This is a genomic window from Bacillus aquiflavi (assembly GCF_019915265.1).
Lineage (GTDB): Bacteria > Bacillota > Bacilli > Bacillales > Cytobacillaceae > Bacillus_BT > Bacillus_BT aquiflavi.
This window is the reverse complement of record NZ_CP082780.1, coordinates 1,730,145-1,960,830: the sequence shown is the minus strand read 5'-3', so window position 1 is coordinate 1,960,830 and position 230,686 is coordinate 1,730,145. Positions and strand designations below refer to the sequence as shown.

At 35.8% G+C, this 230,686-nt stretch carries 214 protein-coding genes, 21 pseudogenes, 2 riboswitches and 4 other annotated features (2 of these 241 only partly in view); of the genes and pseudogenes, 147 read left to right on the top strand and 88 right to left on the bottom strand.

Annotated features, from left to right (window positions below; genetic code table 11):
* From K6959_RS09400 to mntR, 6 genes are all read left to right on the top strand, one after another.
* Positions 1 to 150 carry the end of a GNAT family N-acetyltransferase gene (locus tag K6959_RS09400; RefSeq protein WP_163240044.1) on the top strand. Its footprint begins 279 nt before the window's first position, so only the last 150 of its 429 coding nucleotides appear in the window; its start codon lies off the left edge, out of view; its stop codon occupies positions 148 to 150.
* 243 nt (positions 151 to 393) lie between these two features.
* Complete coding sequence (locus K6959_RS09395; RefSeq protein ID WP_223086331.1) at positions 394 to 1,368, top strand: ring-cleaving dioxygenase; 975 nt, start codon at positions 394 to 396, stop codon at positions 1,366 to 1,368.
* A 353-nt stretch (positions 1,369 to 1,721) separates the two neighbouring features.
* On the top strand, positions 1,722 to 2,291 hold the full coding sequence (locus K6959_RS09390; RefSeq protein ID WP_163240048.1) for an LOG family protein: 570 nt from the start codon (positions 1,722 to 1,724) through the stop codon (positions 2,289 to 2,291).
* A 265-nt stretch (positions 2,292 to 2,556) separates the two neighbouring features.
* Positions 2,557 to 2,997, top strand: coding sequence for an NUDIX domain-containing protein (locus K6959_RS09385; RefSeq protein ID WP_163240050.1), 441 nt, complete (start codon positions 2,557 to 2,559; stop codon positions 2,995 to 2,997).
* A gap of 90 nt (positions 2,998 to 3,087) precedes the next feature.
* Positions 3,088 to 4,041, top strand: a complete 954-nt coding sequence (locus K6959_RS09380; protein WP_223086330.1) for a HEAT repeat domain-containing protein — start codon at positions 3,088 to 3,090, stop codon at positions 4,039 to 4,041.
* A gap of 125 nt (positions 4,042 to 4,166) precedes the next feature.
* Positions 4,167 to 4,586, top strand: coding sequence for a transcriptional regulator MntR (gene mntR / locus K6959_RS09375; protein ID WP_163240054.1), 420 nt, complete (start codon positions 4,167 to 4,169; stop codon positions 4,584 to 4,586).
* Positions 4,587 to 4,648: 62 nt separating this feature from the next.
* Here mntR and K6959_RS09370 read toward each other — a convergent pair whose 3' ends face one another.
* Positions 4,649 to 4,852 (bottom strand): DUF3951 domain-containing protein, encoded by a 204-nt coding sequence (locus tag K6959_RS09370; RefSeq protein WP_163240056.1) that lies wholly within the window; start codon positions 4,850 to 4,852, stop codon positions 4,649 to 4,651.
* A 171-nt stretch (positions 4,853 to 5,023) separates the two neighbouring features.
* Here K6959_RS09370 and K6959_RS09365 point away from each other — a divergent pair, with 171 nt between their 5' ends.
* Positions 5,024 to 5,707, top strand: coding sequence for a class I SAM-dependent methyltransferase (locus K6959_RS09365; protein ID WP_163240058.1), 684 nt, complete (start codon positions 5,024 to 5,026; stop codon positions 5,705 to 5,707).
* Between the two features lie 327 nt (positions 5,708 to 6,034).
* On the opposite strand, the gene metA is transcribed toward K6959_RS09365, so the two are convergent.
* Complete coding sequence (metA, locus tag K6959_RS09360; RefSeq protein ID WP_163243507.1) at positions 6,035 to 6,943, bottom strand: homoserine O-acetyltransferase MetA; 909 nt, start codon at positions 6,941 to 6,943, stop codon at positions 6,035 to 6,037.
* A 500-nt stretch (positions 6,944 to 7,443) separates the two neighbouring features.
* On the opposite strand from metA, the gene K6959_RS09355 reads away from it, so the two are divergent.
* From K6959_RS09355 to K6959_RS09345, 3 genes are read left to right on the top strand one after another with little or no spacing between them, the layout of a single operon-like run.
* Entirely contained in the window at positions 7,444 to 9,132 is a 1,689-nt protein-coding gene (locus K6959_RS09355) for a formate--tetrahydrofolate ligase (protein ID WP_163243508.1), read from the top strand.
* 14 nt (positions 9,133 to 9,146) lie between these two features.
* Positions 9,147 to 9,671 (top strand): hypothetical protein, encoded by a 525-nt coding sequence (locus K6959_RS09350; RefSeq protein WP_163243509.1) that lies wholly within the window; start codon positions 9,147 to 9,149, stop codon positions 9,669 to 9,671.
* Between the two features lie 16 nt (positions 9,672 to 9,687).
* Positions 9,688 to 10,164 carry a glutathione peroxidase gene (locus K6959_RS09345; protein WP_223086328.1) on the top strand — a complete coding sequence of 159 codons (477 nt, stop codon included), beginning with the start codon at positions 9,688 to 9,690 and terminating at the stop codon, positions 10,162 to 10,164.
* Between the two features lie 107 nt (positions 10,165 to 10,271).
* On the opposite strand, the gene K6959_RS09340 is transcribed toward K6959_RS09345, so the two are convergent.
* Both K6959_RS09340 and K6959_RS09335 read right to left on the bottom strand, forming a co-directional pair.
* Positions 10,272 to 10,712 carry a GNAT family N-acetyltransferase gene (locus K6959_RS09340; protein WP_163243511.1) on the bottom strand — a complete coding sequence of 147 codons (441 nt, stop codon included), beginning with the start codon at positions 10,710 to 10,712 and terminating at the stop codon, positions 10,272 to 10,274.
* Between the two features lie 242 nt (positions 10,713 to 10,954).
* A pseudogene (locus K6959_RS09335) lies at positions 10,955 to 11,506 on the bottom strand (DJ-1/PfpI family protein).
* 592 nt (positions 11,507 to 12,098) lie between these two features.
* On the opposite strand from K6959_RS09335, the gene K6959_RS09330 reads away from it, so the two are divergent.
* The 21 genes and pseudogenes from K6959_RS09330 (at position 12,099) to K6959_RS09235 (ending at position 33,766) form a co-directional block, all read left to right on the top strand.
* A complete protein-coding gene (locus K6959_RS09330; protein WP_223086327.1) occupies positions 12,099 to 13,214 on the top strand; it encodes an IS4 family transposase in 1,116 nt (371 codons plus the stop codon).
* Positions 13,215 to 13,637: 423 nt separating this feature from the next.
* A complete protein-coding gene (locus tag K6959_RS09325) occupies positions 13,638 to 14,198 on the top strand; it encodes a GNAT family N-acetyltransferase (RefSeq protein WP_163242437.1) in 561 nt (186 codons plus the stop codon).
* 210 nt (positions 14,199 to 14,408) lie between these two features.
* Complete coding sequence (locus K6959_RS19115) at positions 14,409 to 14,579, top strand: DUF1572 family protein (RefSeq protein WP_309484845.1); 171 nt, start codon at positions 14,409 to 14,411, stop codon at positions 14,577 to 14,579.
* Between the two features lie 108 nt (positions 14,580 to 14,687).
* Positions 14,688 to 14,792 (top strand): annotated as a pseudogene (locus K6959_RS19110) (RNA-guided endonuclease InsQ/TnpB family protein); the annotation flags it as partial.
* A gap of 195 nt (positions 14,793 to 14,987) precedes the next feature.
* Positions 14,988 to 16,868, top strand: coding sequence for an ABC-F family ATP-binding cassette domain-containing protein (locus K6959_RS09315; RefSeq protein WP_223086325.1), 1,881 nt, complete (start codon positions 14,988 to 14,990; stop codon positions 16,866 to 16,868).
* 112 nt (positions 16,869 to 16,980) lie between these two features.
* The gene (locus tag K6959_RS09310) at positions 16,981 to 18,105 is read left to right on the top strand and encodes a conserved virulence factor C family protein (RefSeq protein ID WP_163242442.1); all 1,125 of its coding nucleotides are present in this window, start codon (positions 16,981 to 16,983) and stop codon (positions 18,103 to 18,105) included.
* Between the two features lie 72 nt (positions 18,106 to 18,177).
* Entirely contained in the window at positions 18,178 to 18,612 is a 435-nt protein-coding gene (locus tag K6959_RS09305) for a BrxA/BrxB family bacilliredoxin (RefSeq protein WP_163242435.1), read from the top strand.
* Between the two features lie 516 nt (positions 18,613 to 19,128).
* Positions 19,129 to 19,722, top strand: coding sequence for a YpjP family protein (locus K6959_RS09300; protein WP_223086324.1), 594 nt, complete (start codon positions 19,129 to 19,131; stop codon positions 19,720 to 19,722).
* Positions 19,723 to 19,821: 99 nt separating this feature from the next.
* On the top strand, positions 19,822 to 20,403 hold the full coding sequence (locus K6959_RS09295) for a TerD family protein (protein WP_163242433.1): 582 nt from the start codon (positions 19,822 to 19,824) through the stop codon (positions 20,401 to 20,403).
* Positions 20,404 to 20,668: 265 nt separating this feature from the next.
* Positions 20,669 to 21,436, top strand: coding sequence for a TerC family protein (locus K6959_RS09290; protein ID WP_163242432.1), 768 nt, complete (start codon positions 20,669 to 20,671; stop codon positions 21,434 to 21,436).
* Positions 21,437 to 21,687: 251 nt separating this feature from the next.
* Positions 21,688 to 22,875 carry an HpcH/HpaI aldolase/citrate lyase family protein gene (locus tag K6959_RS09285; protein ID WP_223086323.1) on the top strand — a complete coding sequence of 396 codons (1,188 nt, stop codon included), beginning with the start codon at positions 21,688 to 21,690 and terminating at the stop codon, positions 22,873 to 22,875.
* Complete coding sequence (locus K6959_RS09280; protein ID WP_163242430.1) at positions 22,826 to 24,199, top strand: phosphoribosyltransferase family protein; 1,374 nt, start codon at positions 22,826 to 22,828, stop codon at positions 24,197 to 24,199. The genes K6959_RS09285 and K6959_RS09280 overlap by 50 nt, the downstream gene beginning before the upstream one ends.
* 12 nt (positions 24,200 to 24,211) lie before the next feature.
* Positions 24,212 to 25,270, top strand: coding sequence for a cysteine protease StiP family protein (locus tag K6959_RS09275; RefSeq protein WP_223086321.1), 1,059 nt, complete (start codon positions 24,212 to 24,214; stop codon positions 25,268 to 25,270).
* 55 nt (positions 25,271 to 25,325) lie between these two features.
* Complete coding sequence (locus K6959_RS09270) at positions 25,326 to 26,177, top strand: HAD family hydrolase (protein ID WP_223086319.1); 852 nt, start codon at positions 25,326 to 25,328, stop codon at positions 26,175 to 26,177.
* A gap of 432 nt (positions 26,178 to 26,609) precedes the next feature.
* Entirely contained in the window at positions 26,610 to 28,253 is a 1,644-nt protein-coding gene (locus K6959_RS09265) for a YceG family protein (RefSeq protein WP_223086318.1), read from the top strand.
* A gap of 4 nt (positions 28,254 to 28,257) precedes the next feature.
* Positions 28,258 to 29,358, top strand: a complete 1,101-nt coding sequence (locus K6959_RS09260) for a toxic anion resistance protein (RefSeq protein ID WP_163242425.1) — start codon at positions 28,258 to 28,260, stop codon at positions 29,356 to 29,358.
* Between the two features lie 110 nt (positions 29,359 to 29,468).
* Complete coding sequence (locus K6959_RS09255) at positions 29,469 to 30,077, top strand: TerD family protein (protein ID WP_223086316.1); 609 nt, start codon at positions 29,469 to 29,471, stop codon at positions 30,075 to 30,077.
* A gap of 55 nt (positions 30,078 to 30,132) precedes the next feature.
* Positions 30,133 to 30,711, top strand: coding sequence for a TerD family protein (locus K6959_RS09250; RefSeq protein WP_223086314.1), 579 nt, complete (start codon positions 30,133 to 30,135; stop codon positions 30,709 to 30,711).
* A gap of 1,000 nt (positions 30,712 to 31,711) precedes the next feature.
* Complete coding sequence (locus K6959_RS09245) at positions 31,712 to 32,416, top strand: anthrax toxin lethal factor-related metalloendopeptidase (protein WP_223086313.1); 705 nt, start codon at positions 31,712 to 31,714, stop codon at positions 32,414 to 32,416.
* A gap of 70 nt (positions 32,417 to 32,486) precedes the next feature.
* Positions 32,487 to 33,281 (top strand): thymidylate synthase, encoded by a 795-nt coding sequence (locus K6959_RS09240; protein ID WP_163242421.1) that lies wholly within the window; start codon positions 32,487 to 32,489, stop codon positions 33,279 to 33,281.
* The gene (locus K6959_RS09235) at positions 33,278 to 33,766 is read left to right on the top strand and encodes a dihydrofolate reductase (RefSeq protein WP_163242420.1); all 489 of its coding nucleotides are present in this window, start codon (positions 33,278 to 33,280) and stop codon (positions 33,764 to 33,766) included. The genes K6959_RS09240 and K6959_RS09235 overlap by 4 nt, the downstream gene beginning before the upstream one ends.
* A gap of 204 nt (positions 33,767 to 33,970) precedes the next feature.
* On the opposite strand, the gene trhA is transcribed toward K6959_RS09235, so the two are convergent.
* A complete protein-coding gene (trhA, locus tag K6959_RS09230) occupies positions 33,971 to 34,594 on the bottom strand; it encodes a PAQR family membrane homeostasis protein TrhA (protein ID WP_163242419.1) in 624 nt (207 codons plus the stop codon).
* A gap of 314 nt (positions 34,595 to 34,908) precedes the next feature.
* Here trhA and ilvA point away from each other — a divergent pair, with 314 nt between their 5' ends.
* The 8 genes from ilvA (at position 34,909) to msrB (ending at position 41,131) form a co-directional block, all read left to right on the top strand.
* Positions 34,909 to 36,177 carry a threonine ammonia-lyase IlvA gene (gene ilvA, locus K6959_RS09225; protein WP_223086311.1) on the top strand — a complete coding sequence of 423 codons (1,269 nt, stop codon included), beginning with the start codon at positions 34,909 to 34,911 and terminating at the stop codon, positions 36,175 to 36,177.
* A gap of 162 nt (positions 36,178 to 36,339) precedes the next feature.
* The gene (locus tag K6959_RS09220; protein ID WP_163242417.1) at positions 36,340 to 36,534 is read left to right on the top strand and encodes a twin-arginine translocase TatA/TatE family subunit; all 195 of its coding nucleotides are present in this window, start codon (positions 36,340 to 36,342) and stop codon (positions 36,532 to 36,534) included.
* 406 nt (positions 36,535 to 36,940) lie between these two features.
* Positions 36,941 to 37,783, top strand: a complete 843-nt coding sequence (locus K6959_RS09215) for a DegV family protein (protein ID WP_223086309.1) — start codon at positions 36,941 to 36,943, stop codon at positions 37,781 to 37,783.
* A gap of 209 nt (positions 37,784 to 37,992) precedes the next feature.
* A complete protein-coding gene (locus tag K6959_RS09210) occupies positions 37,993 to 38,577 on the top strand; it encodes an SCO family protein (protein WP_223086307.1) in 585 nt (194 codons plus the stop codon).
* Positions 38,578 to 38,716: 139 nt separating this feature from the next.
* Entirely contained in the window at positions 38,717 to 39,547 is an 831-nt protein-coding gene (locus tag K6959_RS09205) for an SGNH/GDSL hydrolase family protein (protein WP_163242414.1), read from the top strand.
* On the top strand, positions 39,547 to 40,128 hold the full coding sequence (locus K6959_RS09200; RefSeq protein ID WP_163242413.1) for a YpmS family protein: 582 nt from the start codon (positions 39,547 to 39,549) through the stop codon (positions 40,126 to 40,128). The genes K6959_RS09205 and K6959_RS09200 overlap by 1 nt, the downstream gene beginning before the upstream one ends.
* A gap of 36 nt (positions 40,129 to 40,164) precedes the next feature.
* Positions 40,165 to 40,719: a peptide-methionine (S)-S-oxide reductase MsrA gene (msrA, locus tag K6959_RS09195; protein WP_223086306.1), complete on the top strand. Its 555-nt coding sequence runs from the start codon at positions 40,165 to 40,167 to the stop codon at positions 40,717 to 40,719.
* Positions 40,709 to 41,131 carry a peptide-methionine (R)-S-oxide reductase MsrB gene (gene msrB / locus K6959_RS09190; protein WP_309484844.1) on the top strand — a complete coding sequence of 141 codons (423 nt, stop codon included), beginning with the start codon at positions 40,709 to 40,711 and terminating at the stop codon, positions 41,129 to 41,131. The genes msrA and msrB overlap by 11 nt, the downstream gene beginning before the upstream one ends.
* A gap of 478 nt (positions 41,132 to 41,609) precedes the next feature.
* On the opposite strand, the gene K6959_RS09185 is transcribed toward msrB, so the two are convergent.
* Positions 41,610 to 42,749: an IS701 family transposase gene (locus K6959_RS09185; RefSeq protein ID WP_223086304.1), complete on the bottom strand. Its 1,140-nt coding sequence runs from the start codon at positions 42,747 to 42,749 to the stop codon at positions 41,610 to 41,612.
* Positions 42,750 to 42,991: 242 nt separating this feature from the next.
* On the opposite strand from K6959_RS09185, the gene K6959_RS09180 reads away from it, so the two are divergent.
* Entirely contained in the window at positions 42,992 to 43,972 is a 981-nt protein-coding gene (locus K6959_RS09180; RefSeq protein ID WP_223086303.1) for a S66 family peptidase, read from the top strand.
* Between the two features lie 206 nt (positions 43,973 to 44,178).
* On the opposite strand, the pseudogene K6959_RS19105 reads toward K6959_RS09180, so the two are convergent.
* Positions 44,179 to 44,367 (bottom strand): annotated as a pseudogene (locus K6959_RS19105) (IS3 family transposase); the annotation flags it as partial.
* Between the two features lie 144 nt (positions 44,368 to 44,511).
* Between K6959_RS19105 and K6959_RS09165 the strand changes: the two are divergent.
* From K6959_RS09165 to K6959_RS09110, 12 genes and pseudogenes are all read left to right on the top strand, one after another.
* Positions 44,512 to 45,867, top strand: coding sequence for an aspartate aminotransferase family protein (locus tag K6959_RS09165; RefSeq protein ID WP_223086302.1), 1,356 nt, complete (start codon positions 44,512 to 44,514; stop codon positions 45,865 to 45,867).
* A complete protein-coding gene (locus K6959_RS09160) occupies positions 45,868 to 46,560 on the top strand; it encodes a CoA transferase subunit A (RefSeq protein ID WP_163242407.1) in 693 nt (230 codons plus the stop codon). It abuts the gene before it with no gap.
* The gene (locus tag K6959_RS09155) at positions 46,545 to 47,210 is read left to right on the top strand and encodes a 3-oxoacid CoA-transferase subunit B (protein WP_223086300.1); all 666 of its coding nucleotides are present in this window, start codon (positions 46,545 to 46,547) and stop codon (positions 47,208 to 47,210) included. The genes K6959_RS09160 and K6959_RS09155 overlap by 16 nt, the downstream gene beginning before the upstream one ends.
* Positions 47,211 to 47,229: 19 nt before the next feature.
* The gene (locus K6959_RS09150; protein WP_163242405.1) at positions 47,230 to 48,507 is read left to right on the top strand and encodes a peptidase; all 1,278 of its coding nucleotides are present in this window, start codon (positions 47,230 to 47,232) and stop codon (positions 48,505 to 48,507) included.
* A gap of 29 nt (positions 48,508 to 48,536) precedes the next feature.
* On the top strand, positions 48,537 to 49,967 hold the full coding sequence (locus K6959_RS09145) for an aldehyde dehydrogenase family protein (protein WP_163242404.1): 1,431 nt from the start codon (positions 48,537 to 48,539) through the stop codon (positions 49,965 to 49,967).
* Positions 49,968 to 50,010: 43 nt separating this feature from the next.
* Positions 50,011 to 50,884: pseudogene (ablB, locus tag K6959_RS09140) on the top strand (putative beta-lysine N-acetyltransferase).
* An 83-nt stretch (positions 50,885 to 50,967) separates the two neighbouring features.
* The gene (locus K6959_RS09135) at positions 50,968 to 52,377 is read left to right on the top strand and encodes a sigma-54 interaction domain-containing protein (protein WP_163242403.1); all 1,410 of its coding nucleotides are present in this window, start codon (positions 50,968 to 50,970) and stop codon (positions 52,375 to 52,377) included.
* Positions 52,378 to 52,680: 303 nt separating this feature from the next.
* Positions 52,681 to 54,123 (top strand): lysine 2,3-aminomutase, encoded by a 1,443-nt coding sequence (kamA, locus tag K6959_RS09130; RefSeq protein WP_163242402.1) that lies wholly within the window; start codon positions 52,681 to 52,683, stop codon positions 54,121 to 54,123.
* A 12-nt stretch (positions 54,124 to 54,135) separates the two neighbouring features.
* On the top strand, positions 54,136 to 54,420 hold the full coding sequence (locus tag K6959_RS09125; protein WP_163242401.1) for a YokU family protein: 285 nt from the start codon (positions 54,136 to 54,138) through the stop codon (positions 54,418 to 54,420).
* A 253-nt stretch (positions 54,421 to 54,673) separates the two neighbouring features.
* Complete coding sequence (locus K6959_RS09120; RefSeq protein WP_163242400.1) at positions 54,674 to 54,865, top strand: hypothetical protein; 192 nt, start codon at positions 54,674 to 54,676, stop codon at positions 54,863 to 54,865.
* Between the two features lie 145 nt (positions 54,866 to 55,010).
* A complete protein-coding gene (locus K6959_RS09115; RefSeq protein WP_163242399.1) occupies positions 55,011 to 55,229 on the top strand; it encodes a YozE family protein in 219 nt (72 codons plus the stop codon).
* Between the two features lie 379 nt (positions 55,230 to 55,608).
* A complete protein-coding gene (locus K6959_RS09110) occupies positions 55,609 to 55,950 on the top strand; it encodes a zinc ribbon domain-containing protein YjdM (protein WP_163242398.1) in 342 nt (113 codons plus the stop codon).
* A gap of 330 nt (positions 55,951 to 56,280) precedes the next feature.
* Here the strand turns inward: K6959_RS09110 and K6959_RS09105 are convergent, their stop codons facing one another.
* Positions 56,281 to 56,427, bottom strand: a complete 147-nt coding sequence (locus K6959_RS09105; protein ID WP_163242397.1) for a hypothetical protein — start codon at positions 56,425 to 56,427, stop codon at positions 56,281 to 56,283.
* A 14-nt stretch (positions 56,428 to 56,441) separates the two neighbouring features.
* Positions 56,442 to 56,570 carry a hypothetical protein gene (locus K6959_RS19100; RefSeq protein ID WP_258561186.1) on the bottom strand — a complete coding sequence of 43 codons (129 nt, stop codon included), beginning with the start codon at positions 56,568 to 56,570 and terminating at the stop codon, positions 56,442 to 56,444.
* Positions 56,571 to 56,714: 144 nt separating this feature from the next.
* On the opposite strand from K6959_RS19100, the gene deoD reads away from it, so the two are divergent.
* The 9 genes from deoD to K6959_RS09060 all read left to right on the top strand — a co-directional run bounded on the left by deoD (position 56,715) and on the right by K6959_RS09060 (position 66,095).
* Positions 56,715 to 57,419 (top strand): purine-nucleoside phosphorylase, encoded by a 705-nt coding sequence (gene deoD, locus K6959_RS09100; protein ID WP_163242396.1) that lies wholly within the window; start codon positions 56,715 to 56,717, stop codon positions 57,417 to 57,419.
* Between the two features lie 517 nt (positions 57,420 to 57,936).
* Positions 57,937 to 58,722, top strand: coding sequence for a D-alanyl-D-alanine carboxypeptidase family protein (locus K6959_RS09095; RefSeq protein ID WP_163242395.1), 786 nt, complete (start codon positions 57,937 to 57,939; stop codon positions 58,720 to 58,722).
* 450 nt (positions 58,723 to 59,172) lie between these two features.
* Positions 59,173 to 59,424 carry a metal-sensing transcriptional repressor gene (locus tag K6959_RS09090; protein ID WP_262421983.1) on the top strand — a complete coding sequence of 84 codons (252 nt, stop codon included), beginning with the start codon at positions 59,173 to 59,175 and terminating at the stop codon, positions 59,422 to 59,424.
* A gap of 24 nt (positions 59,425 to 59,448) precedes the next feature.
* Entirely contained in the window at positions 59,449 to 61,845 is a 2,397-nt protein-coding gene (locus K6959_RS09085; RefSeq protein ID WP_223088254.1) for a heavy metal translocating P-type ATPase, read from the top strand.
* 29 nt (positions 61,846 to 61,874) lie between these two features.
* Entirely contained in the window at positions 61,875 to 62,081 is a 207-nt protein-coding gene (gene copZ / locus K6959_RS09080; protein WP_223088252.1) for a copper chaperone CopZ, read from the top strand.
* 336 nt (positions 62,082 to 62,417) lie between these two features.
* On the top strand, positions 62,418 to 63,818 hold the full coding sequence (locus K6959_RS09075; protein WP_163242438.1) for a lmo1851 family serine protease: 1,401 nt from the start codon (positions 62,418 to 62,420) through the stop codon (positions 63,816 to 63,818).
* A 145-nt stretch (positions 63,819 to 63,963) separates the two neighbouring features.
* Complete coding sequence (locus K6959_RS09070; RefSeq protein WP_163242391.1) at positions 63,964 to 64,347, top strand: hypothetical protein; 384 nt, start codon at positions 63,964 to 63,966, stop codon at positions 64,345 to 64,347.
* Positions 64,348 to 64,368: 21 nt separating this feature from the next.
* On the top strand, positions 64,369 to 65,265 hold the full coding sequence (locus K6959_RS09065; protein WP_223088250.1) for a CobW family GTP-binding protein: 897 nt from the start codon (positions 64,369 to 64,371) through the stop codon (positions 65,263 to 65,265).
* 125 nt (positions 65,266 to 65,390) lie between these two features.
* Positions 65,391 to 66,095: a hypothetical protein gene (locus K6959_RS09060; protein ID WP_223088249.1), complete on the top strand. Its 705-nt coding sequence runs from the start codon at positions 65,391 to 65,393 to the stop codon at positions 66,093 to 66,095.
* 301 nt (positions 66,096 to 66,396) lie between these two features.
* Here K6959_RS09060 and K6959_RS09055 read toward each other — a convergent pair whose 3' ends face one another.
* Positions 66,397 to 66,639 carry a DNA alkylation repair protein gene (locus K6959_RS09055; RefSeq protein ID WP_163242388.1) on the bottom strand — a complete coding sequence of 81 codons (243 nt, stop codon included), beginning with the start codon at positions 66,637 to 66,639 and terminating at the stop codon, positions 66,397 to 66,399.
* A gap of 105 nt (positions 66,640 to 66,744) precedes the next feature.
* On the opposite strand from K6959_RS09055, the gene K6959_RS09050 reads away from it, so the two are divergent.
* From K6959_RS09050 to K6959_RS09005, 10 genes are all read left to right on the top strand, one after another.
* On the top strand, positions 66,745 to 67,242 hold the full coding sequence (locus tag K6959_RS09050; protein WP_223088247.1) for a class I SAM-dependent methyltransferase: 498 nt from the start codon (positions 66,745 to 66,747) through the stop codon (positions 67,240 to 67,242).
* A gap of 405 nt (positions 67,243 to 67,647) precedes the next feature.
* Positions 67,648 to 67,971, top strand: a complete 324-nt coding sequence (locus tag K6959_RS09045) for a rhodanese-like domain-containing protein (RefSeq protein WP_163242386.1) — start codon at positions 67,648 to 67,650, stop codon at positions 67,969 to 67,971.
* Between the two features lie 25 nt (positions 67,972 to 67,996).
* Complete coding sequence (locus tag K6959_RS09040; protein WP_163242385.1) at positions 67,997 to 68,257, top strand: metal-sensitive transcriptional regulator; 261 nt, start codon at positions 67,997 to 67,999, stop codon at positions 68,255 to 68,257.
* A gap of 322 nt (positions 68,258 to 68,579) precedes the next feature.
* Positions 68,580 to 69,059 carry a DsrE/DsrF/DrsH-like family protein gene (locus K6959_RS09035; RefSeq protein ID WP_223088245.1) on the top strand — a complete coding sequence of 160 codons (480 nt, stop codon included), beginning with the start codon at positions 68,580 to 68,582 and terminating at the stop codon, positions 69,057 to 69,059.
* An 8-nt stretch (positions 69,060 to 69,067) separates the two neighbouring features.
* Positions 69,068 to 69,436 carry a rhodanese-like domain-containing protein gene (locus K6959_RS09030; RefSeq protein WP_223088243.1) on the top strand — a complete coding sequence of 123 codons (369 nt, stop codon included), beginning with the start codon at positions 69,068 to 69,070 and terminating at the stop codon, positions 69,434 to 69,436.
* A gap of 99 nt (positions 69,437 to 69,535) precedes the next feature.
* The gene (locus K6959_RS09025; RefSeq protein ID WP_163242382.1) at positions 69,536 to 69,862 is read left to right on the top strand and encodes a rhodanese-like domain-containing protein; all 327 of its coding nucleotides are present in this window, start codon (positions 69,536 to 69,538) and stop codon (positions 69,860 to 69,862) included.
* Positions 69,859 to 70,431, top strand: coding sequence for a sulfurtransferase TusA family protein (locus K6959_RS09020; protein WP_163242381.1), 573 nt, complete (start codon positions 69,859 to 69,861; stop codon positions 70,429 to 70,431). The genes K6959_RS09025 and K6959_RS09020 overlap by 4 nt, the downstream gene beginning before the upstream one ends.
* A 49-nt stretch (positions 70,432 to 70,480) precedes the next feature.
* Positions 70,481 to 70,708: a sulfurtransferase TusA family protein gene (locus tag K6959_RS09015; protein WP_163242380.1), complete on the top strand. Its 228-nt coding sequence runs from the start codon at positions 70,481 to 70,483 to the stop codon at positions 70,706 to 70,708.
* Positions 70,709 to 71,979: 1,271 nt separating this feature from the next.
* Positions 71,980 to 73,575, top strand: a complete 1,596-nt coding sequence (locus tag K6959_RS09010; RefSeq protein WP_223088242.1) for a Vga family ABC-F type ribosomal protection protein — start codon at positions 71,980 to 71,982, stop codon at positions 73,573 to 73,575.
* A complete protein-coding gene (locus tag K6959_RS09005) occupies positions 73,572 to 74,465 on the top strand; it encodes a Vgb family protein (RefSeq protein WP_223088240.1) in 894 nt (297 codons plus the stop codon). Before K6959_RS09010 ends, K6959_RS09005 begins: the two co-directional genes overlap by 4 nt.
* Positions 74,466 to 74,666: 201 nt before the next feature.
* Here the strand turns inward: K6959_RS09005 and K6959_RS19830 are convergent.
* Positions 74,667 to 74,801: pseudogene (locus K6959_RS19830) on the bottom strand (streptogramin A O-acetyltransferase VatC); the annotation flags it as partial.
* A 469-nt stretch (positions 74,802 to 75,270) separates the two neighbouring features.
* Here K6959_RS19830 and K6959_RS09000 point away from each other — a divergent pair.
* The 5 genes from K6959_RS09000 (at position 75,271) to K6959_RS08980 (ending at position 80,133) form a co-directional block, all read left to right on the top strand.
* Positions 75,271 to 76,248 (top strand): YncE family protein, encoded by a 978-nt coding sequence (locus K6959_RS09000; RefSeq protein WP_163242612.1) that lies wholly within the window; start codon positions 75,271 to 75,273, stop codon positions 76,246 to 76,248.
* Positions 76,245 to 76,925 (top strand): response regulator transcription factor, encoded by a 681-nt coding sequence (locus K6959_RS08995; RefSeq protein ID WP_223088238.1) that lies wholly within the window; start codon positions 76,245 to 76,247, stop codon positions 76,923 to 76,925. Before K6959_RS09000 ends, K6959_RS08995 begins: the two co-directional genes overlap by 4 nt.
* Positions 76,922 to 78,340 (top strand): ATP-binding protein, encoded by a 1,419-nt coding sequence (locus tag K6959_RS08990; protein ID WP_163242614.1) that lies wholly within the window; start codon positions 76,922 to 76,924, stop codon positions 78,338 to 78,340. The genes K6959_RS08995 and K6959_RS08990 overlap by 4 nt, the downstream gene beginning before the upstream one ends.
* 52 nt (positions 78,341 to 78,392) lie before the next feature.
* Entirely contained in the window at positions 78,393 to 78,857 is a 465-nt protein-coding gene (locus tag K6959_RS08985) for a FixH family protein (protein WP_163242615.1), read from the top strand.
* A 388-nt stretch (positions 78,858 to 79,245) separates the two neighbouring features.
* A complete protein-coding gene (locus tag K6959_RS08980) occupies positions 79,246 to 80,133 on the top strand; it encodes a CAP domain-containing protein (protein ID WP_163242616.1) in 888 nt (295 codons plus the stop codon).
* A 183-nt stretch (positions 80,134 to 80,316) separates the two neighbouring features.
* Here K6959_RS08980 and K6959_RS08975 read toward each other — a convergent pair whose 3' ends face one another.
* Genes K6959_RS08975 through K6959_RS08955 form a run of 5 tightly spaced genes read right to left on the bottom strand, consistent with a single transcriptional unit; the run spans position 80,317 to position 82,382 of the window.
* The gene (locus tag K6959_RS08975; RefSeq protein WP_223088237.1) at positions 80,317 to 80,847 is read right to left on the bottom strand and encodes a hypothetical protein; all 531 of its coding nucleotides are present in this window, start codon (positions 80,845 to 80,847) and stop codon (positions 80,317 to 80,319) included.
* Positions 80,844 to 81,341, bottom strand: a complete 498-nt coding sequence (locus K6959_RS08970) for an Hsp20/alpha crystallin family protein (RefSeq protein ID WP_163242618.1) — start codon at positions 81,339 to 81,341, stop codon at positions 80,844 to 80,846. The genes K6959_RS08975 and K6959_RS08970 overlap by 4 nt, the downstream gene beginning before the upstream one ends.
* 31 nt (positions 81,342 to 81,372) lie before the next feature.
* A complete protein-coding gene (locus tag K6959_RS08965; protein ID WP_163242619.1) occupies positions 81,373 to 81,858 on the bottom strand; it encodes an Hsp20/alpha crystallin family protein in 486 nt (161 codons plus the stop codon).
* 18 nt (positions 81,859 to 81,876) lie between these two features.
* Positions 81,877 to 82,119 (bottom strand): spore germination protein, encoded by a 243-nt coding sequence (locus K6959_RS08960; protein WP_223088236.1) that lies wholly within the window; start codon positions 82,117 to 82,119, stop codon positions 81,877 to 81,879.
* A 20-nt stretch (positions 82,120 to 82,139) separates the two neighbouring features.
* Positions 82,140 to 82,382, bottom strand: coding sequence for a spore germination protein (locus tag K6959_RS08955; RefSeq protein WP_163242621.1), 243 nt, complete (start codon positions 82,380 to 82,382; stop codon positions 82,140 to 82,142).
* A 177-nt stretch (positions 82,383 to 82,559) separates the two neighbouring features.
* On the opposite strand from K6959_RS08955, the gene K6959_RS08950 reads away from it, so the two are divergent.
* The gene (locus tag K6959_RS08950; RefSeq protein WP_163242622.1) at positions 82,560 to 83,333 is read left to right on the top strand and encodes an SDR family oxidoreductase; all 774 of its coding nucleotides are present in this window, start codon (positions 82,560 to 82,562) and stop codon (positions 83,331 to 83,333) included.
* Positions 83,334 to 83,562: 229 nt separating this feature from the next.
* On the opposite strand, the gene K6959_RS08945 is transcribed toward K6959_RS08950, so the two are convergent.
* Positions 83,563 to 84,921 carry an MATE family efflux transporter gene (locus K6959_RS08945; protein ID WP_223088234.1) on the bottom strand — a complete coding sequence of 453 codons (1,359 nt, stop codon included), beginning with the start codon at positions 84,919 to 84,921 and terminating at the stop codon, positions 83,563 to 83,565.
* Positions 84,922 to 85,102: 181 nt separating this feature from the next.
* Between K6959_RS08945 and K6959_RS08940 the strand changes: the two are divergent.
* The 8 genes and pseudogenes from K6959_RS08940 (at position 85,103) to K6959_RS08905 (ending at position 91,860) form a co-directional block, all read left to right on the top strand.
* Positions 85,103 to 86,103, top strand: a pseudogene (locus tag K6959_RS08940) (beta-ketoacyl-ACP synthase III).
* Complete coding sequence (locus tag K6959_RS08935; protein ID WP_223088233.1) at positions 86,093 to 87,253, top strand: ATP-grasp domain-containing protein; 1,161 nt, start codon at positions 86,093 to 86,095, stop codon at positions 87,251 to 87,253. Before K6959_RS08940 ends, K6959_RS08935 begins: the two are co-directional and overlap by 11 nt.
* The gene (locus K6959_RS08930; protein ID WP_223088350.1) at positions 87,253 to 88,245 is read left to right on the top strand and encodes an NAD-dependent epimerase/dehydratase family protein; all 993 of its coding nucleotides are present in this window, start codon (positions 87,253 to 87,255) and stop codon (positions 88,243 to 88,245) included. Before K6959_RS08935 ends, K6959_RS08930 begins: the two co-directional genes overlap by 1 nt.
* 18 nt (positions 88,246 to 88,263) lie before the next feature.
* Positions 88,264 to 89,106: an MBL fold metallo-hydrolase gene (locus tag K6959_RS08925; RefSeq protein ID WP_246234760.1), complete on the top strand. Its 843-nt coding sequence runs from the start codon at positions 88,264 to 88,266 to the stop codon at positions 89,104 to 89,106.
* Entirely contained in the window at positions 89,093 to 90,433 is a 1,341-nt protein-coding gene (locus K6959_RS08920) for a F390 synthetase-related protein (protein WP_223088231.1), read from the top strand. Before K6959_RS08925 ends, K6959_RS08920 begins: the two co-directional genes overlap by 14 nt.
* Complete coding sequence (locus tag K6959_RS08915; RefSeq protein WP_223088230.1) at positions 90,411 to 91,046, top strand: hypothetical protein; 636 nt, start codon at positions 90,411 to 90,413, stop codon at positions 91,044 to 91,046. Before K6959_RS08920 ends, K6959_RS08915 begins: the two co-directional genes overlap by 23 nt.
* Positions 91,047 to 91,115: 69 nt before the next feature.
* Positions 91,116 to 91,574 carry a hypothetical protein gene (locus tag K6959_RS08910; RefSeq protein ID WP_223088228.1) on the top strand — a complete coding sequence of 153 codons (459 nt, stop codon included), beginning with the start codon at positions 91,116 to 91,118 and terminating at the stop codon, positions 91,572 to 91,574.
* Positions 91,575 to 91,689: 115 nt separating this feature from the next.
* Complete coding sequence (locus tag K6959_RS08905; protein WP_163242597.1) at positions 91,690 to 91,860, top strand: hypothetical protein; 171 nt, start codon at positions 91,690 to 91,692, stop codon at positions 91,858 to 91,860.
* 497 nt (positions 91,861 to 92,357) lie between these two features.
* On the opposite strand, the pseudogene K6959_RS08900 reads toward K6959_RS08905, so the two are convergent.
* The 3 genes and pseudogenes from K6959_RS08900 to K6959_RS08890 form a co-directional block, all read right to left on the bottom strand.
* Positions 92,358 to 92,917 (bottom strand): annotated as a pseudogene (locus K6959_RS08900) (GNAT family N-acetyltransferase).
* A 279-nt stretch (positions 92,918 to 93,196) separates the two neighbouring features.
* Positions 93,197 to 93,802, bottom strand: a complete 606-nt coding sequence (locus tag K6959_RS08895; protein ID WP_394373031.1) for an undecaprenyl phosphate transporter UptA — start codon at positions 93,800 to 93,802, stop codon at positions 93,197 to 93,199.
* A gap of 13 nt (positions 93,803 to 93,815) precedes the next feature.
* On the bottom strand, positions 93,816 to 94,595 hold the full coding sequence (locus K6959_RS08890; RefSeq protein WP_223088348.1) for an undecaprenyl-diphosphate phosphatase: 780 nt from the start codon (positions 94,593 to 94,595) through the stop codon (positions 93,816 to 93,818).
* A 179-nt stretch (positions 94,596 to 94,774) separates the two neighbouring features.
* Between K6959_RS08890 and K6959_RS08885 the strand changes: the two genes are divergently transcribed.
* The 3 genes from K6959_RS08885 to K6959_RS08875 are packed head-to-tail and all read left to right on the top strand — an operon-like array spanning position 94,775 to position 96,662.
* Positions 94,775 to 94,975 carry a PLD nuclease N-terminal domain-containing protein gene (locus tag K6959_RS08885; RefSeq protein ID WP_163242630.1) on the top strand — a complete coding sequence of 67 codons (201 nt, stop codon included), beginning with the start codon at positions 94,775 to 94,777 and terminating at the stop codon, positions 94,973 to 94,975.
* Positions 94,975 to 95,883, top strand: coding sequence for an ABC transporter ATP-binding protein (locus K6959_RS08880; protein WP_163242631.1), 909 nt, complete (start codon positions 94,975 to 94,977; stop codon positions 95,881 to 95,883). Before K6959_RS08885 ends, K6959_RS08880 begins: the two co-directional genes overlap by 1 nt.
* Positions 95,883 to 96,662 carry an ABC transporter permease gene (locus tag K6959_RS08875; protein WP_223088224.1) on the top strand — a complete coding sequence of 260 codons (780 nt, stop codon included), beginning with the start codon at positions 95,883 to 95,885 and terminating at the stop codon, positions 96,660 to 96,662. The genes K6959_RS08880 and K6959_RS08875 overlap by 1 nt, the downstream gene beginning before the upstream one ends.
* Positions 96,663 to 96,722: 60 nt before the next feature.
* Here the strand turns inward: K6959_RS08875 and K6959_RS08870 are convergent.
* The 4 genes and pseudogenes from K6959_RS08870 to K6959_RS08855 all read right to left on the bottom strand — a co-directional run bounded on the left by K6959_RS08870 (position 96,723) and on the right by K6959_RS08855 (position 100,187).
* Positions 96,723 to 97,616 (bottom strand): annotated as a pseudogene (locus K6959_RS08870) (ABC transporter substrate-binding protein).
* Positions 97,617 to 97,745: 129 nt separating this feature from the next.
* Positions 97,746 to 98,519: an ABC transporter permease gene (locus tag K6959_RS08865; RefSeq protein ID WP_223088222.1), complete on the bottom strand. Its 774-nt coding sequence runs from the start codon at positions 98,517 to 98,519 to the stop codon at positions 97,746 to 97,748.
* Entirely contained in the window at positions 98,512 to 99,252 is a 741-nt protein-coding gene (locus K6959_RS08860; RefSeq protein WP_163242635.1) for an ABC transporter ATP-binding protein, read from the bottom strand. The genes K6959_RS08865 and K6959_RS08860 overlap by 8 nt, the downstream gene beginning before the upstream one ends.
* A gap of 201 nt (positions 99,253 to 99,453) precedes the next feature.
* Positions 99,454 to 99,556, bottom strand: a riboswitch (TPP riboswitch).
* A 70-nt stretch (positions 99,557 to 99,626) separates the two neighbouring features.
* On the bottom strand, positions 99,627 to 100,187 hold the full coding sequence (locus K6959_RS08855) for a YdcF family protein (RefSeq protein WP_223088221.1): 561 nt from the start codon (positions 100,185 to 100,187) through the stop codon (positions 99,627 to 99,629).
* A gap of 93 nt (positions 100,188 to 100,280) precedes the next feature.
* On the opposite strand from K6959_RS08855, the gene K6959_RS08850 reads away from it, so the two are divergent.
* From K6959_RS08850 to K6959_RS08805, 10 genes and pseudogenes are all read left to right on the top strand, one after another.
* Positions 100,281 to 101,051: a hypothetical protein gene (locus K6959_RS08850; RefSeq protein ID WP_223088218.1), complete on the top strand. Its 771-nt coding sequence runs from the start codon at positions 100,281 to 100,283 to the stop codon at positions 101,049 to 101,051.
* 176 nt (positions 101,052 to 101,227) lie between these two features.
* Positions 101,228 to 101,803: a peroxiredoxin family protein gene (locus K6959_RS08845; RefSeq protein ID WP_163242637.1), complete on the top strand. Its 576-nt coding sequence runs from the start codon at positions 101,228 to 101,230 to the stop codon at positions 101,801 to 101,803.
* Positions 101,804 to 101,851: 48 nt separating this feature from the next.
* Complete coding sequence (locus K6959_RS08840; RefSeq protein WP_163242638.1) at positions 101,852 to 102,283, top strand: hypothetical protein; 432 nt, start codon at positions 101,852 to 101,854, stop codon at positions 102,281 to 102,283.
* A gap of 256 nt (positions 102,284 to 102,539) precedes the next feature.
* The gene (locus tag K6959_RS08835) at positions 102,540 to 102,734 is read left to right on the top strand and encodes a hypothetical protein (protein ID WP_163240371.1); all 195 of its coding nucleotides are present in this window, start codon (positions 102,540 to 102,542) and stop codon (positions 102,732 to 102,734) included.
* Positions 102,731 to 103,084 carry an IS66 family insertion sequence element accessory protein TnpB gene (gene tnpB, locus K6959_RS08830; RefSeq protein WP_262421973.1) on the top strand — a complete coding sequence of 118 codons (354 nt, stop codon included), beginning with the start codon at positions 102,731 to 102,733 and terminating at the stop codon, positions 103,082 to 103,084. The genes K6959_RS08835 and tnpB overlap by 4 nt, the downstream gene beginning before the upstream one ends.
* A gap of 85 nt (positions 103,085 to 103,169) precedes the next feature.
* Positions 103,170 to 104,734: pseudogene (tnpC, locus tag K6959_RS20010) on the top strand (IS66 family transposase).
* Between the two features lie 545 nt (positions 104,735 to 105,279).
* Positions 105,280 to 105,594 (top strand): transposase family protein, encoded by a 315-nt coding sequence (locus K6959_RS08820; protein WP_223088217.1) that lies wholly within the window; start codon positions 105,280 to 105,282, stop codon positions 105,592 to 105,594.
* Between the two features lie 61 nt (positions 105,595 to 105,655).
* A complete protein-coding gene (locus K6959_RS08815; RefSeq protein ID WP_262421942.1) occupies positions 105,656 to 105,907 on the top strand; it encodes a transposase in 252 nt (83 codons plus the stop codon).
* Positions 105,908 to 106,031: 124 nt separating this feature from the next.
* A complete protein-coding gene (locus tag K6959_RS08810; protein WP_163242953.1) occupies positions 106,032 to 106,595 on the top strand; it encodes an AHH domain-containing protein in 564 nt (187 codons plus the stop codon).
* Positions 106,592 to 107,099, top strand: a pseudogene (locus K6959_RS08805) (cytoplasmic protein). Before K6959_RS08810 ends, K6959_RS08805 begins: the two are co-directional and overlap by 4 nt.
* Positions 107,100 to 107,221: 122 nt before the next feature.
* Here K6959_RS08805 and K6959_RS19825 read toward each other — a convergent pair.
* Positions 107,222 to 107,302 (bottom strand): hypothetical protein, encoded by an 81-nt coding sequence (locus K6959_RS19825; RefSeq protein ID WP_374058371.1) that lies wholly within the window; start codon positions 107,300 to 107,302, stop codon positions 107,222 to 107,224.
* Here K6959_RS19825 and K6959_RS08795 point away from each other — a divergent pair.
* The 3 genes from K6959_RS08795 to K6959_RS08785 are packed head-to-tail and all read left to right on the top strand — an operon-like array spanning position 107,301 to position 108,792.
* On the top strand, positions 107,301 to 107,936 hold the full coding sequence (locus tag K6959_RS08795; protein WP_223088215.1) for a hypothetical protein: 636 nt from the start codon (positions 107,301 to 107,303) through the stop codon (positions 107,934 to 107,936). The two genes, K6959_RS19825 and K6959_RS08795, sit on opposite strands and share 2 nt — an antisense overlap.
* A complete protein-coding gene (locus K6959_RS08790) occupies positions 107,914 to 108,312 on the top strand; it encodes an AHH domain-containing protein (protein WP_223088213.1) in 399 nt (132 codons plus the stop codon). The genes K6959_RS08795 and K6959_RS08790 overlap by 23 nt, the downstream gene beginning before the upstream one ends.
* Positions 108,313 to 108,336: 24 nt before the next feature.
* A complete protein-coding gene (locus K6959_RS08785; protein ID WP_163243609.1) occupies positions 108,337 to 108,792 on the top strand; it encodes a DUF4274 domain-containing protein in 456 nt (151 codons plus the stop codon).
* Positions 108,793 to 109,024: 232 nt separating this feature from the next.
* On the opposite strand, the pseudogene K6959_RS08780 reads toward K6959_RS08785, so the two are convergent.
* Positions 109,025 to 110,141: pseudogene (locus K6959_RS08780) on the bottom strand (IS4 family transposase).
* Between the two features lie 973 nt (positions 110,142 to 111,114).
* Here K6959_RS08780 and K6959_RS08775 point away from each other — a divergent pair.
* The 14 genes from K6959_RS08775 (at position 111,115) to K6959_RS08710 (ending at position 123,340) form a co-directional block, all read left to right on the top strand.
* Positions 111,115 to 112,899 (top strand): adenine deaminase C-terminal domain-containing protein, encoded by a 1,785-nt coding sequence (locus K6959_RS08775; protein WP_163243387.1) that lies wholly within the window; start codon positions 111,115 to 111,117, stop codon positions 112,897 to 112,899.
* Between the two features lie 175 nt (positions 112,900 to 113,074).
* Positions 113,075 to 113,869, top strand: coding sequence for an enoyl-CoA hydratase/isomerase family protein (locus tag K6959_RS08770; protein WP_223088211.1), 795 nt, complete (start codon positions 113,075 to 113,077; stop codon positions 113,867 to 113,869).
* 106 nt (positions 113,870 to 113,975) lie between these two features.
* The gene (locus K6959_RS08765) at positions 113,976 to 114,425 is read left to right on the top strand and encodes an acyl-CoA thioesterase (RefSeq protein WP_223088209.1); all 450 of its coding nucleotides are present in this window, start codon (positions 113,976 to 113,978) and stop codon (positions 114,423 to 114,425) included.
* Positions 114,426 to 114,491: 66 nt separating this feature from the next.
* On the top strand, positions 114,492 to 115,370 hold the full coding sequence (gene paaX / locus K6959_RS08760; RefSeq protein WP_223088208.1) for a phenylacetic acid degradation operon negative regulatory protein PaaX: 879 nt from the start codon (positions 114,492 to 114,494) through the stop codon (positions 115,368 to 115,370).
* Between the two features lie 104 nt (positions 115,371 to 115,474).
* Positions 115,475 to 116,449, top strand: coding sequence for an MBL fold metallo-hydrolase (locus K6959_RS08755; protein ID WP_163243384.1), 975 nt, complete (start codon positions 115,475 to 115,477; stop codon positions 116,447 to 116,449).
* 297 nt (positions 116,450 to 116,746) lie between these two features.
* On the top strand, positions 116,747 to 117,685 hold the full coding sequence (locus K6959_RS08750) for a Phenylacetic acid catabolic protein (RefSeq protein ID WP_223088206.1): 939 nt from the start codon (positions 116,747 to 116,749) through the stop codon (positions 117,683 to 117,685).
* A gap of 3 nt (positions 117,686 to 117,688) precedes the next feature.
* Positions 117,689 to 118,018: a metal-sulfur cluster assembly factor gene (locus K6959_RS08745; protein ID WP_163243382.1), complete on the top strand. Its 330-nt coding sequence runs from the start codon at positions 117,689 to 117,691 to the stop codon at positions 118,016 to 118,018.
* Positions 118,018 to 118,248, top strand: a complete 231-nt coding sequence (locus tag K6959_RS08740) for a hypothetical protein (protein WP_163243381.1) — start codon at positions 118,018 to 118,020, stop codon at positions 118,246 to 118,248. Before K6959_RS08745 ends, K6959_RS08740 begins: the two co-directional genes overlap by 1 nt.
* Positions 118,249 to 118,869: a Phenylacetic acid catabolic protein gene (locus K6959_RS08735; RefSeq protein WP_163243380.1), complete on the top strand. Its 621-nt coding sequence runs from the start codon at positions 118,249 to 118,251 to the stop codon at positions 118,867 to 118,869.
* Positions 118,862 to 119,011: a PaaD-like zinc ribbon domain-containing protein gene (locus K6959_RS08730; protein ID WP_163243379.1), complete on the top strand. Its 150-nt coding sequence runs from the start codon at positions 118,862 to 118,864 to the stop codon at positions 119,009 to 119,011. The genes K6959_RS08735 and K6959_RS08730 overlap by 8 nt, the downstream gene beginning before the upstream one ends.
* Before the next feature lie 22 nt (positions 119,012 to 119,033).
* The gene (locus tag K6959_RS08725; protein WP_223088204.1) at positions 119,034 to 119,891 is read left to right on the top strand and encodes a 3-hydroxyacyl-CoA dehydrogenase NAD-binding domain-containing protein; all 858 of its coding nucleotides are present in this window, start codon (positions 119,034 to 119,036) and stop codon (positions 119,889 to 119,891) included.
* Entirely contained in the window at positions 119,884 to 120,636 is a 753-nt protein-coding gene (locus K6959_RS08720) for a 3-hydroxyacyl-CoA dehydrogenase family protein (RefSeq protein WP_163243377.1), read from the top strand. Before K6959_RS08725 ends, K6959_RS08720 begins: the two co-directional genes overlap by 8 nt.
* Entirely contained in the window at positions 120,633 to 121,832 is a 1,200-nt protein-coding gene (locus K6959_RS08715; protein ID WP_163243376.1) for a thiolase family protein, read from the top strand. Before K6959_RS08720 ends, K6959_RS08715 begins: the two co-directional genes overlap by 4 nt.
* A gap of 11 nt (positions 121,833 to 121,843) precedes the next feature.
* Positions 121,844 to 123,340, top strand: coding sequence for an aldehyde dehydrogenase family protein (locus K6959_RS08710; protein WP_163243375.1), 1,497 nt, complete (start codon positions 121,844 to 121,846; stop codon positions 123,338 to 123,340).
* 274 nt (positions 123,341 to 123,614) lie between these two features.
* On the opposite strand, the gene K6959_RS08705 is transcribed toward K6959_RS08710, so the two are convergent.
* A complete protein-coding gene (locus K6959_RS08705) occupies positions 123,615 to 124,850 on the bottom strand; it encodes an IS110 family RNA-guided transposase (RefSeq protein WP_223088202.1) in 1,236 nt (411 codons plus the stop codon).
* Between the two features lie 628 nt (positions 124,851 to 125,478).
* Here K6959_RS08705 and K6959_RS08700 point away from each other — a divergent pair.
* Complete coding sequence (locus tag K6959_RS08700; protein WP_223088200.1) at positions 125,479 to 127,056, top strand: benzoate-CoA ligase family protein; 1,578 nt, start codon at positions 125,479 to 125,481, stop codon at positions 127,054 to 127,056.
* A 176-nt stretch (positions 127,057 to 127,232) separates the two neighbouring features.
* Here the strand turns inward: K6959_RS08700 and K6959_RS08695 are convergent, their stop codons facing one another.
* Positions 127,233 to 128,138, bottom strand: a complete 906-nt coding sequence (locus K6959_RS08695; protein ID WP_223088199.1) for a TIGR01777 family oxidoreductase — start codon at positions 128,136 to 128,138, stop codon at positions 127,233 to 127,235.
* 658 nt (positions 128,139 to 128,796) lie between these two features.
* Positions 128,797 to 129,219 carry a YmaF family protein gene (locus K6959_RS08690; RefSeq protein WP_223088197.1) on the bottom strand — a complete coding sequence of 141 codons (423 nt, stop codon included), beginning with the start codon at positions 129,217 to 129,219 and terminating at the stop codon, positions 128,797 to 128,799.
* Positions 129,220 to 129,689: 470 nt separating this feature from the next.
* Positions 129,690 to 129,915, top strand: a binding site (T-box leader).
* A gap of 32 nt (positions 129,916 to 129,947) precedes the next feature.
* Positions 129,948 to 130,172: a binding site (T-box leader), on the top strand.
* A 46-nt stretch (positions 130,173 to 130,218) separates the two neighbouring features.
* On the opposite strand from K6959_RS08690, the gene thrS reads away from it, so the two are divergent.
* From thrS to K6959_RS08675, 3 genes are all read left to right on the top strand, one after another.
* Positions 130,219 to 132,138 (top strand): threonine--tRNA ligase, encoded by a 1,920-nt coding sequence (gene thrS / locus K6959_RS08685; RefSeq protein WP_223088195.1) that lies wholly within the window; start codon positions 130,219 to 130,221, stop codon positions 132,136 to 132,138.
* A gap of 1,096 nt (positions 132,139 to 133,234) precedes the next feature.
* Entirely contained in the window at positions 133,235 to 134,497 is a 1,263-nt protein-coding gene (locus tag K6959_RS08680; protein WP_223088193.1) for a lipase family protein, read from the top strand.
* Positions 134,469 to 134,801, top strand: a complete 333-nt coding sequence (locus K6959_RS08675; protein ID WP_163239576.1) for a hypothetical protein — start codon at positions 134,469 to 134,471, stop codon at positions 134,799 to 134,801. The genes K6959_RS08680 and K6959_RS08675 overlap by 29 nt, the downstream gene beginning before the upstream one ends.
* A gap of 46 nt (positions 134,802 to 134,847) precedes the next feature.
* Here K6959_RS08675 and K6959_RS08670 read toward each other — a convergent pair whose 3' ends face one another.
* A complete protein-coding gene (locus tag K6959_RS08670; protein WP_223088192.1) occupies positions 134,848 to 135,945 on the bottom strand; it encodes an MGDG synthase family glycosyltransferase in 1,098 nt (365 codons plus the stop codon).
* 138 nt (positions 135,946 to 136,083) lie between these two features.
* Here K6959_RS08670 and K6959_RS08665 point away from each other — a divergent pair, with 138 nt between their 5' ends.
* The 9 genes and pseudogenes from K6959_RS08665 (at position 136,084) to K6959_RS08625 (ending at position 146,085) form a co-directional block, all read left to right on the top strand.
* Positions 136,084 to 136,596, top strand: coding sequence for a YkoP family protein (locus K6959_RS08665; RefSeq protein WP_262421940.1), 513 nt, complete (start codon positions 136,084 to 136,086; stop codon positions 136,594 to 136,596).
* 117 nt (positions 136,597 to 136,713) lie between these two features.
* Positions 136,714 to 137,526 (top strand): metallophosphoesterase, encoded by an 813-nt coding sequence (locus tag K6959_RS08660; RefSeq protein WP_223088190.1) that lies wholly within the window; start codon positions 136,714 to 136,716, stop codon positions 137,524 to 137,526.
* Positions 137,527 to 137,659: 133 nt separating this feature from the next.
* A pseudogene (locus K6959_RS08655) lies at positions 137,660 to 141,140 on the top strand (BadF/BadG/BcrA/BcrD ATPase family protein).
* 27 nt (positions 141,141 to 141,167) lie between these two features.
* Complete coding sequence (locus tag K6959_RS08650) at positions 141,168 to 142,787, top strand: 2-hydroxyglutaryl-CoA dehydratase (RefSeq protein WP_262421981.1); 1,620 nt, start codon at positions 141,168 to 141,170, stop codon at positions 142,785 to 142,787.
* Between the two features lie 49 nt (positions 142,788 to 142,836).
* Positions 142,837 to 143,190, top strand: coding sequence for a hypothetical protein (locus K6959_RS08645; RefSeq protein ID WP_246234479.1), 354 nt, complete (start codon positions 142,837 to 142,839; stop codon positions 143,188 to 143,190).
* Positions 143,174 to 143,779 (top strand): ABC-2 transporter permease, encoded by a 606-nt coding sequence (locus K6959_RS08640; protein WP_163239579.1) that lies wholly within the window; start codon positions 143,174 to 143,176, stop codon positions 143,777 to 143,779. The genes K6959_RS08645 and K6959_RS08640 overlap by 17 nt, the downstream gene beginning before the upstream one ends.
* Before the next feature lie 779 nt (positions 143,780 to 144,558).
* Positions 144,559 to 144,705, top strand: a pseudogene (locus K6959_RS19820) (hypothetical protein); the annotation flags it as partial.
* A gap of 502 nt (positions 144,706 to 145,207) precedes the next feature.
* On the top strand, positions 145,208 to 145,609 hold the full coding sequence (locus K6959_RS08630; protein ID WP_163239580.1) for a nucleoside 2-deoxyribosyltransferase: 402 nt from the start codon (positions 145,208 to 145,210) through the stop codon (positions 145,607 to 145,609).
* A gap of 26 nt (positions 145,610 to 145,635) precedes the next feature.
* Positions 145,636 to 146,085, top strand: coding sequence for a GNAT family N-acetyltransferase (locus tag K6959_RS08625; protein WP_218943881.1), 450 nt, complete (start codon positions 145,636 to 145,638; stop codon positions 146,083 to 146,085).
* Positions 146,086 to 146,819: 734 nt separating this feature from the next.
* Here K6959_RS08625 and K6959_RS08620 read toward each other — a convergent pair.
* Positions 146,820 to 147,245, bottom strand: coding sequence for an SRPBCC family protein (locus K6959_RS08620; RefSeq protein ID WP_163239581.1), 426 nt, complete (start codon positions 147,243 to 147,245; stop codon positions 146,820 to 146,822).
* 283 nt (positions 147,246 to 147,528) lie between these two features.
* Here K6959_RS08620 and K6959_RS08615 point away from each other — a divergent pair, with 283 nt between their 5' ends.
* On the top strand, positions 147,529 to 149,004 hold the full coding sequence (locus K6959_RS08615; RefSeq protein WP_223088188.1) for an alkaline phosphatase family protein: 1,476 nt from the start codon (positions 147,529 to 147,531) through the stop codon (positions 149,002 to 149,004).
* A 52-nt stretch (positions 149,005 to 149,056) separates the two neighbouring features.
* Here the strand turns inward: K6959_RS08615 and K6959_RS08610 are convergent, their stop codons facing one another.
* From K6959_RS08610 to K6959_RS08555, 12 genes and pseudogenes are all read right to left on the bottom strand, one after another.
* Entirely contained in the window at positions 149,057 to 149,236 is a 180-nt protein-coding gene (locus tag K6959_RS08610; protein ID WP_163239585.1) for a YezD family protein, read from the bottom strand.
* Positions 149,237 to 149,252: 16 nt separating this feature from the next.
* Positions 149,253 to 149,813, bottom strand: a complete 561-nt coding sequence (locus tag K6959_RS08605; RefSeq protein ID WP_316252539.1) for an alpha/beta hydrolase — start codon at positions 149,811 to 149,813, stop codon at positions 149,253 to 149,255.
* 224 nt (positions 149,814 to 150,037) lie between these two features.
* Complete coding sequence (locus K6959_RS08600) at positions 150,038 to 150,769, bottom strand: acyl-CoA dehydrogenase family protein (RefSeq protein WP_394373036.1); 732 nt, start codon at positions 150,767 to 150,769, stop codon at positions 150,038 to 150,040.
* Between the two features lie 38 nt (positions 150,770 to 150,807).
* Positions 150,808 to 151,194 (bottom strand): annotated as a pseudogene (locus K6959_RS08595) (LLM class flavin-dependent oxidoreductase); the annotation flags it as partial.
* A 37-nt stretch (positions 151,195 to 151,231) separates the two neighbouring features.
* Positions 151,232 to 152,074: a MetQ/NlpA family ABC transporter substrate-binding protein gene (locus K6959_RS08590; RefSeq protein WP_163239586.1), complete on the bottom strand. Its 843-nt coding sequence runs from the start codon at positions 152,072 to 152,074 to the stop codon at positions 151,232 to 151,234.
* Between the two features lie 16 nt (positions 152,075 to 152,090).
* A complete protein-coding gene (locus K6959_RS08585) occupies positions 152,091 to 152,741 on the bottom strand; it encodes a methionine ABC transporter permease (RefSeq protein ID WP_223088186.1) in 651 nt (216 codons plus the stop codon).
* A complete protein-coding gene (locus tag K6959_RS08580; RefSeq protein WP_163239822.1) occupies positions 152,731 to 153,762 on the bottom strand; it encodes a methionine ABC transporter ATP-binding protein in 1,032 nt (343 codons plus the stop codon). The genes K6959_RS08585 and K6959_RS08580 overlap by 11 nt, the downstream gene beginning before the upstream one ends.
* Positions 153,763 to 153,802: 40 nt before the next feature.
* Positions 153,803 to 154,069, bottom strand: a pseudogene (locus K6959_RS08575) (MetQ/NlpA family ABC transporter substrate-binding protein); the annotation flags it as partial.
* Positions 154,070 to 154,087: 18 nt separating this feature from the next.
* Complete coding sequence (locus K6959_RS08570) at positions 154,088 to 154,264, bottom strand: hypothetical protein (protein ID WP_163239591.1); 177 nt, start codon at positions 154,262 to 154,264, stop codon at positions 154,088 to 154,090.
* 4 nt (positions 154,265 to 154,268) lie between these two features.
* Positions 154,269 to 155,444: an amidohydrolase gene (locus K6959_RS08565; protein ID WP_223088184.1), complete on the bottom strand. Its 1,176-nt coding sequence runs from the start codon at positions 155,442 to 155,444 to the stop codon at positions 154,269 to 154,271.
* A gap of 34 nt (positions 155,445 to 155,478) precedes the next feature.
* Positions 155,479 to 155,997 (bottom strand): GNAT family N-acetyltransferase, encoded by a 519-nt coding sequence (locus tag K6959_RS08560; protein ID WP_163239594.1) that lies wholly within the window; start codon positions 155,995 to 155,997, stop codon positions 155,479 to 155,481.
* Between the two features lie 345 nt (positions 155,998 to 156,342).
* Positions 156,343 to 157,383: a glycosyl hydrolase family 18 protein gene (locus K6959_RS08555; RefSeq protein ID WP_163239597.1), complete on the bottom strand. Its 1,041-nt coding sequence runs from the start codon at positions 157,381 to 157,383 to the stop codon at positions 156,343 to 156,345.
* 121 nt (positions 157,384 to 157,504) lie between these two features.
* Here K6959_RS08555 and K6959_RS08550 point away from each other — a divergent pair, with 121 nt between their 5' ends.
* A complete protein-coding gene (locus K6959_RS08550) occupies positions 157,505 to 158,113 on the top strand; it encodes a hypothetical protein (RefSeq protein WP_223088182.1) in 609 nt (202 codons plus the stop codon).
* A gap of 66 nt (positions 158,114 to 158,179) precedes the next feature.
* Here K6959_RS08550 and K6959_RS08545 read toward each other — a convergent pair whose 3' ends face one another.
* The 4 genes from K6959_RS08545 to pruA form a co-directional block, all read right to left on the bottom strand.
* Positions 158,180 to 158,983 (bottom strand): polysaccharide deacetylase family protein, encoded by an 804-nt coding sequence (locus K6959_RS08545; protein WP_223088180.1) that lies wholly within the window; start codon positions 158,981 to 158,983, stop codon positions 158,180 to 158,182.
* A gap of 135 nt (positions 158,984 to 159,118) precedes the next feature.
* A complete protein-coding gene (locus tag K6959_RS08540; RefSeq protein ID WP_223088179.1) occupies positions 159,119 to 160,516 on the bottom strand; it encodes a glycosyltransferase family 2 protein in 1,398 nt (465 codons plus the stop codon).
* Between the two features lie 824 nt (positions 160,517 to 161,340).
* The gene (locus K6959_RS08535; RefSeq protein WP_223088178.1) at positions 161,341 to 162,255 is read right to left on the bottom strand and encodes a proline dehydrogenase family protein; all 915 of its coding nucleotides are present in this window, start codon (positions 162,253 to 162,255) and stop codon (positions 161,341 to 161,343) included.
* Positions 162,256 to 162,308: 53 nt separating this feature from the next.
* Positions 162,309 to 163,853: an L-glutamate gamma-semialdehyde dehydrogenase gene (gene pruA / locus K6959_RS08530; protein ID WP_163239607.1), complete on the bottom strand. Its 1,545-nt coding sequence runs from the start codon at positions 163,851 to 163,853 to the stop codon at positions 162,309 to 162,311.
* Between the two features lie 188 nt (positions 163,854 to 164,041).
* Between pruA and K6959_RS08525 the strand changes: the two genes are divergently transcribed.
* On the top strand, positions 164,042 to 165,619 hold the full coding sequence (locus K6959_RS08525; RefSeq protein WP_163239609.1) for a sigma-54 interaction domain-containing protein: 1,578 nt from the start codon (positions 164,042 to 164,044) through the stop codon (positions 165,617 to 165,619).
* Between the two features lie 208 nt (positions 165,620 to 165,827).
* Here K6959_RS08525 and K6959_RS08520 read toward each other — a convergent pair whose 3' ends face one another.
* From K6959_RS08520 to K6959_RS08510, 3 genes are all read right to left on the bottom strand, one after another.
* Entirely contained in the window at positions 165,828 to 166,028 is a 201-nt protein-coding gene (locus K6959_RS08520; RefSeq protein ID WP_163239611.1) for a hypothetical protein, read from the bottom strand.
* A gap of 183 nt (positions 166,029 to 166,211) precedes the next feature.
* Positions 166,212 to 166,559: a DUF3147 family protein gene (locus tag K6959_RS08515; RefSeq protein ID WP_163239613.1), complete on the bottom strand. Its 348-nt coding sequence runs from the start codon at positions 166,557 to 166,559 to the stop codon at positions 166,212 to 166,214.
* A complete protein-coding gene (locus tag K6959_RS08510) occupies positions 166,550 to 166,966 on the bottom strand; it encodes a MarR family winged helix-turn-helix transcriptional regulator (protein ID WP_163239615.1) in 417 nt (138 codons plus the stop codon). Before K6959_RS08510 ends, K6959_RS08515 begins: the two co-directional genes overlap by 10 nt.
* A 141-nt stretch (positions 166,967 to 167,107) precedes the next feature.
* Here K6959_RS08510 and K6959_RS08505 point away from each other — a divergent pair, with 141 nt between their 5' ends.
* A complete protein-coding gene (locus tag K6959_RS08505; protein WP_223088176.1) occupies positions 167,108 to 168,724 on the top strand; it encodes an ABC-F family ATP-binding cassette domain-containing protein in 1,617 nt (538 codons plus the stop codon).
* A gap of 63 nt (positions 168,725 to 168,787) precedes the next feature.
* Here K6959_RS08505 and K6959_RS08500 read toward each other — a convergent pair whose 3' ends face one another.
* The 4 genes from K6959_RS08500 to K6959_RS08485 form a co-directional block, all read right to left on the bottom strand.
* On the bottom strand, positions 168,788 to 169,351 hold the full coding sequence (locus K6959_RS08500; RefSeq protein ID WP_163239619.1) for a carbonic anhydrase: 564 nt from the start codon (positions 169,349 to 169,351) through the stop codon (positions 168,788 to 168,790).
* Positions 169,352 to 169,362: 11 nt separating this feature from the next.
* A complete protein-coding gene (locus tag K6959_RS08495) occupies positions 169,363 to 171,027 on the bottom strand; it encodes a SulP family inorganic anion transporter (protein ID WP_223088175.1) in 1,665 nt (554 codons plus the stop codon).
* Between the two features lie 70 nt (positions 171,028 to 171,097).
* Positions 171,098 to 172,234, bottom strand: coding sequence for an MBL fold metallo-hydrolase (locus K6959_RS08490; protein ID WP_223088173.1), 1,137 nt, complete (start codon positions 172,232 to 172,234; stop codon positions 171,098 to 171,100).
* A 390-nt stretch (positions 172,235 to 172,624) separates the two neighbouring features.
* Positions 172,625 to 172,753 carry a YuzL family protein gene (locus K6959_RS08485; protein ID WP_163239625.1) on the bottom strand — a complete coding sequence of 43 codons (129 nt, stop codon included), beginning with the start codon at positions 172,751 to 172,753 and terminating at the stop codon, positions 172,625 to 172,627.
* A gap of 114 nt (positions 172,754 to 172,867) precedes the next feature.
* Between K6959_RS08485 and K6959_RS08480 the strand changes: the two genes are divergently transcribed.
* Positions 172,868 to 173,110 (top strand): YkuS family protein, encoded by a 243-nt coding sequence (locus K6959_RS08480; RefSeq protein ID WP_163239627.1) that lies wholly within the window; start codon positions 172,868 to 172,870, stop codon positions 173,108 to 173,110.
* Positions 173,111 to 173,156: 46 nt separating this feature from the next.
* Here the strand turns inward: K6959_RS08480 and K6959_RS08475 are convergent, their stop codons facing one another.
* The 5 genes and pseudogenes from K6959_RS08475 to K6959_RS08455 form a co-directional block, all read right to left on the bottom strand.
* A complete protein-coding gene (locus K6959_RS08475) occupies positions 173,157 to 174,098 on the bottom strand; it encodes a glycine-rich domain-containing protein (protein ID WP_223088172.1) in 942 nt (313 codons plus the stop codon).
* Between the two features lie 88 nt (positions 174,099 to 174,186).
* The gene (locus K6959_RS08470) at positions 174,187 to 175,176 is read right to left on the bottom strand and encodes an agmatinase family protein (RefSeq protein ID WP_163239631.1); all 990 of its coding nucleotides are present in this window, start codon (positions 175,174 to 175,176) and stop codon (positions 174,187 to 174,189) included.
* Positions 175,173 to 176,450: an imidazolonepropionase gene (hutI, locus tag K6959_RS08465; RefSeq protein ID WP_163239633.1), complete on the bottom strand. Its 1,278-nt coding sequence runs from the start codon at positions 176,448 to 176,450 to the stop codon at positions 175,173 to 175,175. Before hutI ends, K6959_RS08470 begins: the two co-directional genes overlap by 4 nt.
* 14 nt (positions 176,451 to 176,464) lie before the next feature.
* Positions 176,465 to 178,134, bottom strand: a pseudogene (gene hutU / locus K6959_RS08460) (urocanate hydratase).
* A 166-nt stretch (positions 178,135 to 178,300) separates the two neighbouring features.
* Positions 178,301 to 179,818, bottom strand: coding sequence for a helix-turn-helix domain-containing protein (locus tag K6959_RS08455; protein ID WP_223088171.1), 1,518 nt, complete (start codon positions 179,816 to 179,818; stop codon positions 178,301 to 178,303).
* Between the two features lie 91 nt (positions 179,819 to 179,909).
* Between K6959_RS08455 and K6959_RS08450 the strand changes: the two genes are divergently transcribed.
* The 4 genes from K6959_RS08450 (at position 179,910) to K6959_RS08435 (ending at position 183,161) form a co-directional block, all read left to right on the top strand.
* Entirely contained in the window at positions 179,910 to 180,362 is a 453-nt protein-coding gene (locus tag K6959_RS08450; protein WP_163239639.1) for a cupredoxin domain-containing protein, read from the top strand.
* A gap of 249 nt (positions 180,363 to 180,611) precedes the next feature.
* Positions 180,612 to 181,067 (top strand): AraC family transcriptional regulator, encoded by a 456-nt coding sequence (locus K6959_RS08445; RefSeq protein WP_163239641.1) that lies wholly within the window; start codon positions 180,612 to 180,614, stop codon positions 181,065 to 181,067.
* 425 nt (positions 181,068 to 181,492) lie between these two features.
* Positions 181,493 to 182,506 (top strand): 4Fe-4S dicluster domain-containing protein, encoded by a 1,014-nt coding sequence (locus tag K6959_RS08440; RefSeq protein WP_163239643.1) that lies wholly within the window; start codon positions 181,493 to 181,495, stop codon positions 182,504 to 182,506.
* Positions 182,496 to 183,161: a formate dehydrogenase subunit gamma gene (locus tag K6959_RS08435; RefSeq protein WP_163239645.1), complete on the top strand. Its 666-nt coding sequence runs from the start codon at positions 182,496 to 182,498 to the stop codon at positions 183,159 to 183,161. Before K6959_RS08440 ends, K6959_RS08435 begins: the two co-directional genes overlap by 11 nt.
* 71 nt (positions 183,162 to 183,232) lie before the next feature.
* On the opposite strand, the gene K6959_RS08430 is transcribed toward K6959_RS08435, so the two are convergent.
* The 3 genes from K6959_RS08430 to crcB (K6959_RS08420) form a co-directional block, all read right to left on the bottom strand.
* Positions 183,233 to 184,081 (bottom strand): lysylphosphatidylglycerol synthase domain-containing protein, encoded by an 849-nt coding sequence (locus K6959_RS08430; RefSeq protein WP_262421938.1) that lies wholly within the window; start codon positions 184,079 to 184,081, stop codon positions 183,233 to 183,235.
* Between the two features lie 144 nt (positions 184,082 to 184,225).
* Positions 184,226 to 184,588 carry a fluoride efflux transporter CrcB gene (crcB, locus tag K6959_RS08425; protein WP_163239649.1) on the bottom strand — a complete coding sequence of 121 codons (363 nt, stop codon included), beginning with the start codon at positions 184,586 to 184,588 and terminating at the stop codon, positions 184,226 to 184,228.
* Positions 184,581 to 184,970 carry a fluoride efflux transporter CrcB gene (crcB, locus tag K6959_RS08420; RefSeq protein WP_262421937.1) on the bottom strand — a complete coding sequence of 130 codons (390 nt, stop codon included), beginning with the start codon at positions 184,968 to 184,970 and terminating at the stop codon, positions 184,581 to 184,583. The genes crcB (K6959_RS08425) and crcB (K6959_RS08420) overlap by 8 nt, the downstream gene beginning before the upstream one ends.
* Before the next feature lie 200 nt (positions 184,971 to 185,170).
* Here crcB (K6959_RS08420) and K6959_RS08415 point away from each other — a divergent pair, with 200 nt between their 5' ends.
* On the top strand, positions 185,171 to 185,749 hold the full coding sequence (locus tag K6959_RS08415; protein WP_163239653.1) for a YhcN/YlaJ family sporulation lipoprotein: 579 nt from the start codon (positions 185,171 to 185,173) through the stop codon (positions 185,747 to 185,749).
* Between the two features lie 51 nt (positions 185,750 to 185,800).
* Here the strand turns inward: K6959_RS08415 and K6959_RS08410 are convergent, their stop codons facing one another.
* The 3 genes from K6959_RS08410 to K6959_RS08400 all read right to left on the bottom strand — a co-directional run bounded on the left by K6959_RS08410 (position 185,801) and on the right by K6959_RS08400 (position 188,221).
* A complete protein-coding gene (locus K6959_RS08410) occupies positions 185,801 to 186,007 on the bottom strand; it encodes a hypothetical protein (RefSeq protein WP_163239655.1) in 207 nt (68 codons plus the stop codon).
* A 26-nt stretch (positions 186,008 to 186,033) separates the two neighbouring features.
* The gene (locus K6959_RS08405) at positions 186,034 to 187,791 is read right to left on the bottom strand and encodes a pyruvate kinase (RefSeq protein WP_223088170.1); all 1,758 of its coding nucleotides are present in this window, start codon (positions 187,789 to 187,791) and stop codon (positions 186,034 to 186,036) included.
* A gap of 223 nt (positions 187,792 to 188,014) precedes the next feature.
* Positions 188,015 to 188,221, bottom strand: coding sequence for a DUF6501 family protein (locus K6959_RS08400; RefSeq protein ID WP_163239659.1), 207 nt, complete (start codon positions 188,219 to 188,221; stop codon positions 188,015 to 188,017).
* A gap of 317 nt (positions 188,222 to 188,538) precedes the next feature.
* Here K6959_RS08400 and K6959_RS08395 point away from each other — a divergent pair, with 317 nt between their 5' ends.
* Complete coding sequence (locus K6959_RS08395; protein WP_163239826.1) at positions 188,539 to 190,053, top strand: glycoside hydrolase family 10-like protein; 1,515 nt, start codon at positions 188,539 to 188,541, stop codon at positions 190,051 to 190,053.
* 83 nt (positions 190,054 to 190,136) lie between these two features.
* Here the strand turns inward: K6959_RS08395 and K6959_RS08390 are convergent, their stop codons facing one another.
* Positions 190,137 to 191,789 (bottom strand): AMP-binding protein, encoded by a 1,653-nt coding sequence (locus tag K6959_RS08390; protein WP_223088168.1) that lies wholly within the window; start codon positions 191,787 to 191,789, stop codon positions 190,137 to 190,139.
* 368 nt (positions 191,790 to 192,157) lie between these two features.
* Here K6959_RS08390 and K6959_RS08385 point away from each other — a divergent pair, with 368 nt between their 5' ends.
* Positions 192,158 to 192,943, top strand: coding sequence for a GNAT family N-acetyltransferase (locus K6959_RS08385; RefSeq protein WP_223088167.1), 786 nt, complete (start codon positions 192,158 to 192,160; stop codon positions 192,941 to 192,943).
* A 175-nt stretch (positions 192,944 to 193,118) separates the two neighbouring features.
* Positions 193,119 to 194,339 (top strand): annotated as a pseudogene (locus K6959_RS08380) (IS256 family transposase).
* A 246-nt stretch (positions 194,340 to 194,585) separates the two neighbouring features.
* Here the strand turns inward: K6959_RS08380 and K6959_RS08375 are convergent.
* Entirely contained in the window at positions 194,586 to 195,155 is a 570-nt protein-coding gene (locus K6959_RS08375) for an NAD(P)/FAD-dependent oxidoreductase (protein ID WP_223088165.1), read from the bottom strand.
* A 403-nt stretch (positions 195,156 to 195,558) separates the two neighbouring features.
* Between K6959_RS08375 and sda the strand changes: the two genes are divergently transcribed.
* Positions 195,559 to 195,696, top strand: a complete 138-nt coding sequence (gene sda, locus K6959_RS08370; RefSeq protein WP_163242845.1) for a sporulation histidine kinase inhibitor Sda — start codon at positions 195,559 to 195,561, stop codon at positions 195,694 to 195,696.
* Positions 195,697 to 196,072: 376 nt separating this feature from the next.
* Here the strand turns inward: sda and odhB are convergent, their stop codons facing one another.
* The 11 genes and pseudogenes from odhB to trpE all read right to left on the bottom strand — a co-directional run bounded on the left by odhB (position 196,073) and on the right by trpE (position 209,312).
* Positions 196,073 to 197,293, bottom strand: coding sequence for a 2-oxoglutarate dehydrogenase complex dihydrolipoyllysine-residue succinyltransferase (odhB, locus tag K6959_RS08365; protein ID WP_223088163.1), 1,221 nt, complete (start codon positions 197,291 to 197,293; stop codon positions 196,073 to 196,075).
* A 2-nt stretch (positions 197,294 to 197,295) separates the two neighbouring features.
* Positions 197,296 to 200,139: a 2-oxoglutarate dehydrogenase E1 component gene (locus K6959_RS08360; RefSeq protein WP_163242843.1), complete on the bottom strand. Its 2,844-nt coding sequence runs from the start codon at positions 200,137 to 200,139 to the stop codon at positions 197,296 to 197,298.
* Between the two features lie 264 nt (positions 200,140 to 200,403).
* On the bottom strand, positions 200,404 to 201,447 hold the full coding sequence (gene mnmH / locus K6959_RS08355; RefSeq protein WP_163242842.1) for a tRNA 2-selenouridine(34) synthase MnmH: 1,044 nt from the start codon (positions 201,445 to 201,447) through the stop codon (positions 200,404 to 200,406).
* 102 nt (positions 201,448 to 201,549) lie between these two features.
* Complete coding sequence (locus tag K6959_RS08350) at positions 201,550 to 202,014, bottom strand: DUF6884 domain-containing protein (protein ID WP_163242841.1); 465 nt, start codon at positions 202,012 to 202,014, stop codon at positions 201,550 to 201,552.
* A gap of 66 nt (positions 202,015 to 202,080) precedes the next feature.
* The gene (gene chrA, locus K6959_RS08345; protein ID WP_223088162.1) at positions 202,081 to 203,256 is read right to left on the bottom strand and encodes a chromate efflux transporter; all 1,176 of its coding nucleotides are present in this window, start codon (positions 203,254 to 203,256) and stop codon (positions 202,081 to 202,083) included.
* Positions 203,257 to 203,488: 232 nt separating this feature from the next.
* A pseudogene (gene trpA / locus K6959_RS08340) lies at positions 203,489 to 204,274 on the bottom strand (tryptophan synthase subunit alpha).
* Positions 204,271 to 205,470, bottom strand: a pseudogene (trpB, locus tag K6959_RS08335) (tryptophan synthase subunit beta). Before trpB ends, trpA begins: the two co-directional pseudogenes overlap by 4 nt.
* A gap of 13 nt (positions 205,471 to 205,483) precedes the next feature.
* Entirely contained in the window at positions 205,484 to 206,086 is a 603-nt protein-coding gene (locus K6959_RS08330; RefSeq protein WP_163242837.1) for a phosphoribosylanthranilate isomerase, read from the bottom strand.
* Positions 206,083 to 206,865 carry an indole-3-glycerol phosphate synthase TrpC gene (gene trpC / locus K6959_RS08325; RefSeq protein ID WP_163242836.1) on the bottom strand — a complete coding sequence of 261 codons (783 nt, stop codon included), beginning with the start codon at positions 206,863 to 206,865 and terminating at the stop codon, positions 206,083 to 206,085. The genes K6959_RS08330 and trpC overlap by 4 nt, the downstream gene beginning before the upstream one ends.
* Positions 206,866 to 207,888, bottom strand: a complete 1,023-nt coding sequence (gene trpD, locus K6959_RS08320) for an anthranilate phosphoribosyltransferase (protein ID WP_163242835.1) — start codon at positions 207,886 to 207,888, stop codon at positions 206,866 to 206,868.
* A gap of 14 nt (positions 207,889 to 207,902) precedes the next feature.
* Entirely contained in the window at positions 207,903 to 209,312 is a 1,410-nt protein-coding gene (trpE, locus tag K6959_RS08315) for an anthranilate synthase component I (protein WP_163242834.1), read from the bottom strand.
* A gap of 62 nt (positions 209,313 to 209,374) precedes the next feature.
* Positions 209,375 to 209,631: a binding site (T-box leader), on the bottom strand.
* 62 nt (positions 209,632 to 209,693) lie between these two features.
* Positions 209,694 to 209,953 (bottom strand) — a binding site (T-box leader).
* Positions 209,954 to 210,142: 189 nt separating this feature from the next.
* Between trpE and K6959_RS08310 the strand changes: the two genes are divergently transcribed.
* Positions 210,143 to 211,399 carry a bacillibactin exporter BcbE gene (locus K6959_RS08310; RefSeq protein ID WP_223088160.1) on the top strand — a complete coding sequence of 419 codons (1,257 nt, stop codon included), beginning with the start codon at positions 210,143 to 210,145 and terminating at the stop codon, positions 211,397 to 211,399.
* A 402-nt stretch (positions 211,400 to 211,801) separates the two neighbouring features.
* Here K6959_RS08310 and K6959_RS08305 read toward each other — a convergent pair whose 3' ends face one another.
* Positions 211,802 to 212,578 carry an alpha/beta fold hydrolase gene (locus tag K6959_RS08305; RefSeq protein ID WP_163242832.1) on the bottom strand — a complete coding sequence of 259 codons (777 nt, stop codon included), beginning with the start codon at positions 212,576 to 212,578 and terminating at the stop codon, positions 211,802 to 211,804.
* Positions 212,579 to 212,797: 219 nt separating this feature from the next.
* Positions 212,798 to 212,988, top strand: a riboswitch (cobalamin riboswitch).
* Between the two features lie 142 nt (positions 212,989 to 213,130).
* On the opposite strand from K6959_RS08305, the gene K6959_RS08300 reads away from it, so the two are divergent.
* Positions 213,131 to 215,383 (top strand): ribonucleoside-diphosphate reductase subunit alpha, encoded by a 2,253-nt coding sequence (locus K6959_RS08300; protein WP_223088158.1) that lies wholly within the window; start codon positions 213,131 to 213,133, stop codon positions 215,381 to 215,383.
* Between the two features lie 21 nt (positions 215,384 to 215,404).
* Positions 215,405 to 216,448 carry a ribonucleotide-diphosphate reductase subunit beta gene (locus tag K6959_RS08295; RefSeq protein ID WP_223088156.1) on the top strand — a complete coding sequence of 348 codons (1,044 nt, stop codon included), beginning with the start codon at positions 215,405 to 215,407 and terminating at the stop codon, positions 216,446 to 216,448.
* Between the two features lie 114 nt (positions 216,449 to 216,562).
* On the opposite strand, the gene K6959_RS08290 is transcribed toward K6959_RS08295, so the two are convergent.
* Entirely contained in the window at positions 216,563 to 218,632 is a 2,070-nt protein-coding gene (locus K6959_RS08290) for a thioredoxin domain-containing protein (RefSeq protein ID WP_163242829.1), read from the bottom strand.
* A 352-nt stretch (positions 218,633 to 218,984) separates the two neighbouring features.
* Here K6959_RS08290 and K6959_RS08285 point away from each other — a divergent pair.
* Positions 218,985 to 219,786, top strand: a pseudogene (locus tag K6959_RS08285) (DUF2935 domain-containing protein).
* Positions 219,787 to 220,131: 345 nt separating this feature from the next.
* Here the strand turns inward: K6959_RS08285 and K6959_RS19080 are convergent.
* The 7 genes and pseudogenes from K6959_RS19080 to K6959_RS08265 form a co-directional block, all read right to left on the bottom strand.
* The gene (locus K6959_RS19080) at positions 220,132 to 220,407 is read right to left on the bottom strand and encodes a hypothetical protein (protein ID WP_262421936.1); all 276 of its coding nucleotides are present in this window, start codon (positions 220,405 to 220,407) and stop codon (positions 220,132 to 220,134) included.
* Between the two features lie 4 nt (positions 220,408 to 220,411).
* Positions 220,412 to 220,765 carry a hypothetical protein gene (locus tag K6959_RS19075; protein WP_246234821.1) on the bottom strand — a complete coding sequence of 118 codons (354 nt, stop codon included), beginning with the start codon at positions 220,763 to 220,765 and terminating at the stop codon, positions 220,412 to 220,414.
* Between the two features lie 215 nt (positions 220,766 to 220,980).
* Entirely contained in the window at positions 220,981 to 223,338 is a 2,358-nt protein-coding gene (locus K6959_RS08275; protein ID WP_246234819.1) for an AAA family ATPase, read from the bottom strand.
* A gap of 98 nt (positions 223,339 to 223,436) precedes the next feature.
* A complete protein-coding gene (locus K6959_RS19070; RefSeq protein ID WP_246234816.1) occupies positions 223,437 to 223,586 on the bottom strand; it encodes a hypothetical protein in 150 nt (49 codons plus the stop codon).
* Entirely contained in the window at positions 223,583 to 224,119 is a 537-nt protein-coding gene (locus K6959_RS19065) for a methyltransferase domain-containing protein (RefSeq protein ID WP_262421978.1), read from the bottom strand. The genes K6959_RS19070 and K6959_RS19065 overlap by 4 nt, the downstream gene beginning before the upstream one ends.
* A 207-nt stretch (positions 224,120 to 224,326) precedes the next feature.
* A pseudogene (locus K6959_RS19060) lies at positions 224,327 to 224,800 on the bottom strand (3' terminal RNA ribose 2'-O-methyltransferase Hen1); the annotation flags it as partial.
* A 201-nt stretch (positions 224,801 to 225,001) separates the two neighbouring features.
* The gene (locus K6959_RS08265) at positions 225,002 to 225,757 is read right to left on the bottom strand and encodes a class I SAM-dependent methyltransferase (protein WP_163242827.1); all 756 of its coding nucleotides are present in this window, start codon (positions 225,755 to 225,757) and stop codon (positions 225,002 to 225,004) included.
* 227 nt (positions 225,758 to 225,984) lie between these two features.
* On the opposite strand from K6959_RS08265, the gene K6959_RS08260 reads away from it, so the two are divergent.
* A complete protein-coding gene (locus K6959_RS08260) occupies positions 225,985 to 227,073 on the top strand; it encodes an NAD(P)-dependent alcohol dehydrogenase (protein WP_163242826.1) in 1,089 nt (362 codons plus the stop codon).
* Between the two features lie 215 nt (positions 227,074 to 227,288).
* Here the strand turns inward: K6959_RS08260 and K6959_RS08255 are convergent, their stop codons facing one another.
* A protein-coding gene (locus K6959_RS08255; protein WP_316252546.1) for a non-ribosomal peptide synthetase crosses the window boundary here: on the bottom strand, positions 227,289 to 230,686 show its 3' end. The gene runs 11,893 nt beyond the window's last position; only the last 3,398 of its 15,291 coding nucleotides appear in the window; the start codon falls outside the window, past its right edge — the gene reads right to left on this strand; its stop codon occupies positions 227,289 to 227,291.

The window sequence follows — 230,686 nt, the reverse complement described above, 5'->3', positions numbered from 1 at the left end:
AAGTTGATAAAAAATATTATTGAACATCCGGAGTTAAATCATATTAGAAGAGCGATGTTAGCTACGAAAGATGCTCATCAATTATATGAAAAATTTGGATTCAAGCAAATTTCTGATACTAATTTATTTATGGAACTTAAAAAAAACTAAACAAATCTACAGCGTAGCTAGCACTCCTAGTTATGCTGTCTTCCTCTTAGTTTCAATTCCTCGGTTTTCCTTTTAGGGTTATTTAATAGTTTTATTCATCGATTAGATATTACTCAGGACATCATTTGAAAATTGTATACATCATCCCTCGTTTATTTAAGCAATGAATATTTCTGTTTATGTATTAATATACATCGTACGGTTAGGTGAATATGCCATTAAAAAAGATAGGAGGTAATCGATGTGGAATTAAAAGGTATTCATCACGTATCAGCATTAACGGCAAAAGCTGATGAAAATTATCATTTTTTTACTAATGTCTTAGGTCTTCGATTAGTAAAAAAATCTGTCAGTCAAGAAGACTCTTCTGTCTATCATTTGTTTTATGGTGATAGGAAAGGTAGTCCTGGCACAGAATTAACATTTATTGAATATCCGCTGGCTCCACAAAATGACGAAGGCACGAATAGCATTTCTGCTATTTCGCTTCGTGTACCAAATGATCAGGCTTTAGTTTATTGGAAACAACGCTTCGAAAAATTAAAAATTGCGCATGAAGAGATTAAAAATCGGGCAGGTCGATCAACTTTAGCCTTTAAAGATTTTGAAGGTCAGCGCTTAATTTTAGTGTCAGATGAAAAAAATGAGGGAGTTCAAGGTGGAATTCCGTGGGAAAAGAGCTCTATTCCGAAAGAATATGGAATCATTGGATTAGGACCTGTTAAATTAACTGTACGCGATGCGGAGCTTACTGCAGGTCTTTTAACAGATGTAATGGGCTTTCGCAAAAAAGGACAATATTCATCTGAATCAGGCAGTCAACCTGATATTTTAGTGTTTGAAACTGGTGACGGAGGAACAGGTGCTGAAATTCATCTAGAAAAAAGAACGGATCTTCCGCTTGAACGCCCTGGACGTGGCAGTGTACATCATGTTGCATTTCGTGTCGAAACTGAAGACGAATTACATGAGTGGACGAATCGAATAAATGTAGCAAAGATTGAGAACACTGGAATAATTGATCGTTTTTACTTTCATTCACTTTATTTCAGAGAACCAAACGGGATTCTGTTTGAAATATCGAACGATGGTCCAGGATTTGAAGTAGATGAACATATAAATCATTTAGGTGAAACACTTTCATTGCCTCCATTTCTCGAACCGAAACGAGAACAAATAGAAGCAAAATTAAAACCATTAAATACAAAGGCGGAATAAGGGGCTAATTTGAAATGCCCCTCCAGACTGTTGACAAACGCCCGCATTTTTTGTAGCTTGCACTTTTGCAGGCTTATGAACACGTTATGTTCTACTCGTTTCCGCTTCATGCTGCGAGCGAGTCTCGAATTTTCAATCAGTATTTAGGAAATTTCTCTTTCTTCTTGATGGATCAGGTAAAACCTCGAAAAAAATTCTGAATGAATATAGAATTTTCTTCCGCAATTGGATGAGCCCCCAGACAGTGACTAAACAAAAAGAAACGGTGAAAGCAAAATGTAAAAAACCCACTTTTAGGTTATCGCAAAAACATATATAATAGTTAAATGAATCTTTTTCGTGGAGGTATGATTGTGAAACGATTAGCGGTTTTTTGTGGTTCAAGTAATGGAGCGACAGAAGCGTATAAAGAGGGTGCTGTTCAGTTAGGAAAACAATTGGCGGAGCGTAATATTACGTTAGTTTATGGCGGTGCTAGTGTAGGGATGATGGGGACAGTGGCTGATACGGTGTTAAAGGAAGGCGGAAACGTAATCGGGGTAATTCCTAAACTGTTAGAGGAACGTGAAATTGCTCATCAACATTTGACCGAGTTACATACAGTAAATACAATGCATGAAAGAAAAGCAAAAATGGCAGATTTAGCAGATGGATTTATTGCATTACCTGGTGGTCCAGGAACATTAGAAGAATTTTTTGAAATTTTTACATGGGCACAAATCGGTTTACATAAAAAGCCGCTAGGGCTTCTTAATATTAATAATTATTATCATCCACTTATTCATATGTTGGACCATATGGTTGAACAGCAGTTTTTACAAGAAAAATATCGCTCTTTAGCTATTCTAGATTCGAATCCTAAAACATTAATAGATAAATTTAGCATATATGAGCCGCCAGCTGTTAAATCTTATATGAAATAAAATGGCAGTTTGCAAGTCTCATCATTGTTATTTATTTCCTTTGAAATTATTTATCGTTTAATGTATGATATACAATAATGAACTGGAAAACTGTGGCTAGGGTTCCGCCATCTATGAATGGGACTGTGACCGAGGGCTACATCTTTTACACTATGTAAAAGGCACCTATTGACATAAAAGGTCCGAGGGGAAAGGTTCAGCGTATTTATGATGCGCTGATGTCTATCCCTCGGATTTTTTTATTTTTTAAAGGGGGTAATGATGGATGGTCAAGATTGATGAAATTAGACCAGGTGTTGCTGTCATCATGATCGATAAAGAGGAGACAGTGTTATTACAAAAACGTTCAGATGTAGGTTTATGGGGAATTCCTTCGGGACATGTAGAGCCGGGGGAAACGATTGCACAAGCGGCAATACGGGAAATGAAAGAAGAATTAAACTTAAATATTCGCATTGTAAAACTAATTGGCGTCTATTCTGAGCCAAACTCACAAATTTTTAAATATCCAAATGGGAGAACTGTTCATTTTGTTACGACGTGTTTTTTAGCCGAAATAATAGGAGGGGAGCTAAAATGCAACAGTTCAGAATCACTAGATGTTAAATTTTTTCCGATAACAGACTTACCTTCAGACTTATTAAATATGCATCCGCGATGGTTAGAAGATGCACTAGCTAATAATGAGCGTTCTTTTATACGTTAAATAATAGATTCATAAAATTTTATAAGACAAGATCGTTGTTTTATGTTATGATCATTTCCTTAAATGGAATTTTGTGTAGGGGGAATGAAGATGAACGATTACAAGGAGTATGTTTGCGACTTGCTATACAGAATGACAATTAATACGGACGAGGAAGGAAGGGAGGTAAAGAATTCTAAGGAACAAGTTTCCTGGAAGGCGATGCGGGAAGCGGAACGGCTCGATCATTCCAGCTTGATTAGTGTAACTGCAGAGATGGTGAGGGAATCACAAGATGCTGAAACACGAAAAAATGCATGCTTTTTATTGAGCCAATTGGCAAAAAATACGGGAAATATGGTGGCTGTTCGTATCATGCTGGACGAATTTTTATTAACGACGGATATGCGCACCAAGTCTAGCATGTTAGGGTTCTTTACATACGTTCCGAAAATTCCGGATGCTGAACCGTTTCTCGCTTTGTCTAAATCGCAGAACAATGACATTCGGCAAAAAGCAATCCAAGTGCTGGCTCGTTGTCAGCCAGAGCATGTAAAGGAGCGGCTGCTTGAACTGATTCGCAATTCAAAAAATGATTGCGATAAGATCTATACGATCAGGACATTAAGTGAGCTTCGTATGGGTGAACTGCTTTCTGAAGTGTTAGGACATATTATCTCTACAAACGCAAAAGTCCGAAGTCTAGTGATTAGATTTGCTGGCGACTTTGGAAATGCAGCGCATATTCCTCTGTTTATCGAAGCGCTAAAAAATGATCGCTCGACAGAAGTTAAGTATCATGCAATGAAAGCAATCGACCGTTTGGGGGAGTTAACACATATCGACACCGTTCTCAAAAGGGTAAAGGCGATCATATCAAGAAAACAGAGAGGCGGTGGTGTGTTTTCAAAAAGCGAATTAATGTATGGGATTTCTTTTTTGTATCGAGTGGCGAGCGATCATGATGAAGTTAAAAAACTGTTGTATTCACTTCAAACATCAAAATCGGATCGATTGTTTGAACATGAAGCGGAGTGGCTTGCACAATTAGTTGAGAAGCGATAATCCTGAATTTAAAAGTTTCATGTTGGTACAAGTTATTGATAAATAACGAAAATGAACGTGATTGCCTTGTCCTTAGTACCATTATATAGTACACTTTTAATAATTATTGTTTTGGAGGGTAACGGATGCCTACACCAAGTATGGAAGATTATATTGAACAAATTTATTTATTAATTGAAGGAAAAGGCTATGCCCGTGTATCAGATATCGCGGAAGCGTTGTCAGTCCATCCCTCCTCAGTGACAAAGATGGTGCAGAAACTTGATAAGGACGAATATCTTATTTATGAAAAATACCGAGGCCTTGTCTTAACTCCAAAAGGTAAAAAGATCGGAAAGCGGTTAGTTTTTAGACATGAATTGCTTGAACAACTGCTAGAAATAATCGGTGTAAAAAAGGAAAATATTTATGACGATGTAGAGGGAATCGAGCACCATTTAAGCTGGGATGCTATTGATCGAATTGGCGATTTAGTGCAGTTTTTTGAAGAAGATCCTAAAAGGGTCGAAGCATTGCGTATGGTTCAAAAGCAAAATGAGGGGTAACGGTTTTTTTACATAGGTTTGTATGGAGTAAGGGCTTTTAAAAAATGGCCCTTACTCTTTTTTTATAGATCCCCTTGTTTATTTTGCTCTTCCTTCTCCTCTTTCTCTTCATGAAATTCAACGGTAGATTGTCCAGTAATGTGATCAAACGGTGTGTAATAGTTCACGATGCTTTTCTTTTTCACTAAAATATTAAAAATGACCATGCCGAAAAAAATTGTTATGATCGTCGGAAATAAGATGCTAATCACATAAATCCCCTTCATTCACATCACCTCATATCTTTGTTTCTCTTGTTAGCAAATTTCCCATGTTTGTATATCTGTTTTGTTAAAGAGCAGAATAAACGCTATTTTTAGTAACAAATAAACAGGAGATTGACTATTTAAGTCGAAATTTAAGTATTGTGAATATATAAGCTAAAGCAGGGTGAGAAAATGGGTCAATTTAATTGGTTAGAGGAAACTGCCAAACAATGGGATAAACAAGTAGATTCATGGAGTTCAAGAAGCAAGAATATGTGGGACAAGGGAAGCAGAAAGGATATTATCCCATTTATTGAGAAATATCTGAAAAGCGGTGCAAAGTTTTGTGATTTTGGTTGCGGGGATGGTTATGGCGCCTGGAAACTCGCGAAAGCAGGTTATCATATTACAGGAATCGATGTTTCCCGAGAAATGATTGAAAGAGCAAAAGAACGAGTGCAAGGTACATCAATTCACTTTGAAACGGGTAATATTTCTGCACTGCGTTTTTCAGACGATGAATTCGATGGGGTGATGGCGATCAATTCGCTTGAGTGGACTGAGTCTCCGCTAACTGTGTTAAATGAAATGAAACGGATTGTTAAGCCGGGAAAATTTGCAATTATCGGGATTTTAGGTCCAACTGCAGGTCCGCGTTTAAATAGCTTTCAACGTTTATATGGAAATAAAATTGTTTGCAACACAATGATGCCGTGGGAATTTGAAAAGCTAGCAGAAGAGAACGGTTGGGAAAAGATCGATGAATTCGGCGTTTATAAACAAGGTGTTGAAAGTGCGCAAGTTGAAACACTTACTAATGAATTAAAGCAAGCGTTATCCTTTATGTGGGTATTTGCTTTAAAAAATCGAAAATGAATGAACCAGAGGTCGGGACAGAACCATTTTAATCAAAGATAAATCCGAACAATGAGATAGTTAGTGCTTATATCCCGCTCCGGAAATATACTTCGCTTTCCGCGGGCAACGCCTCAACTTCCTCGGAAGCAAAAACCGCTTCCTGCGGGATTTTCAGCTGTTGCTTTTCCCGCAGGAGTCTACGTATATTTTCTCCGCTGAATGAGCATATCGTTCGTTTTTAGAGTTGATTGTTTTAGTTATGTCCCAGCCACTGGCTTTCTAAAAGATTATTTGGAAATGAGTATCAGTTAAAACCAACAAGAATACAAGTATTTCTCAATAAAATTAATCCCATTCGTAAGGTGTTTCTTGATAAACGTAATAATTTAGCCAGTTTGAAAATAATAAATGAGCATGAGAACGCCATTTGTTGATCGGCTTTTCTTTTGGATTATCATTGGGAAAATAATTTACCGGAATATTAATATCAAGTCCCTTGCTTTGATCACGTTGATATTCTTCCGCTAATGTTTCAGCACTATATTCAAGATGTCCTGTTATCATAAATTGTTTGCCATCTTTTGTGCCGATGATAAACGGGCCAGCTTCTTCTGAAGCGGATAACAACTTTAGCTGTTGACAGCGATGAATATCATCAATTGATACATCCGTATAACGGGAATGAGGAGCAAAAAATAGATCATCAAAACCGCGAAGCAGTTTTTCTTTTCGATCAAACACTTTATGTGTAAACACACCTGAGCATTTTTGCGGCAAAGGAAATTTCCCGATTCCATAATGATAATACAATGCTGCTTGAGCACCCCAACAAATATGCAGGGTTGATGTAACATTTGTTGTCGTCCATTTCATAATAGTCATTAATTCTTCCCAATAATTCACATCTTCAAAATTTAAATGCTCGATAGGTGCACCTGTAATAATCATGCCATCAAACTTCCGATCTTTTACGTCTGCATATGTTTTATAAAATTGCTCTAAATGATAGCGGCTCGTATTTTTTGATTCATGTGTAGCAGTTCGTAAAAAATTCACGTTTACTTGTAAAGGTGTATTGCCTAGTAAACGAAGGAGCTGTGTTTCTGTTTTTTCTTTTTCAGGCATTAAATTTAAAATTAAAATATTAAGTGGGCGAATGTCTTGCTGTTTTGCCCGATCTTCATCCATAATAAAAATATTTTCCTTTTCTAAAATTTCTCGAGCAGGCAATTGCTGCGGTATTTTAATTGGCAAGTGATCATCCCCCAGTTCGAAAATTCAATTATTTATATTATAATGACGTTCCTTTGCTATATCAACGTTTTAAACTAGATAATTAGAAACATCATAGATTCGTCTCATTATGAATGTTAAATTTTTTCAACTTTAATTCCATTAATTTATTTTTTTATGTTCTTCACTCACTATTCAAGTGTGGATTGTTAAAATTCATTGTTTTATTTGAGTTGTTCTCATTTTTTCTATAATGAGAGCTAAAACAACATGAGGTCGATTTATCATCATACTACTATTATTGGAGATAAGATTTTTGATATAAATGAGAGCACAAGGTGTAGATAAGGTGAATGGAAATACAATCATAAATCAAATTTTAATCTAATAAAAAACTCCCCTTATTTTAAATCCTCAATAGCTCCTCGTACGAAACTCAGATTTTTTATAGTAGTTTTTAAATAAGGTGTTACAATATAATTGTATCACTTCATTAATCATGCAATCATGGAGGGATTTTGGTGGAACTTAAAGCGAAAGTTAAGACAGATATAGAGATTGCACAAGAAGCAAAGATGCAGCCGATTGTTGACGTTGCTGCGAAGGTTGGTCTCGGAGAGGATGATCTAGAGCTTTACGGAAAGTATAAAGGAAAAATTTCTGCTCACACGATAAAAAAGCTGCAAACAAAAGAGAACGGAAAGATCATTCTTGTAACATCGATCAATCCAACACCAGCTGGAGAAGGAAAGTCGACTGTTACGGTTGGATTGGCGGATGCGTTAAATCGACTAGGCAAAAAAGCAATGGTTGCAATGCGTGAGCCTTCGTTAGGTCCAACAATGGGCATAAAAGGCGGTGCTACGGGCGGAGGTTATTCTCAAGTTTTACCGATGGAAGATATTAATTTACATTTTACAGGGGATTTACATGCGATTACAACAGCAAACAACGCTCTATCAGCATTAATTGATAATCATTTACAACAAGGAAATCGCTTAAAAATTGATCAGCGCCGGATTGTTTGGAAGCGTGCTGTCGATTTAAATGATCGCGCTCTGCGGAAAGTAATCGTTGGCTTAGGTGGCCCTATGCAAGGTGTTCCGCGTGAGGATGGCTTTGATATTACTGTTGCTTCGGAAATTATGGCAGTTTTATGCTTGGCAAAAGATTTACAAGATTTAAAAAGGAGACTTAAAGAAATTGTAGTTGCTTATAATATTAATAAAAAGCCTGTAACAGTCGGTGATTTAGGAGTTGAGGGAACTCTTACCCTTCTTTTAAAAGATGCTGTCAAACCTAATTTAGTTCAAACACTTGAACATACACCAGCCCTTATTCATGGCGGTCCATTTGCAAATATCGCCCACGGCTGCAACAGCGTAATTGCTACGACTACTGCTGCAAAGTTAGCTGATTACGTTGTAACCGAGGCCGGATTTGGAGCAGATTTAGGTGCTGAGAAATTTTTACATATAAAAGCACGAAGTGCAGGTTTTAAACCAGAGGCAGTTGTGATCGTCGCAACGATTCGTGCTTTAAAAATGCATGGTGGAATGAAAAAGTCTGAATTGACAACAGAAAATATTGCAGCTTTAACTGCCGGCTTTGCAAACTTAAAAAAGCATATTGAAACGATCCAAAGCTTTGGACTGCCGCTTGTCGTCGCTGTTAATCGCTTTATAACCGATACAGAAGAAGAAATAAAAGCATTAATCGATTGGTGCAGTGAACAAAATGTGTCAGTTGCTCTTACAGAAGTATGGGAAAAAGGCGGAGAAGGCGGAGTTGAGTTGGCAGAAAAATTACTTGAAATGATGAAGCGACAGAAATCCGATTTTCATCCGTTATACGAGCTATCTAATTCATTAGAAGAAAAAATTTGTACAGTTGCTAAAAAAGTTTATGGAGCAAAAGCTGTTGACTTTTCCGCTAAAGCAAAAAAACAGTTAACAGAGTTTGAACAATACGGCTGGGGATCGCTTCCAGTTTGTATGGCAAAAACTCAATACTCTTTATCGGACGATCCAAAAAAAGTTGGCAGACCAACAAATTTCACAATCACTATTCGAGAGTTGAAACCGTCAATCGGTGCAGGGTTTATCGTAGCGTTAACAGGTGATGTCATGACAATGCCAGGATTGCCGAAAGAGCCTGCTGCCTTAAAGATGGATGTGGATGAGAATGGACATGCAGTTGGGTTATTTTAAACGAGGAATTGTACATGTTTGATCCGACTGCTTATGAAAATATGAAGGTTGTTCTAGAAGGAGCGCTTTACGACCGTGATTTAGCTGATGAAATCGCGATTATTGATCGTGATGATATTGTGAATTTAGCAAAGCTTTCAAGGTTTTACAAAATCACTTTTAAAACGACATTTGCACCAGCTGTAACAGTTATACTGATAATGAAGGCTAGTTTGGAAAACCTTTCTTCTGAACTTTTGCCCAAGGTGCTGTCGTCTTCCAAAGCAGGCTGTGAAATCATTGTCCAGTTTTTATTGCCATGGAACGATGACAAAGAGTTCTTTATTGAGCTGGATCATATTGCTAAAGTGATTTGGGGAGCTGAAAGAACGATAAAATATAAGCTCATAAGCGAGCTTCAAGAAGAAAGCGTCACTACATGTGAAGTAACTCTTTTATTTAACAGACTTGTATACGAAGAACAAATAGACGATCTCGTTGTGATGATTGATTACATGGTTCAAACTGTCCGCCAAATTGATCATGTATTAACCCGTTAAGAGAGAAGGGACTTTCATGTCAATTTATAAATTTTCAGTCGAAACAATAAGTGGAGATCGAATTATCCTAAAAGCTTTCAAAGGGCAAGTGTTACTTATCGTAAATACCGCGAGTAAATGCGGTTTTACCCCTCAATATAAGGAACTGCAACAGCTTTATGAAGCATATCATGAAAAAGGCTTTAATATTCTTGCATTTCCATCTAATCAATTCGGGAATCAAGAGCCTTATCGCAACGAAGTCATCGAACAGTTTTGCCAGCAAAATTATCAAGTTCAATTTCCACTGTTTTCGAAAGTGAATGTAAAAGGTAAAAAAGCTCATCCTTTGTTTCACTATTTAACGAAAGAAGCACCGGGGATTTTCGGTTCGAAATCTATTAAATGGAACTTTACAAAGTTTTTACTTGATCGAAATGGACAAGTTGTAAATCGGTTTGCCCCGACAGTGAAGCCGTTGCAGCTAAAAAAAGAAATCGAACGGCTGCTATAACAGCACTATCATTTACGAATTGATGAAACTTCCATTGGCAAGGAGATCTCTTTTCAATGGAAGTTTATTTTTATATTGCTGGCAATTACTTGCTCAATTAAGTATAGCTATAATGTTAAATCATAATAGAGAAAATCTGCATCTTGTTTATAACCGTTGTTTTCATATAATCTCTGTGCGGAGAAATTATCTTTCGCAGTTTGCAAAGTTAAGCCTTTTGCTCCTGATTTTTCAGCATATTCTTTTGCAGCAGCTAGTAGCTTTTTTCCGATACCTCGTTTCCTTGCTTTTTCATGAACAAACAAATCATTTAAAATCCAAAGCCTCTTTAAAGACACAGATGAAAAGGATGGATAGAGCTGAGTGAATCCAAGATAATTTCCATTTTCAACGGCGACAAAAATAACAGACTCCTCTTTTTCAAAACGTTCAGACAAAAATTGACTAGCTTTTTGTACATTTGATGGTTGTTGATAAAATACCCGGTACATATTAAATAAATTTGCAACCCCGCTTAGATCCTCTTTTGTTGCTTTGTAAATATTCATCTTACTCCTCCTTAAAATTAGTTAATTTTAGCTTCGAGTGTTGGTTTAAAAAAAGTTTGATTAAACGTTTGTTGAGAATATTGATTTTATAAATAGAAGAGAACCACGCATTTTAAAACAAAGATTGATCATTTCTAACAGTGTTATTTTACAATTACGCTTAATTCTTGAAGATTATGAAAGTGCCTTTAAGGTAATTTAAAAAAATTTTTTGTTTATTTTGAAAATAAACAATCTCACTACTATTTATTGATTGAATTCATTAACTCAAAGAAGTATTCAGGTTGATGAGTCTGATGCAGGTTAAACCATGATTGTAATGTTTCTGGTGAAAATACATCTAAGATTTTCAAAACTTCGGTTGCAAATTCAAGAGGAGCTATTCCTGATGCGGTAACTAAGTTTTCATCAGATGTTACAGGTCCCATTTCATGAAATATCTCTCCTTTATAATTAGGACAGATCATTTTAAGATACTCTAAATGATTGCTTGTATGGCTTTCGAGAGTCTAAGTATCCAAAATTCGCGAGGGCCTCAGTTGCACCACAAATTGCAGCAACAAGTGCCAAGTTTTAAAGCTTCACCAATTTTTTTCAGGATAGTTTGATGCATATCTTCCCTCCAGGTAAAATGAAAAGATCTTTACGCTCAAGAGTACATTCATCAAGGGAAATATCTGGTTTTATGCTCAGTCCCCCCATCGTAGTAATCATTTCTTTATTAGCTCCTACTGTCACTACATTTAAAGGTGCTAAACCTTTTTTGAAATATCTTCCGAGTTTAGCTCAGCAATTAAATATCCATATTCCTAGTCTGACATTGTATTAAATACATAAAGATAAACTGTTTTTGTTTGCATCCAATCACACTCCAATCAAAATTGATATAGCCTATTATAATATAACTAGTTCCAATCATACCAATCGTATCAAGGATTTATATGTATCAATCAATCTAATGATTAGGTGAACTACTGTAACGACACTTTCCTATAAATATTCTAAAAATCAAAGAAACCGAGAAGCTTCCCTGAATACGGTGATGATGAGAAAAATAAATTTTAATTAAACACATCCCCTTCTTGATAGGTTAAAAAAATTGTCTAATCAAAAGGGGGTTTTTTGCATAAAAATGTAAGCATTAAGGCTTGAGGGAGGGGTATTAATAGCAAATAAACCAAATAGTTGTGAAGTTGAATTACTAACTTTGTTTTGAAACATAGAAAAAGTTTAATATATGATAACACTAGCATTGCATTAACATATTCAGATGATTTTAAATACTAGGAATTTTTAAAAATAATGTGATTGTAAAACAAAAAAAAAATCCTTTACAATGGAAGTACAGGTGGTTCCTGTCCAAATCCAAATGTAAAGGAATACATCATGGACAAGAATACACTAATTATGTCATTTGGTAAATGGGTTTCACCAATAAATATTCAAAAGCTTTCTGAACTTGTTAAAGAACAAAAACAGGACTACTATACAAAGAAGTTTACAACGGAGTCTTATATTAAGTTTTTGCTTTTTGCCCAGCTTCATGAATATGAGAGCTTAGAAGAAATCAGTGATGCCCTTTTAGACGAAGATCTTCAGAAAATACTCGGATTTGAATCAATTAGTACATCTCAGTTATCACGAAAGAAAAATAATATCAATCCGCTCATTCTTTCTCATATGTTCTTGGATTTAGTGTGGAAAATTCAACATTATCACATGAAAAGTGAAAAGAGAATGCCACTAAAAATCATTGATTCGAGTACTCTACCACTCAACTTAACTAACTATCAATGGGCGAAGTTTCGTCAAACAAAAGCAGGTGTAAAACTACATTTACGACTTGTATTCATGGATAAAAATGCTGTTTATCCAGAAAAAGCTGTCATTACAACGGCAAAAGAACATGACCGAAATCAGCTTGAAGTTCTGGTAGATGATAAAGAAGCTATGTACGTGTTTGATCGTGGCTATGTGGATTATGAACGATTCGATCGGATGACCGATGAAGGTTATTTTTTCGTATCACGACTGAAGAAAAATGCAGTCATTCGTGAAGTTCATTCTTTTTCAATTTCGGATGATTGCCCTGTACAATCCGACAAAAGGGTTTACATCGGTAGCATACAAAATCGAACAGAAAATGTCTTTCGTCTTCTTGAAGTCAAGGATACAAAAGGAAACTTCCTTCGTTTAATCACGAATCGCTTTGATTTAAGTGCTGAAGAAATCAGTGATATTTATCGTTCTCGTTGGGCCATTGAACTATTTTTCAAATGGCTGAAGCAGCACGTAGAAATTAAGCATTTTTATCGTATGAGTGAGACCGCGATTCAAAACCAAATTTTCTTAGCCCTTATCACCTATTGCCTAAATGTTCTCATTCAATTAGAGATGAAAAGTAGTAAATCTTTACTTCGAATCACTCGCTGGTTAAAGAGAGCAATTTGGAAACCTTCTTATATTTGGACACGAAAGTTTGATGAACGCTCTAGTCCGTAAAAGAATCTTGTTGTTGTAACTCTGGGATAACTGTATATTGTTACCAAATGGACAGTACCACCTTTATTTAGGTCTTGTCTTTTTAATTCAAAAACGAAGAAATATATTAACAGAAAGTTCTAACTAATTTTACGCAATGCTAGTGATATGATAAAAATTAATTAAGACTATGAAAAAAATTTTAAAAATATTTAAGTATACATTTGTTTTGTTCATTGCTGTTATCTTTCTTGGAACAGTAGTTTTATTTACCATCATTATCAAATAAGTTAGGAATCAGAGTTAATTAAAACGACCGGAGCATTAGTTGGGATTAATCAAAAAAGTAATACAATATATTAATAATTACGTGAAAGGAGTGATGTCTTATGGCATATATGGCAAAAAGGGCTTTTAAAATTATTATGCTAAGGAGATGTCACATTGAAAGTAAAAGGAATTAAATTACAACCAGAGACAGAAAGATTAACTTTGAGACCGTTACGGAACCAGGATTATGAACGGTGGCTAGAGGGATTTAGTAAAAGACTACCGTCTCAGTACAAATATGATGGCAACAAAATAGATTTGACCGAATGGACCCAAAAGAAATTTAACAATATGGTTACAAAACATCGAGAATTAGCTGATCGGGATGAAGCATACGTTTTTAGTGTTTTTCGTAAGTCAGATCAAAAATATATAGGCAAGGTTGAATTTTGTACAATTATGAGAGAAGAATTTCAATGGGGACTTTTGGGTTATATGATTCATAATCAATATTGGAAAAACGGATACGGTACAGAGGCTGTTAAAGAAGGGATTAGAATGGCTTTTCAAAACCTTGGATATCATCGCATAGAGGCTCACATTAATTTAGATAACACTCCTTCAACTCGATTGGCGGAGCGTGTTGGGCTTATTTATGAATGTACAAGAAAGGATTTTATTTATGAATTCGGTGACTGGACCGATAATCTTGTGTATTATATGAATTCAAAATAGTAGCATATTTATTAATTAAAGCGCGTGGTAATCCGAATAGAGCTGTTCTCTTTAAATGGTATTTACTCGATTGAAAATCGTTAGTATTAATTTTAACGGGGAGTGTCAAAAATGAACCTCGGAAAAGAGTATTTAAAGGTGTGCAGGAAAGATTTAGAAATGTAAAAAACCTGGGAAATAAGACAATAAGGCAATTGTCGAAACAAAGAAATTCACTGGAATTTAAATGCATACTCAAATAGTGTTGCCGTAATAGTCAAGCATTTAAGTGGGAATATGGTGTCCAGATGGTCTGATTTTTTAATTTCGGGGGGAGAAAAGTCTTATAGGAATCGTTACCGGAATTTAAGGATGACATATCATCAAAACAGGAATTGGTAAATATTTAGGGAAACGGTTGGAACACTCTTTTTGAAACATTAAATGAATTAGGAGATCAGGATTTATTAAAAAGTGTGTACATTCGTGGCGAAAGTCATACGGTACTAGAAGCGATTGTCGATTTCCAAAACAAAGTCAGGAACATACTATGTGTCTGTACGAACAGAATATGAAAAAGACATTCAGCCTAGAGCAATAGAACATGTTGTTGGTTAAACTTTGTTATGTCTCAATATATGTGAATAGTTCACACCATTTTATAACGAAGTATAAACGAGATAACATAGCTGGAAATGGTCCGTTATGTTAAAATAAGCACGATAGAAAGCCTATTTTGCACGCAATTGTCTAAAGGCGAATGATTCTCTTAATCAAAAAAGACCATTTATAATGATTGGAATGATCAAAATGAAAATGATCACGATTGAAGACGTCTCTAAAACATATGGTGAAAAGGAACTTTTTCAACATATTTCATTTACAATTAAGGAAAAAGACCGAGCAGGATTAATCGGTATAAATGGAACAGGAAAGTCATCGTTATTAAAAGTTGTAGCGGGGATCGTTGTTCCTGATTCAGGTGAGATTGTCAAAAGTAAAGATTTTCGCATCACCTATTTGCCTCAACAGCCGGAATTAATTGATCATTTAACAGTTCTTGAACAAGTGTTTACGAGTGAAGCACTGACCATTCGTCTGCTGAAAAACTATGAGCAATTGATATTACGGCTTGAGAAAGATCCAAATAATAATGAGATTCAACAACAGCTTTATGACTTACAACGTAAAATGAATGCACATAATGCTTGGGAAGCAAGTTCAAACGCTAAAGCGATTCTTTCTAAGCTAGGGATTGAACAATTTGACCAAAAAATTGGCGAGCTCTCTGGAGGTCAGAAAAAACGCGTAGCTCTTGCTCAAGTGTTAATTGAAGAGCCTGACTTATTAATTTTAGATGAACCGACAAACCATCTTGATTATGAATCAGTGAAATGGTTAGAAGAATACATAAGCCGCTATACGGGGGCTGTTTTACTAGTGACCCATGATCGGTATTTTTTAGATCGAGTGACAAATCGAATTTTTGAGTTAAGCGGCGGGAGTTTGTATAGCTACAAAGGGAATTATGCTAATTACCTTGAAGAGAAGGCAATTCGAGCAGAAAATGAAGCTGCGGCGCTAGAAAAACAACAAAATTTATATCGCCGTGAACTTGAGTGGATAAAACGCGGGGCAAAGGCTCGGACAACGAAACAAAAAGCGAGAATCCAACGGTTTGAAAAGCTTGAAGGGAAGCTAGCTAGCGGAAAAATGACAGATCGTCTTGAGATGGATCTTAGCGGTAGCAGGTTAGGAAAGCAAGTTTTTGAATTAAAGTCAGTTTCAAAGCAGTTTAAAGATCGAATTATTTTAAAAGATGCAAATTTATTTGTTAAACAAGGAGATAGAATTGGAATTATCGGTAGAAATGGAACAGGAAAATCAACCTTGTTAAATATTTTAGCAGGAAAAATCAACATCGATGCTGGTGAACTAATAAAAGGCCAAACTGTCAAAATTGCTTACTATACGCAAAATAGTGAGGAGATGGATGAAAATAAACGAATGATTGAATACATTAAAGAAACGGCTCAAGTCATCACCACAGCTGATGGAAAATTGATTTCAGCGGCACAGATGCTCGAACGCTTTCTTTTTCCGATGCACACTCACGGTACTCTTATTCGAAAGCTGTCAGGCGGAGAAAAGCGCCGGCTTTATTTATTAAAAATTTTAATGGGTGGTCCTAATGTCCTTTTACTAGACGAGCCAACAAATGATCTCGATACTGAAACATTGACGATTTTGGAAGATTATCTTGATGAATTTCCAGGGGTTGTTATTTCAGTTTCACATGATAGATACTTTTTAGATAAAGTAGCTGAACAGCTCCTCATTCTAAAAGGGAACGGTGTGATTGAATCAGTTTATGGGAACTACTCGGATTATTTACAAAAGGCAGTAAATCATAATGAACAAAAAGAAATGAAACAACAACAAACTCCCAAACGGCAAGAAAAAGCTCAAAAGAAAAAAATGACGTATATGGAGAAGAAAGAATGGGAAAACATTGATGAAACAATAGCAGAAGTAGAATCACAACTTAAACAAGTGCAAACTGAAATGGCGAATACGGGCAGTAATTATGAAAAGGCTCAAGCTTTAACCGAAGAAGAAATGCAAATAAATGAAAAGTTAGAATCATTAATCGAACGCTGGAGCTATTTAAGTGAGCTTGCAGAAGACTAACCCATAGCAGCCCTTTATTTCTTGGGCAATAAGCGTGAATCCGAGATGAAGTTTATGATAAGCTTTTAACAGTTATCCATCGTGGAAATATTAAAATAAGTAGGTGATGATCATAAAAATTAAATCAATTGAACCAACACCGAGTCCAAATACGATGAAAATTAATTTAGACGAAGAGCTGCCAATGGGCAGAAGTAATAATTATAAGAAAGAAAATGCTCATGGTGCTCCAGAAATCATTCAACAAATTTTACAAATAGACGGTGTTAAAGGGGTATACCATGTTGCTGATTTTTTGGCGGTAGAGCGAAACGCAAAATTTGATTGGAAAGAGATTCTTTCGAAAGTTCGCCTAGCCTTTGGAGAAGAAGCAGAGCCGTTAGCAAATCATGAAAACAAATTGGATGAACATTTTGGTGAAGTCAACGTTTTTGTTCAAATGTTTAAAGGGATACCAATGCAAGTAAAGTTAACAGACGGAACAGAGGAAAAACGTTTCGGTTTGCCACAAGAATATGCGGATGCAGTAGTGCGGGCAAAGGAAGAAGGCGAAAATGTTGTCATACTTCGGAAATGGACCGACTTTGGCATTCGTTATGGTGATTTAAACCAAATCGGCGAAGAAATTATCGAGGAGTTGATGGCCGCTTATCCGAAAGAGCGCTTAAATGATTTAGTTAACAGAGCAAAAATGAAACAGGGTTCGCAAAGTCATGGAAGAAAAAGATTAAAGCTCACACCGGAATTTTTGGATGATCAAGATTGGCGGAAGCGATACAGGCTTTTAGAACAAATGGACGACCCGACTATAGAGGATATCCCTGTCCTTGAAAAAGCTTTAGACGATGAAAAAGCGTCAATTCGTAGACTAGCGACAGTTTATTTAGGAATGATAGAGGATAAAAGAGTTTTGCCTTTATTATATAAAGCAATGAAAGATAAAACAGTAACGGTCAGACGGACAGCAGGTGATTGTTTATCCGATTTAGGGTTTACTGAGGCGATTGAAGCGATGGGAGATGCTCTTCAAGATGAAAGTAAGCTTGTACGCTGGAGAGCGGCGATGTTTTTATACGAAGTTGGCGACAAAAGTGCACTGCCGGCGTTAAAAAGAGCAGAGGACGATCCAGAATTTGAAGTGAGTATGCAAATAAAGCTGGCAATTGAGCGTATTGAAGGCGGAGAAGCAGCAAAAGGCTCCGTTTGGAAGCAAATGACTGAGGCGCGTAAAGGGTAAATTCGGCGATAAACATACTAGGTTAGAGTAGAAGGTTGTGTGGGAATCGATTAAAAACAAGGGGGACTTTCTATGTCAATGGCATATGAAGAATATATGAGACAAATGGTATTACCAATGCGTAAAGAACTTGTCGATAATGGATTTAAAGAGTTACTTACGGAAGAAGATGTTGAAAACTTTATCGAATCTGTTGAAGGAATAACTTTAGTTGTCGTCAATTCTGTTTGTGGCTGTGCAGCAGGACTTGCCCGTCCGGCAGCTATTCAAGCTGTTTTAAATAGTGAGAAAAAACCAGATCATTTAGTTACTGTTTTTGCGGGACAGGAAAAGGAAGCAACAGCAAAAATGCGTGAATATTTTACTCATCATGAACCTTCCTCACCATCAATGGCATTATTAAATCAAAAAGAAGTAGTCCATTTCATTCCTCGTCATGAGATTGAAGGCAATTCGATCGAAGGAATTATCGAAAATTTAATGAATGCTTTTCAAAAATATTGCTAAATAAAAAAGGAACTTGGCAAACGTCTAGTTCCTTTTTTAATCATCACTTCAGTTTTACGTTTAAATGACTTAATCTGTTAGTGATAAATAAACGAAATAAGCTAGTAATAAAAGGCCACTTAATACAATTATAAGGGGAAAATCCATTTTATCCAACTCCTTTGACTGTTTATGTAATCTTTTTAGTTCATTTAGGTTATGAAAGCTTACTATTTAATGTTGCTGATTTATTAATATTTATACTTTAGACTTTGACAAACGCTCGCATTCTTCATTGTAAACTTAGAGGAGTGCTATTTTTGCTATTGAACAACGGGGATATTGCAAATCATTGTTTAATAGTTTGACAGAACTTTTCAAAAAAACGAAACCATTTCTGTTTTTCTACGTAAAAATATTTATAATAGAATTAACAAGGTTTTAAATTTGAGTAAAAATAGTAGAGTGTTTCAGAAAATTCCTTTACTATATAAATAGTATTGTTGATTTGCTGATTTTATGAAGGGAATGAGTGAAATGAATAGATGGATTAGAAAGACGTTTGTCGTATTAATTACGATTTTAACATTCGGAATCGTAACGCCTTCGCAAGCTTTTTATACCGATGTAAATGTCAATAAAACTCAAAAGCGAAATGCTTTTGAGGCTACATCTTCAAAAAATCAGCAAACACAACAGTTACAAACAGAAGAAGCGAAATTAGATAAGGTTGATTTAGTCGCACAAATGATAAAGGAAGCAGAAGAACAGTCTTACCGGAAGTTTGGTAATAGAATTTTGCCAGTTATTAAAGATGAATTTCAGGAAATGATTTTGCCAAATATAGAAGTCGCAATAAAAAATATAACGACACAATATCCTGAAGAAGCCCTTAGTTCATTGACTATTTCTGAAACACCAAGCGGTGGTGATGGTGAAAAAATTTTTAATATTATCGATAATGATACTGGAAAGGATATTATCCGCTTCCATGTGAGAAAAGATCGTCCACCTCAAGCGGGCTTTTGGTTTAACTTTCATTATCATACACACCATGATAACTTCCAAACACATCACGATTTAGGATCGATTTATTGGGATAAAAAAACTCCGCCAAAGTGGATGAATTAGAGGAATTTTTCTATAATTCCTTTTTTCAATATAAATTTATGAAACCTTATTATCGCTTTTAACGTAAAGATATTATATGAAATATTGGAGGAATGAAAAGTGGCTATTAGTTTAGCAAAAGGACAAAAAGTAGATGTAACAAAAACAAATCCCGGTTTAACGAATGTAATTGTTGGGTTAGGATGGGATGTTAATAAGTATGACGGTGGAAATGATTTTGATTTAGACTCATCAGTATTTTTGCTTAATGAAAGCGGTAAGGTAAACTCAGATAGTGATTTTATTTTTTATAATAATCTCCAAGGAGGCAACGGTTCTGTCGTACATGCAGGCGATAATCGAACTGGGGAAGGCGACGGCGATGACGAACAAATTAAAATTAATTTAAATGCTGTTCCTGCGAACGTACATAGAATTGCTTTTACGATCACGATACATGATGCTGAAACACGGAATCAAAACTTTGGTCAAGTTTCAAATGCATATGTTCGTATTTTGGATGGAGGATCAAATGAAGAACTGATTCGTTATGATCTAGGTGAGGACTTCTCAATTGAAACAGCGCTTGTTGTTGGTGAATTATATCGTCATAACAACGAATGGAAGTTTAGTGCAATTGGGAGTGGCTATGGTGGAGGATTAGCCGCATTAGCAACTGATTTTGGCCTTCAAGTTAGTTAATAATGAAAATGATTAAATTTTAAGACTCGGTTTTACCGGGGTCTAGGGATTGTGGACAAACAATTTTGAAGCAAATGCCTAAGAGATACAGTCAAGGCACGTGGCACTAAAGCGAAAGCATAAATAGATCAGGTGTTCATGGGGCTTTAACGAGGTGCAAGCAAAGAAGAATACGGGCATTTGTCAACAGTCTAAAGACTCGGTTTTACCGGGTCTTTCTCCCGAAAAACGAATTTTAAGCTAATACCTAGGAGGAACATTAATAATGTCAGAAATATTACAAGGAATTTTAAACACATATGCCCAATTTTTTGATTTGGATATGTGGATTAAAGTTTTAACAGACCCTGTAAGCTGGGGCTTAATCGGTTCATTAGTCATATTAGAAGGATTATTATCAGCAGATAACGCGCTTGTTTTAGCTGTAATGGTGAAACATTTACCTGAAAAAAAACGCCGAAAAGCACTTTTTTACGGATTAATTGGAGCATACTTTTTCCGCTTTCTTGCAATTGGAGTTGGTGTTTACTTAATCGAGTTATGGTGGGTGAAAGTACTAGGTGCCGGCTACCTAGCCTGGTTGTCAATTAAATATTTCATTGATAAACGAAAAGGCGAGGAAGAAGAGGATGACGTTGAGGGTGTCAACCAAAATGGTCTGTTAGTCCGATTGTTTGGAACTTTTTGGGGAACGGTTGTTGCAGTTGAGTTAATGGATATTGCTTTCTCTGTCGATAGTGTTTTAGCTGCATTTGGAGTCAGTCAGGAAGTATGGGTGCTATTACTTGGAGGTATGCTTGGAATTTTAATGATGCGGGGGATTGCGGGTGTATTTTTAAAGTTAATCGATCGTGTTCCAGAGCTTGAAACTTCAGCTTACATATTAATTTTAATTATCTCTGCTAAAATGCTTTTAAGCGTTGTAGGGTTTGAATTAGATCATATCTATTTCTTCCTTATTTTACTACTTACGTTCGTAGCAACGTTTGTTGTCCATTTTATGAATAAAAAGAAAACAGTAGAAAGCGAATAAAATATAGTTTTAGCGAAAAAGATGAGAATTGACTTTATAGCCAATTCTCACTTGGGGACAAGCTTAATATAAGAGTCTATTCCTCTCATACTGATAAAAAATGTCAGTTGAGGTACAAATAAACAGGCATTCATAAGTTAATTTGATCAATAGTCTGAGAATTGGCTTAATCGGCCAATTCTTTTTTACAATCAATTAACTGATAATTTACATTCATATGGTATTACTTAAAAGAAAAAAGGGTGAAGTGGATGAAGCTATTTGCTAACTTATCAGACCAAGAGTTAAGGAGGCTTTTTTATATACAGCCACAGCCGTTTAATAAACAAACGCCAAAAAATCTCCTATCTTATGCCCTTGGAGCTACTTTATATATGCCGGCAACGAGACCGAATATTCATCAAGAGCTTCTTTCTAAAAAACATGCAGGGGTATCGTCTTTAGTTATTTGTTTAGAAGATGCAATTGGAGACCTTGAAGTTGAAGAAGCTGAAGAAAAATTAATTCATGAATTACGAACTTTATATCAAGAAATGCAGGCAGGCTTTTTTCAACAAGATGATCTTCCGTTATTGTTCGTCCGTGTCCGAAGCTTACAACAATTGATGAAATTAACACAACAATTAACGGGCGAATTGCATTTGTTAACAGGGTTTGTTTTTCCGAAGTTTTCTCCGCAAACAGGAAGACTCTTTTTGCAAGAGCTTAATCAATTAAACGAACAAGGTATGCGGTTATATGGAATGCCTATTTTTGAAACGAAGGCGGTTATTCAAAAAGAAACGAGAATGAGTGAACTAACTGAACTAAAACAGTTGCTAGATGAATATTACAATTTAATTTTAAATGTCCGAATTGGTGCTACTGACTTTTGCGGTTTATATGGGATTAGAAGAAATGTCGAGACGACTGTTTATGATATTGGAATTCTTCGTGACTGTATTACAGATATTATTAACATTTTTTTACGGTCTGATCGTCCTTACGTCGTATCAGGACCTGTATGGGAACATTTTATTTCAAATGAAAGAATGTTAAAGCCGCAGTTACGACAAACGCCATTTCGTGAACGATACGGTTCTAAGGGAATTAAATGGAGAAATGAGTTAATTAATCGTCAAATTGATGGACTTATTCAAGAAGTTTTAATGGATATTGCAAATGGAATAACAGGAAAAAAGGTTATTCATCCAACGCATATTGAGATCGTTCAGTCTTTAAACGTTGTGACATATGAAGAATACATCGATGCAAAAAGTATTATTGAAGGTGCTAACGGACAGAGAGGTGTCTTTAAAAGCCACTTTTCTAATAAGATGAATGAATTAAAGCCTCACTATAATTGGGCAGAAAAAATTCTTTTAAAATCACAAATTTATGGGGTGCTTCATGAACAATACACATACATCGACTTACTTAAACAAAAAACATACATATAATGTAATTGATTCGTTAACAGTGAAAGTAACAGTAACAGAAAATCCTTACAGGCTCGAGATGAATGACTTATTTTTAATGGCTGCAAGGGTAAATAAAAAGCGGTCATTTTTATTTGTAAGTAAACTATTAGGAAAACATATCCCGATTGTGCCGCAAACGGGTCTATTAATTGGGGCGTTACTAGCAGCGAGATATGCAGAGATTGTTCATGATAGTAAAAGTAATGTTACGCATGAACTCATTTCATACTTCCAGAAAGACGTGAAAGCATTTAAAATGAGTCCGTTTATCGAGCTACCTTCTGCGCCAGTTATTATCGGGTTTGCGGAAACAGCAACAGCACTTGGATATGCTTTCTTTGAATGTATAAATGATGCAGTTTTTTTTCATACAACGAGGGAAAAACTTGTTGATTATTCACCGATTGTTACATTTGAGGAGGAGCATTCTCATGCTACTTCGCACCGCTGTTATGTGAATGAAAAAATGTTGAACAACGATCGCGAAGTCATTCTCGTTGATGATGAGATCACGACAGGAAAAACTGCGTTAAACATTATTAGATCGATTCAAAAGAATTATCCACGGCGCAAATATACAGTGATCTCAATTTTAGATTGGCGTTCTGAAAGTGATATCGAAGCATTTCAAAAAGCAGAATGTGAGCTTGGAATTACGATTCATACTGTCAGCTTGTTAAAAGGAACAGTAGAAACAAACGGAGCAGTTAAACAAACCCCTTTATTAAATAAGAATACGCTGCACGAAACACAATCAATTGAAACAATTTATATGGACGATTATTTTCAGCCGCCTTTAAAGGTCGTCAATAACTATTCAATTAATCAGGTAGGCGTAATTAACGAAACCCCTTATTTATCTGAAACTGGAAGGTTTGCCTTAACTTCAGACTCTTTTGAAGATATTGATGCATGGATCAAGAAAATTGCTGCTTTTCTAAAAAAATATCGTTCACACCCTAAGAGCAAAACACTTTGTTTAGGGACAAATGAATTTATGTATATCCCGATGAGAGTGTCAGCTGAAATGGGTGAAGGGATTTTCTATCATTCAACGACTAGAAGCCCGATTCATGCAAGTTCGCAAACAGGATATGGAGCTAACTTTCGTTTGGAATTCCCAAATCCTGAAGATCAGTCGGTCACAAATTACGTTTATAATATTGAACCTGAAAAGTATGGTGAGTTATTTCTTTTCTTTGAACGGGAAGTAGAGGAAACTAAATTAACTCCTCTTTTACAAGAATTGAAGAAAACGAGAATCCCACATATTAAGATTGTTTTCTTTAACAGAAAGAATTGAGGTGTTAAAAAGATGAATCCAGTATTTTTAAAGCCGAAAAAAATTGGTTCGTATGATGAAAAAGATGTCATTTTTTTATTGAAAGATTTAAGCAATTACAAACTTGAGGATTCTACTGAAAATCGAGAAAAGCTCGTTCAAGGAGGCCAGCATTATAGTGAAACATTACCGATAGAATATCAGCCTCCAAGCGAGTACGTTCATTTATTTTGGAAATCGTTAAATGAATATAAGCAAAAACTAGCATTATATGTTGGAATAACAGCAGAGCAAATTTATCGATTAAAAGGAAAGAAGACTGTACTTGTTTCATTGGCAAGAGCCGGAACGCCAATTGGAATTTTAATTCGCCGCTATCTTGAGTATCGTTATGAGCTCATCGTTCCTCATTATAGTATTTCAATTATTCGTGATCGAGGTATAGATGAAAATGCAATTCACTATATTTTACAACGACACCCCGGCTGGTCGATACAATTTATTGACGGTTGGACAGGAAAAGGTGCGATTTCAAAAGAGCTAACAAAGGCTTGTCAGAAATTTAAAAACGACTATGGTGTGACTCTTGATGACACACTTGCGGTATTAGCGGACCCAGGATATTGTTCAACTCTTTACGGAACTCGTGAAGATTTTCTTATTCCTAGTGCCTGCTTAAATTCGACTGTTTCTGGGCTAGTGAGCAGAACTGTTTTAAACGAGCAATTAGTCGGTCCAACTGATTATCACGGTGCTAAATTTTATCAGGAGTTAATGCCGGTTGATGTATCCAATGAGTACATTCAACATATTGCACTTGAGTTCCCAGCAGTTCAGGAAGCTGTAAAAAAATATAACGAAACATTCACTCAAAAACAAGCTGCAACTTTTCAAGGGATGGAAGACGTGAAAAAAATTCAAGCGGAGTTTGGCATTGAAAGCAGTCATTTTGTAAAGCCAGGTGTTGGTGAAACGACACGTGTATTATTAAGACGAGTTCCTTGGAAAATTTTAATGAAGGATACGAATAGTCCGTATGTTCGCCACATTATTATGTTAGCAGAAGAAAGGAATGTGGAAATCTTACATTAACCAGAAATGAGCTACACTTGTTGTGGTTTAATTCAACCTTTAAGGAGCCAAAATAATGTCGACTCATAATCATCATAAAGAAGCTTGGAAATCAAGAAAAATCATGTTTGCATCTGATCTTGATCGAACAATAATTTATTCAACGCGGGCGTTAAAACAATATCCGTTATTACATGAAAAACGACTTATCTCTGTCGAAAAAAAAGCGGGTGAGGATACCGCCTTTATGACAAAAAAGACATTAAATTTGCTTTTAGATATATGTAATGATGTGCTGTTCGTTCCTGTAACGACAAGATCAATTCAACAATTTATCCGGCTCCTGCTCTTTGAGCACGGAATACTATTACCGTATGCTATAACATCCAATGGAGGTACAGTTCTTGTTGAAGGTAAGCTAGACAAACAATGGCAGGACATGATGACAAACTTATTAAAAAACACTAGCTCTCCAAGACAAGAGATTTTAAGTTTACTGCAAAAACATTCATTGAATATAGAACAAAAAATAAAAGTAGTCGATGATTTGTTTTTCTACTGCCGCATAGACTCACCGTTACATATTCAAGTCCATACGCTTAATGAAATTGTAAATCCATATGGATGGAATGTTTGGCTTCATGGAAAAAAATTATATTTTATTCCGAAAGTCGTGAGTAAAGGGAGAGCGGTTAACTATATAAAAGAGAAAGAAGGGATAACCACAGTGTTAGGGGCTGGAGATTCCCTATTAGATGAAGAATTTTTAATTCATTGTACGAAAGGATTCATACCGAAACACGGGGAACTTTCTAAAAAGAATACACAGTCATTAAAAGATTATTATATTTCAGAAACAGAGGGTATCGCTGCCGGAGAAGAAATTGAAAGCCAAATTTTACGATTTATTTCAAATGGTAATCTTTAAACCATTTTTTTATTAATAAAAATAGCAATACACTTAATAAATAAATGATGAAAAAAAACTTTTTACAGGTGAAAAAGAAATACTCTTTTTGACGTAGAAAGTAACAACGTAAAAAAAAAAGTGCATAAAACAATAAATCAATATAAATAAACAGTTCAGAAACCATTACGTCTTGGATGTCATCAAGCGCTTGGTCAAGTTGATTTTTTAGACTTCTTCTATTTAAAAATCTCATCTCGTTTCACCTACAATCATTCGATAATTTACTATATACTTGGACGAGATAAAAGGTGAGGAGCATCTTTTTTAGAAAAATGAAACTTTTTATATTTATTATCGTATAAACTACTAGAATTCCTAATTGCTCATCACCAAATATGTTATGATTAAGAAAAAGTTTTATTTTTCGTATTAAAAAGGGAAGGGATTAATATGTTTCCATCATACAACCAATTACATACACACATTTTGCCCTTGTCATATGAAAATTGGTTGACTACGTTAAAAAAATCAATTAATGAAAGACCACAATATAAACTAGAAAATGGTACAATCCATATTGGCCAAGTGCTGGTGAGGTTTTTAGGAATCCCCTTTGATGAAGATGAATACTACAACAACTTATTTGAATATGTTCGCTCTAAAGATGTGCAATTGCATTTATTAAGTGAAGAGTCAATTGATAAAACAATTGACAATCATCAATTTCAGGCGATTCAAAAAGTATTGCAAATCCACCGTGAGCAAAAATTATCAATTAATCGTTTTGTTGCCTTTCTTGATGGGGAACAGCTTCTCCTAAAGTCGAGCAACCATGCTGTACATAGAAAGATTCGCGAAAGTATGATTGACCTCTTGTCAACGTTTGAGACTCTTGAAAATAATGGTCTGAGCAGTAGCGATTTACGGCGTGTTCTTGTCGATGTAGTGAAATGGACGAACAATCATTTGAAAGATTTGTTAATTAATGCTGATCCGGAAAAAGAAATGCCCAAATTTCTTTGGTATGGAGAAGCGACGAAAAGTCACCAATATTTTCTCTACTATTTAATGAAAATTGGCTGTGACATCATGATGTTTCATCCTGACGGGACAGATGTTTTACAAAAATTCGATCCAAATCAGGAACTAACATTTGTTCATACATATCCAGAAAAGAAAGAACCTGAGCCGTTTCCAACCGAAAAAAGACGAAGAACTTCTACAGTTGCGTATCGTGCATCTCGCGAAATTGAATCGATCTTAAACCATGAAGGCTCAGGACTTTACAAACCGTGGCAACTGCGTGATTATACTCCATCTTCCGTTACATTAAAAACAACGTATGATGAGTTATTTCTTTTAATTAAAGAAAAGGCAATGATTCGACCGAACTTTGAAGTGAAAAATGGCGAGGTTAAAATCCCTTCAATTTTTGCAAAAGTTCAAGGAGTAAGTAAAAACCGAAAAGAATATTGGGATCGCATTCACGGGGTTATTCAACTGGAAGATTGTCTTTTAATCAAGAGATTTCCATTTACATCAAATATAAATAATGACTTTCGTTTTCATTATCGTAACTCACTTGATAAAGACGGGCTATTAAATCCAGATAAAATAATGAATGCACATTTTTGGAAGTATGGTCATTTACCAGGGGGCTTGCAAAAAGGAATTGCAAATGCAGTCAAAAATATTTGTCGACAGCCTCATTTTAAACCGATCCATCAAGAAACAGAAGAGGATGTCAAAATGTATCTGTTTACCCAAGCAATGCAAATCCCAGCATCAATATTAAAGTTACTGCAGAAATTTGACTACTCGCAAGATGTACCAAAACTGATTCTTTATAATAATGAATTAAATGGAACAATGACGAGACCTGATGCGGCTTTACTGCTTTTATTAAACCATTTTGGAATAGATATTGTACTTTATAATCCGCCGGGTCAAAATGATATCGAAAATTATCTTGATGAATCTTTATATGATATTCATTGGCTTGAAGATGTTGTGTTTGAACAAGAATTTAAAGAACCGTCTATTTTTAAAAGAATGTTTTCTCAAAATATTTTTAAAAACTTAAGAGGTGACTAGTCGTATGAATCAATTGCAAACTCAAGAAGCAAGTTTAGTAACAACAAATCCAGACGATAAATTGACAGAATCAAAAGTATCAGAAATTAAGCTAGCGCTTCGAAACGAGCCTGAAGTACAAAACTTAGCTCGTTCGATTGATGAACGCGATCAAATTCAAGTTCTTGAATTCGGAAAAGAACCAGCAGTTCAAATTTCACGCTTTTCAGATCAAATTCTTTCAAATATGCGAACAACAAAAGTTGAAGACTCTGGAGAGCTGCTAAAGCAACTTGGCAAGATTATGGACAAGTTCGATAAAAAAGATTTTGAACAAACTTCGGGTGGATTGTTTGGGAAGCTTTTTAAACGTGGTGAAAAACTAGTTGAAAAGCTATTTGGAAAATATCAAACGATGGGACAGGAAATCGATAAAATTTATGTAGAGATTTCTAAATATCAAAACGAAATGGTAGAATCAACGAACATGCTCGAAGACATGTATGAGCAAAACTATCAATATTATTTAACATTAGAAAAATATGTCGTAGCAGGTGAAATGAAATCGGAAGAGCTAAAGAAGAACCAATTGCCGCTTTTAGAAAGTCGAGCAGCAAATGGGGATCAGCTAGCATCTATGCAGCTTGATTCATTAAAAAATATTATCGAACTGCTTGATCAACGTGTGTATGATCTAGAAATGGCAAAAATCGTTTCGTTGCAAACTGCACCGCAAATTCGTATGCTTCAACGAGGCAATACGAAATTAATCGGAAAAATTAACTCTGCTTTTGTGACGACAATTCCGATATTTAAAAATGGACTTATTCAAGCTGTTGCCGCTAAACGTCAAAAGCTTGTAGCTGATTCAATGAGTGAGCTTGATCGCCGAACAAATGAAATGCTCGTTCGCAATGCACAAAACATCGCTCAGCAAAGTGCAGACATAGCCAGACTTGCTGGTAGTCCAAGTATTAAAATTGAAACAATCGAAGAAACATGGAACATTATTATGAAAGGAATGGAAGAAACAAAATCCATTGAAGAAGAAAACAAGCGTTTACGTGAAGAAGGAACGAAACGCTTGGAACAGCTGCAAAACAACTTTAAAAATGCAAAAATATAAGGCTAAGCTTTGTATCGTTTCCTAACAGGTAAGTCATGAGACTGTTCAAAACAATAAAGATAAAGTACATCGTTTTTTAACGCTCAAATCAACATATAGAGGTGATAAAATTGGCAATTAATTTAACAAAAGGTCAACGTGTTGACTTAACGAAAGGACAACCTGGATTATCAAAAATATTAATAGGTTTAGGCTGGGACCCTGTTAATGGCCGGGGCGGAGGAGGTTTTCTAGGCTCGCTTTTTGGAGGAGGCTCCGCGAATATTGACTGCGACGCATCGGTAATATTGCTCGGTGAAAACGATAAGCTGAGAAAAAATAATGATGTTGTTTATTTTGTAAATCTCAAAAGCAGTGATGGAAGTGTAAGACATACTGGAGATAACTTAACAGGTCATGGAGATGGAGATGATGAGCAGATCATTGTCGATCTAAATAAAGTATCATCCTCAATCCAAAAGCTTGTCTTTGTCGTAAACATTTATAATTGTGTGAAAAGAAAGCAACATTTTGGAATGATTCGTAATGCGTTCATTCGCGTTGTGAACCATACTAATAACGAAGAACTTATTCATTACAATTTAACAGATGATTATTCTGGAAAAACAACATTGATCGTTGGAGAAATATATCGTAATGGGAATGAATGGAAATTCGCAGCTGTTGGTGATGGAACAACTGCATCAACCCTTGGGGAAACAGTAAGATCTTATACGTAAGCATAAAAAACGGCACAATCAGCTAAGAAAATATTAATTTTTGAGGTGAGATATCGTGACGATTAATTTATCAAAAGGTCAACGAATTGATTTAACAAAAACAAATCCTGGGTTAACAAAAATAATTATTGGTTTAGGATGGGATACAAATCAATATGATGGCGGACACAACTTTGACTTGGATGCTTCAGCATTTTTAACGGATGAAAATGGGAAGGTAACACAAGATTTAGATTTTATTTTTTATAATAATTTTAAGCACTCAACTGGTTGTGTAGAACATACAGGCGATAACCGCACCGGTGAAGGAGATGGGGATGACGAACAAATAAAAATTAATTTTAGTAAAGTGCCATCTCATGTACATCGAATTGCAATTACAGTTACAATACATGATGCAGATGTTCGCAATCAAAACTTTGGGCAAGTTTCAAATGCTTTTGTTCGTGTAGTAAATGAAGATACGAATCAAGAAGTTTTACGTTATGATTTAGGTGAAGATTTTTCAGTAGAAACAGCTGTCGTGATTTGTGAATTATACCGTCATGGTAGCGAATGGAAATTCAGTGCGATTGGCAGCGGATTTCAAGGCGGTTTAGCTGCTCTTTGCCGAAATTTTGGATTGCAAGTTTAATAGTAAACAGCTACATAATTAAGCTTTTAAATTGTGGTCAAAGTTGTCTCTTTCATCCGAGGAAGTACAAGCAGAAAATAAGGCGTTTGTCAACAGTCTGAAAAATTTTCAAAGCAAGTCAATATAAGAATTAACCACCTTCAGACTGATTGAAAACGCTTGCCAGTCAAGGCGTGCCACACGAGGCGGAAGCGAATAGAACACTCGTTCATGAGCTGACAACGAAGTGCGATGAATGAAGAATACGGGAGTTTGTCAACATTCTGAAAAATTTTCAAAGCAAGTCAATATAAGAATTAACCACCTTCAGACTGATTGAAAACGCTTGCCAGTCAAGGCGTGCCACACGAGGCGGAAGCGAATAGAACACTCGTTCATGAGCTGACAACGAAGTGCGATGAATGAAGAATACGGGAGTTTGTCAACAGTCTGAAAAATTTTCAAAGCAAGTCAATATAAGAATTAACCACCTTCAGACTGATTGAAAACGCTTGCCAGTCAAGGCGCGCCACACGAGGCGGAAGAGCGAATAAGAACATTCGTTCATGAGCTGACAACGAAGTGCGATGAATGAAGAATACGGGAGTTTGTCAACAGTCTGAAAAATTTTCAAAGCAAGTCAATATAAGAATTAACCACCTTCAGACTGATTGAAAACGCTTGCCAGTCAAGGCGCGCCGCACGAGGCGGAAGCGAATAGAACATTCGTTCATGAGCTGACAACGAAGAATGCGAGCGTTTGTCAACAGTCTGAAGCTGCCATTGTGCAGCTTTTTTTACTAAGCAATACAATGCTTCGTCTCATTCGTATGAAACGACCAACTTTCACGAGAAAACCAATAAATCAACAAAATGATCATATTTTTACCTCCCACACTACCACTTTTTCTCATCAAACATGTCATTCTCTATCCATATTTTCATATGTTATAATTTTAATAATGTTGTTTTGATCGTAAATTATTAAACCTATACACAAAAAGAAAGGAGATAAATAGAAATGGTTAAACGAATCATGATGTTCATTTTTTCTATTACTCCTCTCTTTATGTTTCAATCATCGCAACCATCTTATCAAAGTATTCCTTTGAAACATTATGCGAGTGACTCTTCATTTCGACAATTAATGTTTTTGCATTCATTTGACTTGTTAGGGGATATCATTGTTCTACCAAATGAACCATTTGATCATGTAGAAGCTGCTTCCATTATTACGCGGGTTGATCGCCTGCCGGAATCAATGTTATTAAAACTCCGTGAAAAAGAGATTAAAATGAAGTTATTTGAGGGAAAATTAACAGATAATCCAACAGTAAAGCATCTTCGAGGACAAACACCCCGAGGATATGAAAAAATAGGTACGAAGTGGGATGAAGTCCCAGGCATTGGCGGTTCAAAGTTAATTTTAGTTAAGATTGGTCATAGTGAAAAAGGAAAAAGTCACGGTTCTATTAATCTAGAACTTCATGAATTAGCTCATTCAATCGATCGTTATCTTTATAATGAAATCCGTCATCAAGAAGACTTTCAAAAAATTTGGAAGGAGGAAAGAGGAGCGGTTTTCCCTAATAATGCCTATTTTTTAAAATATCCTGAGGAGTATTTTGCTGAGTCGTTTGCGATGTATCATTTAAATGAACAAACTAACAGTAATTTAAAAAAAAATGCGCCTAAAACGTATGCTTTTATACAAAATTTAAAATAGTGTCATTCATGAATCAGATTTGATAAAATAGAAATCATTATGATTTTAAGTGTAAAGGTGTGTTTTTGAAATGAAGCAATATTTAGACCTATGTAGACATGTGTTAACGAATGGAATTGTGAAAGATGATCGAACAGGTACGGGCACTGTAAGTACATTCGGATATCAAATGAGATTTAATTTGCAGGAAGGTTTTCCTCTCATAACAACGAAAAAGCTTCATCTCAAATCGATTATTTATGAGCTGCTTTGGTTTTTAAAGGGCGATACAAATGTACGTTATCTTCAAGAAAAGGGCGTTCGAATTTGGAATGAATGGGCTGATGAACAAGGAGAGCTAGGACCGGTGTATGGTCATCAATGGCGTTCATGGACTGGAGCTGATGGACAAACGATTGACCAAATAAGTCAATTACTTGAGCAAATTAAGCATACTCCTAATTCGCGCCGCTTAATTGTAAATGCATGGAATGTAGCGGAAATCGATCAAATGGCATTGGCTCCATGCCATTGTATGTTTCAATTCTATGTTGCGGACGGAAAGCTCTCATGTCAATTGTATCAGCGTTCTGCAGACGTATTTTTAGGTGTGCCATTTAATATTGCCTCTTATGCACTGTTAACGTTAATGATTGCTCAAGTGTGCGATTTAGAGCCGGGAGAGTTTGTGCATACGTTCGGTGATGTTCATATATATAAAAACCATATTGATCAAGTGAAGCTACAATTAACGAGGGAACCGAGAAATCTACCACAAATGCGGTTAAATCCGGATGTAAAGGACTTATTTGCTTTTCAGTATGAAGATTTTGAGCTCGTTCATTATAACCCTCATCCACATATAAAAGGGAAGGTGAGCGTATGATTTCACTTATTTGGGCAATGGATGAAAATCGTGTAATTGGAAAAGAAAATAAACTTCCTTGGCATATTTCAGAGGATTTAAAATTTTTTAAAAGAGTGACGATGGGACATCCGATTGCAATGGGCAGAAAAACATATGAATCAATCGGGAAGCCGTTGCCGGGACGGGAGAATATTGTTATTACTAGAAATCAGCATTTTACTTGTCAGGGCTGTACAGTTTTTTCTACAATCGATGAGTTAATTGCATATGGAAAAGGAAAAGCTGACGAAATATTTGTCATTGGTGGAGCAGAAATATTTAAAGAGGTTTTACCTTTTGCAGATCGTTTATATGTGACGATGATACACCATCAATTTGAAGGAGATACATATTTCCCACTTTTTTCACTTGAGGACTGGACTTTGATAAAACGAGAACAAGGACCGAAAAATGAAAAAAATCCATATGACTATGAATTTCTTTTTTATGAGCGAAGCAAATAAAAAAAGAAGAGTGGCTGTTGAGAAACACTCACATTCTTCGTTGTAAGCTAATGGATAATATGTTCTATTCGCTTCTGTCTCGTGATAAGCGTTTTCAAGTCTTTTAAGCGCATTTGCTTTAAAGTTAAGGCTGTTCCGATGATGTTGGAACAGCCTTTTGATGATGAAAAGAAGACAAACATATGTTAACTTTATTTATAATTATTACACATAAAGTAAAATGCAAAAATACATAAAAGAGCTTCCTGCTAATACGAATATATGCCAAATTGCATGGTGGTATGGGATCTTTCTCCATACATAAAATAGTGAACCGATCGTATATAAAATCCCACCTGTTAAAAGTAAAGTAAATCCACTCGTTCCGAGGGCTTCGTATAATGGTTTAATTGCAATAATGACAAGCCATCCCATCATAATATAAATAAGTGTCGATAGGATGATAAACTTTTTTACGAAAAACATTTTAAATACAATTCCAGCGATTGCAAGAGTCCAAATAACACCGAATAAAATCCAGCCAAGCCCGCCGCGCAGAGGAATTAACACAAACGGTGTATATGTTCCGGCAATTAATATGTAAATGGCAGCGTGATCAAGAATTTCAAAAACATATTTTGCTTTTCGATGTTGAATGCTATGGGTTAATGTAGAAAATAAATAAAGCAAAATCATTGATCCCCCAAAGACTGTAAAGCTGACTACATACCATGGATCGTTCGTTTTAAGAGAAAAAATGATCAGTAAGACAAAGGCCGGGATACTTAAAAGAAAGCCAATTCCGTGTGTAATAGCATTTGCAACTTCTTCACGTATTGTGTAGGTCATCTATACTCCTCCTCCTACATAATCATAACCATTCATTTGAAATTATTACCATTTTATTTTTATTCCACTTCACCATTTTAACGCTTTAAAGATAAAAATTCAATATAAATAATAATAATATGCAGAAAAATAAAATAATTTGAAAATATGATTGAATTGGAAAAATTCCGTGGTATAATGAAAAAATTATAAGTGAAACTTTGATCAAAGAGAGTCACAATATTATTATGTTATCTTTTTCACATATTAACAAAGGAATGGTTTGATTCTCGATGGGATCATAAAAATGAAAAGACAGGAAATGAGGGTGAGTCATGGTACAGAAGGTAATGAATCAGAAAGGAGTAAATGTAGAGGACATACTGATCGCCTATCAGCATTTAAAAGATGTTGTAGCTCATACACCGCTACAAAAAAATGAGCGCTTATCAGAAAAATATGAAAGTAATATTTATTTAAAACGCGAAGATTTACAGCATGTCCGCTCGTTCAAACTTCGGGGAGCATATTATTTAATGCAATCTCTTCATGCTGATGAACTAAAGAATGGAGTCGTATGCGCAAGTGCCGGAAATCATGCTCAAGGAGTAGCGTATGCTTGCCGGCATCTCGGAGTAAACGGAAAAATCTTTTTGCCTACAACAACACCAAGGCAAAAGGTGAATCAAGTCGAGATGTTTGGCAGAGATTTCGTCGAGATTATTTTAACAGGCGATACATTTGATGATGCATATAACGAGGCGGTAACATGTATGAAACAGGAAAGCCGACGGTTTATTCACCCGTTTGATGATAAAAAAGTCATTGCAGGGCAAGGTACAGTGGCAGTAGAATTGTTAAACGATTGTGAAGAAAAAGTTGATTACGTCTTTGCCAGTATTGGTGGCGGGGGATTAATGGCTGGACTTAGCACTTATATTAAAAGTGTGTCCCAAGATACAAAAATGATCGGTGTAGAACCGACAGGTGCACCAGCTATGGAGAAATCACTGTTTAATAACGAAGTAACGATCTTAAATGATATTGATAAGTTTGTTGATGGAGCTGCTGTTAAAGGTGTCGGTGAAATGACATTTGACATATGTAAACAAAACGTCGATGACATTGTACTCGTTCCCGAAGGTAAAGTATGTACAACTATTTTAGATCTTTATAATGAGCATGCGATTGTTGTTGAACCAGCAGGAGCATTACCAATTGCAGCTTTAGATCAATATAAAGAGCAAATAAAAGGAAAAACAGTTGTTTGTATTATTAGCGGAGGGAATAATGATATCGGCAGAATGCAAGAAATAAAAGAACGTTCTCTTCTATATGAAGGGTTGCTTTATTATTTCATCGTTAATTTTCCGCAACGGGCTGGTGCTCTCCGCGAGTTTTTAGATGAAGTGCTAGGTCCGACGGATGATATTTCCCGGTTTGAGTATACGAAAAAGAATAATAAAGAGGATGGTCCTGCTCTCGTTGGAATTGAATTAAAGAAAAAAGAAGATTATGAAGCACTTATTTTAAGAATGAAGAAAAAAGGTTTTCCTTTTACAGAAGTAAATAAAGATAGTAATTTATTTCACTTGCTCGTGTAACATAAATCATGTGGATGTTGAAATGAGAAAAGTCACACTTGGAAACCATTGCTATTCTTTTATGAATTTATCATGACATTCCTTTCTCCTTTTAGCTGATACTAATATAAACATACTATAATCGTAATAAAGTAAGTAAAACTGTAAAGGGGATGTTCGGCTATGTTCTCAAACATCGGTGTGTCAGGTCTAATCTTAATTTTAGTATTTGCGCTTATTATTTTTGGGCCGAAAAAACTTCCAGAAATCGGTCGCGCCTTTGGACAAACACTTCGTGAGTTCAAAAATTCAACTCGTGATTTAACAAGTGACATCATCGAAGATTCTGAAGAAGAAAAGCAAAAACCGGCTAAATAAAGAATTTTACCACTTCATGTGGCGAGGGCGAGTTTGAATGATTTAGTCATAATCCTATCATTGCTATGAGATGAAATCAGTTTTCACCTAGCAAAATTATTTATGAAAATGAAAGAATGATAAAAAACGAGCAAGAGTGGGAAGAACTAAAAAAAAACCGTCATGAAATGTTAATAAATATCCTTTCTGCAACGATTCAAAAAATTTTAAAAACCTTATGATTTATTCTAGTGTGGTTACTGAAACTTGGATCATAAGGGTTTTTTTGTTTGCCGATGTTAATTTAAAAAATATTTTAGAGGTTAAAGATACGACGATTTTCGACAAAATCACTAATAATTTCTCCAATATTTCATTTAAACATGTATAATACATTATAAGTGTTTAAATTTAGGGATGTGAGATAATGAATAAAATGATAATTGTGACTGATTCGACTGCAGATCTTTCTGATGAGTTAATTGAAAAGTATAATATTAAGGTTGTACCGTTATCGATTCATATTGAAGGCAAGACATTTTTAGATAGAATAGAACTTAGTCCGAGTGAGTTTATAAAAAAAAAGAAAGCATCTCGTGAGCTTCCAAAAAGCTCGCAACCTTCGACAGGTGCTTTTTTAGAAGTTTATAATAAATATGGACAAGAAGGATATGAGATTATTTCGATTCATATGACAGGAAATATGAGTGGGACTGTTCGTTCTGCAGAAAGTGCAGCTAAAATGACAAAAGCGAAAGTGACAGTTATTGATTCACGGTTTATTTCCAAGGGATTAGCGTTTCAAGTAGTAGAAGCTGCCCGAATGGCTAAGGATGGAAAACAGACGGAAGAAATTATTGAGCGTTTAAAGGAAGTTCGAAAGCAAACGAGATTATTTGTTGTGGTTGATACGCTGGAAAACTTAGTAAAGGGCGGGCGAATTGGTAAAGGAAAAGCACTTATCGGCTCATTATTGAATATAAAGCCCATTGCTTCGTTAGAGGGAGGAGAGTACACCCCGATTGCAAAAGTAAGAAGCCGGTCTCAAGTTGTTAAATATTTAGCTAAGCAATTTGCACAAGATGTAAAAGGCAAAACAATTAGAAGTGTAGGAATTGCGCATGCAGAAGGATACGAACTTGCGGTCAATATAAAAAATGCAATCTTAGAGTTAACTGGTTTTAAAGATGTCGATATTGTTGAAACGACGCCGATTATTAGTACTCATACAGGAGTTGGGGCAATCGGATTTATGTATTACTTTGAATAATGTTAAATAACAATGAAAAAGCTTGTACAAAAAAAGTCTCGATACGAGGCTTTTTTTGTACAATTTCTGAGGGGCGATTATCTAAAAATAAATAGTAGCTGTCATTCACAAATAGCACACAATATTGTCATAAAGTCTCTTTTTAATCTCATCATTGTTTGTTACAATATTAAAGTGTATATACATATATTTAGAATGCAGGTGAACATATGAAATTTCGGTTATTAACTGTGTTAACATTGATGACTGTTTTATTTCTTTCCGCATGTGGAAAAAATACGATACCCGATGCTAAAAATTATCCAATCGAATCTTTTTCACATACAGACCATAACGGAGAATCCTTCGGTTTATCAGATTTAAAAGGGAAAGTGTGGGTAGCCGATTTTATTTTCACAAATTGTGATGATGTTTGTTTACCAATGACCTCAAATATGGCAAAATTACAGCAAATGCTTAAAGAAGAGGGAATTAAAGATGTAGAGTTAGTCTCTTTTAGTGTTGATCCACAAGTCGATTCTCCAGAAGTCTTAACACAATTTGGCAAACAATTTAACGCTGACTTTTCTAACTGGCACTTTTTAACCGGATACACTCAAGAATATATTGAAAACTTCGCTAAGGATAATTTTAAGACGATAGTAAAAAAGCCTCAAAAAGGGGATCAAGTAATTCATGGAACAGACTTTTACCTTGTTGATCAAGAAGGGACAATGGTGAAATATTATACTGGATTAAAAGATATTCCATTTGAAGAGATTATTAGTCATATAAAAAAACTTCAAGAAAAATAGGTCGAGAAGACCTATTTTTTTTATACGGCAGATATACTTCACTAATGTGATAAAAGACTTATCGTCATAAATATTCACTTTGTTTTGAATGTGGACGAACGTGTTATAATAAATATAATTTGTAGAGGCGGGTGATGAGATGAGAAAAATATTCACCTTACTTTCGTTAACTCTTTTTTTAATTACTGCTTGCAGCATATCTACAGGTGGAGAATTGAACAAAAAGAAGGAAACATCTCTTATGTTAAAGAGTGAAATTCCAAAAGATTTTATCCCTCAAAATCTTACCGTAGTTTCTGTTGGAGACTCGTTAACAAAAGGGATCGGTGACAGCACGGAACGAGGTGGCTATTTACCATATTTAAAAAATTATTTAGAAATGGAAAAGGGTGTCAAAGAAATTGAAATTTCCAATTTGGGTATTAAAGGAAATAGATCGGATCAGCTGTTAAAAAGACTTGATACTGCCCCCGTATTGGAAACTATAAAAGATGCTGATATTGTGATCATTACAATTGGCGGCAATGATATCATGAAAGTTGTAAGAGAAAATATTTCTCAATTAAAGCTTGAGCACTTTGACGGTGCAAAAAAACAGTTTAAAGAGCGATTACATGATATATTAAGTACAGTTCGAACGGCAAATGAAGATAGTATGATTGTCCTTGTTGGACTATATAACCCTTTTTTTACATGGTTTTCTGATTTAAAGGAATTAAATAAAATTATCGATGACTGGAATACGATGAGTGAGTCGATTGTCGGAACATATCGTCATGCTTATTTTGTTCCGATAGATGATTTGTTTGAAAATTATGGAGAAAGCTTACTTTATTCAGATTATTTTCATCCAAATGATAAAGGTTATGAACTGATTGCAGAACGATTATACAAAGAACTAGATGAAGAAATTATTGATCAATTAGCAGAAAGAAATTTTGCTCTAAGGAAAGAGGAGACAGAAAGGTAATGAAAAATAAATATAAGTTATTGTTTTTTCTTTTGCTAGGTATTAATGGGGCGATCATTATTTCTATCCTTATTTTAATTACTATACCTGCGAAAGAAGAACGCATTGACAGTGAAAAAAAATCAATGCACGAAGAAGCCGTTCACTTACCAATTCAGACAAATAAGGCTGACCTTAATGAAGTGATTAATCATTATCTTGATAAGGAAGGATTGACTGGACCGATCCATTATGAAGTGAAACTCGACGATGATGTAGAGTTATACGGCACGCTTCGAGTATTTAGTAAAAATATCGAGATGAAACTAACTTTTGAGCCTGAAGCATTAGAAAATGGCGATTTAATTTTAAGACAAAAATCAATTGCAATTGGGGAACTTAATTTACCTGTTTCTTATGTATTAAAATTTATTCAAGACCGTTATCACTTGCCAAAATGGGTGAAAATTCAGCCGAATGATAAAATAATATATGTCTCAATGCAAAACATGGAGCTAAAAAGTGATATAAAATTACTAGTAAATACATTTGATTTGCAAAAAGATGATATATCCTTTACATTACTTGTTCCGACAAAATAGAATTGGAAAAGATGATGATTTAAAGAGGTGGAGAAAATGGAAGCAAACGAACAACAATATGAGTTAGCTACTTTTGCAGGGGGATGTTTTTGGTGCATGGTAAAGCCTTTTGATGAACAGCCAGGTATCATCAAAGTTGTTTCAGGTTATACAGGCGGGACGACAAAATTCCCAACTTACGAGGAAGTATGCTCGGGAGCAACAGGTCATTATGAAGCTGTACAAATTACTTTTGATCCGGTTATTTTTCCTTATGAACGATTATTAACAATTTTCTTGCAACAAATTGATCCAACAGACAGCGGCGGACAATTTTATGATCGGGGAGGTTCATATAAAACGGCTATTTTTTATCATCATCATAAACAAAAGGAGCTTGCAGAGAGTTCAAAAAAAGAGCTAGAAGAAAGCGGCCGTTTTCAAAAACCAATTGTAACGGAAATTTTGCCTGCAAAAGAATTTTATCCTGCTGAAGAATATCACCAACACTTTTATAAAAAAAACCCAACTCGTTATTACTCATATCGAACAGGATCAGGAAGAGATGACTTTTTGAAGCAGCATTGGGAGGTAAATGATGATGAAAAATAAACGTAATTTAACTCCATTACAATTCGAAGTGACTCAAAACAATGGTACAGAGCCGCCGTTTCAAAATGAGTATTGGAATGATTTTCGCGAAGGAATTTATGTAGATATCGTGTCAGGAGAGCCGTTATTTAGTTCAATAGATAAATATGATGCTGGTTGCGGCTGGCCTAGCTTTACAAAGCCGTTACGCGAGGATGAAATAATCGAAAAAGCAGATTTTAGTCATTCGATGGTTCGAACTGAGGTAAGAAGCAAGACAGCAGATTCACACTTAGGACATGTTTTCAATGATGGTCCCGGTCCTACGAAGTTGAGGTATTGTATTAATTCAGCTGCGCTTAAATTTATCCCAAAAGAAAAGCTTGAAGAAGAAGGCTATGGTCAATTTTTACATTTGTTTGAAGATAAATAAATTGACAGGCAGTTCGTTCCATACATTTAATAAATAAACTAAACTAATAAGAGGATATGATGATCAATATATAAGCATATATCCTCTTTTCTATCATTAACAGGACAGTTTAGTTGAAGATTGATAAGATGGACTATTGCAAATAATTTAATGCCCTACCACAAAGACGGAGTAGAAAGGTTGTTAAAATCTATATCACCTTATACTTTTTAGGGGAATGTTAAATGATACTAATACTTGTTCAACAAACAGGGCGTTAGTTGAACAAGACAGGACTTAACATAATACTAGGCATATAAAATAAGTTATGTCCTTTTTAAAATTTAGGTTTTGATAAATTAGTCTAGCTTCTTTTTTCATTTAAGTAAAATTTTACTTATAGGAGTTTCGTTTTATGTATATGAACTAGAGTATTGCAAATTTTACTAAAGTCCTATGAAAACGGCATAGTTATAGTATGGGTATACTTTCTTTTTTTTTAGGCAGTCAGTTTAAGACTTTTTAACACTTCCATAAGTGGCTTCTGGGTAAGACCTTGTTCATATGCATAGACAACAAGTAGCCCAAGATGGTCTTTTCGTATTCTTCGAACTACATCACCAATTGTAAGTGTAGTTCCGTCTTCCCATTTTTTTCGTTGATACTCTAGAAAGTTATAGGTCAAAAACTGCATACACCAAAAACGTTCAATACCCTTACGAGAAAGTAGCTGATAATCGTTAAAACCGAGTAAATCTTTGAGATAACGATATCCTGTTTCAATATTCCAACGCACGTCATAGTATTGCAAGATCGTCACGAGATCAAGGCTGTTATCAGTGCATAGGAGACAAAACGGTTTTTTTCCTCCATCACATTTGTCTTTCCAGGAGAGCAGGATAGTCGACTTCTCAGTTTCACCACAATATTCTTTACATTTATACACTTTATAATGACGATCATCCACTGTAACGGAGCGGAGATCAGATTGTTGAAGATGATTTGCAGCAAATTCACTTATTTTCATTTTGCGATTTTTTGCACGGATTTTTCTGTTTGTGCGAAGGCCGCCAATTAGATAAAAACCCTTTGCTTTACACGCTTCTATTAGTTTTTTGCTCATATACCAACTGTCGACAAGAACATAAACTTTTTCATCGGAAGAAGCTTTATACGTTTCGATTAATTCGATTGCTAAATCATTTTTACTTTTAAAGGTGAGTCCATGTTTTTGACAGTAAGGTTCACGATAATAAGAACGAAAATCCCAAGCGAATGAATAATCCCCGCTCACAATATGGGCTGTAACAATACTGTGTGACCACACCCTTTTCCGATCTGCATGTGAAAAATGCATGTCTAAGCCTTCCATTCGTTTAGTGGAACGATGCTTTTTTGCTTGGGTATCATCAATAATGAAAAAGGTCGGTTGTTTGTCAATTTGTTTGTTACGAGCTTGTTTCATTGTATTTATAATAAATTCGTGGCGCCGATCGGTTACTCGGCGAGAACACCATGGAGATTCGTTGAGAAATCGTGTCATACTGCTAAGATCACGAGGGTTGTGAGTAGATCGCCGTATTTGTGAAACAGTCTTTCTGCCGTCAGTTAAAATAATTCCGTGAATAAATGTTAGCATATGTTTCATCTGTGGTTTTGAAAGACCTAAACGTAAAGTTAAAATAAATCGAACAATGTAAGAGTAGAAGGTTACCATATGAATGAAATATCCCCTTGTTTTATGAAATTATGGTCTATTAAACAAATTCCTCAAAATATTTAAATTTCCTTTAAAGACTTGTAGATAAATCAGCAAAAAAGAACATTTATTTTCGACAAAATTTTTGCAATAATGAATGAAATAAGGTGGGAGGGAAGTTTATGTTTGCTAATAAGCTTAAAATTGGTGATGAAATCCGCGTCATTGCATCGTCAACAAGTATGGCAGTTGTAAAAGGCGAACAAGTAGAAAATGCCGCAGCCCGGTTACATAATCTTGGGTTTAAAGTAACATTTGGAAGGCATGTCAACACTCACGATGAGTTTTTTAGTTCCTCCATTTCGGAACGAATTGAAGATTTACACGAGGCTTTTCGGAATCCGAGCGTGAAAGGAATTTTAACAGCTTTAGGGGGCTATAATTCAAATCAACTGTTGCGATATATAGATTACGACTTAATTCGTAAAAATCCAAAAATCTTTTGTGGTTACAGTGATATTACGGCTTTAGGCCTAGCTATCTATAAAAAGTCGGGTCTCGTAACTTATTCAGGTCCTTTTTTTTCTACATTTGGGATTAAATATGGGTTTGATTATACATTGCAATCATTTTTAAGTGCGGTAACGAACGATGGTACATATGAAATCGAACCTTCAAAAACGTGGAGTGACGATCCTTGGTATCGTGATCAACAAGACGTGACATTCTATCACCAAGATGGTTACTTCGTCTTAAATGAAGGAAAAAGTGAAGGCAAGATTATTGGTGGTCATCTTTCAACATTAAACTTGTTGCAAGGGACTGAATATATGCCATCTTTAAAGAATGCCATTTTATTTATTGAGGATGACGAAGAAACACACCCTCTTTCATTTGACCGCAACCTCCAATCGCTTCTGTATTTACGAGATGCTCAATTGATTAAAGGACTATTAATTGGAAGATTTCAAAAAGGCTCTAACATGACTGATGAGGCGCTGCAGAGGATAGTAAAATCAAAGGCAGAGCTGGCGCATATTCCTGTGATTGCAAATGTGAATATCGGCCATGTCAATCCGTTTGCTACTTTTCCGATAGGTGCCAAAGCAATAATAGAGGCAAAGGGAACTGAAACAAAAATTATGATTGAACAGGCAGAATAAGAAATTACTTGGACAGATTTGTAAAAAAGAATAGCGGGCGTGCTAGCGTTCCAAGTAATGGAGTTTTGCGGCATGCCTGCGAAGCCTAGAAATCAATCTCTTGATTCACTAAGCCTCAATTTCATAAATATGCAAACAAAATTAAAGAGCATATTTTGAAAAAGATAGATCGAAACGGTGGTGACCCCTTAAAGTTAGAGTTTTTATTATGCAGCTAATTGGCTGGATTGATTTTGGTATTCGACCGGACTCGGTCCAGTCAATTTTACTTTTGATCGTTCGTGGTTATACCAGTAGATGTATTCTTCAATCTGTTGTTTTTATTCTTCATAACTTACTAACTTCTCTCCATAATACATTTCTTGCTTTAAGATGCCAAAAAAGTTCTCCATCGAATGTTATGTACAAGTTAAGGTGTGATATGAAGCAGAAACAAAAAGATATTAATTTTCATGAAACATTCCTAATTTCAAGTCATACAATTTATAGAATACATCAAAATATTAAAAACGTTTTCATTACAGGGATGAGGTGAGGTTGTGGATCAAACATACTTAATTAAACCAATGCTTGATGCACAGTTTCCAGTAATTGATTATGGAGAAGGGGTTTATTTATACGATAAAGAGGGACAGAAATATTTGGATGCTTGTTCCGGTGCAATTACCGCTAATATCGGTCATGGCGTAGAAGAAATTATTGATGCCATGCATGAACAAGCTAAACGCGTATCGTTCGTGTACCGTTCTCAATTTACGAGTGAACCGGCTGAAAAGTTAGCGAAGAAAATTTCCGAAACGATTTTTGGGAATTTAAAATGGTGTTTTTTTGTTAATAGCGGTTCCGAAGCAAATGAAACTGCAATGAAAATTGCGATTCAATATTGGCAGGAGAAAGGGAAAAATACAAAACTTAAAGTGTTATCTAGATGGATGAGTTATCACGGGATTACCCTTGGTGCCCTTTCAATGTCTGGTCATACTGGTCGAAGAGCACGGTTTGTTCCCTTATTAGAAGAGTATCCAGTTATCCACCCACCATATTGTTACCGATGTCCTTATAATAAGGAAGCACCTGATTGTGGTTACCCCTGTGCTCATGAGCTAGAGACGGTGATTCGAAGGATTGGTGCAGATCAAATTGCAGCATTTATTGCTGAACCTGTTATTGGAGCGGCTGGCGGAGCGATAACACCGCCAAAGGATTATTACAAAGTGATTAAAGATATATGTGAAAAGCATGAAATTTTGTTTATTGCTGATGAAGTGATGACAGGCTTCGGCCGAACAGGGACAATGCTAGCGTGTGAACAATGGGACGTTGTGCCTGATATTGTGACGTTAGGAAAAGGGATGGGAGCAGGTTACACGGCAATCGCAGCAACGTTAATTGGGGAACATATTATGGAACCGATTTTAGCAGGTTCGAAGGCGATTATGAGTGGACATACATTAAGTGCAAACCCGCAATCATGTGCGGTTTCATTAGCTGTTCTGGAATATTTGGAAAAACATAAAGTGATCCAAGACGTTCATACGAAGAGTGCTTATTTAATGGATTTATTGACGAAAACGAAAGATGATTTTCCTTTTATTGGTGATATTCGCGGGAGAGGGTTATTAATCGGATTAGAATTTGTACAAGACTTTAAAACAAAGACCTCTTTTCCTTCTAGTCTAAAAGTAACGCAAACAATTATTATAATAGCTAAAGACAACGGCTTATTATTGTACCCTGCTGCTTCAGGAATTGATGGAACAGATGGTGACGCTGTCTTAATCGCACCGCCATTAACGATTACGAAGGAAGAAATGGATGAATTAGTTTTTTTCCTGAATAAAACATTCCAACAGTTAGAATCGTTTATTTATCGTGATGTAGGAGGAGAGAATTAATTGGAAAACTCCTTTGGAAAAATAACAAAGTTAGCGAAAGTCATTGATCATTTTTATGATGGCATGAGCTTGATGGTTGGGGGGTTTGGAGGGATCGGAAACCCTCCAACTATTATTAAAGGGATTTTAAAAAAAGGGATAAAAAATATCACGTTAATTTGCAATGATACTGGGTTTCCACATATCGGCGTAGGTAAAATGGTTCGGGAAGGAAGAGTGAAAAAAGTTATTGCTTCTCATATAGGCTCTAATCCAGTTGCTGGAGAGCTAATGACGAAAGGGATACTTGAAGTTGAATTTTCACCGCAAGGAACATTGGCTGAAAGGATTCGTGCCGGCGGTCTAGGATTAGGGGGGATATTAACCGATATTGGAATTGATAATGATTTAGTTTCAAAAGGGAAAGGGAGGGTAACAGTAAATGGTAAGCAATTTTTGCTTGAGACACCATTAACTGCGGATGTATCAATCGTTTATGCAAAAAAAGCAGATCCGTTTGGAAATCTTATTTTTGATAAAAGTGCGCGTAATACAAATCCACTTGTTGCAATGGCTGGAAACATCACCATTGCTGAAGTTGAGGAATTTGTAGAGCTTGGCGAGTTAGATCCTGAAGAAATTGTTACACCTGGGGTGTTTGTTGATTATATGATACGTTCAGATGGGGTGAATTGGAAATGGGCATGGGAGTAGATGTGCGTAAGCAAATCGCAAGGCGGGCAGCAAAAGAGATTACGAATGGGATGGTCGTCAATCTCGGTATTGGTATCCCTTCCCTAGTTCCAGATTATATTCCGCAAAATATAAAGGTGATGTTTCATGCGGAAAACGGGATATTAGGCATCGGTCCAACTCCTCAAAAAGGGAAGGAAGATGCGAATCTTTGTAATGCCGGCGGCTTTCCGATTACAGTCATGAACGGTGCTTCCTATTGTGATAGCTCAACTGCGTTCGGAATGATTCGCAGAGGGAAAGTGGACGTTACTATACTTGGCTCGCTTCAAGTGAGTAAGAAAGGTGACTTAGCTAATTGGATCGTCCCTGGGAAAAAAGTACCTGGTATGGGCGGAGCGATGGAGCTTGCTCAAAAGGCTAGAAAAGTCATAGTCGTTATGAATCATGTTGATAAAAAAGGAAATCCCAAAATAGTTGATAAGTGTACTTTGCCGTTAACATCAGCAGCGTGTGTCCATTTAATTATTACAGAAATGGCTGTTTTTAATGTTAACAGGGTGGAAGGGCTTATTTTGTTAGAAATATTCAAGCCTTATACGATAGAAGATGTTAAAAAAGCGACCGAGTGTACGTTTTTAATTGATAGAAATGTAAAAGAGAGACTATGAATGATAGGGGGAGAACGGGTTGAAAAGCAGAGAGCAGAATATCCGCAATTGGATTAAAGAACATAAAGACCTTGGCATCAAGTTGCTGCAAAGATTAGTGCAGGAAGACAGCACAAGAGGGAACGAAAATAAAGCACAGGCAATTATCATTGAAAAATGCCGTCAGCTAGGGATGGAGCTTGATATTTGGGAGCTTGGAGAAGTAAAACTCATTAATAATGAATATTTCTGTTGCGATCGCAAAGATTTTAGCGGAAATCCAAATGTTGTGGCATTATTAAAGGGTACCGGCGGCGGTAAATCAATCATTTTAAATGGTCACATTGACGTTGTTCCGGAGGGAGATCGTAATGATTGGAAAGATGATCCGTACAGTGGAAATATAAAAGATGGCAAGCTATATGGACGGGGCTCAACTGATATGAAAGGGGGCACTGTTTCTCTTTTACTTGCATTAGAAGCCATTATCGCGTTGAATATTAAAGTAAAGGGTGACATCATTTTTCAAAGTGTGATTGAAGAAGAGAGCGGCGGTGCCGGCACCCTTTCGGCTGCTTTGCGAGGCTACAGAGCAGATGGAGCGATAATCCCTGAGCCGACAAATATGAAGCTCTTTCCAAAGCAGCAAGGTTCAATGTGGTTCCGAATTACGGTGAAAGGCAAGTCTGCACATGGCGGAACAAGATATGAAGGTGTGAATGCAGTTGAAAAAGCGATAAAGGTGGTCACAGCATTACAACAGCTTGAAAAACGAAGAAACGAAAGAATATTAGATCCTCTATATAAAAATATCCCTATTCCGATCCCGATTAATATCGGTAAAGTAAATAGCGGCTCTTGGCCATCCTCTGTTCCAGATGTTGCGATCATAGAAGGGAGAATGGGTGTTGCTCCAAATGAAACGATGAAAAATGCCGAAAAGGAAATGGAGGAATGTCTTTTTTCACTGAAAGAAATAGATTCTTGGTTTAGCGAGTATCCACCAGCGATCGAATGGTTCGGGGGCAGATGGCTACCAGGGGATTTAGAACAAGACCACGAACTAATGAAAATAATTCGTAATAGCTACATACAAGTCATAAATAAAGAGCCAGTCATCGAAGCTTCGCCGTGGGGAACTGATGGGGGGATCCTTTCTGTTGTAGGAAACACACCAGTAGTCATCTTTGGACCTGGAAAAACAGAAGCTGCCCATGAAGCAAATGAATATATCGAGCTTGAAGAAATGATTCGAGCAGCTGAAATTATTGCCTTGGTGATTATAAATTGGTGTGAAGCAGACAATTCATCGACGTAGAAAAAACGGCTGTTAAGGAGGTTTCATCATTGAAACAGCATTTATGGATTAACGGTAAAGACGTAGAAGCAAAGGAATATCGGGATTTATTCTCCCCTTATTCTAAGAAAAAGATCAAGAGTATCGCTCAAGCAAATGAAAAAGATGTAAAAAATGCCATTGAGTCAGCTCGCCATGCTGCGCAAACAATGGCTGACATGCCAGCATATAAAAGGGCAAATATACTTGAAAAAGTTGCCGAGTTTTTAACGGAAGAAAAAGAGGAATGTGCGAAACTAATTGCTACCGAAGCCGCTAAACCGTTAAAAGCTGCAAGGGGAGAAGTCGAGCGAACCATTATGACTTATTTATTTGCGGCACAAGAAGCGCGGCGCTTGACGGGGGAAACGATTCCGATGGATGCTGCCCCAGGGGGTGAAAACCGTGTTGCGTACACGGTTAAGGAACCTCTTGGAGTGATCGGAGCAATTACTCCATTTAATTTCCCGATGAATCTTGTCGCCCATAAAGTCGGTCCTGCTATTGCAGCAGGAAATACAGTCGTTTTAAAACCTGCAAGCCAAACGCCGTTAAGCGCGCTCAAAATTGCTAAATTATTTCACAAAGCAGGCTTGCCGGCCGGGGCTCTTAATGTTGTGACTGGTTCAGGAAAAACGGTTGGTGATGTGTTATTAACTGATGAAAATATCCGTATGATTACTTTTACAGGAAGTCCTGAAGTCGGAATATCTTTGAGGGAAAGAGCTGGTTTAAAAAGAGTCACCCTTGAGCTAGGCTCAAACTCAGCTGTTATTGTCGATTCAGAAGTAGAGTTACACAAAATTGTGCCCCGTATTGTCGCCGGAGCATTTGCATTTCAAGGTCAAGTGTGTATTTCTGTTCAGCGTATTTATGTACATGAAGCTTTATTTACGCAATTTGTCGAGCTTTTTATTGCAGAAACAAAAAAATTAGTCATCGGCAATCCTCTCGATGAAAGCACCGATATTTCTGCGATGATCAGTGAAGGGGATGTAAAGAGAGCAAAAAGCTGGATTGAAAGTGCGGTCAAAAACGGTGCCCAATTAGCTTGTGGCGGAGTAGATGAAGCTGGAATTCTTCAACCGACAGTGCTTTTGCAAGTCCCGAATACAGAAAAGCTTTCTTGTGAGGAAATATTTGCCCCAGTTGTTCATATTAATTCATTCTCTCATTTTGAGGAGGCAATTGCCGCAGTAAATGAGTCAAAATACGGTTTACAGGCCGGGATTTTTACAACAAACATTGAAAGAGCTTTTAAAGGAGCAAAAGCGCTTCATGTTGGTGGAGTAATGATTAATGATTTTTCAACCTTTCGGGTTGATCATATGCCCTATGGCGGTGTGAAAATGAGCGGATTTGGAAGAGAAGGAATTAAATATGCTATTGAGGAAATGACTGAACTGAAACTCATTAGCTTTAAGTTAAATGACCCAGTCTGACCGATATGGTCAGACTGCTTAAGGAGAGATGTCGATGATGAATATGAAACTAGCAACTTCAACAACTATTAAGGAAGAGCAATTTTCTTTAGAAATTTTTCAAGATCCTTTTAATAAACGAATAAGGATTGATGATTATCAGGGGAATGTAAATCAAGCACTAGAGCGGGCAGAACAGCTCGCAAGCAATTTATTAGCTGAAAAACTCATTGTTAAAGGGAGAAGAGAGCATTTTTCATCGTTTCTAGAAAAAGGGTACAGGCTTGAAGGATGCATTGATCATTACTTTCTTGGATCTGATTGTTATTTTTTTTTTCAAAAATTTTACACTTGAACGACAAACGAGTCCTCATCTTTTAAAAGAAGATACGACGATAAATGAAATTTACAATTTACCTCGAAAAGTGGAGATAAAGCCACCTCCAGTACAATACAAATTAATAAAAGCCACTCAAAATGATGCAGAAGCACTTGCACTGTTATACGGACAAGTTTTTCAAGTTTATCCGACCCCGCTTAATGATCCAGAATACATTAAGGATACGATGTCAGCCGGAACAATTTACTACTGTTTCAAGAGAGAAGATCAAATTGTAAGTGCTGCTTCAGCGGAAGTAAATCAGTTTTATAAAAATGCTGAATTAACAGATTGTGCAACTTTAGTTGAACATCGAAAATATGGGTTAATGAAATGAAATTTATTACTCCAAAGCTTGGAGCAAGAGCTAATAAATAATGGGATTTATTGTAGTTATTCCATTGCACGAGCATTATCTTTTGGGATGAATGCGGCCCTTTATCAGCTTGGTTATCATTATCGAGGCAGGCTCATAAACAATTGTTATATTTTTGATAAGATTGAAAATATGAATATCTGGGTAAAAAATTTAAGTGATATGCCAATTAGTCGTCAGTAAAATAGACGAATATTCGGCAGCTGAAATGGCAATCATCAACAAGAAAAGTTTTACTGTTTAAATCGGGGTGGAAGGAGAGAACAATGAATGAAACAATCAATGTGACGAAAGAAATGTTAACGGCGATTTTAAATGGAATTGATGAAGGAATCCACGCTGTTGATACAGACGGAACGACAATTTTTTACAATGAGATTGCGGCTAAGCATGATGGGATGACGGTTGAAGAGGTGCTCGGGAAGCCTTTATTAACTGTTTTTCCGTCATTAACAGAAGAAACGAGTACCCTATTAAAAGTAATGAAGTCGAAACAGCCGATTTACCATCGAACACAATCGTATGTGAATATACATGGTGAAAAGATTGAAACGATCAATACGACTTTACCTATATTTGTAAAGAAAAAAATAATTGGAGCTGTAGAAATTGCAAAGGATTATTCGAAGTTAAAACTATTATCAGAACGTTTGCTAGATTTACAAAGTACGGCAATGAACATATCAGCAAAGCCGACAGAGCACCGCGGGACAAAGTATACTTTTCATCATTTAATGACTAGAAATCAAGAGTTTCAAGCGATGAAAGATGAGGCTGAACGATTATCAAAGTCTGATTCACCGATTTTAGTTTATGGGGAAAGCGGCTCGGGAAAAGAGCTGTTTGTCCAAGGAATCCATAGCACTTCAAGAAGGAATAAAGGCCCTTTCATTGCGCAAAACTGTGCAGCACTGCCAGAATCTCTCCTCGAAAGTATTTTATTTGGAACTGTAAAAGGGAGCTATACTGGGGCGGTTGACAGGCCAGGCTTATTCGAACTTGCTCATGGCGGAACATTGTTTTTAGATGAGCTTCACGCAATGCCGTTTGAATTACAAGCAAAGCTTTTAAGAGTACTAGAAGATGGAATTGTCCGCAGGGTAGGCAGCACGAAAAGTTTGGCAGTTGATGTCAGAATTATTGCTGCTATGAACGAGCATCCCCAAAAGGTGTTACAAGAAGAAAAACTGCGTTCAGACCTTTTCTATCGCTTAAACGTACTCACATTTGAACTAATGCCATTAAGAAAGCGGAAGGAAGATATTAGCCTCTTAACGAATCATTTTATTTCTACTTTTAATAATCAGCTTAATAAACATATTAAAGGTACGAATAAAGCAGTGGCAAAGCTATTTAGGCGGTATCCCTGGCCTGGAAATGTCCGCGAGTTAAAACATACGATAGAGTACATGATGAATGTTTGTAATCAACAATATTTAACAGAAGACGATTTGCCTTTCATGTTAAAAGATGAACTTCAAAAAGCAGAAAAAGTAAAAAAGGATATGAGCAATTTATCATTGCGAAAAAATGTCATCAATTTAGAAAAGAAGCTTATATACGGGGCGCTTGAAGAAACAGACGGTAATGTATTGCAAGCTGCAAAGCTATTGCAAATTCCACGCCAAACTCTACAATATAAAATTCAAAAATATGAGATTAACTATGCCCATTAACTGGCGACTTATAAATCTTAATGTTTCTCTTAAATTATTAGTTTCTTGACAAACGATCCTGTGAATTCGCCTTAGCCTCGTGTTTGGAGCCTTGCTGGACAATTATTTCTTTAATATTAACTTTATCTATAACTAAAGCTTAAGGATTTTCCTTAAGCTTTTTTATGGTTTTGAAAAATTAAATTTATTTTTTTAAGTATTGGCCGGCATAGTGTTTCCACTAAAACACTTTAATATTTCTTTTAAGTTGGCACGGATATTGCATGATATTTTTAAAGAGAAAGTATTTTAGGAGGAATAAGAATGAAACAGTTTTTATATAAGCCAAAACAGCATTGGAAAGAAATCGAGCTATGGAAAGATGTTACAGAGGAACAGTGGAACGATTGGCTTTGGCAGTTAACAAATACGATCAGGACTGTTGATGACTTAAAAAAAGTGATTAATTTAACTCCTGAAGAAGAAGAAGGAGTGCGAATTTCCACAAAAACAATTCCATTAAATATTACTCCTTATTACGCATCATTAATGAACCGTGATGATCCGCGCTGTCCGATCCGCATGCAGTCGGTACCGATTTCACAAGAAATATTTAAGACTAAATATGATTTAGAAGATCCATTGCACGAAGACGAAGACTCACCTGTCCCCGGGCTTACGCACCGTTATCCAGATCGAGTGTTATTTTTAGTCACGAACCAATGTTCAATGTATTGCCGTTATTGTACGAGACGGCGTTTTTCAGGGCAAATCGGAATGGGTGTGCCAAAAAAACAGCTTGACGCTGCAATTGAATATATTCGCGATACTCCTCAAGTAAGGGATGTTCTCATTTCAGGTGGAGATGGTTTGTTAATAAACGATCAAATTTTAGAGTATATTTTAAAAAATTTACGTGAAATAGATCATGTTGAAATTATTCGGATTGGTACTCGCGCCCCAGTCGTATTCCCGCAAAGAATAACAGAAAATCTTTGTAATATATTGAAAAAATACCACCCGATTTGGCTAAACACTCATTTTAATACGTCAATTGAGATTACCGAAGAGTCAAAACGTGCCTGTGAAATGCTTGCAAATGCTGGTGTTCCCATTGGGAATCAGTCGGTTATTCTCGCCGGAATAAACGATAGTGTATCGATTATGAAACAGTTAATGCATGATCTTGTAAAAATCCGCGTTCGTCCATATTATATTTACCAATGTGACCTTTCAGAAGGAATCGGCCACTTCCGCGCACCTGTATCAAAAGGATTAGAAATTATTGAAGGTCTCCGCGGGCATACGTCCGGTTATGCGGTTCCAACCTTTGTCGTCGATGCACCTGGCGGAGGGGGGAAAATAGCTTTACAACCAAACTATTTAATCTCTCAAAGTGCTGATAAAGTTGTTCTCCGTAACTTCGAAGGCGTAATTACAACTTATCCTGAACCAGAAAATTATATTCCAGATCGTGCGGAAGATTATTTTAAAGAAATATATCCAAATCTCGAAGAAAAGCAGTCTAAAGTAGGAATCGCTGCTTTAATGAATGATCAGCAATTCAATCTCGTGCCAAATGAATTAGAACGATACAATCGAAGAAAGCAATACGAGGAAAATCCAAACCATAGCTCGATTAAAAATAAACGAAGCAAACGGGACGAATTGAAGGAAAAGAAATTCCAAGCTCAACAAGGGAAAATGCAAAGCCACCAAAAAGAAAATAAAGCGGATGAACAACAGTTAACGCCTGCAAATGATTAGGGGGAATCGAGATTGGAAAAACGTTGTGAATGGTGTCAAAGTATGAACATTCAATATAGTTCTAAAGAAGTGTATTGGGAACTGCCTGACGGATCAAGAGCAATAGAAATAGAAGAAACGCCGACAGTTTTTTGCCAAGATTGCTCAATGGCTTACCAAACTGAAAAAATTGTGAAAGAAATTGAAGATCAGCTGTTATTAATCGATACGAATATAATTGATCAAAAGATTAGTTTTTCTGAGCTAATGAATATCCCTCGACTGTTGAAGAAAAATTATTTTGACTTTTCTTCTTAAAATGTCTGTCTTGTTAAATTAGGTGAATGATCTGCATTATAAAATGACTGGCGGCTATTCGAGCAAATGGAAAAGAATAGCCATTTTTTTAATGTCCCTCCGTATGATTTGTTATTTCAATACGAGCATTTCAATGAAATAAGCTGATAACATTTCACAAATTTTTCATCCTTTATTCACAAACAGAATTTATGCTCACTTTATAATAAATAGTATAGAGATCATTTAGCGGATTTTTTAGGGGGATGAAGAAATGTATATCGCGCTATCGATTATGTTAGTCGCTGCAATGTTTGTTTTATTTATGTGCGGTTACTATACAGCAGTCATTAAGGCAAAATACGGTAAGAATTGGCTGCAAGCTGTTCCAATTACAGTTGCACTGCTTATGTTTAATATTATTTGGGCTCTTGTTGAGCTTTCTAAAACTGCTCGTTGGCAGTAGAAATAATAAATACTTATATATTAACATTTTACAAGCTGAACAATCCTGTAAACTAGGATTGTTTTTTGCTGTAGACGTAAAGTAGCTAATTAAGTTATATTGTTACAAAGTGAATCATCTAAAATAAATTAGGCAGGCGTTAAATATGAGTAAATTTTTTTATCATTATTTAATGAAATATAGGAATCCTCAAGCGAAAGACGAAATCAGCCAATTTGCGAATGATGCATTTATCGACCATAGCTTTCCAAAATACTCTGTTAACTACAATGAAATTAGCTCATATTTAGAAATGAATGGCCACTATTTAAAAAATATGTCCATCTTTGATCAAGCATGGGATTTGTATATTTCAGAAGAATAATTTAGTTTTGTCGAGCAGTTGAAATTGTTAAAGAACTTGCTTTAGCTGAAAGTAATTAAATTTATAATAACTTGATTAATTAGCTTCGTCTGTCATTACGTACGAAGCTATTTCTTTTTTTGCGATTAATTGAATTTTAAATGTGATGAAGGTAGAATAAGAGATAATTAAATCTTACATATGAAGTGATATTTGTTATAAATACCTAATTTCACCTTAAGAAATCAGAAAAGTAACAAAGTTTTCATATATGAAAGGTTGGATTAGATGATAATATAGTAATTCACTCTGAACATCTTAAAATAAAATGAGTAAGTTTGTTGGTGAAATTTAATCTCAAACATTTAAGTTTTTTATTAGGAATGGGGGAAAGGGAGAAATGTCTAAGTTGCCAAATTGTCCAAAGTGTAATTCAGAATACACTTATGAGGATAGAGGTTTTTTTGTTTGTCCGGAGTGTGGGCATGAGTGGAATTCACAATTAGAAGAGGAAAATACTGAGGATAAAAACGTTGTAAAAGACGCAAATGGGAATGTCCTAAACGATGGTGATTCCGTAACGATCATTAAAGATCTTAAAGTAAAAGGAAGTTCATCTGTTTTAAAAGTAGGGACAAAAGTGAAAAATATTCGTTTAGTTGAGGGAGATCATAATATCGATTGCAAAATTGCTGGTTTTGGCGCAATGAAATTAAAATCTGAATTCGTGAAAAAGGTTTGAAATTTTTTGCTTTAAAGATATATGCACATATACTACAAAAAAGATTAGTGAACAGTGAATGAGCAGTGGTAACGAAAGTTGAGCTAGTTGAGGGAAATCTGTAAAATGTTTATTTAAATTCATCTTTTGATATATAGTCTTCAGAAGTTAAGAATAAAAAAGCTTTTATTGTCAATTAAAATATGAAAATTTTTTTATAAACTAATAGGAAGTTTATGGTAAAGAGTAACACATGAGTGATCCTAGTGATTTAATATCATTTTATATAGTATGAGACTAATTTGATTTTTGTATTTAGTAGGTGATGAAAGTGAGGAAGTTGATCTTCCCTCACTCAATATTGTTGCCTGGGCTATTTTTTCGTTTTTTTCCAGATTGCTCTTTTCCGTGTGCATCGAGTTCCGCTGCGATTTGTTCTGCGGGGATATGATTATTTTTCTTTGGCTGATTAACACGATTGCGATCTTTTTTACCCATTTATGAACCTCCTGTTATGATTTTTTTCCTCGTTCGCTTTTTGACGTATTTGGTTTTGCTGTTGACTTTCCTTTTGAGTCTACTTCGTTCGCATATTCAACGGCATGTTGAAGCTTTTTACCCATTTTTCCTTGTTTGTTCAATTTGAAGCCTCCTCTATGTATCGTTAAAGTTAGCATTCCCGAAAAAAATTGAAACATTCTTTACATAGGTTTCGTTTTTCAGTATTGCTAGAATATGATATAGTTTTTTTGTGGTTAGCATTTTAATTGGAGGTTTAAAAAGAAATGAGTATACATATCGGTGCTAAAGAAAATGAAATTGCTGAAACTGTATTACTTCCAGGTGATCCGCTCAGGGCAAAATATATCGCGGAGACCTTTTTAGAGGATGTTAAATGCTATAATGAAGTACGCAACATGCTTGGCTTTACAGGAACGTATAAAGGGAAAAGAATTTCTGTTCAAGGAACAGGAATGGGTGTACCCTCTATTTCTATTTATATTAATGAGCTTATGCAAAATTATCACGTACAAACTTTAATTCGAGTCGGTACATGTGGAGCAATCCAACAAGATGTGAAAGTACGTGATGTCATTTTAGCGATGAGTGCGTCAACTGATTCGCAAATAAATCGCCTTACATTTGGCGGAGTAGACTATGCGCCGACAGCGGATTTCCATTTACTAAAAAAGGCGTACGAAGTTGGAATAGAAAAAGGACTTAGTTTAAAAGTTGGAAACGTCTTTACTGCCGATACTTTTTACAATGACAACGCAGAGCATGAAAAGTGGGCAAAATATCAAATTTTGGCGATTGAGATGGAAACCGCCGCGCTTTATACGTTAGCGGCAAAATTCGGACGAAAAGCATTATCAGTGTTAACCGTGAGTGATCATATTTTAACAGGTGAAGAAACAACTTCAGAAGAAAGACAAACAACGTTCAATGATATGATGATTGTAGCGCTTGAAGCGGCGATTAAAGAATAAGATAAGGAAAAGCTCCTATTCTTAGACTGGTGAAAACGCCTGTCAGCAAGGTGCGTTAGCCCAAGTCAGAAAGCGCGATTAGAACAGGATAAAAGCTCCTTTAATAAAGAAGAGGAGCTTTTTTAATGGAATGATAAAGAATGTTTGCTGTCAAAAACTGAAGCATAAAAACGATTGAAATTACGTTTTAATAAACACGAATACGCTGATGATAGAATTGGCTGGGGGAAAATGATTATATTTATAAGATCTCTTATAACGATCTAAGTTACAAAGTTAGAGGAACGGACACAAAAACATCAAAAAATGCACTTCAGTAGAATTCTCTCTCTTTAAAGTAATGATCCAAATTCTTCAGGCGTTTATGGAACTCTTGTACAAAAAAGGACCAGATAACCGAGGTAGAATAATTGAAAAAGAAGAACTTTAAAAAGATTGTCATAACTATTTTCAAATAGATTTGGTAAAAATAGAAGTATGAAAAAAGAAACGATTCGTATAAAGATAGGTGGATCAAATGAAAAAAATATTGTTTTTGTTTTTAAGTGTACTCATTTTTTTATCAGGATGTAGCATATTGGAAAAAATTCCATTTCTCAATCAAAACGAAAATGAGCAAACAAATTACAATGAGACTGTTGGTAAGGAAGGAAACAATATTACCCTCGAAGCTAGTTTTTTTAACAATATTAAGTCTGTAAATGGAAAAAATGTTATTCAAAATCCGGAAAATATTTTAGTGCTTGTAAATAAACAATACTCTCTCCCAGATGGTTATACACCATCAGATCTTACGCGGCCAAACGTTAGCTTTTCTTTCGGAAATAAAGATATTGAAAAAAGTTACTTAAGACAGAAAGCTGCGGTTGCACTTGAAAAGATGTTTAAGCAAGCAAAAGCAGAGGGAATCGAGTTATTTGCGGTATCAGGTTATCGTTCCTATAATCGCCAAGTCGAAATTTTAAACGCCGAAATCGCAAGTGTCGGTGAGGAAAAAGCGGTTCAAGCTGTTGCCGTACCCGGACAAAGTGAGCATCAAACAGGCTTAGCGATGGATATTTCGAGTCAAAGTGAAGGTTTTCGATTAACTGAAAGCTTTGAAGGGACGAAAGAAGGATTATGGCTTGCGGAAAATGCACACCGTTTCGGATTTATTCTTCGGTATCCGAAGGGAAAAGAAGCGATTACAGGGATTCAGTATGAACCTTGGCATTTTCGCTATGTAGGGGAAGAAGCAGCGACAATTATTTTTGAAAAAGGATGGACACTTGAAGAGTTTTTTAATATAGTGGAAAAAATTTAAAATCTTCAAACTGATTGAAAGTCCGTGTCATCAGTTGAGGCGGAAAGCAAATAGAATACGTTCCGTTTGTCAACTGTCTGAGAAAGGCTTTGCGTGCTTTCTTTTTTACGCCGTGATTTTCTTTAAAGCCATGGAAGCTTTTGTTTCCTATGGCTTTTTTCGATTCGATTTTTTAAGTGAAAATCTAAGGGGCAAATGTATAACTCTTAATTAGCAACAAGTATGGATGTTAAAAAAGCTGCTACAAAACAATAAAATAAGAAACAAATTTTCTTCAAATGTATCTCTGATGAAAAAATTATGATTTGCATCACTTTATCGTTGACTCACATACTATACAGGGGTATAGTAATTAATAAAGAGGTGATTTAATGGGTAAATCATGCCAGCATGAGGAAGATTCGGCTAAAAGTCCTCTTGTTCCTCGAACAGACGAAGAAAAAGAAAAAACTGAAACTGATTAAAAGATTAAAACGAATCGAAGGACAAGTGCGGGGTATTCAAAAAATGATTGAGGAAGATCGCTACTGTGTTGATATCCTTATTCAAATAACGGCTATTAATAACGCACTAAAAAAAGTTGGAATGAGTGTATTAGAACGTCATACACATCATTGTGTTTCTAGTGCAATTAAGTTGGGAGAGGGCGATAACGCAATTGAAGAGTTAATGAAAGTAATTGAACAGTTTAGCAGATCCTAAGCTACTAAAGCGGGGTGATTCTAGATGAAGGATCAAATGAAAATTGATATAACGGGAATGACATGTGCTGCTTGCTCGACTCGAATTGAAAAAGTGTTAAACAAAATGGATGGTGTTGAAGCTACTGTCAATTTAACATTAGAAAATGCAACGATCGAGTTGGATAATGAGAAAGTGAAGCGCGAAGAAATCATTGAGAAAGTTGAAAATCTTGGCTATGGTGTTCGATCAGAAAAGACAGAGCTTGATATAACGGGAATGACATGTGCAGCCTGCTCCTCTAGAATTGAAAAAGTGTTAAATAAAATGGATGGTGTTAAAAAAGCGACCGTTAATTTAGCAACAGAAACGGCAGCTGTAGAAATAAATAGCGGTGAACTAAATGTCGCTGATGTAATTGAACGGATACAAAAGCTTGGTTATGATGCGAAAGAAAGGGAACAAAGAAGTTCAAAAGAACAGCAAAAAAAAAAAAAAGAAGAATTACATGAAAAAAAGCGTAAGCTAACATTATCGATCATCTTATCTTTACCGCTCCTATACTCAATGGTTGCTCATGCACCGTGGGATTTAAATATACCAATGCCGAGCTTTATTATGAATCCGTGGTTTCAAATGGCACTGGCAACTCCCGTGCAATTTTATGTCGGAAGACAGTTTTATATAGGCGCCTATAAATCACTAAAAAATAAAAGCGCCAACATGGATGTGCTTGTCGCATTAGGTACGTCGGCAGCATATTTTTACAGTGTCGCAGAAGGGCTTAAAACAATTTGGAATCCGAGTTATGAGCCGCATTTATACTTTGAAACGAGTGCTGTCTTAATTACATTAATTCTTGTAGGTAAGCTGTTTGAAGCAATGGCAAAAGGAAGAACGACTGAGGCACTCTCAAAACTAATTAGTTTACAGGCAAAAGATGCGACTGTTATTCGCAATGGACAACAAGTAAAAATCCAGATTGAAGAGGTGCAAGTTAACGACATCCTCATCGTCAAGCCGGGTGAGAAAATTCCCGTTGATGGTGAAGTAGTCTCAGGCCATTCAGCCGTTGATGAAGCGATGATAACCGGTGAATCTATTCCCGTCGATAAACAACAAGGAGATCCTCTTATCGGAGCAACGATTAATCGAAACGGAACATTAACAATGAGAGCAACGAAGGTGGGAAAAGATACAGCTTTAGCTGGAATTATTAAAGTTGTCGAAGAAGCTCAAGGAAGCAAAGCACCAATTCAACGTATTGCTGATGTCATTTCAAGTTATTTTGTCCCTATAGTCGTGGTAATCTCAATTCTTACGTTTTTAACTTGGTTTTTTATCATTACACCAGGTGATCTTCCAAAAGCGCTTGAAACAGCGATTGCCGTTCTAGTAATTGCTTGTCCTTGTGCACTTGGGCTAGCTACCCCAACATCAATAATGGTTGGGACTGGAAAAGGAGCAGAAAACGGAATTTTATTTAAAGGCGGCGAGCATTTAGAAGCAGCACATAAAGTGAATGCAAATGTTCTTGATAAAACAGGCACGATTACAAAAGGAAAGCCGATTGTTACAGATTTTCATAGTGATGATCCTAATACTTTACAATATTTAGTATCTGCGGAAAATGCCTCTGAGCATCCATTAGCAACTGCCATCGTTGAGTATGGAATGGAAAAAGGGATTGAGCTTTTAACTCCCGAACATTTCGAAGCAATACCTGGGTATGGTATAATGGCTGAATTTAATGATAAGCAAATATTAGTTGGTACAAGAAAATTAATGAAGAAATACGATATTCATTATGAAGAGCGGGAAGAAGAGCTCATCCAGTATGAACAGGACGGAAAGACAGCAATGTTTATTGCTGAAAATAAACAATTAACAGGGATTGTCGCGGTAGCAGATACGATTAAAGAATCTGCGAAGGAAGCGATTGCCGAATTAAAAACAAGCGGAATAGATGTTTATATGCTAACAGGAGATAATAAACGGACCGCAATGGCAATTGCTAACGAAGTGGGAATCGCTCATGTGATTGCGGAAGTACTGCCAGAAGAGAAAGCGAATTATGTTAAGGAATTGCAGTTGAAAGGAAAAAAAGTAGCAATGGTCGGTGATGGAATTAATGATGCTCCTGCCCTAGCGCTAGCTGATATCGGGATTGCCATTGGTACTGGTACAGACGTTGCTATAGAAACAGCTGATATTACAATTTTAGGCGGTGAGCTTACTTTAATTCCGAAAGCAATCTTTTTAAGCAGAAAAACGATGGCTAATATCCGGCAAAACTTTTTTTGGGCGCTTGCATATAATTCAGCAGGAATACCAATTGCTGCCTTAGGTTTACTTGCACCATGGGTTGCGGGTGCTGCCATGGCGTTTAGTTCAGTTTCTGTCGTGACTAACTCTCTTCGATTGAAGCGAGTGAAAATATAATACTAAATTTTAAGCGAGGTTGATTAATAATGGAAAAAATGACACTTAACGTAACAGGAATGACTTGCGGACATTGTGAAAAAGCGGTTAAAAATGCACTAAATACTATTAATGGTGTTCAAAATGTAACTGTTTATCTTGAAAGTGGAAAAGTAGAAGTACAGTATGATTCTCAAGAGGCGTCTGTAAAAGAGTTAAAAGATGCAATTGAAAATCAAGGCTATGATGTAGCATAAGTTCAGTTTAAATATGTAAAGCGCTGTTCAAAAACAGGTATAAAGCAATAAGGAGAGGTTTATCAGCTAATAACAATAGTCTAAAAGCACTTAACTGAATGCGGTTAAGTGCTTTTATTTTCGTTTCACTAAATTTAAGGCTGTTGTTTCTTATTCTTATAGTATAATAAATAATGTCAAAACTTTCTTTAGTTTTTTGTTTTCAAACAAATACAATAATTGTTACAATAAAACTATTAGTTAGTTTTATTTGGTAAATGAAAGTGGTGAAAATGTTTGGAAGAGCAAGAGAAAAAAGATCAGAAGTTAAACGAAAAACAATCTAAGTTTATTCAAATGAAACGGTTTCAATTTGCCGTGTTGTTATTTTTCATTGTTTTAGTAACTGCAGGAATTACAACATCTGTTTTCGTATTTGGGAATGGAAAGAATGTGTTGAAAGAAAGAAGTGAATTTGAAAAGCTTTATACTGCTTACGATACGCTAAATAAGGAATATTATAAAAAGGTTGATCCAGAAAAAGTAGTAAATGGAGCTATCAACGGGATGTTTGATTCTTTAGATGATCCTTACTCAGATTATATGGATAAAGAAGAAGCAGCGAGCTTTCATGAAAACATTTCATCTTCTTTTGAAGGAATCGGAGCAGAGATTCAAGAGTTAGAAGGCCATATTATTATTGTCTCACCGATAAAAGGATCCCCAGCGGAAAAATCGGGTTTACAGCCGAATGATAAAATTTTAGCGGTAGATGGAAAAAGTATACAAGGAATGAATGCTTCAGAAGCGGTTACACATATTCGTGGTGAAAAAGGAACGAAAGTAAAGTTAACGATCCAACGGGAAGGCGTAGAAGAAACATTAAATATCGAAATTGTTCGTGATACAATTCCAATAGAAACCGTTTATGGAGAAATGCTAGAAGATGGCATTGCAAAGGTACAAATAACAAGCTTCTCCACAAACACGACAAAGGAGCTGCTTACTGCTTTAAATGACCTCCAACAAGAAGGAATGAAGGGACTTATACTTGACTTACGGCAAAATCCGGGCGGATTATTGCCACAAGCCATTGAGATCTCAAGCTTATTTGTTCCAGATGGTGAAATTCTTTTTAAAGTGGAGGACAGGGCTGGTAATATTGAAGAGTATAAGTCTTCAAATAATAATAATTCCGATACTCCATTAGTCGTTTTAATCGATAAAGGAAGTGCGAGTGCATCAGAAATATTAGCAGCTGCTGTTAAAGAATCAGCAAATGTGCCTTTAATTGGTGAAAAATCATTTGGAAAAGGAACTGTGCAAACAGCACAAGATTTTGATGATGGTTCTAATATGAAATTTACAACTTCAAAATGGTTGACGCCTAAAGGAAATTGGATTCATGAAAAAGGAATAAAACCAGATTACGAAGTGTCGTTACCTGAATATGCTTCATTGCCGTATATAAGTCCTGACAAGGAGCTAAAGGTTTCGTCTTCTTCTAATGAAGTGAAAACAGCACAAGAGATGCTAACTGTTTTAGGATATGATCCTGGCAGAAAAGACGGCTTTTTCGATGATAAAACAAAAGAAGCAGTTATTGCTTTCCAAAAAGATACCCAACTTGAAGCTAATGGGGTGTTAAAAGGAGAGTCGACAATAAAATTAATGGAACTCGTTCGCCAGCATATTGAAAAAAATGACACACAAATTCAAAAAGCTGTAGAAGTATTAAAAACTCTCATTGATGCGTAATATAAAAACTCTTCGGGTGTGTTTTTACCGAGGAGTTTCTTTTTTTTGACTTTAAAAAGTCTTAAATTTGTACAAAAAGACAAATTACTATAAAATTTGTTTTTAAAGTCGTTGTTTTTGAAAGATAAGATGAAAGGTGATCGTCTTGAAGCAATTTTTTGATTTAAATGAAACATTATCAAAAGAAGTAGAAAAGATTGAAAATGAATGTGAACTTGTTTCTGAGCAGTTAAAAACAGCTTTTAAGCAAAGCTTTGCAAGCTTTAATGAAAAGTTAGTAATTGAATTAACACGATCAATAAAAGGGAGACAAGCAAAAAAACAAGAGATTTTTAAAGAAGATTATGAATCATTTATTGAAATTGGTCTTGAATACAATGGGCAATATTTTCCGAATGCCTATATACCAGTATGGAAATGTAAAAAAGAATTGTTTCAATATATTGGATATTTAACGAAATATGAACCGATTCAAATAAAGGAAAAAATGATTTCGATTTTAAATGAAATGTTAGAGGACCGTGATTAATGCTTTGGAAAGGATTATAAAATGAAAAAAACAGAAATCTACATTTTATCAGGTTTTCTCGGGAGTGGAAAAACGACATTGCTGAAGCAGCTCCTGCATATGGAGAAGCAGCTAAAAAGGAAAGTTGCAGTCATGATGAATGAATTTGGAAAAATTTCGATTGATTCAGATAGCATTGATGGAGATATTCCATTAAAAGAACTATTGAACGGTTGTATTTGCTGTACAATTCAAGATAAACTCGAAGCTCAATTACAAGGACTATTAATCGAAGAGAAAACAGATGTCATATATATTGAAACAACTGGTGCGGCTCATCCTGTCGAAGTACTTGATGCTGTCTTATCACCATTATTTGCTGAAAAAATCACAATGAAGGGAATTATTACCATAGTCGACGGGAAAAGATGGCTTGACCGTAAAGCATTAAACCCACAGCTACAGCAATTATTATTAGAACAAGTTCGGCATGCAGATACGATTATGATTAATAAAGCTGACTTATTAACAGAGGCGGAGAAGGGACAGCTAACTTTTGAAATTCAATCAATTAACGCAACAGCACTTTGTATTTTAACGTCTTATTCAAAAGTATCACTTGAAACACTGCAGACGCAAAGATTTGTCGAAAAAAAGAAAAACAGCACAGCTCATGTACATCACAGCTTAAATTTAACTTCTTTTGTTTATCAATTTCAGCATTCGATAAACAAAACAGCTTTTGAACAATTTTTACGAGAGTTGCCAGAAACCGTTTACCGAATAAAAGGCTATGTCAGCTTCCACCATTCCAAATATCCATATTTATTTCAATTTTCATACGGCATGCCGATTTATATGAAAGAAAATATGAAGATGCCACTAAATTTGGTATTTATTGGAGAAAATCTAAATATTGAATTATTAAATAAAAAATAAACCGAATTAGACCTTGCAGACGAAACCATCCATTAATAAATGGGTGGTTTTTTCTATGTATGAAATAAACTGAACAGGAAAAAATGAACGGGAAACAATTATCTGAAAGTAAATGAGTGAAAAAAATGAAAAAATGGATTATAGTAGGCTTAATTATAGTTTTTTTTAATGATGCTGCAGCAGGTAAATGTCTAGAAGTTAATAAATTGACATCAAACATTAGTTATCAAATTGAATTGCTCTCATGGGAAGAGGTTAATAAATTATTACCGAAAAAGAGTATTTTCACGGTAATTGATGTTGATAGCGGCATGAAATTTCGTGTCCAAAGACGTGCTGGGAGCCAGCATGCCGATGTTCAGCCTCTTACAGCAACAGACACAAAAATAATGAAAAAAATTTATAATGGAAAATGGAGCTGGAAACGGCGAGCCATTATCGTGATGCATAATGATAGGTGGATTGCTGCCTCAATGCATGGTATGCCGCATGGGGCTGGGGCATTAAACAATCAATTTCCTGGTCATTTTTGTATTCATTTTTTAGGAAGTACTACTCATCAATCAGACAATATTGATTTAGCACATAAATTAATGGTTCTAAAAGCTGCTGGAGTTCTTGAAGAATTTTTAATGAACGCGAAATTGGAAGAATTGATTCATTGTTTTATAACGGGTTTGAAGCAACATGATCAAAGGATTACTTCATTCGTTTCAACGGAACAATTAAATTGGCGGGAAATATTTCACCTTATAGAAAATGTTACGTTATTGAACGTAAAAAAAAACAACTTAATGTTAATGATCAATTGTTTTTATCGCTTCCTGTAGAAGTGGAATGGTATTTACAAGGCGAAGGAAGAACAAAAATCACGAGCGAATTAAGACTTGTTCGATCTTCCCCATACGAACAATGGAAAATAGCTGCAAAAGACTTTTTTATTGAAAATAACGTTCTCCAAAAAAATGAGTAAAACTAGACTGTTGGATGCTTGTAGTTCGTTGTAAGTTTTCACATTTTTGCTCGGCTCCTTCAAGCGTTTTCAACGAGTCTAAAGAAATGTTTAAATATCGACTTTGTCTATCATCATAAACTTGTCATTACTTTTAAAAAGTAATGACAAGTTTATGATTACTGTTGTTCGCCAAATTTAATAAATGTCCTTTCGTCTTCAATAAGTCCGCATGAAGCACATTGTACTTTATATTCTGGTCCTTTATAGGGCAAATGAAAAGGGACAAGCTGATTGTCTGTATATTGCTCAATGACTTCGCCTGATTGGGGATTTAATTTTACTGATTGTGAAATTTGTTTAATTATATTAAATCGGCTGCGATTTGTTTTACAGTTAGGACATCTGTAAGGAGAACTCAAGAACTGCTCATTCCTTTCTTTATCATCATCAAACATATGTTTTGCATCTTTTAAAAGAAATATGTAAAAATATAAGATACAGTTTTGAAAGGTAGTGTGATAAAAATGGGTGGTCATCATCGTTTCAAGCCGGAGAAGGCAGCGAAGCTTCTTGATCCAAAAAGAGAAGAACTGCTTCCAATTAAAGAGGTTCTTGCTTTATTAAAGATAAAGGAGGATGAAATAATTGCTGATTTAGGATGTGGAAATGGGTATTTAACTGTTCCGCTGTTATCAAAAGCAAAGCATGTATATGCTGTAGATATTGAACCGAAAATGCTAGAGCTGTTAAAAGAACGCATTGACGGAGAAAAGATAAATGATATTACGTATGTTGTAAGCAATCTTGAACAAATTGATTTAAATACAAATAGTGTTGATAAAGCTGTTGTTGCATTTGTTGCTCATGAAATTGCACACTTGGATAAAGCGATAGGAGAGTTTAAACGAATGATAAGACAAAACGGCACCATACTGATCATAGACTGGGAAGCGGTCGAGATGGAAATGGGTCCCCCAGTCCATGAACGGATTCCTTCTGAACAATTAAAACAGTCATTTTAGGAATATGGGTTTAAAGTAACGCTTGGCCATTTAAATAGTGGAATTTATTATTTAAAGGCTCAAATTAAGTAAATGTTTATTTTGAAGAGGCTTTATTAAAGGGCAAATACAATAAACATTAAAAATCAAGAATGTTAAAATCAGAATTTGAATATAAAAAGGGTATCCAATCATTAAAAGTTGATTTATATCGATATAAAATGAATAGGTAAAAAAGTTCTTGACGAATGTTTGAAGTAAGCGAAAAAAATTAATAAACAAGCGTTCATGAGCTTACCAACGAAAAATACGAGTGTGGGTCAACAGTCTAAAAACATCCTTTATGGATGTTTTTTTTAACAGTTGAAAATATACCCTAATAGGTATATAATGATAGTACAACTATTTCAATAAGAGGTGTGATAAATGTACTTTTTACTATTATTATTTATCATTCTTTCTCTACCAGTTGTGTATCGGTATTATCCTGTAAATATTCCACATGTATCAAATTTGAATAAAGAGTTTTATAAATCGAGCTGTATTGATCTTCGCGATTACCAAGATTCAGCCGGAAATCCGATTGAAGGAGCAATTAATATTCCATGCGGATATTTAAATAGATACTCAAATGAAATCCCCACAAAAGAAATATATATTATTGCTTCATCACATTTAGAGAAAAATGTAGGATCTCGTATATTAAGAAAAAATGGTTTTAAGATTAAAGGATATACGCTTGTAAAATAATATAGCTATTGGGAGGTGTTGAATTGTGAAGTTTGATAAAGACATCGTAAATCGTATGAAGCGCATTGAAGGACAAGTTAAAGGAGTTATTCGGATGATGGAAAGCGGAGACGATTGCAAAGATGTTACAACTCAATTAACAGCAATTCGATCAGCCGCAGATAAAACGGTTGCTCTCATCGTAAGTAGAAATTTGGAAAGATGTTTAATTGAAGATATTCACGCTGGTAAAGATTCGCAGGATGCTGTCAATGAAGCAGTTCAGCTGCTTGTTAAGAGCAGATAAAAGCCGGATAAAGGGAGGTTCTTACCTCCTTTTAGCTTGTAGAGAAAGTAAATAATTTTGAAAAATGCTTATTAAACGAAGGTCGCAAAGCGGAAGCGATAAGCTTATGAACTTTTCACCTAGTGTAAGCAACGAAGAATGTGAGCGTTGCGTTTATAACAGTCTGAAAGAAGTTAATTTCCTTTTTGCTATGAGAAAAAAATAAATTTGAAAAGTTCTTGACATTTTTATAAAAATTTAATAATATACCCATAGTGGTATTATTAATAAGCGATTATTTTTTTAACTAAAATTATACCCTTATAGGTATTAGGAGGTTAATATGGGAGAAAAAAAACGAACGACAATTGTTTTATTCAGCGGTGATTATGATAAAGCAATGGCTGCTTATATTATTGCTAATGGTGCAGCAACATTTGATCATGAAGTAACCATTTTTCACACATTTTGGGGATTAAATGCCCTTCGAAAAGACGAACTTATTGAAACAAAAAAAGGCTTTATTGAAAAGATCTTTGGAAAAATGATGCCCCGCGGTGCAGATAGACTTGGGTTATCTAAAATGCAATATATGGGGCTAGGTCCAAAATTAATGAAAAAAAATATGAAAAAACATAATACGATGCCGCTTCCAGAATTAATTGAAATGGGGAAAGAACAAGGAATAAAACTTGTTGGCTGTCAAATGACAATTGACCTATTCGGTTTAAAAAATGAAGAATTTATTGATGGTGTTGAATTTGGTGGTGTTGCTGCATACTTGGCAGATGCATCAGAAGGAAATGTTAACTTGTTCATATAAGAGGTGAGATGATGAGTTCCGTCATAAATACGGTTCTAATTATATTCGTTGTACTTTTCATCTTCAGTCGGTTTACACCAGTAAAAGGGGTAAATCAAATGACAACAGATGAACTGCGAAAAAAAAAGAATGTAAAAAATAACAAAGTACAATATATAGATGTTAGAACGCAAGCCGAATTCAAAGCAAACCATATAAAAGGCTTTAAAAACATCCCACTTCATCAAATAGTCAATAAAGCAAATGCTCTTAATAAAGAACAAGAAGTTATTTTAATTTGCAGAAGTGGCAATCGAAGTATGCAAGCAGCAAAAAGGTTAAAAAAGCTTGGCTTTAAAACCATTTATAACGTTAAAGGCGGAATGAATGCTTGGTAGAACTGAAAAAAGAAATTTTTTCATTGATTGATAAGTTAGCTGAAAAGCTAATACTAAAAAAGCTTTTTAAGTTCATTGAATTGAAAGGAGAGACCCTACTTGCAAGAGATTACTGCAGCTGAAGTGATAACACGGCTTAATAATAAGGAAACACTTCATCTTATTGATGTTCGAGAACCAGAAGAACTTGCGCTTGCGAAAATTCCTGGGATCTTAAACATTCCGCTTGGAACATTGCCTTTACGAATTCATGAACTTGATAAGAACAATGAATATATTATTGTTTGTCGGTCAGGTAACCGTAGTGGCAATGCCGCTCAATTTCTTGAATATCATGGTTTCCAAGCATTAAATATGATCGGCGGAATGATTGCATGGTCAGCAGCAGTTAAAAAGAAAAAATTGTTAACGGGGGTAGACAAATGAATATTGCAAGTCATAAAGTTGTAGATGCAAAAGGTTTATCATGTCCAATGCCAATTGTACGAACAAAAAAAGCAATTGAAGAACTTGATGGTGGTCAAGTTCTTGAAGTTCAGGCAACAGATAAAGGCTCAAAAGCTGATATAAAAGCATGGGCAGAGTCTGCAGGGCACCAATATCTTGGAACGATAGAACAAGAAGGATTATTAATACACTATGTTCGCAAGGCAAGCGAAAAAGAAGAGAAAGAAGTAGCAAAGCATCCAAATGTCATTCAAAATGATGAACTTGAACAATTAATAAAAGCTGGTGAGAACATTGAAATTATTGATGTTCGCGAAGAGGCTGAATATGTTTTTGGTCACATTCCAGGGGCAAAATCAATTCCTTTTGGAGAGTTAGAAGAGAACATTGATCAAATCGATTCTGCAAAACCAGTTTATGTTGTTTGTAGAACTGGTAACCGCAGTGACTTTGCTGCTCAGATGCTTACTGAAAAGGGAATGAAAAATGTTATAAATGTGATTCCAGGAATGACTGGTTGGAAAGGCAGTATTGAGAAAAAACAATAATCAATTCATACTTTGATTATAATAATAGAAACTCAAGGAGGATTTTATAATGGAAGCAACAAAAGTATTAGATGCAAAGGGTTTATCATGTCCAATGCCAATTGTACGCATTAAACAATCGATTGGAGATTTAAATAGCGGTGAGATTTTAGAAGTGCATACTACTGATAAAGGTTCACAAAAAGACGTCTCAGCATGGGTTCAATCTACAGGTCATGAACTTTTACAGACAGAAGAAGACGCAGGCGTATTTAAATTTTGGATTAAAAAAGCTTAAATTTAAATAAATAAACTAAGTGGGATATCTTATAAAAAGGGTATCCCACTTTTAGATTATAGACAAAGTCATGTTGAGTGAAAAAGTCGTTTAATTTACAATAAAGTTGTTTAAAAATACACATTATTAAGATAACACTTTATGTTTTGCATGAGTATTTGGTTTGTTTCCCAAATTTACTCTGCTTTTTTATTTTACCGAAGAAAAAAGTACTAAACCAACATATGCAAGCGGATGATGACATATACTGACAGACTGCAAACAGCAAAATAGTCAATAGATCACTTTCAGCTCATATGATTCCTTCTGTGGGAAATTTGTATAAAGATGAGCAACAATCATTCATTGTTAGAAAAATTAACAAACAGCAGTGGTAGCTGAGCCAATCGATTTTAATAAAAGTGCAACATTTGAAAGAAGACTATAAGAGTTGGGTCAAAGAATATTGACAACATTTCACTTTGAAGTATGACTCAAATGAATAATTTGACTTTTTTAATTAAGTATGTTAATAATTATAGATAATAAAAATTGGAAGGGTGAATTAAATACATGATTTTTTAATCCTATTTATGAGAAAAACATTCGTTATAAGTTACGAAAAGTTTTCTGAGTGGGATAAATCTGTACTTTTTAAAAAATAATGTAGCCCTAGTTATTTTTAAAAAATTTTGTACATTATCTTCCTATTCAGAAACGTAAGGATTATAACATTGTCTTTTCTGAGTAGGATTAATGATGTACTTCATAATAGTCAAAAAGTATTTTTATTTGAGTTACTTCTTTTTGATATTTATGATTACCTCCTATTCAGAAATGGATAGGAGGTTTTTGTGGTGCGCCCAGCATGGGTTATAACTTGGTGGTGAAAGTCCACTACAGGCTTGGCAGTAGGAACTGTTAGCTGAAAGCAAGGGTGTCCATTGTGAAATGGAATCTGAAGGAAGCTGGAAGCAAACTCCTGAACTGACGAACAGAAATGGCGAGTATCACTTAATGACATCATCCATCGTGCCATACCAAATGAAAAGCTCAGAAAATGGGGATTAAAAGATTTTTCCACACTCTATGAGCTTCGATACTTAAAAGGTTGAACCGCCGTATACGGAACCGTACGTACGGTGGTGTGAGAGGTCGACTAATCAATTAATGATTAGTCTCCTACTCGATTTTATGTTAAATAAGACATAGGGAAAATTTTGGGATTGTGACACTTTAAAATAACAGTTTATGAAGATCATAATTAGTTATTTAAGAAATGGGGGGATTGAATGATCGTTCTTGAAGCTAATCATATTGAAAAGACTATTAAAGACCGAAAACTTTTAGATATCAAGCAAATACAAATTCGTTATAAAGATAGAATTGGTGTAGTTGGTCGTAATGGAAGTGGAAAAACGACGCTATTATCCATATTGTCTGGTGAAACAGAAGCAGATAAAGGGGAAGTTAAGACAAATGCAAGTCGCTATTTTTTACCTCAATTGAAAGAGACTGATACTTTCAAAAGTGGTGGTGAGGTAACAAAGAGTTATATTGACAAAGCATTAGCTACAAAGGCAGAAATTTTGTTTGTTGACGAACCAACAACAAATCTTGATGCTCGCGCTATAGAGGAACTTGAAAAACATTTCATTCGATATCGAGGTGCAATTATTCTTGTATCACATAACCGATATTTTTTAGATCAAGTCTGCACGAAAATTTTGGAACTTGAAGATGGGAAAATTAAAGAATATATCGGTAACTATACAAGTTATGTAGAGCAAAAGGAAATGCTTCGTCGAAAACAACAAGAGGAATATGAAAAATATATAGCTAAGAAAAGACAGTTGGAACGAGCTAAAAAACTGAAAGAACAAAAGGCTCAAAGAATGATTAAACCGCCTTCAAAACGAATGGGGACATCTGAATCTCGAATATGGAAGATGGAGCATGCTACTAAACAAAAGAAAATGCACCAAAATATAAAGGCGCTGGAAACACGTGCAGAAAAATTGGAGCATGTGGAAAAACCAAAAGAACTTCCTCCTATCAAAATGAATTTACTAAATTGTGAACAAATTCAAGGGCGTCACATGATTAGTGTGAAAAACGCATCTGTAAACTTTGATAATCATTTGCTTTGGAAAGATGCTTTCTTTGTCATTAAAGGCGGTGAAAAGGTTGCAATCATTGGTAATAATGGAGTTGGTAAAACAACAATGTTGAAACAGATTCTAGAAAGAGTACCGGCAGTAACAATCTCACCAGTAGCCAAAATCGGATATTTTAGTCAGAATTTAGATATTCTAGATTCACAAGAATCGATTTTGGAAAATGTCATGTCTACCTCGATTCAAGATGAAACAACAGTGAGGACTGTTCTCGCAAGATTACATTTCTATCGCGATGATGTTTATAAAGAAGTCAATGTTCTAAGTGGCGGAGAACGAGTAAAGGTTGCTTTTGCAAAGCTATTTGTTAGTGATTGTAATACATTGATTCTGGATGAACCAACGAACTATCTAGATATTGATGCCGTTGAAGCTTTAGAGGATCTATTGATTAACTATAAAGGGGCAGTAATATTTGTTTCACATGACAGTCGTTTCGTTGGAAATATTGCAACTAAAATTATTGAAATATCTCAACAGAAGGTTACAGGGTTTACTGGAAGTTATAAAGAATTTAAAGAAAGGAACCAGCAGACAGAGCGTGATAATATTAAGGATGAACTTCTAAAAGTTGAAGTCAAACTGACTCAAATCATTAGTGAACTAAATGGTGAGTCTTCAGATAAATTAGAACAAGAATTCCAAATGTTGATTAATAAACGCAATAGTCTAAGAAATCAATTAAATAAAAAGAGGGGGGGTCTAGTATGAAGATTGATATATCAGAATTTGCAATTGCGAGAGCTAATTCTGGGCCTTATGGTATAGCTTCAGCAAAAGACGGAAATGTATGGTTTACTCAACATAAAGCAAACAAAATCAGTTGTATAAATCAAAATGGTAGGATAAAAGAGTTTACAGTTCCCACCCCTAACGCTAAAGTAATGTGCTTAACTGTTTCTTCCCGTGGTGAGATATGGTTTACAGAGAATAATGCCAATAAAATAGGGAAACTAACAACAACTGGTGATTTTGTAGAATATCCATTGCCGCAGCCTGATTCAGGGCCTTACGGAATAACTGAAGGTCTAAATGGAGAAATATGGTTTACTCAAATGAATGGAAACCGGATAGGAAAGTTGACGCCTGATGGTGCTATTGATGAATATGACCTTCCAAATAAGGGATCTTATCCTGCTTTTATTACTTTAGGTTCTGATAACGCACTTTGGTTCACGGAGAACCAGAATAATTCAATTGGAAGGATGACGGATACAGGAAAGATAACTGAATATCCTCTACCAACGCATGCAGCAGCTCCAGTAGGTATCACTAATGGCAACGATGGTGCAATCTGGTTTGTAGAAATTATGGGCAATAAAATAGGGCGAATTACTACTGATGGGGAGATTAGAGAATATGATATTCCAACTCCAAATTCACGTCCGCACGCTATTACTGCGGGAAAGAATGATGAAATGTGGTTTACAGAATGGGGAGCAAATAAGATTGGTCAAATTTCTGTGATTGATGGAAAAATTAATGAGTATAAAATTCCAACATCATCAGCAGAACCACATGGTATCGCATGTGACTCAAATGGGGATGTCTGGTTTGCATTAGAGTGTAATAAGATAGGTTATATGAGAAATAACTCATAAAAAGGTGTGTATTGTTTATGTCAGAAAAAATAAAAGCACCGAACATATCTGATAGATGAAAATAAAAACCTTCAGTTTATTAGACCAACATTAACAAAGCTGGGTATCTATAGTTGGGAGTACACTAATTATGATAGCAAGAATGGAGAGCTTCAGAACGGTATTTCCCTTTAAAGAAAGCATAGGTGAATACTTTCTTCATCCGTTTCCAAAAATAGTGGAACCATCCATGCCGTAATTAGCTTCGTTCATTATAAAAGTGACCCTAGGACCAATTGAACAAAATTTCCCTATGACCAATCGATCACCTATATGAGATAAAACTTGATCCTCAAAAATGATGTATGGACTGAACTGGCGCTACTATTATGCTAGGTGATCTTGAAAACAAAGTTATCTGATAAGAGCGGGACACCTTTTTTATAGGATATCCCGCTTTTAGACTGTTAACCAAAACGAACTTATGAGCTATATGTTTTATTCGCTTCCGCCTCACCGCAACTGACAATGTCTTTCAATCAGTTTGAGGGAAGTTACTTGAAATATTGACTTGTAGTTCCTCCATTTTAATTTATACTAACAACATTACACTTGATTGAAATTATTTTTGGTTTTACATTTTTTCTTTGCTTTAAGAGAAATATTTATTATTCGTCACATAAAGTCGAGGGAATAATGCTAAACAAGTTGAAATCACTTGTGCCGAATTTTCAAAAACTAGTCATTTTATTTCACAAATTTATCACAATAATCCGGTATAATGGTTAAAGAAACCACTCTGTATAATTTAAAGGAGAACAGTCAGATGAAATTAATGTTAAGACTCATATTTCTTAGCATAATCATATTATCAGGATGTACAAATCATAACCTTCCGAAAATTCCATCCGATAAAAATATTATTTCTACTGTAAATATAAAAGATATGACAATATCATTTATAAATGTTGATGACAAAGAAACATTGCAGGAATGGAAGCTTGAAAAACCATATACAGGCGGTTTAATCTTTCCTGATAACGATACGATATTGCTATACGGAAAACAAAATGATTCAGTGGATCTTTATTCTTTGAAAAAAGGGAAAAAAATAAAAACGTGGGAAACAGGGAAGGGAATTGTTAGCGGAAAGTTATTAAAAGACGAAAAATTACTCGTTTTTGCAGACCAAAATGAACATCGAGTTCGCTTTTTTTCTTTCAAAGGAGAGGAAGTTGACAGTATCAAAACTGGTAAAAATCCAATTACTCTTTTAGAGGGCAGTGAGCAAAATAAATTGTACGTCATTAGTTTTGACGATAAGAAACTAACAGTTATCGATCTTGAAAGCAAACGTATTGATAAATCATTTACTATCCACGGCAATGCTGCTGGAGCTTTACTGAGAGAAAAAGATAATGAACTTTGGATAGGCGGACATGGTGAAGGACAGAATATTGAAACGGATATACATATATATGATCTAATAACTGGTAGCTTAAAAAAGAAAATTGCCGCCCCAACAATGCCGATCAATTTCGTAGAGAGTAATGAATCTGTGTACGCATTAAGCCATGGAACAAGTACGCTTTATAAAATTAGCAGTAACGGAAATTTAGAGGAAACACTTCAAGTCGGGGCAAATCCATTTGAAATGAAAGTAATGGACAATTTATTAGTCATTGCCGGGTATGACAGTAATGACGTAAATCTTGTGAGCTTAGATAATAGTCTACAAATAATAGATACGTTCAAGGTAGGTAAAGGACCTTTTGAGATCATCACAAGGGAGGAGAATAAATGAGTAATATTAACGTCTTAATCGTAGACGATGAAGAGGATATGCGCCACTTATTACAAATGTATTTGGAGAATTCAGGTTTTCATTGTTTTCACAGTGCTAATGGCGAACAGGCGCTACAAGTACTCAATCATAAAAATATTGATTTAGTCATACTTGATATTATGATGCCGGGAGAAGATGGTTTTCAAGTTTGTGATAAAATACGGCAAAAATCACCAGTACCGGTTATATTTTTTTCGGCAAAAGGTGAAGAATGGGATAAAGTAAAAGGCCTGCAGCTTGGCGCTGATGATTATATTGTGAAGCCATTCAGCCCAGGTGAATTAATTGCCCGCATTAATGCTGTTTTAAGACGAACGGGAAGCGATAAAAATGAAAAGGATTTTATTAAGCTTGGGAAAATAATGATCGATAAAAAGGCACGTCGTGTTACGGTAAATGGAGATTCAATTCCTTTAACGTTAAAAGAATTCGATCTCTTAAGCACATTCGTTGAGCACGAAGGGCAAGCATTAAGCAGAGAGCAGCTTCTTGAATTAGTATGGGGAATTGAATATCATGGCAGTTTACGGACAGTTGATACTCATGTTAAAACATTACGGATGAAACTTCGTGCTGCAGATTACATACAAACAGTTTGGGGGATTGGCTATAAGTTTGAGGTGCCATTCGAATGAAATTTATTACAAACAGCTTAGCTAAAAAGCTTTGGCTGACCGTTACTTTTACCATTTTAATAACGATTCTTTATTCTTATTTCCTTTCTCACATATTTTATGAAAGGCTCTATGTTGATAAGATTGAACAATCTTTATTAGATGAAGGAAATCGCCTCGCTTTAGAATATGAAGGGGGTCCTTTATCAGATGAAATCCGGGAAAAAGTTGAATGGTACAATTCAAAATCAGAAACAGAAGTGCTTGTTGTAAGCAACCCGCGAGAGCTAAGCGCATGCCTTCCTTTTGAGATCGATTATGAAACACTTATTGGCGAGAAAGAACGGCAAACGTTGCTTGAAGGCAAGCCGATTCAAAAGATAGGATATGAAGAGCGTTTTGATAGAAAAATAATGGCGGTTATCATTCCGTTATTAGACAATAATCGTTTAGAAGGCATTATTTATTTGTACTTACCTTTAGAATCAATAAATGATCTGACAAAAGATTTTGCTTATTCATGGTTAGTTGCGGCATTTATATTTGTTGTCATCGCTTTATTTTTTGGAACAAAATGGATTAACCGTCTGACAAAGCCATTAAAAGAAATGAAGGAAGCGGCTGTTAAAGTTTCTGAAGGGGATTTTTCTACAAGAGTTCATATACGATCAAAAGATGAAATTGGTCAACTTGGGACAGCCTTTAATCAAATGTCGCAATCGATTCAAAAAGAAGATGAGCGTAAAAAAGAGTTTATTGCAAATATTTCTCATGAATTAAGAACACCGATCAGTTATGTTAAAGGTTACAGCGATGCATTACTATCACAAATGGTGAAAACGGAAGAAGATAAGCAAAAATACTTAAAACTTATCCATCGTGAGGCAGGACGGCTTGAGAGACTTGTTGGTGATCTACTAGACTTAATGAAATTTGAATCGGAAGAATTCAGCTTAGTTAAAATGCCCTTGCCACTCGCTCAATTAATTGAAGATGCATTGCAAAAATATATTTCAACAGCAAATGAAAAAGGGATTAAGCTGACATATGATCTTGATCCAGAGTTGATCATTAATGGTGATGAAGGGAGGATTGAACAAATCTTCCAAAATCTAATGGACAATGCCGTTCGTTATACTGAAAGCGGCGGAACAATTAAGATAAAATTATTCAAAGTACGGAACAAATGTCATTTGGTTGTCAGTGATACAGGAATAGGGATAAAAGAAGATGACCTTGAAAAAATTATGCAACGTTTTTATCGAGTGAACAAAGCAAGAACGAGAACAGATGGTGGCACAGGGCTTGGATTAGCAATTGTTGATCAGCTTGTAAAGCTTCATAATGGAAAACTAAAAATGACAAGTGAATACGGAAAAGGTACAGAAGTAACTGTTATTCTACCAATTTTAAATGAAGAAAAAAGCGGCTGTTAATTATATAATAGATAGGATATCAGATGAAAATTGTTAAAAAAGGAGTTGCCCAATGAAGAAGAGCTTGATTTTAATGAGTATTTTATTACTGGCGATTGTCTCGGCTTGTTCAAATAATGAAAGTGCGGAAGATGAGCCCCAATTTTTAGATGTTCAGCTTTCGGTTAATCCTAACAAGGCTGAGCCCAATGAAACGATTGTTTTTGAAGCAAAGGTAACATACGGTGACGAAGAAGTCACAGATGCAGATGAGGTGAAATTTGAAGTATGGCGTGCACATGATGAAGATCATGAGACGATCGTAGTTGAACATGCGGAAAATGGAATTTATCGTCTTGAAAAAAGTTTTGCCGAAGAGGGGACTTATTACATGATCTCTCATGTTACCGCACGCAGTATGCATAATATGCCGAAAGAGGAATTTGTTGTTGGAGAACCGAGTGAACCAGAAGAAGAAACGAATTCAACGATTATGGATGAAGAAGAACAGCCTAATGATGAAGGTGAAAATCAATAAAACAAAGGAAAATCCCTGTTTTTGCTTAAAATAGGGATTTTTTTATTTAATCAAGGATTGAGACTACGGTTGTAATATTAATGTAATAAATGAAAGAAAATTGTCGTGTTTCAATGGATGTCAATATTTTATTTCTAGAAAAAATATGGAAAGACCGAAGCCTCTCTTCCAACTCGACTACATTTGTCCAATTGAAAGAAAAAAGATTAACGATTTAAAAAATCTCTACTATTAGCAGTGGATGAAAGTACTTTTCTATTTTAAACGATTGATTTTACTTTTTTAAAAAATAAACATTGTTATTTTTTCTCCCGTAAATATTACAAAAATCGCATGCTATGATGTTATTAGAAAAAAAAAACAAGTTCTAAAGGGAGGAAATGAAAAGATGAACAAAAAATTATTTTTTTCAGTAGCAGCAACAGCAGCACTACTATTAGCTAATCCGGTTGGTGATAAAGCAGAGGCTGCTTCTAATAACAAAGCAAGCATTCATAGTAAAGTATATGTCTATAAAACAAGTAATTTCAACCATAAGGATTTAAATAGTATTCTTCAAAAGTATAAAAATAATTGCAATATTAATTGGAATAATGGCCAAAAGGCTCAACAGCCTGCGCAGCCAAAACAGGATAAGCCAGTAGCTCAACAACCAGCACAACCAAAGCAAGACAAGCCAGTAGCTCAACAACCAGCACAACCAAAGCAAGACAAGCCAGCAGCTCAACAACCAGCACAACCAAAGCAAGACAAGCCAGCAGCTCAACAACCAGCACAACCAAAGCAAGACAAGCCAGCAGTTCAACAACCAGCGCAACCAAAGCAAGACAAGCCAGCAGTTCAACAACCAGCGCAACCAAAGCAAGAACAGCCGGCAAAACAAGCTGTTTCTAGTGAAGTAAGTGCTTTTGAACAAAAAGTAGTAGAACTCACAAATAAAGAACGGGCTAAAAGCGGTTTACCAGCACTTAAACTAGATACTGAGCTTAGTAAAGTAGCTCGTGAAAAATCTAAAGATATGCAGCGTAATAAATATTTTGACCATAATAGCCCAACTTACGGATCACCATTTGATATGATGAAAAAATTTGGAATTTCATACCGTGCAGCAGGTGAAAATATTGCAATGGGTCAACGTTCTCCAGAGGAAGTTGTAAATGCTTGGATGAACAGTGATGGCCACCGTAAAAATATTTTAAATGCTAGCTTTACACATATTGGTGTTGGTCATGTTGAGCAAGGAAACTATTGGACACAAATGTTTATCGGTAAATAATACTGAATGAACGAATGAGAAAACTCCCGCCTTATCGAATAGCGGGAGTTTTTCTACATATGTTTTGACAAGCATGCGAATTTTTTTCGTTGTTGGACTTTACTATAGGTTATAAATAAGTTCTATTCGCTTTCCGCTATGTTAGCGCTCGAAAGCTGACTTTATCTTATAAGTTTCAAAGGACTAATTATTTTTGTTTTTTTCTGTCAACTTTTTTTCGGGTTTTTGTGCTTTAGCGGCGATTGCTTTTTTACTCATCTTGCCTTCATAATTAGAACCAATATTTAATTTCCCTGTTAACTCTTTTATTCCGAGCTGTCCAAAGTTATTGCTATGTTCAAGTTTATCAATGACAACTTTCTCGACGTAAAGGTGTTCAACGTTAAAAATATAGTTCGGCTCATGTTGTTTCTCTTGAACGATTTTATCTTCAATATATTTCACCGTTTGTTTCTCAAAAATTTTTTTTTGTTTGTTCGCGTGTTTCTCCGATAATTTATGTTGATGTTTCTCAAGTTTTTTCAGCAGTTGTCTTTCCGACTGTTTAACCAATTTGACTATTTCTGCTTCAACCGTTTTGATGAATTGTTGTTCCGTTTGTTCAAGTTTTTTGATTCTTTGTTCTAATTGATTAATTCTTTTCTCCTTTTCTTTTTGAGAGCTACCTTGAAAGAAACTTTTTAATGATAAAATTTTCCTTTTTCTAATCATCATGACTCTGATTCACTTTCATCAATTGTAATCGGAATCGCTTCAGACTGTTGTTCTTCGATTGGCAAGGAAATGACTAAAATACCATTTCGCAGCACACTTTGAATCATTTCCTTTTTTATTTTTGAAGATATTGCTAGTTTTTTTTCAAACTTTCTATTTGGTCGTTCTTTAAGTAAATAGCGGATATTTGGTTTAAGAGTTTTATATTCTCCTTTAATAATTAAAGATTTTTCTTCAAGGGTAATGTATATATCTGACGTTTTCAGACCGGGAAGCTCCACTTCAATGAAGATGCAATTTCCCTCTTCATACATATCAATAAGGGGGAATGCATCTTGCTGTGAGAAGTAAGCGGAATAGTTTTGGTCGAACGGATTGTCCCTCGATTGTGAGGCCGACTTTCCGAGTTCGGATTCAAAAATCTGTTTCCAAAAGTGCTCAGTTTGATATTGCTTCGTTATATCGAGCCATTGTTTAAGTTTTTCAATATCCACAAACAATCCCCCCAATTCGTTTTTTTCATCCCTAAAGTGTTTCAGAAACATCGACTTCTGAGTACTGCATGTCGATATTTTTTGAAATTTTTATTTCAAGCATTTCGTCTTTGTATTGAGCACGAGCACCCTTTTTCTTTACAAGTGCTGGTAATGTAATCGTATGTTTATCTTCCATATTAGGGATATGTTCTAAAATTAATTGATTAGATGTATGATATATACGGATTTGTTTTAACAATTCTTTATTTTTTATTGGAACCCTGACAAATACATCTTCATGGGTTTCAAAGACGGAAGCATTAAGCGGAATGGATGGTGGTTGAGCATTTTCTCCTTGAAATAACGGATGTCCCCGATTCATGATTTCAGTTGGATTCATTGCCCCTTGTGGATTAGAAGGGAACATCTTTTGCATCATGTCCTCAATATATTTTTCAATATCTTCAGGCTTCATCTTTTGCATCATTTTTTGCATATCTTTATTAAAAGGAAAGAGTGAATTCCAAGGAAACATGACCGTTCATCCTTTCATTTAAATCATGTTATTAACAGATCCAGAAGGGTTTGCAATTTGATCTTGATCACTAATATCGAAATCGCCAACACAATTTGCCATACAAGAACTATTTGGCGATAAATCACCGAACGCGATATTTGCACCATAAAATTTCGAGTTTGCTGTATGGCTGTTATGAATAGTAGGACCTATATCAATATTCGCATTGCTATTTAACCCATTTGTCTTTATATTAAAAATATTAATTTGATATGGCATCTTTAATTCACCTGCGTTTTTTACATTTGATTTGAAATAACTGGTGAAGGGTTTGCAATATCGCCTTGGTCATTAACATCAGGATCAATAAATACACTTTCCATAGCAGCATTTGTTGGAGAAAGATCACCGTAGGATGCATTATGTCCTTGTGTTTTTGAGTTGGCTGTCGGTGCATTATGAAGTGTTTCACCAATATTAATGGAACCGTTACTAGAAATATTGTTAATCTTTAAGCTATAAATATTAATCACCGTTTGCATCCATTTCACTTCCCTTTTCGTTATTATTTTATCCTATGCATTAGTAAGCCCAATCGTTAAGAAAAGTTTAAGTAGAAGAAAGCGAAAAAACTTCATATTGTTTGCATATCAACGTATTTATTCTTAGTATAGTGGTAAAGGACACTATAAATTTGTGAAAATGTGAGGTAATCATTTGTGAATGAAAAAACAGTGTTAATCACGGGAGGAGCAAGTGGAATCGGACGGAAAACTGCGGAAATACTTGCTGAAAGCGGAAAGAACGTCATCATTAATTACCGGCATAGTCAAGATAAGGCGAATGAACTTGTTCAGTTCTTAAATGAACGCTTTCACACAAATAATATTGCAATTCAAGGTGATATTTCTCAATTAGATGATTGCGAACGGCTCGTAAAAAAATCGCTTGAGAAGTTTCCTTCAATCGATATTGTTATTCATAATGCAGGACCTTACATTCATGAACGGAAGAAAGTAACAAATTATACTGCAGATGAATGGAATTACCTTGTAAATGGTAATTTAAATGGCGTTTTTTATTTAAGTAAATTACTTATTCCACAAATGCGTAAAAAAGGCTGGGGAAGATTGATTACCTTTGGCTTTGATCGAATTGAAACGGCTCCTGGCTGGATTTTCCGCTCGGCTTTTGCTGCTGCAAAGGTAGGTGTTGCTTCATTAACACGTACAATCGCATTGGAGGAAGCCGAAAATGGCATCACTGCAAATATGGTTTGTCCCGGAGATATCATTGGGAAATGGAAAGAACTTTCAATCGCTGAAGTCGAGGGAGTATCAGATACTAGTTCACCTGTATCAAGGCCCGGAACAGGGGAAGACGTTGGGAGAGTAATTTCTTTCCTATGCGATGAAAAATCTGATTTTATTACAGGGGCCATTATTCCTGTTACGGGAGGAAAAGATGTCCTCGGCAAAGTGTATAAAATCTAAGCTTAGGAACTGAAGCAATTAAGGCGAAAGTAAGCTGATCATATTGTTAATTTTTTCTTAGAATGTCTTAAATGATAGAGATAGCCAACTGTCCGAATGATAGATTGAAAACGTTTATAAGTCGAGGCGAGAAGCATGAAAATAGGTGTTCATAAGCTTACAACAGAATATAAGGACAATGGTGCGAGCTTTAAGGCTATCAACTTTCTTGATAGCCTTAAAGCTTTTCTTAGCTTAAAGACGCTTTATATTTTCTTTTTTGGATGTAGACGAGTCTGCTAGATAAGCCGACAGCGCCGACAGCAAGACCTGTAATCAGTCCAATCCAATATCCGAACGCTAACAAATCCGTATGATTTGCTAAATAATATCCTAATGGTAAACCGATGATCCAATAAGATACAAGTGCCATAAAAAACGTACTGTTAACATCTTTATAGCCTCTTAATGCTCCTTGAATAGGGGCCGCAATCGCATCAGATAGTTGAAAGAACAAAGCATACAATAAAAATTGCCCTGTCATATTCAAGACATTTTGTTCGTTCGTATACAAACTAGCAATTTCATATCGAAATGAAAATAAAACAAGGCCGCTGACTACTGCAAGTATTACCCCAGTTGCTACACCAATCCAGCTATATTGCTTTGCATCCTCATATCGTTTCGCTCCGACTTCAAACCCAATAACAATCGTTAAAGACATCGATATACTTAACGGCACCATATATAGAAATGAAGCAAAATTCATTGCAGCTTGGTGAGAAGCGATCGTCACTGTATCGAAGTTGCTCATTAAAAGCGTAACAGCAGCAAAAATACTTGTTTCAAAAAAGATGGCGAATCCAATTGGAACACCGATTTTCAAAATTTCCGCCCATTTCGTAAAAGAAACCGAATAAAGCTTATGAAAGATTTTAAAAGAGGCGAACGGCTGCTCTTTTATAATGATAAAAAAGGCAATTCCAGTAATAATCCAATACGTAATCGCAGAGGCATAACCTGCCCCGACACCGCCAAGCTTTGGCAAACCTAGCTTGCCAAAAATAAGCAAATAATTAAAAATAACATTTAGCGGCAGTGATGTTAATGTAATGATCATTGTCGTCCGTGTTTTTTCAAGACTATCTATGAATGAGCGCAGTACAGTGTAGATAAATAACGGAACCATTCCAAATGATAAAGCAATTAAATAATCGTGGGCAACTTGCTGCACTTCATTTTCAAGGCTCATTCGATTCAGGACCGGATTTAAGAGGAATGCGCCAGCAATGATCACAATTATCGCCATAATCACAGCTAAATAAATGCCTTGAATCACTGAAAAAGACGCGTCTTTTTCTTTTTTTGCACCAACGAGTTGTGACACAATTGGAGTAATTGCAAGCAAAATACCGCTTAAACCTGTAAAAATCGGAACCCATAACGATGAGCCAATGGCAACACCGGCTAAATCGAGTGGACTTGCATGTCCTGACATCATCGTATCAAAAAAATTCATGGAAAACATACCAAGCTGTGTAATTAGGATTGGGAAAAAAATGATGAGCAACTGATGAATTTTTTCTTTTATGTTTTTCGTTTGTTTCATTTCTAATCCCCATTTTTCTTATTTTGATTTAGTTTAACGTACTTTTTTATATACTGCTAGTAAAATGTTAAAATGAATCCTTTAACAACAGCTTACATTAAACGATATTAATGGTAAAATAAAAAACTGAAAGTGAAAGTATTTTTAAATTTAGACAGAAAGAGAGATTAAGAGAGATAAAATGGAAAGAAGCATAAAAGTGATTGGGACTGGTATATACATACCTAAAACAGTCGTAACAGCAGAGGAGCTAGATAAAAAGCTGTCTCTTCCTTCAGGCTGGACGTTGAAAAAATCTGGCGTGCGAGTACGTCATTTTATTACAAATGAAACAGCATCAAAAAAAATGGGCGAAGGCTGCTGTTCAAGCTGTTGAAAATGCCGGTATTCGTTTAGAAGATATTGATTGTATTATTTCTGGAAGCGGAACGATGGAGCAGCCGATTCCGTGTAATGCAGCACTTATTCAAAAGGAACTTAGTTTAGAAGAGTCAGGTATTCCTTGTTTTGATATTAATACAACTTGTTTAAGCTTTGTAAAAGGATTTGATTTAGCTTCATATTTAATTGACTCTGGCCGCTATAAAACGATTTTAATAGTTTCTAGTGAGATTTCCTCAATTGGGCTGAATTGGAAGCAGAAAGAAAGTGCCGTTTTATTCGGTGACGGAGCAGCTGCTGTTGTCGTCCAAAAGCCGCGAAAAGAGGAATCATCTCATATTTTAACTGCACGGATGGAAACATACAGTGTTGGAGCAAGTCATTCAGAAATTCCTGGCGGGGGAACGAAAATTCATCCTCGAGAACATGCACATTTATCAGAAGAGCATTTCTTGTTCCAAATGAATGGTCAAGCCATTTTTCGCCTGTCATCAAGGCTACTGCCTGCTTTTATGGAAAAATTATTTGCTGGAACAAACATAACGATAACGAAACGCTTTAAAAGCAGTAATACCTCATCAAGCGAGTGGGATGGCTTTAAGAATACTGCAAAAAAAACTGAATATTCCTGATGCGGTTTTTATTAATAACATCGAAAATTATGGAAATACAATTGCTGCCTCCATTCCGATCGCTTTGCATGAGGCAATTGAGCAAGGACGCATAAAGCGAGGCGATCTCGTCATGTTGATCGGTACTTCAGCCGGTTTATCTATTGGAGGAGTCATTTTTGAGTATTGAGAAACAGCATATATTATTAACGGGTGGAAGAGCACCGGTTACATTAGATTTGGCAAGACAATTTCACTCATTAGGTCATAAAGTTTATGTTGCTGATAGTGTACCGATGCAGCTTACGTCTTTATCAAATGCAGTGTGCAAGTCATTTGTCATTACAAGTCCTGTTGCCGATTATAACGGCTTTATTCAAGATTTACTGACAATTATTCATGATTATAAAATTCATTTATTGATTCCGACTTGTGAGGAAGTATTTTATATCGGAAAAGGGAAGGCGCAGCTTGAAGCGCTTTGTCATGTATTTTGCAGTGATTTACATATTCTTAGCCAATTGCATGAGAAGTTTTCATTTACTGAACTTGTCCGTTCAAAAGGTTTAAAGGCACCAGAAACATTGTTGGCAAAAACCTCGTCCGAAATTATATCTGCGATAAAGCAACTTGGTGGAGAAGCGGTGTTAAAGCCTGTTTTTTCAAGGTTTGCTTCACAAGTTTATTTTGTGAATCAAAATAATTTGAAACATGTTATTCATCTTATCAATGTAAGCGAACAATATCCTTATGTTGTCCAAGAAAGGATTATCGGAAAATCGTTTTGCAGTTATACAGTATTAAAAGACGGAATGATATGTGCTCATAGTCATTATCCGGTGTATTTTACTGCGGGAAAAGGTGCCTCGATTACGTTTGAGTATGTTGAACATAAGGGGATCGAACAATGGATCAGTACTTTTTTTTCAGGAACGAATCTAACTGGTCAATTTGCGTTTGACTTTATTGAAACGGAAAATGGTGTGCTTTATCCGCTTGAATGTAATCCGCGGGCAACGAGCGGTGTCCATCTTTTTAAGGGGCTACCGTTGCCTAAAGCGTTTTTAAATTCATCATGCTCCGTATTAAAACCAAAAAAATCAACGAAAGTGATGCTTATTTTAGCAATGCTCACAATGGGATGGAGTGTTACTCATTTTTTAAAATGGTGCAAAACATTTTTAAACTCAAAAGATATAATTTGGTCAAGTAAAGATATGAAGCCTTTTTTTCATCAATTTTATGTATACTATAGCTTTTATCGCTTGGCGAAGAAAAATCATATTTCGCCAATTCAAGCAACGACGATTGATATTGAATGGAACGGTGATAAGCAATGATGAATATGCTCGTAACTGGAGGAACAGGTTTTTTAGGAAAAAGATTAGCAAGACGTCTTAACGATGAAGGCCATGCTGTTACTATAATTGGTCGAAATGAACAGATTGGCAAATTACTTGAAAAAGAAGGGATCTATTTTTATCAAGCTGATTTAGCTGATAGCGGGAAAATAGAAAATGCCTGCAAAAAGATAGATTACGTGTTTCATTGTGGAGCTCTTTCCTCTCCATGGGGAAAATATGACGAGTTTTATCAAGCAAATGTACTTGGAACGATAAATGTGATCAACGCTTGTAAAAAAGAGAAAGTAAAACGACTGATTCATGTTTCCACTCCAAGTTTATATTTTTATTTTAATGATCGTTTAGATGTAAAAGAAAATGACCCATTACCATCAAAGTTTGTGAATTATTACGCTGAAACAAAATATTTAGCGGAGCAAGAAATTGATCGGGCTTTTGCAAAAGGGCTTCCAGTTGTGACGATTCGGCCGCGGGCTTTATTCGGACCAGAAGACACGACGATCATCCCGCGGCTAATCCGTGCAAATGAAAAACGATTTGTTCCTCTCATTAACGGCGGTAATATTTTAATGGATTTAACATATGTTGACAACGTTGTCGATGCACTTTTACTTTGTATCGATTCGCCTAAAGAAACGCTCGGGAAAAAATATAACATTACAAATGGTGAAACTGTCGTTTTTAAAGATGTACTAGAAAAGTTATTTTCTACCCTTCAAAAACCGTTAAAAACAAAAGACATCTCTTATTCAAAAGTAATAAAGCTTGCCCAGTTTTTCGAATGGGCGTCAAAATATATTTTATTTGGAAAAGAACCTATCTTAACAAAATATTCTGTTAGTGTACTTGCTAAGAATCAGACGTTAAATATTGATGCTGCCCGTAAAGAGCTTGGATACAACCCGCGGATATCGATTGAAGAAGGGATAGAACAGTTTGTCGAATGGTGGGTAGCAGAATTAAAGTAATGATTAGAGGTTGAAACAATGGAAAAAGTAACGATGAAATTATTTCAGACAGGTTATTGCGTGAATCTTGAAAGAATGGTGTTAAGAGGAGGAAGCTTTAAAAAAGTTTCCTTTCCGGCATTAGTAGCGTTAATGACTCATCCTAAATATGGACATATATTATTTGACACTGGGTATGCCAGTCACTTTTTTACTGCAAGTAGATCATTTCCTTATTCAATTTATCCGAAAATGACCCCGATTCATTTTCAGGATGGGGATGGAATCAAGGATCAGTTAGCAAAAGAGGGGATAAGTTCAGACGACATTTCCTACATATTTATTTCTCATTTCCATGGGGATCACCTTGGCGGTCTTTTAGATTTTCCAACGACGACTTTTTTATGTTCTAAAAAAGCATATGAATTTGTGAAGGGTAAAAAAGGAATTGACGCATTAAAAAATGCTTTTCTTCCAGAGCTATTGCCAAAAGATTTTGAGCAGAGGGTTATTTATATTGATGAAGAAAAAACGGTAAGCTTGCCTGAAGCTTTTTCCCCTTTTAAGGAAGGCTGGGATGTATTTCATGACGGGAGTTTTTTTGCTGTCGATTTGACTGGTCATGCGATCGGTCAGCTCGGTTTATTTTTACATGATGAGGTGAGAGGGGAAGTCTTTTTATGTGCTGATGCCTGTTGGCAAAGTCAAGCATTTCGCGAAAGTGTTTTACCGAGTAAGCTCGCTTATTTGATGATGCCGGATATTAAAAGTTTCAAAAAAAATTTAAAAAAAATACACGAATTACAAAAACAAAACAACAATATTTTAATTTTGCCCACTCATTGTACTGAAATATGGGGGAAGTCGTATGAGTACAGTTAAGATTGTTTCAGAGTATGTAAAGCAAAAATATTTTCGCCGTTTTCATTCACGCGATGAGGTGAAAAGATACCAAGAAAAAAAGATTAAAAAGCATTTAAACTTTGTCCTAAAGAACTCTCCCTTTTATAGGGAGCTTTATAAAAATCATCTCCATCATGGGAGAATAGAAGATTGGCGAAGCCTTCCGATCATTGATAAACAAATGATGATGGAGCATTTTAATAAATTGAATATAGTGGGCATTAAAAAAGAAGAAGCTTTTGACATGGCAATTCAGGCCGAGGAAGACCGGAATTTTTCGCCTACGAAAAACGGGATTACAATCGGTCTTTCCTCGGGGACGTCAGGAAATAGAGGTCTGTTTATCGTATCTCCATCAGAGCGGGAACGTTGGGCTGGAGTGATTTTAGCTAAATTGCTTCCTCACAGTCTTTTACATAAACATAAAAACGCCTTTTTTTTAAGGGCGAATAGTAACTTATATACGACTACGCAATCAAAGCGAATTCAGTTTTGCTTCTTTGACTTAATGGATGATCTTTCGAAACATATGAATACGTTAAATCAATACGAACCTTCTGTATTAGTCGCGCCTCCGTCGATGTTAAGGTTTCTAGGAAAAGAGTTAAATAAAGGTACATTGAACATTTCACCCGAAAAAGTGATTTCTGTTGCTGAAGTACTTGATCCTATTGATGAACAGTTTTTACAAACAGTTTTTCAAAAACAAATCCATCAAGTATACCAATGCACAGAAGGGTTTCTTGCTTGCACATGTGAACACGGCACGCTCCATATAAATGAAGATATCGTTGCCATTGAGAAAGAGTACTTACATAATGATAAAGGGAGATTTTTCCCAATTATTACCGATTTTTCACGAACAAGTCAACCGATTATTCGCTATCGGCTTAATGATATTTTAACGGAGGAAGAAAAGCCTTGTCCATGCGGCTCCCCTTTCATGGCTCTTAAACAAATTGAAGGAAGGGCGGATGATATTTTTTATTTAAAGGAGAAAAACGGAAACGGTTTAAAAGCAATCTTCCCTGATTTCTTTCGCCGTGCAATGATGACAGCATCTAATGAGATCGAGGAATATCGGCTTGTTCAAGAAAGTATTCAACAAATCTCTGTTCAGCTAAAGTTAAAATCTGCATCTGAAATAAATGAAAGTGTAACAAAGTCAATTACCGCCATTTGTCAGCATTTTTCAGTAGAAGCTCCTAAACTTGTTTTCAAGCGATATGACTTTTTACCAGGAGAAAAGAAACTTCGACGGATTGAAAGGAGTCATTTTCCTATTGACAAAGATAAAATTATATAGCGGAACTGAGATAGAACAAATAGAATGGGCTTCAAAAACGAACGGGAAAGCAGTACAAAACTATTTTACCGAAATGCTTTTACATCAAGCTTCTTATTATATTGACAATGACAATGTAACAGCACAACTAATGATCCTTGAAATCGATCGGCTATTACTTCCGATAACAGTCTCAACCCCATATAAAGGGAATAGTTATGTTGTTTCTCCTTACACACAATACATCGATTATGCCATCGAGGAACTGCGTGAATTGAAACATCCTATTTTAGAAACTGGATTAAAAGGGATGTTGAAATTAATTGGCCGCTTTTTTTATAAAAGTGAGATCGATCGAATTGTAATTGTGAATAATTGGTTATTATCAACAAATTTATATGAAAATTTAAAAGAGGGACAAGCGAAAGAAATCACTTTATTTTTAGCGGAAAAATTTCCTGACTGTGCGATTATGTTTCGTTCTTTAACAAATACTCTTCATACGGATATCATTTCCGAATTGGGTAATATAGGCTGTAAGTTCATTCCTAGCAGGTCAATTTATTTATTTTATCCGCATAAGTTCAATACATTTTCAAAGCGGCAAAAAAAAAAGCGATCCGGCGTGATATGAAGTGAGTTTTTACATCAGAGCGGGTATGAAGTTGTATCGCATGATAGGATAACCGAGTCTGATTTAAAGATGGTCTGGGAACTTTATAAGCGACTTTATTTACAAAAATATTCATATTATAACCCACAGTTTAACGTCCGTTTTTTAACGAATGCTTGGAAACACCGCTTAATAGAATTTAAGCTGTTAAAAAAAAATAATCAAGTGTACGGAGTAGTCGGCTTTGTCGTTTGCAACGGGATGATGACTACCCCCATTTTAGGTTATGATACTAGCTTATCGAAAGAAGAAGGGTTATATCGCCTTTGTTCTATTTTATTAACCGACCATTCGCTTGAAAATGAAATACTGCTTCATCGCAGTGCTGGGGCAGGCCGCTTTAAACGGCTAAGGGGTGCAATAAATGAAATTGAATATTCACTTGTTTTTTGTCAGCATTTGTCTTTAAAACGAAAAAGTGTGTGGTCGTTTCTCGAAAAAACTCTAACTAAAATCGGCATTCCGCTTTTAAAAAAATATGAGCTTTAACTAGCCACAAAACTGTCAAATTCTTTTTGCAATTTTATGAACAAATAAAAAATAAGCATGAAAACGCCTTCTTTTGTTGAAGATATAATTAAAAAAAAAAAAGGTGGTGGTTTTGATGAATTTCCAATTAAACCGAATTAATCCAAACCAAACACAAGTCATGTTTACCGATGGTCGCTTTGAAACATTGACAAACGAAGAATTAGAGTATTTACTCGCACAAACTGATGCTGCACAATCTATACAATATGAAGAAGAGGGAGTAGCAATAGACTCTGTTCATTAATGTAAACGGGGTATCCAATCAGCCGATTTTCGGCTATTGAATGCCCTTTTTTATGTGTTCTTTACTTTATCGTCGTATCCTTTGTCATAAAAGGTTTGAAAGAATGTGAAATAGTCTTGTCTAAGTTTACGTGAGCGATAAAGTGGAAAAAGATAGCGATAGTGCAGTTTTAAGAAGAAAATCGAATTTTTGCTCAATACGATTAGCGCAACATCTGGTCTTTGGATTGGTTTATATCGTTAGTCAAAAATAGCATGTAATGATTCGTTATCATAAAGGAACACACAAAGTGTAGTTGGATTTTTTTTTTTAACCTTTTGGAGGTGCTATTTTTAATCTGTCTCCACAAGAGGCTGATATAAAGAAAAGAGGATCATTCAGTCTTCATAAAAGACTAACTATCCTCTCAAATGATAACCAAAGATAAAGAGTAAAAGTGGTGAACTTTGTATTGCTAATGATTTTACTTTAATCTATTTACAGTGATCGGATGAAGACTATGCTTCTAGTAAGCGAGATGCTTGTTGAAGCTCCTCATTTCGCAAGTAATGCAATGTATAGTGATCTTTAGAAATCTCATAAAGGTCATATATCTTTCCATGACGATTGATTTGTTCATAAAGCGATTTCCTCGTCCTATTCACTTTCATAGCATAAGGTAGTTTTTTTTCGCTGCTTTAATTGAGCGAGTGTTTTCTATTCGAATACGCATGTAAATTGTTTCAATATGAAGTTCGTAAAATAGTTCCGCAAAAAAAGCTTTCTTTGCCAAATGATTATAACCTTTCCCATGATACGGCTTTCCAAGCCACGTTCCGAGAAAACCAGCATAATTGTTAATATCATATAAATTGATCGTCCCAATTGGAGTAGACCATTCATCAAGAATTGTCCGTGAAATTAACTCGCCTCGCTCTTCCGCTTCAATCGTCTGTTTTGAAATAAAAAGAAACTCATCAAATGAATGTGCTTTTTGGCGTACAAAAGGGAAGACATCTGGGTGCGTCATCAGTTCGTACAAAGCGTAGCAATCTTGCAAATCACGTTTCTTTAGCATGTATATCCCTCCAATTTGAGGGCAGTCTGATCCTGAACGGATTTTGAGTCCACCCTCGAAATTTTTTATAAAGTTTCTAAAAAATTTCGGGGTGGGAATCGAACCCACTAGAACCAGTATACTGGTGGCGCACCATTTGCCTTCCCTAAATATCTCACGGCATTTCCGTTTTATTTGATTGTAAAAACATCATACAAAAAAACAAGCAAAAAATAAATAGATAATTTGTTAATTTTATTTAAAATATTTTCTGCGATTTTTAACAATTTAACAACGGGATTAACGATTGTGCTTCTTTTTCCAGTTTGTATAAATAAAATAAATAGAGGCAGAAACGATTGTCAAAAATATAATTGGTTTTAGAAATGGACGGGCATAATCTTTTATGTTGTGCCAATGCTCACCAAGCTCCATGCCAAGCAGTAAAAAGAGCACAGTCCAAGGAATGATCGCTGCAACTGTATAAACGGTGAATTGTGAAAGCGGCATTTTACTAATCCCCGCTGGAATTGAAATCGCATGGCGGATGACAGGAATAAATCTTGCGGTAAAAATCACTCCTGTTCCGTATCGATCAAACCAAGCTTCCGCCGCATTAAGCTGACGTTCATTAATGAATAAATAATTTCCGAAGCGATTCAGAAAAGGTCTTCCTCCGTATAAGCCTAACCAGTATAAAAAGATTTGTGCAAGCGTTCCGCCAATTACCCCTGCTAAAAAAGCACCAAAAAAATTAATTTTTCCAATACTAATTAAAAACCCTCCATAGCTTAAAACAATTTTGCTTGGAATCACTTCAATCATTAAACCGAGTGCAATTCCAAAATACCCAAGTTCCGCTAAATATTCGAAAATGGTTAATACAAATGTTTCCACTGCTATCATTCCTTCAAATATTTTAAAAAGCCCCTGTTGCTTGAAGAGTTAAAATTGTCATCCCTAAAATCCAAACATAAATGGCAAATAACTTTAAAGACTTTCTTTTTAAAAATTGAATCATCCAAACTACTGCTAAATAACCGAAAATGGCTGACGTTAAAGTAGCAACAAATAAACTGCTAAATGAAATATGCTCAACTTGACCAGTAAACATTTCTTTGAATTGGAGAATGACCCCGCCGCCAATTGCGGGGATAGATAGCAGAAATGAAAAATAAGCAGCTGTTTCACGATCAAGTTTGCGGAATAGACCAGCGGCAATCGTTAAGCCTGAGCGCGATACAGCCGGAAGAATGGCTGCGGCTTGAAAGGTACCAATAAAGAAGGCATCTTTATACCCGATATGCTCCATTTTTTTTGCCCCATTACGAATCCCGTCTGCCATCCATAAAATAAGACCGGTAAATAAAAATTCCCATCCAATCGTAACCCCTGTTTTTGATATCGAGTCAAAAAAATCATTAAAGAGAAATCCAATGATGACGGCAGGAATCGTCCCAATGATTAATAAAAATGATAATTTGCAAAATGGATTTCTTACTATTTTAACGAGTTCATGTTTGTAAACAACAAGAACAGCTAGTAGTGTCCCAACATGCAACATCGTATCAAGAAACAACCCCGCTTCGTCTAAACCGAACAAATGTCTTCCTAAATATAGATGTCCTGTGCTTGAGATCGGCAAAAATTCTGTTAAACCTTGAATGACACCTAGAAAAAAAGCTTCTATTTTTGACATCATTTCTAAAACCCCCAAACGATGATGTTTCCAATATAAAATGTATTCTTCTTGTCCAAAACAAGAACTACTTGTTTTATATTCATAAATTACACGGATAAAATTTCAAAAAATATGAATGAACGATTTGACATCATTGTGCGTCTTATAATTAACCAAACCGTAAGGAGGTTTTCAGAGTGGAATTATTACAATCGATTAATTGGGCTTTGCTATTACCATTTGTCGTGATCCAATTTATTCTTTTAATCATTGCCATTATTGATTTAGTTCGAAGTAAAAACACAAATGGTCCTAAATGGGTGTGGGCACTCGTCATTTTATGCATTAGTATTATCGGTCCAATTGTTTATTTCATCTTTGGAAGGAGAAATGATTAATGGCTGTAATCAAAGTTAAAGGCTTATCAAAAAGATTTCAAAATAAAGAAGTAGTAAAAGGAATTGACTTTCTCTTAAAGAAGGGGAAATGTATTGCCTTATTGGGACCAAACGGTGCAGGAAAAACAACAACACTTCTCATGCTTGCTGGATTAATGAAGTCATCAAGTGGAACAATTCTGTTTGAAGATGTTAAGAAGGGGAGCGATATTCGCAAATATATCGGTTATCTTCCGCAGCACCCTGTTTTTTACGATTGGATGACAGGACGGGAATTTCTTGAGTATGTTGGGAAACTAGCTGGTTTATCTAGCAGTCTTGCACAAGAAAGGGCATTGGAACTACTTGAACTCGTTGATATTTTAGATGCGAAAAACCGCAAAATCGGTAATTATTCAGGAGGAATGAGACAGCGTTTAGGAATTGCACAAGCGATTATTCATCGGCCACAGCTCGTGATGCTTGATGAACCTGTATCTGCTTTAGATCCATTTGGTCGCCGTGAAGTGTTGACGCTATTAGAAAAACTAAAAAAAGAAACAACGATATTATTTTCTACTCATATTTTAAATGACGCCGAAGAAGTTTGTGATGAAATTTTATTTCTTCATAACGGTCAAATTGTCGAATCAGGAACGATGGATGAGCTTCGTGACAAACATCAACAAGCGAAAATTGATTTTGTGTTTCATAAAAAAACAGAGGAATACGTACGTTCCTTCACAGATCAGCACCTCATTTCTTCAATCATTGTTGATGGAAATAAAGCAAGTGTCATCGTCACAGATGTAGATGCAGCTAAATCAGCATTTCTTAATGAAATTTCAGAAAAAAACTGGCCGCTAGTAAAGTTTGAAATTAGTAAAATCACACTTGAAGATGTTTTTATGAAGGTGGTGCAAAAATAATGAGGCAATGGTCGATTTTATTAAATAAAGAAATACTTGAGATGTGGCGGAGCTTTAAATGGATCTGGGTTCCGATGACGTTTATTTTACTAGGAATGATGGATCCGCTAACGTCTTATTATATGCCGCAAATTCTTGATGCAGTAGGAGACCTTCCCGAAGGAACAATTATTGAAATTCCGACTCCAAGTGCACAAGAAGTGTTAATGATGACGGTCAATCAGTTTAACATAATGGGTGTATTAGTCATTGTTTTATTAACAATGGGTTTAATTTCTGCTGAGCGCAAAAGTGGTGTTGCTGGGATGATCTTAGTGAAACCAGTTTCAGTAGCTTATTATGTAACTGCAAAATGGACAGGTGCTCTTTTATTGCTTTTGTTATCATATTTTTTAGGGTTTTTAGCTAGCTGGTATTATGTCGGTATTTTGTTTGAACCTATCCCATTCGGAGATTTTTTCATCATCTTTATGCTTTATGGAATTTGGCTCATATTTGTGTTAACTGTATCGTTATTCTTTAATGCGATGTTAAAGTCACCGGGAGCAGTTGCATTTACCTCTTTATCCGTGATCATTATTTTAAATTTAGTTGGCGGGTTACTTTCTCATTGGCTTAAATGGAGCCCGTCTCAATTATCTGTATATGCTGGCAGCTTTTTAACTTTAGGTGAATTGCCTGATGAGATTACTGGTACTGTTCTCATTTCATTCATTTTAATTGTGATGTTGCTTATTTTCTCAGTATTCATTTTTCGGAAAAAAGAACTTGCAACTTAAAGAATAAACAAGCTGTCTATAAGACTGTAATTAGCCTTATAGACAGCTCCAATGAGGTAGCTAGTCATTTTTGTCAACTAGATTCATATAAGCATCTTTAACATCTATTTTTTCTTTCACTATTCCTGTATCGAAGAGCCAATTTGCGACCTCTGCCCAAACAGCTTCATCTTGATAACCAAATGGCAACTCATCATCATTCATTAATGGAAGAAGGACGTTTAAGCTTTCTGTTTCAACATCTTGATCAAGAGGAAAGCTTTCATTTTCTTGCCCAAGCAGTATATTTAAGCCGCCTTTTGGATCTTTTGTTACATCTTTTTGTCCTTTTGAAACTGCTTTCCAAAATCTTTTAAACAATTCCTCATTTTCTTTTAATCCTTTTTCACTTGCGACGAGTACAAGTTCATAGTAGTCAGGAACACCGAAATCTACAGGGTTAATCGTTATCATCGGATGCCCTTCTTTCTCAAGCAGTACACGTTCGTGGTTAATATAACCGCCAATAATTCCATCGACTTTCTCAGTAGAAATAGCAGGAATTAAATCCCACCCAACATCAATCATATTTACTTTTTTTTAGTCGCCGCCGTCGCTATTTACCATTACATTTAAAATCGCTTCTTCAATTTCAATTGAAGAGTAGCCGATATTTTTCCCTTCAAGATCTTTCGGACTATTAATATGACTTGTTTCCGGCACCATTAAATGATCAAGTGGATGCCGCACAAAAGCAGCTAGGGAAACGACTGGAATCCCTTCGGCACGCGAAACGACGACTTGAGGCTGGTAGCTAATTGCTAAGTCTACTTTACCAGCAGCTACAAGTCGCAATGGATCGTTCGTTTCTGCTGGCATTTTAATATCAACATCGATTCCTTCTTTGGTAAAATAGCCTTTTTCAACGGCTGTATAAATCGCAGAATGAACGGCATTAGGATACCAATCTAGCATAATACTTACTTTTTCAGTCGTCTTTTCATCCTTTTTTCCTTCTTCATTATTTTGCGTACAGCCTGCAAAAATAAATACGATACAACTAATCATGAATCCTATAAAAAAGCTTCGTCTCATAAAATACCATCACCTTTTCTTTTCTAGCTTCCATTTTAATATTCGCCGTTCTAATATCGTCACGAGTAAAAAAAAGCTCATCCCTAAAAACGATAAGATTGTGACAGCAGCAAACACACCTTCTGCATTCAAATTACCTGACATTCTTCTACTGTAATAGCCAAGTCCCTCACTTGCCCCAAGCCATTCCCCGATTGTGGCGCCAACAACTGAAAAAACAATCGCAAGCTTCAAACCTGAGAAAAATGACGGCAATGCCATTGGAATTTGTATTTTAGTAAACAATTGCCAACGACTTGCGCCCATTGATTTTAACAATTCGGTATATTCTGGATCACTGTTTTTAAGTCCATCATACGTGCTTACGACAATTGGAAAGAATGTAATTAAAACAGTTACAGCAACTTTACTCCAAATGGTATAGCCAAACCATAAGACGAACACAGGAGAGAGGGCGATAATCGGAATCGTTTGTGATATTAACACAACTGGATACAGCATTTTCTCAATAGACTTTGAAAAAAACATTGCCACAGCAAGACTTGATCCGCCGATTAAGGCAATCATAAATCCAAGGGCAACTTCCTTTAATGTAGCGGTTAAATGTTCGCCAAACAGTGATTGTTTATGTTCAATGATCATTAGTAATATTGCCGATGGTGCTGGAATAATAAATGAAGGTACCTTTTCCAGTTGAACTGCTAATTCCCAAATGAAAATAGTCGTAATAAAAAAAAGAAAAAATAAGCGATATTGGGTAAAAAACGTCTTTAATCTATTCATTGGAAATTCGCTTCTCCAAATTTTGTCGATATTTTATCATTTCTACTGTATGAATCATTTGAGCATTTCTAGGACGCGGCAGTTCTACTTTAAACTCTTCTGCTTGATCATTTGGATGTAATAGGATAATTTTATCACTTAACAATACGGCTTCCTCTAAATCATGGGTAATAAAGAAAATCGTTTTATTTAATTGCTGCCAAAATGATAATAGCCATGAATGCATCTCTCTTTTTGTTAAGGCATCAAGAGCACCGAATGGTTCATCCAATAACAAAACTTCTTTTCCTGTTAACACTGTTCGCAAAAAAGCAACTCGTTGTCTCATACCGCCCGAAAGTTCAGACGGAAGAGCATTTTCATACTCTAATAACCCAACTCGTTCCAGCCATTCTCGCGCTTTTTCTTTTGTTACGAGTGAGTCCTTTTGAATTTCTCTGACGAGCATTAAGTTTTCAAGTACGGTTCTCCACGGCAACAAAAGATCACGCTGAGGCATATAACCGACACATCCCAACGAGGCTGGATGACCGTTCACACATATTTCTCCTTCTTCTGCGTTAATAAGTCCAGCTATTAATTTAAATATTGTGCTTTTTCCAGTCCCACTTTTTCCTATTAATGAAACAAACGTTCCTTTGTCTATTTGGAGATTTAATTTGTTAATAATATTTTTTTTATTTCCTGAATTATCAATGATTCCATAAGTAACATTATGTAAATAAAGCGTCATTTTTCCACCTTCAGTCTTTCAATTAACTAGTTAAACGAGGAACACCTCTCTTTTTCAGCTTGAAGACAATTGTTGCAGGTGAGGTGCACAGCACATTTGTCACAATCTGTTCTTTTTTCGAACGAAACATGATTAATAAAAAAAACAAACCACTCTTTAGCATAAAGAGTGGTTTATATTAAAATATGTTATGATATATTTTAATGATGATCGCCACTTCCCTACGCAGGTATTAACCAGTTCAGGTTCAAAGGGTCTAGAACAAAGTTCAATCTCAGCCAGTACGGCCCCCCTAGTGTTACACGTTTATTCGATTGAAATTATCATAACAAGAATATAAGTAATTGTAAAGATGAGAGAAGTAGTGTTGCTATTTACCAAAAATGAACATTTTCAAGATTGCTGCATATTCTCTTAAATACATGAATATTTTTTTTTTTTTTCGTTGCCGGTGTTTCTGCGGCTAATGGATAGGCTTCAATTTTCAATTTTTCTGCTAACTTAACAGAACGATATAAATGGAAATCATTACTGACAATAACTGCTTTTTCAATTCCATACAGCTTTTTTGTAAATAATAAATTTTCATAAGTAGAGGTAGATCGATCCTCAATTAAAATACGATCTTTTTGGAGCCCTTCCTTTTCAAAAAATCTCCGTAGCGCTTCAGCTTCTGCAATCCCTTCGTCAGGACCTTGACCGCCAGTTAAAATGACTTTTGTATCCAAATTATTTTGTAAATATTCAAGAGCTTTTTGCGCTCGATTATATAAGCTAGGGGACATCTCTTCTCCATTCACCTTTGCTCCTAACACAATTAAATAGTCAACTTCCCCCGGCGGCGTCTTGCTTGCAGTCGTCATGATCTGTAAGTGAAAATAAGAAATCATCATGATTACGATAAAAAGCACTAGTAAAATAAGCTTCTTTTTCAAATATTTCAACATCCCATTCATGTTTTATTTAAATAGTTAATAGATATAGTAAGGACAGTGAACAGTTAATAAGTTTTTTACAAGGAGAACTTTATGAATATTCAACAACATTACCGGCAAAACGCCGTTTCTTCATTAAATGGAGGGTTAGCAGCATTTATTCCCGCTATTTTAATAGTCATCCTCACGATCAAACTCGGCGATTTTTATCAAACTTTTCTTTTCACGATTCCATTCCTAACTTATAGTATTGGCAGCTATGTTTTATTTTTACAATATGACTATAAAGCAAAGCAAGTTTGTTGGCAAGAGAGCGACAAGAAAACACCGTCATTACTTACAGGAACTGATTTTTTATTAACTTTTAACCCAGACTTATCACTCCACATTCTTATTTTTCATCAAAACGGCATTTTAGTAGGTGAAATAAAAGAAATGAAAACTACTGGAATAAAAGAGCGTAAAAAATATGCTCTTTATGACGAGAGGGGAGAGATAAAGGGAATCTATCATTTGAAAAGGAGAAAGAGAAAAGAAAGCTATTTTTATGATGCAAGGTATAACTTAATCGGCATGTACGAGGAGAAGAACTATTATTTTAAAAAAACAAGCACATTGATAGATGAAAAAGGAGTAAAATGTTATCAAGTAAATCACGAAAGTGGGTGTGCTGATTTTTCTGTTTTAAAAAAGAATGAAAAAAAGCTGGCTAATTTAAAAATTGGCTGGCTTCCGCTTGAATGGGGGAAGCGATTCAAAGATAGTAATACACCTGTATTAACGTTTCATCATCAAGCGACTGCTAAAGAAAAGATCATTATTTTTGGTTATTTAGCCAATCATTTTTATCAGTATGATATGTAAGGCATTGTTCATGTAGAAATTGATCATAGATGATAAAATAAAGGAAATTATGAAGGGAGGAGAAGTGGTATACTTCCAGTTAGCGAATAGAAACAGTTATTTATGGGCTGATAACATTTCCCCTTTTTTTATTTACGTATAAGAGCACTTATTATAATATAAGAGGATGATCGTTTATGAAAAAGTTTCTCATCGGTGCAGCTATTTTAATCGCGGTTTTGTTTGTTATTGATAAAACTATTTTAAAAGAGAAAGGAATAGCTGTTAAGATTAATGAGCATGAAAAATATGAAAAAGCAAAAAATCCGAGTGAGCTGCCGATCGGCTTAGAAAAAGGTGAACGAGCACCAGACTTTACATTGACAGATTTAAAAGGAAATACAGTTAAATTGAGTGACTTCAAAGGAAAAAAAGTAATGCTCAATTTTTGGGCAAGTTGGTGTCCGCCTTGTAAAGCGGAAATGCCTTATATGGAACAAATATATAAGAAATATAAAAAAGAAGACATTGAAATTGTTGCTGTCAATTTAACAGCAACAGAAAAAAAAGCTGACGATGTTACTCATTTTGTCGAGGAATACGGACTAACTTTTACAATTCCACTTGATGAACAAGGGGAAGTAAGTGCCCAATACGGAGTAATGGCCTACCCAACCAGTTATTTTATTGATACGGATGGCGTTATCCGCAGTAAAGCAATCGGAGCTGTAAGCGAGGACCAGATGTTAAAAGAGTTGCTAAAGCTTCAATAAAATGTGGTTAATCATTAAACATTTTTACGGTCAATAAGAGGAGGACACATGAAAAAGATTATTATTTTAATTTTCATTGCAGTAATCGGTATTGGAGGTTATTTTGGCTATCAATTTGTCATGGGGCTTATGTCAGATAAAGTAATTGAAGAAGTGGCAAATAACGTTTCCGATGAAGAGATTGAGACGATGTTAAATGAACCGTCTATTCAACAATTAATCGGCGAAAATGTGGATGATATTCAAAATATTGATTTAAGCAAAACCGATCTTCCTTTTAAAACAAAAGAGGGAGCAATTAAATCTTTAGCAAAAGAGTTTTCAGTCGGTGAAATCAAAGATATTGCTTCAAAAGTTCAAAGTGGAATGAGCAGTGAAGAAAAAGCAGAATTATATGAAATGGTCACTGAACGCTTAACAGAAGAAGAAATGGCAGCATTAAAAATGATCGCCATCCAAGAATTGCAGAAAAACCAATAACCTCAAAAAGCCGCTGTTCATCAGCGGCTTTTTGACTGTCGGCAAACGCTCGCAATCTCCGTTAGTTACTCTACGTGTAACCCCATGAACTGCATGCTCCATTTGCTTCTATAAATCAGGGTGACAGGGTGATCTCTTCCATGCAAAATCCAATTTCTATTGATGAATGGTAAGCCCGAATTCAAACAACGCATATAAAATAGAAGCACCTCCTGGTACGATAAGCGTATCTATTAAAAAAGGAGGTGCTTTTCAAATGCCACAACAAAAATTGACTATTGTCCCCGTTACATTACATACCGAAAACAATAATTCTTCTAGTTCAGTTCCAGCTGAGCTTTCCTCAAAACCTGCTTGCATGATTAAAACAGCAGCTGCGGAAATTGCCTTCTTCAACGGCGTAGAGGAGCACGTCATCCAAGCAATCATGAGGGAGTTGAAACATTGGTGAAACATGATTATACGGATGTGAAAAATATCTATATTATCTGTGGGAAAACGGATATGCGGAAGGGGATTGACGGATTGGCTACTCTAATTCAAGATTCTTTTGAATTAGACCCCTATGGCGACTCTATATTCTTATTTGCCGGATGGAAGAAAGATAGATATAAATGTCTGTATTTCGATGGGGATGGCTTCGCCATGCTCTATAAACGACTGGACAATGGTAAGCTACAATGGCCTAAAGATGAACAAGCAGTTCGTAATCTATCTCAGAAGGAGCTCAGGTGGTTGCTTGAGGGGTTATCCATTCAGCAGCCAAAGGCCATTCAACCATCGCCAAAAGGCACGTTCTGAACTTTTTCTACCTATTTTTCCTTTATTTCAAGGTTTAAAATGATTATAATAGGAGTACGAAAATGGACGAAAAGTGGTGAACATTGTGGGAAAAGACTCTTCTTCAAAGGACAAATTAATTCAATTACTCGAAGAACAATTGGCTCATTCGAACCAGCAAAATAAAGAATTAATGAAGAAGATTGATTCTCTATCACAGCAAGTTCGCCAGCTAACAAAAGCTTTATATGGTTCTAAAACGGAGAAATCTAAATACAATGCGCCAGACGGGCAAGCCTCTTTATTTGATGATGACTCGTCTTTTAGCGATTCTGAGCACACAGAAGAACAAAGCCAACAGACGATTTCTTATACTGTTGTACGAAAAGTTCAAAAGAAAAAAAGAAACGATTCATTACATGATGACATTGAAGTAGATGACATTCATCATCATCCAGAAAATACAATCTGTGAGTGTTGCCAAGGGCAAATGATTGAGATCGGCAGCACAATCGTACGTGAAGAGGCAGAATTCATTCCAGCAAGGATGAAGAAAATTCAACACATTGAACATGCTTATGGGTGTACAAAAATGTAAGGGGGATTCATCCCAACCAGCGCAAATAAAACGTGGGAAAGCACCACAACCAGTTATTCAACGCAGTATTACTAGTCCCAGTGTACTTGCCAAAGTTATCTATGATAAATTTGTGCAGTACTTACCCCTTCACCGTCAGGTGAAGGAATGGGTTCGTTATGGACTGGATACGAATGACAAAAACCTTTCCAATTGGGTCATTCGTGTAGCAGGTGATTGGCTACTTCCTATCTATGAAACGAATGAAAACGATCATGATGGCAAAATCCGTTTTACATATTGATGAAACGTATGCAAAAATTATTAATCGTTCTGACGGTAAACCGGGTCAAGCCAATGCCTATAACTGGGTCTACCGAAGTATACCTTGCCAGGGGCCAACGATAGTTCTATTTCAAAGTTCATTATCACGTGCACGTTCAGTTCTTGAAAGTTTTATTGAAGATTATTCAGGAACGATTATCTGTGATGGTTATTCTGCATATGACAAAATTGAAGGAATCAGCTTTGCGAATTGTTGGGCTCATGTTCGGCGTTATTGGCTGAAAGCAGACAGCAAAAATGGCCGAATTGGTGTGAAGTATTGCGATGATTTGTATCGGCTCGAGAGGAAGTTTAAACATTTGTCCCCGAGTAAACGTAGAAAAAAACGCAAAAAGTTTTCAAAGCCAATAGTGGAGGAATTCCTTAACTGGGTTGAAACATCGCCATTCTTCGGAAAAAATGCCCTTGCGAAGGCGGCAGAATATACACTTAATAGAGCTGATGGATTAAAGGCATTCTTATATGATGGCCGGATTGAAATTGATAATAATCCCGCGGAAAAAATGCCATCCGACCCAATGTCATTGGAAGAAAAAATTGGCTATTTTCGGTCAGCGAAGCTGGGGCAAAAGCCAACGCCATTTGTTTGAGTATCGCAGAAACAGCCAAAAGTAACGGCATCGATTTCTACGAATATATAAAAAAAGCTTTTGACCGATCTACCAAATTGTAGTATCCATCAAAACCCTGAAATTTTAGATCTATATATGCCATGGTCGAAAATGATCAAGGCAGAATGTAGTAAATAAATGAAATTAGCCGTATTTTGACCAAAAAGATCATGAAATACGGTTAATTGTCATGCGCACCAGAAGGTGCGCATATTTTTATAGTTCGGGCTTACTGTGAATTTTACAAAAAGCAATTGAAGAGCTTTGGGAAAAATCAGAATACCGCGATATAATATTAGCTGACAAGTCTACGAGTAGGATTGCCCAAATTTTTTTTGAACAAAAAAACTATGAGATTCAGGCAAATGTGATATTACAAACATTGACAAGAAAAATAATATTTAAGTTAACTTTTCCTATTACTATCTTGATTGGCTATATGTCTTTCAAGGTTTTTTGATTATGAATAAAAAGAAAAAATTAGGGATATTGATGGTGAAAGTTGAACCGTGTCGAGTATATTTTCGAATTTCCATCAAAGGGCAAGAAAGAGATGGATATAGCTTTGAAATATTAAAAAGGATTCATCATCACTTTTTGTGAAATAACATAAAAAAGGAAAACATTTTTGAATTCCTGGTAATAATGTTAGCACCACTCAAACATTAATAGGAGGTTCTAAAATGTTTTCCGTGTTACTAGAATTGCCAGAATTTAAAGTAGTTAAACGTGAGATTTTTGATACGCATTATTTTGTTCATGTAGAGAAAAAAGAAAGAAAAGAGCGCTGCGTCTATTGTGGATTTCATTCCTCGTCTGTCCATGATAGAAGGACAAGAAAAGTACGTGATTTATTTGTATTAAACAAACCAATATTTCTCATTATTCACATGAAAAGATATCGGTGCCAAAACTGTAAAGAAGTCTTTTCTTCTTCTTTTTTGATCTGTAGGATCACATCAGCACTATACCCATCGTTTTCGCCAGTTTATCTATGAACAAGTACTCGGAACAACCATTCAAGACATAAGCCGGAAATATAAAATAGCTTACTCAACAGTGGAACGTATTTTCTATTCGGTTGCTCATGAAAAAGCAAAGGAACAGGAGGCATTCATCCATGAAAGGCAAAAAGATCATGAAATCACGTTAAGCTTGGATGAAGTGGCCGTTCGAAAGGGACATACCTATGAGACCGTTCTTTATGATGCTGATTTAGGGGTGGTGATGGGTATGCATCAAAATCGTCATTGTGCCTCTACTATGGAACTTTTGTCAGTAAAAAACGTGGTGATTGATACCCATTCATAAGGCAATTCAAAATCTTTTCCCACACGCACAGATTATTGTTGATAAGTATCAACTGTCGACAGGCTATTCTTCTCTGCCGATTGTTGGAATGGGAACGAAACCGCTCGGTGAGATTCGTCCGCAAATGTTTTCGGTGAAGAGTGAAGGTAAGAAGGTAACTAATACTAATAGACTTATTCCAGGTAAACCAGGTGTTGTTACAGGAGGAAATTCTACAAAATTAGGGAAAAATTTATTGGAATCCATGGGTCTTCCTAGTTCTGTATCATGGAAGGGGTATCAAGCACAACATATTATACCTAAAAACTTAAAGAATCATCCTGTATTAAAGAAAATTGGAATAGAAATGGATCATGCTAAAAATGGGATATTTTTACTAATTCCCACAAAAGACCCAAGTGCTTTGTCTAGACATAGAGGATTTCATAGTATATATAATAATGTTGTTAAAGATCAACTAGATAAGTTAAATATTAATCGAAGCGTTGATGAGCTAGAAAAACAAGTATTCGAATTACAACAAATATTAAAAAAGGGAACAGAGAGCGGCTTGCCTTTGTACAAGTCAAAAGTCTTGGAGATCGGTATTGAAAAATTTTATAAAACAAGACTAAATGAAGAAATAAAGATTTGGCAAAGAGGTGGCGGTGCTACTGAAGAACTTTGGGAAAGGTGGATAAATAAATGAAATACGGAGAAAACACCCAATTAGTCGAAGAAGTTATTAACTTTATTATAAATTTGCAACTTTTTCATAACGAAAATCTTTTAAATTTTGATATTGTCATGATCAATGATTATGAAAGAGCAAGAGAATTAGCATGGTCTCAAGATTTGGATGAAGTTGAAAATGTTTGGGATGATATTAAATCTTACGAAAGTGGAGAGATCATTGGGAAATTGTATGAAAATAATTTAAATTCTAAGGAACGTCCCTTAAGAGAAATTATACAATCACCCCACAAATATCCAAGTGATTTTGTATCAAGATATATTGATATTTTTGAAGAAATAGTCGGAGATTTATATATGTGTGCACTAAATCGTTTAGTAAATGGGAAAGTTGGCAAAGTTCAATCTTTATGAGAAAATCTTTGAAATTTATAAACTTGGTGGTTGGCCTTGTGGATGGGGAGGTGGCAAATATCCAGAAGGGAAAATAATCGTATATTCACCTGAGAAAGAACAATAGAATTTTTTTGGGGTAATCTATTATGAAGAAGAAGCTGCGAAATCAAATAGAATTATCAAAAAACCTTGAGATATTTTAAACTGCACCCTGTTAAGTAGACAGTGGAAATAATAAAAATGTATTTAAGTGGTTTTAGCCCTGTATTTCATTGAATTAAGGTCGTTTAATCTTTTCTGTAGACGTTTATGATTGCAAAAGTGAATGTATTCCTCTATTGCTTTAGATAGCTTCTCGAAGCTCTCATACTTTTCAAATAGTATTTTTTTCGCACTTCAGTGTTCACCACAAGGCCTTGATAGAACCATTTTTAATACATTTTCTCAAGCTGCGATACAATTTATCCAAGACCCTATTCGTACAGCGGAATCTGTCGCACAGGTTGTGACCGATTCAGTTGAACAAGAAGGCATCATGTATGCAACTGGTTCTGCCTTGCCGTCTCTCATTCCAAGCACCTTATTAAAAGGAGTAAAAGGTCTTTCTAGCGTAAAGAGTCCTGGAAAATCACCGAAAGTGAACAACAGTAAACCATACAGCAAAGAATTTATCCAAGAAAAGATTAACGCAGCGAAAGCAGAATTGGGCAAGATGAAAGTCCCTGTACTTTATCGAGAGCAACTGTCGACAGGCTATTCTTCTCTGCCGATTGTTGGAATGGGAACAAAGCCGCTTGGTGAGATTCGTCCGCAAATGTTTTCGGTGAAGAGTGAAGGTAGGGAGAAGATAACTAAGGATACGGGTGAAGGTATTAGGATTATTCCTGGTACTCCGGGTGTTGTAACAGGAGGGAACTCTACTAAATTAGGAAAAAAAAATGATAACAGAAATGGGGCTTAAACGTTCAACAAAATGGAGTGGATATCAAGCACAGCATATTATTCCTTCTGAAATGGCAGATAACCCTGTAATTAAAAAGATAGGTATGAACTTTGATGATTCATCAAACGGTATTTTTCTAAGAGTACCAGATGATAATATAAGTACAATGGCTAGACACAGAGGATATCATTCTGTTTACAATGAAGTAGTTGCAAGAGCATTAAATAAAATGGATATTAACCAAAGTATTGATAGTTTACAAAAGCAGGTATATGATTTGCAAAAAAAATTAAGAAAATTACAGGGGAATGGTTTACCATTGTACCCAAGCCAAGGTGCAACAGTAGAACTTTGGGAAAGAAAGCTAAAACAATTGGAAATACAAAATAAGTAAATATCAGTAAGGTGGTAAGGTGTAATGGAAAATAAAGATATTAGTTTGCTTGAAGAATTACTTTATAATACAAATAAAGAGGATACAATTAGCCGAATAAAAAGTATAAATAATCCAATAATCCTTCATTGTTTTGCAGCAAATTATAATTGGAATAGTGGATTTGATATACCAAATGCAATTCTTGAAAATAAAGATTGTGATTTAGGAACGGGATTACTAATGTTTCATTATGCAGATGGATATCGACTATTAGAAGATCCGGAGGAAGTTTCGAATTCTCAATTACAAGAATGGAAGGTTTTTATATTAAAACTTCAAAATAAAATTATGAATTTGGAGTTTAAAACACAAAATATATCATTTAACCCTGAATTAACAAAAATTCAAATATTCAAGTTAAAAAAAAGCAACCCAAGTATTTCAGATATTCTTATTAGTGAGTCACCAGGAAACATAATTGATATTCCTAAAATATAAATAAACATTAAAAACTCATTACAGTAAATAAATGAGTTTGGTTATACTGATTTTATAAAGCCTATTATATTAATTTATATTTTATCATTAGCGTTGCATAAATAAAGACGGAATATTCTGTAAATAGACCAGTGTTATTTTTTGCTAAAAGAACAAGGGCTAAACAAAGGTGCTCTGTCCATTTAGTAAAAATATACATTTAATACTTAGGTGACAGCAACTGTGTATGTGTTTACGGACTTGCTCTATTGTCGAATTTGCGAATCCAAATGTAAGCAGGCTTCCAAAGTGCTGCCTTTAACCAACGACTAATCCAGAGTAGGGCTTTTTTGCTTTTCATCTCCAGTTGGATTAGAACATTTAGACAGTAGGCAATGAGTGCAAGATAAATTTGATTTTGAATCGCTGTTTCACCCATACCATAAAAGTGTTTGATCTTTACATGCTGTTTTAGCCATTTAAAAAACAGTTCAATCGCCCAACGTTGACGATAAATTTCGCTGACTTCGTCAGGTTCTAAATCGAAGCGATTCGGTTATTAACCTAAGAATGTTTCCTTTTGTGTCCTCAACTTCAAGGAGGCGGAAGACATTCTCTGTACGATTTTGAGTAGAGCCAATGTAAACCATTCTATCTGATAGAACAGTAGACTTTTCAGGAACCGAAAAGGATTCTACCTCACGAATGACGGCGTTTTTCTTTAATCTTGATACAAAGAAGTAGCCATCATCCATCATTCGATCGAACCGTTCGTAATCAACATATCCGCGGTCAAACACATACATGGCTTCCTTATCATCAACGAGAATTTCCAATTGATTTCTGTCATGTTCTTTGGCTGTTGTAATGACTGCTTTTTCAGGGTATACAGTATCATTATTCATGAACACAAGTCGCAAATGCAGCTTGACACCAGCTTTTGTTTTGCGGAATTTTGCCCACTTATAATTCGTCAGGTTTAATGGAAGTGTACTGGAGTCGATGATTTTTAATGGCATATGCTTTCCGTTTTTAAAGTGAATTTCTTTTATTTGGTGCACAAGCTCCAAAAATAATCGGGAAAGAATAGCTGGATTGACTTCATTGTTTTTTCTTGATAATTGAGATTTACTGATTGATTCAAAACCTAAGGCTTTTTGAAGTTGATCATGAATCAGTGCGTCACTCATTTCTTCCAGACTCTCGAATCCTTGTAATTGAGCAAGCAACATAAGCTTTATGTAGGCTACAGTTGTCAGTTTTTTCGTATAATGATCTTGCTTACTTTCTTCTACTTGTTCAAAAAGTATTTTTGAGTTTATAGGTGTTATCCATTTACCAAATGATGATTTTAGTGTATTCTTGTCCATATCGGTTATCCTTTACTATTGGATTTGGACAGGGAATCACCTGTACCTCCATTGTAAAGGATTTTTTATTGCTTGAAAATTAATTACTAACTATTAGGAATCCTCATAACCTTCAATATTCATTAATGCAACGCTAGTGTAGACAAATATACTCTTATATGTACTTTTCTAAATATCTTAGTGAAGAGCAAAAGAGTAAAGGCAAGGTAAAAGAAGCGCTTAATAGCATGAAGATAAAAATTGAAAATGACATTCCTTTTATAGATTTACAGTTTAATCATATTTGTGAAGATTAGGGGGTGTCCAATAAGTAGATTTTCTACTATTGGACGTCCCTTTTTATGTTCAAGATTCAAAAGTATTGATTGAAAAAGGGGAATCTAAACATTCCCGATATTCTCATTAATAAAATCACCAGGAGAAGTGGTTGATATTCCGAAAATATGATGTGATTGATTTAAACCTTGAGTGGCTATATGCATTTCAAGGTTTTTTCGTAATTAAAAAAAGTTTTACGGTTAAAAAGTTTCCAGATTTTAATGAAAAATTCATAGTAGTAGATTTAAAGAATGATTGAAGTGACATATAAATAAATGGGGATGTTTGAAAATTGAGACTTCACGAAGGTTATTCATCATACTCGCCTAATTCTCCTTCTTTTCTCCTCTTTTAAATCAATCTTTTACGATAGAAATAGGATGTTTCAAAAATATCGCATGAATCATGATGATGCTTTTGAAATCGAGCAAATTCTCAAAAGCGATATTAGGTAAAGTCTTGCATCAAGTGAGAACAAAAAAGAACTCATCATGTAAAGATATTCCCAATTTAATAACGAATTGTTTTGTGGGATTTCTAGTCGTAAGTAAGTCACCCTTTATTTATCATTGACATTAAATCGCTTGCTAAATTAATATTATGTTATATATTCGATAGATATTAAAACATAATATTATATAGGAGGCGGAGGAAAGTGAATATAAAGGCATCGAGAAAAGAATTAGTCGAGGTTGCAAAAGGCGAGCGAGCAGCTCATTTATTTATTAAAGGCGGTACAGTCATAAATGTCTATTCTGGAGAGTTGTTAAAACAAAATCTTGCAATTTATGAAGACTGCATTGCTTATATTGGTCATTCGGAACATTGTATCGATAAGAGTACGAAAGTGATTAATGCGGAAGGGATGTATGTTTCACCTGGATTTATTGAGGCACATGCCCATCCATGGGTCGTGTATAACCCTATCAGTGTTACTAGTAAAGTATTGCCACTCGGCACAACAACAACAGTAAATGATAATTTGTTTTTTTATATGCATATGGGTGTTAATGGATTTAAAAAATTAATCAGCGATTTAAAACAATTGCCAGGAAACTTTCTTTGGCTCGTCCGCCTCATTTCACAAGCGGACTATCCAGGCGAGCGGGAGTGGTTTAACGAACAGGATGTTCAACAACTGCTTGAACTTGATGACGTTGTCGGTACAGCTGAAGTCACTCGCTGGCCGTTATTGTATCATGGTGATCCTTTTTTGCAACATACGATGGATTATGTAAAAAAGCTAGGTAAAATATCAGATGGTCATACTGCTGGCTGTTCGTATGAGAAATTAAATGCGATTGCCGCAGCTGGAGTTAGTGCATGCCATGAAGCAATTACAGCTGAAGAAGCAATCGATCGGCTTCGATTAGGCTTATGGACAACATTACGTAACAGTTCCTTGCGTCCAGATTTAGCGGAAATAATTAAACTAATTACCGAGAAAAAAGTGAACATAAGCCGAATTTTAATGACAACCGACGGTCCGCATCCAGCTTTTATTGAGAAAGAAGGGTTTGTGGATGGTCTCGTTAGGCAAGCTGTTGGACTTGGGGTCCCTGTTATGAATGCCATTCAAATGGTGACGATTAATGCAGCGACATATTTGCGGCTTGATGATTACATTGGAGGTCTTGCTCCTGGTAAACGTGCAGATGTGATTTTATTACCTAATCTTGTTGATTTCCGTCCAGATCTCGTCATTGCAAATGGTGAAGTTGTAGCCGAAAACGGTGTATTAACAGCTTCATTGCCTGAAATCGATTGGAATCAATATATTGTGAGAAAGCCATTTTCATTTTCAACATCAGTTTTAGAAACATCTGAACTTTATTTATATCCACATACAACGAATGATCCTGTTCCCGTTATTTATTTCCGCAGCAACGTTATTACACAAAGAAAAGATATCGAACTACCGTCTAAAAATGGTTTTGCAGACTTATCAGCGCATGAAGGTTTATTAAATGCTGTATTAATTGATAGAAATGGCGAGTGGATCGTGAAAGGGATTTTAGAAAGGTTTGCGGTGAATGTAGATGGCATGGCTTCTACTTATAATACGACAACTGAACTGCTTGTAATTGGAAAGGATCATAAAGCGATGGCAAAAGCAGCGGCAAAAGTGTATGAAATGGGTGGCGGGATTGCAGTTGTAGACGGTGACGAAGTTGTGTTGGAAATCCCTTTGCCATTAACAGGCATGATGACCGCAGATCGTTCTTTTGATGTTACGGTTAAGTATCATAATGAGCTTTTATTCGCATTACAGCAACGCGGCTTTCCTTTCCACGATATTCTTTATACATTATTATTTTTAACATGTGACTTTCTTCCAGGCTTGCGTTTAGTTCCTTTCGGTTTATATGATGTAAAGTCAGATGAAATATTACTTCATGCAACACCATTAAGCAATATCTTTTTCAAACGAACGAATTAAAAAGATGAAATTGTTAGAAAAGTAGTGAAATTTTAAGAAAATGAAAGAAAATAATGTGTTTTATCTATAAAAACGGTTAATTTAAGGGATTGATAGTAGTATAAATATTCTGTATATTATGAAATAACAACGAAAGATTTTATTTCGTAATATATATTTTTGGGAGGTTTTTAATTTGACAACAGCATTAAAAACGAAAACGATTACGGTTACTAAAAAGGACGGAGTCGCAGAAATTCATATGCATGTTAATAAGACAAATGCCTACGATTTGGAGTACTACAAGGAGCTAAATGCTGCAATTGATGATATTCGCTTCGACAATGATGTGAAAGTTGTTGTGTTAATGAGCGACATGCCAAAGTTTTTCTCTGCTGGAGCAAATATTAATTTCCTTAAAGCTTCAGAACCACGCTTTAAAACACAATTTTTCCTTTTCTGTAATGAAACATTAGATAAAATTGCCCGTTCACCGCAAATTTGGATTGCATGTCTGGAGGGACATACAGTTGGCGGCGGTTTAGAAATGGCGTTAGCGTGTGATCTTCGTTTTATGGGTGACGAAGCTGGAAAAATTGGACTTCCAGAAGTAACGCTCGGTGTGTTGGCAGGTACTGGCGGAACACAGCGCTTAGCACGTCAAGTCGGGCATTCAAAAGCCCTTGACATGAACCTTACGGGCGAAACGCTTTCTCCGCAAGAAGCTTTGGACATTAAGTTAGTTGATCGCTTGTTCCCGCAAAAAGAAACGAGAGCAAAGACTTTAGAATATGCACGAAAAATTGCTAGCAGTGCTACGTATGCAACTTCAAATATTAAATTATCAATTATGAATGGAAAAGAAATGCCATTAAATGTTGCGATTCGTTATGAGGGTGAACTGCAAAATCTCTTATTCCGTTCACAAGATGCTCAAGAAGGATTATCCGCATTTATTGAAAAGCGACCAGCTAATTGGACAGGTCAGTAAATAACGTATTCTATGGCGATATCGGCTTTCGATATCGCCATTTAACACAATAGATAAAGATTGGACTGATTGATGATGAAAAATAATACAAGCTTGAGGTACGGCAATGAGAATGAATGAAATCGACATACTTGTGAACTGGGGCGATACTGATAAAGCAGGCATCGTTTACTATCCTAACTATTTTAAATGGTTTGACATCGCAGGCCATCAGTTTTTTCGAAGCTGCAATTTATCACCTAGCCAATTAGAAAGTGAACGAAATATAATTCTTCCGCTCTTAGATGTTAGATGTACATTTGAACAGCCTTTATTATACGAAGATTTAATTACAGTGCGCACTTCTGTTGATGAAATCCAAAACAAAACAATTAAACTGAGCCATGAAGTATTTAAAGGCGAAATTCGCACTGGCTATGGCTATGAGTTAAGAGGATGGGTGAAGCAAACAGCAAACGGAATTAAAGCTGTGCCGATTCCAAATGATGTGGTTGCGATTCTGAAAGAAAATATTCATACAAATGGAAAAAAACTGAAACCGCGGTTTAATGCATAACTTTTCACGATCCACTATAATGAAAGAAGATACTTCTAGATTTCAAAGTGATGGATGGTGAAAAAGGTGAAACCAAGGTCATTAATGTTTACTTTATACGGAGAGTATATTCAATATTATGGTGGAGAAATTTGGGTAGGAAGTTTAATTCAGCTGATGAATCGATTTGGTGTTTCAGAATCTTCAGTACGCGGGGCCATTTTGCGAATGGTGCAAAACCATTTATTGCGCGTGCGAAAAATCGGCAATAAAAGCTATTATTCTGTCACTGAACAAGGCGGCAGAAGGGTTGAAGATGGGGTGAAAAGAGTATACGCTGCCCCGAGCCCACTATGGGATGGGAAATGGCGAATTTTAATGTACTCTTTTCCTGAGGAGAAACGAGAGCTGCGCAATGAAATTCGCAAAGAGCTAAGCTGGACGGGATTCGGCATGATTTCAAACAGTACATGGGTAAGTCCTAATCCTTTAGAAGATCAAGTTCGTCAAATGATAAAAAATTATCATATTGAGGATTATACGATGTTGTTGAGTTCAGCAACAGTCGTTTCCCATAGCAATCAATATGTTATTGATAAAGGCTGGGATTTACAGCATATTTCTGATGAATACGATCGATTTATTCAACAATATGAGCCGAAGTTCGATGAACTGCGGGAGAAAGCATTGAATAATTCATTAACAGATGAGGAGTGTTTTATCGAACGGACTCAGATCGTGCATGAATATCGTAAGTTCCTTTTTCAAGACCCAGGATTTCCGAGAGATTTATTGCCAGAAAATTGGTCAGGTACGAAAGCAAGAGAGTTATTTTGGAATATTCATCAATTAATCTCAATCCCAGCTGTTCGCTTTTTTGAATCTATTTTCGAACATGCTCCAGATCAAGAAATCGATCCTGAACGGAATAAAGCGATCAATCCATTTAAAGAGGTTTATGTATAAAAGTAAAAACAGCTTCTTATCTCGTGATGATCGAATAAGGGTTGTTTATCCTGTTTTATGAAATTTGAAAATGATCAATATTTCTCTAGGTAAGGAGGGGGAAAATGAACGTAGAAAAAATAGATGTAAACGGCTATCGAATCGGTATTCCAGTCCCGTTTCCAATGAAATATGTTTATTGTTACTTATTTGAACATGTAGACGGTTACGTATTAATTGATGCTGGATTTAATGATCGTAACGCAAAGGCGGCATGGAAACAGTTTTTTCAGCAATGTAATATACATGCTAAAAAAATTAAGACGATATACTTGACCCATTTTCATCCTGACCATGCTGGACTTGCTGGGTGGATGCAGCAATTAACGGGTGCCGATGTTTATATGCATGAGATCGATCTAAACATGATCAATCAAGTGTGGGGAGAAGACAGCTTGCAGACGAAACTTGTCGAGGAAATGAATCTTAATCACGGTGTTCCTCGCCAATTAAGTGCGGATATTTCTATTCATATGGATTTAATAGCTCATCATGTTCATCCTTTACCGCAGATAAAGCCTCTTATGACGGAGGAAGTTGAGTTTGGCGGAAAAACGTGGGAAGTTATTCATACGCCAGGACATAGTAATGGTCATATTTGCTTTTATCAAAAAGAGAAAGGACTGCTTATTTCCGGTGACCATATTTTAGATAAAATTACACCGAACATAAGCTTGTGGCCAGGAGCAAGCAACACCCCATTACATGATTATATTCAGTCGCTTCGTAAAATAAAAGAGCTTCATGTAGAAAAGGCATTCCCTGGACATGGAGATATTATTAATCGTGTAAATGAGCGGATAGAGCAATTGATTCATCATCATAAAGTACGCTTGAAAGAAATGGAAGAGCTCGCTCATCATCAGACAGCATATCAAGTTGCTGATCATATTTTTGCTAAGAAAAAGCTGTCACCACACCAATGGCGCTTTGCTATTGCCGAAACAATCGCCCATTTAGAATATTTATCATTTGAAAATAAACTTAAAAAAGAAAATACAAATCCGATCCGCTATGAAAAAATAAATTTGCCTAGCTAAGATATACATTAAAGTAAATGTTTTTTAGACGTTCGTATTTATTGCTTCATGCTCCTCGTTATCAATGTTCTATTCTTTCGCTCTCAATATACTGATCTTATCTATAAACCAAAAAACCTTTTTATGGGCGTTTTTTTATTTATTTTCATTATAAGCATTTTAGTTTCATATGTTATTATTCATCCTTTTTATTCGAACGTAAAAAAAACATAATATTTATCTTGACAGATTATTTAGAATATTTTATATTACATAATATAGACGATAATTGAAAAAACATAATAAAGAGGTGGAGAAATGACTCAAGCTAATGTGTTACAAAATAAAGTTCAAAATGGGTTTATAGTTGAAAGAATGGAGGATATGAATGAGGAGTATTTAAAAGCGTTAGTGCAAACGCTTGTTATTGTTGGTGATACCGAGCTTTTAAGTGTTCCTCCGTTACTAACCGTTTACCACGAAGCTCCGAATCTTAACTATAAAATCACTGCTTTAGCCGTTATTCAAGGTGAAATTGGCCATGCACACATAGCTTACCGCTTATTAGAGGACTTAGGTCAAAACGTTGATGAGCTATTATATCATCGTCCTGCTCATCGCTGGAAAAATCCATATGCCTTTGATTTTAAACTGAATAATTGGATTGAGTTTGGTGTTTTCAATGGCCTCTTTGACCGGGCAGGATACACACTATTGGGCGATGCTTATGAAAATACTTCATATGGGCCTTGGAAACGGGCGCTAGTGAAAGTGGATAAAGAAGAATTATTCCACTTGCGCAATGGAGAGATCATTATGAAAGCAGGGAAGAAAAATCCTGAAACAGCGAAGCAAGTACAAGAGGCAGTTGATTGGATGTTTTTAATGGCATTAGAGTTCTTCGGTGTAGCAGATAACTTGAAAAGCCGTTCAGCGCAGCTCGATTATAAATTAAAAGGAAAAACAAATGATGAGCTTCGTCAAAAGTGGTTGTCAACTGCAGTTCCATTTTGTGAATCAATCGGCGTGAAAGTACCAGCACACTTTGATGAAAAAAGCGGTAAATATGTGATTGATGTTCCATTCCCTTGTAAATTTGATGTTGAAAATCGCAAATGGTTATTTGATGAGCCGGATACGTGGGAAGGGGTCGTCGAACGCTTTAAAAAGCGCGGACCGCAAAATGTAGAATTTGTAAAACGAATACAACAAGGTGCACATGAATTTGCGGCAATGAGAGAAGAGGAGGTAAGTTAATTAATGATTGAGCAAGCGGCAAATCCACAAACGATAAAATATTGGAACGCTTTAAAAGAAGTAGCAGATCCAGAGTTTCCAATTAGCGTTGTCGATATGGGATTAATATATGACATTCAAAAAACAGGCAGCAAGCTGGAAGTGAAAATGACATACACTTCAACAGGCTGTGCGTGTATGGAATGGATCGAAAGCGATATTAAAAATCGTCTCCTTGAAGAAAAGGAAATTCATGAAGTTGATATTCAAGTTGTTTGGGATCCGCCTTGGACAGTAAAAAATTTAAGTGAAGAAGGCAAGAAAATATTAAAACATTGGGGGGTGAGCTCATAATGAATGATAATCATGGAAAAGCGGAATACCTTCTTTTTACACGTATTAACAGAGGCGATGATTTAAAGCATATCGGTTCAGTAAAAGCAGCGAGCGCGGAGTTGGCAAAGTTGTATGCTCAATACATTTATAATGAAGAGGATTGGGTAGAAATGCATGTCGTTCCAAAGGAAGCAATGATTACGGTCAGACTGCCGGAAGCGCTTTTTACTCAAGAGGGAGTGATATAAATGACGTTAAATCAAAACAGTTCAATGATAAGTTTGGCAGAAACAATTGCCGATCATAAATTTGTTTTAGGCGACCGTTTAGTAGAGATCGGAATTAGCGGACCGGATTTAGAAGCAACGCTTTCATCAATCGCGATGGCGCAAGCAGAGCTAGGCCACGCAAGACTGATTTACAGGTGGGTAGCTGATTTAAAAGGCGAAAACGGAAGCAAGCAAGAGATTAAACAGCAAACTGGTAAAGCATTTCAAAGTTTAGTAGAAATAAATAATTGGATTACGTTAATAGCCGGACTCTACACAACGAATGTGGCGATCGATTTAGTGATGAAGGCGCTGTTAAAAGGCGATCACAAACATTTGAATCTTCCGTTTAGCAAAATGTTAAAAGAACAACATGAACATGTAAACTATTCAAAAAGCTGGAGTGAGCAGCTGCTAAATGAAAGGGGTTCCATACCTCTCCGATTTGAAAAGCAGCTTGAAAAAGCATCATTTGAGGTTGAACAATGGTTAAACAAAGTCGAAAAAGACAACACCATCCTTGCCAATTCAAATTTAACTGAACAGTTTAACGAAACGATAAAGTCATTATATAAGGACGGAGTGGTCACAAATGTATGATGAAAAAAAAACAGTTCGTTGCTCATTCTGTGCTTCTAAAAATGTAAAACAAATCTCTTCATTTGGCACGGCTCAATTAGTGCGGCAATATTATTGCAGCAAATGCCGTTCTGTTTTTGAATATATCCGCTGGCAAAAGTAAATGAAAGGTGCGAAAGCATGATATGGATAAAATAAAGACGATAGGTGTTGTTGGCGCAGGAACAATGGGAGCTGGCATTGCCCAATTAATTGTTCAACATGGGTTTACTGCTTTCATATTTGATGTTGATGAAAAAAAGGTAACAAAAGCGAAAGCTTCTATTGAAGCAAGGTTAGCTAGATTAGCAGAAAAAAAAAAACTAAGCTTTGAAGAGGTATACGAAGCGAAAAAGCGTCTTCATCCATCTTATCATATAGAAAATTTTCAGAATTGCGAAATAATAATTGAAGCTGTTCCTGAGAAAGTAGAAATAAAGCGTGCTATTTTCCAACAGTTAGAAAAAGTATGCCGAAAAGAAACGATATTAGCGACGAACACGTCATCGATTTCGATTACACAAATATCTGGCATGATTGAACATCCTGAAAGAGTCGCAGGCTTACATTTTTTTAATCCAGCAACTATCATGCCGCTCGTAGAAGTAATCCAAGGATTAAATACAGCTGCGGAAACGGTTGAAACGTTAGTTGCTTTTGCAAAAAAATTGAACAAAAACCCAGTCGTTTGTAAAGATACGCCTGGGTTTATCGTTAATCGAGTCGCGCGGCCATTTTATAATGAAGCTTTACGAATCATGAATGATCAAGTAGCAACAGTTGAACAAATTGACCGAATTATGAAACAAGCAGGAAATTTTAAAATGGGGCCCTTTGAGCTGCAAGATTTAATCGGCATCGATGTGAATTTTGCAACAACGAAATCAGTTCATGCTAGCTTTTATGGTGAAAGCAGGTTCCGTCCCCATTATTACCAAGAGCGGATGGTTGACTCTGGAAGGTTAGGGAAAAAGACACGGGGAGGGTTCTTTCATTATGAGTGAACTTAACATTCTCATAAGCGGGGAAAATTTACTTGCTAAAGAACTCTTTCATGCTTTTCAAGCGAAGGGAATGAATCAAGTAGCTTTAAACGATATTTCCGAACGTTCGAATATAACAGTTGCGATCGAAACGGAAAATTTACACGTAGAAAAAAAGAAACAAAATCTAAAAGAAATTGAAGCTTTTGTTCCAGCTTCAACACTGATCTTAACAACGACGCTTCGTGTAACTGCAACTGAGGTAGCATCATGGTTATCATATCCAGAAAGATTAATCGGTTTTGGAACGTTTGTCGGTTTTATGGACGGAAAAGCAATCGAAATTGCCCCATCATTGCAAGCTGAATCTCATTATTTACAAGAGGCAAAAGCAACGTTTTCTGCGATTGGTCAGGGAATTGAAGTGGTTGAAGATGAAGTCGGACTTGTATTTCCTCGGATTTTATCAATGATTATTAACGAAGCGGCCTTCGCCCTTACAGAAGGAACCGCTTCTGTTCGCGATATTGATATCGCCATGAAAAAAGGAACAAATTATCCGCTTGGGCCTTTTGAATGGGCTAAAAAAATCGGCTTAGAAGATGTCTATTCCGTACTAAGTGGAATGTACGAACAATTTAAAGAAGAAAGATATCGGCCAGCTCCTCTCATTCGGAAACTTGTTCATGCAGGCTGGGTCGGTGGTCAGACAAATAAATGCTTTTATCACTATCAAAATATGAAAACAAAGGAGCTGGCACGATGAAAAATGCAGTGATTATCGATGCTGTCCGAACCCCGATCGGTAAGTTAAACGGCTCTTTAACGAATATTCGTCCTGATGACTTAGCAGGTCACGTGATAAAAAAATTAATTGCTCGAGTAAATATCGATCCAACATTAATTGAAGATGTTTACTTAGGTTGTACAAATCAAGCTGGAGAAGATAATCGCAACGTTGCAAGAATGGGAGTGCTTTTGGCTGGTCTTCCTGAAACAATCCCCGGTGTAACTGTTAACCGCTTATGCGGTTCTGGATTAGAAGCGGTTAATCAAACTGTTTCAGCAATAAAGGCAGGATTAGGCGAAATATTTATTGCTGGGGGGACTGAAAGTATGACACGTGCGCCATACGTTATGATGAAGCCTCATTTAACGAATGCACGTTCAAACCAAACATTATATGATACGACGATCGGGTGGCGACTTATCAATCCCAAATTAGCACAAGTTTATCCGCCGATCAGTCTTGGGGAAACAGCCGAAAATGTAGCTGAAAAGTTCAACATAACGAGGGAAGAGCAAGATGAATTTGCTTTAAATAGTCAACAAAGAGCGGCAGCAGCAATTGAAAGCAATCGCTTCAAGGAGGAGATTACTCCGGTTACTGTCCCGCAAAGAAAAGGCGAGCCGATTATATTTAACACAGATGAGCATGTTCGACCAAGAACAACAATAGAAGCGTTAGCAAAATTAACACCCGTCTTTAAAGAGGGCGGAACAGTAACGGCGGGTAATTCTTCTGGAATCAATGATGGTGCTAGTGCCCTGTTAATGATGGAGGAAGAGCTGGCTAAAACATTGGGCTTAAAACCGCTCGCTCGTGTGATCACTTCAGCTGTCAGCGGGGTTGATCCGGCATATATGGGTATCGGCCCAATTTCAGCAACAAAAAAAGCGTTAGCTCGTGCAAACTTAACGATTGAAGATCTAGATTTAATCGAGTTAAATGAAGCTTTTGCTGCCCAGTCGCTAGCATGTATAAAAGAGCTTCGTCTCGATATTGAGAAAGTAAATGTGAACGGTGGAGCGATTGCACTTGGGCATCCGCTCGGATGCAGCGGTGCAAGAATATTGACAACACTTGTCCATGAAATGCAAAAGCGTGATTGCCGTTACGGTATGGCCTCTCTATGTATTGGAGTTGGTCAAGGCATTTCGACGATTATTGAAAAAATATAAGGGGGATTCACATGTTAGTAAAAACAGTCGGACTAAAAGAAAAGTACCAATTACTCATTAATGGTGAATATACAGACAGCAGCAATGAGCAATTTTTTGAAACTCATAACCCCGCTACAGGTGATGTTTTAGCAAGAGTGGCAAAAGCGACAAAAGAAGATGTTGATCGTGCAGTTGCAGCCGCAAAAGCAGCTTTCGATCATGGAAAATGGCCAAAGCTGACACCGTTACGACGAGCGCGAGTATTGAATAAAATCGCAGAAATCATGAGAGAACGATTTAACGAGCTTGTCGAAGCAGAAGTTTTAAATAGTGGGAAAACAGTAGCCGCAGCGAAAGGACAAATATCTCAAGCGATTGAAGACTTTGAATTTTATGCCGGAGCGATTACCACTTTTGGGGGACGTACAAACTCTGTGCCAAATGGATTTTTAAATTACACTTTAAAGGAACCTGTCGGTGTTTGTGCACAAATTATTCCGTGGAACTATCCATTAATGATGGCAGCTTGGAAGCTCGCTCCCGCTTTAGCAGCCGGATGTACAATTGTGTTAAAGCCAGCAAGCTATACGCCAATCACTGCTTTTATTTTAGCTGACATTTGTCATGAAGCAGGAGTTCCAGCCGGTGTTTTAAATGTTATTACTGGGAGTGGTTCTGAAATTGGTCCATATTTAACAGAGCATCCAAATGTCGATAAAGTCGCATTTACCGGCGAAACAGAAACAGGAAAAGATATCATGTCGCGAGCATCTGACACTCTTAAACGAGTTACCCTTGAGCTTGGCGGAAAATCTCCAAGTATTATATTTGACGATTGTGATTTAGATGCGGCGGTTACCGGATCAATCTTTGGTATTTTCTATAATACGGGGCAGTCGTGTGAAGCTCGTTCAAGAATTTTTGTCCATGAGAATATATATGATGAATTTATCGCAAAGTTTATCGAAAAAGCGAAAAAACTAAAAGTGGGTGATCCTTTTAATAAAGAAACCCATATGGGAGCGCTCATTTCAAAAAGTCATGAAGAGACGGTCGACAGTTATGTCAAGCTTGCAATTGAAGAGGGAGGAACAGTTCTTTATGGTGGAAAACGCCCCGAAGGACAGGAGTTTGAAAATGGATATTGGTATATGCCAACAATTATTGGAAACATCACAAACAAGATGAGAATTGCTCAGGAAGAAGTGTTTGGACCTGTCGTAGTTGTGATGAAGTTTTCTGACGAAGCGGAAGTGCTTGAGCATGCAAATGATTCAATATTTGGTTTAGGCTCTGCTGTCTGGACGAAAGATAACGGAAAAGCTCATCGGATTGCAGCTGGAATCCGTGCTGGTATCGTGATGATTAATAGCCCGATTTCTGCATTCCCAGGAACGCCTTTTGGCGGCTATAAGCAATCTGGGTTCGGAAGGGAATTAAGTATCGAAACATTAGATTTATATTCAGAAACGAAAAGTGTCATTTCGTATATTGGAGCCAAGCCATTAAATATTTTCGGCATTTAATTTAACCAATTTTCACTATATGCACAATTAATAACGTAAATTCATCTCGCAAGTGGGCTGTCGGTTTCACGTAACCGAAAGTCCACTACTTTTTAACTAAAGCCCAGTGGTAATATGTCAAGCACTAAAATTCGGTGGATTGGAAATTAATATTGGATTTCATTGAAAAGTGCTTAAAAAAGAGTATAACAAATAAACCTCACACTATTTTCGATTTTTTACCAATCACTATTAGTGTGAAGCTGGGTGTTTGAAAGGGTCTGAATGAGAAGTTTTAATCTCTCCTTTCAGGTGGTGTGTACAACTGATTGGTGCGTAGTAGCGAAAACACCAATCGTACCAGTTTTCTTGCAGTTAAGACGAGAGCGCGTTTGTGTTTATGTTTTGGAACTTCATCGTACTTTTTTGTGTAAAAAGCTTTATATTCAGAGTCATACTTTCGGATCTTATCAGCAGCTTGAATAAGGTAGTATCGCAAATATTTATTGCCTGTCCTCATTCTTGCCGTTTCTTGGGATTCGAATTCGCCCGATTGGTTTTGGTTCCATACCAAACCAGCATATTTCGCTAAGGCATGATGATCTTTAAATCGCTTTATATCGCCTATTTCGGCTATCAGCCCTGCCGCATAAACGTCTCCAATTCCTTTTACAGACGTTAGAGTTTGCGGTATGCCTTTCATTAACTTGGCAATTTCTTTATCTAGCCGCTTTACTTGTGACTCGATATGTTGAATGGTACTTAAAGTAACTGACATAGAAATATTTACGGGATCCTGCATAGCCTTATTTAACCGATAAGATGATCTAGCCAACTTATGAAGATATTTTGCGATTTCTTCTGGGTTTTCAAATCGGTTCTTCCCTTTATCCTGCAGGAACTCGACGAGTTCTTCGATACTCATTTCAGCGATGGTTTCGGGCTCTAGTTCTTCCATGACAGCCATACTCGTAGCTCCGAATTTATCTGAAAATGGATTATCTTGTCTCAGTCCACTGAACTTTAAAAAGAGCTGGTTAAGAAAATACGTTTTATTTCGGGTAATTTCCCGCATAAAATGAAACCTTGTCCGTGTTAATCGTTGAAGGGCTTCATATTGTATGGCATCTTTCATTTGGGCTGGCAGTCGGCCAAAGCGCAAGTGGTCAGCGATGACCCAGGCATCTATGCGATCGTTTTTCACAAGGGAGTCATACCCTTTTTTAAAACGAGCGACTTTTCTCGCATTTAGTACGTAGATAGAGGCTTGGAACTTAGGTTCATAGCCTTTCATTTGGTCTTGTAGATAATGGGCAAGATGCCAACTGTAAAGATCAGTGGCTTCCATCCCAATCTTCAATTGGTTGGCCTGACTTTTTTCCGCTGCTTCTAGCATTCGTTTGATCAGGGTTGCGGCCCCGTTTTGATCATTAGAAACAGAAAAGTCGGCAAGTGTGGATCCGTCCTGTTTCATGAAATGGACATGATGGGACTTCAAGCTTACGTCTACACCAACAAGCATTTGTGACATACCAATCACCTCCAGTAGGTAAGTTAATCAAGAACGTTCAGACCTGGGTGCCCACGGGAATCATCGATGTCTTCCTCGTCATCAGCACTCAAAGAAAAGAAGTCCATCATGAGCGCTACACTCACTTCTTTTACGGCGGCGCAACCAGTGGTTAGACCTTCAATAATGAACCATGGGTAGCAGGCTTATTAAGCAGTACATCGCGAGATGTCCGCAAGGGGGAAAAGCAATATCCTGATACGATCCTGTCGGGTTCCATTGTCCCATGAGCAGGTCTAAAACGCTATAAAAAAAAAATGACGGAGTAAAACGCTGGAGCATCCTCCATTCTCCGCCATTTCACGATATTCAGTTAAAAGGTATTTCAAAGAAGCAGTAGGGAACTATCCCCCTGCGAAATAACAACAATACGTAAATCTATTATTGATAGTTTGACTTTACCTCGGCTTCCCCACCAGAGGGGTGAAACAAGGGTAAAACAAAAACATTTATTGATGGGAAAGCCGAGAGGCTAACCTTTAAAAAAACCTATAGGAATCTAGAGTGAATTGTAGAGGATCCGGATCAACAACTGGAAATTCTTCTTCTAGAAAGAGCTCTTACTACTACTATACGAGGGGGAAAAAGAATGATAGATGCAGTCTATCAATATAAAGGGTTAAAGCAGCTTTATAATGCCGCTCATCGTTTTATTGAACAAAATATTCAAAAAGGGTTCGGCAACAAAGTCGCGATTGATTGTGATAAAGAACAGGTCACTTATGAAACATTGCTTTTAAAGGTGAATCAATTTGGAAACGCTCTCAAAAATATCGGCATTGAGCCAGAAAGTCGTCTCTTGTTGCTAACGTACGATTCCCCAGAATTTATCATTTCATTTTTTGGCGCAGTGAAAATCGGTGCGGTTCCTATACCAGTCAACACAATGATGAAGCCAGACGACTATGAATATTTCCTTAATCATAGCCGGGCTAAAGTGCTCGTTGTCCATGCGGAATTATGGGAAAAAATCAAGCTTTACAGAGAACGATTCGTCTTTTTAAAAGAAGTGATTGTCATTGAAGGCGATGAGACAGTCGGTGCTCATTTCTATCATTTTGATGATTTGCTTCATGTTGCTTCCAATGAGTTAATCACCGAAAAAACAACGTTAGAAGATGCCGCTTTTTGGCTCTATAGTTCAGGGAGTACAGGAGAGCCAAAAGGTGTTGTCCATTTGCAAAGAAGTATGGAAAAAGCTTTTGATAACTATGCAAGACAAGTTTTAAATATTGATGAAAATGACCGCACTTTTTCAGTTTCAAAACTTTTCTTTGCTTACGGTCTTGGCAATGGAATGTATTTCCCGTTAGGAGCAGGAGGAACGACGATTTTATTAAAAGATCGGCCTACACCTGAAAAAGTATTTAAAACGATAGCAGATAAAAAACCGACTATTTTTTTCGGAGTCCCAACGCACTATGGCGCGATGATTCATTATGTAGAAAAAACAGGAAAGATTCCTGATCTATCTTCAGTAAGGGTTTGTGTATCAGCTGGTGAGTCATTGCCGGCAATATTCGTCGAGAAGTGGAAGGAATTATTTAATATAGATATATTAGATGGGATTGGCTCTACTGAAGCTTTGCACATTTTTCTTTCTAATTATAGCGGAGATGTGAAGCCTGGGAGCTCTGGAAAGGTCGTACCAGGATATGATGCAAAAATTGTGAACGACGATTTTTTACAAGCAGCAACAAATGAGATTGGAGATCTAGTTATTAAAGGAAAAAGCATTACTGCTGGGTATTGGTGCAATACAAAGGAAACGCATCGAAAGTTTTATGGAGAATGGATGTATACTGGCGATAAATATTATCAAGATCAAGACGGATACTTTTGGTATTGCGGACGCTCGGACGATATGTTAAAAGTTGGCGGGATTTGGGTGTCGCCGATTGAAATTGAGACAACGCTGCTTCAACATGATGTTGTTCTTGAAGTAGCTGTGATCGGAATAGAAGATGAACATAATCTTGTCTATCCTAAAGCATTTGTTGTCTTAAAAGATGGCATTGAACCGACAGAAAGTTTAAAAAACGAATTAAAAAATGATGTAAAAGCAACATTAGCTCCGTATAAATATCCGCGGGAAATTGAATTTTTGCCTGAACTTCCAAAAACAGCAACCGGAAAAGTACAGCGTTTTCGCTTGCGGTCCAAATAACTGAGAAATGATGAAAAAAATTTTCGTTTGAATTGTCATAATATTTTGTCATCTATAACAAAGGGGTGTCCAATAAATCGACTTTAGGCTATTGGATTCCCCCTTTTACTGATATATCAACATTTTTGATTTTCGATTTTTATTATTTGCTCATTTGGGTCAGCCTCTTACTTTCTCTACTTTTTTGTAAGTAAATCCGTTAAAGCAGAGTTGAGTGAAGGGAATTTGAATTGAAATCCTTCATCTTTTAACACTTTAGGGATAACGAGCTGTCCTTCTAGAACGAGTGCACTTTTTTGCCCAAGCACTAATTTCATGACGAATGAAGGGACAGGAAACCAATGTGGACGATGCAAAACAGAACCGATCGTTTTTCCGAAATCCTTCATCTGTACTGGAGAAGGTGATGTGACATTGACAGGTCCGCGCAGGTTGTCATTTTCAAGCGCAAATACGATCGCTCGTACAGCATCCATCACATGCACCCAAGACACCCATTGTTCACCTGAACCAACTGTGCCGCCAACGAACAATTTATATGGTAATGCCATAAGCGGGAGTGCTCCGCCTTCGTTGCCGAGGACAACACCGAATCGCATAAAGACTGCGCGAATTGCTTGTGCTTCTACTTGTTTCGCCTTGTTTTCCCAGTCATAAACAGTTTTACCGAGAAAATTGTTTGCTGTTTCTACTGAATCTTCTGTATAGATAGCACTTTTTGATGCTGGATAAATGCCGATTGCACTCGCATTAATGAGGACAGAAGGCTTTTTATCCAGTAGCGAAATGATTCTGAATAACTCGTCTGTCGCTGCCATTCGACTGTCGTAAATTTGTTTTTGATGGTTTGCATTCCATCTTCCATCGTTTATTGAAAAACCTGCTAAGTTAATCAATGCATCTGCATTTTTTAGTTCACTTTCAGGGGAAGTACCCTTTTCGAGCCACTTTACATATGACACATTTCCTGATGATTTCTTATCTTTCCTTGTTAAGATGACAATTTCATGCCCTTTACTAAGAAGGATATTAGTTAATTTACGTCCGATAAATCCCGAACCACCAGCAATAACGATCTTCATTTGTCTCCTCCAGACTAGCACTTTAACTTTATTATCGTTTATAACAGCCTCGTTGTCATCTAAAATCATGTTGTTCTTTTTCATGCAGAGAAAAATGAGAGTGATGACCTGATAATAATTGAATAATATTTTTTACGTAATATTTGGATAATTTGAAAAGGAAGGGTATTCAATGATATGTGTAGCAGAAAATCATACAAATAGGTTGGATATAAAAATAGTAGAAAAGGAGTAGTGACAATGCTTGTATAAAATCGTTCCACGGTGTACTAAAGAAAGATCCTAAATAAAAACGAAAGAACAGGAAAAAAAGAAATCTATAAATATATTGATATATTCTCTAACTTCAAAAAACTCATTAGCCAATGGGGATTCCATGCTCTGAATACGAACGTATATACTATGTAGAGGTTGTAAGTTGAACATTAGACATTTTCATTCAAGTACAGAAAAGACCTACCTACTTTTGTATTTGAATGAAGAGGCGGCAAACATATGTGGTAGGATGGGTGTAAGTGCGGATGCTGCAATGACATGAATCGTACCGATGGCTATAGTTAATAAAAAATTAGAGACCATGCTAAAGATCTAATTTTTTAATAGAAATTAGACCTTTAGTATATTAGTCTTGCATTTTATTTATCCATACGATTTGATCTTAACTTTTAGATGGTTCTGTAAAACCTTTAATTATATGAATGTGACCATCATTTTCAGTTGTTCTAATCTCGACATAATGAGTGTGGTATCCATTAGGTAAAGGAATAGGGGGGCTAGTGTAAGCCTCATAAAAATGAATGTGTCCATCATCGAACGTTGTATTTCCTGATATTTTATGGACATGACCTCTTTCAGTTTCAATTGCCTTACTAGTTACCCCAGGGTGTAAATGGACATGACCATCTTGACACGTAGTAGCACCGCTATGCCCATGCGTATGGATACTTACCCTACTTGTATCCATCGACATTTGCATTTGGTTTCTTGTTTCAACCCCATTAAAGTTAACTCCGTTTGTAAATGGATGCGGAACTGGAAATGCATGATAAACCGGCTGCTGCATAAATCCTTGTTGCTGCATTTTTTCAACCCCTTAGTAAAATATCATTATTAAGGTATGCGACATTCGCCTGATCAGTTCAAGATTAATGGGTTTTTTTTTCATTCTTTTAAGGTGAAGTTTTAATGCAGGATTGGGGATTATAGCACTGAAATTTTTCATTTTGTTAAAACGTGCATTATTGTAACTCAAATTTACGTGAAAGAATATAAATTTTGATCATTAAAAAAGGAATAATTATCTTACTTGACATATATATTATTGTTATGTTTTCCCCCCCCGATTCCCTTTTATAGTTATTTATCTCAACTCCATAACTACTTCAGTCTCAGTCATACTATTATTTGACAGTACAAAATAATTGATTAAATTGTTAGTTGTTTCATTAGCATGAAGATTTATGGAACGACCTTCGTTAACTTATAAAAGTTTAAAATAAAAGTATTGCGGTTTATGATCGTTTATTATAAGATATATGATAATTTAATTTTAAATCGGCATTGATGAGGACATGAGTTACTTTTTACGGTTTACAGAGAGGGGAGAATAGCTGAAATCTTCCTAACGCAGGAAAGTAGCTTACCACCTTCTAAGCTGTATTGGGGAATTTTAGTATCCAGTACCGTCTTACGCTACGTTACAGCACAAGAGCCATAAGTGTTTTATGCTTATGGGAAATTGGGTGGAACCACGAATGATAACACATTTGTCCCTTTTTTTAGGATGGATGTGTTTTTTTAATTTAAAAAATAATTGCGATGAAGAGGACATGAATTATTTTTACGGTTTACAGAGAGGGAAGGATAGCTGTGATCTTCCTAACTTAGGGAAATAATTTACCACCTCCTGAGCTGTATTGGGGAATTTTTTTAGTATCCAATACCGTCTACGCTACGTTACAGGTACAGAGCTATAAATGTTTTTTCTTATGGAAAATTGGGTGGAACCACGGGTATGACACACTCGTCCCTTTTTAGGGATAGGTGCGTTTTTTTATATTTTAAAGGAGTGTTTTTTGTTATGAGTGAAAAATTAATTAACATTCAATTTCCGGATGGAAAAGTAGGGGAGTTTTCGAAAGGTATTACAGTTGAAAGGATTGCAGCATCTGTAAGTTCTAATTTAAGAAAAAAGGCGGTTGTCGGAAAGGTAAATGAACAACTGGTAGATTTAAGCTACAAGCTAGAACGGGATGCGGAGGTTTCGATTTTAACTTTAGATGCGCCAGAAGGATTGCATGTTTTAAGGCATTCTGCCGCACATGTATTGGCACAAGCAGTAAAGCGACTTTATCGGGATGTAAAATTAGGTATTGGGCCAGTCATTGAAGATGGGTTTTACTATGATTTAAAGCTAGAACATAGGATTACTGCAGATGACTTACTTGCCATTGAAAAAGAGATGGAACGCATTATAAATGAAAACTTAAAAATTAACCGAATTGAAGTTTCTTATGGAGAAGCTGAAAAACGATTTAAGGAAAAAGGGGAGCGATACAAGCTAGAAATACTAAAGGACATTCCAAAAGATGAAAAAATAACTCTTTACCAACAAGGCGAATTTATAGATCTTTGTCGCGGTCCGCATCTTCCGTCTACTCGTTTTATAAAAGCAGTTAAATTAACTCGTGTCTCAGGGGCTTATTGGCGGGGAAATAGTGAAAATGAAGTGTTTCAACGAGTTTATGGAGTCGCTTTTAAAAAGGAAAAGGATTTAAATGAGTATGTGAAATTTTTGCAGGAAGCAGCAAAACGAGATCATCGTAAGCTAGGGAAACAATTAGAGCTGTTTATGTTTTCTGAGGAAGCACCGGGAATGCCATTTTACTTACCGAAAGGACAAATCGTTAGAAATGAGTTAGAAAACTTTTCACGTGAACTGCAAAGCAAAGCTTCGTATGATGAAGTTCGCACTCCATTTATGATGAATCAACGGCTATGGGAGCAGTCGGGCCACTGGGATCATTATCGTGAAAATATGTACTTTTCTGAAGTCGATCAAACAAAATTTGCGCTGAAGCCGATGAATTGTCCAGGTCATATGCTCATTTTCAAAAACAACCTTTACTCCTATCGAGATTTACCGATTCGTTTCGCGGAGTTCGGTCAAGTTCACCGTCATGAATATAGTGGTGCTTTAAATGGTATGCTCCGAGTCCGGACATTTTGCCAAGATGATGCACATCTATTCGTTCGCGAAGATCAAATTGAAAGTGAAATGACCCAAATATTTCATCTCATTGACGAAGCGTATCGCACTTTTGGCTTTGAATATACGGTAGAGCTTTCGACTCGTCCAAAAAATTCATTAGGTGATGACAACCTGTGGAAGATATCTGAAAGAGCATTAAAAAATGTACTTTACAATTTACAAACAAACTACGAGATAAATGAAGGGGACGGAGCGTTTTATGGACCAAAAATTGATTTTCATATTAAAGATGCTTTAAAACGGAGTCATCAATGTGCAACGATCCAGCTTGATTTTCAAATGCCGGAAAAGTTTGCTTTAACTTATATTAATGAAAATAACGAAAAGGTTCGTCCTGTAGTGATTCATCGTGCGATTTACGGATCAATTGATCGATTTTTAGGCATTTTAATCGAACATTTTGCTGGTGCTTTTCCGGTTTGGCTCGCACCGATGCAAGTGCAAATAATCCCTGTTTCACAAGTTCACATAGACTACTGTGTAAAGATAGAAGCGAAACTAAAGCAAGTGGGAATACGAATGCAAATTGATAAAAGTAATGAAAAACTAGGATATAAAATAAGACGAGCGCAAATGCAAAAAAACCCATACATGCTTGTGCTTGGTGATAGTGAAGTGAAAGAAAATAAAGTAAATGTGAGAAAATACGGGAAACAACAATCAGACATCGTGCCATTTGAAAGCTTTAGGAAAAAAATAGTCCAACAAATAAAAGAACGCAGCCATTAAGGTCTCATTGGTGGGAAAGGTATGTTTTAATATTTTCAAAAAATCATTATATGAAAGTACTAATTATTAGACGTGAGACTTCTAAAGCAGAGCATAGAAAGGGAAGAGATTTTTGGAAAAAGCACCAGTTGGAAAGAATATTGGAGAATAGTATATAATGATGCGGGAGGACGGTTTGATCACGTCCTCTCATAGTGAATGATTAACATATCTTTCAAAAAGGATGATGATAAAGTTCCTTACTGGCAAAAGTTATCTTTACATTCCTCTTTTTCAGACGGAAATTCTTTAGGGTTAACAACTATGGAAGTGACTTTGCCTACTTGGTTCTTAGATATATTAAAATTAATATTAAAGAACAATTTATCATTACCGTTGATATGTCCACCTACCATAAGGGCACCCATTGGAGTAATTTGATAATATTCTTTATCAATAAATACTTCGTTAATTCTTTCATAGTTATGATATACAATATCTTCTGCTTTCTTTTGCGCCTCTTTAACTAACTGTATTTTTTTTATTCGCCGATTAATAAATATCCTCCAACCAATACAACAACCACAAGGCTAATATAAAGAATTGTCTTTCGCATAAAGTCACCTTTTAAAAGTAATCAACTTGCCGTTTAAGGGAACCCATATCTAATTCATTTTTATTGACAAATTTTATTTTCACATTCTTTTTTTTCGGTAGGAAAGTCATTTGGTATAAATATAGAAGTAGCCTTTCCTAATCCGTCTTTTTCAATTTGAAATCCAATATTAAAGGTTAGGCTTTTATCGTCATTGACATGGCCTCCAACGGAAAGCCCACCCATTGGGGTAATTTTATAATATTCTTTATTGATAGTTACCTTTTTAATCCCTTCATAGTTACGATAAACAATATCTTCTGCTTTTTTTTGCGCTTCTTTAACTAACTGTATTTTTTTTTATTCGCCAATCATTAAATAACCTCCAATTAAAATAAATAGACCTATTAAAATAAAAATTAACTTTTTTTTCATTTATTTCAATCTCCCTGTTGGAATATTCCTAATATATTATATTATAAATATATTACAATAAATAGGAATTAGAAAGGAAATTTTCCAATGAAACACGATAAAAAACTAACAGATATGACTTATTGGCATATGTCGGATAAATCCTACTATAGTATAGAGGAGCTTACAGGGGGCGGAGTTAAAGATATCAAGCATATTAATACTGGTCAAATAGAGTACAAATTAAAAGTTCCTGTAGCACCAGATATTAATGAAAAAAGGGAGATTGTCCGAGTTCTCGATGATAAAGAAACTGACACCCAAGCACTTGCATTTAAAAAAGGCGATGAAATTGTCATTGCCTATCGAGGGTCACAGGAATTACAAGATTGGGTGGATACAGATGGTAATTATTTGGTTTTAAATGGTAATCGACCTCCTTCAGAAACTAGAGCTATGAAGGAAACAGCCGGATATTCATACTCTATAAAAGGAAACCTTAATATACCAACGATGAATAATGCAAAACAGAAAGAATTGAAAAATTCTTTTGATGTCGCGACGCAGTTTGCTGAAGAAGTAAGAAGGGATTTCCCTAATGCAACGATTGATACGACTGGGCATTCATTAGGTGGAGCACTTGCTACTTATGTAAGAGTAATGGCTACTTTTGCAGGAAAACCATTTATAAGGCAAACGACGACATTTGCTGCACCAAATGTATACAGCATGCTTCCAAAAGACATTCAAAAACAAATTGATGAAGGGTTATTCCGAAATAATACAATTGATTATACTGATCCGAGTGATACGTTTGGAACATTGAATGACCGCTTTCCACAAGTCGGAATTCAACATCTCGTCAATAATGAAAGCTTTTGGCTAGGCAATCATAAATTGGTGAACTTTAGTCATCTTTTCTTAGCAGACGGTGAAATATTAGTTACACCTGATACGATGAGGGAATTAGCCGGAAAAGCAGATGATTTACATCATACAATAAAGATGTCTTTAAATGAAATTGAGATGTTTCAGGAAACTCATGATCAAGCGATTAAAAGTATTCAAAGTCATTTTGAAGGAAAAATTGGTACTTATTATGACAAATTGCAACTGTCAGATGTTAAGTCAATCATAAATAAATTAGCGATATCGGTGACAGGTAATGGTCCACAGTTTTATGATACAAGAGCAAGAGAGGCTTTACTCGAAGCGTTAGATGGTTTACAAAAAAATGCGTTAGAAGTGCAAGAAAATTTAAATAAAATGGCTGATGATTTTATTAAAAAAGATCAACAGTTGGCCAGTTGGTTATTAAAAAAAAAGAAAGGAGAACATATTCATGTCTATGTCAATTTTAGGATTAACTGATGAAGATAGAATAAGGATGCAAGAAATTGCAAGAGAAGGAGAGCTAAGGCGTCAACAAATGAAAGACTTAGAAAAAGCCATAAAAGCGAAAATAGAAAGTGAAATAGATGATTTTCGCTCAACCTTATTGAAAAATTATAAACTGCTTGACTTAGAGGATGAAATTATTCAAATTAAAAGACAGCTCGCAAATAATGCTAGCGGAAAAGCACAAGCAGCCGCGGAAGACAGAATTATGCAGCTCTATCATATGACGATGGGAACAAACATGATGTGGGGGCACTTTATTAATAGCTTTGCCTAATATGATCGTTGATGAGAAAGGGCACGACAAGCTTTTGCCCCCCTTTTTAATGCTTGATAAGAAACTCCTGTAAAACGACATTGATGTTCTCAAGCTCGCTAACATAAGCTGAGAGCCGTTGTTGAAATTGTTGCTTTGCCTTTTCATCCTCAAGGAATAAAAGCAGGCTTTTTTCCATTTGTTCTCCTACTATTGGGATCGTAAGTTTTTCTTTCAGTAAATAATGACGATTCCACTCCTCTTGACCAGGTAAAGCTTTAAGAAGGCACAGTGGGAGCTCTTTTTGAAAGCATTCGCTAATTGTAATCCAGCCAGGCTTTGATAAGACGAGATCCATTTGCTCATAAAGCCTGTTCATTTCTGGTCTCGATGATATATAGGAAATCGGCTCGAGAATAGAAGTGTGAAAGCTTGTTATTTTTCGGAATAGTTTTTGATTTTTTCCACACAAAACAAAATATTTTATTTTTCCCGATAAATTCGTTACGTCAAAAAGCTTTTCCACTAATCCTACCCCTAAATGACCACCCGACACTAACACATGAAAAGGTGAAACCTTTTTAACAATTTTCCGCATTTTTTGAGTGATGTGCGGATGAACAGGAATCCCTGTTACCGCTATTTTTTCAGGGGAAACAGCCCGGCTTTCCAAAAAATGCTTCATTTCGTCACTTGGCGCCAAATGGAGGTCAATATCACTTATTCCCCATACTGTATTAATAAAATAGTCCGTATATGCATTGATAACAGGAACTGACAAATATCCGTTCCTTTTTAAAAGATTCAATAAGTAAGAAGGAAGGCAATGGGTGCAAATAATGATATCTGGATTTTCCTGTACGATTAGTTTCTTCATCCTTTTTAAAAACAGTTGTTCATAGAAAAAATATCGTTTATTCGTTTCATAAACGCGGCATGCATTATACCTATATAGTAAACCGTATACTGATGGCATAAGCTTGATTGCTTTTAAATATAGATAAGTAGAAGCTTGCTCAGCTAAGCGGGACGTATAATGAAAAATATCCACTTTTTTTATTTCTAAACGATTATCGATCGCTTTTAAATACGTGCTAAGTGCATCTGCAACTTGGTGATGACCTGATGGCATTTGTAAAAATGGCAAAATAAGAATTTTCCTCATATAAACCAAGCCCTTTATTCTTTCTTAATAAATGTTCGGCAGATCAATCTAAACTTTCCCATTTATATTTCCTCTTTTTTAAACAAAAAATACTGACATCAAACTGACAGTTTATTGAAAGGAGAAAGAGGAAACGTGTTGCTTCGTCCGATCTGTTTAACAATTTGGAAATATTTAGATCCGGTTTATTTTTTTTCATTCACTCGACTTCAATACATTTGTCCAGAAAAAGAGGAAGGGATTTTTCGTGTTAGATTAACGCGTTATAAAGGAAGAACAGTCGCTTTAGGCGATGGAACAGTGATTGGTAAAAACGATATTTTACTCAAAATTCACTTTCATAATGTAAAGCTACTACAAGATCTTGATAAGATGAACAATGAATTATCGAAGGGGAAAGTTATTTTTAGACAAGTGATGAAGTCAATGCCTCATTTAGCTACATTTATTGTGTATCATCCAGAGCAAGCTAAAATAAAAGGAATAATTGGAATTACACTTATTGATAATGGATTTACTCAGCTTGGATTTGAATGTGCCTTGCCAAAAAACAAATTGTATTCATCGTTAAAAAAGCTGTCGCAGCTGCCTATTTTATTACTTTCATGTTCAACTATTTCAATTAAAAACATCGTCCTGTTTATTTATTGATGTCTAAAGAAAAGCTATTAAAGAAATATAAAAGCCCATTTTAAACCAGTTACCACCAACTCCCACTAGGACTTCTTCCTATTTGCGATTATAATAAATAGAGGGAGGGGTATAAAAGTGGGATTTTATCTTATTTTAATTGTGCTTGCTTTTTTAGCGTTTATTTTCATTAAGGCGAATAAGAATACAAGAAATGTGAACGTAAATACGATTTTCGTTCCCCGTCCAAATGTGACAGTTTCAGAGAGAAATAGAAAGATTCTACACCTTTCTGATATGCACCTTGAAAATATTTCAATTACCCCCCCAGAACTATATACGATGGTTTCGAAACAGCCTATAGATCTCATCGCTCTCACCGGAGATTACCTCGATCGTAAACGCAGTATTCCTAAACTAACAGGTTATCTTCAAGTACTTGAAAAATTAAACCCCCAATACGGGATTTATGCTGTTTTTGGTAATCATGACTATGTTTTAAAAGGTAAAAACTTTGAAACTTTGAAAAGAACACTTGAAAACAATGGTTGCAAAACATTACAAAACGAGCATGTGTCGCTTCATGTTCGTGGGGAGCATTTAAATATAATTGGGATCGATAATTATAGTACGAATCATAGTGATGTTAAAAAAACGTATTCTGGTGTTCCAGAAGGGTATAATTTAGTTTTAACACACGATCCAAATGTAGTCCTTGAGATGGAAGATATACCGTTTGATTACTTATTATCAGGTCATTTTCACGGTGGCCAAATTCATTGGCCGAAGCCTTATCATTTAATGAAAATGGGAAAGCTCGTCCGCATGAATATGATTAAAGGGCTTCACTATCACGGTGGAAAACCGTTTTATATTAGTGAAGGGCTTGGACAAACAGGTGTCAACATTCGGATTGGGAGTCGTCCCGAAATTACGTTCCATGAAATTTGATAGCAAACTTCTTCACCTTGCCTTTTATTACATTATTGGCAAGGTTTTTTTATTTCAGTTTTCACTACGTATATATTGTTATGTTTTCCATATAATAAATTCATTCACATCAGCTTACAAAGGAAGTGATAATATGGAAGACAGCAATGGCATCAATTCTTTGTTTATCGGAATTGATGTGGGTTCAACGACCGTAAAGGCGACTGTCATTCATCCAAACAATAAGAACATTCTTTGGTCGGATTATCAGCGGGCACCATACGAAACAAGCTGAAATGGTGCTTGATTTTTTAATCCGCATCGGAAATGAGTTTCCAAACATAAAACAAGAAAATATCCGCGTGTTTATTACAGGCTCAGGAGGCAGCTCTATTGCTGAGTATATCGGAGCTAAGTTTGTCCAAGAAGTAAATGCTGTTACGATGTCAGTGGAACAACTTCATCCTGATGTGGGCAGTGTGATTGAACTAGGCGGACAAGATGCGAAAATTATTATTTTTAAAGAGAATAAAGAAACGGGAGATAAGCAGGCGATTACGTCGATGAATGATAAATGCGCTTCAGGCACCGGCGCAACGATTGATAAGTGCATGATAAAGGTCGGAATGCCAGAAGAGGAAGTCGCAAAGCTTGAATTTAATGATGCCAAGCTTCATCATGTCGCAGCTAAATGTGGTGTCTTTGCGGAAACTGATATTGTCAATCTAGTGAAAAGCAGCATCCCATCAACAGAAATTATGTGTTCTTTAGCAGATGCGATTGTTATGCAAAATCTTTCCGTTTTGACACGTGGAAATACTTTGCGGCACAAAGTGCTGTTATTAGGCGGACCGAATACATATTTACCTTTTTTGCAGCAATGCTGGCGAAAAAGAATACCAGAATCATGGAAACAACGAGGCTACGATTATCCGAAAGAAGTTCCGCTAGAAGAGTTAATTTTCATCCCGGAAAATGCCCAGTATTACGCTGCCTATGGCGCTGCGATTTACGGGATGCATGAACCCGCGGAAGTAGGGATTTATAAAGGAATTGAAGCTTTAAAAACATTTATTACACACGGTCGTAAAGCAAAGCTCGGTGAAAAAGCGGGTGCTCCCCTCGTAAAAAACAAAATCGAGTTAGAACAATTTCGACGTAAATATCGTATTCCGAAATTCGTTCCCGCTTTATTTAAACCGGATGAAACGATTCAAGCAGTGATTGGTCTAGATGGAGGTTCAACATCCTCAAAGGCTGTACTAGTCGATACGGAAGGGAACATTTTGTTAAAAGAATATCAGCTGTCTAAAGGAAATCCAATTCAAGATACGAAAGAGCTTCTCGCACGAATTCGCGACAAAATATACTCAGCTGGTGCGAAGCTTGAAGTCATTGGCTTTGGTGCGACAGGGTATGCCGCTGATGTGTTGGAAAAAACGTTGAAAGCAGATGTAAATATCGTCGAAACTGTAGCACATATGATGAGTGCTGTTCATTTTTTCGGTGATATTGACGTGATTTGTGATGTGGGTGGACAAGATATTAAAGTACTTTTTCTTAAAAACGGAGATATTCGGAATTTTCGATTGTCCAATCAATGCTCCGCTGGAAATGGAATGCTACTTCAGGCAATGGCTGACCAATTTGGAATTCCAATCGAAGAGTATGCTAACACAGCCTTTAATGCTGAATTAAGCCCAAAATTTTCTTACGGCTGTGCCGTCTTTCTTGACTCAGATCGAGTCAATTTTCAAAAAGAAGGATATGCAAAAGAGGAACTATTAGCAGGGCTGGCGCTCGTATTGCCAAAAAATATTTGGCAGTATGTCGTTCAAATTCCACGGATGGCTGAGCTTGGAAGAAAATTTGTTCTTCAAGGTGGGACGCAGCATAATTTAGCTGCTGTGAAAGCGCAAGTAGACTATATTAAAGAACGGGTTCCAGATGCAGAAGTATATGTTCACCCTCATACAGGTGAAGCAGGTGCAATCGGAGCGGCGATGGAGACGCTTCGTGTAGTGAAACGGAGAGGGTATTCGACCTTTCTCGGTATTGATGCAGCGATTGGAATGCAGTATCGCTCACGAAATGATGAATCAACAAAGTGCAACTTTTGTCCAAATCATTGCAGTCGCACATTTATCGACACGTCGACTCCTGATGGTCAAACTGCCCGGTATATTTCCGGTTTTAGCTGTGAAAAGGGGACGGTCGAAGATAAAGAAGCGATGATCAAGTTAACGCAAGAACGGAAACAGTTGAAAAAACAATACCCGAATTTAGTGGAATATGAAGGACGCCGCATGTTCCAGCATTTTTATCATGCTGCGCCGCTTCCGGAAGCTGGGGAAACCATTGAGGATGTGAAAGTAAAATCAGGCTGGCTCGGGACGAGAAGAAAGAAATATACTCGCGGATTTCAACGTTCATCAGCTGAGGCACTCCAATGGCGAAAGGAGCTTCGCATCGGTATTCCAAAAGTTCTTAATATTTGGACTACAGCTCCTTTTTGGCGAACTTATTTTGAAACGCTCGGCATTAGTGAACGCGGGATTGTATTTAGTGACTATACGAGTGAAGAAATGTGGCAGGAGGGGGGGAAGTACGGCTCGATCGATCCGTGCTACCCATCTAAAGTAGCGCAGGCACATGTCCATAATCTACTTTTTAAACACCATCGAGAGAATAAGCCGTTAAATGCCATCTTTTTCCCGTGTATTACCCATATTCCGACCCATTTGAACAATGTGACGGATTCAGCGAGCTGTCCGATCGTGGCAGGCGCTCCAAATGTAATTAAAGCGGCATTTACAAAGGAAACGGACTTTTTTAAAGCGAAAGGAATTACGTACTTTGATCCTGCTATGACATTTACAGAAACAAATTTACTGAAAAAACAGCTTTTCGAGGCATTTAAAGATTTCCTGAAAATAACGGAGGATGAAAGCGATTTTGCGGTTGAAGAAGCATGGAAAGCAATGGAGCTGTTTGATCAGGAAATGCAAGAAAGAGGAAAAATCATTTTAGAGCAGGTTGAAAAGGAGAACAAGCTTGCGATTCTTATGATTGGCCGCCCATATCACTCTGATCCAGGTTTAAATCATTCTGTATTAGATGAGTTTCAAGTTCTTGGCTATCCGATTCTTTCGATGCGTTCGATCCCAAAAGATGAAGCATGGCTGCGCCGATTTTTTAAAGCTGATTTGGAAAGTAATAGAGTTCAGTCTGCTCTTGAAGTAACTGATGTATGGCCGGAAAACTTTAGTTCAAACAGCGTTCAAAAAGTGTGGGCAGCTAAATTTGCCGCCCGCCATCCAAATATCGCTGTCCTCGATTTATCGAGCTTTAAATGTGGGCATGATGCGCCGACATACGGTTTAATTGATTCAATTATTTCTACAGCGGGTACGCCTTATTCCGCTCTGCACGATATCGATGCGAATAAACCGAGCGGTTCGATTAAAATCCGGGTAAAAACGTATGCGCATAGTTTAGGACTTCATGAAGAACGGCTTCAAGATTTAGCACGCAAAAAGGAAGAACTAGAACGGCTTATTGAAAAAAAGCGTCTTGAATTAATGCACGGAGAACGGACAAGTCAATTTACAGCGAAAAAGGCAATTTCTGAATAACAAAAAGGAGTGGGCATAAAAGTGAAAATGAAAAAAAAAAAGCAAACAAATGCTGTCCAGTTATTTGAGGATGAGTTAAATCGTTTTAGAGCGCAACAAGAAGAGTTACTAGGTTTAAACGAAACAAAGACACAATGGTTTGATCCTGTTCCAAGAAAATTTTTTTCCAAGGATAAAGATTCCACTACGATCCTTTTTGGCGGGCTAACAATGGCACACGATTATTTGATCGAAGGTGCGCTTGCTGGGTTAGGATATCGGGTAAAACATATGGAGTGCCCTGATACAGAGTCATTGCGTTTTGGGAAGGAATTTGGCAATCGGGGACAATGCAATCCGACTTATTTTACCGTTGGGAATTTAATTAAATACCTTACTCATTTAAGGGATGTAGGAGGTAAAACAAAAGAAGAAATTGTTCAAAATTATCTTTTTATGACGAGCGGTTCTTGCGGTCCATGCCGCTTTGGGACTTATGTAACTGAATACCGTAAGGCGCTTAGAGATGCTGGATTTGATGGGTTTCGTGTACTTCTTTTTCAGCAGCAGAGCGGTTTAAAGCAGGCTACAGGTGAAGAATCAGCTTTAAAGCTGGACAGCTCTTTTTTCCTTACGTTTTTAAAAGCCGTTCTAGTCGGAGATATTTTAAATGCTGTCGGTTATCGCATTAGACCTTATGAAGCAGTCGCTGGAGCAACAAATAAAGCTCTCGAGCGCTGTAAACAATATTTATATGAAACCTTTCAGAAGAGGAAGTCACTGCTCCATGCGCTTTACCGCTGTCGGAAGGAGCTTCGTACTGTCAAAATAGATCGAACGATTGTGAAACCAAAAGTGAGTATTATCGGGGAATTTTGGGCAATGACAACAGAGGGGGACGGCAACTATCGATTACAGCAGTTTTTAGAAGAGGAAGGAGCCGAAGTAGAAGTACAGTCAGTAACAGCCTGGATTTTATTTTTAATTTGGGAAGGGCGGCATGATACTAAGAAACGGCTGGCCTTACGCCGTAATGACACTGGTCGCCATGGCTTGGAAGGGAAAAACCCGCAGCTGCGCCTTCGGATGCTACAATTGGCAGATCGTATCATAAGAATAATGTTTCAAATGTATGCAAAAGCCATCGGGTTGAGCGATTATGAGCTGCCTAATATGGATGAAATCGCCAAAGTTGCCCACGAACACTATAACAACAATGTAAGAGGCGGAGAAGGGCATATGGAAGTCGGCAAGCTTATTCTTAACGTAATAAAACGAAAAGTGAACATGACAATTTCTGTAAAACCTTTTGGGTGCATGCCTTCATCTGGTGTATCTGACGGTGTTCAATCATTCATAACCGAAATTCATCCAGAAGCAATCTTTCTGCCGATTGAAACGACAGGGGATGGGGCAATAAACGTTTACAGCCGAATCCAAATGATGCTTTTTAAAGCAAAACAAGCTGCTCAAAAGGAGTTTGAAGAAGCGTTAATGAATAAAGGAGTGACAGTTGATAAGCTTCAATCGCTATGTACGACAAAATATTCTCATCGTCGCCACATCGCAGCAAGCACGGCAGCAAATGCTGTTTATAACATCTCTAGTTTGTCTAATAAGCTTTTATTAGCAAAAATAAAGAGAGAAAAGATGATGAAAACTATGTAAACAATTCAATTCAAGGACAAGGATGGAAAACACCTAAATAATTTTTGAGGTGTTTTTTTCCTTCTTATCAATATTCTTCTCAACACATATTACATCTGATTTAGAAAAGGTTGCAGATTTTATTACATTCATTAATGACGGTGAGATTCTTTTAAGTAAAACGAAAGATGAGCTTTTAGAGGAATATTGTATTGTCAAAGGAAATAAAGAAGCTTTGACTACGTCTCATCATAACAGCTTTATTGGCATTAAGGAAAACAATTACGGTTTTGAAGCGTTATCAAAAAATAAAAAAGAAGTAATGAAACAAATGGGGGATTCCGTTATAATCGAAAAGCCAACATTAGAAGATATTATGGTGTTTTCTATTAAAAGGAGCGATAATCGTGTATCATCTTATTAAAAAAGATATTTTAATGCAAAAGAGAACATTGAAATTATCAGTTTTATTAATTATTTTCTTTACAATTACCCTGTCAAGCATGGGATCTATAGGATTAACAGTGGGAATATTAGCAGTCACTTATCAATTAATTTTAGGTGCAAGCTCGTTAGAAGATAAAAATAATAGCGATATTATACTTAACAGTCTTCCAATTAAGAAAAATACAATTGTATTATCAAAGTATGTATCTATATATGTATTTACTGCATATGCAATTCTTTTATTTTATTCGATCTATTTTATTGTAAATATGTTAAATTTCCCTAATATCATTTTTTTTAATCCGATCGGGTTTATTGGTGGCATCGTTGCTGTTACATTGTTTTTTTCAATATCTTTCCCGTTAATTTTTAAGTATGGTTATATAAAATCAAAAATGGCAAACTTAATCTTATTTTTCGTACTCGCATTTGGAGGAATAATATTGACAAACATACTCCAAAACGACCAAGTGACTTTCGGGCAAAATATAATCTTGTTTTTTAACAAGCAATCAACTTTCGAAATTTCATTGGTCTTAAATGAAGCTAAGCCTAATTTGTCATAATTAGGCTTTTATAATTTCATACAATTAAAAATTATTGTTAGTTTAAGGATATAACTGTTAAACTAAAACAAACAAATCATCGTAAAACATACTTGTTGTTTTAAGTTAATTTGATCATCTTTTTTAACACTTTCAGAATGAAACTTATAACAGTGGATAGAAGGAAAGAATCTAAAAATCTTAATGAATCAAGGTACCATTGAATTTTTCAAGAAAGGATGAGTAAAAATGACAAAGAAGTTAACACTTCCCCTAAACCATTTCTTCGACACATGAACCTACCCAGCATCCGAACTTTTTTTCTAATAAATTTGTAAGGTGTGAAAGAATGAAAGAATAGAATCTTAAATTAATGATATTACTAGCGAGTTTAGACCCAATAGAAGGGATTTAATGGTATTTGGCATGAGCAATAACTTCTCTTGAACGGTTTATTGAAATGTTTAGAATTTCAGATAAGCGTTTCGGAGATATTTCAGATAAGTGACTTTGTTTAATTTTATTTCTTCTCAGTTCCTTTCAGAAAAACTTAATAATTTACAAGACTAGAGAAAAGTTGAAAATTTTTATGAAGAGTAGACTTCGAACAGGATGATAAAAAAGGGAGTCTATCAAATACAACTTAATTGAAAAAATATAAATACTACATATTAGCAAAACTATGATGATATAAATTCAATTAGATTTTTAGTTGCTTCGATCATCTTTTTTAACACCTTCAGAATGTAACTTATAACAGTTATACTAAAACTGAATTTCTCGAACTTGTCCGACTAGATCAAGCTGCTTTTGGAGATAAAAGAAGCCGTTTCCTTCATAATAGAATACAACAAGCAGAACAATGTATCGTGGCAAAAGATCATAAAGGAAAAATAACTGGTTATGGAAAACGGAGTGTGAAGGCATTAAAGCTCTTTGGAAAATAGAAAATCATAATAAATTATCCGAAGCCTATGACTTTAAATCTTTAAACGAAAGGTTTAGTATCGTTCTTGACGGTGCTTTCATGACTCATTTAGAAGAAATTAAATCCAATCTTCGCAGAGGACGGATTTAGTTTTATGGATTGCAATATTAGTAGCATAAAAATATAATTGACAAAATTCTTTCTTTTAAATAAAGTTTGAAAAATATGTTATAAGTACGTGGGATTGTACTAAAACTAAAACGGGCAGGTTTGTGCAATAAATCCGATGTTTTTATGATATGAAGATATTCCTTTTAAAGAGTTCGATTGCGAAAAATTGGACAATTAAAGAAATGATAGATAGAACGTATGAAATATATACTCTAGAACAAGAAAGTGGAATGGGGAGCCTTAGCTATTACAATTAAATATTAAATATTAAAGTCGATTTTCAAATCTAAGATGGCGTATCTAAAACTAAAAAGTTAAACTAAAATATTCTATCATAGGCGGAGGATTGAATGAGTAAATTTTATGTCGCATCGAGCTTTCAGGACAAAGAAACAGTTCGTTATGTTAACCAATATTTGAAAGATAAGGGTTTCACACATACATATGATTGGACTCAAAATGAAAGAGCATCGACTTTTGAAAATCTAAAAAGTATTGGACATCAAGAAAGAAATGCTGTATTAGAATCAGATTTTATAATTGTTATATTACCAGCAGGAAAGGGAAGTCATATTAAGCTTGGGATTGCTCTAGGACAAGGAAAAAAGATTTATCTATATTCACCTGATGGGGAAGTGAATAACTTTGATACGACAAGCACATTCTATCATCTACCTGAAGTAAGTAAAAGTTTTGGGACCATTGAAAACTTATTAGAGAAAGTCACGGCAATTGAATACGACTATAACTAAATGGGTGCTAAGAAAGGAGAGGTATCTTGGATATTAAATACTTTGTCTATGACACCATCCCAAATAAAAAAATATTAGATGGTATAGTGAATCTTTACAGTGATGTATTTGATGGTAGTGCTGAAGATTTGCTAATCAAAATGAAAGATAAACCCAAATTATTGTTTAATATTGCATTATACGGTCAAAAAATCGTTGGATTTAAGATTGGATATGAACTTGATAATAATAAATTTTATAGTTGGTTAGGCGGAGTGGATCCTGATTATAGAAAACGTGGAATTGCTCTAACTTTAATCGAACAACAACATGAATATTTAAGAAAAAATGGCTATAAAGTTGTCCAAACAAAAACAATGAATAAATGGCGGAATATGTTGATACTAAACATAAGAAATGGATTTAATATTATTGAAACTTATACCGATGATAATGGATTGCAAAAAATAGTCCTTGAAAAAGCATTACTCAATTAACTGGTTCAAGAGTACAACGAAGCGTTCTTGGAGTACAATTAGAAAATTAAGAATTACAATGATGAGAGATTTTTAGTTTAGACTTTCTAGTCTTTGAACAAAGGAAGGATTGACTTTTTTTTAGTTTTATACGATTTAGTTTTTGTAGTTTACATAATATATATTATCGGAAGTTAATGTTCAAAAAATATAACTTGTCTCATTATATGAGTATACTCAATTTATTGAGACAAAAGAAAAAAATACTAACAGCTATCTTCATAGTAATTAATACTATTACATTTTGGCTTTTTTATTTGATTTCAAGTAACAACACTTTTATTTTTTAAACGCTATTTTTCATTTTCAGTTAGTTTTTGTTGTGATGTGTATGATATTCTCTTTGAAGTTACGCATCCCCTTCCTAATATTTCCTTATAGATTTAAATTTTCACCTAATTTATTTCATAACTATGTTTATTTCCATTATACGTTTATAAAGGTAGAGATTAGATAACCAATCGATCGACCGTTTACGACTATTGTAGATAAGGTTTGTGTTTTAGATGATTAATGAAGATCATCCATAAACAAATCTACAATTGAATGACTATAGCTGGTATTAGACCAGAATTAACCTGCCTTTATGAATGAGTACACTTAACGTTGCAAAACAAAGCTGTTACATTAAAAAAGACGATTTCTTAAGATAAGATCGTCTTTTTTAATGTAAAGGATGATAACCTTTACTCAATTTAACCCCCGATATATGCAGGAAGCTTCTCTTTAATCAACTTCTCCCATCCGCCTTCCATAATACTGCGTACAACAGGGTGAGGTTGTCCAAACTCGGTGACCTTTTCTGTATCCCAGCCGGAATGTATGAGTGTGAATTCTGTTTTTTGATCTTCTAACTTTTTCAATTCAAAAGTAAGATGCCAGTCTTTACCCCAGTTAAAAACAACTAGATTTGGAGAATTGATTTCCGTTACTTTACAGGGTGAATCACCAAATTGAGCTGCATGAAGTATGAACTCACGTCCTATAATCGGTTCAAAATTATTTGGCATCCACCATGAAGCAATACCTTCTGATGTTGCAGCGGCTTTCCATACTTTCTCAATTGGAGCATTAAGTACAATCGTTTTCCGTATATCCGGTAAATTTTTCTTTGTTTCCATAACTGTGCCTCCTCTAAACATTTATATAACATGACATTTAGTGTCAGGGAGAATAAATTTTACTTTAACAATAAATAAAGATTTGTCAACGTAAAATTTGTATGTATTTAGTTTACATAATAATATTATTGAATACTAGTGTTTTTAAATTGTTTTCCTTATGGTTGCCCTTCTTTATGTAATTATTGTTTTTTGTATTACTAAAATTCCTCTAAATGGTTAAAAATAGACATAATGATTCAACGAAGGTTTCATTTTATGAAGAAACGGATGGGTTTTAAAAATGAAAAATGATCAGAAAAAACATGTCATTATGCTTGTAATTGATTCGTTAATGAATGCACCTTTACAACAGGCAGTAAATCATGGACATGCGCCTGCACTAAAGTTTTTTATTGAACACGGTAAGCTTTATCCAGCTGTTGTTAGTTCTTTTCCAACGATGTCGGTTAATATTGATAGTACGTTATTAACTGGGACATATGGGGATATCCATCGACTTCCTGGATTAGTATGGTTCAGTAAAGAAGAAAATCGCTTAATTAATTACGGGAGTCATGTAAGGGAACTTTTAAAGCTAGGTCTTACACGTTCAGTTAAAGATATTCTGATTCATTTAAACAACGATCATTTAGGCAAAAACGTAAAAACAATTCATGAAGAGCTAGCTCATCTCGGAAAACAATCTGCTTCTATTAATACACTTATGTATCGTGGAAATGATCAATATCAATTAAAGCTGCCTAAACTGTTTACATTATTTAAATCATTTAATATCAACTGGCCGACAAATGGGCCGTCGTTATTTACTTATGGAGCTTTATCTCAGTTTAGTCAACTAAAACGAAATAATCATTTTTGGCAAAAGTATGGTTTTAACGATGCGTTTTCAGTTCAAGAATTGAACTATCTTATTCATAACGACTTACTTCCCGAATTTACAATTGTCTACTTGCCTAATCTTGATAAAGATGTTCATAAAAACGGGCCACTATATATAAAAGGTGTGAATAAAGTTGACCGGCAACTTCAAAAAATATTGAATACTTATCCTTCTTGGAAGGAAGCATTAACAGAAAACATTTGGATTATTATGGGTGACAGCGGTCAAGCACCGATTCATGCTGTGCGGAAAAAAGCTTTAATAGATTTGAGAAGATTACTTCATTCTTACCGAATAATGAAATTAAAGGATGGAGTAAAGAAAGAGGATGAAATTGTTCTTGGTGTAAATGAACGAATGGCGTTTATTTACTCATTAAATCCGTCACAATTACCATTACAAAAGATCGCAAAGGTTTTACAAAAGGATAAGAGGATTGATATGATCGCTTGGAAGGAGACAGATTTTGTTCACGTCATATCTAGTGTAAAAGCTGGACGACTTAACTTCAAGCCGGAAGGAAAATACAAAGATCAATACGAGCAATCGTGGAGTATAACAGGAGAAGCAAGTATTTTAGATTTATTAATTAGAAACAATGAGGTTAAGTATAATCGCTATCCTGATGCGTTAGCAAGATTATATAGCGCAGTTATTTCCCATGAAGGAAGTTATCTTGTTTTAAGTGCAAAGCCTGGGTTTGAATTTATCGGTGAAGGCTCGCCTACTAATGTTGGCGGTGCAAGCCATGGAGGTTTGCATAAACAGGATTCACTCGTGCCTATGATTGTAACAGGCACTCATTCTTCACCTAAATATTCACGCATTGTCGATTTAAAAGCTTGGCTTTTAACATTAATAAATGAACAAGTATGAAAAACGTGTAAGGAGAAAAAAGTATCTTCTTTTTCCCTACACGTTAAATGTATTAACCATACTTGAGAGAGTTTTTTAGTTCTCGTTTTTTATTGATTGTAAAACGCATTTTCGTAGTGCTGTCAACTTGAGTAATCTGTCCGTCATGTACTGTGATCACTAATGAACCATATTCTAATTCATTGAGCAAGTCTAAAATATATTTAATTTTTTCTTGATCTTGCTCTCTCATTTAAGCATTCTCCTTTCTAAACTATTGTGTTTAAACTTAAAGTTTGCTGACAAATAAATTGATGACTATCTTTAACAATTTGTTGTTTGTCGTTATCCATTGAAGCAACATGAAACGAATGATGAAGAACAACGACTTTCTTTTCAATTGAAGCAATTTGTTCGATGATAGCATCACTGTTTTCAGGAGGAACGACATGGTCCTCTTTTGATTTAAAACAAAGTACTGGGCAAGTGATGCTCGGCAACAAAGTTCTTGTTTGTTTCATTAATTTTTGCAGTTCGTAAATAGCGCTTAGTGGAACTTTATCGTAGGTAATTTCATAAACTCCCTTTTTATTTATATCGGGTTTGCTTTCATTAATATAGGGCTTGTTTGTTTTTTCTTTTATTAGATGCTCGTATTTCGGGATTGATAAAGCGGGATTAATTAAAATAATTCCGGCAATATCTTTATATTTATTAGCAAGCATAAGCGCTAACGTTCCACCCATTGACTGGCCAACAATGAAAATATAAGTACACTGCTGCTTTAATGCTATATATGCCTTTTCTACAGTTGTAAACCAGCTGAGCAAGTTTCACTCCTAAAAAGCTCATACTTTGGGGAGTGCCGATAAAACCATGTATGATGAGAACCCCAATCTCGTTTCCTGGAAAAGAAAATGATTCTGCACCTTTGATTACTTTATGCTTTTCTTTCATCTCCAATTCCCTCCCTTCTTGTGCTATTTGAAAGTTTGCCGTTCATGTTTATATGAAACTGGTAAAATTTAAAATCTTTTATCCATATTTAATACCATTATTTCATATATGTCAAGTCGGAATTAATATTTGTTAATGCTGATTTTGCAAGCTGATGAATAATCATATCATCTTGAGGCGGATTAAATGGACCGCATTGCACGTCGCGAAATAGCCTTTCTAACTTATAACTTTTTAATAATCCATGGCCGCCAGCGATCCGCATTGCTAATTCAACAATTTTAATCGCGTTGTTACATACAAAGTATTTAGCAATACTCACTTCATCTGAAAAACAATGTTTAAATTCTGAGTGCTGCTCCCATTTTTCTGCAATGGCATATAAAATCGTTCGAGAGGATTTTAATAAAAATTCGATTTGACCGAGTTTTTCTTGAACGTGAGAAGCATGACAGATTGGAGCGCCCAGACTATTAGAATATTCAGATGTTGCAAAATCTAAAATAAATTGGCGCGCCGAATGGGCAATTCCTAAATATACAGCAGGAATTAGGAGAGAATAAGCCCGGCTGTCCGCAGTAAAACGATGATGATCATTTTGATCAAGTCGTGACAATAATGCCTCTTCTGGGACGAACACATGATTGAGCTCGATATCGTGGCTTCCAGTTCCCCTCATACCGATTGAATTCCAAGTTTCAATTATTTTCACTTGCTCATTTTTTATAATTAAAAATTCAGCTATCGTATCTTCATCCTCTAAATATGCATTAATTGTAAAATGATGAAGGACTGGTGCAAGAGTAGCAAATGCTTTACGCCCTGTAATAATGTAGCCATCTTTCGCACGTTTTGCAACCGTTGCGGGGTAGCACCAGTTGCATCTCCTGTCGTGACTACATTCCAGCCAGCCCGGCCATTGCTTATATGATCGACAGAGGCAAACTGCCTAGCAATTATATAAGGCTCACTATATGATGTTGAAGCCGTTGCTACTACACCAATTTTAACCGTTGCCCTTGCAAGAGCCGTAATTAAAATAGCTGGATCAAATCGGTTCAAAATATTCGGATGGGACTCTGCATTAATCGCTAAACTATCAGCAATAAAAGCGATATCAAACTTTCCTTTTTCGGCAATTTTGGCTAGTTTTATATAATGTTCTACATCGATACTTGCGCTTGGCTCTGACTCGGGATGACGCCAAGAAGCGACATGCATTCCTGTTCCAATTAAATACGCAGCTAATATCATTTGTTTTTTCTTCTTCAATCCTGCTCCTCCTATACGATTAATTTTTAAAAGTTTCCTTGAATGAGTTTAATTCCTCTAAAGGAATAAATATAGGAATATAGTTTCCGTTATATGTTTTCTTCATGAAATTTTCAACCTCTTCTGTCTGATATAGCTCAACAAGCTTTTTCAGCTCTTTCCGATGTTGATCTTCCTTACGTGCAGCAATGACATTAATATAAGGCTTTGCCGTTTTGCTTTCATGTATGATCGCATCTTTAAGTAATAAACCAGCTTCTACGGCAACACCATTGTTAATAATTGAAGCATCAACATCCTCCATCACCCTCGGAGTCGTTGCTCCATCGACTGGGACGATGTGAATATTTTTTGGATTGTCTTTTATCTTATCTTCCCCTCCATTACCGTCAAAGTCGTCGACGACTTTAATTAACCCTGCTTCTTGTAGAAGTAATAAAGCTCGACCCCAGTTTGTTGTATCATTTGGTACAGCAATCTTTGCATTATTTGGAATGTCATCAATTGACTTAATTTTCGTTGAATAAAGTCCTAATGGAGCAATAAGCGTCGTACCAATTGGGACGATATCAGCGCCATTTTTTTCATTAAAGCTTGTTAAATAGGCAATATGTTGAAAAGCATTCACATCTATATCTCCTTCAAGCAGCACTTGATTAGGATCAACTGAAGCGTTAAAATTTACAATTTCAATCTCTAGTCCTTCTTTAAGTGCTTTTTCCTTAATAAATTCCCACGTGCGAAGCTCTGAACTTCTTATTCCAACTTTCACTTTCTTCGTATCCCCTTCTACAGACTTGCCACAACCGATTAAACTCAAAGTTAACATTATAATTAAAAAAGAAAACGAACATTTTTTCATTGCGAAGCCCTCCGTGTTATTTTCTTCTCATTTTCCGTTCAAGGAAATTTCCGAGCATTTGCACGCATTGAACGAGTAAAACAAGAATGACAACTGTAACGATAATCGTCAGCGTGCTAAACCGCTGATATCCATACGTAATAGCCAAATCTCCAAGACCACCGCCGCCAACAGCTCCTGCCATCGCTGTTGCACCGATTAATCCAATTGTTGCCGTTGTAATACTGAGAACAATCGAAGCAAATGCTTCTGGAAACAAAAAGCGAAACATTTTTTGAAACGGGGTAGCCCCCATCGCTTGAGCACTTTCAATAATTCCTTTATCAACCTCAAGTAGCGAATTTTCAATTAGACGTGAAATATAAGGACCGATATGAAGAACGAGAGGAACAATTGCTGCTGTAGTTCCAATTGATGTTCCGACAATAAACCGAGTAAACGGAATAATCGCTACAAGTAAAATAATGAAAGGAATGGAACGAAAAATATTGACGATCGGATTCAAAATTGAAAAGATATATTTATTTTCAAGAATATGCCCTTTGCGAGTAACGACTAGCAAAACTCCAAGCAATAGACCGATGATCGATCCAAAAATTAGTGAAATACTTACCATGTAAAGTGTTTCCCATACCGATTGCAAAATAAGCTCTACACTAACTTCCATCATTAACCACCTCGACCGCGATTCCATTTTGCTTTATAATATATTCATAGGCTCGGACAATCTCCGCTTCATCTCCTTGCAGTTCAACAGTTAAACTGCCGAACGGAACTCCTCGCAAATCGGTAATATTTCCGAAAAGGATATTGACGTCTACTGCAAATGTTTTTGCCACTTGTGAGAAAATCGGTTTACTAGAGCATTCCCCTATAAATTTAACGTGATAAAGTCTACTATTCTTCCCATTTGTATTCGTGTTATTCAAAACACTTTGAAGAATCTCATTTTTTATGACTGAATGGACAAAGTTTTTTGCAGTTTCAGTTTTAGGGTTTGAAAATAGATCGATAATCGAGCTGGCTTCTATTACTTGACCGCTTTCCATGACGGCAACACGATTGCATATTTGTTTGATAACCTCCATTTCATGTGTAATCATTAAAATCGTAATCTCGTATTCTTTATTAATTTTTTTTAAAAGCTGTAAAATAGACGTCGTTGTTTCCGGATCTAAAGCTGAAGTTGCCTCATCACATAAAAGAATGGACGGGTTTGCAGCAAGGGCACGAGCGATCCCTACCCGTTGTTTTTGTCCTCCAGACAGTTGGTTTGGATAGTTTTTCGCTTTATCGGCTAAACCAACAAATGTTAATAACTGTTGAACTCGTTTTTTAATCGTATTTTTCGGTGTTTTGCTTAACAAAAGCGGCATAGCCACGTTATCGAATACAGTTTTCGTCGAAAGTAAGTTAAAATGTTGAAAAATCATCCCGATATTTTTCTTCGCCTTTTGTAGCTCTTTTTTTGATAAATTTGCTAAATTTTGACCATCGACAACAACTCTCCCAGAAGTCGGCTTTTCAAGTAAGTTGACGGTTCTAATTAAGGTGCTTTTTCCAGCACCGCTAAAGCCAATTACACCAAAGATATCTCCTTTTTCTACTGTTAAATTAATATCTTTTAACGCTTCCACCTTTCGACCATTATTTTCAAACACCTTTGACACATGTTGAAATTCAATCAAATTGTTTCCCCAGCCTTTATTTAAATTTGGTATAAAATAGTCAAAACGCCGGAACAACCGCTCCATCATATGGCTCTTCAATAAATTCTCTTCCATTTTCACTCGTTAACGCTTTCGCTAGTTTTTGGATTGCATGAGAGTTTTTACTGTCAGAACGTGAAACTAAAATATTTACATATGGAGATTGATCGTTTTCAATGATAAGTGCGTCTTCTTTCGGATTAAGACCCGCTTCTAAACAATAGTTTGTATTGATGATTGATAGCTCGACATCATCTAACGCACGAGTAAGCAGTGGTCCATCTACGGGATAAACTTAAATTTTTTATCCTTCCTCTTTAAGAATAGGCTTAATAAACTCGAGAATTGTTGAGGATGCTCCAACCTTTAAAGTAGTTTCAGCTTCTTTATCATCGTTTGATGTCACGCTAGAACCATTACCGCATCCGGATAAAATAATGAATCCGATGAGCAGCAAAGAGAAAAGTCTCTGTTTTTCCACGTTCTCACTCCATTCCGTCGTCATCACTTGAAACATTAAATTCAGTTAAAGTACTTACTGCTACTTTTTTTAGATAATGAGCACTAATTGATAAAGCCCGTTCATCAAGGGTGAACGCTGGATGGTGCCATTCTTTTGTTCCCGATGTTCCCATAAATACAAACGAACTAGGAACTTCTTTTTGGTAAAAGGCAAAGTCTTCCCCTGCCATTGATGGAATAGGATCAACAACTTTCAACTTTAATTTTTCTGCTGTTTTGATCGCTAGCTTAGTCAGTTTTTCATCATTATTAACTGGAGGAGGACCTGGATACCAGCGAAGAACAGCTCGCGCTCCATGTGCTACTGCCACCCCTTCAATAATTTGCTTCATAAGCCCTGGTATTTTTTCACGAATGTCTTCTTGAAACGTGCGTACTGTTCCTTCGAGATGTGCACTATTAGAAATTACGTTCCATGTATGTCCAGATCTGATTTGAGCAACACTGATGACAACGTTGTGAAACGGGCTTAATTTCCTGCTCACAATTGTTTGTAGTGCCATAATCATTTCGGAAGCTGTCACAATCGGATCAATCCCTGCATGAGGAACCGCTGCATGTGTCCCAATCCCTTCAATTTTAATTTCAAAATGGTCAACACTTGCCATTAGAGCCCCTGATTTAATCCCGACTGTTCCGACTGGCAAATCCGGTTTGTTGTGTAAACCTAAAATAGCTGAGACATTTTTTAAAGCTCCTGATGCTAATACTTTTAAAGCCCCTCCGCCGATTTCTTCAGCAGGTTGAAAAATAAATCGGACCGTTCCCTTTAAGTCACATTCCTTTTGTTTCAATAAATACGCCGCGCCTATTAAAGCAGCTGTATGATAATCATGTCCGCAAGCGTGCATCTTACCATGGATCTTTGATGCAAAAGATAGCCCTGTCTCCTCAGTAATCGGAAGAGCATCAATATCAGCACGGACAGCAACAATCGGTGCTTTCTTTTTTCCGGATATTTCTGCTATTACCCCTGTTTTTAAGCTTGATTCGACTATTTCAATTCCGACTTCCTCAAGCCAGCTTTTTTGATCGTTTGTTGTTTCAAATTCTTCATTAGATAACTCTGGATATTGATGAAGTTTACGGCGAATACTCACCAGCTTTTTTTCTAAATTAGGTAAAAATAATTCCCCCATGATCTCTTCCCCCTCCTGTTTGAATCAGTATTTTTTATTCTTTTATAAGTTGCTGTTGTATAGCCTTCGGGCGAAGAACCTTTTTAAGATAAACAACTTTTCCATCTTTGCCAAAATCCTTTTCAAAAGCCCGTTCATACCCTTTTCGCTCATACATTGCTACAAGCCACGGGTGACGATCAGATGTCGCCAATGAAACTGCTGGAGCTTTAAGATTATCCCTAATGTATAGTTCCGTCCATGCTAATAATTTCGAACCGAAGCCTTGCTTTCCCCAACCTGGATCTACAGCGAACCACCAAATATAAGGAATATCCAGCTTGACTGAGTTGTCTCCCCAAGGGAACTGAATCGTAATTGTTGCAACAAGTTCTCCATCCACCTCCAATAAATAACAAGCGTTTTTATCAATATTTTGTTGCACTAAATCAATATTTGCGGTTGCTGCTGGAAATTTCAAATCAAGCTCGCGAATTGGTTCATAAGCTCTCAATGTTAGCTGTAAAAGATTTTCTGCATCGTTTAAAGTTGCTAACCGGTAATTTTCTGCCATTTTATATTCTCCCCACCAATCGTTTTGATTGCTGCCATGATCCTTGCGAATGCATGAACGTAATTTGTGTTTGTTTACTCTTTTTCTAGTAATGTCTTTTTTCTCCGATTTGAATGTTATGAATGAAAATGTTACGATTTTGCTACATCGACAAACATGTTTTTCTATTTAGCTTTCGCTATCTTATTCCCCCTTTAAAATGGAACAAAAAAGGCCCCTGCATTTTACAGGTGCCTATGGTTGACCATTCAGCTTTTTTTAATATTAAAAATGATTATAATCATATAATTCCCATATGTCAACTATGAATTAATATTAAAAAAAGGGAGTGTTTCTCTTCCCTTTTTATTGTTGATTATTTAATACATCCTTAAAATAAGTCCACGTCTCTTCTGTTTCTTGTGTTAATGCCCAGCTGGCTGCACCTTTTAAATTATATTTATGGACAAGCTTAAGTTTAGCGGTAATTGATTTTTGATCTTCGTACCAAATATGATATTTCCCTTTGATAAAATATTCATTATTCTCCGTAATATTTAGCGTTACTTTTGGAGATTGAAGGTTTTCATTATAGGACACTTCTGCAGGGTATCTATTAATCATCTTTTGAATTAAATTGTTCCCCATACTTATACCTTTAAAGTTTCCATCCTCAGACCAAATTCTGCCGTAGAACGGAATTCCCATTACTATTTTTGATGGGGGAACTTGGCGAGATAATACATAGTCAATTGATTTCTCTACCCAGGGAAGACTTGCAACCGGTCCTTCCTCACTCCCTTCATAGCTTTGATCGTATGTCATTAACACATAATGATCAATGAGCGGTGTAAGCTTTTCATAATGAAAGGAGCCTAAGTAACCTTCTTCATTTCCATGAGGATTCGGGGGAATACAAACGGAAATCTCCTTATCTTTTGGAAGTTTTTTACGAAGTAATGAAATAAAATCAACATAATCGTTTCTATCTGTCTCTGTTAAATTTTCAAAATCTACGGAAATGCCGTCAAGATTGTTGTCTTTAATAAAATCTGCAAGTTGTCCAGCTAATTTTTCCTTCTTTTTCAATGCTTTTCTTGCTAGTTTCTGATCCCAATGATTTGAAATAAACGGTACGACTTTTATCGACCTGCTATTCATTTTTTCTATGAAGCTATCATCATATTTTTCTGTTATTTTAAGAGTACCATCATCATTTAAATCGAAATAATGGGGGGAAATCACATTTAAATTACCGCGTGTATGATCGATGATTTTAACATATTCATCGGTTTCTCCGAAATATAAAAACGACACACTATATTTTTCATTATGAGGGGACGATTTCATTAATAAACTCACTGCCCCAACTGTACATATTAAAAAGAATAATACGTATTTCTTCATAAATCCTCCAAATAATTTTTTTAAATGTTTACATATATCACTATACGGGTATTAGTAACATAAATATCAATATAATGGTTTTATTTTGTCATTTCAAAACTAAATAAAGGTGGTTATTTTAATGGAACAAGCTCTTTCTATTTATGGATTACTCATTTCTATACTGATCATTGGAATTACCATCATTATTTTAATCGTTAAACAACAAGTTAGAAAATTACAAATTTATTATCAAAAAACTTTTTCGACTTTGTACTCCCCTCTTATTATTAAAGCAGCACTTATAAAAAAACAAAATGGATGCTTTGAAAAACAACTATATATTATAAATGACCATCGAACAAAGCAAACTAAAAAAATGGATGACGTCTTAAATTTAGCAGATGATATTTTCATTCAAATTAATACGTACAAACCACTTGCGTCTAAAAATGCATTAAAGCATTTATTCGCAATAAAGGAGATCAAAAATGAAATGGCTCATATCAAACAAGAGCAAATTTATTTAAGATCTTTGGCAAAATATGAGATGAATAAAGAAAAATTATTATTATCGAAAGTGTTTTTTAAAGACATGTATAAAGTAGCTAAAAAAGCTGATTTTTTATATGAAGACTTAGAAACAATGCTTTCTTTCTATCCATTGTTTTTCGACCATTTGCTCAAAAATGAATTAGTTAAACCAAGGTTTGCGCGAAAAAAAATTCGCTTCTTTCAACTAAAAGGATAAATTTAGGATAGGAATTTAAAGGAACAAGCACTGCTTGTCCCTTTAAATGAAATGATATCTTATATCTTAATCATAGGTGACTAAATTTTTAAAAATATCTATCGTAGTAGAAGGATATATACCTCTTCTAGGGATTTGAAGGAAATCATCGCTCGGGTGAGCCATCCCTTTGTCGATTACTGTAAAGGCGATCTTAACACCTTGCTGTTTTAAAATATCGAGTGTTTCATCGTCATAGGCTCCAAAAGGATAAGCAAATGCGGTATTATCACCAATAATTTTAATACTCTTTTCTAAATCCTTTGTAATTGATTTTTTATCCTTTGATACTAAAAATGCTTCATTGTTTTCATCTTTTTCATGAAACTTATGTGTATGACTTGCGTAATTAAAAACGTTACTTCCTTTAGTAATATCTTCATGACTTAAGTATTGTGCATCTGAAGGATCGTAGTCTCGAGGTTTTTTGTCAATATTACCCGTAATGAGAAAGATAGTCGCTTTAAAACCATATTCGTTTAAAACTGGATATGCGTTTGCATAATTATCTTTGAACCCGTCATCAAAAGTAATATATACACTTTTTTCTGGCACATCTAATTTTTTATCCATAAATGCTTCAAATTCTTTTAACGTTAATGTAGTAAAATTATTGTCATGAAGAAACTTCATCTGTTCTTTAAATTGATTTACAGTAACAATTGTATCGTAGATTTTGCCATTTTCATCACGATGTACGGAAGTGAGATCCTCATCGGCAATAATTCGATGGTACATTAAGACAGGAACTTTTTCCGCCTTCTCGTTTTCTTTAAGTGGTCCAAAATCTCGAAGCTCATCATCTTGTTCTACTTTTATTTTCTTATCCATTGAAAAAGCAACTTTCGAGTGAACAATTGTCTCGTAATTTAGTGCAAATATCACTCCTAAAAAAGCAAAATGTAAAAGAAAAACGGTTGTAAATATATAATTAAACGCTTTTTTTATTTTTCCTATGCCTCCCTTTTAACCAACTTTCTTTTTGTTTCGATTAATTGGAACGACTTTTCCATCCGAAGAGAGGTCGCTGCTATAAGTTTGGTTGTTCGTGCCAACTCGCTCTACTTTATTCCAGCTATTTTTGTTGATAAAATAACCAACAGTTCCAAATGTATTAAATAACACACCTAAAAATCGATAAGTGACAATTTCAAATGGAACAAACAAACTAAGTCTTACTCGATCAAATCCTTTAAACTTATAGCCATATCTATTTGTAATAATGAGCGCAACGATACTTTGGAAAACTCCTAAACTAAAAGAGAAACAGAACAACATAAGTGCTAAATGTGCTCCATTACCTGAAAATAATATAATGAACGGAATAATCAGTGTCGGAAAAGCAGTCAAAGTCCCTAACAATAAAGAGTCTACTAGCAAGAACAACGACATACTCAATCCGAATTTGGTAAATAATGATTTTCCATAAATAATAATACAGTCAATAAATGCTTTCTGCCAACGAATCCGTTGTTTGAATAGATCTCTTAACGTTTCGGGTCCTTCTGTAAAACATACTGCTTCTGGAATAAATAATATTTTTCGGTCTTTATATTTTGTTTTTATTAACCGTTGGATACGCATTGTGATATCCATATCTTCGCCAACAGTAATCCGATAACCGCCGACTTCGAATAATGCATCTTTTTTAAAGACACCAAAAGCACCAGAAATAATTGCTAACGCATTAAATTTTGTTTGAGTAATCTTATATAAATAAAAGTTCGCTAAGTACTGAATAAACTGGAATTTAAGTAAATTACTTACTTTAAAAAATGGTTTAGGATTCGTATAGTCACCATGGAACGTTTGCCCGATGTGAACCATTCCTCCTGCTGCAATAACCTTTTCGTCACGGAAAGCTGAATTTATTGCTTGTAAAGAGTTAACATCTAAAGAGCTATCCGCATCTAGAGTAATAATGTTATCAAATTTTGCGTATTCAATTCCTGCATTTAAAGAATCTGCTTTTCCACCATTTTCCTTATCAATTACATAAATGTTTGGGTATACCGTTGATTGATAGATCCCCTTTATCTTTTTATGCTTTAGTTTCCCTGCTTTTTCTTTTTCTACAGTTTCTAAAACTAATAAAGATTGAAGCAATTCCATCGTTTTATCAGTCGAACCATCATTTATGATAAATGCTTCATAGTTTTTATAATCGACATGAAGGATTGCTTGAATACAGTTTTTAATAATATTTTCTTCATTATACGCTGGAATTAGAACCGACATCCCTTTTTCTTTATCAAGCTTTTCTTTAAATCTATTACCTTTTACTGTGAATAATGGGACAAATATGTATAAGGCTTGAAAAATAAAGAATACACAGTACAAACAAATTGTAATTATTAGACCCACAGTTCTTCCCCCTATCAAAATCAAAACTATAAAAGTTTTTCGTATTCAGTTATAAAGCCTTCTTGATATGTATTTCTTTTCTGGCTTGCCTAGTAAATCACTTTAAATTACTATTAACTAATCTCTCTTCTCTCTCTGTTTTTACTTTAGTTAAAACATAAACGACGCCTTCATAATACATATCTATAACTCCCATTAACTTTATAATAAAGTTTTATTTTGAACGAATAAATATGACAAAAGGCCAGTTTAGCCAGTTTTCAAAAAAATTTGATCATTTATGATAAATAAAGCTAAATATCTATATTAAATAGGTATTATCACACTTTCTAAAGATATTTATACTTATATATAGCTCTTATGTATTTGTATATTCGACAATATTTATCTTTTTTTTTATTCTAACGATCTATAAACACTATACAAAAAGATATTTTTCTAGAAAAATATTTAACAATGTTAAAATTTTGTGAACCTTTATTTTATTTGGAGTAACATATATTTTGTCGAAAAAATTATTATCTGTAATAAATCTGTAAATGTTTGTCTAAATTTCGAACAATATTTTTCATGTTCATAATCGGTTTAGTATAAAATAAAATTCTCTTATTATATAGGTATTAAAACCTATGTAATATATTGAACAACTTCATATTATTACTTGACAAATAAAATTTTAAAAAACGAGAAACATTATTAGTTATGACATTTCTCGTTTAAGTTATATAAATGATATCTTATGTATACTTAGACCAAAAAGAGGCGGAAACAAAAAGTCATGAGCTAACAACGAAGCACATGACGATAAATTTAACTGTATTTTTTTATTTAGAAAAGAATCCTTTAAAAGCAAAGCTGACGTTTTGTGGCCGTTCAGCTAACCGGCGCATGAAGTAACCGAACCAATCATCACCATAAGGCACGTATACTCGTACCTTATAACCTTCTTTAACTAAACTGAGTTGAAGCTCATTTCGAAAACCATATAACATTTGAAATTCAAATTGATCGTGAGAAATGTTTTCACTTTCAACAAATTCCTTTACTTTTTCAATAATACGATGATCATGGCTTGCTATAGCTGTATAACTTCCGCTTAAAAGATGTGTTTGAATGATTTTTAAATAATTTTTATCAACTTCTTGCTTTTCCTGAAAGGCTACCTCCGCTGGTTCTTTGTAAGCGCCCTTTACTAAGCGAAGAGGAACCCCTGCTAGATCTTCTACATCTTTTTGCGAACGAAACAAATAAGCTTGGATAACTGTACCAACATTATCATATACTTTTCGCAATTCTTTTAATATATCCATCGTTACTTGGCATCGAGGAGAATCTTCCATATCAATGCGAACAAAATTATCATACTTTTTAGCGGTAGACACAATTTTTTTTATATTGTTTAAACAAAAATCTTTATCAATGTCTAGCCCGAGCTGAGTCATTTTCACAGAGAGATTACACTCGACACCTGATTTAGCGATCGCATCTAAAGTATCGATACAATATTGTGTCGCTTCGCTTGCTTCTTCTTTGCTTGAGACAAACTCGCCTAAATGATCTAGTGTACATACTAATCCTTTATCATTTAACTCTCTTACTTTTTTAATTGCACTATCAATTGTTTCTCCAGCTACTACTTGGCCAGCTCCAAATTTAAGTCCCCATTTACGTGCTGCCTTGTTTAAAAACTTACTTTCAGATATGCGCAAGAAAAAGTTTTTTGATATCGTCTCTATCATGTTGATCCCCCCATGTTGTTGGGGCAGTGTAAAACACTGCCCGCTTATATTTTTTAAAACATTTCAGAAGTTGTTTTTGCTTGCATATGAAGAATTAAATAATCTGGACCTCCAGCCTTTGAATCAGTTCCAGACATATTAAAACCTCCAAACGGCTGATAGCCAACGATTGCACCAGTACAACCTCGATTGAAATATAAGTTTCCAACGTGAAACTCTTCTCTCGCTCTTTCAATATGCTCACGATTATTTGATAAGAGAGCACCCGTTAATCCATATTCTGTATTATTAGCAATTTCGAGCATGTGATCGAAATCCTGGGCTTTACAAACGGCAACAACCGGACCGAAAATTTCTTCCTGCATTATTCGCGCCTTTTCGTTCACATCAGCAAATATTGTTGGTTGAATAAAGTAGCCTTTTGCAGCGTCACCTTCTCCTCCAGTCATTAATTTGCCTTCTTCTTTTCCGATCTCAATGTAACTCATTATTTTGTTAAATGCTGCTTTGTCAATGACAGGCCCCATGTAAGTGTTTACATCTTCAGGATTTCCAAGCGATAACGTTTTCGTTAAGGAAACTGCTTTTTCTAATACTTCATCATATACATCTTGATGAATAACCGCCCGCGAGCCAGCAGAACATTTTTGCCCGGAAAAGCCGAATGCTGAGTATACAATAGAAGCAGCTGCTAAATCCAAATCTGCATCTTTATCAACAAGAACTGTATCTTTTCCACCCATTTCAGCAATGACACGCTTTAGCCAAATTTGACCAGGATTTACTTTTGCTGCTCGCTCATATATACGGCAACCGACATCTCGTGAGCCAGTAAATGATATAAACCGAGTTTTTGGATGATCAACAAGATAATCGCCGATTTCCGCTCCGCTTCCTGGAATAAAGTTCACTACTCCTGCCGGCAACCCTGCTTCCTCTAATAATTCAACAAATTTTGCCGCAACGACTGGAGTAGTATTAGCTGGTTTTAATAACACAGTATTTCCAGACACAATTGCTGCGACTGTTGTTCCAGCCATGATCGCTAACGGGAAGTTAAATGGTGAAATGATGACACCAACTCCAAGCGGAATATAGTTAAATTGATTCAGCTCTCCTTCCCGGCTTTGAACAGGAATACCGTCTTTCAACTTTAACATTTGTCGTGAATAATACTCGAGAAAGTCAATTGCTTCAGCAGTATCTGCATCCGCCTCTTTCCACGGCTTTCCAGCTTCCTTTACGAGATATGCTGAAAATTCATGCTTACGGTGGCGAAGCATCGTTGCTGCACGCAAAATAATATGTGCACGAGTCTCTGGATTAAATTTCTTCCATGTTTCAAACGAAGTAACCGCAGCTTGCATCGCTTTTTCAGCTAAATCTTTGTTTGCTTTCGAAACAATTCCAATTACTTCTTCTTTATTAGCTGGGTTTGTTGAAACAATTTTTTCATCCGTTGTCACCTTTTCACCGCCAATTGTAAGCGGATACTCTTTTCCGAGTTGAGAATTGACAAATTCTAGTGCCTCATTAAATGCTTTTATATTTTCTTTGTTTGAAAAATCAGTAAATGGTTCATGTTTGTAAGGTAACATGTTTTTTCCTCCTCTGAATGAATTGTCATACTATTAATTATTAATGCAATTTTCGTGCCAAATCATTAATGTGGATTATATTCGTCTCTTTCCAGAGCAGTGTATAATATGTGTAAACAAAAGTGTATAATATGTGTAAGGATGTTTACACTTTTGTAAATGACTAAACAATTAATAGGTGATTGTAAATGTTAAAAGACAACATAACACTTTACTCTCTTTCATTACCGTTAGCTGAGCAAGAAAATCTCGAAAAAATGAATCAATATCATAAAAATAGTTTCCTTTCCGACGTTAATGATATGACTGATCAAAAGGATATCTTGTTAATTGATGATGACGGGAAACCTGTTCGATGGATCCCATTTGCTTCATTATTAAAAGCGATTGTAGATCAATGGAAAAATCTCTCTATCTTGAATGATACGGTACTTCGTGCTGTTGATGATGCGATTACAATTGTTGATAACGAAGGAAAAGTAATCGCTTGGAACCCGAAAGCTGAAGAGCTTTATGAAACAACAACTGAGGAAATGCTTGGCAAGCCTATTACTGATTTTTTCAAAGAAGAATCAGTTGTTCTTATGTCTACATTAAAAGAAAAAAGCGGAGTCGTTCGCCAATACAATCAACCACAATCAGGTGTTCACGTGCTCATTAATACTTTACCAATGATGAAAGATGACCAATTGATTGGAGGAATATCTGTAGAAAGAGATATTACTGATGTCGTTAAACTGAATGATGAGCTAACAACAACAACCGCTTATATTCGCGATTTAGAAAGTAAAATTGAAATGAAACATATCGATGATTCATTTCATAAAATTAAAGGAAGAAGTCAAGCGCTATCTTCTGCTATTCATTTAGCAAAAAAAGTGGCTGTTACCGATGCAACGGTTCTCATTACTGGAGAAAGTGGCGTCGGAAAAGAGCTATTTGCTCAAGCTATTCATAATGAAAGCCCGCGATCAAACGAGCCGTTTGTTGATCTAAACTGTGGTGCAATTCCCGCTGCACTTTTTGAAAGCGAATTATTCGGTTATGAAAAAGGGGCTTTTACTGGCGCGATAAAAGAAGGTAAAATTGGAAAAATTGACGTTGCAAAAGGAGGAACGTTATTTTTAGACGAAATTGGCGAACTGCCGTTAGAACTTCAAGTTAAATTATTACGAGTTCTTCAAGAAAAAGAGTTTTACCGAGTTGGTGGGACGTCTCCTATCCCTATTGATGTGAGAATTATTTCAGCCACCAATCGAAACTTAGAAGAAATGATTGAGGAGGGTCTGTTTCGTGAAGATTTATTTTATCGTTTAAACGTCGTTTCTATCCATATCCCTCCTCTTAGAGAAAGAATAGAGGACATTCCAGAACTCATCCAATTATTTTTAAAAGAGTTTTCAATAAAATATAAAAAGCCCGTTCCAATTATTGATCCAGAAGTGATGGTAACGTTTATGCATTTTCCATGGAACGGAAATATTCGTCAGCTTAAAAATACAATTGAACGGATGATGATTTTAGCCGATGAAGATGTTATCAAGTCCGATCACTTACCAAGTAATTTTGTATTAACGAAACGGAATGAACCGGTGAATAGTCCGATCAATGAAATAGAACCTTCAGGACTTCATGATGAAAAATCATCTATTTTATTTGCATTGCAAAAAACGTACGGTAATAAATCTGCCGCTGCGAAATTATTAGGAATTTCTCGAGTTACCCTTTATAATAAAATGAAAAAATATAACATTTATAAACCGTAACATCACATACAAACTTATGAACGTCTGCTCTATTCGTTTCCGTCTTGTTCAAGCGTTTTCATCGAGTCTCAAAAAGAAGCGAAGCGAATGCAATCATTAACTTTGTCGGGCTGTCCCAAAAGGGTAAATACAATAAAAATGGGGCATCCAATAGCTGAAAATTGGCTTATTGGACAGCCCCAAGCTGTTTTACCGCTTTCAACTATTTTCAATCAGTCTTATGACTTGCGTTAGCTCTTTTTTGATTGCTTTTAACTTGAACCCAGCTACCGATTGCTAAACTAATAATCGTTCCAACAATAAGAGAAGTAGCCATATCAAGCTTTGCTACAACTGCGATTAAAATTGAAATTAATACTCCACCAACGATACAAATCCCGAGATAATTTTTCTTTTCGGATTTTTCCATAAGGATCTTTCCCTCTTTTCTGCACTTCATTTTATCAGTAAAAGATGCGAAGCTTCCCAAACTGTTGGCAAACGAACCAACGTGTATAATCCAGTCTGGGGCGATTCTCAAATGATACGCTCATTTACTTCATTATTAACTGCTTTATTTTAATATATCAAGTAAATTAACCGCGGTCCGTTCCTACATCTTTTCTGCTACATATTTCAACATCACTTCTTGGATCAGTAAAAAAGCAAACCATCCCCCTATTCCGAAACAAATAGAGATAACTAAATGAATAGAGTTCTTTAACGATATGTAAGTAATCAATAACAAAACGGCAGAGGCAGGAAACCCTAATAATACACCTAAGATAAATTTACTTAATGTTGTTGTTTGTTCCCCTTGAACATGCAGCCAAATAATACTTAATAAACTAACTAAAGGAAGAGCGGCTACAATTCCTCCATAGGTAGGAAATCTTCTTGCGATTTCTGTAACAATCCCAATAATAATAGACGATACAATAATTTTCCCAATCATATACATCTTTTTGCACCTTCACTCAATATTCTAAACGCTTTTTCAAGCAAATCCTTTTCATCATCACTTAATTTCTGAAGAATTTGTTTTAATTTTTCCTCATCAAGGCTTGTATTTCGATGTAAAACCTCCTTCCCTAAATGAGTTAAATGAAGAATAACTTTTCTTTCATCATGAGGATCCCTTCTTTTAATAAGATAGTTTTTCTCTATTATTCGTCTAACATGTTCTGATGCGGTATTATGGGAGACGTTAATATATGAAGCGACTTCATTTATTCCTATTTGATCTTGTTTTTCTACAAGTTGCAAAATTCGAATGACTTGATGTGAAATTTTATCTTTATGCTGATAATGCAAATAAAAATAAATGTCTGTCCAATATTGATTTAACAGTTTTACTTTATGGTCCAAGCGAAGCACCCCTCCTCTATATCGTACTATAAGATTATATCTTATAGTACGATATATTTCAAATTTTTGCTTGTATTCACCATCATCATCTAAAAAAAGATATAATCGGATAGATTACGGTTTATGGAGGATAAAACATACATGATTACTGTTAATAATGTAAGTTTACGCTATGGAGACAGAAAGTTGTTTGAGGATGTAAATATTAAGTTTACACCTGGCAACTGCTATGGTCTTATCGGAGCAAACGGCGCTGGGAAATCTACATTTTTGAAAATTTTAGCCGGAGAAATTGAGGCGCAAACTGGCTCTGTTTACCTGGGACCTGGACAAAGACTTGCAATGTTAAAGCAAAACCACTTTGAATATGAAGAGTATAACGTACTACAAGTCGTCATTATGGGTCATGAAAAGCTTTATCAAGTGATGCAGGAGAAAGATGCTATTTATATGAAGGCTGATTTTTCAGATGAGGATGGAATAAAAGCTGCTGAACTTGAAGCAGAATTTGCGGAAATGAACGGTTGGGAGGCAGAATCAGAAGCAGCTATTTTATTAAAAGGTCTTGGTATAGAAGAAGAGCTGCATAATAAAACGATGGCTGAGTTAAACGGAGCAGAAAAAGTGAAGGTGCTTCTTGCTCAAGCATTATTCGGCAAGCCAGACGTGCTATTATTAGACGAGCCGACAAACCACCTCGATATTAAGGCGATACAATGGCTTGAGGAATTTTTAATTAACTTTGAAAATACAGTCATTGTCGTTTCCCATGATCGTCATTTTTTAAATAAAGTTTGTACACATATCGCTGATCTCGATTTTGGTAAAATTCAAATATACGTTGGAAACTATGATTTTTGGTATGAGTCTAGTCAGCTTGCTTTAAAAATGTCACAAGATGCAAATAAGAAGAAAGAAGAAAAAATAAACGAGCTACAAAGCTTTATCGCTCGTTTTAGTGCCAATGCATCGAAGTCTCGCCAAGCAACATCAAGAAAAAAGCTGCTTGACAAAATTACATTGGAAGATATTAAACCTTCTTCCCGCCGTTATCCATACGTTCATTTTGCACCAGAGCGTGAAATTGGCAATGATTTGCTTCGAGTTGAAGGTTTAACGAAAACAATCGATGGAGTGAAAGTGTTAGATAACGTCAGTTTCATGATGAATAAAGGTGATAAAATTGCTCTTGTTGGAAAAAATGAACTCGCTAAAACAACACTTTTTAAAATTTTAATGGGAGAAATCGAACAAGACAGCGGTTCCTTTAAATGGGGAGTGACTACTTCCCAAGCGTATTTTCCTAAAGACAATTCTCGTTATTTTGAAAAAGACGAATTAACACTCGTTGATTGGCTTCGACAGTATTCACCTCACGATCAAAGTGATAGCTTTTTAAGAAGCTTTCTAGGAAGAATGCTATTTTCAGGAGAGGAAGTTTTAAAAAAGCCGAGTGTTTTATCAGGCGGTGAAAAAGTACGTTGCATGCTCTCAAAAATGATGTTAAGTGGAGCGAATGTCCTTCTTCTTGATGAGCCGACGAACCATCTAGATTTAGAATCAATTACCGCTTTAAATAACGGATTAATACAATTTAAAGGTTCTATTATCTTTGCATCCCATGATCATCAATTTATTCAAACAATCGCTAACAGAATTTTTGAACTCACTCCAACGGGATTAGTCGATCAACAAATGACATATAATGAATATTTAGCTAATGAAGAACTGCAAAAGCAGGTAGAAAAGATGTATTGATAAAATAAAAGCAGGTTGATAAAAACAATTTTTTGTTTTTATCAACCTGCTTTACTTTAAGGCTTATTTTTCAAAGCTTGATGTTACGCATTCAAGCTCTCCGTTTTCAACGTGAAATAAACAGCCGACTACATCTACACCTTCACCGTACTGCTGATAAATTGGGTGCTTTTTTATCCGTTCGACTTGTTTAATGACATTCAGCTTCGTTAATGTATCAATCGAGTAATCTCCGCTTCCCTTTTCAGGTAAACTTTTTGTGATGTTTTTAAGCCAAGGCTTTAATTCTTCGTCGTTATTATTAGACCAAGCTGCCTTTACACCGCCGCAATCAGTATGTCCCTTTACGATAATTGTTTTTACTCCTAAATGCTTAAGAGCATAAAATAAACTCGCTGAGAAGCTTCCATCGTTTTCATCTACTTGATTTGCGATATTTCGATGTGTAAACATTCGCCCTAATGGCATTTGCGTAACGATAGATGGACTTACTCGTGAATCACTGCAAGAAAGGACAAAGTAATCGGGAGCTTGTCCTTTTTTTAATTCATCAAAAAAGAATGGATTTTTATCCTTCATTTGTTTTACAAATAAGTGATTCTTCTCTTTAAGTTCAAGCTCATTCATCCGATGTCACCTTACTTTCCAATGTCTTTTAATGCATGATCAATCGTTAAATAATGATATTTAAACCGATTACCGAGTTTTTCTTTTATCTCAGATTTTTTAAATAAATCTAAAACAGGGCCTTTCATTCCAGCGGCTAAAAATTTGACTTCGCCTTTGCTGCAATTAGCAATTAAATCCTCAAAAGAATGAATGGCAACTGCATCAATTGAGTTAACACCCGAAAAATCTAAAATTATCCATTTTAATCGTTCCTTTTTACTAGCTGCGTCACATAATTTATCTTCGAGAAAAGTCATATTTGCAAAATATAATGATGAATCTACTCTGAATATTAATACTTCAGGATCTATTTTTGCATTTGGATAACGATTAATATTTTTATACACTGATTCTGTCTCTAATAAACCTAATTCAGCTACATGTGGATTAGCACTTCTCCAAATAAAGATAATTAATGAAAATGCTGCTCCGATTAAAATTCCTTGTTCAATCCCTAAAGTTAATGTAGCTAAAAAAGTGATTAACCATGTAAAACCATCCGTTTTTTGAATTTTAAACAGTTCTTTCGATTCATTAAAGTCGATTAATCCGTACACAGCGACCATAATAATTGCTGCTAACACTGCCTTTGGTAAGTAATAAAATAAAGGAGTGAAAAATAATAAAGTTAAAATAATTAAAACAGCAGTAATAACCGATGCTAATGGTGTTCTCGCACCTGCTTGGTAGTTAACTGCTGAACGTGAAAATCCACCAGTTACCGGATATGCTGAGAAAAAAGACCCTCCAACGTTTGCTAAACCTAATCCAATAAGTTCTTTATTTGCATCAACTTTATATTTCTCTTTAGCTGCAATCGCCTTTGCCATTGCAATTGATTCCATAAATCCGACGAACGAAATCGTTAAAGCAATTGGCAGTAATACTACAAGAGCATTCATATCAAAAGAAGGAAATGAAAGTGATGGAAGACCTTGAGGAACGCTTCCAACAATTTTTACTCCCTTCTCTTCAAGATTTAAAAAAAACACAGAGAGTGTACTTAAAACAACAACTACAAGTGGAGCTGGCACCTTTGGAAGAAACTTTTTTAAACCGACAAGTAAAAGGATACTAATTATTCCAACTACAAACGTAGTCACGTGAATTTCTGTAAACTTATTAATCACTTCCCAAAGCTTGCCGAAGACATTACTTGACTCAATCTTGATCCCCAACAGCTCTTTTAACTGACTTAACCCAATGATGATGGCTGCTGCTGAAGTAAATGCACTAATCACACCATGTGAAAGGAAGTTAACGATAAATCCAAGCTTAAATAACCCCATCAAAAACTGAATAACCCCGATCATAAGTGCAAGTAATAACACAAGTGAAATATATTCTTTAGAACCAGGCTCTGCTATCGTAGATACACCTGCTAATACTAAAAGAGAAACCATTGCAACTGGGCCAACCGCTAATTGACGGGATGTCCCAAATAAAGCATAAATAATTAACGGAACTGTCGATGCATATAAACCAATTACGGGCGGCAATCCTGCAAGCATAGCATATGCCATCCCTTGAGGAATAAGCATAATTGCGACAATTAATCCCGCTTGCAAATCACCTGTCAAATCTGTTTTGTTATAATTTCGAATCCAGTCAAATGCAGGAATAAATTTGTTCATTAAACAATAAAGCCTCCTCAATTAAAGCTGTAAAGGGACATGAAAAATGTCCCTTTACAAAACACCTAAATTAATTAGTATGGTGAAGTGCACAACGGTTTGGTCCAATTTCTAGTTCTTGCTGTTTTTCACCATCTGCTTCAAGTTCCCCACGGTTGATAGCAACGATTTCTTCAAAGTTTGGTGGTGTTTCTGTGTTTGCATTTGCTTCAACCATATCGACAAACTCTGCTTTTCCTTTGTTTTTCATCATATCGTTACGAGAACGAATATTGCCGAGTAAATCACCGATGTAGCCATTTGAATTCATTTCTTCATCTAAGCTTGCGTAATGGCCTGGAAGTACAACTACATCATCAGCAATAGTAGCAACCTTTTCATAAACAGTATCATAAAGATCGTTTGCCCATTCTCTTACTTTTCCGCCTAAATCAGGGCGGCCAAGTCCACCTACAAAAATAGTATCTCCTGAGAATAATAATTTATCATTCACAAAGAAAGAAACACTGCCAGGTGTATGTCCTGGTGTTTTTACTGCTAATACTTCAAGGTTAACTTGTTCGAAGTGAATCTTATGATAGTTCTCAAGTGGTTCAAAGTCGAACACCGCGCCTTCACTCTTCATAAGATAGTAAGCTGCACCTGTTTTTTCAGCTAACTGTTTTCCACCTGAAATATGGTCTGCATGTAAGTGCGAATCAACAATATGAGTAATTTTTACTCCTTCATCGGCTGCGATTGTTTCATACACATCAAGGAAACGTGCTGGGTCTACAACAAGAGCTTCCTTCCCTGAAATAACCATATAAGATAAGCAACCTTTTCCTACACGGATTAATTGGTACACCTTTATTTTTTCATCTTGATACACTTTAGTTTTATATAAATACTCACTCCAAGATTTCATTCCGCCTTCTAAATATGATACTTCTTTAAATCCATCTTCAGCGAGCATTTCAGCAACAAATTTTGAAGATCCTTCCTTAGCACAAACAACTAAAATGGGTTTATCCTTAGGTAAATCATTTCGTACAGGATCAATTCCATCAATTAACTCAAAATAAGGAGTATTAATTGATGTAACTGCTTCACCTTCGATTTTCCAATCGGCAAAATCAGCCTCGTTTCTTACGTCTAAAATAAATAATTCCTCTTTGTTTATAACTTTTTTAGCTACTTCACTTGCTTTCATTGCTTTTGCAGTCATTCTTGTATACCTCCATTTAGTTTATGATAGAAAAAAGATTTCATTCCGAATTATACCCATACAGGTATATAAAAAGGTAAAAAAATATGCTATTGAGAAGAAACAACCTTTAACACTATTATCACTCCTCTTACGTAATATTTTATACCCTTATGGGTATAATACGATGTAAATTAAAAAATGTCAACAAGCGAAGTTATAAAAGAAAATTTTTTTTATCGATTGGGCTAGCGTGAAAAGACAGTCGGAGCGTTTTTGGGCTTGTAGACAAAGGCAGTATTGAGGCAAATACCCCTTCTGTCAGCAGCAAAAAGAACAAGTCGAAGTCGTTTATGAGTCCGTTTGTCAACTGTCTAAAGCGATCGGAAAAATCCCGATCGCTCTATCTTATCATCGCTTCTTTTTCTTTCGTGATGATGATGCACTTACGCCATCAGTTTCTATATTTGTTGTTCCTTGCCCTTCAACTTCTGGAGAAGACAGCTTTCCTTTGGAAGGATCTTTTTTCCGTTTTCCCATATGGTGTTCACCTCCATTCACATGATTTGAATGAAAGAGCTAAATCATGTGCAAACAACATATAGAATATTTTACTCCTTTAGAGGAAAAATTATTTACAAGGAGGTGGTGCGAATGGAGAAAATTGGGGTTGAGGAATCTTTAACAAATGTTCAACAAGCACTTCGTGAAAAAGGATATGATGTTATCGAGATCCGACAAGAATCTGATGCAAAAGGGTGTTCACTTTGTGTTCTAACAGGGATTGATTCAAATGTAATGGGGATTCAAAATAAAATAATTGAAGGGCCAGTAATCGAAGCAAACGGACTTTCAGCAGAAGAAGTAGTACAGCAAGTAGAAAGTAAACTACATTAAATAAGTTCCCCCACTTGTTTCGGTGGGGGATTAAGATTTATAAGGCTTAACTGCAGCCTCCTCCACAGCTCGAGCAGCTTGAACAACTTGAATCGCTTGAGCCGCTCGCATCGCTTGAATCTCCAAAAAAACCGCTTCCAGAATTAGAACTGCTTTCTTGAGACAAATCAATTGGGATGAGCTCGTTCATTTCATTTTCATATGTATCGGAATAATATAGCGATAAAAAAACCATTGGTATTATTAACTCGACGAAATCACCGTCCGATGCAGTACGATTAAATGGTTTTTTATTTCCCGTCTTTCTTATTTTTTTACTATCTTCAATTTGTTGCTTCAATTTTCTAATTATATAAATACCAATTGTATTCCCATCTTCATTGCGACTAAAATATTTATCGAGTATTTCAGCTTCTGTACGATTTTTGAATTCAGTTAACAGCGTTTGATTTAGCGGCTCGCGAAAAAACCTCCCCCACAATAGGTGACTGTTTTTTGTCGTTTCAAATAATTGTACATAGACCCAATCGAAAAATGCTCTTTCATCGGGAATCGGCTGAACATTTAAATTAGGTGTATGGTGTAAGTAACTTCCAAGAAAAGCGTTTGAAAAATTTTCGTATTCTTTTGTAAATAAAAGCATTTCATGCCAAATTTTATCCACTTCATGACTAAACATTGGCACAGTTTGTAAAATACTATTCATAATAAAATATCGTTTTAGTTCAAACAACCGCCAATCAAAATCAGCTTCAGTCCAGTCTGGATGATGGTCCAGAACACGAGTTTGAACTTTTTTTATATATTCGTCTGATAAAGACGATTCAAGTCTTTCAACGATACTTACTAATGACTTGTCACGAATACCTAAATGTTCTGGGATATCAATGCGATGTAATTTGGGTTTTTGAGGCAATTTCTTACGTTTCTTTACAGCGAATAAAGTAACAGCAATCAAAAATAACGCAATAAAAATAAAAGTTCCCATAGCCTAGCCATTCTCCTCCATTCAAGACAACTACTATTATATTATACTAATTTTGTCATGTTTAACAGAAGAAATGTAGCTTTTTTTCCTAGCCTGACCGTTTATGCTGAACTCCAGTTAAAAATGATAGAAACGTATACGTGCCTGCCTTTACTGTCGGTTTAGCCGCTTCATCACGTGTAGGATCTAAACAAACAATATCCAATGCTTTCACTTTTGAAGCAGCACCTGCTAAATAAACTGCTTCAAACAGCTCATCCGTTCTCATCCCACCTGGAGTTGATGCGGGAACACCAGGTGCAAAACCGATATCTAATACATCCATATCAACAGTTACATAAATTGTGTCGACCTTGTTCTGTAAATAATGAAGTGCCTTCTTTACAGTCTCTTTAATACCGCTCTTTCGCACTTGCTTCATGGTAACATATTGAACACGATGCTCTTTAGCATATGAAATTAATGATTGACTGTTATAAAAGCCGTGAAGTCCGATGTTATAAACATTTTCCCCTTTTATTATTCCACTTTCAATCAAATTGCGAATTGGTGTGCCGTTAGTTGGACCATGATCAGCTAAACTGCGTAGATCAAAATGGGTATCAAACTGTAAAATACCGATTTCTTTTGTTGGTTCGGCCTCTTTTAATCCAGCAACTAACATTGCTGTAATTGAATGATCTCCACCGATTGCAATTGGATAAGCTTTGGGGAAAAGTTGGCGAACTCCTAGCATCGTTTCTTTTATATTGCGATGACATTTTAAAATATTTGTAAAATGCATTGACACGTCGCCTATATCAGCAATCTTTAAATCTTTTAATTCTGTTTCATCATCAAGATTATAAGTGGAAAATCCGTTCCATGAGCGCCGAAATGCCTCTGGAAATTCGGATGCACCAGAAACACTAATCGATGAACGTGATAACGGGACGCCAAATAAAATGGCATCCCAGTTTTTATAAATGACAGTTTCATTTAAACTAGCAGGCTGTTTAATCCATTCATGAACTTTCACATCATCTGCCGGTGCTTGTTTTGGCCAATAAAATGTTGGCGGTGAAATTGGTAGTTTCATTGTATTTGACCTCCTAAAACTACAACTTTACCATTTTTAATAACCGTATCTGTATGATTCATTCCATAATGATACGCAAGCTGCATATAATTTGGAACATCCATTATCACAATGTCAGCCTTTTTGCCAATCTCAATACTGCCAATCTCTTGACCCCGGTTAATTGCATGAGCAGCATTGATTGTTGCAGCTACAATTGCTTCAGCAGGTGTCAAGCCCATTTTTAAACAAGCGAGATTCATTATAAAAGGTAAAGAACAGGTTGGTGATGACCCTGGATTACAATCTGTTGATAATGCTACGGGCACCCCAAGATCAATCATTTTACGACCATTTGCCGATTCTGCCATTAAGAAAAACGCTGTTCCAGGGAGAAGGACGCCAATGACTCCTTTATCAGCCATTGCCTTCATCCCTTTTTCAGATGCTTTTAATAAATGATCTGCAGAAATTGCCCCCACTTCGGCAGCAAGTTCCGCTCCCTCATATGGTTCGATTTCGTCTGCATGCAACTTCGGAATAAGCCCATACTTTTTCCCAGCTAACAAAATTCTCCGCGACTGTTCTGGAGTAAATACACCCCTTTCACAAAATACATCATTAAATTCGGCCAAATTCTCTTCCGCTACCTTTGGCAGCATTTCTTCAATGACAAAGTCAACAAACTTGTCTTCGAGATGTTTAAAATCTGCTGGTACAGCATGTGCACCCATAAACGTACTTACGATATCAATGACATGCGCTTCATTTAACCGCTTAGCAACTTTTAATTGTTTATATTCTGTTTCCCAATTTAGTCCGTAGCCGCTCTTTGCTTCAACAGTTGTAACACCGTGAAGTAAAAACGCATTTAATCGTCTGAAACTTTGTGCAAACAATTCGTCTTCACATGCTTCACGAGTTTTTGATGTTGTTGCATGAATACCGCCGCCATTGTTCATAATTTCCATATAAGTCGCGCCATTTAACCGCATATTAAATTCACCTTCACGACTGCCTGCATACACTAAATGTGTATGAGGATCAACAAGTCCAGGTAGAATGATTTTTCCATAACTATCGATGATTTCCGCCTCATGAAGTCGGTCTTTATATTGCTCAACCAATTTATCGTGTGGTCCGACCATTTGAATTTTTCCATCTTCAAGCCATAAAGAACTGTTTTCAATGATATGAAGCTCATTCATCTGCTCTTTTGTTAACGGTTTTTCTGAACTTCCTTTTAATGTGATGATTTGATTTGCATTTTGTACAAATATCGGTTTTTTCTGCACGTTTTACCCTCCTATTAGTCGATCATCGGTATATGAATGCCATTTTCTTTTGCTGTTTTAACCGCTAAATCATAACCAGCATCAACATGTCGAACAACACCCATTCCTGGATCTGTCGTTAATACACGCTCCAATCTTTGTTCAGCTTCTTTCGTACCGTCGGCAACGATCACCATGCCCGCATGCAGTGAATAACCCATTCCTACTCCGCCGCCGTGATGAACTGATACCCAGCTTGCACCACCGACAGCATTAATTAATGCATTTAAAATCGGCCAATCCGCCACCGCATCACTGCCATCCTTCATTCCTTCATTCCTTCAGTTTCTCTGTTTGGTGAAGCAACTGAACCTGAATCAAGGTGATCACGCCCGATAACAATTGGTGCCTTTAATTCACCACTTCTTACCATATCATTCATGATTTTCCCGAGTCTTGCCCGATCTCCGTATCCGAGCCAACAAATTCGCGATGGCAATCCTTGAAATTGAATTTTTTCTTGTGCCAGGCGAATCCATTTACATAAATGATGATCGTCTTTGAACTCACGTAAAATCACTTCATCTAATTTATAAATATCCTCTTTATCACCAGATAATGCCACCCAACGGAATGGCCCTTTCCCTTCACAGAAGAGGGGACGAATATAAGCAGGAACAAAGCCTGGAAATTGAAATGCGTTTTCAATGCCCTCATCCTTCGCCACTTGCCGGATGTTATTTCCATAATCAAATGTAATTGCTCCGCGTTTCTGCATTGCTAACATTGCTTGAACATGCACCGCCATGCTTTTCTTTGATTCTTTTATATATCGTTCTTCGTCTGCCACTCGTAATGAAGCTGCTTCTTCGAGACTATATCCAATTGGAATGTAGCCATTTAAAGGGTCATGGGCAGACGTTTGATCTGTCAGTACATCTGGAATAAAGCCAATCTCAATCATTTTTGGTAAAACTTCAGCAGCATTGCCTACTAAACCGATCGATAAAGGTTTTCCTCTTTGTTTTGCATTTTGTGCCAGCCGGATCGCCTCTTCTATTGTTTCTGCTATCGTATCTAAATAACGTGTATCAATTCTGCGCTGAATCCGCTCGCGGTCAACTTCAACGGCAATACAAACCCCATCGTTCATCGTAACAGCAAGAGGCTGTGCACCGCCCATTCCTCCTAGACCAGCAGTTAATGTGATCGTCTGTGTTAACGATCCGTTAAAGTGTTGTCTTGCTAATTCTGCGAATGTTTCATATGTTCCTTGAACGATCCCTTGACTGCCAATATATATCCAGCTGCCCGCGGTCATTTGTCCATACATCATCAATCCTTTTTTATCGAGCTCATGAAATGTATCCCAATTTGCCCATGCCGGCACTAAATTTGAATTAGCAATTAAGACTCGGGGCGCATCATGATGAGTTTTAAAAACAGCTACTGGTTTCCCAGATTGAATAAGTAACGTTTCGTCCGATTCGAGTTCATGAAGTGTTTTAACAATCGCATCGTAACATTCCCAGTTTCTAGCTGCTTTTCCGATACCGCCATACACGACAAGGTCTGCAGGTCTTTCCGCTACCTCTTGATCTAAATTGTTCATTAACATTCGTAAGGCTGCTTCTTGAATCCATCCCTTTGCATGAAGCTCCGTCCCGAGATAATTTTTAATCACCCTATTTGTATTCGCTTTCATTACCAAACCCTCCTATATTCATAAGATCTTAAAATAAGTGTAAATGAGTTTGGTGAAAAAAATGAGCGTAATTTTATTAGATTTTTAAATTTTTTTTATTATTACAAGTTAAAAAGAACGGTTTTCGATATTTAAATTTATCTTTATTTTATATTTTATCTATATTTTATGTATTTGTCTTTCGAAATTGGTTTGGAGATTGCTTATTAATACTGCGAAACACTTTATTAAAATGCTGCTGTGTGTTGAAACCGCATAAAGCTGAGATCTCTTTTACAGACATATTCGTTTCGCGGAGGAGTTTTTTTGCAGTGCGTATTCGAATGTCATTTACGATCTCTTTATATGTTTTTCCTGTTTTTTTTTTTTTTGCAATTTGACTACTTAAATAAGATGGATTTCTTTCAACAAATAGTGCAATATCACGAAGCGATAAGTGAGTGTTCCAATAATTTGCCTTAATATATTCAATACTTTTAGAAATGACGTCTATTGATCTCGTCTTCTCAAGCTTTTGTTTTTCATCAAGAATATTGGCGATAAATAAAATTAACTGCTGGACAATTCGGTATAAAAGTGGATGATATAAAATCCCATGAAATAAATTTAAATATTCGTCTTCGTATTCTTTTTGATTAATTTGAGAAGTTTTCATAAACCTGCGAATTTGCGCTAATATACTTGTTAAACGAATGCGCAGCAAATTTGGTTCTGGATAGGGCTTCTCTAGCTGCAAAAATTCATGATACAGCCACTCCCTAATCTGTTTTCGATTTTCTCCTTGTAAGTGTTCTATCCAAAATTGTTGTTCTTTAGGAGTGAGAAACGGATCAATAAATTTCCAATCAAACAATTGATTAAATTCAAGTACTTGATTATAGCCTACAAAAAAAGTAACTTTCATCATCTTTTTTGTCTCAATATATTTTTCATGGAGGCTTAACTGATCGTTTGTTCCGCTATGGATGACAATTGCAACAGGTCCATTCCCTTTTTCATGCCAGTCTCTTAATAATTTTTTAAACTTAGTAGCAACGTTTTGGGCAGTGCGGTTGACGATGCAAATAATCATTTCATCTGTTGGAGTTATGTCTGTTTCATCTATGAATTGATATCCTTTTAGAAACGAAAACAATCTCTTAAGGTCATGATGATTTTCTGTTTGTAAACCAATGATCGTATAATCGTCTCCCCTTACTTGGGAAGGAATAAATAAATCGTCATCACTAACTGTCCTTTTAACGGTTTTCGAGGAGATAAATGATTCAGCTTGAATAATACTGGACATTTCTCGAATGGACTTTCGTACTGTTCTTAATAATATTTCTGGAGAAAGAGGTTTCACAAATAAATCTTTAACTTCGAGATTAATTGCTTTTTTAGCTGCTTCAAATGTCGCTTCAATCGTAATCCCTAAAATGAGCGGTTTTGTAATTTGCAATGTTCTTTTAAAAGCTTTGAATTGTTCTCTGCCAATGAGATCGATTTCTAAAATGAGGATATCTGGCTTTAAACTTTCAAGCTTATGAATCGTTTCGGTGAGCGTTAATGCTCTTTCAACTTCTAATGTTGTAAATGAAGATTCAAGCAACCATTGAATACCTTTACTCTCAAACTCATCTTGATTAGCTATTAATACTTTATTCAACAGCGCCACATCCTTTCTTTCACCTTCATTATTCATTTTTCCAATTAATATGTAAAGAGATTTTAGACAAGTTTTCACTATATTGATGCATATACTTAATGGACAAGTTAAAAGGGGGTGAAATGAAATGCAGTTTCTAGTATTAAACAAGCGGTCAATTATTTTATTTTTACTCCTCTTTATGGCAATCATCAGTGCATCTATTTGGTTCTTCAGCAAAAATGAAAATGCTCCTGTATTTAATGATCAAAACAGTGCCGAAATGAGAGAAATCCATCTCATCACAGTAGAATATAAAAGTAAAACAGATGATGGTAAAATCATTGAAGCATACCGTTGGGATCCGGGAACAATTTTTGTCAATAAAGGAGAAAAAGTAAAGCTTCGGCTTTTTGGAGTAAATGGTCATGAGCATGCATTTATGATTGAAGGAACAAAGATAGAAGGAACTGTAAAAAAAGGGGAAGAGACGATCGTACCAGTTCAATTTGATAAAGAAGGAGTCTTTAAGTTAGTATGCCTCACTCATCATGATGAAAATAATCATGTACCGATGGTTGCGAATATCGTTGTTGATTAGAATACATCCTCTCTTCTATTTTTATGGGCAAATGAGACTAGCAAAACCTTGAGCTAGTCTCAAACTGTTGTTAAAGCACTGTTCTCTTCGCCTCCCCTCTACTAATAAGCCTTTTTGAAGTCTCACTCATTTAAATCTATTCTCTGTTAAACTTTCAATCTTTTTAAAAAAATGAATGTATATCATTTTAAAGCGTGTTACATTCGAAACGCAGCAAACAATGTTAATGAAGAAAGGAAAAAATAACTTATGAAATTTAAAGTCGAAACACTTCCAAACTATCGCATTGCTTATATGAGACGTGTTGGGCGATATGGACCAGCAAATATTGAAGTAATGGAGAAGTTAAAAAAATGGGCGAAGGAGAAAAATCTTCTTAAATCGGCAATCTTACTTGCAATACCACAAGATAACCCCGAGACAACTCTTCCTAAGAACTGTAGATTTGATGCTTGTATTGTGATTTCAAAGGATCATCTAATGGACGGTTTGGATGATTCAATTTGCGAAGGCGACCTTCCTGGTGGGAAATATCTTATTTACGAAGTCAAACATACAGCACAAGATATTCAAAAAGCATACGCGGATATTTTTCCTTCTCTACAAAGCAATGGTTATAAAATTGATCACAAACCAATTTTTGAAAGATACATTGGTGATATGATTAACAACCCTTATTGTGAAATATGTGTACCCGTAAAATAGTTTTATTAGCTGTTTTATTGTTAGCGAATTTTCTTCAACAGGAAGCAAAGAACAAGACGTTTTCAGTACCGAAAACGTCTTGTTCTACTTTCAATCATTGGGTCTGTTAACGAAAATATGTCAGTCATTTTCAAACACAAATATTTTTAACATAAATCCCTTTAAATCCCTTAATATATTTATTTGTACCTACCTTCGTTACTGCGACTATCGACAAATAAAAACGAAGCAAGGTAATTATAGTCACATGTTTGCCATCGTCTGATTTAATACGATAAAAAGACGGTTGATATCTATTTTAAATAATAACAAAATTGTGAAGGGAAAAAATTCACAATCGCTAAATGTGATTTTAGTCACAGTTAATATACCTCATATCGTATATATTACAATATACCAATATGGGTATTTTGGAGGGATTACTTATGAGTAATATAACGAGGCGAGATTTTATTAAAAGAACCGGCGGGGCGATCACCGTGGGAGCGATTGTTTTATCTGGTGCGGATAAAATAGTAGCTAGTACAGATACAAGCGCTGAAAAAGGAACAGTGATTGATTTATCAAAATGTGATGGCTGCAAACAAAAGGATACTCCCCTTTGCGTTCTTGCATGTCGTGAAAAAAATAAGGAGAAATTTCCAAAGGTCGATCATCAATATTTAAAACCATACTGGCCCCAAAAGAAATACGAAGACTATTCAAATCAACAAGATGAGACAGGACGATTAACTCCATATAATTGGACTTTTATTGATCGAGTCGAAGTTGAACATAAAGGAAAAATAGAAGAAGTTTTCGTCCCGCGTCGTTGCATGCATTGTGACCATCCAACATGCAAAGGTTTATGTCCTTTCGGGGCAATCGAAAAAGACAAAAATGGTGCGGTGAAAATTGATGACGGAATGTGCATGGGTGGGGCAAAGTGCCGTGATGTTTGTCCATGGGATATTCCTCAAAGACAAGCAGGAGTTGGGCTTTACACAAAAATTGCTCCTGAATATTTAGGCGGCGGTGTCATGTATAAATGTGACTTCTGTGCTGATCTGCTTGCGGAAGGAAAACCACCTGCTTGTGTAACTGCTTGTCCAAATAAAGCAATTACCTTTGGCAGTAAAGCTGACATGCGGAAATATGCTTACAAACGAGCAAAGGAAATAGACGGTTACGTATACGGAGATAAAGAAAACGGGGGTACAGCAACTTTCTATGTATCGAAAGTTCCATTTGAAAAAATTGATAAAGCGATAAAAGTGAGTAAGGAACGACTAAATGATATTAAACCAGGACGACCTACAATGGACGTAGCGGTTGAAAATAAACTTGATTCGCTTAACGGTATGGCTTTAAGTGCGGTACTTGCCCCTGTTGCAAGTATTGCAGCTGCCGGCTTTGTTGCTTATCGAAAGTTAACAGGAGGTAAACGAGATGAAAAATAAACAAGGTAAAGTTTACCGCCAAAGTCTATCTAATCGTCTCGTCCATTGGATCACGGCCATATCCATTTTCTCTCTTATAATAAGTGGATTTGGGCAGTTGCCCATGTATAAGCGATACAATATTGTAAAGCTCCCTGGCGCCGAATGGCTCGGAGAATATTCTTTAACACTTATCATGCACTATATTGGTGCAATTGTACTCATACTCATTTTATTTTATCACTTGTTTGTCCATTTGTTTCTGAAACAGTTTGATATCGTTCCAAAGCCGGGTGATATAAAAGCATCATATCAAATTATTAAAGCGATGATGACAAAAGGAGAAGAACCGCCTAGTGATAAATATTTAGCAGAGCAGCGACTTGCATACTTTGCATTTGCTGTCACGCTATTCATATTAGTAATGACCGGGCTGTTAAAAATGGCGAAGAATGTAAGTTTTCTCAATATATCTAATAGTGCTGTCACATTAGCAGCACATATTCACAATTTTGCAACTATCCTCTTAATTTTATTAATTATCGGACATTTTGCAGCATTTATTTTTAAAGAAAATCGCAGCTTAATACCGGGAATGTTTACTGGTTATGTAAATGAAGAATATGCAAAACACCGTCATTCTCTTTGGTATAAAAAACTACAAGGAAAAAAGTAAAACGGTACCGACCCCCCAAAGTTAGATTTATCACTCTAACTTTTCGGGGTCACCACCAACGCTGTGTCGTTTTACCCTTTTTTAAATAACTTTATGAACACAACAGGTGTTCCTAACAACACTGGGAAAACGTAATAGCTTAAACGGTATAATAAAATGACAAGCAAGCTTAGTTCAGTATCAATCCCATAAAGCTCAAACCCTGTTAAAAACAAAAGATCGAACGACCCAATTCCGCCTGGAATGAGGCTAATAATTCCTGCACAAGATGAAATAACGACTATCGGAAATAGCTGCTCCAATGTGATTGGAACGTGTAAAATGAGTGTAATTCCCCAAACGCATCCAGTTACAAATAACCACTCAAAAAATGAGATAATCATTAGTTCTAAAAAGAATGTCCTTCTCGTTTTTCTTATATTCCAAAAGTCTTTCTTTAAAAATAAAATAATGAATAAAAATGGCGTATAAAGAGCAATACTCCATACGGCGATCTTCATCCATTTTAATTCCAAAAATAACAAGGAGTGAGAAAAGAAAAACAAAATCACCGAGCACAATAAAGACAAGCCAGTTAAGAAAAATAACGAGAGTTTTGCAATTATTTGTATGTATGGTATGTCATCATGCAAATATTTTTTATAATAATATGTACGTAATGTAGCACCTGCCACACCGCCAAATCCGACAAAATTAGAATAAGCATTAGCGGATAAAGAGTATAAAAGTAGCTTTTTGTTCGGAATATTTATTTTAAATAATCGAACAAGGATGACATCATAAAAGTGCATTGGAAACAACGCTACTAAGCTCATCAACAAAACAGTTACTATGTTAATAAAAGATAACCGATCGATATGTTGTTCAAGCACTTTCCAATTAAAGTCTTTAAATATTTCATCAAGTTCAAAGACAATCAAAATGATTAAAATGATCGGAATACACCATTTTAATCTTTTAATACTGCTTTTTTTTTACCCAATATTCAAAGAACCACCATCTTTTAGAGCTTCAACCGTCTATTTACTACTGTAACATACAATCGTTAAACAACAAGCATAAGTTCAAAGTATTATGCTTCCTAGCCATAACCCGAGAAAAGCACAGATGATTCCGCCGATATAAGTTACGTAAATATATTGATAGGACAGCTTTTTCTCACGTTTCTCAAATAATTGAATGAACTCTAAATTGACCGTTGAAAATGTAGTAAATGCCCCAAGAAATCCAGTTGCAAAAAAAGCATAAGGAATCATTTTTAAACTAAAACTAATAACCAAACCTAATAAAAACGAACCAATTAAGTTCACGGTTAATGTTCCTAGTGGAAATATAGTAATATTTTTTTTACTAAACCAATTACTAACCGCAAACCTTGTCATCGCTCCAAAAAAACCGCCCATTCCGATAGCGATGATTTCATTCATTGCCATCACCGTCATAACGTGCAAACAAACGGCCTAAACGAAAGCCTGTCCATGCTAATAAAAGACCGCCAAATAAACTGACGAATATATAAATGAAAGCAAGTGCAAACTTTTCATCATTTATTAACATCGCCATTTCATTGCTAAATGCAGAAAAAGTCGTAAACGAGCCAATTAACCCAACACTAATCCCTTTTGCCAAATATAAATTGATTCGATTTTGCATGATAAAAAAGGCATGAAACAAGCCTAAACAAAACGAACCAATTATATTTACGGCAAATGTCCCAATTGGAAATATGGGCTGAAACGCAATGGACAAAAAATATCTCATTATACTTCCAATCGCTCCTCCAATACCTACAAAAAGATAAATCATCATCACACATCATCTAGGTGTGTTCCTGAACGAAAGCCAGTGTAAATTATAACTTATTTTACTTTACAATACATTTTCATCAAGTGAAACTTATATAATGCAATCATCTATTTTGTTAAAACTCGGAAATTTTTTTATTGAATAGTTTTAAACTGGAGCAGGAATGCTAATTTTGAAACATCTTAAAAAGGAGTGAATATTGAATGAGACTAAAATATTTATTTTTTGTCGCTCTTTTAGCGATTGGATTGTTATCTGCCTGTGCAGGTAATTTTGACAATACTGATGCTGCAAGGGATAAAGATTTAACAAAGCCTGCCCGCGTTGATAATAATACATTAGATGGCACTCGTGATTATAGAAGAAATGACATCATTACGAATGATACTCGAACACGTAACGTAAGAAATATGGGCAGAAATGTTGGAGATCGAAACGATACTCCAAAAATGAGAGTGGCTGATAACGTGGCAGATCGAATTGCTGCATTGCCTGAGGTTGATTCAGCTAACGTCATTGTAACGGAAAACAACGCTTATGTTGCTGCAAAGCTAGATGATTCATCGGGCAAAGGGTTAACAAGCAATATTGAGCGAAAAATTTCTAATCAAGTAAAAGCGGTTGATCGTGACATTGATAACGTGTATGTATCTGTTAATCCCGATTTTTACGACCGAACAACGACATATGCAGAAGATATTCGACAAGGACGTCCAATTTCTGGCTTTTTTGATGAGTTTACAGAAACAGTGCGCCGCATTTTCCCTAATAATGTTCGTTAATTTTGGCAACGCAAAAAAGGGCTTCTTATCTCGAAGTCCTTTTTTGTATCTTTATTTTGGTTCATAATATTCATCGCCAGTAAAGACAATTTTCTGTTGCGATATAATCAATTCGCGAGTCTCTACTTTTATTCGATACTGCTTCACTTTAATTATATCCGCATACATAAGCATGCTTGCCATCTCTTTATCGACTTCAGTTGTAATTGCTGACACATGATCGCCAATTTTTCGTATAATTTCTATTGTATATGTCATCTTTCTTTTCTCCTCATCATTTAATTTTAAAAAACATACTGGGTAATAAAACGATCAAAACGATCATATCGAGAATGTGAGCGATCATCTCTTTTGACAAATATTCTTTTCAACATTTGAACCGAATCAACTATGAACGGGCCTTTATTTAACATTATGCATTGCGCTTGCATTCCAAGAGAAATATCACTCATTTCTGTTCGGCTTGGAATACCTGTTTTTGTTAAATGATTAAGAACACAAGTCGCCCATATAACAGGAACGTGTGCCGCTTCACAAATACTCAAAATATTTTCTTGAATACTTGAAAGTAACTCAAAGCCAATTTCAACAGCTAAATCACCCCGAGCAACCATTACGCCAAATGCTTTATATTGTAAGCCCTCACATATTATTTTAGAAAGATGATAGATCGCTTCCTTTGTTTCGATTTTGGCAATAATACCAGGTGTTTTTGTCGTTACTGAATTGATATGTGAAATTAACTTTCTTATATCTTCTGGATGATGAACAAATGATAATCCGATTAAATCAGCATGCTTACAAATAAACGGTAAATGAAATATGTCTGTTGTTGTCAGTGCAGGCAAATTAAAATGTAAAAAAGAATCTGGTAAATTAATTCCTTTTCTTTTTTTTATTTTTGTCATTTTCTTTTCTATTGTAACCACTTTCCAATCGATAAAATCACTCGTTACGTTACATACTACTCCACATATTTTTCCGTCATTAATAAAAATTCGATCGTTTATTTTTACATTAATTAATGCTTTTGATTCAGTGATCGTCATGCTTCTTTTTGCAGCCCTTGCATTTTTCGTTCGATAGATTCGAATGATATCCCCTTTACGGACTATTATTTCTTCTACTTCAGTTTTTGACAGGTCCACTTTCCATTCAAGCTCTCCTGTCGAAATGCTCATATTATGATGAATGATCGCTTGTTTATTTAGTTTTACCTTTACCTTTGTTGAATCAAGTATTTCTATAATCGTAAATTTTCTTTTTTTTGATTTTGCATCAATGAATGTCAATTGATCTCCAATCGTCACAAGACTAAAATCGTTATTTCCTGTTACCGCTAGACGAAAGCTATTTTCGGTTATGATTGACTCGTTCGTGTCTAAAGCCAACATTCCTATTTTCGTATTCGTACAGCTATTCTCTTGTTCTGCTGTTAGTTTTATTTGTTCATTCGCTGTTGTTAATTTTTCAACTCTCACTTTTGGTCCTGCTAAATCCATATAAATTTTACATGGCTCTTTTAACTTTAAATCATGTTCTGCTAGGCGAATTGCCTTTATTAACTGCTCCCAAATTTCAGGATGATCATGAGCACAATTTATTCGCGCGATATTCATCCCTGCTAAAAGCAGCTCTTTAAATAACGCTTTGTTTCCGAGCATATCTTTATCAAGTGTGACCATAATAGACATTTGCGTTGAGCCAAACAATTTTTTTGTTCTGCTCTCTATCGTTTTATGAGCATATTCAGGATTTACTAGTTGTTTGAAACTATTGATGTTATCTATTCCTAAATTTAATTTTATTTTTTCCAATGAATAAAGCACATGCGGAGTGATATCCGAAATGGAAATGAGTCCTTCCTCTCGCAATGCTTTATCTACTTCAAAAAGCTTCAGTGATCTTAGTGCTAAAAATGCCATTAAGTTTTCAGAACTAAGGGGACTTTTTCCTATAGTAACATCGGAATGATTTATTTTTGCTTGAACATAATGAATGATCTGATTAATCGTCTTCATTAATTTTTCCCTGGATTCCATCGAACTCACCTCTACTCACGACATCACATTCATTTATGGTCAGAAGAGAGTTCATTCTGTTTTATTCCTTCTAACCTGCGATCATATTGATGTTTTATTAAGTATATGTTAGAAGCCAGTTTGGAAATGCATAAATGAAGAAATGATTTATGGGGGAAAGTGAGGATAAGAAAAACTTGAACGGATAAGGAGCAATTAAAAAAACTGTCAGTTGACAGTTTTTTTATGATTGTTCGACAAAATAATCTTTATAATATCCGCCCATCTTACCAGTGTTATCAATTATAAAGTAAAATTCGTCTGTTTCATTTTTTATTTCGTACGTTTTTCCTACAGTTAATACTTGATCAACGACATATTTTTTTGCGTTTGTATGTACACATTTTACTTTTTTTATCGTGTCTGATTCGTGCCATTTTTCATGAATCATCTTTCACCACTCCTTTAACTAACACTCTTATTAAGTATAAAGAATAAAGTACATTATAAGCAACTGAAAGAAAAAAAGCACGACTTTCTTTAGGGCTAATCTATCATTCAAAATGAGATTCATTTTTACTATTTTTTATATTTTATATAAAATATAGACAAAAAAACCAATTTTTCTTGTATGATGAAGATGATAAAACTTCACCTAAAAAAATGAAGGAAAGGAGGATATCAGTTATTATTTGAATTTAACAAAGGAGTGATACCGTGTTAAAAGCAAGTAAAAAATGTGGGATAGCCGCTCTTGTTCTACTATTCATGTACTCTCTACTTTTTCATGGAAGTAATCGTAGTTTTGCAGAGGTAAATACGAATCAATTAAAAAGGGAACTAAGAGCGGTTTGGATTGCTTCCGTTTATAATCTTGATTGGCCTTCGAGAAAAGGCTTGACAGTCGAGCAACAAAAAACAGAGTTTATTAGACTTTTAGATGATGTAAAGGAAATGGGCATGAATGCAGTTGTTGTTCAAATTAAACCAACGGCAGATGCTTTTTATCCTTCACAGTATGGACCGTGGTCTGAATATTTGACTGGAGTACAAGGAAAAGACCCTGGATATGACCCTCTCGCTTTTATGATTGAAGAGGCTCACAGTCGTAATTTAGAGTTCCATGCCTGGTTTAATCCTTATCGCATTACAATGAACCATACAGACTTGAACAAGCTATCAAGTGATCATCCGGCCAGACAACATCAAGATTGGGTCGTCACATATGGGAACCAGCTTTTTTATAATCCGGGCATTCCTGAAGTAAAGCAATTTATTATCGATGGAATACTTGAAGTTGTTAATCAATACGATATTGATGCAGTCCATATGGATGATTATTTTTATCCCTACAAAATAAAAGATGTTGAATTCCCTGATCAATCTACTTACGAAAAATATGGTGCTGATCAATTTAGTCATATTGAAGATTGGCGCCGTGACAATGTAAATCAGCTTGTAAAACACCTCAATCAATCGATTAAAAGTATAAAACCATATGTAAAGTTTGGCATAAGTCCATTTGGAGTTTGGCGAAATAAAGATAAAGATCCGACTGGGTCTGATACTAGAGCAGGGCAAACAAATTACGATGATTTATATGCCGATACGAGAGAATGGATTCAAAAACAATATTTAGACTATATCACTCCGCAAATTTATTGGAATATCGGTTATAGACCAGCAGCATATGATGTATTGCTTTATTGGTGGGTAAATGAAACAAAAGGTAAATCAATTCATCTCTACATTGGTCAAGGAGCATATAAAATTAATAACAACTCTGTGCCTGAATGGTCTGATCCCGAGGAATATCCACGGCAAATTGCGCTCAATCGTCAATTTAGTGAAGTGAGCGGCAGCATGCATTTTAGTTTAAAAGATTTAAACCGAAATCCTTTAAACATTAAAGATCGTTTAATAAATGACATTTATCAATACCCCGCATTAGTTCCTACGATGCCATGGTTAGGAGGAAAGGCTCCTCATAAGCCTGTTCTCAAAAAGGCAAGACAAGTACAAAGTGGTGTTGAACTTCAAATAGATGATGCTCATTTAAATCATTCTACGTATTATGCTATTTATCGTTTTAATGGTCCAAATATAGGAGATATCAATGATCCAAAACATTTGTTAACAACTATCCGGACAACCGGGCAATCAAATGTTTATATTGATACAACCGTCGAGCAACGAAAAACTTACACATATGTCATTACAGCATTTGATCGGCTCCATAACGAAAGTGAAATGAGCACACATTTAACTGTAAAGGTAAATTAAAAACACTCGACTTCTTCTTAATTATTAGGTTTTTAGCTTTTTGTCTTTGGATTCAAACTAAAAAACCGCTTTAATGCGGTTTTTTACTTGTTGACTTGTTGATTTTTAACGAACTGTTGCGCTTGTTCTCGCAAGCGATACTTTTGAATTTTTCCAGACGCTGTCATTGGATATGAATGATTAAATTCAATGTAACGAGGAATTTTATGTCGGGAAATTTTACCTTTGCAATATTCATGAATTTCTTCTTGTGTTGCCGTTTGTCCGTCTTTTAAAATAATCCATGCCATGACTTCCTCTCCATAAACTGCGTCCGGGATTCCTACAACCTGTACATCTAATACTTTTGGATGAGTATATAAAAACTCTCCAATTTCTCGCGGATAAATGTTTTCTCCCCCCCGAATAATCATATCTTTTAAACGCCCTGTTATCCGAAAGTAACCGTTTTCATCCATGACGGCTAAATCTCCTGTATGAAGCCAACCGTCATCATCAATCGCTTCTTTTGTTGACTCTGGGTTTTTATAATATCCTTTCATAACATGATAGCCCCTTGTACAAAGTTCACCTTGAACTCCTGGAGGCACTATATTATTTGTTCCTGGTTCAACTACTTTCACTTCCACATTTGGCAAGGCGCGGCCAACAGTTTCAACTCGTAGCTCGATCGGATCATCTGTCCGAGTTTGCGTAATTACTGGAGACGCCTCCGTTTGTCCATAAGCAATCGTAATTTCTTTCGCTCCCATTTTCTCGATGACCCCTTTCATTACTTCAATCGGACAGTTTGAACCAGCCATAATGCCCGTTCTTAATGAAGAAAGATCATATTTTTCAAAATTAGGATGATTTAGCTCGCTAATAAACATTGTTGGAACACCGTGCAGGGCAGTACATTTTTCGTCTTGAACGGTCTGCAACACTTTTTCAGGGGAAAATTCTTGTACAGGAAGAATCGTCGCTCCGACAGAAACACACGCTAACGTACCGAGCACGCATCCGAAACAATGAAAAAACGGTACAGGGATGCAAAGTCGATCCTCCTTAGTGAGCTTCATGGAGTTAGCAATGTTGTAACCGTTGTTCACAATGTTGGAATGCGTTAGCATGACACCTTTTGGAAACCCAGTTGTTCCTGAAGTATATTGCATGTTGATCACATCATCAGGATGCAGGCTGTCCATTCGCTCATGTAAGTTATCATCAGATACGTCAGCCCCCATTTTTAAAATATCACTCCAGTTATAAGCTCCGGGATATTTTTTTTCACTTAATACAATGACATTTTTCAAATAAGGAAGGCGCTCACTGCAAAGCTGACCAGGCTCGCAATTATTAAGCTCAGGAGCGATTTCATAAAGCATGTCAATATATGAAGAGTTACGGTATTGTTCCATCAAAATTAATGTCGTTGAATCAGATTGTTTTAGTAAATATTCCAATTCGGCAGTTTGATAGTTCGTATTCACTGTTACAAGAACTGCCCCCATTTTTCCAGTTGCAAATTGAAGTGTGAGCCATTCTGGGGTATTTGAAGACCAAACAGCAAGATGCTCCCCTTTTTCTAACCCTAATTTCATTAATCCCTTTGCAACGAGCCGACAGTGATCATCAAATTGCTTATAATTCATTCTTAACGCTAATTCTGAATATACGACTGCTTCATGTTCTGGGGGAAGTTGAGCTTTTTCTTCAAGCAGTTTCCCAACCGTTACATATAGTAAATCCCCCATTAATAATGCCCCCTTTTATTAGCCCCATACTCATCATGTATACGCTAGAAGATTATTTTAGAGCATAAATATTTTTCTTCATCGTAACATATTCAATTGAATATTCAATAAATTCAAAATATATTTAATCTGTTTGTAAATTATTTCTATATAATAAAAAGAATCGTTCATATTATATTTATGCATTTTTTATTTTTGTCAGAATACCACTTTTTAAAAAAACATGTGAAATTACTCTGTTCGTATCGTTCACCCATTAAATTCTTGATACAATAGGATAGTGCTAATCCAATTTTCATTTAAAAAAATATTAATAGTAGATTTTATATTGTCTACGACAGCATTTTACAATGTGTGGGGGGGCTATGATGAATGATTTACAACATATTTTTGCTTTAGATTTTGCCTATTTAGAAACTTTTACAACACATACTCATACGAATTGGGGAATATTATTTTGCAATGAGAACAATCCTCTATATTTTGATGCAAATCATGCACATATAAGCGAGTTTTCAACTGAACCTCAATCTATTATTCATGAAGTCGTCAAGTTTTATCAATCAAAAGGGATTATACCAAGATTTTATATTTATAATTTAGACAAGCAGAAAGAATTTATTTCACTTCTAAAAATAAATAAATTTAGATTTGAAGAACTCATTACTCCTGTTCAATTATGGAATAAGAAAATTTTCGAAAAGGCAGCTCCTGAAAATATGACAATTGAATTAGTAACAGAAAAAAATTATGTTGAAGCATTAGAAATTGAATGTAGTATAAAAGAGTTTGGTGGAAAAGAAGTAAGAGAGAAAGCATTTGAACAAGAGTTTAAGCATTCAAAATATAACCATTATTTACTTCGATATAATGATATTGCTTGTGCAACAGCTTGTTTATTTATCAATGAGCAACAAGCCCGAATGGAAAGTGTAGCTACACTGAAAGATTATAGAGGAAAAGGGTTCATCGGATTCTTAATTCAACATATTCAAAAGGAAGTAGCAAATATGGGTTTAGAAAATTTATGGGTATTCCCTATAAATGAAAAAATAGGAAAAGTTTATCAAAAATATGGGTTTACAACCGTAGAAAAAATAAAAATGGGACACGCTTACTTAGAAGGAAGAAGTATTCATGAAATTCAAGAATGAGCGAAATGATCCAATGAGCAAGGTTAAATACGAAAGGGGCCACAAATGAATGCAGCCCCTTTTTTATTTTGCAGTTTGTAGAAGAATAGAATCTTTAGTGTATAAATTCGATTCTCGAGAATGTAAAAAGTTTTGTGTAATTGGTTAAACTTACCAACTAAGGAGATGATCAATTATGCAAAACAAAACAAACTTATTAGCGAAGGAATTAGCCAAAGACTGCCGTACAGTTGAAGATATTCAAGGAAAATTAAAGGAACTTTTTAAGGAAACCATCCAACATGTCTTTGAAGCAGAAATCGATGATCAATTGGGCTATGCCAAGCATGATAATGCAGGTGACCACTCTGGAAACAGTCGTAATGGCTATAGTAAAAAAAACAATTAAAAACTAAATTCGGCAATGCTGAATTAAGCATTCCAAGGGATCGAAAAGGTGAATATGAACCACAGATTATCAAGAAATATGAAACAACCGCCAACGGATTGGAAGATCAAATTATTGGTCTTTACTCCAAGGGAATGTCAACGAGGGACATTGAAGACCAGATGAAAGACCTGTATGGGATTGACATCTCACCCGCAATGGTAAGCAAGGTGACCGATAAGATTATGCCTTTGATAGCTGAGTGGCAATCCCGGCCATTGGATAGGGTTTATCCTATCGTATTCCTAGATGCCATTCACTTCAAGGTCAGGAAAGAGAACCGAATAGTAAATAAAGCTGCCTATAGTGTTTTGGGGATTAATCTGTCGGGCCATAAAGAAATCCTTGGAATATGGATTGGGGAGAACGAAAGTGCAAGTTTTTGGCTAGGGCGTCTGTAATGACCTGAAAAATAGAGGGGTGCAGGACATCCTCATCGCCTGCAAGGATAACCTTTCGGGCTTTTCTGAGGCGATTCATTCTGTCTTTCCACAAACAGATATTCAGCTGTGTGTCATCCATCAGATTCGTAATTCCATGAAATATGTATCGTATAAAGAACAAAAGGCTGTCATGGCAGATTTAAAGAAAGTCTATCAAGCGCTCACTTTGGAAGAGGCAGAACTTGAATTCTCCAACTTCAATGAGAAATGGGGTAAGAAACACCCGATCATTATTAAATCCTGGGAGGCCAACTGGTTGGAACTTACTGCTTACTTTAGCTACCCTGCAGAGATTAGAAGACTCATTTATACAACCAATACGATAGAAGGCTATCACAGACAGCTTAGAAAAGTCACAAAAACGAAAACAGCTTATCCAACTGATGAGTCCCTAAAGAAGATTATCTATTTGGCAACAATGGAAATTTCAAAGAAGTGGACTATGCCGGTAAGGGCATGGAAAGAATGTATATCACAATTAGCCATTATCTTCGAAGACAGAATTAAAGATGAACTGATCATTTAAGGATTGGGCTACCGCCCAATGGGTTTTTTCGCTTTTGGTTCTCCCAAAAAGGAAACAAAAAAAGAGGAACAGATTGTCCCTCCCTTTTTGGCAGAATCCCATTAGGTGCTCGGGTTGCTCCCCAGCATTGCCCTATCCCCCTAATGAGCAAGAGCACTGTTAAAAGTATCGCCATGGCTATTGTAAAAAATTCCAATTACACAAAATAATTTATACTCCCCGATTCTCTATGGAGCACACTCTTTTTTACTTATCATGCCACATAAACGTTTGTCCTGTTTCCTTTGTCACAATTTCAATCGCTACTTTAGCACCATGGCCTGCAGCAATAACTGCCTGGCTAGGCACACCTGCTAACAATCCTGTCATGTAAAGATTTTTTTTATCCGTTAAACCGTTATCTTGTAAATTAGGCACTTTTTTAATTTTTCCGCTTGGGATTTTTTCGTTTACAGTAACATCTATACCTAAATCTAGAAGTAAATCAACATGTAAATTTGTGGCGATAATAACATATTTACTTTCAAAGGTTTGTCCGGAAGTTGTCATCATAACAAAGTAATCCGGCTCTCGCTCTATTGATTTTACGTGGTCGTTGATCCATTCTGCCCCATAATTTTGTGCCTGATAGACGATATTCGTTAACAGTTCTTCACCACTTGTTTCTTTAATTCCCGGATAGTTAAAAATTGTCGATACATTTTTAATTTGCGATTTTCCACTATCAATAACAGCTGTCGCTAATTTTCCATAGGTGGAATAGAGGGCTGCTGAAGCGCCTGAAATTCCACCGCCAATAATCATTACATCAAGCATGATCGAAACTCCTTTATTTTATGAAAAAATTTTATAAATAATATAAATGACTCCTACCAGGAGCCAAACATATGTTGCTGGTCATATCGGCGGAAATTTTTTTTTCTTTGCCGACTTTTGTTTGCCAGAACTTTTTGGAGTGCTTCCTCAAGTCATTCCTGAACAAGATTTCGTTTTTTGTTTATCGTTCATGATAATGCCCCCCTTCAAATTTTTATACCCTTATAGGTATGATAATCATAAATGGTCAATTAAGCAAGAAACTTGGGCATTTTCTAATATTTCTCTAAAGCAATTAGGAAAATTTACATTATTTTAACTTAGGGGTTTCAAAAAATTAATATAAAGGTTACAATTAAAGTGTATAATTTGAAAATTTAATCCTTTCCAGGGAGGCATGCGAATGAAAATTATGAGTAATGAACAACTAGTAGTTTCGTATCGGGATGCATTGAAATCAGGGAAGGATAAAGAATGGCTAAGGATACTAAAAGATGAAATTTATCGAAGAGGATTAAAGCCATTCAAGAAACAATCGTAATAATTGTGTCAACCACTGCTCAAAAAGCAGTGGATTTTTATTTAATTTATATTTAGGGAAATGTTTCTTGAATGCAAAAATATTATAAATGACAAATTATATTGCCTATGTATAATTATGATTCCTCTCCTCAAAATATTAAGAGCAACCTAACTTAAGGGAGGGATTTTAAATTGAAACAAATTGCCGATTATGTTAAACAATATTGGATTTGGTGGCTGTTTGGTTTGTTGATTTTAACTGGTGTGATCGCAGCAGTTTATCGGTAGTAGATGCGTAAGTCGCCCACAGTTTATGTCCTCAAACACGTTCCTGTTTTTTAGTGCACAAAAAAAGTGTCCCAAAAGCAAGCTTTTGGGACACCCACCTCATATTTTTAACCCTCTAGTAATAATGTTTCTGGATCTTCAAGCAGCTCTTTTACAGTTGCTAAGAAGCTGACTGCTTCTTTTCCATCGATAATACGGTGGTCGTATGATAGAGCGATATATATCATTGGTCTATTTTCCATGCGTTCTTCATCAATTGCTACTGGACGAAGTTGGATTTTATGCATACCGAGAATCCCAACTTGCGGTCCATTTAAAATCGGTGTAGACAATAAGGAACCGAATACACCGCCATTTGTAATTGTAAACGTTCCACCTTGGAGATCATTTAACGATAATTTGTTTGTCCGAGCTTTTTCGGCTAACTCCATAATATCACTTTCGATTTCCGCGAAGTTTTTACGTTCCGCATCTCTAACAACTGGAACGACAAGTCCATTAGGCGCCGCAACAGCAATTCCAATATCATAATATTTTTTTAGAACGATTTCTTCTCCTTGAATTTCACCATTAACGTAAGGATATTTCTTTAAAGCTGCGACAACAGCTTTTGTAAAGAATGACATAAAGCCTAGTCGAACATCATGCTGCTCAAAAAACTTTTCTTTACGGCGTTTGCGGATGTTCATGATGGCTGTCATGTCGACTTCATTAAAGGTTGTTAACATTGCTGCTGTCTGTTGTACTTCTACAAGACGATTGGCAATTGTTTGACGACGGCGTGACATCCGAATTCGTTCAACAGGTTTCGTCGGATCTGTTACATGTTGTTCTTGTTCAACTTGTTTTTTCTCAACTTTTGGAGTTGGCGTTTGCGCACTTTGCTCAGAATAAGAGGAAACATCTTGTTTTCTCACTCTTCCAAGCGGATCCATTGTCGGAACATTATTTAAATCTATTCCTTTTTCACGGGCCATTTTTCGGGCTGCTGGAGAAGCAATTGGCCGTTCTAGCTTTTTCTCTTCTTCCTGCTCATTATCTGCCTTGGGTTCAACAGGTGTAGCTTCAGTTACTTTTTCTGCAGGCTTTTCGGCTGTATCAGAAACAATTGCGATTGTTTCACCTACTTGAACGGTGTCGCCTTCATCTGCTTTTAGTTCGGTAAGAGTTCCTGCATAATCAGAAATGATCTCCACGTTTACTTTATCCGTTTCTAATTCAACGATATATTCACCTTTCTCTACATAATCACCCGGTTTTTTTAACCATTGGGCAATTGTACCTTCAGTAATCGATTCTGCGAGTTCGGGTACTTTAATTTCTGCCACGTTTATAATCCCCCTTCTATATTCCGTGTCAATGCTTCAGTGATAATGCGCGCTTGTTCAGCCTTATGGACATTTGGATCTCCTTCTGCTGGACTTGAACGACGACGCCGTCCAATGTACTTAATAGAGACACCTTCTTTTGCGATTGAATGAATTCGAGGTTCAACAAAGTTCCAAGCGCCCATATTTTTTGGTTCTTCTTGAATCCAGACTAATTCTGTCAAGTTTGGATATCGCTTAATAATGTTTGTTAAAGTTTCGAAAGGAAACGGATATATTTCTTCGATTCGTAAAATATGGAGCCAATCCATTTCTTCAAATGATTGTATATTTTCTGCTAAATTAATCGCAATTTTACCAGAACAAAGCACAATTCGTTCTACTTTTTCTGGGGTGCCGCCTAATTTCGGCTGCTCAATGACCGCTTTAAATTCTCCTTCTGTTAATTCCGAAGCAGAACTTGCAACATTAGGGTTTCGTAATAAGCTTTTCGGTGACATTAAAACAAGCGGTCTTACTTCATCTTTTTGTAAAATTGCAGCTTGTCTTCTTAAAATGTGAAAATATTGGGCTGCACTTGTTAAATTAGCAACAGTCCAGTTATTTTCGGCTGCTAACTGAAGGAAGCGTTCCACTCTTCCGCTTGAATGTTCCGGTCCTTGTCCCTCATATCCGTGAGGCAGTAATATGACAAGACCTGATTTTTGTCCCCATTTTGCTCTGCCTGCAGCAACAAATTGATCAAACATTACTTGAGCAGAATTGGCAAAATCGCCGAATTGAGCTTCCCAAAGTACAAGTGTTTCAGGAGCAAATACGTTATAACCATATTCAAAGCCGACAACAGATGCTTCTGATAACGGGCTGTTATGGACCGCAAACGAAGCTTTTGCCGTTTGTAACGTATGCAGTGGAGAAAAAATTTCTCCTGTCTCATGATCATGTAAAACGATATGACGATGGGCAAACGTTCCCCGCTCTGAATCTTGACCAGTTAAACGAATTGGTACTCCATCACTAATAATTGTTCCAAATGCTAAAGCTTCAGCTAACGACCAATCAACAAGGTCTTTTTTCGTAAACGCATCACTTCTGCGTTTTAAAATCTTTTCTAACTTATTAAAAACATGAAAGTCCTTTGGCCAATTTAAAAGTCCATCATTCACTTCTTTCAACATATTCAGTGGAACGGACGTATTCATTTTAGGTAAACCTTTTTCAACAGTTTCTGGAGGATCAAGTTCGACATTTGAATCATGTCGTTCTTTAGGTACTTTCTCATATGCTGACCGAAGCTTCTCTTGTACACTCTGCTCAATTGTATTTACTTGTTTCTCCGTAATCACTCCTTCAGCTACTAACTGCTTGCTGTAAATTGTTTTCACAGTTGGATGTGCAGGGATGATTGAGTATAGTAATGGGTTTGTTGCTAAAGGCTCATCCATTTCATTATGACCAAAGCGGCGATAACCTACTAAGTCGATTAAAAAATCTTTTTTGAACGTCTCACGATATTCACATGCTAATTTAACAGCGATCATACAAGCTTCAGGATCATCTGCATTAACACGAATAATAGGAATCTCATAACCTTTTGCTAAATCACTTGCGTATTTTGTTGATCTAGAATCTTTAGACTCTGTCGTAAATCCAATTGTGTTATTTGCAATAATGTGAATTGCTCCACCAGTTTTATAACCGAAAAGACTACTTAAATTCAATGTTTCAGCAACAATTCCTTGTCCAGGAAAAGCAGCATCCCCATGAATTAATATCGGTAATGCAGTCGCCGGGTTATGACTCGGGTATCCAGGGTTCGTTCTATCATCTTGAGCCGCTCTAGTAAAGCCTTCTACTACTGGACTAACAAATTCAAGATGACTCGGGTTGTTTGCGAGTGTTATTCTAGCTTGAACTGTGTTGTCATCCTTTATTTGTCGATCTAATCCTAAATGATATTTTACGTCTCCTGTCCAGCCATAGTTTATTCCGATTGAACCTTCAGAAGGCACTAGTTCCTTATTTGGCGCATGCTGGAACTCTGAAAAAATCATTTCATATGGTTTTTCAAGAACATGTGCTAATACGTTCAACCGGCCACGATGGGCCATCCCGATGTTAATTGTTTTTGCTCCGCTTTGAACGGAAAGTGAAATGATTTCATCTAATATCGGAATCATCGCATCTAAGCCTTCGATTGAAAATCGTTTTTGACCGACAAAAGTACGATGAAGAAATTTTTCAAACTCTTCTACTTCAATTAAACGTGTTAACATACTAATTTTTTTCTCTGGTGAGATTGATGTTGAAAAAAGCTCGTTTTCAAACTTCTCTGTTAACCATTGTTTTTCATCAAGATTTTCAACGTGATGAAATTCAACAGCTATTGACTTCGTGTACACATGTTTTAAATGGTTGTATACTTCTAGTCCGTTTGTTATATGGGATGGAGCGTTCGGCCAAATGAGGGCTGCATCAAGGTTTTCTAAATCAGCTTCAGTTAATCCATAATGCTCTGGATCAATCAGCTTTGTCTCCCTTTTTCGATTTTTTAACGGGTAAATTTCCGCCGCTAAATGCCCATATACACGTAAACGATCAATAAGTTTAATGGCAGCAAGTAATTTATCAATATGAACATTTCCAACTGATTGATTTTGAATTACTTCTCTTCTTGCCGTTTCTTTCTTTGATTCAGGAGTCCAAGTTGAGAAAAATTCGCACATTTCAGGTTCAACAGCATTTTCGTCTTGTAAATATTGTTCATACAGCTCCATTACATAGCCGAGATTCGGACCATAAAAACTTTGCCAAGGCTCATCTCGAACTACAGCTTGTTTCTTCATATAATAAATACCCCCCGCGAGTTTTTAAATATCGTAATTATTATCCTCCCTCTAATGTAGTGTTTTTAGACACATTTTGTAAGTTTTATTCACTTAAAAATTTTACTCAGATTGGAAGACTAATCACTTCATTTATTATCTTAACATGGAGAATTTGATTGTTCAAAAGTTATACCTATACACATAGTGAAATCTTGTTAATTTCATCCTTTTCGAACTTTAAAAGACCGCATATACAACATATGCGATCTTTTACATGACTAATTAAAAGTTTTTTAAAATAGCTTCAATTTCATTAACAGCATATTCGATTGATTCAGCATTAATCGGTACAAATTCTCCCTCATAGTTTCTTTGGGCGTATTGATAACGGGGATCGTAGTATTCTAATAACAACTGCTCTACTATTTGATCATATCGTTCAAGCTCAAGTGACTGTTGTAATAAAGATTTCACTTCTTTCCTTTTCATCCTTTTTTCAATATGCGATAACGCTTCTTTAATGTTACTTTTATACCATGGTTCATGCTTAAAAGGAATCGTATACTCCGATAAAATCCGTTCCTTTCTTACATTTAACGGTGCGTTAATTTGGAGATGAAATCCATTTTTGATTCGTAGAAGCAGTTCATCTGGCTGAATCGCCCTTCCGATGCGCTTACTTTCTGCTTCAACAAGAAAATAACGACTATTTTCCAGAGATTTCAGCTGTTCAAATAATAACGCATCGAACGTTTTTTGATTATTGCCTTGCCCTTGACCAATTGCTCCAAACACTGAGCCACGATGATTTGCAATCTTTTCAAGATCTAGTACTGGGTATCCTTTCGCTTCTAAACGGTGCAATATTTCCGTCTTACCAACCCCAGTTCCACCATGTAAGACAACTGCTTTGTTTGGAAGCATTTTCGGGATACGCTCTAAAATATATTTTCGATACGCTCTATATCCTCCGATCAGTCTTTTAGAAGGCAAGCCAGCGTAATCGGCAAAAGTTGCGACTGCTTTGCTTCGCATACCGCCTCGCCAACAGTAAAAAATAGGCTCTTTTTGCTCATCTACAATTTTTTTTATTTCAGAAAGCATTATTGGAATTTTAGGAGAAACGAATTCCATTGCTTTCCATTTTGCTTTTCTTTCATCTTCTTGTTTGTAAATTGTCCCGATTATCTTTCTCTCAGCGTCAGTGAACAGCGGAATGTTTACCGCATTAGGGAGCGATCCTTCATTAAATTCAACGGGAGAGCGAACATCTACTAGGATTAGATTGTTTTTTGTGAGAAATTCATCGATTGTTAGTTCATGCAAAGTTGACTCCTCCGTTTTTTTATCGTGATCTCTTATATTTTAATCTATTCACTACAGTTCGTAAACAAATTGGAAAATATAGTTAATTATTTTTTGTATCAGTTAAGATTTAGTATGGATTGCTTTATTCGTTTGAATCGCTAATTTTAATTTTCGCTGCATGTAGCCTAAACCGCCGCATTCATCGAGAGGATACGTATATTTATGTTCAAGCCCGAAGGCCGATTCAACGATCGGTTTAAACTTTTTTCCTCCTAACACTACAATGTGTTCAAATGAAGATAAGCCTTTCATTACAATTTGCTTTTGCAGCTCTTTGATCCCGATTACCTCTGTTTTTTTCATGCTAAATGATAGATCATAGTTTTCAGGTACAATATCATTTGGCAACAAAAACCCATGCTTTGCTGAAATAATCACCCAATCTGTAAAAAATAGACGTGCATATTGCTGACAAAGCTGATGAAAGGTACCGATATATGAATCTTGTGCTTTTTGTTCCCCTGCATCTGGTTGTTTATCCCAAATTTTTCGTTTTCCACAAGGGATGATACATAATTGCTTCATTTTTTTACTCTCTCCTGTAGTCATAATAAAAGCTGTCGAAGCAACTCGACAGCTAACATCAGTAAATTATACATAACTAATCATGATACCGCCAAGCGCCGTTAATACAACGACTATCCATGGCGGTACTTTCCAATAAACAAGCAAAGTAAAGGCAATTAGTCCTAATATAAAGTCTAGCGGTTGTAAAATCGCACTTGTCCAGACAGGATCATATAAAGCAGCTAGTAAAATTCCGACTACAGCAGCGTTAATCCCCGTCAGTGCTGCTTGAAAGTGAGTATTTTTTCGAATTTTATTCCAAAACGGCAACACACCAACGACTAATAAAAATGACGGTAAGAAAATCGCTACTGTCGCAATGACCGCTCCTTTCCAACCCGCAATTGCAGCCCCTAAGTAACTGCCGAATGTAAAGAGCGGGCCTGGAACTGCCTGGGCGGCACCATAACCTGCTAAAAAGGACTCACTGCTAATTAAGCCTTGAGGAACGACTTCACGTTCTAATAATGGTAAAACGACATGTCCTCCACCAAAAACGATCGAACCGACCCGAAAAAAAATATCAAAAAGTCCAACAAAAAGGGTTGGGAACATTCGATTGATTACTGGAAGCCCGAATAGCATAATAAAGAACAAGCTTAAGGCAATGATTCCTTGCTTGCGATTTATTTTTATTTCCATATCAGGAAGTGAAACCGCTTCGCCTTTATTAAAAAGAGTGTAACCGATCAAGCCAGCAATGACAATAATTAAAATTTGCCCAAGCGATGTTGGGAATAAAAGTGTCGCAATTGCAGCCAATACCGCAATTGTTATCGTTGTACGATCAGGTGTAAGCTTTTTCCCCATTCCTAGTACTGCTTGAGCAACGACTGCCACCGCCACAATTTTTAACCCTTGAATCCAGCTTGCACTTTCCATGCCAATTCCGTCTAATAATAAAGCAAATAGAACTAATGCAATTACTGACGGCATTGTAAAACCGATCCATGACAGCAATCCTCCAAATAATCCGCCTCGAATGATGCCGATAGAGATTCCGACTTGACTACTTGCGGGACCGGGGAGAAATTGACAAAGGGCGATTAAATCCGCATAGCTTTTCTCATCAAGCCATTTTCGCTTTTTTATGTATTCGTTTTGAAAATACCCAAGATGTGCAACAGGTCCACCGAATGAAGTAAGTCCGAGACGAGTTGATACAAGTAATATTTCCAAATAAGTTTTCCATTTAACCATCTATTCACCGCCTAAAAAAGTTTCTCCTTATTGTAACAAACTTTTGTTAACGTTTTGTAAATATTTAAGATTCGTAGCTTTTAAGGAGTTGTCAGTGATTATAACATAGCGGTTAAAAATTTAAATATATATGATTAAAGTCATTTGGAGCTGCAATTTAAAAGCACCGAATATTCGGTGCTTTCTAACTATAAAAATACACTTTTATTCTTTTTTGCTAACGAATAGTTTCTTAAGAAGGAGTTTTTACGTTCACTGCTTCAATTAGTTCAACGATTGATGCGAAGTCATCTCGTTCAAACAGCTCAATAATTTTGCTGCCAACGATCACTCCATCGCAATATTCACACGCTTCGCTAACTTGTTCTGAAGTCGAGATCCCGAAACCAGCAAGCACTGGAATCGGACTTAATTGTTTTACTTTATTTAAGTAAGAAGCAAACTGATCGTGAAAGGAACGGCGTATGCCAGTAATTCCTGTAACGGTTACTGCATATAAAAAGCCATTTCCGCGTTCAGCAATCTGTTTAATCCGTTCTTCACTGCTTGTTAACGTAACGAGACGGACTAGTTCAATCCCCGCTGCTTCTAATTGTGGAGTCATCATTTCCTCTTCTTCTAAAGGCAAGTCTGGAATAATACAGCCTGCAATCCCGCTTTTTTGAGCAAGATTAATAAAATGTTCAACTCCTAACCGATAAATAGGATTCACATAAGACATGATCACAATGGGAATTGTCACTTCATTTTTCATTTTTTGCAAAAAATTTTATACGCCTTCTAATGTAACACCATATTGTTCTAATGCACGCTTGCCCGCTTTTTGGATCGTTTCTCCATCTGCAGCTGGATCTGAGAATGGAATCCCAACCTCAACAGCAGTTACGCCTGACTTTTGTAAAAAAAGAAGCTGCTCTTTAAATTTTTCTAAACCGGATGAACCGGCCATAATATATGGAACAAACGCTTTTTCACCAACTTGTAGTAATTTATTAAATCTCTCTTTTAATTTATTCATTGTGCACCTCCGAAAATATGTTTAATTGTTTCAACATCTTTATCTCCTCTGCCTGATAAGCAAATAACGATTCCCTCATCAGCATTCATTTTAGCTGCAAGCTTTATTCCGTAGGCTACTGCGTGCGCACTTTCTAATGCTGGAATAATCCCTTCTTTTTTTTAAAGTGTTTGAAAAGCAGATAGTGCCTCTTCATCAGTAATTGACTCGTATTGGACACGGCCGATATCTTTTAAATAGCTATGTTCAGGCCCAACCCCAGGGTAATCTAGTCCCGCCGAAATGGAATGTGCTTCACAAATTTGTCCTGCATCATCTTGCATGACATACATTAAAGCCCCGTGCAAAACTCCTGGTGCTCCTAATGTTAACGAAGCAGCATGTTGATCGGTGTCAATACCTGCTCCAGCAGCTTCAACTCCAAAAAACTTCACTGCTTTATCATTAATAAATGGATAAAACATTCCCATCGCATTACTTCCTCCACCAATACATGCAACAATCGCTTCAGGTAGCTTTCCTTGGAATGATAAGTACTGCGCTTTTGTTTCTTTTCCTATGACGCTTTGAAAATCACGCACAATTTTTGGAAAAGGATGGGGACCAACAACTGAACCTAATATATAGTGAGTGTCTTCAACATTTGCGACCCAATAACGCAAAGCTTCATTTACTGCATCTTTTAATGTTGCACTTCCCCCTTCTACACTGACAACTTTTGCTCCTAATAATTCCATTCTAAACACATTTAATTTTTGTCTTTTTACGTCTTCTGCTCCCATAAAGATAACGCAATCTAAATTTAACAATGCACAAACTGTTGCTGTCGCAACCCCGTGCTGACCCGCTCCCGTTTCTGCAACAATTTTTCTTTTTCCCATCCGAACGGCAAGGAGAGCCTGCCCAATCGTATTGTTAATTTTATGGGCGCCTGTATGGTTTAAATCTTCACGTTTTAAAAAGATCTTTGCTCCACCGGTTTCTTCTGTTAAATTTTTTGCAAAATAAAGCGGTGTTTCCCTGCCGACATAATTTGTTAAAAGCTGTTTGAATTCATTTATAAACGTTTCGTCATGAATCGCCTTTTCATATTCGATTTCTAATTCTTTAATAGCTTCAATAAGTGTTTCTGAAACAAATCTTCCCCCATAAATTCCAAAATGACCTTTTTTGTCTGGTAATGAATAAACAGTCATTCTTTCTCCTCCTTTAACTTTTAACTGTTTCAATGAATTTTTTTATTTTAGCAATATCTTTTTTACCATTCGTTTCAACACCGCTGCTAACATCGACCATATAAGGTTGAACAGTTGAAATCGCTTGTTTCACATTTTGTTCGTTCAATCCACCTGCTAAAATGATTTTCTTATTGTGTAGATGTTGCTGTGAAATAAAAGACCAATCAAAAGTTCGCCCGTTCCCACCATAATACTTACCTTTCGGGCTATCTAATAGAATATATTCACAAGGAAAATGCCCCACTCGTTCTAAATCATGTTCTGAACGAATTCCCATTGCTTTCATTGATTTTTTACCAAACTCTTTGCAATATTCTGAAGTTTCTTCGCCGTGCAGTTGAACGAGATCGAGCTTACAACTGTCAATGATATGATGAATGACCTCTTTAGACTCATTTACGAACACACCAACTTTTAGAACGTTTTTTGGAAGCTTGTGAATAATTTCTTTTGCGCTTATTGGATCAATCTTTCGTTTACTTTGTGCAAACACAAACCCTAGCGCATCTGCGCCATACTCAACTGCTTTCATTGCTGTCACCAGATCGGTTATTCCACAAATTTTGACTTTCATTTCACTTTTACCTCAGCGAAACTTTGAAGCAACTGAGCGGTGTTTTCATTTGTCATAAACGCCTCTCCGATTAAAACTGCCTTTGCCCCTGCTCTTCTTACACGATTAATATCCTCTTCTGTTTTAATCCCACTTTCACTAATGAGATGGGCTCCTGCGTTTATAATAAAAGGGGCAAGTCTTTCGGTTACGCTTAAATCTACCTTGAACGTTTTTAAGTTACGATTGTTTACACCGATTATTTTTGCGCCCGTCAAAAACGCCTTCTCTAACTCCGACTCATCATGTACTTCCATTAAGACATCTAACCCATTAACAGTTGCATAATGATATAACTCTTTTATTCTTTTAGTATCGAGAGCAGCCGCAATTAACAAAATAATGTCAGCACCAGCATTTTTTGCCGCATCGATTTGGATTTCGTCGATAATAAAATCTTTACAAAGAATTGGAACCGACACATTTTGTCGGATAAGCTCTAAGTCTCTAAATGAACCTTTGAAAAATGGTTGATCTGTTAATACTGAAATCGCCGCTGCACCGTTTTTTTCATATCGAACCGCTTGCTCAACTGGATCGAGGTGGATGTTTAAAATTCCTTTAGACGGAGAAGCGCGTTTAAATTCGCTAATAATTAATAACTCTGTCGTTTGAGCAATCTTTTTTAAAAATAAATTTAGTGTTTTTTTCGGTTTATCACAACGCTCGATTCCATCCTCCTTCATTTTCTTTACTTCTTTAGCCTTCTCGGCTAAAATTTCGTCTAAAATAGTCGACAATTAGATCACTTCCTTTTCATATTTGCAGCTATTTTCAATCAGCTCATTCAGCTTATGTAAAGCTGCACCGGAATCAATGCTCTCTTTTGCTAATTGAATGCCAGCTTCGATTGAACTTGCTTTTCCCCCTGTATAAATACCGATCCCTGCATTTAATAAAACGGTATAGTAATATGGGCTTCTATTACCTTGTAAAACATCTTGTAAAATTTCACTATTATCCTTTGCACTGCCCCCTTTAATACTATCATTCGAAAATGTCGGTAAATCAAACTGTTCAGGCTGAATGACTTTTTTTATGATCTCCCCATTTTCTAATACGACTAAATGATTTTCTCCTTGCAGTGAGGCTTCATCCATATAGCCAGCCCCATTTAACAAAACAGCGCGCTTTCTTCCAAGCCTTTTTAATACATTTGCAAACATCGGTAATAAATCGCGCCGATACATCCCAACCATTTGATAATCTAATTGAACTGGGTTTGTTAATGGACCAATTAAATTAAAAATAGTTGGAATTTTTAATGATTTCCTCACGATCATCACCCGCTTCATTGTCCGATGGATATTAGGTGCAAATAAAAACGTGATTCCAACACTTTGCAATAGTTCTTCCGCAGCTTCATGAGATAAATTAAGATTTACCCCTAAATACTCAAGAACATCGCTGCTGCCTGTTTTACTTGAAACACTGCGATTTCCATGTTTTGCAACAGGAATTCCAGCCCCTGCAATCACAAATGCTGAAGTTGTACTCACATTAAAGCTTTGTGAGCCGTCACCTCCTGTGCCACAATTGTCCATCGTACCTGCTGGAGCAGAAAATGACGGGGCTTTTTCACGTAGGGCACTAACAATTCCGGTAATTTCATCAATTGTTTCTCCCTTTAGTTTTAAGCCGAAGAGAAATGCTGCAATTTCACTATCTGTAATCTCATTTTCTAATAATGATTTAACTGCCAATTGCATTTCCGCTTCAGAAAATGTTTCGTTTTTTGCTAGTTTCTCTAAATATTCTTTCATGTTTACACTCCTCTCTATTTTGAAAAACTTCTTAATAATGGCTTTTCAACTTCTAATAAAGATCTTAATTTATGCATCGTTTCCTCATATTCAAGCTTAGGAACAGAATCATCTACAATTCCTGCGCCTGCTTGAACGTGAGCTATTCCATCTTTCATAATCATCATGCGGATGGCAATCGAAAAGTCACAAAAACCGTTTGCCGAAACATAGCCGACTGCTCCAGAATATGGTCCTCGCTTCGTTTCCTCAAGCTCATTAATTAATTCCATAGCTTTTCGCTTTGGATAGCCAGATACAGTGCCCGCTGGCAAACATGAAGCTAATGCATCTATCGAATGAAATGAAGCTTTAAGCTTTCCAGAAAGGACAGATACGATATGCATGACATGTTGAAATTTTTCAACTTTCATATATTGGTCAATGTTAATCGTGTGACGCTCACATACTTGTTCTAGCTCACTTTGTGCTAAATCGACGAGCATCCGATGCTCTTTTAATTCCTTTTCGTCTTTCAAAAGCTCTACTTCTAACCGTAAATCTTCTCCCTGCGTTTTTCCACGCGGCCGCGTACCTGCAATCGGGTTTGTATACATGTACTGATGCTGTACCTTTACTAAGCTTTCAGGTGATGAGCCTGCTAGCACATAGCAATCAAAATCAATAAAGAACATATATGGCGATGGATTTGCAACACGAAGCTTGCGATAAAAAGATAACGGATTTCCTTTATAAAAAGCGGTTAATTTTTGCGATAATACGACTTGTAAAACTTCTTCTTGACCGATGTAATCTTTGACAGTGTTCACCTTTTCCATATATTGCGACCTACTTGTAGAAGGTTGAAAGGAAGAGATTGAAAATTTGTCTGTCTTCTGTTCCGTCATATATTTAGTTAATTCTTTCTTTCGTTTTTCGACGCGAGCTCTCAACTCTTCCATTTTCGTTGTTTTTACTAAAGGAATTCCAACAACGTATACTTTCTGTTTCAAGTGATCGAAAGCGATCATTTCTTCAAAAAACATTAAATGGGCATCGGGCATCTTTAGTTCATCAGCTTGCGGACCATTATTAAGCTCGAGATAGTGGTGGCTAACGTCATAACCGATATAACCGACTGCCCCACCTATAAAAGGGAACAGTGGTTCATTGATCTTATAGCTTGGAAGAAGTTTCTTAATACAATTTAACGGATTTTCTTCCATCACTTTTGTAGTACCGTCTTTGTAAAAAACATGACAAATATCGCCGTTTGCGATTAACTCAAATACAGGCTCAGCCCCAATAAATGAAAACCGTCCAGAATCTTCATGCTTTAATGAGCTTTCTAATAAAAATTTTTTTTTGCCAGAGATGCGTTGATAAATTGCAATTGGCGTTAATAAATCTCCTTCTACCTCTTCAACAATGAACTTAAGCTTCATAGATAGTCCCCTTTCCATTTTTTTAAAATAAAAAAAATCCCCTATACGCACATTTCGTGCATATAGAGGACGATTTGGTTCACCGTGGTACCACCTCTTTTTAGAGCCCTTAACAAGCTCCCTCTTTTCAGGTACGGGAATACAAAATCATCCGATACCCTATCCTTTTAACGGTGGAAGCCGTGCGCCCCTACTAAAAGAATTCAAGACGCCTCTCGTAAGTCCATTCCATGTATTTGCTATCGTACTAGGTTCACACCATTCCCCAGCTCTCTGAAACGTTTCAAAATACTGTACTCCTCTTACTCAACAATTTATTCATATTTTGTTTTTTACTTATTGCAATAGGATAATGAAAAACAAAAAAAGGGCCTCTCATCCTTAAAGGACGGAGACCCGTGGTGCCACCTTTATTAGCTGTTTGCACAGCTCACTTAAACGATATCATCGTAAAAAATTCATCATCATTTCATAATATCGGTCTCTTTTAACGATGAGACGTTACGCCAAAGCCTACTGCTCTGAAAGGTTCGGTTTGGAAGCTCAGAAGTCCATTCACTATTACTTCAACACTGATTTCCACCAGCCATCAGCTCTCTGTCGGATCTGTAATAGCTACTCCTCTTCGTCAAGGCTTATAACATTTTCTATTTGTAACTGATATTAAATGGTAAAAGGGAAAATGTCAAGAGTATTTTTAAAATTTTTCACAAATATTTATATTTCCTAGAAAATAACTATTGAAAATAGCGATATTTTAAAAAGTAACTGTAAATAGTATACATATAGATCTATAAATAGTGGACAAATTAAAAAGGCGGTATTTAAAGATGGATCGTTTTGTAAAGACACCTACTGGATTAGAGCAAAATAACGAATCGACAAATGAAGTGTCTGAAAAAAAAAGGGCGATTATATCTATTTCTTCTATTCCTCTTGTGATGACACTTGGAAATTCGATGCTCATTCCTGTCTTGCCGACAATGGAGAAAAAGCTTTCAATTTCCTCATTACAATCAAGTATGATTATTACAGTTTATTCTGTCGTTGCCATTTTTTTAATACCGTTAGCTGGTTATTTATCAGATCGGATTGGCAGAAAAAAGGTGATTATTCCAAGCCTTTTTATTGCTGGAATTGGCGGACTTATTTCTGGATTTGCAGCGTGGAAAATGGAAAATGCCTATTTAGTCATTTTGCTAGGCAGAATGCTGCAAGGAATTGGAGCTGCCGGCGCCGCCCCCATTGTCCTTCCCCTTGTCGGTGACATGTTTCGAAGAGATTCAGATGTAAGCAGTATGCTTGGAGTCATTGAAACATCTAATACAATGGGAAAAGTATTAAGTCCGATTTTAGGAGCGCTTTTAGCAGGGATCATTTGGTTTCTTCCGTTTTTTGCAATTCCTGTTTTTTGCGTTATTTCAATATTATTAATGCTTTTTTTAGTAAAAAATCCAAAGAAAAAGGAAGAAGACGTTCTGCCGTTTAAAAGGTTTATTCAGAAAATTAGGCAGATTTTTGCTGATAATGGAAGATGGATTACCGCTATTTTTATCATTGGCGGGATTCTTATGTTCGTATTATTTGGTGTTCTTTTTTATTTATCTGGAATTTTAGAGGAAACTTATAAAGTGAAGGATGTCAAAAAAGGGCTATTATTAGCAATTCCACTCGGGGCATTATGTATCGCATCATTTACGGCAGGAAAATTGATTAAAGAAAATAAAGTTTTAATGAAATGGGTTACATTTGGCGGGATTTTATTACTAGGTAGCTCTATTGCACTAATAGGTCTTTCAGATAAGCTTTGGTATTTAATTATTATGTTCTTTATTAGCGGAGTCGGAATTGGCGTAGCCCTTCCGTGTCTTGATGCGATGATTACACAAGGTATAGCGAAAGACCAACGGGGAACGATTACCTCGATTTATAGTTCAATGAGATTTATCGGAGTTGCAGCTGGACCACCTGTTATTGCTTTGCTCATGAAAGGACAGGAAAAATGGATATTTTGGGGATTAAGCGGTTTATGCGTCTTAGCCGCGATTCTTTCCTTTAAAGCGATCCGTCCTGAACAAGAGGCCTAATGCAGATGATATTCCATTAGGCCTTTTGCTATTTAATATAGATCTTAATACCCCATCATAATAAAGACTCTACTTGATCTTTATTATTCAGCTGAAGGATTATAATTAATCGTTACTTCTTCTGCAAGGGGCCATCCAACACTACTGTTTATATACTCTGTTCCCTGCGAACGATCGATCAAATGTATAGGCCGACTGCCAAGACCTAAACCGAAGAGGGGTTGTGTTAAGTTTTTTGACGTAATTTGTTAATCTGATATTTTGTTGATTAATAAGCAATTTTATTTCCTGATTATTTCATTTAAGAAGGTATTATTGTTGACTTGAATTTAAAGAGGAATCCCCCGCACTATTGGTCATCATTCTTTTTCCTGACTTTGAGGCAGGGGGTGAAAATTCCGATTATGATTGCTCATCTGTTGAAAAATGGTCAACAACAAACCCAGTAATGATTTGGTTAAATAGCTGCCAATTTTTAAAGGGCAATTGGTGGTGTGCTTTTTTAATAAAAGCAGCTTGAAATGAAGTCACTCTCCGATAAGCTCGAATATGCTGGTTTGTGAAATCTTTTGCGCCATAAATTAATAGTAAAGGGATTTTTAATTGAGGCAGTCTGTCCACGCATGAAAAGTGCAATGAACGATTATAAAAATCAAACCATACTTTTCGGTTCGCTTGATCCATATGCTCTTTTAACATATTGCGTAAATTCGGCTCTAATGTATGAGCAGCGGCAATTGCAAATTTAATAGCACTTGGAAAGTTTTTTATAAAATACATTCCGATTTGATGCTCATACCGTAATACAGCTGATCTTATTTCTGGAAATCCGCCCGCCAAAATTAGCCCTAAAGTGCGGTCTTGATAAGAAAGAGCAAATTCTTGGGCGACACATCCTCCAGAAGAATAACCACAAATGACTGCTTTAGCAATTGATAAATGATCTAATAACGCCCGAATCTCGGAGGCGAAATTTTTCATCGTTACATGTTCTAAAGCACCGGAAGTGTCTCCATGACCGCTTAAATCGGGAGTTAAAATCCGAAAATGTTTACTGAGAGAGTATTGATGATAAAATACTTTTCGGCCCATTCCAGGAGGATGAATAAATACGAGCGGAATTCCTGTACCTTTATCATCAAAAAAAATATTTATTTTATTATATTGAAAATAGGGCATTTTTACTACACCTTCCTAACTACAAATGGTCTTCATTAATATTTCCTAATTTAAGTTAAAAATGTGATGAAATCTCATCATTGTTGTCCTTTTATAAAAAATCCCTATTTTAACAACATTATCTTTGTTTTATTTTTTGCAAAGCTTCATTGTCTTTTTACTGAAGTATGATAAAATACACAATATATTGATTTGAAATTAAAATTTAATACTATATATTGAAAACTGACAAGAGTTGGTGTCATTCGTGACTTAATAGGGAATCCGGTGAAATTCCGGAGCTGTCCCCGCAACTGTAAGTGCGGACGAAATAAGAAATCCACTGTACATGCTTTCAAAGGAATGTATGGGAAGGTCTTAAAGTAGAACGATGCACAAGCCAGGAGACCTGCCAAAGCTTGTTTTAAGTTTCGATTCTTCGGGGATTGAGAAGATGAAACGATAGTACAAATTTGAATTGATGTCTTTTTTACTATCGTTTGATCCGCTCTGACCCGAGCGGATTTTTTTATTTTCAATGACTATGAATATATATTTTAGGAGGTTTTCTTTATGACTGTAAAAGCTCCAATCGATGAAGCTTTTATTACTTGGATGAAAGAGCTTGATTCTGTTCAACAAAGCTTTCCACATTTAAACATTACTTCATTAAAGGAACGAGCGGAAATCATTTGGGAACAAGTAAACAGAGAAAATATGGATGAGTTTTGTCATCTTCTTGTTCTTGAGTGCGTGGCAAATATGAGCGAACAGGAGCCCGATTGGACATTTGTTGCAGCACGAATTTGGCTGTTGCACTTGTATGAAGAAGCGAAAACAAATCGGAATTCAACGTCGTCAACTTACGGTTCTTTTTTTGAATTAATTTCAATTTTAACAGAGAAAGAAATTTATTCCCCTTCCCTCTTAGAAAATTATGATAAAGCAGAAATTGATGCTTTAGGAGAGGAAATTGATCCGAAGAAAGATGAATTATTCACCTATATCGGTATTCGCATGCTTTCTGACCGCTATTTAGCTAAAGATCGACGCGGGCATATTTATGAGCTTCCACAAGAACGTTTTATGGTGATTGCAATGACGTTAATGATGCATGAAGAAAAAGAGAAGCGACTTCATTTCGTCCGTGAAGCGTATTGGGCTCTTAGCCATCTTTATATGACAGTTGCAACTCCGACATTAACGAATGCAGGTAAGCGTTGGGGACAGCTTTCAAGCTGCTTCATCGATACGATTGATGATAGTTTGCAAAGTATATATGACACCAACACAGACATTGCAAATTTATCAAAAAACGGCGGCGGGATCGGCGTTTATTTAGGAAAAATACGGAGCCGCGGTAGTGACATTAAAGGCTTTAAAGGAGCGTCCTCAGGTGTGATCCCATGGATGAAATTATTAAATAATACAGCTGTTAGCGTTGATCAGCTAGGACAGCGGAAAGGAGCGATTAGTGTTTATTTGGATGTATGGCATAAAGATATTTTCTCGTTCCTTGATGCTAAGTTGAATAACGGAGATGAACGTTATCGAACTCACGATTTATTTACTGGGATATGTATTCCAGATTTATTTATGGAGCAAGTTGAAAAGCGTGGCGATTGGCATTTATTTGACCCGCATGAAGTTCGGTCTGTACTCGGATTTTCATTAGAGGATTTCTATGATGAAAAACGCGGTGAAGGTTCATTCCGTGAAAAGTATTTCCAATGTGCCAAACATCCACTTCTTTCAAAAGAGACCGTCCCGGCAATCGAAGTCATGAAGAGAATCATGAGAAGCCAGCTTGAAACAGGTTCTCCGTTTATGTTTTATCGAGATGAAGCGAATAGAAAAAATCCTAACCATCATCTCGGAATGATTTACTGTACGAACCTTTGTACAGAAATCGCCCAAAACCAAAGTGAAACAAATGTATGTAAACAAGTTGTGAAAGACGGAAAAATCATTGTTGAAAAGCAGCCTGGAGATTTTGTCGTTTGTAATCTCTCGTCTATTAATCTAGCAAAAGCGGTTCAAGATGACGTGTTAAAACGTCTCATTCCGATTCAAGTTCGCATGCTTGATAATGTAATCGATCAAAATGATATTCCTGTTTTACAAGCAAAGCTTACAAATCAAAAATACCGTGCAATTGGACTTGGAACGTTCGGGTGGCACCATCTTCTCGCAAAGAAGAATATAAAATGGGAAAGTGATGAGGCAGTTAGTTACGCCGACACTCTTTATGAGCAAATTGCCCACTACACGATTGAAGCAAGTATGGAGCTTGCAATTGAAAAAGGCGCATACCCAGTTTTTAAAGGCTCTGATTGGAGTACAGGAGATTATTTTACAAAACGAAATTATTGTAGTCATCACTCTACTCTTCCTTGGGACAAGCTGAAGGAAAAGGTGAGCGAAAATGGAATTCGCAACGGTTATTTAATGGCTGTTGCCCCAAATGCTTCAACAGCGCTAATTGCAGGCAGCACTCCGAGTATTGATCCGATTTTTAAAAAGTTTTATTCAGAGGAGAAAAAAGATTATAAGCTTCCAGTCACTGCGCCTGATTTATCAGAATATACGACTTGGTACTATAAATCGGCCCATTTAATTGACCAGCATTGGAGCATAATGCAAAATGCGAAACGCCAGCGCCATATTGATCAGGCAATTTCCTTTAATTTATATATCCAAAACACGATCAAGGCGAAAGAATTGCTAGCCCTCCATCTCGATGCTTGGGAAAGCGGTTTAAAATCAACCTATTACTTACGTTCCACTTCATCGGAAATTGAAGATTGCGATTCGTGTTCTAGTTAAAAGTGAAAAGGAGAATGAATCATGACTGAAAAAGTAATTAAAAGACCCATCACAAACAAAACAGCTCCAAATAGAGCGACAGCCATTATTAATGGGGAATGTTCAAATATTTTAAATTGGGATGATGTCCAATATAAATGGGCTTATCCTAAATACAAAAAAATGTTAGCAAACTTTTGGACGCCATTTGAAATTAACATGTCTCAAGATATGAAGCAATTTCCTACATTAACAGCTCACGAACAAGAGACGTTTTTAAAGACGATCGGTTTGCTTGCAATGCTTGATAGCATTCAAACAGATTATGCCGGCAAAGTTGCGGATTATTTAACAGATTCAAGTATATCTGCATTAATGATTATACTAGCACAGCAAGAAGTAATCCATAATCATTCCTACTCGTACGTCTTATCAAGTCTTGTGTCAAAACAAAAACAAGACGAAGTGTTTAAATTTTGGCGGACTGAACCAATTTTACAAAAACGAAATGATTTTGTTACAAACGGTTATAAACATTTCACTGAACATTCAACAGTCGAAAACTTCTTAAAATCGATCGTATTTGATGTTGTGCTCGAAGGATTATTTTTTTATTCTGGATTCGCCTTTTTTTATCATCTTGCACGAAATCAAAAAATGGTCGCAACGAGTACGATGATTAACTATATTAATCGAGATGAACAAATTCATGTTGACTTGTTCGTGAAAATTTTTAAAGAAGTGCTTGTTCAATATCCACAATACAATACGAAAGAATTAGCAAATTTTTTTGAAGAAACGTTTGTTAAAGCAGCTGAATTAGAAATCGAATGGGCGCGGTATATTATTGGGAATAAAATCCCCGGCATCATTTTGCAGGATGTTGAAGACTATGTAAAATTTTATGCTAACGTTCGCTGTAATCAACTCGGCTTTAACCGTCCATTTGAAGGGTATCGGACAAATCCGCTGCGCTGGATTATCGCTTATGAAGAAGTCGATTTAGGAAAATCAGACTTTTTCGAGCAAAAATCACGGCAATATGTAAAAGTGAATAATGTTGATAATGGTTTTGATGATTTGTAGTAAATAATGAAAGAAAGCCCGTTGTCGCAACGGGCTTTGGATTGTTGATCTCTCACTTGCATTCGTCGCTCTAGTTACTTCCGCCTCAATTGACAAATTTTTTTGAAAAACTTATCAAGCATTCTGATTCGGCGTTTCAATGATCACTTCAAGCGCTTTATTAATATCTGTTAACGGCTGTTGACAGGCAAAATTTTCACAAATATAAATCGTTGTCTCTGCAATCTTCTCATATTGACCCGCAAATGGAGATACATGCTCCAAACGCTTTGGATCATCTGTATTTAAGACGATCGTCTCTGGTAAAAATTGTTTTCTCACTGTTGTCAGCATTTCCATGACGTCCGGATTATTTCCAAGAATAACAACTTCTTTTAGCCCCATTTCCATTAGTAATATACTTTGGAGAAAATAAGTGAAGCTTGCTCCATAGCTTGATACATCTTGTTCAAACGTCGTCAGCATTTTCTCCGTCATTTCGCGCCATTTCATCTCTCCCGTTAAATGAGATAGCTTAATAAGCTGAACGGCCGCAACACTATTTCCTGATGGAAGAGCCCCGTCGGCAATTTGTTTTTCCCTCACAAGAACAGCCTTTGCCTCTTTACTCGTAAAAAAGAAACCGCCTTTCTCATCATCCCAGAAGGAATCTTTCATTCGTTCCGCTAACCGAAGTGCTGTTTGTAAATAGTGAACTTCAAAAGTTAATTCATACAGTTCAATAGCCGCCCAAAGAAGGAAAGCGTAATCATCTAAATATGCTTCATACTTTACTTCTCCCTCACGATATCGTGCCATTAAACGGTCATGTCGGAACATCGTATTTTCGATAAAAGAAAAAGCTTTTTCTGCCAGCTGACGATATTCTTCCTTGTTAAATACTTTGGCCGCTTTCGTAAGTCCAGCAATCATCAGTGCGTTCCAGGAAGTTAACACTTTATCATCAAGATGAGGTCGTGCTCGCTTTGAACGTTCCTCAAACAACCGCTGTCGCGCTTTTTCAAGTTGCTGTTTTCCTTCTTCAACTGTAAAGCCGTATTTTTCTGACACGCTAAGTACATTCGTATGTATCAAATTGGGAATGTTTTTTCCTTCAAAATTCCCATTCTCCGTTATATCATACAGATCACAATAATACGGACCGAGCTGTTCGCCAAGTATTGAGATGACTTCTTGTTTTGACCAAACGTAATATTTCCCTTCTATTCCTTCACTATCTGCATCAAGTGCTGAATAAAAAGCCGTGTGCTGATCAGTCATTTCTTTTTTAATAAATTGAATGATTTCCGCAACTATTTTTTCATATGTATCTTTTTTCGTTACTTGATACGCTTCACTATAAACATATAGAAGAAGAGCGTTATCATATAGCATTTTTTCAAAATGAGGAACTAACCACATTTGATCTGTCGAATAGCGGGCAAAACCGAAGCCGACATGATCATAAATTCCCCCATTTGCCATGCTATCAAGTGTTTTCTCGACCATTTTAAGCGCAAGCTCAGCGTCTGTCCACTTATAGTAACGTAGCAAGTACATTAAATGATGAGGAATCGGAAATTTTGGTGCTCCCCCAAAACCACCGTATATACTGTCAAAGCTATTTGAAAGCTGCTCATATGTTTTATGAAGAATACGTGCTGAAAGCTTTTTCGTTCCCGTCCGTTTTGCCGCTTGCTGTAATGATTCGGTAATTTGCCCGGCAACAGAGTCAATTCGCTCACGCTCATGATGATACTTATCAGACAATTGTGTAATGGCATCAACAATACCGGGACGACCGTAACGGCTTTCCTTCGGAAAATACGTCCCGGCATAAAATGGCTTTAAATCCGGCGTCAAAAATACATTTAACGGCCAGCCGCCTTGACCTGTTAACATTTGGCAAACATTCATATAAACAGAATCAATATCAGGTCGCTCTTCCCGATCTACTTTTATCGAAACAAATCGTTCATTAATGAGCTTAGCGACAGCTTCATCCTCAAACGATTCACGCTCCATAACGTGACACCAGTGACAGGTCGAATAGCCGATACTTAAAAAAATTGGTTTATTTTCTGCCTTCGCTTTTTCGAAAGCTTCTTGCCCCCATGGATACCATTCCACTGGATTATAGGCGTGTTGCAATAAATACGGAGACTTTTCAGCAATTAATCTATTGGGCTTTTTGTTAGTTGACATAAAGGCATCACCATCCTCTCTTGTATTACTTTACCACTAATAACCTTATTAAATGCACCTTTTTGTCCATATTTTAGGTAGTATTCGAAGCTAAAGTTATTCGACATGAGTCTTAAACATAAAAAAAAAAGGTTACCCCATACTTAAGCATAACTGCTATTTCAATTATTTACGCAGAAAGACAGCTACAAATCTTTACATATACACATTATCTATACATTCTTATCCTTGCATTTACAAAGCTGGCACAAAGACAGGTGCTAAAACCGAGACATAAATAATTGTTTAAAAGAAATAGGACAAAATCTCATCCACATATAGATGTATAGAAGTATTAAATGGGGGTGACATTTTGGCAAATCCAATTGTAGTCAGGTCATTAGATGAAATAAAATTTTGGTCTAGAATAATGAAAGAGCATGCTTTCTTTTTAAGTTTAGGTTTTTCAAGTGATCAGCAACAATTGATTAATGAAGCACATCAATTTATTACTATTTTTGATAGAATTCAGGAAAAAAAAAAAACTAGCTAAATTCAATGAAAACTCAGACATTCATCAAGTAAAAGCTTTTAATAGCGAAGTTTATCAAGCGGCTGCTTCTATTTGGCACTACAAAAGGAAAATATTAGGATTAACTTTGCGTTGTGAAATTGTTTCAAATAATTATCCGTTATTAGTTGATCATATAAGCAGAGAGGCCGCCTATTTCTCAAATCGCTTAAAGGAACTTAACGAAGGGAAACTAGTGCCCAAACGAGAAGCTATTATTGAGGAAAATATTTTCTTTCTCAAGATAATGGCAGACCATGCTAAATTCATTGGCCATCTATTAGATCCCTCTGAACGTAAGTTAGTTGAACAAGCAAGAGAGTTTAGTGATGATTTTGACAAGCTGGTTTTTCAGGCAATTGATTTAGATTTTATGAGACCGCAATCTGAAACTAAACCTATATTAAGCCAGTTTTTAAACGAAAACAAAGTATCAGTCAAATCGCTAAGGGACTTTAAGAAAGCAGCTAAAGAGCTAATAGACGCCTGTCGCATTAAAAGTAATATTCATCCCCTTCTGGCAGATCATGTTTTTAGAGAAGCGGAAAGATTTTTAGAAATCATAAATTTATTTGAAGTTAGTCTTTCAAGGGAACAAAAATAACTCTTTCTCTTTTATAAACATGCCAAAGCCAAGTCTTACCTTCTTACTTTTTGGACAATTTACCTATTTGTGATAACCGCTTCGATAAACTTTCATTGCATTTCTCAGGATGAATGCTAAAATATCGCTAGTTATTCACGAAAAAGTGTTTCGCTATTTTTAGAAGATCATGAAGACGTTTTTGGATATCTTTTATTGTTATTTTTCCATCAAATTTTTACAGAAAAGGAATCCCTAACATTCCATCATCTCTATGTAATGCGTTCTTAAAAATCTTTATTAAATGGTTTTCTGATCATTTTTACACCTCATTCTTATTTATTCATTTTAGGACAAAAAAGGGGATCAATATTGTAGGATATTCCCCTTTTTTTGCGTTCCTAACCATACATCTCCAGTATGAACCTTATAAAGTACGTCATCTCCGAGTCCAACCTTTTCGGTTTTATAAGCTTTATTTCTTATTTCTTCTACATCAGCTTTTGTTCTATATCCTAATTCTATCTCTTCTTTAAGTTCTGATTCCCAATATATCTCCGCATCAATGTGTAATTCCCAATCAAACAGAGATAATTTATCCTCTAATGATTTATATTTATGGATGGGAAATATTTTAGTCATATCGTTAATAATTTATCCAAGCCTTATATGAAACAACAATTTGTGAGCTTATAAAATCTGGCTCGTATAACCAAATTTTCAGGTAAAAGTCTTCATTTTCTTTTGTCATTTTTTGATACCAGTTTAGATATACATCTATCATTTCGTTTAATAATAAACGGTTAAACCAATTGGGAGGATTTCTGCGGATGAAAGAATAAAAGGGGTGAATCCACAACTTTGCGTAATCCCTTTGATACTCACGAATGTAATTCATATCTAAATCTTCGATTACATTTTGTTTCCAACTTTCTATCTTTCGCTGATGTCGTTTCCAGCCGCGAATTTTCTTTTTTTTAGAATAATAAAACTCTTCCATTCACACACAGCCCTTCATATTAGTAGAAACACTTATTTCTTTATCTTTTACAAACGTAAGCTATCATAAGAATCGGTCATTAATAGAAATAGTTTGATCTTGTACTTTCATTACTTCGATTATCTGAATGAGAACGACACACGTAGTAGTCGAGTACTTTATCCCTTTTAAAATGCTTGCGAAAAGGAAAGCGACACGTCGCTTTCCTTTAGACATTAAAGACGAGGATCTACTGGATCTGCTTCTAAAGCAAGAGTAGCTAATACACATTCATGAATTCTCTCAATTGAATCCTTATGAACAAACCTTTCTACACCTTCAATTCCAAGACTGAATTCCATTAGTGTATGGCGCTGTTTTTTCCCGACATTTCGGTTTTTAAGTCTTTTTAAGTTTTCAGGTTGTAAATAATCCATGCCATAAATCATGTGTAAATATTTTCTCCCTCTCACCTTTATCGCAGGTTGAAGCAGATTTCCTTTTTCATTTCTAGAAAGATAGTATTCTGGTTTGATAACAAAGCCTTCATGACCATCTTCAGTTAACGATGTCCACCAGTTTATCGCTTCTTTCATTGATGTTTCATCAGAAATGACCATAAATTCCGTCTCAATAAATAAATGAGACATTGAACTAAATTCTTGGTTTTTTTCCATATGCCAAATATGAGAGCGATCAAAGTATGTTTCATCACTGTGAGCTAAAAGATGAAACGGAGCAATTTGAATTCTATTTTTCCCTTCAATATTCCAGCAATATTTTTGAAACACATCGTTAAATACACGGGCATTTTGTAATTTAGCTTTCATTTCATCTAGCCAATCCTCTACTGCCCCATTATACTTTAAAGCCTTCTCTAACTTTTCTATTAGCTTGACCCGATCCATTAATGCAGCTTCAGCAACATGGGTATACTGAGTATTAATGAGTTCTTTCGCTTTCAAATTCCATGGTAAAATTTCTGCATCTAGTAAGATAAAATCTGTTTCGTATTTTTCAAAATAACGAGATTGAGATAAATCTCGATTTAACTGAGCAACTATTTCTTCTTCCAATTCCTTAGTAAAAAATGGTCTGCCTGTGCGTGTATAGATAGTTCCTAATGTTCGTCTGCCGATATACGGAATTGCTGAATCCTTATCTTTAAATAATAGTAAAATTCCTCTGCTACCCATATGCTTTTTTTCAGCAACCATCCTTTGAATGCCATTAGAAATATAGTAGTTAAATGCTTCTTGCGGATGTTCTAAATAATCTGCTAATTTTGACGCTTTTGGAGCTGGACTCATAGTTGGTGGAATGTATACCAACTCTTCGATAGGTACTGTAAAATGTGAAACTGTATCAATGGCAGATTTTACGACAGCTTCTTGAATTTCGATTTCTCCATCATGTTTTGTTAATACGGAATAGCCGTTCATATATCTAGCTAGATTAGGAGGGTTTAAACGCTTTTCCTGCCATGCATTTAATGGATTATTTGTATCATTTGTATAATCCTGTTTTGCTTTAACAGAAACAAAGTCCTTTTCAGGGTATTTAAAAGCTGTAAACTGACCCCCAAAAACAACTCCTTGATCAATATTTATCGTGTTATTCGTTATAAGCGCTGCGGGCTTAGGGTCATGCCCCCAAATAATCAGTTCTTTACTCTTATGACCAGTATACCAATCGTTGCGGATCGGTTTTCCTTGTTCGTCAAAACCCGCAGTATCCCCATATCGGCAAAAATCTGAAATTACATCTGATTGTTTACCAATATATTCATCTTTCATCCCAGCATGGGTTGCGACAAGCACCCTGACTCCATTTTTTATAAAAACATAATGTGAGGGTGCAGCCCATAAAAAGTCTTTTAAGTCAGCTTTTAATTGTAGCGTTTTTTCTTTTCCATAGTTACTTTCGTACTTTTCAAACTCGGCGACTACTTTTTCATCCCCATGGGACATGGTCACATTTCGTCCACTAAGCCACCTTGCCACTTTCCAACCGTGGTTGCTATCAATCATGTAAGCAAGTCCAGCATTTACATGTTTCTTCATAAAAATCATACAATCTAATGAGCGTGGACCGCGGCTCATGATATCTCCAACAGAAACAAACTTTCTGCCATGAGGATGAATATAGAATCCTTCTTCATTCGATTTGTACCCTAATTTTCCGAGTATTTCTAGAAGTTCATCGTAACAAGCGTGAACATCTCCGATAAAGCCCACGCCTGCACCTACCTCTACTTCAACTGGGTTATTTTTGCGAATAAGTTGGACTTGATCTACCAATTCATCGTTTAATACGTAAGAATAATGAAAGCCTTCTTTTTTAATTGATCTTTTATTTTTCAAAAAAGCTTGGACTTGTTGTTTAATTCGTCGTTTTCCTTTTGGGAAATCTCTTTTTTTATCTCGTTGTAATAAAACCTCTTGGCGGATATTAAATACAATTGCCATTGACGGTACATGGTGCTTTTTAGCTAACTCTATATACTTCTTTCTATCTTCTGGATACAAATGAGTTGCATCAATTAATGTTAGTTTCCCAAATCGATATCTCGTTTCAATAATGGAATCCATCATTTCAAACGCTTTTTCAGATGTTAATTGATAGTCTTTTTTTAATATATTAGCTTCATCTTGCGGTTGATCTGCCCAATCAATAAAATCGTTATCACTTACTAATAAACGAAACTGATCGAACTAACGACCTCTGATGATTTCAATATACCGTGATTAATCCATTTTTCTAGAAAAGTAGTTTTTCCGCTATTTGAAGGTCCAATTAGCAAAACAATTCCGGCATAGGGTAATGAAAGTTCAATCGTCATGCATGCCCCTCCTTTCTCATAAATGTGCACATTTGTGTAGGGTGACCATAATGTTCATGCTCTTGTCCAATCCCTTCGAGTTCCGCCGTGTAAGGAACGTTTTGTACCCACACTCTACAGTGGGATGTAAATTCTTCTCTCGTCCATTCAAAACGGTGATCTGAATGCCGTACTGCTTCATCCATTTGATTAACGGCGTTATAATCTCGGTTTGGCGTTGTTACAATTAACGTATTAGGCTTGTATTCGTTAAAAATTGTCTTCATGATCTTTTGCAAACGATATTCCGCAACATGTTCGATCACTTCACATAAAATAATAACATCTTTGTTCAATAATCTTTCATCATAGTAAAATAGCGAACCTAATAAGGGAGTAGGAGTTACATAGCCTTCAGCTTTCTTTTCTTTTTCAAATCTTTCAATCGCACCCAACTGAGCAGTTTCAGAAGGCTCAATTGCTAGAATCTCTTTTACCCCAGGAATGTAGCCTAAGCGGACAGATAGCTTCCCTTCTCCAGAACCGAAATCTATAATTTTTTCTTTCCTTGATAGCGATGCAACTTTTTCAACAATTGCTTCGTAACGTAGCTGATTTAAACGAACCTTCGTTTCATCTGCTTTAACATCAGTGCTTTCCTGTTTTTCATTCGCTAAAGGAAGATGAACTTTATGAATAAGTTCAGAAAAACGGAGTGATTGTTTAATAATATATTCCTTTAATGGATGCTTTTCCAGCCATCCTTCACCATACCTTTCTAATTTTTCTATTTCCTTTTCGTCAATATAGTAATGTTTGTAGTTATCGATAACAGGAATTAGAATAAATAAGTGCCGCAACGCTGTTTGTAAAGTAACTTTACCTTTTAAATTTATAAATCTTATTGAGCTTTCCCGCTTTACATGAAAAGAATAGTTTGCCTCTCCTCGTTCAATTTCAACCGTATACCCTAAAGGTTCAAACAACTGATTAATTTGTTGATTAGATAAATGAGAAGCAACAGGTCCAAAACTAATTCAGATTTCAAAAGGATCGTTCACCCATTCTTTATATTCTTCTTTCGGTTTTCCGTTCAACGCTGTTCCTAAAGCCTTTCGGATTGAGGAACAAAACAAACTGCTTACGACAAACTCTCGATCATTTATGTATTGTGTAATATCAAAATAGTTAGGACTGTTTCTCACTAATTCTACCGGATCAAAAGTAACAAAAATAACTGCTTCTGTTTCATTATCTTCTATAGATGTATAAACAAGTCATACACGGTTGGATTTTTCATTCCGATCATACAAATTATTAGGGTTTTTAGCTAATAAATAAGATAAAACCTTTGCACCCTCACCAAGGACTTTCATACTTAATTACATATTGTTTAACATCCCTTCAATTTTGCATATGTAAACTCTGTTTCTTCATTATTTGTAAGCCTCAAATGTAATCACTTCTTTAGGGTTGGTTGGATATTTATTATACACATATCCAGAAGAACAAGAAATATTTCTAAAACCAATTTGTTCTAAAATCAATCTAAACTCCTCGATCCCATACCATCGTAAGATAAATTCTTGTAACTCGGTGTCTATTAGTTTTCCATTCTTCCATTTTTCATATTTTAAATATGTTTTTGTCCGCTGATGAACCCAATCGATTTCAATTGATTTACTTTCCATAGTAATTCCTTCTCCATTAGGAAGGGCAAATGTTTCCGTCGTTATTTCACCCGCTTTAAAATTATTAGGGAGTAACAAGTCGATTATAATCCGCCCCCCAGGAACTAAATGGCTTTTAAAACATGTTAATGCCCGAATGGAATCTTCATGATTATCGATAAGACAAAACGATCCTGTAGGCATGATGATCGCTTCATATTGATCAGGTAATTGGAAATTTTCAATTCTCATTTCATATAATTGTGGTGTCAGTCCTCGCTTGGCACAACGTTCTCTACAGGAGCCTAACATGTAAGGCGAATCATCTATTCCATCGACGACGAAACCTTTTTCCAACAGTGGAATCATCACTCTCCCCGAACCCACTCCAGCTTCCAACACTTTTCCTTCAACGTTTTGTAATCGTTCCACATAATATTCAATATCACCATCAATCGACTGACCTACTGGTTTAGTAAAATCATAAAGTTCTGTACTTAGCTTGCCATAATAACTAAACATGGATCTTTCCTCCATTTTAAATTTCTACTTATTTTTGAATTATTGTACTATATTCATTTAATTCAAGCGATATATTTTAAAAGAAATTGGCGAATTTGTTAGAGGAGAACAAACTTGGCAACACTTTATGCGCTTCTGATTAACTAAAACAAATCAACCGATAACTTATATTGAACGAAGTTTAAGGGAAAAATAATTATAAATTTTAAATAGAGGAGATGACTTTTATGAAAATTAAAGCAGCTGTTACCTATGGAAAGGGAGAACAATTTAAAATTGAAGAAGTCGAATTAGCCGAGCCAAGAGCAAATGAAGTGTTAATTAAAATCGTTGCATCTGGTGTTTGTCATACAGATGCAGTAGCACGTGATCTTGGAACAACACCATATCCAGTAGTGTTAGGACATGAAGGGTCTGGGGTTGTTGAGAAAATAGGAGCAGGAGTAAAAACGATTCAACCGGGAGATCATGTTGTATTATCTTTTGCTTCTTGTGGGCATTGTGAAAATTGTTTGACAGGGCATCCAACTGTTTGTACGAATTTTAATGAGTTAAATTTTGGCGGTAAAATGGAAGATCATACACATCGATTACAGCAACATGATCATGAACTTTCTACATTTTTTGGCCAATCTTCTTTTGCTACATATGCAGTTGCAAACGAAAGAAACGTTGTGAAGGTGGACAAGGATGTTGATTTAGCTTTGTTAGGACCTTTAGGCTGTGGGATCCAAACGGGTAGTGGAACAGTATTAAATCGACTAAAGCCTCGATTTGGAACTTCAATTGCCGTTTACGGTACTGGTGCAGTAGGATTAAGTGCAATTATGGCCGCGAACATAACAGGATGTAAAAATATTATTGCTGTAGATATCCATGATAGCCGTCTTGAAGTTGCGAAAGAATTAGGAGCAACACATATTATTAACAGTAAACATGAAGATGTCGTAGGGAGGATGAAAGAGATTACGGATGGCGGTACACATTATGGTCTTGATACTACAGGAGTCCCAATTGTAATCCGTCAAGCTCTTCGCGCACTTCGTCCGCTTGGTCAACTAGCAATTGTCGGGGTAACACCCGAAATGAATATTAATGTACATGAAGAAATTATGGCAGAAGGAAAAACAATGGTTGGAGTTATAGAAGGTGATGCCGTCCCGCAGTTATTTATTCCTGAATTAGTCGAATATTATAAAAAAGGACTGTTCCCATTCGATAAATTAGTGAAATTCTATCACTTCAATGACATTAACACAGCATTTGAAGATTCCAAAAAAGGTTTGACGATTAAACCTATCGTAAAAATTAGCTAGTATGATGATATCACAGTGCTCTAAGGCAACTTTCCTTCGTCGTTAGACGAAATCAAAGTGAATAAACTAACGATTTCGGCGCTGTCAAAGTCATTAAAATAAAGCAGATGAAAGAAGTTAAAAAATCGCTTTTATGTTCCGTTTTTCTTTAAAAATACGAGAAAGAGCTGTCCTTAAAAGTCATATTTATGACTTTTAAGGCAGCCCTATAATGGTTACACTGTTTGAAATGCTAATATTTCATTTATAATATTAGCATTCTTTTCAATCATTTCAGGATTTGAATTTGATAACATTTCACTGTGAGTACCAAATCCTTGAATGACTCTAAATTTTTTCGTTGTTGCATTTGACCATAATAAAATATCATCGTCATCTTTTTCTTTTACCGATTTAATATAACTTATGTTTCCGTCAATACTGCCATCTGTTATTGAGTTGTGTATATACATATAGGATTTCATTACTAATTCCATTAAATAGTTAGTTACTAATTGCTCTAAATCTTTATAGCGTTTAAGATTAAATTTCTCATAAAGCTCTTTCTTACATTCTTCCTCTGTTAAACGATTTTTTTTTACGGTTGTCCGATATTTTGAATCAATTAGAATAAGGTCTTCGACTACGTATCCTTGCTTATTCAACTCTTTAGCCACATCAAATGCAAGAATTCCACCTGCTGAATATCCGACTAATGTATATGGTCCTTTTGGTTGAATCTTTTTTATTTCTTTGACATATTGTTTAATTCTATTTTCGGATTTAATAAAATTAAAACTGTAAACTGAATATCGTTTTAGGTGCTTTGCTAGTCCCATATATGCTATTCCAATTGAAGCAGCTGGTGGAAAGCAAAATAATTTTTTATCGCTTATTGTAGAGCTGCTAAGTTGAATACAATCATCCGTATAATCTTTTAACGTTTCTTTAGCATTTTCTAAGAATTTTGATAAGCTTCGAATTGTAGGTTTATCAAATATATCTTTAAATGGTATTCGGAAATGCAACTCTGTGAATAACTTTGAAACAAATGTCATAACATTTAAGGAATTTGCTCCGATCTCAAACAAATTAGTATTTATGCCTATTCCTTTAATATTCAGAATCTCTTCCCATATGTTAACAAGTTTTTCTTCTAAATTATTTCTTGGCGGTTCATATTCAGACCTTTTATTAACATTTCCATCCGGCATAGGCAAGGCATTGATATCCACCTTCCCGTTTGTTGTTAAAGGCAATTTGTTAAGCTGTTCAAAAAATGCTGGTATCATATAATGAGGAAGCTCTTTTGATAAATGTTCCTTCACTTCTGTAAACGTATCTTCCTCAGCATTTTCTAAAACTACATATGCACAAAGATGCTGATTATTTTCGCCATTTCCTCTTGCAACAACTATATTTTCTTTGACATTACTAACCTTTGCTATTTGGTGTTCTATTTCACCTAGTTCAATTCGATATCCGCGAATTTTCACTTGATGGTCAATTCTTCCTAAAAACTCTATATTTCCATTCGGCAAGAGCCTTGCAAGATCTCCCGTTCGATACATTCTTTGACCTGGAACATATGGGTTTGGTATGAATTTTTCGGATGTTAATTCTGGTCTATTTAGATAACCAGCGGCAACACCATCACCACTTATATAAAGTTCCCCTGTTAGGCCAATCGGTAATACCTCTTGATTATGATCTAAAATATAAATTTGAACATTATCAGCTGGCTTTCCAATTGGTATAGAATGATCATGATCTCGATTAAAGTCATATTTATAAATCATACAGCCAACAGTTGTTTCTGTAGGTCCATATTCATTATAAATTTCAACATGATGATTGAAACTTTGAAAAACCTCTTTTGCTAATTCAGTTTTTAAATTTTCTCCTCCTAATATCAAACGTTTAATACTTGAATTACTGTTATCAATATCTTTTATCAAACTTAAGTGTGATGGTGTCAGTTTGACTATACCGACTTTATTTTCTTTAAATATTTTTCTTATTATTGGTTCATCCCCGTCATTTCCATAAATAACAATTTTATTACCAGAAATTAAAGGTGTAAATATTGAAGTAACAGTAAGATCAAATGAGAATGACGAATACAAAGCAAAATCTAGAACGTCGCCTTTTACATATACTTTATTTGCCCATATTATATAATTGGCTAAGCCTCTATGCTTAATCATAGTACCTTTTGGTTTACCAGTAGAACCCGAAGTATAAATAATATAAGCAAGGTTGTCAAAATTGCTTCTTTCCTTTACGTTTTTAGTGGAATAATGATTAAAATCCTCATCTAAAAATACGACTTCTTTCTTTTTAAATTTTACTGCCGTTTCCCTGTTTGTAAGGATAATATTCGTTCCACTATCTTCAACCATGTACTTGATTCGCTCTTCTGGATATTCAAGGTCTATCGGTAAATACGCTGCCCCGGACTTTAGAATCCCCATCATTCCTACGATCATTTCTAAAGAACGTTCGATCATAATACCTACGATTGTGTCTGGCTGAACCCCTTTTTCCTGAAGCAGTCTCGCTACTTGATTTGATTTTTCGTTCAGCTCTCGATACGTAAGCTGCTTGTCTTCAAAGACGACAGCCACATTGTCTGGCGTGCGATCAACTTGTTCCTCGAATAGCTCATAAATGGTTTTATCCTTCGGATAATCGGCTTTAGTGTTATTGAACTCATTTAATAGGAGATGTTTTTCTTCCCCTGAAAGAAGTTCGATTTGACTTACTTTCTGATCCTCATCCTGTACAAGCTGCTCAATCACATTTGTTAAATGATTTGTCATGTTCTCGATGATTGTTTCTGGATAGAGATTTTCATCATAAGCCAGCTTTAAAATGAGCTGTTCCCCAGGAATGGCCACGATTGTAAAGCCATAATTAGTTTGTTCATTCCCCTTTATGTCCTTGAACATAAAGCCAATGTCACTTTCTTCTTGCTTGCGTTCATCAAAGGCATAATTTTCAAAGATCATCACATGATCAAGTAAATCCCGTTTTAGTTCACTAAGGGACTGAACATCTGATAAATTCATGTAACTATATGCTTGACTTTCTATTGCTTGTTCTTGAACCCTCTTGAAAAGATCTTTCAAGCTTTCGTGAGCTTCCATCTTTATTCTCGTTGGGATTGCATTGATAAACAGCCCCACCATCTTTTCAATTCCGGCGACTTTGGCGTCTCTTCCAGAAACTACAGAACCAAATACGACGTCGTCTGTCTCGTTGTACTTAGCTAAAAGAATCCCCCACGCACTTTGTAAGAGGGTATTTAATGTGACATGGTTTCGATTGGCCAAAGCGGTCATTTTCGTCGTCAATTCGTTTGAAAGCGCAAGAACCTTCTCTTTGTAATGATCACCGCTTGGACTTCGATCCCTTTTGAATGATGGAATTTTAGCTTGTTTTTGATAACCTTCTAAATAGTGCTTCCAATAATGAATTCCGTCTTCTTTTGTTTGTTCTTCCAACCACTTAATATAGTCACTATACGGTTTTGGCTCTGCTAAAAGCTGTTCTCGCCCTGCCCGTTTGTTTCCATAAATATGGAACAACTCTCCTAAAATAATGCCGCGGCCCCATCCATCAAATAAGATGT

Coding starts and splice junctions, on each gene's coding strand:
- K6959_RS09385 (WP_163240050.1), top strand. CDS start 2,557: ATGGTCAAGATTGATGAAATTAGACCAGGTGTTGCTGTCATCATGATC.
- K6959_RS09380 (WP_223086330.1), top strand. CDS start 3,088: ATGAACGATTACAAGGAGTATGTTTGCGACTTGCTATACAGAATGACA.
- mntR (WP_163240054.1), top strand. CDS start 4,167: ATGCCTACACCAAGTATGGAAGATTATATTGAACAAATTTATTTATTA.
- K6959_RS09370 (WP_163240056.1), bottom strand. CDS start 4,852: ATGAAGGGGATTTATGTGATTAGCATCTTATTTCCGACGATCATAACA.
- K6959_RS09365 (WP_163240058.1), top strand. CDS start 5,024: ATGGGTCAATTTAATTGGTTAGAGGAAACTGCCAAACAATGGGATAAA.
- K6959_RS09350 (WP_163243509.1), top strand. CDS start 9,147: ATGTTTGATCCGACTGCTTATGAAAATATGAAGGTTGTTCTAGAAGGA.
- K6959_RS09345 (WP_223086328.1), top strand. CDS start 9,688: ATGTCAATTTATAAATTTTCAGTCGAAACAATAAGTGGAGATCGAATT.
- K6959_RS09340 (WP_163243511.1), bottom strand. CDS start 10,712: ATGAATATTTACAAAGCAACAAAAGAGGATCTAAGCGGGGTTGCAAAT.
- K6959_RS09330 (WP_223086327.1), top strand. CDS start 12,099: ATGGACAAGAATACACTAATTATGTCATTTGGTAAATGGGTTTCACCA.
- K6959_RS09315 (WP_223086325.1), top strand. CDS start 14,988: ATGAAAATGATCACGATTGAAGACGTCTCTAAAACATATGGTGAAAAG.
- K6959_RS09305 (WP_163242435.1), top strand. CDS start 18,178: ATGTCAATGGCATATGAAGAATATATGAGACAAATGGTATTACCAATG.
- K6959_RS09300 (WP_223086324.1), top strand. CDS start 19,129: ATGAATAGATGGATTAGAAAGACGTTTGTCGTATTAATTACGATTTTA.
- K6959_RS09290 (WP_163242432.1), top strand. CDS start 20,669: ATGTCAGAAATATTACAAGGAATTTTAAACACATATGCCCAATTTTTT.
- K6959_RS09285 (WP_223086323.1), top strand. CDS start 21,688: ATGAAGCTATTTGCTAACTTATCAGACCAAGAGTTAAGGAGGCTTTTT.
- K6959_RS09280 (WP_163242430.1), top strand. CDS start 22,826: ATGAACAATACACATACATCGACTTACTTAAACAAAAAACATACATAT.
- K6959_RS09275 (WP_223086321.1), top strand. CDS start 24,212: ATGAATCCAGTATTTTTAAAGCCGAAAAAAATTGGTTCGTATGATGAA.
- K6959_RS09270 (WP_223086319.1), top strand. CDS start 25,326: ATGTCGACTCATAATCATCATAAAGAAGCTTGGAAATCAAGAAAAATC.
- K6959_RS09265 (WP_223086318.1), top strand. CDS start 26,610: ATGTTTCCATCATACAACCAATTACATACACACATTTTGCCCTTGTCA.
- K6959_RS09260 (WP_163242425.1), top strand. CDS start 28,258: ATGAATCAATTGCAAACTCAAGAAGCAAGTTTAGTAACAACAAATCCA.
- K6959_RS09245 (WP_223086313.1), top strand. CDS start 31,712: ATGGTTAAACGAATCATGATGTTCATTTTTTCTATTACTCCTCTCTTT.
- K6959_RS09240 (WP_163242421.1), top strand. CDS start 32,487: ATGAAGCAATATTTAGACCTATGTAGACATGTGTTAACGAATGGAATT.
- K6959_RS09235 (WP_163242420.1), top strand. CDS start 33,278: ATGATTTCACTTATTTGGGCAATGGATGAAAATCGTGTAATTGGAAAA.
- trhA (WP_163242419.1), bottom strand. CDS start 34,594: ATGACCTACACAATACGTGAAGAAGTTGCAAATGCTATTACACACGGA.
- ilvA (WP_223086311.1), top strand. CDS start 34,909: ATGGTACAGAAGGTAATGAATCAGAAAGGAGTAAATGTAGAGGACATA.
- K6959_RS09220 (WP_163242417.1), top strand. CDS start 36,340: ATGTTCTCAAACATCGGTGTGTCAGGTCTAATCTTAATTTTAGTATTT.
- K6959_RS09215 (WP_223086309.1), top strand. CDS start 36,941: ATGAATAAAATGATAATTGTGACTGATTCGACTGCAGATCTTTCTGAT.
- K6959_RS09210 (WP_223086307.1), top strand. CDS start 37,993: ATGAAATTTCGGTTATTAACTGTGTTAACATTGATGACTGTTTTATTT.
- K6959_RS09205 (WP_163242414.1), top strand. CDS start 38,717: ATGAGAAAAATATTCACCTTACTTTCGTTAACTCTTTTTTTAATTACT.
- K6959_RS09200 (WP_163242413.1), top strand. CDS start 39,547: ATGAAAAATAAATATAAGTTATTGTTTTTTCTTTTGCTAGGTATTAAT.
- msrA (WP_223086306.1), top strand. CDS start 40,165: ATGGAAGCAAACGAACAACAATATGAGTTAGCTACTTTTGCAGGGGGA.
- msrB (WP_309484844.1), top strand. CDS start 40,709: ATGAAAAATAAACGTAATTTAACTCCATTACAATTCGAAGTGACTCAA.
- K6959_RS09185 (WP_223086304.1), bottom strand. CDS start 42,749: ATGCTAACATTTATTCACGGAATTATTTTAACTGACGGCAGAAAGACT.
- K6959_RS09180 (WP_223086303.1), top strand. CDS start 42,992: ATGTTTGCTAATAAGCTTAAAATTGGTGATGAAATCCGCGTCATTGCA.
- K6959_RS09155 (WP_223086300.1), top strand. CDS start 46,545: ATGGGCATGGGAGTAGATGTGCGTAAGCAAATCGCAAGGCGGGCAGCA.
- K6959_RS09135 (WP_163242403.1), top strand. CDS start 50,968: ATGAATGAAACAATCAATGTGACGAAAGAAATGTTAACGGCGATTTTA.
- kamA (WP_163242402.1), top strand. CDS start 52,681: ATGAAACAGTTTTTATATAAGCCAAAACAGCATTGGAAAGAAATCGAG.
- K6959_RS09120 (WP_163242400.1), top strand. CDS start 54,674: ATGTATATCGCGCTATCGATTATGTTAGTCGCTGCAATGTTTGTTTTA.
- K6959_RS09115 (WP_163242399.1), top strand. CDS start 55,011: ATGAGTAAATTTTTTTATCATTATTTAATGAAATATAGGAATCCTCAA.
- K6959_RS09110 (WP_163242398.1), top strand. CDS start 55,609: ATGTCTAAGTTGCCAAATTGTCCAAAGTGTAATTCAGAATACACTTAT.
- K6959_RS09105 (WP_163242397.1), bottom strand. CDS start 56,427: ATGGGTAAAAAAGATCGCAATCGTGTTAATCAGCCAAAGAAAAATAAT.
- deoD (WP_163242396.1), top strand. CDS start 56,715: ATGAGTATACATATCGGTGCTAAAGAAAATGAAATTGCTGAAACTGTA.
- K6959_RS09095 (WP_163242395.1), top strand. CDS start 57,937: ATGAAAAAAATATTGTTTTTGTTTTTAAGTGTACTCATTTTTTTATCA.
- K6959_RS09085 (WP_223088254.1), top strand. CDS start 59,449: ATGAAGGATCAAATGAAAATTGATATAACGGGAATGACATGTGCTGCT.
- copZ (WP_223088252.1), top strand. CDS start 61,875: ATGGAAAAAATGACACTTAACGTAACAGGAATGACTTGCGGACATTGT.
- K6959_RS09075 (WP_163242438.1), top strand. CDS start 62,418: ATGAAACGGTTTCAATTTGCCGTGTTGTTATTTTTCATTGTTTTAGTA.
- K6959_RS09065 (WP_223088250.1), top strand. CDS start 64,369: ATGAAAAAAACAGAAATCTACATTTTATCAGGTTTTCTCGGGAGTGGA.
- K6959_RS09060 (WP_223088249.1), top strand. CDS start 65,391: ATGAAAAAATGGATTATAGTAGGCTTAATTATAGTTTTTTTTAATGAT.
- K6959_RS09050 (WP_223088247.1), top strand. CDS start 66,745: ATGGGTGGTCATCATCGTTTCAAGCCGGAGAAGGCAGCGAAGCTTCTT.
- K6959_RS09045 (WP_163242386.1), top strand. CDS start 67,648: ATGTACTTTTTACTATTATTATTTATCATTCTTTCTCTACCAGTTGTG.
- K6959_RS09035 (WP_223088245.1), top strand. CDS start 68,580: ATGGGAGAAAAAAAACGAACGACAATTGTTTTATTCAGCGGTGATTAT.
- K6959_RS09030 (WP_223088243.1), top strand. CDS start 69,068: ATGATGAGTTCCGTCATAAATACGGTTCTAATTATATTCGTTGTACTT.
- K6959_RS09020 (WP_163242381.1), top strand. CDS start 69,859: ATGAATATTGCAAGTCATAAAGTTGTAGATGCAAAAGGTTTATCATGT.
- K6959_RS09015 (WP_163242380.1), top strand. CDS start 70,481: ATGGAAGCAACAAAAGTATTAGATGCAAAGGGTTTATCATGTCCAATG.
- K6959_RS09010 (WP_223088242.1), top strand. CDS start 71,980: ATGATCGTTCTTGAAGCTAATCATATTGAAAAGACTATTAAAGACCGA.
- K6959_RS09005 (WP_223088240.1), top strand. CDS start 73,572: ATGAAGATTGATATATCAGAATTTGCAATTGCGAGAGCTAATTCTGGG.
- K6959_RS09000 (WP_163242612.1), top strand. CDS start 75,271: ATGAAATTAATGTTAAGACTCATATTTCTTAGCATAATCATATTATCA.
- K6959_RS08995 (WP_223088238.1), top strand. CDS start 76,245: ATGAGTAATATTAACGTCTTAATCGTAGACGATGAAGAGGATATGCGC.
- K6959_RS08990 (WP_163242614.1), top strand. CDS start 76,922: ATGAAATTTATTACAAACAGCTTAGCTAAAAAGCTTTGGCTGACCGTT.
- K6959_RS08985 (WP_163242615.1), top strand. CDS start 78,393: ATGAAGAAGAGCTTGATTTTAATGAGTATTTTATTACTGGCGATTGTC.
- K6959_RS08980 (WP_163242616.1), top strand. CDS start 79,246: ATGAACAAAAAATTATTTTTTTCAGTAGCAGCAACAGCAGCACTACTA.
- K6959_RS08975 (WP_223088237.1), bottom strand. CDS start 80,847: ATGATGATTAGAAAAAGGAAAATTTTATCATTAAAAAGTTTCTTTCAA.
- K6959_RS08965 (WP_163242619.1), bottom strand. CDS start 81,858: ATGTTTCCTTGGAATTCACTCTTTCCTTTTAATAAAGATATGCAAAAA.
- K6959_RS08960 (WP_223088236.1), bottom strand. CDS start 82,119: ATGCCATATCAAATTAATATTTTTAATATAAAGACAAATGGGTTAAAT.
- K6959_RS08955 (WP_163242621.1), bottom strand. CDS start 82,382: ATGCAAACGGTGATTAATATTTATAGCTTAAAGATTAACAATATTTCT.
- K6959_RS08945 (WP_223088234.1), bottom strand. CDS start 84,921: ATGAAACAAACGAAAAACATAAAAGAAAAAATTCATCAGTTGCTCATC.
- K6959_RS08930 (WP_223088350.1), top strand. CDS start 87,253: ATGAATATGCTCGTAACTGGAGGAACAGGTTTTTTAGGAAAAAGATTA.
- K6959_RS08925 (WP_246234760.1), top strand. CDS start 88,264: ATGGAAAAAGTAACGATGAAATTATTTCAGACAGGTTATTGCGTGAAT.
- K6959_RS08920 (WP_223088231.1), top strand. CDS start 89,093: ATGAGTACAGTTAAGATTGTTTCAGAGTATGTAAAGCAAAAATATTTT.
- K6959_RS08910 (WP_223088228.1), top strand. CDS start 91,116: ATGGTCTGGGAACTTTATAAGCGACTTTATTTACAAAAATATTCATAT.
- K6959_RS08905 (WP_163242597.1), top strand. CDS start 91,690: ATGAATTTCCAATTAAACCGAATTAATCCAAACCAAACACAAGTCATG.
- K6959_RS08895 (WP_394373031.1), bottom strand. CDS start 93,802: ATGATAGCAGTGGAAACATTTGTATTAACCATTTTCGAATATTTAGCG.
- K6959_RS08890 (WP_223088348.1), bottom strand. CDS start 94,595: ATGTCAAAAATAGAAGCTTTTTTTCTAGGTGTCATTCAAGGTTTAACA.
- K6959_RS08880 (WP_163242631.1), top strand. CDS start 94,975: ATGGCTGTAATCAAAGTTAAAGGCTTATCAAAAAGATTTCAAAATAAA.
- K6959_RS08875 (WP_223088224.1), top strand. CDS start 95,883: ATGAGGCAATGGTCGATTTTATTAAATAAAGAAATACTTGAGATGTGG.
- K6959_RS08865 (WP_223088222.1), bottom strand. CDS start 98,519: ATGAATAGATTAAAGACGTTTTTTACCCAATATCGCTTATTTTTTCTT.
- K6959_RS08860 (WP_163242635.1), bottom strand. CDS start 99,252: ATGACGCTTTATTTACATAATGTTACTTATGGAATCATTGATAATTCA.
- K6959_RS08850 (WP_223088218.1), top strand. CDS start 100,281: ATGAATATTCAACAACATTACCGGCAAAACGCCGTTTCTTCATTAAAT.
- K6959_RS08845 (WP_163242637.1), top strand. CDS start 101,228: ATGAAAAAGTTTCTCATCGGTGCAGCTATTTTAATCGCGGTTTTGTTT.
- K6959_RS08840 (WP_163242638.1), top strand. CDS start 101,852: ATGAAAAAGATTATTATTTTAATTTTCATTGCAGTAATCGGTATTGGA.
- K6959_RS08835 (WP_163240371.1), top strand. CDS start 102,540: ATGCCACAACAAAAATTGACTATTGTCCCCGTTACATTACATACCGAA.
- K6959_RS08820 (WP_223088217.1), top strand. CDS start 105,280: ATGTTTTCCGTGTTACTAGAATTGCCAGAATTTAAAGTAGTTAAACGT.
- K6959_RS08810 (WP_163242953.1), top strand. CDS start 106,032: ATGTTTTCGGTGAAGAGTGAAGGTAAGAAGGTAACTAATACTAATAGA.
- K6959_RS08795 (WP_223088215.1), top strand. CDS start 107,301: ATGTATTCCTCTATTGCTTTAGATAGCTTCTCGAAGCTCTCATACTTT.
- K6959_RS08790 (WP_223088213.1), top strand. CDS start 107,914: ATGATAACAGAAATGGGGCTTAAACGTTCAACAAAATGGAGTGGATAT.
- K6959_RS08785 (WP_163243609.1), top strand. CDS start 108,337: ATGGAAAATAAAGATATTAGTTTGCTTGAAGAATTACTTTATAATACA.
- K6959_RS08765 (WP_223088209.1), top strand. CDS start 113,976: ATGAGAATGAATGAAATCGACATACTTGTGAACTGGGGCGATACTGAT.
- K6959_RS08755 (WP_163243384.1), top strand. CDS start 115,475: ATGAACGTAGAAAAAATAGATGTAAACGGCTATCGAATCGGTATTCCA.
- K6959_RS08750 (WP_223088206.1), top strand. CDS start 116,747: ATGACTCAAGCTAATGTGTTACAAAATAAAGTTCAAAATGGGTTTATA.
- K6959_RS08745 (WP_163243382.1), top strand. CDS start 117,689: ATGATTGAGCAAGCGGCAAATCCACAAACGATAAAATATTGGAACGCT.
- K6959_RS08740 (WP_163243381.1), top strand. CDS start 118,018: ATGAATGATAATCATGGAAAAGCGGAATACCTTCTTTTTACACGTATT.
- K6959_RS08735 (WP_163243380.1), top strand. CDS start 118,249: ATGACGTTAAATCAAAACAGTTCAATGATAAGTTTGGCAGAAACAATT.
- K6959_RS08730 (WP_163243379.1), top strand. CDS start 118,862: ATGTATGATGAAAAAAAAACAGTTCGTTGCTCATTCTGTGCTTCTAAA.
- K6959_RS08725 (WP_223088204.1), top strand. CDS start 119,034: ATGGATAAAATAAAGACGATAGGTGTTGTTGGCGCAGGAACAATGGGA.
- K6959_RS08720 (WP_163243377.1), top strand. CDS start 119,884: ATGAGTGAACTTAACATTCTCATAAGCGGGGAAAATTTACTTGCTAAA.
- K6959_RS08715 (WP_163243376.1), top strand. CDS start 120,633: ATGAAAAATGCAGTGATTATCGATGCTGTCCGAACCCCGATCGGTAAG.
- K6959_RS08710 (WP_163243375.1), top strand. CDS start 121,844: ATGTTAGTAAAAACAGTCGGACTAAAAGAAAAGTACCAATTACTCATT.
- K6959_RS08705 (WP_223088202.1), bottom strand. CDS start 124,850: ATGTCACAAATGCTTGTTGGTGTAGACGTAAGCTTGAAGTCCCATCAT.
- K6959_RS08700 (WP_223088200.1), top strand. CDS start 125,479: ATGATAGATGCAGTCTATCAATATAAAGGGTTAAAGCAGCTTTATAAT.
- K6959_RS08695 (WP_223088199.1), bottom strand. CDS start 128,138: ATGAAGATCGTTATTGCTGGTGGTTCGGGATTTATCGGACGTAAATTA.
- K6959_RS08690 (WP_223088197.1), bottom strand. CDS start 129,219: ATGCAGCAACAAGGATTTATGCAGCAGCCGGTTTATCATGCATTTCCA.
- thrS (WP_223088195.1), top strand. CDS start 130,219: ATGAGTGAAAAATTAATTAACATTCAATTTCCGGATGGAAAAGTAGGG.
- K6959_RS08680 (WP_223088193.1), top strand. CDS start 133,235: ATGAAACACGATAAAAAACTAACAGATATGACTTATTGGCATATGTCG.
- K6959_RS08675 (WP_163239576.1), top strand. CDS start 134,469: ATGTCTATGTCAATTTTAGGATTAACTGATGAAGATAGAATAAGGATG.
- K6959_RS08670 (WP_223088192.1), bottom strand. CDS start 135,945: ATGAGGAAAATTCTTATTTTGCCATTTTTACAAATGCCATCAGGTCAT.
- K6959_RS08650 (WP_262421981.1), top strand. CDS start 141,168: ATGAAAAAAAAAAAGCAAACAAATGCTGTCCAGTTATTTGAGGATGAG.
- K6959_RS08630 (WP_163239580.1), top strand. CDS start 145,208: ATGAGTAAATTTTATGTCGCATCGAGCTTTCAGGACAAAGAAACAGTT.
- K6959_RS08620 (WP_163239581.1), bottom strand. CDS start 147,245: ATGGAAACAAAGAAAAATTTACCGGATATACGGAAAACGATTGTACTT.
- K6959_RS08615 (WP_223088188.1), top strand. CDS start 147,529: ATGAAAAATGATCAGAAAAAACATGTCATTATGCTTGTAATTGATTCG.
- K6959_RS08610 (WP_163239585.1), bottom strand. CDS start 149,236: ATGAGAGAGCAAGATCAAGAAAAAATTAAATATATTTTAGACTTGCTC.
- K6959_RS08590 (WP_163239586.1), bottom strand. CDS start 152,074: ATGAAAAAATGTTCGTTTTCTTTTTTAATTATAATGTTAACTTTGAGT.
- K6959_RS08585 (WP_223088186.1), bottom strand. CDS start 152,741: ATGGAAGTTAGTGTAGAGCTTATTTTGCAATCGGTATGGGAAACACTT.
- K6959_RS08565 (WP_223088184.1), bottom strand. CDS start 155,444: ATGGGGGAATTATTTTTACCTAATTTAGAAAAAAAGCTGGTGAGTATT.
- K6959_RS08560 (WP_163239594.1), bottom strand. CDS start 155,997: ATGGCAGAAAATTACCGGTTAGCAACTTTAAACGATGCAGAAAATCTT.
- K6959_RS08555 (WP_163239597.1), bottom strand. CDS start 157,383: ATGAAGAAATACGTATTATTCTTTTTAATATGTACAGTTGGGGCAGTG.
- K6959_RS08550 (WP_223088182.1), top strand. CDS start 157,505: ATGGAACAAGCTCTTTCTATTTATGGATTACTCATTTCTATACTGATC.
- K6959_RS08545 (WP_223088180.1), bottom strand. CDS start 158,983: ATGGATAAGAAAATAAAAGTAGAACAAGATGATGAGCTTCGAGATTTT.
- K6959_RS08535 (WP_223088178.1), bottom strand. CDS start 162,255: ATGATAGAGACGATATCAAAAAACTTTTTCTTGCGCATATCTGAAAGT.
- pruA (WP_163239607.1), bottom strand. CDS start 163,853: ATGTTACCTTACAAACATGAACCATTTACTGATTTTTCAAACAAAGAA.
- K6959_RS08525 (WP_163239609.1), top strand. CDS start 164,042: ATGTTAAAAGACAACATAACACTTTACTCTCTTTCATTACCGTTAGCT.
- K6959_RS08520 (WP_163239611.1), bottom strand. CDS start 166,028: ATGGAAAAATCCGAAAAGAAAAATTATCTCGGGATTTGTATCGTTGGT.
- K6959_RS08515 (WP_163239613.1), bottom strand. CDS start 166,559: ATGTATATGATTGGGAAAATTATTGTATCGTCTATTATTATTGGGATT.
- K6959_RS08505 (WP_223088176.1), top strand. CDS start 167,108: ATGATTACTGTTAATAATGTAAGTTTACGCTATGGAGACAGAAAGTTG.
- K6959_RS08500 (WP_163239619.1), bottom strand. CDS start 169,351: ATGAATGAGCTTGAACTTAAAGAGAAGAATCACTTATTTGTAAAACAA.
- K6959_RS08495 (WP_223088175.1), bottom strand. CDS start 171,027: ATGAACAAATTTATTCCTGCATTTGACTGGATTCGAAATTATAACAAA.
- K6959_RS08490 (WP_223088173.1), bottom strand. CDS start 172,234: ATGACTGCAAAAGCAATGAAAGCAAGTGAAGTAGCTAAAAAAGTTATA.
- K6959_RS08485 (WP_163239625.1), bottom strand. CDS start 172,753: ATGGGAAAACGGAAAAAAGATCCTTCCAAAGGAAAGCTGTCTTCTCCA.
- K6959_RS08480 (WP_163239627.1), top strand. CDS start 172,868: ATGGAGAAAATTGGGGTTGAGGAATCTTTAACAAATGTTCAACAAGCA.
- K6959_RS08475 (WP_223088172.1), bottom strand. CDS start 174,098: ATGGGAACTTTTATTTTTATTGCGTTATTTTTGATTGCTGTTACTTTA.
- K6959_RS08470 (WP_163239631.1), bottom strand. CDS start 175,176: ATGAAACTACCAATTTCACCGCCAACATTTTATTGGCCAAAACAAGCA.
- K6959_RS08455 (WP_223088171.1), bottom strand. CDS start 179,818: ATGAATAATGAAGGTGAAAGAAAGGATGTGGCGCTGTTGAATAAAGTA.
- K6959_RS08450 (WP_163239639.1), top strand. CDS start 179,910: ATGCAGTTTCTAGTATTAAACAAGCGGTCAATTATTTTATTTTTACTC.
- K6959_RS08445 (WP_163239641.1), top strand. CDS start 180,612: ATGAAATTTAAAGTCGAAACACTTCCAAACTATCGCATTGCTTATATG.
- K6959_RS08440 (WP_163239643.1), top strand. CDS start 181,493: ATGAGTAATATAACGAGGCGAGATTTTATTAAAAGAACCGGCGGGGCG.
- K6959_RS08435 (WP_163239645.1), top strand. CDS start 182,496: ATGAAAAATAAACAAGGTAAAGTTTACCGCCAAAGTCTATCTAATCGT.
- crcB (WP_163239649.1), bottom strand. CDS start 184,588: ATGAATGAAATCATCGCTATCGGAATGGGCGGTTTTTTTGGAGCGATG.
- crcB (WP_262421937.1), bottom strand. CDS start 184,970: ATGATGATTTATCTTTTTGTAGGTATTGGAGGAGCGATTGGAAGTATA.
- K6959_RS08415 (WP_163239653.1), top strand. CDS start 185,171: ATGAGACTAAAATATTTATTTTTTGTCGCTCTTTTAGCGATTGGATTG.
- K6959_RS08410 (WP_163239655.1), bottom strand. CDS start 186,007: ATGACATATACAATAGAAATTATACGAAAAATTGGCGATCATGTGTCA.
- K6959_RS08405 (WP_223088170.1), bottom strand. CDS start 187,791: ATGGAATCCAGGGAAAAATTAATGAAGACGATTAATCAGATCATTCAT.
- K6959_RS08400 (WP_163239659.1), bottom strand. CDS start 188,221: ATGATTCATGAAAAATGGCACGAATCAGACACGATAAAAAAAGTAAAA.
- K6959_RS08395 (WP_163239826.1), top strand. CDS start 188,539: ATGTACTCTCTACTTTTTCATGGAAGTAATCGTAGTTTTGCAGAGGTA.
- K6959_RS08390 (WP_223088168.1), bottom strand. CDS start 191,789: ATGGGGGATTTACTATATGTAACGGTTGGGAAACTGCTTGAAGAAAAA.
- K6959_RS08385 (WP_223088167.1), top strand. CDS start 192,158: ATGAATGATTTACAACATATTTTTGCTTTAGATTTTGCCTATTTAGAA.
- K6959_RS08375 (WP_223088165.1), bottom strand. CDS start 195,155: ATGCTTGATGTAATGATTATTGGCGGTGGAATTTCAGGCGCTTCAGCA.
- sda (WP_163242845.1), top strand. CDS start 195,559: ATGAAAATTATGAGTAATGAACAACTAGTAGTTTCGTATCGGGATGCA.
- K6959_RS08360 (WP_163242843.1), bottom strand. CDS start 200,139: ATGAAGAAACAAGCTGTAGTTCGAGATGAGCCTTGGCAAAGTTTTTAT.
- K6959_RS08350 (WP_163242841.1), bottom strand. CDS start 202,014: ATGAAGCAATTATGTATCATCCCTTGTGGAAAACGAAAAATTTGGGAT.
- chrA (WP_223088162.1), bottom strand. CDS start 203,256: ATGGTTAAATGGAAAACTTATTTGGAAATATTACTTGTATCAACTCGT.
- K6959_RS08330 (WP_163242837.1), bottom strand. CDS start 206,086: ATGAAAGTCAAAATTTGTGGAATAACCGATCTGGTGACAGCAATGAAA.
- trpD (WP_163242835.1), bottom strand. CDS start 207,888: ATGAAAGAATATTTAGAGAAACTAGCAAAAAACGAAACATTTTCTGAA.
- trpE (WP_163242834.1), bottom strand. CDS start 209,312: ATGAAGCTTAAGTTCATTGTTGAAGAGGTAGAAGGAGATTTATTAACG.
- K6959_RS08310 (WP_223088160.1), top strand. CDS start 210,143: ATGGATCGTTTTGTAAAGACACCTACTGGATTAGAGCAAAATAACGAA.
- K6959_RS08305 (WP_163242832.1), bottom strand. CDS start 212,578: ATGCCCTATTTTCAATATAATAAAATAAATATTTTTTTTGATGATAAA.
- K6959_RS08300 (WP_223088158.1), top strand. CDS start 213,131: ATGACTGTAAAAGCTCCAATCGATGAAGCTTTTATTACTTGGATGAAA.
- K6959_RS08295 (WP_223088156.1), top strand. CDS start 215,405: ATGACTGAAAAAGTAATTAAAAGACCCATCACAAACAAAACAGCTCCA.
- K6959_RS08290 (WP_163242829.1), bottom strand. CDS start 218,632: ATGTCAACTAACAAAAAGCCCAATAGATTAATTGCTGAAAAGTCTCCG.
- K6959_RS19080 (WP_262421936.1), bottom strand. CDS start 220,407: ATGACTAAAATATTTCCCATCCATAAATATAAATCATTAGAGGATAAA.
- K6959_RS19075 (WP_246234821.1), bottom strand. CDS start 220,765: ATGGAAGAGTTTTATTATTCTAAAAAAAAGAAAATTCGCGGCTGGAAA.
- K6959_RS08275 (WP_246234819.1), bottom strand. CDS start 223,338: ATGATGGATTCCATTATTGAAACGAGATATCGATTTGGGAAACTAACA.
- K6959_RS19070 (WP_246234816.1), bottom strand. CDS start 223,586: ATGACGATTGAACTTTCATTACCCTATGCCGGAATTGTTTTGCTAATT.
- K6959_RS08265 (WP_163242827.1), bottom strand. CDS start 225,757: ATGTTTAGTTATTATGGCAAGCTAAGTACAGAACTTTATGATTTTACT.
- K6959_RS08260 (WP_163242826.1), top strand. CDS start 225,985: ATGAAAATTAAAGCAGCTGTTACCTATGGAAAGGGAGAACAATTTAAA.